At 35.5% G+C, this 230,686-nt stretch carries 249 protein-coding genes, 2 tRNA genes, 3 pseudogenes and 3 other annotated features (2 of these 257 only partly in view); of the genes and pseudogenes, 43 read left to right on the top strand and 211 right to left on the bottom strand.

Annotated features, from left to right (window positions below; genetic code table 11):
- A protein-coding gene (locus EKM60_RS01775; protein WP_125711835.1) for a cation:proton antiporter crosses the window boundary here: on the top strand, positions 1-1,044 show its 3' portion. The gene continues 138 nt to the left of window position 1, outside the view; 1,044 of the gene's 1,182 nt are visible here — the last part of the coding sequence; its start codon lies off the left edge, out of view; its stop codon occupies positions 1,042-1,044.
- A 38-nt stretch (positions 1,045-1,082) separates the two neighbouring features.
- Here EKM60_RS01775 and EKM60_RS01770 read toward each other — a convergent pair whose 3' ends face one another.
- The 3 genes from EKM60_RS01770 to EKM60_RS01760 form a co-directional block, all read right to left on the bottom strand.
- A complete protein-coding gene (locus EKM60_RS01770) occupies positions 1,083-1,469 on the bottom strand; it encodes a type II toxin-antitoxin system HicA family toxin (RefSeq protein ID WP_125711833.1) in 387 nt (128 codons plus the stop codon).
- 114 nt (positions 1,470-1,583) lie between these two features.
- The gene (locus tag EKM60_RS01765; RefSeq protein WP_125711831.1) at positions 1,584-2,687 is read right to left on the bottom strand and encodes a lactate oxidase; all 1,104 of its coding nucleotides are present in this window, start codon (positions 2,685-2,687) and stop codon (positions 1,584-1,586) included.
- Positions 2,688-2,775: 88 nt separating this feature from the next.
- Positions 2,776-3,522, bottom strand: a complete 747-nt coding sequence (locus EKM60_RS01760) for a TraX family protein (RefSeq protein WP_125711829.1) — start codon at positions 3,520-3,522, stop codon at positions 2,776-2,778.
- A 108-nt stretch (positions 3,523-3,630) separates the two neighbouring features.
- Here EKM60_RS01760 and EKM60_RS01755 point away from each other — a divergent pair, with 108 nt between their 5' ends.
- Positions 3,631-4,011, top strand: coding sequence for a hypothetical protein (locus tag EKM60_RS01755; protein ID WP_125711827.1), 381 nt, complete (start codon positions 3,631-3,633; stop codon positions 4,009-4,011).
- Positions 4,012-4,077: 66 nt separating this feature from the next.
- Here EKM60_RS01755 and EKM60_RS01750 read toward each other — a convergent pair whose 3' ends face one another.
- Entirely contained in the window at positions 4,078-4,512 is a 435-nt protein-coding gene (locus tag EKM60_RS01750; protein WP_164508289.1) for a MarR family winged helix-turn-helix transcriptional regulator, read from the bottom strand.
- Positions 4,513-4,620: 108 nt separating this feature from the next.
- Here EKM60_RS01750 and EKM60_RS01745 point away from each other — a divergent pair, with 108 nt between their 5' ends.
- The gene (locus EKM60_RS01745; RefSeq protein ID WP_125711823.1) at positions 4,621-5,079 is read left to right on the top strand and encodes a hypothetical protein; all 459 of its coding nucleotides are present in this window, start codon (positions 4,621-4,623) and stop codon (positions 5,077-5,079) included.
- A 111-nt stretch (positions 5,080-5,190) separates the two neighbouring features.
- Here EKM60_RS01745 and EKM60_RS01740 read toward each other — a convergent pair whose 3' ends face one another.
- From EKM60_RS01740 to EKM60_RS01720, 5 genes are all read right to left on the bottom strand, one after another.
- The gene (locus EKM60_RS01740) at positions 5,191-5,520 is read right to left on the bottom strand and encodes a hypothetical protein (protein WP_125711821.1); all 330 of its coding nucleotides are present in this window, start codon (positions 5,518-5,520) and stop codon (positions 5,191-5,193) included.
- A 61-nt stretch (positions 5,521-5,581) separates the two neighbouring features.
- Positions 5,582-7,831, bottom strand: coding sequence for an ATP-binding cassette domain-containing protein (locus EKM60_RS01735; protein ID WP_125711819.1), 2,250 nt, complete (start codon positions 7,829-7,831; stop codon positions 5,582-5,584).
- A gap of 262 nt (positions 7,832-8,093) precedes the next feature.
- Positions 8,094-9,002: an alpha/beta hydrolase gene (locus EKM60_RS01730; protein WP_225426979.1), complete on the bottom strand. Its 909-nt coding sequence runs from the start codon at positions 9,000-9,002 to the stop codon at positions 8,094-8,096.
- A 106-nt stretch (positions 9,003-9,108) separates the two neighbouring features.
- Entirely contained in the window at positions 9,109-9,852 is a 744-nt protein-coding gene (gene pnuC / locus EKM60_RS01725; RefSeq protein WP_125711817.1) for a nicotinamide riboside transporter PnuC, read from the bottom strand.
- 368 nt (positions 9,853-10,220) lie between these two features.
- Positions 10,221-10,784, bottom strand: coding sequence for a peroxiredoxin (locus EKM60_RS01720; protein WP_125711815.1), 564 nt, complete (start codon positions 10,782-10,784; stop codon positions 10,221-10,223).
- A gap of 110 nt (positions 10,785-10,894) precedes the next feature.
- On the opposite strand from EKM60_RS01720, the gene EKM60_RS01715 reads away from it, so the two are divergent.
- Positions 10,895-11,551 (top strand): HD domain-containing protein, encoded by a 657-nt coding sequence (locus tag EKM60_RS01715; protein ID WP_125711813.1) that lies wholly within the window; start codon positions 10,895-10,897, stop codon positions 11,549-11,551.
- Positions 11,552-11,571: 20 nt separating this feature from the next.
- Positions 11,572-12,096 carry a phosphatidylglycerophosphatase A family protein gene (locus EKM60_RS01710; protein ID WP_225426978.1) on the top strand — a complete coding sequence of 175 codons (525 nt, stop codon included), beginning with the start codon at positions 11,572-11,574 and terminating at the stop codon, positions 12,094-12,096.
- Positions 12,097-12,138: 42 nt separating this feature from the next.
- Here EKM60_RS01710 and EKM60_RS01705 read toward each other — a convergent pair whose 3' ends face one another.
- Complete coding sequence (locus EKM60_RS01705) at positions 12,139-12,567, bottom strand: universal stress protein (RefSeq protein WP_125711809.1); 429 nt, start codon at positions 12,565-12,567, stop codon at positions 12,139-12,141.
- Between the two features lie 145 nt (positions 12,568-12,712).
- On the opposite strand from EKM60_RS01705, the gene EKM60_RS01700 reads away from it, so the two are divergent.
- On the top strand, positions 12,713-13,282 hold the full coding sequence (locus tag EKM60_RS01700; RefSeq protein WP_125711807.1) for a TMEM175 family protein: 570 nt from the start codon (positions 12,713-12,715) through the stop codon (positions 13,280-13,282).
- Here EKM60_RS01700 and EKM60_RS01695 read toward each other — a convergent pair.
- Together EKM60_RS01695 and EKM60_RS01690 are read right to left on the bottom strand one after the other, a co-directional pair.
- Entirely contained in the window at positions 13,238-13,783 is a 546-nt protein-coding gene (locus EKM60_RS01695; RefSeq protein ID WP_125711805.1) for an acyl-CoA thioesterase, read from the bottom strand. The two genes, EKM60_RS01700 and EKM60_RS01695, sit on opposite strands and share 45 nt — an antisense overlap.
- Positions 13,784-13,869: 86 nt before the next feature.
- A complete protein-coding gene (locus EKM60_RS01690) occupies positions 13,870-14,424 on the bottom strand; it encodes a M15 family metallopeptidase (protein WP_125711803.1) in 555 nt (184 codons plus the stop codon).
- A gap of 135 nt (positions 14,425-14,559) precedes the next feature.
- On the opposite strand from EKM60_RS01690, the gene EKM60_RS01685 reads away from it, so the two are divergent.
- Positions 14,560-15,024, top strand: coding sequence for a hypothetical protein (locus tag EKM60_RS01685; RefSeq protein ID WP_125711801.1), 465 nt, complete (start codon positions 14,560-14,562; stop codon positions 15,022-15,024).
- Between the two features lie 36 nt (positions 15,025-15,060).
- On the opposite strand, the gene EKM60_RS01680 is transcribed toward EKM60_RS01685, so the two are convergent.
- Complete coding sequence (locus EKM60_RS01680; protein WP_125711799.1) at positions 15,061-15,612, bottom strand: TetR/AcrR family transcriptional regulator; 552 nt, start codon at positions 15,610-15,612, stop codon at positions 15,061-15,063.
- Positions 15,613-15,686: 74 nt separating this feature from the next.
- Here EKM60_RS01680 and EKM60_RS01675 point away from each other — a divergent pair, with 74 nt between their 5' ends.
- Positions 15,687-16,430, top strand: coding sequence for a sulfite exporter TauE/SafE family protein (locus tag EKM60_RS01675; RefSeq protein WP_125711797.1), 744 nt, complete (start codon positions 15,687-15,689; stop codon positions 16,428-16,430).
- 39 nt (positions 16,431-16,469) lie between these two features.
- Here EKM60_RS01675 and EKM60_RS01670 read toward each other — a convergent pair whose 3' ends face one another.
- From EKM60_RS01670 to EKM60_RS01430, 52 genes are all read right to left on the bottom strand, one after another.
- Positions 16,470-17,327, bottom strand: a complete 858-nt coding sequence (locus EKM60_RS01670; protein ID WP_125711795.1) for an SDR family oxidoreductase — start codon at positions 17,325-17,327, stop codon at positions 16,470-16,472.
- A 438-nt stretch (positions 17,328-17,765) separates the two neighbouring features.
- Positions 17,766-18,548 (bottom strand): type I methionyl aminopeptidase, encoded by a 783-nt coding sequence (gene map, locus EKM60_RS01665; protein WP_125711793.1) that lies wholly within the window; start codon positions 18,546-18,548, stop codon positions 17,766-17,768.
- Positions 18,549-18,560: 12 nt separating this feature from the next.
- A complete protein-coding gene (locus EKM60_RS01660) occupies positions 18,561-19,103 on the bottom strand; it encodes a GNAT family N-acetyltransferase (RefSeq protein WP_125711791.1) in 543 nt (180 codons plus the stop codon).
- Positions 19,104-19,811: 708 nt separating this feature from the next.
- On the bottom strand, positions 19,812-19,997 hold the full coding sequence (locus EKM60_RS01655) for a CsbD family protein (protein ID WP_125711789.1): 186 nt from the start codon (positions 19,995-19,997) through the stop codon (positions 19,812-19,814).
- 26 nt (positions 19,998-20,023) lie between these two features.
- Entirely contained in the window at positions 20,024-20,161 is a 138-nt protein-coding gene (locus EKM60_RS01650) for a hypothetical protein (RefSeq protein WP_010019306.1), read from the bottom strand.
- A gap of 13 nt (positions 20,162-20,174) precedes the next feature.
- Positions 20,175-20,420, bottom strand: coding sequence for a GlsB/YeaQ/YmgE family stress response membrane protein (locus EKM60_RS01645; RefSeq protein WP_029606488.1), 246 nt, complete (start codon positions 20,418-20,420; stop codon positions 20,175-20,177).
- Positions 20,421-20,530: 110 nt separating this feature from the next.
- A complete protein-coding gene (locus EKM60_RS11260) occupies positions 20,531-20,659 on the bottom strand; it encodes a hypothetical protein (protein ID WP_257787685.1) in 129 nt (42 codons plus the stop codon).
- Between the two features lies 1 nt (position 20,660).
- The gene (locus EKM60_RS01640) at positions 20,661-21,362 is read right to left on the bottom strand and encodes a Fic family protein (RefSeq protein WP_125711787.1); all 702 of its coding nucleotides are present in this window, start codon (positions 21,360-21,362) and stop codon (positions 20,661-20,663) included.
- Positions 21,363-21,525: 163 nt separating this feature from the next.
- A complete protein-coding gene (locus EKM60_RS01635) occupies positions 21,526-22,548 on the bottom strand; it encodes a GH25 family lysozyme (protein WP_164508288.1) in 1,023 nt (340 codons plus the stop codon).
- 1 nt (position 22,549) lies between these two features.
- Positions 22,550-22,921: a hypothetical protein gene (locus tag EKM60_RS01630; RefSeq protein ID WP_125711783.1), complete on the bottom strand. Its 372-nt coding sequence runs from the start codon at positions 22,919-22,921 to the stop codon at positions 22,550-22,552.
- The gene (locus tag EKM60_RS01625; RefSeq protein ID WP_125711781.1) at positions 22,921-23,232 is read right to left on the bottom strand and encodes a hypothetical protein; all 312 of its coding nucleotides are present in this window, start codon (positions 23,230-23,232) and stop codon (positions 22,921-22,923) included. Before EKM60_RS01625 ends, EKM60_RS01630 begins: the two co-directional genes overlap by 1 nt.
- Positions 23,226-23,648 carry a hypothetical protein gene (locus EKM60_RS01620; protein ID WP_125711779.1) on the bottom strand — a complete coding sequence of 141 codons (423 nt, stop codon included), beginning with the start codon at positions 23,646-23,648 and terminating at the stop codon, positions 23,226-23,228. Before EKM60_RS01620 ends, EKM60_RS01625 begins: the two co-directional genes overlap by 7 nt.
- A gap of 40 nt (positions 23,649-23,688) precedes the next feature.
- Complete coding sequence (locus tag EKM60_RS01615) at positions 23,689-23,826, bottom strand: XkdX family protein (RefSeq protein ID WP_125711777.1); 138 nt, start codon at positions 23,824-23,826, stop codon at positions 23,689-23,691.
- A gap of 1 nt (position 23,827) precedes the next feature.
- Positions 23,828-24,304: a hypothetical protein gene (locus EKM60_RS01610; protein WP_125711775.1), complete on the bottom strand. Its 477-nt coding sequence runs from the start codon at positions 24,302-24,304 to the stop codon at positions 23,828-23,830.
- Complete coding sequence (locus EKM60_RS01605) at positions 24,304-26,214, bottom strand: hypothetical protein (RefSeq protein ID WP_125711773.1); 1,911 nt, start codon at positions 26,212-26,214, stop codon at positions 24,304-24,306. The genes EKM60_RS01610 and EKM60_RS01605 overlap by 1 nt, the downstream gene beginning before the upstream one ends.
- Positions 26,215-27,288 carry a hypothetical protein gene (locus EKM60_RS01600; RefSeq protein ID WP_125711772.1) on the bottom strand — a complete coding sequence of 358 codons (1,074 nt, stop codon included), beginning with the start codon at positions 27,286-27,288 and terminating at the stop codon, positions 26,215-26,217.
- Complete coding sequence (locus EKM60_RS01595; protein ID WP_125711771.1) at positions 27,288-27,947, bottom strand: hypothetical protein; 660 nt, start codon at positions 27,945-27,947, stop codon at positions 27,288-27,290. The genes EKM60_RS01600 and EKM60_RS01595 overlap by 1 nt, the downstream gene beginning before the upstream one ends.
- Before the next feature lie 4 nt (positions 27,948-27,951).
- Complete coding sequence (locus EKM60_RS01590; protein ID WP_125711770.1) at positions 27,952-28,287, bottom strand: hypothetical protein; 336 nt, start codon at positions 28,285-28,287, stop codon at positions 27,952-27,954.
- Complete coding sequence (locus EKM60_RS01585; RefSeq protein ID WP_125711769.1) at positions 28,280-30,043, bottom strand: prophage endopeptidase tail family protein; 1,764 nt, start codon at positions 30,041-30,043, stop codon at positions 28,280-28,282. The genes EKM60_RS01590 and EKM60_RS01585 overlap by 8 nt, the downstream gene beginning before the upstream one ends.
- Complete coding sequence (locus tag EKM60_RS01580) at positions 30,043-30,903, bottom strand: phage tail family protein (RefSeq protein WP_125711768.1); 861 nt, start codon at positions 30,901-30,903, stop codon at positions 30,043-30,045. The genes EKM60_RS01585 and EKM60_RS01580 overlap by 1 nt, the downstream gene beginning before the upstream one ends.
- A gap of 10 nt (positions 30,904-30,913) precedes the next feature.
- The gene (locus EKM60_RS01575; RefSeq protein WP_225426977.1) at positions 30,914-35,167 is read right to left on the bottom strand and encodes a phage tail tape measure protein; all 4,254 of its coding nucleotides are present in this window, start codon (positions 35,165-35,167) and stop codon (positions 30,914-30,916) included.
- A 14-nt stretch (positions 35,168-35,181) separates the two neighbouring features.
- Positions 35,182-35,319 carry a hypothetical protein gene (locus tag EKM60_RS11080; protein ID WP_164508286.1) on the bottom strand — a complete coding sequence of 46 codons (138 nt, stop codon included), beginning with the start codon at positions 35,317-35,319 and terminating at the stop codon, positions 35,182-35,184.
- A gap of 59 nt (positions 35,320-35,378) precedes the next feature.
- The gene (locus EKM60_RS01570) at positions 35,379-35,771 is read right to left on the bottom strand and encodes a hypothetical protein (RefSeq protein ID WP_125711767.1); all 393 of its coding nucleotides are present in this window, start codon (positions 35,769-35,771) and stop codon (positions 35,379-35,381) included.
- A gap of 1 nt (position 35,772) precedes the next feature.
- Positions 35,773-36,444, bottom strand: a complete 672-nt coding sequence (locus EKM60_RS01565; protein ID WP_225426976.1) for a major tail protein — start codon at positions 36,442-36,444, stop codon at positions 35,773-35,775.
- Positions 36,445-36,831: a hypothetical protein gene (locus EKM60_RS01560; protein WP_125711766.1), complete on the bottom strand. Its 387-nt coding sequence runs from the start codon at positions 36,829-36,831 to the stop codon at positions 36,445-36,447.
- The gene (locus EKM60_RS01555; protein ID WP_125711765.1) at positions 36,828-37,250 is read right to left on the bottom strand and encodes an HK97-gp10 family putative phage morphogenesis protein; all 423 of its coding nucleotides are present in this window, start codon (positions 37,248-37,250) and stop codon (positions 36,828-36,830) included. Before EKM60_RS01555 ends, EKM60_RS01560 begins: the two co-directional genes overlap by 4 nt.
- The gene (locus tag EKM60_RS01550; RefSeq protein ID WP_125711764.1) at positions 37,247-37,609 is read right to left on the bottom strand and encodes a phage head closure protein; all 363 of its coding nucleotides are present in this window, start codon (positions 37,607-37,609) and stop codon (positions 37,247-37,249) included. The genes EKM60_RS01555 and EKM60_RS01550 overlap by 4 nt, the downstream gene beginning before the upstream one ends.
- A complete protein-coding gene (locus tag EKM60_RS01545) occupies positions 37,587-37,913 on the bottom strand; it encodes a head-tail connector protein (protein WP_125711763.1) in 327 nt (108 codons plus the stop codon). The genes EKM60_RS01550 and EKM60_RS01545 overlap by 23 nt, the downstream gene beginning before the upstream one ends.
- 182 nt (positions 37,914-38,095) lie before the next feature.
- On the bottom strand, positions 38,096-39,238 hold the full coding sequence (locus tag EKM60_RS01540; protein WP_125711762.1) for a phage major capsid protein: 1,143 nt from the start codon (positions 39,236-39,238) through the stop codon (positions 38,096-38,098).
- Positions 39,238-39,975, bottom strand: coding sequence for a head maturation protease, ClpP-related (locus EKM60_RS01535; RefSeq protein ID WP_225426975.1), 738 nt, complete (start codon positions 39,973-39,975; stop codon positions 39,238-39,240). Before EKM60_RS01535 ends, EKM60_RS01540 begins: the two co-directional genes overlap by 1 nt.
- Entirely contained in the window at positions 39,926-41,182 is a 1,257-nt protein-coding gene (locus tag EKM60_RS01530) for a phage portal protein (protein WP_125711761.1), read from the bottom strand. The genes EKM60_RS01535 and EKM60_RS01530 overlap by 50 nt, the downstream gene beginning before the upstream one ends.
- A gap of 26 nt (positions 41,183-41,208) precedes the next feature.
- A complete protein-coding gene (locus tag EKM60_RS01525; protein WP_225426974.1) occupies positions 41,209-42,978 on the bottom strand; it encodes a terminase large subunit in 1,770 nt (589 codons plus the stop codon).
- Entirely contained in the window at positions 42,962-43,417 is a 456-nt protein-coding gene (locus tag EKM60_RS01520; RefSeq protein WP_125711759.1) for a phage terminase small subunit P27 family, read from the bottom strand. The genes EKM60_RS01525 and EKM60_RS01520 overlap by 17 nt, the downstream gene beginning before the upstream one ends.
- Before the next feature lie 169 nt (positions 43,418-43,586).
- Complete coding sequence (locus EKM60_RS01515) at positions 43,587-43,976, bottom strand: HNH endonuclease (protein ID WP_225426973.1); 390 nt, start codon at positions 43,974-43,976, stop codon at positions 43,587-43,589.
- Positions 43,915-44,154, bottom strand: coding sequence for a hypothetical protein (locus tag EKM60_RS01510; RefSeq protein WP_125711758.1), 240 nt, complete (start codon positions 44,152-44,154; stop codon positions 43,915-43,917). The genes EKM60_RS01515 and EKM60_RS01510 overlap by 62 nt, the downstream gene beginning before the upstream one ends.
- Complete coding sequence (locus tag EKM60_RS01505) at positions 44,154-44,435, bottom strand: hypothetical protein (RefSeq protein ID WP_125711757.1); 282 nt, start codon at positions 44,433-44,435, stop codon at positions 44,154-44,156. The genes EKM60_RS01510 and EKM60_RS01505 overlap by 1 nt, the downstream gene beginning before the upstream one ends.
- A 239-nt stretch (positions 44,436-44,674) precedes the next feature.
- Positions 44,675-45,178: a hypothetical protein gene (locus tag EKM60_RS01500; RefSeq protein ID WP_125711756.1), complete on the bottom strand. Its 504-nt coding sequence runs from the start codon at positions 45,176-45,178 to the stop codon at positions 44,675-44,677.
- A 99-nt stretch (positions 45,179-45,277) separates the two neighbouring features.
- Positions 45,278-46,531 (bottom strand): site-specific integrase, encoded by a 1,254-nt coding sequence (locus EKM60_RS01495; protein ID WP_125711755.1) that lies wholly within the window; start codon positions 46,529-46,531, stop codon positions 45,278-45,280.
- Positions 46,532-46,536: 5 nt separating this feature from the next.
- The gene (locus EKM60_RS01490) at positions 46,537-46,758 is read right to left on the bottom strand and encodes a hypothetical protein (protein ID WP_125711754.1); all 222 of its coding nucleotides are present in this window, start codon (positions 46,756-46,758) and stop codon (positions 46,537-46,539) included.
- A gap of 11 nt (positions 46,759-46,769) precedes the next feature.
- Complete coding sequence (locus EKM60_RS01485; protein ID WP_125711753.1) at positions 46,770-46,970, bottom strand: hypothetical protein; 201 nt, start codon at positions 46,968-46,970, stop codon at positions 46,770-46,772.
- The gene (locus tag EKM60_RS01480; RefSeq protein ID WP_125711752.1) at positions 46,960-47,268 is read right to left on the bottom strand and encodes a hypothetical protein; all 309 of its coding nucleotides are present in this window, start codon (positions 47,266-47,268) and stop codon (positions 46,960-46,962) included. Before EKM60_RS01480 ends, EKM60_RS01485 begins: the two co-directional genes overlap by 11 nt.
- 16 nt (positions 47,269-47,284) lie before the next feature.
- On the bottom strand, positions 47,285-47,749 hold the full coding sequence (gene ssb, locus EKM60_RS01475; RefSeq protein ID WP_125711751.1) for a single-stranded DNA-binding protein: 465 nt from the start codon (positions 47,747-47,749) through the stop codon (positions 47,285-47,287).
- The gene (locus EKM60_RS01470) at positions 47,750-48,793 is read right to left on the bottom strand and encodes a phage antirepressor KilAC domain-containing protein (RefSeq protein ID WP_125711750.1); all 1,044 of its coding nucleotides are present in this window, start codon (positions 48,791-48,793) and stop codon (positions 47,750-47,752) included.
- Positions 48,756-49,082 (bottom strand): hypothetical protein, encoded by a 327-nt coding sequence (locus EKM60_RS01465; RefSeq protein ID WP_125711749.1) that lies wholly within the window; start codon positions 49,080-49,082, stop codon positions 48,756-48,758. The genes EKM60_RS01470 and EKM60_RS01465 overlap by 38 nt, the downstream gene beginning before the upstream one ends.
- Before the next feature lie 11 nt (positions 49,083-49,093).
- Positions 49,094-49,855, bottom strand: a complete 762-nt coding sequence (locus EKM60_RS01460) for an ATP-binding protein (protein ID WP_125711748.1) — start codon at positions 49,853-49,855, stop codon at positions 49,094-49,096.
- 9 nt (positions 49,856-49,864) lie between these two features.
- Positions 49,865-50,647, bottom strand: coding sequence for a helix-turn-helix domain-containing protein (locus tag EKM60_RS11145; RefSeq protein WP_191988832.1), 783 nt, complete (start codon positions 50,645-50,647; stop codon positions 49,865-49,867).
- Between the two features lie 11 nt (positions 50,648-50,658).
- A complete protein-coding gene (locus tag EKM60_RS01450) occupies positions 50,659-51,201 on the bottom strand; it encodes a recombinase RecT (protein ID WP_191988830.1) in 543 nt (180 codons plus the stop codon).
- A 2-nt stretch (positions 51,202-51,203) separates the two neighbouring features.
- Complete coding sequence (locus EKM60_RS11255) at positions 51,204-51,338, bottom strand: hypothetical protein (protein ID WP_263853078.1); 135 nt, start codon at positions 51,336-51,338, stop codon at positions 51,204-51,206.
- A 167-nt stretch (positions 51,339-51,505) separates the two neighbouring features.
- Positions 51,506-51,802 carry a hypothetical protein gene (locus tag EKM60_RS01445; protein WP_125711746.1) on the bottom strand — a complete coding sequence of 99 codons (297 nt, stop codon included), beginning with the start codon at positions 51,800-51,802 and terminating at the stop codon, positions 51,506-51,508.
- Positions 51,803-52,132, bottom strand: a complete 330-nt coding sequence (locus EKM60_RS01440) for a DUF771 domain-containing protein (RefSeq protein WP_125711745.1) — start codon at positions 52,130-52,132, stop codon at positions 51,803-51,805.
- Between the two features lie 5 nt (positions 52,133-52,137).
- Positions 52,138-52,620, bottom strand: coding sequence for a hypothetical protein (locus EKM60_RS01435; protein WP_125711744.1), 483 nt, complete (start codon positions 52,618-52,620; stop codon positions 52,138-52,140).
- Between the two features lie 85 nt (positions 52,621-52,705).
- Positions 52,706-52,936 carry a helix-turn-helix transcriptional regulator gene (locus EKM60_RS01430; RefSeq protein WP_125711874.1) on the bottom strand — a complete coding sequence of 77 codons (231 nt, stop codon included), beginning with the start codon at positions 52,934-52,936 and terminating at the stop codon, positions 52,706-52,708.
- 170 nt (positions 52,937-53,106) lie between these two features.
- Between EKM60_RS01430 and EKM60_RS01425 the strand changes: the two genes are divergently transcribed.
- The 5 genes from EKM60_RS01425 (at position 53,107) to EKM60_RS01405 (ending at position 56,991) form a co-directional block, all read left to right on the top strand.
- Positions 53,107-53,502, top strand: a complete 396-nt coding sequence (locus EKM60_RS01425) for a helix-turn-helix domain-containing protein (protein ID WP_125711743.1) — start codon at positions 53,107-53,109, stop codon at positions 53,500-53,502.
- Positions 53,477-53,899 (top strand): ImmA/IrrE family metallo-endopeptidase, encoded by a 423-nt coding sequence (locus tag EKM60_RS01420; RefSeq protein ID WP_125711742.1) that lies wholly within the window; start codon positions 53,477-53,479, stop codon positions 53,897-53,899. Before EKM60_RS01425 ends, EKM60_RS01420 begins: the two co-directional genes overlap by 26 nt.
- 102 nt (positions 53,900-54,001) lie before the next feature.
- Positions 54,002-54,832: a PH domain-containing protein gene (locus EKM60_RS01415; RefSeq protein ID WP_164508285.1), complete on the top strand. Its 831-nt coding sequence runs from the start codon at positions 54,002-54,004 to the stop codon at positions 54,830-54,832.
- 27 nt (positions 54,833-54,859) lie between these two features.
- Entirely contained in the window at positions 54,860-55,450 is a 591-nt protein-coding gene (locus tag EKM60_RS01410) for a hypothetical protein (RefSeq protein WP_125711740.1), read from the top strand.
- A 392-nt stretch (positions 55,451-55,842) separates the two neighbouring features.
- On the top strand, positions 55,843-56,991 hold the full coding sequence (locus EKM60_RS01405; protein ID WP_125711739.1) for a tyrosine-type recombinase/integrase: 1,149 nt from the start codon (positions 55,843-55,845) through the stop codon (positions 56,989-56,991).
- Between the two features lie 204 nt (positions 56,992-57,195).
- On the opposite strand, the gene EKM60_RS01400 is transcribed toward EKM60_RS01405, so the two are convergent.
- The 4 genes from EKM60_RS01400 to EKM60_RS01385 all read right to left on the bottom strand — a co-directional run bounded on the left by EKM60_RS01400 (position 57,196) and on the right by EKM60_RS01385 (position 60,882).
- Positions 57,196-57,283 (bottom strand) — tRNA-Ser (locus EKM60_RS01400).
- 27 nt (positions 57,284-57,310) lie between these two features.
- Entirely contained in the window at positions 57,311-57,829 is a 519-nt protein-coding gene (locus EKM60_RS01395) for an adenine phosphoribosyltransferase (protein WP_125677327.1), read from the bottom strand.
- A 20-nt stretch (positions 57,830-57,849) separates the two neighbouring features.
- Positions 57,850-60,159 (bottom strand): single-stranded-DNA-specific exonuclease RecJ, encoded by a 2,310-nt coding sequence (gene recJ, locus EKM60_RS01390; RefSeq protein ID WP_125711738.1) that lies wholly within the window; start codon positions 60,157-60,159, stop codon positions 57,850-57,852.
- 60 nt (positions 60,160-60,219) lie between these two features.
- Positions 60,220-60,882, bottom strand: coding sequence for a class A sortase (locus tag EKM60_RS01385; protein ID WP_125711871.1), 663 nt, complete (start codon positions 60,880-60,882; stop codon positions 60,220-60,222).
- A 175-nt stretch (positions 60,883-61,057) separates the two neighbouring features.
- Between EKM60_RS01385 and galE the strand changes: the two genes are divergently transcribed.
- Together galE and EKM60_RS01375 are read left to right on the top strand one after the other, a co-directional pair.
- Positions 61,058-62,050, top strand: coding sequence for a UDP-glucose 4-epimerase GalE (gene galE, locus EKM60_RS01380; protein WP_125711737.1), 993 nt, complete (start codon positions 61,058-61,060; stop codon positions 62,048-62,050).
- A 98-nt stretch (positions 62,051-62,148) separates the two neighbouring features.
- Positions 62,149-63,285, top strand: coding sequence for an AI-2E family transporter (locus EKM60_RS01375; RefSeq protein WP_125711736.1), 1,137 nt, complete (start codon positions 62,149-62,151; stop codon positions 63,283-63,285).
- 168 nt (positions 63,286-63,453) lie between these two features.
- Here EKM60_RS01375 and EKM60_RS01370 read toward each other — a convergent pair whose 3' ends face one another.
- The 12 genes from EKM60_RS01370 to EKM60_RS01315 form a co-directional block, all read right to left on the bottom strand.
- On the bottom strand, positions 63,454-64,314 hold the full coding sequence (locus EKM60_RS01370) for an aldo/keto reductase (RefSeq protein WP_125711735.1): 861 nt from the start codon (positions 64,312-64,314) through the stop codon (positions 63,454-63,456).
- 238 nt (positions 64,315-64,552) lie between these two features.
- The gene (locus EKM60_RS01365) at positions 64,553-64,888 is read right to left on the bottom strand and encodes a metal-sulfur cluster assembly factor (RefSeq protein ID WP_125678086.1); all 336 of its coding nucleotides are present in this window, start codon (positions 64,886-64,888) and stop codon (positions 64,553-64,555) included.
- A 12-nt stretch (positions 64,889-64,900) separates the two neighbouring features.
- Positions 64,901-66,088 (bottom strand): nitrate/nitrite transporter, encoded by a 1,188-nt coding sequence (locus EKM60_RS01360; RefSeq protein ID WP_225426972.1) that lies wholly within the window; start codon positions 66,086-66,088, stop codon positions 64,901-64,903.
- Between the two features lie 13 nt (positions 66,089-66,101).
- Positions 66,102-66,341 (bottom strand): MoaD/ThiS family protein, encoded by a 240-nt coding sequence (locus EKM60_RS01355; RefSeq protein ID WP_125711734.1) that lies wholly within the window; start codon positions 66,339-66,341, stop codon positions 66,102-66,104.
- Positions 66,338-66,748 (bottom strand): molybdenum cofactor biosynthesis protein MoaE, encoded by a 411-nt coding sequence (locus tag EKM60_RS01350; protein WP_125711733.1) that lies wholly within the window; start codon positions 66,746-66,748, stop codon positions 66,338-66,340. Before EKM60_RS01350 ends, EKM60_RS01355 begins: the two co-directional genes overlap by 4 nt.
- Positions 66,745-67,776, bottom strand: coding sequence for an ABC transporter substrate-binding protein (locus EKM60_RS01345; protein ID WP_125711732.1), 1,032 nt, complete (start codon positions 67,774-67,776; stop codon positions 66,745-66,747). Before EKM60_RS01345 ends, EKM60_RS01350 begins: the two co-directional genes overlap by 4 nt.
- A gap of 3 nt (positions 67,777-67,779) precedes the next feature.
- Positions 67,780-68,532, bottom strand: a complete 753-nt coding sequence (locus EKM60_RS01340; protein WP_164508284.1) for an ABC transporter ATP-binding protein — start codon at positions 68,530-68,532, stop codon at positions 67,780-67,782.
- Between the two features lie 16 nt (positions 68,533-68,548).
- A complete protein-coding gene (locus EKM60_RS01335) occupies positions 68,549-69,502 on the bottom strand; it encodes a FecCD family ABC transporter permease (RefSeq protein ID WP_125711730.1) in 954 nt (317 codons plus the stop codon).
- A gap of 38 nt (positions 69,503-69,540) precedes the next feature.
- Complete coding sequence (gene narI / locus EKM60_RS01330) at positions 69,541-70,245, bottom strand: respiratory nitrate reductase subunit gamma (protein ID WP_125711729.1); 705 nt, start codon at positions 70,243-70,245, stop codon at positions 69,541-69,543.
- On the bottom strand, positions 70,238-70,828 hold the full coding sequence (gene narJ, locus EKM60_RS01325; protein WP_125711728.1) for a nitrate reductase molybdenum cofactor assembly chaperone: 591 nt from the start codon (positions 70,826-70,828) through the stop codon (positions 70,238-70,240). Before narJ ends, narI begins: the two co-directional genes overlap by 8 nt.
- On the bottom strand, positions 70,821-72,380 hold the full coding sequence (narH, locus tag EKM60_RS01320; RefSeq protein WP_125711727.1) for a nitrate reductase subunit beta: 1,560 nt from the start codon (positions 72,378-72,380) through the stop codon (positions 70,821-70,823). The genes narJ and narH overlap by 8 nt, the downstream gene beginning before the upstream one ends.
- Positions 72,370-76,038 (bottom strand): nitrate reductase subunit alpha, encoded by a 3,669-nt coding sequence (locus tag EKM60_RS01315; RefSeq protein ID WP_125711726.1) that lies wholly within the window; start codon positions 76,036-76,038, stop codon positions 72,370-72,372. Before EKM60_RS01315 ends, narH begins: the two co-directional genes overlap by 11 nt.
- A gap of 113 nt (positions 76,039-76,151) precedes the next feature.
- On the opposite strand from EKM60_RS01315, the gene EKM60_RS01310 reads away from it, so the two are divergent.
- From EKM60_RS01310 to EKM60_RS01285, 6 genes are read left to right on the top strand one after another with little or no spacing between them, the layout of a single operon-like run.
- Positions 76,152-76,865: a HesA/MoeB/ThiF family protein gene (locus EKM60_RS01310; protein ID WP_125711725.1), complete on the top strand. Its 714-nt coding sequence runs from the start codon at positions 76,152-76,154 to the stop codon at positions 76,863-76,865.
- A complete protein-coding gene (locus tag EKM60_RS01305) occupies positions 76,866-77,333 on the top strand; it encodes a MogA/MoaB family molybdenum cofactor biosynthesis protein (protein WP_125711724.1) in 468 nt (155 codons plus the stop codon).
- Positions 77,333-78,562, top strand: coding sequence for a molybdopterin molybdotransferase MoeA (locus EKM60_RS01300; RefSeq protein WP_125711723.1), 1,230 nt, complete (start codon positions 77,333-77,335; stop codon positions 78,560-78,562). Before EKM60_RS01305 ends, EKM60_RS01300 begins: the two co-directional genes overlap by 1 nt.
- Positions 78,541-79,023, top strand: a complete 483-nt coding sequence (locus EKM60_RS01295) for a molybdopterin-guanine dinucleotide biosynthesis protein MobB (protein ID WP_125711722.1) — start codon at positions 78,541-78,543, stop codon at positions 79,021-79,023. The genes EKM60_RS01300 and EKM60_RS01295 overlap by 22 nt, the downstream gene beginning before the upstream one ends.
- Positions 79,013-79,558 (top strand): NTP transferase domain-containing protein, encoded by a 546-nt coding sequence (locus tag EKM60_RS01290; protein ID WP_125711721.1) that lies wholly within the window; start codon positions 79,013-79,015, stop codon positions 79,556-79,558. Before EKM60_RS01295 ends, EKM60_RS01290 begins: the two co-directional genes overlap by 11 nt.
- Complete coding sequence (locus EKM60_RS01285) at positions 79,555-79,812, top strand: hypothetical protein (protein WP_125711720.1); 258 nt, start codon at positions 79,555-79,557, stop codon at positions 79,810-79,812. Before EKM60_RS01290 ends, EKM60_RS01285 begins: the two co-directional genes overlap by 4 nt.
- 376 nt (positions 79,813-80,188) lie before the next feature.
- On the opposite strand, the gene proS is transcribed toward EKM60_RS01285, so the two are convergent.
- Together proS and EKM60_RS01275 are read right to left on the bottom strand one after the other, a co-directional pair.
- Positions 80,189-81,628, bottom strand: a complete 1,440-nt coding sequence (gene proS / locus EKM60_RS01280; RefSeq protein WP_125711719.1) for a proline--tRNA ligase — start codon at positions 81,626-81,628, stop codon at positions 80,189-80,191.
- Between the two features lie 46 nt (positions 81,629-81,674).
- Positions 81,675-81,880: a binding site (T-box leader), on the bottom strand.
- A gap of 50 nt (positions 81,881-81,930) precedes the next feature.
- A complete protein-coding gene (locus tag EKM60_RS01275) occupies positions 81,931-82,800 on the bottom strand; it encodes a SufD family Fe-S cluster assembly protein (protein WP_164508283.1) in 870 nt (289 codons plus the stop codon).
- Between the two features lie 198 nt (positions 82,801-82,998).
- On the opposite strand from EKM60_RS01275, the gene moaC reads away from it, so the two are divergent.
- The 5 genes from moaC (at position 82,999) to EKM60_RS01250 (ending at position 86,210) form a co-directional block, all read left to right on the top strand.
- Entirely contained in the window at positions 82,999-83,478 is a 480-nt protein-coding gene (gene moaC, locus EKM60_RS01270; protein ID WP_125711717.1) for a cyclic pyranopterin monophosphate synthase MoaC, read from the top strand.
- Positions 83,478-83,954 carry a hypothetical protein gene (locus EKM60_RS01265; protein WP_125711716.1) on the top strand — a complete coding sequence of 159 codons (477 nt, stop codon included), beginning with the start codon at positions 83,478-83,480 and terminating at the stop codon, positions 83,952-83,954. The genes moaC and EKM60_RS01265 overlap by 1 nt, the downstream gene beginning before the upstream one ends.
- Before the next feature lie 109 nt (positions 83,955-84,063).
- Complete coding sequence (locus tag EKM60_RS01260) at positions 84,064-84,495, top strand: GAF domain-containing protein (RefSeq protein ID WP_125711715.1); 432 nt, start codon at positions 84,064-84,066, stop codon at positions 84,493-84,495.
- A gap of 27 nt (positions 84,496-84,522) precedes the next feature.
- Entirely contained in the window at positions 84,523-85,545 is a 1,023-nt protein-coding gene (locus EKM60_RS01255) for a sensor histidine kinase (RefSeq protein ID WP_125711714.1), read from the top strand.
- Between the two features lie 11 nt (positions 85,546-85,556).
- A complete protein-coding gene (locus EKM60_RS01250; RefSeq protein ID WP_125711713.1) occupies positions 85,557-86,210 on the top strand; it encodes a response regulator in 654 nt (217 codons plus the stop codon).
- 50 nt (positions 86,211-86,260) lie between these two features.
- Here the strand turns inward: EKM60_RS01250 and EKM60_RS01245 are convergent, their stop codons facing one another.
- The 4 genes from EKM60_RS01245 to EKM60_RS01230 form a co-directional block, all read right to left on the bottom strand.
- Positions 86,261-87,148 carry a helix-turn-helix domain-containing protein gene (locus EKM60_RS01245; protein WP_125711867.1) on the bottom strand — a complete coding sequence of 296 codons (888 nt, stop codon included), beginning with the start codon at positions 87,146-87,148 and terminating at the stop codon, positions 86,261-86,263.
- A 163-nt stretch (positions 87,149-87,311) separates the two neighbouring features.
- Positions 87,312-88,310 (bottom strand): GTP 3',8-cyclase MoaA, encoded by a 999-nt coding sequence (gene moaA / locus EKM60_RS01240; RefSeq protein ID WP_125711712.1) that lies wholly within the window; start codon positions 88,308-88,310, stop codon positions 87,312-87,314.
- Between the two features lie 100 nt (positions 88,311-88,410).
- Complete coding sequence (locus EKM60_RS01235; protein WP_125711711.1) at positions 88,411-89,292, bottom strand: DMT family transporter; 882 nt, start codon at positions 89,290-89,292, stop codon at positions 88,411-88,413.
- Positions 89,292-89,495, bottom strand: coding sequence for a heavy-metal-associated domain-containing protein (locus EKM60_RS01230; protein WP_125711710.1), 204 nt, complete (start codon positions 89,493-89,495; stop codon positions 89,292-89,294). Before EKM60_RS01230 ends, EKM60_RS01235 begins: the two co-directional genes overlap by 1 nt.
- Positions 89,496-89,633: 138 nt before the next feature.
- On the opposite strand from EKM60_RS01230, the gene EKM60_RS01225 reads away from it, so the two are divergent.
- The 3 genes from EKM60_RS01225 to EKM60_RS01215 are packed head-to-tail and all read left to right on the top strand — an operon-like array spanning position 89,634 to position 91,853.
- Positions 89,634-89,915 carry a hypothetical protein gene (locus EKM60_RS01225; RefSeq protein ID WP_125711709.1) on the top strand — a complete coding sequence of 94 codons (282 nt, stop codon included), beginning with the start codon at positions 89,634-89,636 and terminating at the stop codon, positions 89,913-89,915.
- Positions 89,916-90,911, top strand: a complete 996-nt coding sequence (locus tag EKM60_RS01220; RefSeq protein ID WP_125711708.1) for a hypothetical protein — start codon at positions 89,916-89,918, stop codon at positions 90,909-90,911.
- A gap of 15 nt (positions 90,912-90,926) precedes the next feature.
- On the top strand, positions 90,927-91,853 hold the full coding sequence (locus EKM60_RS01215) for a polyprenyl synthetase family protein (protein WP_125711707.1): 927 nt from the start codon (positions 90,927-90,929) through the stop codon (positions 91,851-91,853).
- A gap of 119 nt (positions 91,854-91,972) precedes the next feature.
- On the opposite strand, the gene EKM60_RS01210 is transcribed toward EKM60_RS01215, so the two are convergent.
- The 31 genes and pseudogenes from EKM60_RS01210 to EKM60_RS01065 all read right to left on the bottom strand — a co-directional run bounded on the left by EKM60_RS01210 (position 91,973) and on the right by EKM60_RS01065 (position 126,797).
- Complete coding sequence (locus tag EKM60_RS01210; protein ID WP_125711706.1) at positions 91,973-92,539, bottom strand: sugar O-acetyltransferase; 567 nt, start codon at positions 92,537-92,539, stop codon at positions 91,973-91,975.
- Between the two features lie 43 nt (positions 92,540-92,582).
- Positions 92,583-93,923, bottom strand: a complete 1,341-nt coding sequence (locus EKM60_RS01205) for a dihydrolipoyl dehydrogenase family protein (protein WP_125711705.1) — start codon at positions 93,921-93,923, stop codon at positions 92,583-92,585.
- 78 nt (positions 93,924-94,001) lie between these two features.
- The gene (gene lepA, locus EKM60_RS01200) at positions 94,002-95,843 is read right to left on the bottom strand and encodes a translation elongation factor 4 (RefSeq protein ID WP_125711704.1); all 1,842 of its coding nucleotides are present in this window, start codon (positions 95,841-95,843) and stop codon (positions 94,002-94,004) included.
- Positions 95,844-96,067: 224 nt separating this feature from the next.
- On the bottom strand, positions 96,068-97,195 hold the full coding sequence (dnaJ, locus tag EKM60_RS01195) for a molecular chaperone DnaJ (protein WP_125711703.1): 1,128 nt from the start codon (positions 97,193-97,195) through the stop codon (positions 96,068-96,070).
- Between the two features lie 126 nt (positions 97,196-97,321).
- Positions 97,322-99,181 carry a molecular chaperone DnaK gene (dnaK, locus tag EKM60_RS01190; protein ID WP_125711702.1) on the bottom strand — a complete coding sequence of 620 codons (1,860 nt, stop codon included), beginning with the start codon at positions 99,179-99,181 and terminating at the stop codon, positions 97,322-97,324.
- Positions 99,182-99,210: 29 nt separating this feature from the next.
- On the bottom strand, positions 99,211-99,780 hold the full coding sequence (gene grpE / locus EKM60_RS01185; protein WP_125711701.1) for a nucleotide exchange factor GrpE: 570 nt from the start codon (positions 99,778-99,780) through the stop codon (positions 99,211-99,213).
- Positions 99,781-99,796: 16 nt separating this feature from the next.
- The gene (hrcA, locus tag EKM60_RS01180) at positions 99,797-100,843 is read right to left on the bottom strand and encodes a heat-inducible transcriptional repressor HrcA (protein ID WP_125711700.1); all 1,047 of its coding nucleotides are present in this window, start codon (positions 100,841-100,843) and stop codon (positions 99,797-99,799) included.
- A gap of 143 nt (positions 100,844-100,986) precedes the next feature.
- Positions 100,987-101,943, bottom strand: coding sequence for a riboflavin biosynthesis protein RibF (gene ribF, locus EKM60_RS01175; protein WP_125711699.1), 957 nt, complete (start codon positions 101,941-101,943; stop codon positions 100,987-100,989).
- Between the two features lie 12 nt (positions 101,944-101,955).
- The gene (gene truB, locus EKM60_RS01170; protein ID WP_125711698.1) at positions 101,956-102,864 is read right to left on the bottom strand and encodes a tRNA pseudouridine(55) synthase TruB; all 909 of its coding nucleotides are present in this window, start codon (positions 102,862-102,864) and stop codon (positions 101,956-101,958) included.
- A gap of 110 nt (positions 102,865-102,974) precedes the next feature.
- The gene (locus tag EKM60_RS01165; RefSeq protein ID WP_125711697.1) at positions 102,975-105,092 is read right to left on the bottom strand and encodes an LTA synthase family protein; all 2,118 of its coding nucleotides are present in this window, start codon (positions 105,090-105,092) and stop codon (positions 102,975-102,977) included.
- Positions 105,093-105,241: 149 nt separating this feature from the next.
- Positions 105,242-106,225: a DUF5692 family protein gene (locus tag EKM60_RS01160; RefSeq protein WP_225426971.1), complete on the bottom strand. Its 984-nt coding sequence runs from the start codon at positions 106,223-106,225 to the stop codon at positions 105,242-105,244.
- 85 nt (positions 106,226-106,310) lie between these two features.
- On the bottom strand, positions 106,311-106,865 hold the full coding sequence (locus tag EKM60_RS01155) for a TetR-like C-terminal domain-containing protein (RefSeq protein WP_125711696.1): 555 nt from the start codon (positions 106,863-106,865) through the stop codon (positions 106,311-106,313).
- Positions 106,866-106,967: 102 nt separating this feature from the next.
- A complete protein-coding gene (locus tag EKM60_RS01150) occupies positions 106,968-107,786 on the bottom strand; it encodes a DNA/RNA non-specific endonuclease (RefSeq protein WP_125711695.1) in 819 nt (272 codons plus the stop codon).
- Between the two features lie 174 nt (positions 107,787-107,960).
- Entirely contained in the window at positions 107,961-108,320 is a 360-nt protein-coding gene (gene rbfA / locus EKM60_RS01145; RefSeq protein ID WP_057763742.1) for a 30S ribosome-binding factor RbfA, read from the bottom strand.
- Positions 108,321-108,331: 11 nt separating this feature from the next.
- A pseudogene (infB, locus tag EKM60_RS11345) lies at positions 108,332-110,131 on the bottom strand (translation initiation factor IF-2); the annotation flags it as partial.
- Positions 110,132-111,108: 977 nt separating this feature from the next.
- A pseudogene (locus EKM60_RS11340) lies at positions 111,109-111,229 on the bottom strand (translation initiation factor IF-2 N-terminal domain-containing protein); the annotation flags it as partial.
- A gap of 13 nt (positions 111,230-111,242) precedes the next feature.
- Positions 111,243-111,542 carry a L7Ae/L30e/S12e/Gadd45 family ribosomal protein gene (locus tag EKM60_RS01135; protein ID WP_125711693.1) on the bottom strand — a complete coding sequence of 100 codons (300 nt, stop codon included), beginning with the start codon at positions 111,540-111,542 and terminating at the stop codon, positions 111,243-111,245.
- Positions 111,539-111,847, bottom strand: coding sequence for an RNase P modulator RnpM (gene rnpM / locus EKM60_RS01130; protein WP_191988829.1), 309 nt, complete (start codon positions 111,845-111,847; stop codon positions 111,539-111,541). Before rnpM ends, EKM60_RS01135 begins: the two co-directional genes overlap by 4 nt.
- 67 nt (positions 111,848-111,914) lie before the next feature.
- Positions 111,915-112,967: pseudogene (gene nusA / locus EKM60_RS01125) on the bottom strand (transcription termination factor NusA); the annotation flags it as partial.
- A gap of 45 nt (positions 112,968-113,012) precedes the next feature.
- Complete coding sequence (gene rimP / locus EKM60_RS01120) at positions 113,013-113,480, bottom strand: ribosome maturation factor RimP (RefSeq protein ID WP_125711692.1); 468 nt, start codon at positions 113,478-113,480, stop codon at positions 113,013-113,015.
- Between the two features lie 120 nt (positions 113,481-113,600).
- On the bottom strand, positions 113,601-117,899 hold the full coding sequence (locus EKM60_RS01115) for a PolC-type DNA polymerase III (RefSeq protein WP_125711691.1): 4,299 nt from the start codon (positions 117,897-117,899) through the stop codon (positions 113,601-113,603).
- Positions 117,900-117,939: 40 nt separating this feature from the next.
- Positions 117,940-119,646, bottom strand: coding sequence for a proline--tRNA ligase (locus EKM60_RS01110; RefSeq protein ID WP_125711690.1), 1,707 nt, complete (start codon positions 119,644-119,646; stop codon positions 117,940-117,942).
- A gap of 16 nt (positions 119,647-119,662) precedes the next feature.
- The gene (gene rseP, locus EKM60_RS01105; protein ID WP_125711689.1) at positions 119,663-120,928 is read right to left on the bottom strand and encodes an RIP metalloprotease RseP; all 1,266 of its coding nucleotides are present in this window, start codon (positions 120,926-120,928) and stop codon (positions 119,663-119,665) included.
- 18 nt (positions 120,929-120,946) lie between these two features.
- Positions 120,947-121,741: a phosphatidate cytidylyltransferase gene (locus tag EKM60_RS01100; RefSeq protein WP_125711688.1), complete on the bottom strand. Its 795-nt coding sequence runs from the start codon at positions 121,739-121,741 to the stop codon at positions 120,947-120,949.
- Positions 121,742-121,754: 13 nt separating this feature from the next.
- Positions 121,755-122,498, bottom strand: a complete 744-nt coding sequence (locus EKM60_RS01095) for an isoprenyl transferase (protein ID WP_125711687.1) — start codon at positions 122,496-122,498, stop codon at positions 121,755-121,757.
- A gap of 17 nt (positions 122,499-122,515) precedes the next feature.
- A complete protein-coding gene (gene frr / locus EKM60_RS01090; RefSeq protein WP_125711686.1) occupies positions 122,516-123,076 on the bottom strand; it encodes a ribosome recycling factor in 561 nt (186 codons plus the stop codon).
- The gene (gene pyrH, locus EKM60_RS01085) at positions 123,069-123,800 is read right to left on the bottom strand and encodes a UMP kinase (protein ID WP_125711685.1); all 732 of its coding nucleotides are present in this window, start codon (positions 123,798-123,800) and stop codon (positions 123,069-123,071) included. The genes frr and pyrH overlap by 8 nt, the downstream gene beginning before the upstream one ends.
- Positions 123,801-123,953: 153 nt before the next feature.
- The gene (gene tsf, locus EKM60_RS01080) at positions 123,954-124,832 is read right to left on the bottom strand and encodes a translation elongation factor Ts (RefSeq protein ID WP_125711684.1); all 879 of its coding nucleotides are present in this window, start codon (positions 124,830-124,832) and stop codon (positions 123,954-123,956) included.
- Between the two features lie 66 nt (positions 124,833-124,898).
- Positions 124,899-125,681 (bottom strand): 30S ribosomal protein S2, encoded by a 783-nt coding sequence (rpsB, locus tag EKM60_RS01075; protein WP_125711683.1) that lies wholly within the window; start codon positions 125,679-125,681, stop codon positions 124,899-124,901.
- Positions 125,682-125,803: 122 nt separating this feature from the next.
- Entirely contained in the window at positions 125,804-126,085 is a 282-nt protein-coding gene (locus EKM60_RS01070) for a GIY-YIG nuclease family protein (RefSeq protein WP_225426970.1), read from the bottom strand.
- Entirely contained in the window at positions 126,075-126,797 is a 723-nt protein-coding gene (locus EKM60_RS01065) for a tRNA1(Val) (adenine(37)-N6)-methyltransferase (protein ID WP_125711681.1), read from the bottom strand. Before EKM60_RS01065 ends, EKM60_RS01070 begins: the two co-directional genes overlap by 11 nt.
- A gap of 62 nt (positions 126,798-126,859) precedes the next feature.
- Between EKM60_RS01065 and EKM60_RS01060 the strand changes: the two genes are divergently transcribed.
- The gene (locus EKM60_RS01060; protein ID WP_125711680.1) at positions 126,860-127,486 is read left to right on the top strand and encodes a lysophospholipid acyltransferase family protein; all 627 of its coding nucleotides are present in this window, start codon (positions 126,860-126,862) and stop codon (positions 127,484-127,486) included.
- 27 nt (positions 127,487-127,513) lie between these two features.
- Here the strand turns inward: EKM60_RS01060 and EKM60_RS01055 are convergent, their stop codons facing one another.
- Complete coding sequence (locus tag EKM60_RS01055) at positions 127,514-127,735, bottom strand: YneF family protein (protein WP_057763709.1); 222 nt, start codon at positions 127,733-127,735, stop codon at positions 127,514-127,516.
- Positions 127,736-127,796: 61 nt separating this feature from the next.
- A complete protein-coding gene (locus tag EKM60_RS01050) occupies positions 127,797-128,039 on the bottom strand; it encodes a DUF896 domain-containing protein (protein ID WP_125711679.1) in 243 nt (80 codons plus the stop codon).
- A gap of 91 nt (positions 128,040-128,130) precedes the next feature.
- Here EKM60_RS01050 and lexA point away from each other — a divergent pair, with 91 nt between their 5' ends.
- Complete coding sequence (gene lexA / locus EKM60_RS01045) at positions 128,131-128,754, top strand: transcriptional repressor LexA (protein ID WP_125711678.1); 624 nt, start codon at positions 128,131-128,133, stop codon at positions 128,752-128,754.
- 58 nt (positions 128,755-128,812) lie between these two features.
- On the opposite strand, the gene EKM60_RS01040 is transcribed toward lexA, so the two are convergent.
- Positions 128,813-129,361, bottom strand: coding sequence for a prolyl-tRNA synthetase associated domain-containing protein (locus tag EKM60_RS01040; protein WP_225426969.1), 549 nt, complete (start codon positions 129,359-129,361; stop codon positions 128,813-128,815).
- A 110-nt stretch (positions 129,362-129,471) separates the two neighbouring features.
- On the opposite strand from EKM60_RS01040, the gene EKM60_RS01035 reads away from it, so the two are divergent.
- Positions 129,472-130,344 carry a LysR family transcriptional regulator gene (locus tag EKM60_RS01035; protein WP_125711676.1) on the top strand — a complete coding sequence of 291 codons (873 nt, stop codon included), beginning with the start codon at positions 129,472-129,474 and terminating at the stop codon, positions 130,342-130,344.
- Between the two features lie 31 nt (positions 130,345-130,375).
- Here the strand turns inward: EKM60_RS01035 and purD are convergent, their stop codons facing one another.
- From purD to EKM60_RS00910, 25 genes are all read right to left on the bottom strand, one after another.
- Positions 130,376-131,629, bottom strand: coding sequence for a phosphoribosylamine--glycine ligase (purD, locus tag EKM60_RS01030; protein WP_125711675.1), 1,254 nt, complete (start codon positions 131,627-131,629; stop codon positions 130,376-130,378).
- Positions 131,630-131,644: 15 nt separating this feature from the next.
- Positions 131,645-133,198 carry a bifunctional phosphoribosylaminoimidazolecarboxamide formyltransferase/IMP cyclohydrolase gene (gene purH, locus EKM60_RS01025; protein ID WP_125711674.1) on the bottom strand — a complete coding sequence of 518 codons (1,554 nt, stop codon included), beginning with the start codon at positions 133,196-133,198 and terminating at the stop codon, positions 131,645-131,647.
- A gap of 11 nt (positions 133,199-133,209) precedes the next feature.
- Positions 133,210-133,776 carry a phosphoribosylglycinamide formyltransferase gene (gene purN, locus EKM60_RS01020; RefSeq protein ID WP_125711673.1) on the bottom strand — a complete coding sequence of 189 codons (567 nt, stop codon included), beginning with the start codon at positions 133,774-133,776 and terminating at the stop codon, positions 133,210-133,212.
- Entirely contained in the window at positions 133,776-134,795 is a 1,020-nt protein-coding gene (gene purM, locus EKM60_RS01015) for a phosphoribosylformylglycinamidine cyclo-ligase (RefSeq protein WP_125711672.1), read from the bottom strand. Before purM ends, purN begins: the two co-directional genes overlap by 1 nt.
- A gap of 4 nt (positions 134,796-134,799) precedes the next feature.
- Positions 134,800-136,230: an amidophosphoribosyltransferase gene (gene purF, locus EKM60_RS01010; RefSeq protein ID WP_125711671.1), complete on the bottom strand. Its 1,431-nt coding sequence runs from the start codon at positions 136,228-136,230 to the stop codon at positions 134,800-134,802.
- Complete coding sequence (gene purL / locus EKM60_RS01005; protein WP_125711670.1) at positions 136,209-138,422, bottom strand: phosphoribosylformylglycinamidine synthase subunit PurL; 2,214 nt, start codon at positions 138,420-138,422, stop codon at positions 136,209-136,211. The genes purF and purL overlap by 22 nt, the downstream gene beginning before the upstream one ends.
- A complete protein-coding gene (purQ, locus tag EKM60_RS01000) occupies positions 138,423-139,100 on the bottom strand; it encodes a phosphoribosylformylglycinamidine synthase subunit PurQ (RefSeq protein WP_125711669.1) in 678 nt (225 codons plus the stop codon). It abuts the gene before it with no gap.
- A complete protein-coding gene (gene purS / locus EKM60_RS00995; protein ID WP_125711668.1) occupies positions 139,097-139,348 on the bottom strand; it encodes a phosphoribosylformylglycinamidine synthase subunit PurS in 252 nt (83 codons plus the stop codon). The genes purQ and purS overlap by 4 nt, the downstream gene beginning before the upstream one ends.
- A 2-nt stretch (positions 139,349-139,350) precedes the next feature.
- Entirely contained in the window at positions 139,351-140,058 is a 708-nt protein-coding gene (purC, locus tag EKM60_RS00990; protein ID WP_125711861.1) for a phosphoribosylaminoimidazolesuccinocarboxamide synthase, read from the bottom strand.
- Positions 140,059-140,067: 9 nt separating this feature from the next.
- Positions 140,068-141,195: a 5-(carboxyamino)imidazole ribonucleotide synthase gene (gene purK / locus EKM60_RS00985; RefSeq protein ID WP_125711667.1), complete on the bottom strand. Its 1,128-nt coding sequence runs from the start codon at positions 141,193-141,195 to the stop codon at positions 140,068-140,070.
- A complete protein-coding gene (purE, locus tag EKM60_RS00980) occupies positions 141,188-141,673 on the bottom strand; it encodes a 5-(carboxyamino)imidazole ribonucleotide mutase (protein WP_125711666.1) in 486 nt (161 codons plus the stop codon). The genes purK and purE overlap by 8 nt, the downstream gene beginning before the upstream one ends.
- 248 nt (positions 141,674-141,921) lie before the next feature.
- A complete protein-coding gene (rplS, locus tag EKM60_RS00975; RefSeq protein ID WP_125711665.1) occupies positions 141,922-142,275 on the bottom strand; it encodes a 50S ribosomal protein L19 in 354 nt (117 codons plus the stop codon).
- A gap of 115 nt (positions 142,276-142,390) precedes the next feature.
- Positions 142,391-143,119 carry a tRNA (guanosine(37)-N1)-methyltransferase TrmD gene (gene trmD, locus EKM60_RS00970; protein ID WP_125711664.1) on the bottom strand — a complete coding sequence of 243 codons (729 nt, stop codon included), beginning with the start codon at positions 143,117-143,119 and terminating at the stop codon, positions 142,391-142,393.
- On the bottom strand, positions 143,119-143,634 hold the full coding sequence (gene rimM / locus EKM60_RS00965; RefSeq protein WP_125711663.1) for a ribosome maturation factor RimM: 516 nt from the start codon (positions 143,632-143,634) through the stop codon (positions 143,119-143,121). The genes trmD and rimM overlap by 1 nt, the downstream gene beginning before the upstream one ends.
- Before the next feature lie 70 nt (positions 143,635-143,704).
- Positions 143,705-143,977, bottom strand: a complete 273-nt coding sequence (gene rpsP, locus EKM60_RS00960; protein WP_125711662.1) for a 30S ribosomal protein S16 — start codon at positions 143,975-143,977, stop codon at positions 143,705-143,707.
- A gap of 88 nt (positions 143,978-144,065) precedes the next feature.
- On the bottom strand, positions 144,066-145,502 hold the full coding sequence (ffh, locus tag EKM60_RS00955; RefSeq protein WP_125711661.1) for a signal recognition particle protein: 1,437 nt from the start codon (positions 145,500-145,502) through the stop codon (positions 144,066-144,068).
- 9 nt (positions 145,503-145,511) lie between these two features.
- Positions 145,512-145,853 (bottom strand): YlxM family DNA-binding protein, encoded by a 342-nt coding sequence (gene ylxM, locus EKM60_RS00950; protein ID WP_125675764.1) that lies wholly within the window; start codon positions 145,851-145,853, stop codon positions 145,512-145,514.
- Position 145,854: 1 nt separating this feature from the next.
- Complete coding sequence (gene ftsY / locus EKM60_RS00945) at positions 145,855-147,213, bottom strand: signal recognition particle-docking protein FtsY (protein ID WP_125711660.1); 1,359 nt, start codon at positions 147,211-147,213, stop codon at positions 145,855-145,857.
- A 12-nt stretch (positions 147,214-147,225) separates the two neighbouring features.
- Positions 147,226-150,771 carry a chromosome segregation protein SMC gene (gene smc / locus EKM60_RS00940; RefSeq protein ID WP_125711659.1) on the bottom strand — a complete coding sequence of 1,182 codons (3,546 nt, stop codon included), beginning with the start codon at positions 150,769-150,771 and terminating at the stop codon, positions 147,226-147,228.
- A gap of 13 nt (positions 150,772-150,784) precedes the next feature.
- Positions 150,785-151,474, bottom strand: a complete 690-nt coding sequence (gene rnc, locus EKM60_RS00935; RefSeq protein ID WP_125711658.1) for a ribonuclease III — start codon at positions 151,472-151,474, stop codon at positions 150,785-150,787.
- A gap of 85 nt (positions 151,475-151,559) precedes the next feature.
- Positions 151,560-151,802, bottom strand: coding sequence for an acyl carrier protein (acpP, locus tag EKM60_RS00930; protein ID WP_125711657.1), 243 nt, complete (start codon positions 151,800-151,802; stop codon positions 151,560-151,562).
- 37 nt (positions 151,803-151,839) lie between these two features.
- On the bottom strand, positions 151,840-152,844 hold the full coding sequence (gene plsX, locus EKM60_RS00925; protein WP_191988828.1) for a phosphate acyltransferase PlsX: 1,005 nt from the start codon (positions 152,842-152,844) through the stop codon (positions 151,840-151,842).
- A gap of 12 nt (positions 152,845-152,856) precedes the next feature.
- Complete coding sequence (gene recG, locus EKM60_RS00920) at positions 152,857-154,893, bottom strand: ATP-dependent DNA helicase RecG (RefSeq protein ID WP_125711655.1); 2,037 nt, start codon at positions 154,891-154,893, stop codon at positions 152,857-152,859.
- Between the two features lie 54 nt (positions 154,894-154,947).
- Positions 154,948-156,624, bottom strand: a complete 1,677-nt coding sequence (locus EKM60_RS00915; protein WP_125711654.1) for a DAK2 domain-containing protein — start codon at positions 156,622-156,624, stop codon at positions 154,948-154,950.
- Positions 156,625-156,651: 27 nt separating this feature from the next.
- A complete protein-coding gene (locus EKM60_RS00910) occupies positions 156,652-157,020 on the bottom strand; it encodes an Asp23/Gls24 family envelope stress response protein (protein ID WP_125675748.1) in 369 nt (122 codons plus the stop codon).
- A gap of 184 nt (positions 157,021-157,204) precedes the next feature.
- On the opposite strand from EKM60_RS00910, the gene rpmB reads away from it, so the two are divergent.
- Positions 157,205-157,390 carry a 50S ribosomal protein L28 gene (gene rpmB, locus EKM60_RS00905; RefSeq protein ID WP_010019437.1) on the top strand — a complete coding sequence of 62 codons (186 nt, stop codon included), beginning with the start codon at positions 157,205-157,207 and terminating at the stop codon, positions 157,388-157,390.
- Between the two features lie 39 nt (positions 157,391-157,429).
- On the opposite strand, the gene EKM60_RS00900 is transcribed toward rpmB, so the two are convergent.
- The 10 genes from EKM60_RS00900 to gmk form a co-directional block, all read right to left on the bottom strand.
- On the bottom strand, positions 157,430-158,101 hold the full coding sequence (locus tag EKM60_RS00900; protein ID WP_125711653.1) for a thiamine diphosphokinase: 672 nt from the start codon (positions 158,099-158,101) through the stop codon (positions 157,430-157,432).
- On the bottom strand, positions 158,101-158,763 hold the full coding sequence (gene rpe / locus EKM60_RS00895; RefSeq protein WP_125711652.1) for a ribulose-phosphate 3-epimerase: 663 nt from the start codon (positions 158,761-158,763) through the stop codon (positions 158,101-158,103). The genes EKM60_RS00900 and rpe overlap by 1 nt, the downstream gene beginning before the upstream one ends.
- A 12-nt stretch (positions 158,764-158,775) precedes the next feature.
- The gene (gene rsgA / locus EKM60_RS00890; protein WP_125711651.1) at positions 158,776-159,666 is read right to left on the bottom strand and encodes a ribosome small subunit-dependent GTPase A; all 891 of its coding nucleotides are present in this window, start codon (positions 159,664-159,666) and stop codon (positions 158,776-158,778) included.
- Positions 159,667-159,669: 3 nt separating this feature from the next.
- Positions 159,670-161,619 carry a Stk1 family PASTA domain-containing Ser/Thr kinase gene (pknB, locus tag EKM60_RS00885; protein WP_125711650.1) on the bottom strand — a complete coding sequence of 650 codons (1,950 nt, stop codon included), beginning with the start codon at positions 161,617-161,619 and terminating at the stop codon, positions 159,670-159,672.
- Positions 161,620-162,363 carry a Stp1/IreP family PP2C-type Ser/Thr phosphatase gene (locus EKM60_RS00880; protein WP_125711649.1) on the bottom strand — a complete coding sequence of 248 codons (744 nt, stop codon included), beginning with the start codon at positions 162,361-162,363 and terminating at the stop codon, positions 161,620-161,622.
- A 16-nt stretch (positions 162,364-162,379) separates the two neighbouring features.
- Positions 162,380-163,690: a 16S rRNA (cytosine(967)-C(5))-methyltransferase RsmB gene (rsmB, locus tag EKM60_RS00875; protein ID WP_125711648.1), complete on the bottom strand. Its 1,311-nt coding sequence runs from the start codon at positions 163,688-163,690 to the stop codon at positions 162,380-162,382.
- On the bottom strand, positions 163,680-164,636 hold the full coding sequence (gene fmt, locus EKM60_RS00870) for a methionyl-tRNA formyltransferase (protein WP_125711647.1): 957 nt from the start codon (positions 164,634-164,636) through the stop codon (positions 163,680-163,682). Before fmt ends, rsmB begins: the two co-directional genes overlap by 11 nt.
- A 13-nt stretch (positions 164,637-164,649) precedes the next feature.
- On the bottom strand, positions 164,650-167,055 hold the full coding sequence (priA, locus tag EKM60_RS00865) for a primosomal protein N' (RefSeq protein WP_125711646.1): 2,406 nt from the start codon (positions 167,053-167,055) through the stop codon (positions 164,650-164,652).
- Positions 167,056-167,131: 76 nt separating this feature from the next.
- Positions 167,132-167,386 carry a DNA-directed RNA polymerase subunit omega gene (gene rpoZ / locus EKM60_RS00860; protein ID WP_057763643.1) on the bottom strand — a complete coding sequence of 85 codons (255 nt, stop codon included), beginning with the start codon at positions 167,384-167,386 and terminating at the stop codon, positions 167,132-167,134.
- A gap of 4 nt (positions 167,387-167,390) precedes the next feature.
- Complete coding sequence (gmk, locus tag EKM60_RS00855; RefSeq protein WP_125711645.1) at positions 167,391-168,002, bottom strand: guanylate kinase; 612 nt, start codon at positions 168,000-168,002, stop codon at positions 167,391-167,393.
- 146 nt (positions 168,003-168,148) lie between these two features.
- Here gmk and EKM60_RS00850 point away from each other — a divergent pair, with 146 nt between their 5' ends.
- Positions 168,149-168,472 (top strand): hypothetical protein, encoded by a 324-nt coding sequence (locus EKM60_RS00850; protein ID WP_125675728.1) that lies wholly within the window; start codon positions 168,149-168,151, stop codon positions 168,470-168,472.
- Here EKM60_RS00850 and recN read toward each other — a convergent pair.
- The 14 genes from recN to EKM60_RS00780 all read right to left on the bottom strand — a co-directional run bounded on the left by recN (position 168,464) and on the right by EKM60_RS00780 (position 180,484).
- Complete coding sequence (gene recN / locus EKM60_RS00845) at positions 168,464-170,161, bottom strand: DNA repair protein RecN (RefSeq protein WP_125711644.1); 1,698 nt, start codon at positions 170,159-170,161, stop codon at positions 168,464-168,466. The two genes, EKM60_RS00850 and recN, sit on opposite strands and share 9 nt — an antisense overlap.
- Before the next feature lie 8 nt (positions 170,162-170,169).
- A complete protein-coding gene (locus EKM60_RS00840; RefSeq protein ID WP_125711643.1) occupies positions 170,170-170,994 on the bottom strand; it encodes a TlyA family RNA methyltransferase in 825 nt (274 codons plus the stop codon).
- 14 nt (positions 170,995-171,008) lie between these two features.
- Positions 171,009-171,848, bottom strand: coding sequence for a polyprenyl synthetase family protein (locus EKM60_RS00835; RefSeq protein WP_125711642.1), 840 nt, complete (start codon positions 171,846-171,848; stop codon positions 171,009-171,011).
- A 2-nt stretch (positions 171,849-171,850) separates the two neighbouring features.
- Positions 171,851-172,090, bottom strand: a complete 240-nt coding sequence (locus EKM60_RS00830) for an exodeoxyribonuclease VII small subunit (RefSeq protein ID WP_125711641.1) — start codon at positions 172,088-172,090, stop codon at positions 171,851-171,853.
- Positions 172,083-173,429, bottom strand: a complete 1,347-nt coding sequence (xseA, locus tag EKM60_RS00825) for an exodeoxyribonuclease VII large subunit (protein ID WP_125711640.1) — start codon at positions 173,427-173,429, stop codon at positions 172,083-172,085. The genes EKM60_RS00830 and xseA overlap by 8 nt, the downstream gene beginning before the upstream one ends.
- Positions 173,422-174,282: a bifunctional 5,10-methylenetetrahydrofolate dehydrogenase/5,10-methenyltetrahydrofolate cyclohydrolase gene (locus tag EKM60_RS00820; RefSeq protein ID WP_125711639.1), complete on the bottom strand. Its 861-nt coding sequence runs from the start codon at positions 174,280-174,282 to the stop codon at positions 173,422-173,424. The genes xseA and EKM60_RS00820 overlap by 8 nt, the downstream gene beginning before the upstream one ends.
- Before the next feature lie 26 nt (positions 174,283-174,308).
- Positions 174,309-174,710 (bottom strand): transcription antitermination factor NusB, encoded by a 402-nt coding sequence (gene nusB, locus EKM60_RS00815; protein ID WP_125711638.1) that lies wholly within the window; start codon positions 174,708-174,710, stop codon positions 174,309-174,311.
- 11 nt (positions 174,711-174,721) lie between these two features.
- Positions 174,722-175,141, bottom strand: coding sequence for an Asp23/Gls24 family envelope stress response protein (locus EKM60_RS00810; RefSeq protein WP_125711637.1), 420 nt, complete (start codon positions 175,139-175,141; stop codon positions 174,722-174,724).
- A gap of 23 nt (positions 175,142-175,164) precedes the next feature.
- Positions 175,165-175,728 (bottom strand): elongation factor P, encoded by a 564-nt coding sequence (gene efp / locus EKM60_RS00805; protein ID WP_125711636.1) that lies wholly within the window; start codon positions 175,726-175,728, stop codon positions 175,165-175,167.
- 167 nt (positions 175,729-175,895) lie between these two features.
- Positions 175,896-176,168, bottom strand: a complete 273-nt coding sequence (gene rpmA, locus EKM60_RS00800) for a 50S ribosomal protein L27 (protein WP_125711635.1) — start codon at positions 176,166-176,168, stop codon at positions 175,896-175,898.
- 12 nt (positions 176,169-176,180) lie between these two features.
- Positions 176,181-176,525 (bottom strand): ribosomal-processing cysteine protease Prp, encoded by a 345-nt coding sequence (locus tag EKM60_RS00795; RefSeq protein ID WP_125675706.1) that lies wholly within the window; start codon positions 176,523-176,525, stop codon positions 176,181-176,183.
- A 2-nt stretch (positions 176,526-176,527) separates the two neighbouring features.
- Entirely contained in the window at positions 176,528-176,839 is a 312-nt protein-coding gene (gene rplU, locus EKM60_RS00790) for a 50S ribosomal protein L21 (protein ID WP_057763614.1), read from the bottom strand.
- A 10-nt stretch (positions 176,840-176,849) separates the two neighbouring features.
- Positions 176,850-176,917 (bottom strand) — a sequence feature (ribosomal protein L21 leader region).
- Between the two features lie 44 nt (positions 176,918-176,961).
- Positions 176,962-178,617, bottom strand: a complete 1,656-nt coding sequence (locus tag EKM60_RS00785; protein ID WP_125711634.1) for a DUF6541 family protein — start codon at positions 178,615-178,617, stop codon at positions 176,962-176,964.
- Between the two features lie 496 nt (positions 178,618-179,113).
- Positions 179,114-180,484, bottom strand: a complete 1,371-nt coding sequence (locus tag EKM60_RS00780) for a carboxylesterase family protein (RefSeq protein WP_125711633.1) — start codon at positions 180,482-180,484, stop codon at positions 179,114-179,116.
- Positions 180,485-180,694: 210 nt separating this feature from the next.
- Here EKM60_RS00780 and EKM60_RS00775 point away from each other — a divergent pair, with 210 nt between their 5' ends.
- Together EKM60_RS00775 and EKM60_RS00770 are read left to right on the top strand one after the other, a co-directional pair.
- On the top strand, positions 180,695-180,880 hold the full coding sequence (locus EKM60_RS00775) for a hypothetical protein (RefSeq protein ID WP_125711632.1): 186 nt from the start codon (positions 180,695-180,697) through the stop codon (positions 180,878-180,880).
- 147 nt (positions 180,881-181,027) lie between these two features.
- Positions 181,028-181,312 (top strand): hypothetical protein, encoded by a 285-nt coding sequence (locus EKM60_RS00770; RefSeq protein WP_125711631.1) that lies wholly within the window; start codon positions 181,028-181,030, stop codon positions 181,310-181,312.
- 81 nt (positions 181,313-181,393) lie between these two features.
- On the opposite strand, the gene EKM60_RS00765 is transcribed toward EKM60_RS00770, so the two are convergent.
- The 3 genes from EKM60_RS00765 to miaA form a co-directional block, all read right to left on the bottom strand.
- Positions 181,394-181,467: transfer RNA gene (locus EKM60_RS00765), tRNA-Arg, on the bottom strand.
- 351 nt (positions 181,468-181,818) lie between these two features.
- Positions 181,819-183,075, bottom strand: coding sequence for a methionine gamma-lyase family protein (locus EKM60_RS00760; RefSeq protein WP_125711630.1), 1,257 nt, complete (start codon positions 183,073-183,075; stop codon positions 181,819-181,821).
- Positions 183,059-183,994 (bottom strand): tRNA (adenosine(37)-N6)-dimethylallyltransferase MiaA, encoded by a 936-nt coding sequence (gene miaA, locus EKM60_RS00755; RefSeq protein ID WP_125711629.1) that lies wholly within the window; start codon positions 183,992-183,994, stop codon positions 183,059-183,061. Before miaA ends, EKM60_RS00760 begins: the two co-directional genes overlap by 17 nt.
- Positions 183,995-184,076: 82 nt before the next feature.
- Here miaA and EKM60_RS00750 point away from each other — a divergent pair, with 82 nt between their 5' ends.
- Positions 184,077-184,271, top strand: coding sequence for a DUF3042 family protein (locus EKM60_RS00750; RefSeq protein WP_125711628.1), 195 nt, complete (start codon positions 184,077-184,079; stop codon positions 184,269-184,271).
- A gap of 52 nt (positions 184,272-184,323) precedes the next feature.
- Here EKM60_RS00750 and EKM60_RS00745 read toward each other — a convergent pair whose 3' ends face one another.
- The 13 genes from EKM60_RS00745 to EKM60_RS00685 all read right to left on the bottom strand — a co-directional run bounded on the left by EKM60_RS00745 (position 184,324) and on the right by EKM60_RS00685 (position 196,222).
- Positions 184,324-184,728 (bottom strand): rhodanese-like domain-containing protein, encoded by a 405-nt coding sequence (locus EKM60_RS00745; protein WP_125711859.1) that lies wholly within the window; start codon positions 184,726-184,728, stop codon positions 184,324-184,326.
- Positions 184,729-184,746: 18 nt separating this feature from the next.
- A complete protein-coding gene (locus tag EKM60_RS00740; protein ID WP_125711627.1) occupies positions 184,747-185,709 on the bottom strand; it encodes an ROK family glucokinase in 963 nt (320 codons plus the stop codon).
- 2 nt (positions 185,710-185,711) lie between these two features.
- Positions 185,712-185,945 carry a YqgQ family protein gene (locus EKM60_RS00735; RefSeq protein WP_125711626.1) on the bottom strand — a complete coding sequence of 78 codons (234 nt, stop codon included), beginning with the start codon at positions 185,943-185,945 and terminating at the stop codon, positions 185,712-185,714.
- On the bottom strand, positions 185,938-186,603 hold the full coding sequence (locus EKM60_RS00730; protein WP_125711625.1) for a rhomboid family intramembrane serine protease: 666 nt from the start codon (positions 186,601-186,603) through the stop codon (positions 185,938-185,940). Before EKM60_RS00730 ends, EKM60_RS00735 begins: the two co-directional genes overlap by 8 nt.
- Positions 186,596-187,159 carry a 5-formyltetrahydrofolate cyclo-ligase gene (locus EKM60_RS00725; protein ID WP_125711624.1) on the bottom strand — a complete coding sequence of 188 codons (564 nt, stop codon included), beginning with the start codon at positions 187,157-187,159 and terminating at the stop codon, positions 186,596-186,598. Before EKM60_RS00725 ends, EKM60_RS00730 begins: the two co-directional genes overlap by 8 nt.
- A gap of 49 nt (positions 187,160-187,208) precedes the next feature.
- Positions 187,209-187,358 (bottom strand): 50S ribosomal protein L33, encoded by a 150-nt coding sequence (rpmG, locus tag EKM60_RS00720; protein WP_083480699.1) that lies wholly within the window; start codon positions 187,356-187,358, stop codon positions 187,209-187,211.
- An 86-nt stretch (positions 187,359-187,444) separates the two neighbouring features.
- On the bottom strand, positions 187,445-189,556 hold the full coding sequence (locus EKM60_RS00715) for a peptidoglycan D,D-transpeptidase FtsI family protein (RefSeq protein WP_125711623.1): 2,112 nt from the start codon (positions 189,554-189,556) through the stop codon (positions 187,445-187,447).
- A gap of 28 nt (positions 189,557-189,584) precedes the next feature.
- The gene (locus tag EKM60_RS00710) at positions 189,585-189,881 is read right to left on the bottom strand and encodes a HesB/YadR/YfhF family protein (RefSeq protein WP_125711622.1); all 297 of its coding nucleotides are present in this window, start codon (positions 189,879-189,881) and stop codon (positions 189,585-189,587) included.
- A 50-nt stretch (positions 189,882-189,931) separates the two neighbouring features.
- Positions 189,932-190,408, bottom strand: a complete 477-nt coding sequence (gene greA, locus EKM60_RS00705; RefSeq protein ID WP_125711621.1) for a transcription elongation factor GreA — start codon at positions 190,406-190,408, stop codon at positions 189,932-189,934.
- A 110-nt stretch (positions 190,409-190,518) separates the two neighbouring features.
- Positions 190,519-191,667: an endolytic transglycosylase MltG gene (gene mltG, locus EKM60_RS00700; RefSeq protein WP_125711620.1), complete on the bottom strand. Its 1,149-nt coding sequence runs from the start codon at positions 191,665-191,667 to the stop codon at positions 190,519-190,521.
- 52 nt (positions 191,668-191,719) lie between these two features.
- Entirely contained in the window at positions 191,720-194,128 is a 2,409-nt protein-coding gene (gene pheT, locus EKM60_RS00695; protein ID WP_125711619.1) for a phenylalanine--tRNA ligase subunit beta, read from the bottom strand.
- 4 nt (positions 194,129-194,132) lie between these two features.
- A complete protein-coding gene (gene pheS / locus EKM60_RS00690; RefSeq protein WP_125711618.1) occupies positions 194,133-195,179 on the bottom strand; it encodes a phenylalanine--tRNA ligase subunit alpha in 1,047 nt (348 codons plus the stop codon).
- A 53-nt stretch (positions 195,180-195,232) separates the two neighbouring features.
- Positions 195,233-195,415: a binding site (T-box leader), on the bottom strand.
- A 48-nt stretch (positions 195,416-195,463) separates the two neighbouring features.
- Positions 195,464-196,222: a TrmH family RNA methyltransferase gene (locus tag EKM60_RS00685; RefSeq protein ID WP_125711617.1), complete on the bottom strand. Its 759-nt coding sequence runs from the start codon at positions 196,220-196,222 to the stop codon at positions 195,464-195,466.
- A gap of 65 nt (positions 196,223-196,287) precedes the next feature.
- Here EKM60_RS00685 and EKM60_RS00680 point away from each other — a divergent pair, with 65 nt between their 5' ends.
- A complete protein-coding gene (locus tag EKM60_RS00680) occupies positions 196,288-196,563 on the top strand; it encodes an acylphosphatase (RefSeq protein WP_125711616.1) in 276 nt (91 codons plus the stop codon).
- A gap of 56 nt (positions 196,564-196,619) precedes the next feature.
- Positions 196,620-197,609 carry a membrane protein insertase YidC gene (yidC, locus tag EKM60_RS00675; protein ID WP_125711615.1) on the top strand — a complete coding sequence of 330 codons (990 nt, stop codon included), beginning with the start codon at positions 196,620-196,622 and terminating at the stop codon, positions 197,607-197,609.
- A 494-nt stretch (positions 197,610-198,103) separates the two neighbouring features.
- Here yidC and EKM60_RS00670 read toward each other — a convergent pair whose 3' ends face one another.
- Entirely contained in the window at positions 198,104-199,024 is a 921-nt protein-coding gene (locus tag EKM60_RS00670) for a LysR family transcriptional regulator (protein ID WP_125711614.1), read from the bottom strand.
- Positions 199,025-199,154: 130 nt separating this feature from the next.
- Between EKM60_RS00670 and metE the strand changes: the two genes are divergently transcribed.
- Positions 199,155-201,401 carry a 5-methyltetrahydropteroyltriglutamate--homocysteine S-methyltransferase gene (gene metE / locus EKM60_RS00665; RefSeq protein WP_125711613.1) on the top strand — a complete coding sequence of 749 codons (2,247 nt, stop codon included), beginning with the start codon at positions 199,155-199,157 and terminating at the stop codon, positions 201,399-201,401.
- A 1-nt stretch (position 201,402) separates the two neighbouring features.
- Complete coding sequence (gene metF, locus EKM60_RS00660; RefSeq protein WP_125711612.1) at positions 201,403-202,266, top strand: methylenetetrahydrofolate reductase [NAD(P)H]; 864 nt, start codon at positions 201,403-201,405, stop codon at positions 202,264-202,266.
- A 41-nt stretch (positions 202,267-202,307) separates the two neighbouring features.
- Here the strand turns inward: metF and EKM60_RS00655 are convergent, their stop codons facing one another.
- The 24 genes from EKM60_RS00655 to EKM60_RS00540 all read right to left on the bottom strand — a co-directional run bounded on the left by EKM60_RS00655 (position 202,308) and on the right by EKM60_RS00540 (position 225,486).
- Positions 202,308-203,408 carry a sensor histidine kinase gene (locus EKM60_RS00655; RefSeq protein ID WP_125711611.1) on the bottom strand — a complete coding sequence of 367 codons (1,101 nt, stop codon included), beginning with the start codon at positions 203,406-203,408 and terminating at the stop codon, positions 202,308-202,310.
- Positions 203,405-204,091, bottom strand: coding sequence for a response regulator transcription factor (locus EKM60_RS00650; protein ID WP_125711610.1), 687 nt, complete (start codon positions 204,089-204,091; stop codon positions 203,405-203,407). Before EKM60_RS00650 ends, EKM60_RS00655 begins: the two co-directional genes overlap by 4 nt.
- A gap of 203 nt (positions 204,092-204,294) precedes the next feature.
- On the bottom strand, positions 204,295-205,716 hold the full coding sequence (gene gndA / locus EKM60_RS00645) for an NADP-dependent phosphogluconate dehydrogenase (protein WP_125711609.1): 1,422 nt from the start codon (positions 205,714-205,716) through the stop codon (positions 204,295-204,297).
- Between the two features lie 72 nt (positions 205,717-205,788).
- The gene (locus EKM60_RS00640; protein ID WP_125711608.1) at positions 205,789-206,346 is read right to left on the bottom strand and encodes a YceD family protein; all 558 of its coding nucleotides are present in this window, start codon (positions 206,344-206,346) and stop codon (positions 205,789-205,791) included.
- Positions 206,346-207,437, bottom strand: a complete 1,092-nt coding sequence (locus EKM60_RS00635) for a nucleotidyltransferase family protein (protein WP_125711607.1) — start codon at positions 207,435-207,437, stop codon at positions 206,346-206,348. The genes EKM60_RS00640 and EKM60_RS00635 overlap by 1 nt, the downstream gene beginning before the upstream one ends.
- An 8-nt stretch (positions 207,438-207,445) precedes the next feature.
- Positions 207,446-208,174, bottom strand: a complete 729-nt coding sequence (locus tag EKM60_RS00630; RefSeq protein WP_125711606.1) for a class I SAM-dependent DNA methyltransferase — start codon at positions 208,172-208,174, stop codon at positions 207,446-207,448.
- Positions 208,174-208,530 (bottom strand): ribosome silencing factor, encoded by a 357-nt coding sequence (gene rsfS, locus EKM60_RS00625; RefSeq protein ID WP_125675648.1) that lies wholly within the window; start codon positions 208,528-208,530, stop codon positions 208,174-208,176. Before rsfS ends, EKM60_RS00630 begins: the two co-directional genes overlap by 1 nt.
- Positions 208,531-209,133 carry a bis(5'-nucleosyl)-tetraphosphatase (symmetrical) YqeK gene (yqeK, locus tag EKM60_RS00620; RefSeq protein ID WP_125711605.1) on the bottom strand — a complete coding sequence of 201 codons (603 nt, stop codon included), beginning with the start codon at positions 209,131-209,133 and terminating at the stop codon, positions 208,531-208,533.
- Positions 209,126-209,761 carry a nicotinate-nucleotide adenylyltransferase gene (locus EKM60_RS00615; protein ID WP_125711604.1) on the bottom strand — a complete coding sequence of 212 codons (636 nt, stop codon included), beginning with the start codon at positions 209,759-209,761 and terminating at the stop codon, positions 209,126-209,128. Before EKM60_RS00615 ends, yqeK begins: the two co-directional genes overlap by 8 nt.
- 13 nt (positions 209,762-209,774) lie before the next feature.
- Positions 209,775-210,092 carry a YhbY family RNA-binding protein gene (locus EKM60_RS00610; RefSeq protein ID WP_125711603.1) on the bottom strand — a complete coding sequence of 106 codons (318 nt, stop codon included), beginning with the start codon at positions 210,090-210,092 and terminating at the stop codon, positions 209,775-209,777.
- 29 nt (positions 210,093-210,121) lie between these two features.
- Positions 210,122-211,237, bottom strand: a complete 1,116-nt coding sequence (gene yqeH, locus EKM60_RS00605; RefSeq protein WP_125711602.1) for a ribosome biogenesis GTPase YqeH — start codon at positions 211,235-211,237, stop codon at positions 210,122-210,124.
- Positions 211,224-211,751, bottom strand: a complete 528-nt coding sequence (locus EKM60_RS00600; RefSeq protein WP_125711601.1) for a YqeG family HAD IIIA-type phosphatase — start codon at positions 211,749-211,751, stop codon at positions 211,224-211,226. The genes yqeH and EKM60_RS00600 overlap by 14 nt, the downstream gene beginning before the upstream one ends.
- 62 nt (positions 211,752-211,813) lie before the next feature.
- Positions 211,814-212,170: a 50S ribosomal protein L20 gene (gene rplT / locus EKM60_RS00595; RefSeq protein ID WP_125711600.1), complete on the bottom strand. Its 357-nt coding sequence runs from the start codon at positions 212,168-212,170 to the stop codon at positions 211,814-211,816.
- Between the two features lie 32 nt (positions 212,171-212,202).
- Complete coding sequence (gene rpmI / locus EKM60_RS00590; protein ID WP_025024860.1) at positions 212,203-212,400, bottom strand: 50S ribosomal protein L35; 198 nt, start codon at positions 212,398-212,400, stop codon at positions 212,203-212,205.
- Between the two features lie 14 nt (positions 212,401-212,414).
- Entirely contained in the window at positions 212,415-212,945 is a 531-nt protein-coding gene (gene infC, locus EKM60_RS00585) for a translation initiation factor IF-3 (RefSeq protein ID WP_057763533.1), read from the bottom strand.
- Between the two features lie 189 nt (positions 212,946-213,134).
- Positions 213,135-215,081 carry a threonine--tRNA ligase gene (thrS, locus tag EKM60_RS00580; RefSeq protein ID WP_125711599.1) on the bottom strand — a complete coding sequence of 649 codons (1,947 nt, stop codon included), beginning with the start codon at positions 215,079-215,081 and terminating at the stop codon, positions 213,135-213,137.
- 308 nt (positions 215,082-215,389) lie between these two features.
- On the bottom strand, positions 215,390-216,298 hold the full coding sequence (gene dnaI / locus EKM60_RS00575; RefSeq protein ID WP_125711598.1) for a primosomal protein DnaI: 909 nt from the start codon (positions 216,296-216,298) through the stop codon (positions 215,390-215,392).
- A 2-nt stretch (positions 216,299-216,300) separates the two neighbouring features.
- Positions 216,301-217,665, bottom strand: coding sequence for a DnaD domain protein (locus tag EKM60_RS00570; protein WP_164508282.1), 1,365 nt, complete (start codon positions 217,663-217,665; stop codon positions 216,301-216,303).
- A gap of 11 nt (positions 217,666-217,676) precedes the next feature.
- A complete protein-coding gene (nrdR, locus tag EKM60_RS00565; RefSeq protein WP_125711596.1) occupies positions 217,677-218,150 on the bottom strand; it encodes a transcriptional regulator NrdR in 474 nt (157 codons plus the stop codon).
- 21 nt (positions 218,151-218,171) lie between these two features.
- Positions 218,172-218,780: a dephospho-CoA kinase gene (coaE, locus tag EKM60_RS00560; RefSeq protein ID WP_225426968.1), complete on the bottom strand. Its 609-nt coding sequence runs from the start codon at positions 218,778-218,780 to the stop codon at positions 218,172-218,174.
- Positions 218,762-219,589 (bottom strand): DNA-formamidopyrimidine glycosylase, encoded by an 828-nt coding sequence (gene mutM / locus EKM60_RS00555; RefSeq protein WP_125711595.1) that lies wholly within the window; start codon positions 219,587-219,589, stop codon positions 218,762-218,764. The genes coaE and mutM overlap by 19 nt, the downstream gene beginning before the upstream one ends.
- Positions 219,590-219,618: 29 nt before the next feature.
- A complete protein-coding gene (gene polA / locus EKM60_RS00550; protein WP_125711594.1) occupies positions 219,619-222,276 on the bottom strand; it encodes a DNA polymerase I in 2,658 nt (885 codons plus the stop codon).
- 254 nt (positions 222,277-222,530) lie between these two features.
- Positions 222,531-223,721 carry a multidrug effflux MFS transporter gene (locus EKM60_RS00545; RefSeq protein ID WP_125711593.1) on the bottom strand — a complete coding sequence of 397 codons (1,191 nt, stop codon included), beginning with the start codon at positions 223,719-223,721 and terminating at the stop codon, positions 222,531-222,533.
- A gap of 565 nt (positions 223,722-224,286) precedes the next feature.
- Positions 224,287-225,486 carry a metal-dependent hydrolase family protein gene (locus EKM60_RS00540; protein ID WP_125711592.1) on the bottom strand — a complete coding sequence of 400 codons (1,200 nt, stop codon included), beginning with the start codon at positions 225,484-225,486 and terminating at the stop codon, positions 224,287-224,289.
- A 230-nt stretch (positions 225,487-225,716) separates the two neighbouring features.
- Between EKM60_RS00540 and EKM60_RS00535 the strand changes: the two genes are divergently transcribed.
- Both EKM60_RS00535 and EKM60_RS00530 read left to right on the top strand, forming a co-directional pair.
- Positions 225,717-226,904, top strand: coding sequence for a hypothetical protein (locus tag EKM60_RS00535; RefSeq protein WP_125711591.1), 1,188 nt, complete (start codon positions 225,717-225,719; stop codon positions 226,902-226,904).
- A 355-nt stretch (positions 226,905-227,259) separates the two neighbouring features.
- Positions 227,260-230,686, top strand: partial view of an SLAP domain-containing protein gene (locus EKM60_RS00530; protein ID WP_125711590.1) — the 5' portion only. It continues 269 nt past the right edge of the window; 3,427 of the gene's 3,696 nt are visible here — the first part of the coding sequence; it begins with the start codon at positions 227,260-227,262; its stop codon lies off the right edge, out of view.

Below are 230,686 nucleotides of genomic sequence, written 5' to 3'. Positions count from 1 at the left end.
GATTTAATTCAGCCTAATGAAACTTTAACTTACTTGGCTAATCTTGGAGTTATCATGCTGATCTTTTTAGGTGGTATGGAGATAGACTTCTCACTCTTTGAAAAAAAGCCTAACGAAGACGGTAAGAAATCCCCACTAGGTTTAGCTTTTGGAAGTTTTATGTCAGTACTGGCCATGTCAATTGTCCTAAGTTTGATACTTTACTACACGGGACTGTTCAACAACATTATCCTATCAACCATTCTGGTCAGCACAATTGCTTTAGGAGTAATCATCTCATTGCTGACAGAAGTTGGATTGTTAAAAATTGAATACGGTCAAACTTTACTGTTGATATCTGCCATGGGTGAATTCATTCCGTTAGTAGCGCTAACAATTTATTCTGCAATTCAACAAAAAAATTACTTCTCTGCTTTACTTCTACCATCAATTTTTATCGTGGCAATTATCCTATTGAGACGTTTTCAAAGGGTTTATACGTTCTTTGATAAAATTGACAAAGCTACTACTCAACTAGACATTCGTTTAGCATTCTTTCTAATATTTACTTTAGTAACCGTGGCTGAACAAATTGGTGCCGAGAGCATCTTAGGTGCATTCTTAGCCGGAGTCGTTATGAAATTATTGAATCCTAAACCAGATACACAAGAAAAATTAAGTTCAATGGCGTACGGATTTTTCGTACCAATATTCTTTATCGTAACTGGCGTAAACTTGAATCTGAGAACCATGCTTAAAGATCAGCAAGCGCTGATTTTGATACCAATTTTCTTTATTGCCTTCATTTTGGCAAAATCAATTATCTTCCTAGTTCTACGACACAGGTTTGGCAATAAGTTCTCATTTGCAGCAGCAATATTAATGTCGACCACTATCACATTGGTACTACCGATCCTGCAAGTTGGTCAAAATTTAAAAATCATCACTGAAGCACAAAACGGAGCTATTACTTTGGCAGCTATTATCACATGTATCGTCTGCCCTATGATTTTCAATAAAATATTGAGTTCTGTTAAAAGTGAAAAATATCAACCAGCTGAATAATACAAAAATGCAGTGTCAAATTAATGACACTGTGTTTTTTATGCCTGAAGTTTTTCCTTTAATCCTTCGACTAAGATTTCTGAGAAGTTAATATGTCTCTTCTCAGCCTCCCTTGCAAGATCGCTTGGAATTCGTGTATTTTTTGAAATCATTGGGATTTTCACAGATTTAGATACTTCATCTAAATCTACACTAACCAGACTTACTACACATTCAGGATTTGAATTTGAAATATCCTTCAAGCTTGAAGAACCTGGTAAGTTTGGCTCATCATAGAGAATTAATCCCAATGCCTCCGAAGCATTTATAATTGATTCCGCTAAACCATTACTCTCATCAAATCGATGATGATCACCATTCATCCTTACTTCATAAAATCCATGATCTTTAAGAAGTTTAACAACATCTTTAGCCAAGTATTCCATAATTATCTCTTTACATAAATCAAACTATGCACTCTATATGCGCATAAGCCAATTCTTTGGAAAACTAAAAGAGGAACTCAGATTTTTCTGAATTCCTCTTTTAGTTTATATCTCTTATTTATGTAATAATTTAGCGTGCTTTACATCATCAATTGTTTTTGTGCCTGCCAATTGCATGATTGTCTTAAGTTCGTCGTTTAAGTGTTCAACAACTGAATAGACACCATCAGCTCCACCCAATGCTAATCCATAAATCATTGGTCTAGCAAGCGCAACGATATCAGCACCACTAGCTAAAGCCTTGAATACGTGTGATCCACGACGTACACCACTATCAAAAATGATTGGGACCTTGTGGTTAACAGCTTTAGCAACATCTGCCAAAACGTCAAATGATGCAGGTCCACCATTTAATTGACGACCACCATGATTTGATACATAAATTCCATCAGCTCCACCACCGATAGCAAGTAAAGCATCTTCAGGACTTTGAATACCTTTAACGATAACAGGTAGACCAGAAATATCCTTAATACGTTGAATATCATCAGGGCTGATCTTTTGAGCAGCGGCAGCATAAATTTCGCCAATACCTTTACCCTTACCATCGCCTTCACTAAATTTAGTCAAGTTAGCCATTGGAATTGGAAATTGGAAGTCATTAATAACATCAGATTCACGATAACCATCTACTGTGGCATCTGCTGTTAAAATAATAGCTTTGGCCCCAGCTTTCTTAGCTTCATTTAATAGTTCCTTATTGAAATCCCAGTCTTTACTCATATACAATTGGAAAAATTGTGGTGAACCATTACCTGCAGCAGCGGTATCAGCAATTGCAGTTGATGAATAAGTACTTTGACCCATCAAAGCTCCAGCTTTTGCCATACCTTTAGCGGTATCTTTTTCACCTTGTGAATGAGCCAAGCCCTGTGCTGCAGCTGGTGACATCATAATTGGTGTTTCTACATTAATTCCAAAAATACTTGTTTTTGTTTGTGGATCATCAATATCACTTAAAACTCTAGGTACAATTTGCACATGATTAAAAGCTTCAGTGTTTTCTTTTAAAGTCCAGTTGTCTTCTGAACCACCACTAATATACCCAAAACCACCGGCTGGAATAATTTCTTCAGCACGTTTTTCTAAACTAGTTAAATTCAAAACGTCAATTTTTCCCTCTCGATCGCTTTGAATGTATCCATTAATTTCTGTCATATGATTGCCTCCCATTTAAGTACCAGATCAATTTAGCACTACTTGTATGGGCTTACAACTAATTATTCTCGTAACACATATAAATTTTTTAATTGACCATATAATTGGCTAAAAGATGGATTATCCACAAATGTGCTGGATAAAAAATATAGAACAAATACTTTAGTTTACGTCCCATTTTACCCTGTTGCCCGCTATAAAAATGCAACATTGGTATGATCAAAATGAAGAACATGCTGCTGGCATTCATAGCAATTCCATCATAAATAGACAACCAATCACTAAGATTTATTAAAGGTATACTCATTGATAATTCTAGGATGGCAAAAAAAACTGCTAAAACTAAATAAGATAAATCACGTCTTTTAACATTCTCATAAGTTAAATTAGTAATAAACATGAATGGTAAAAGTAAGTAACTACCTTCCAAGAATGGAATACAACCAATCAACAACAAGGCAAAGGAAATAAATTTATTGCGACGATTATCAGAATTCCATAAAGTGACAATGAATGCCCCTAGCGCTAATGTGATAAAAATATTGTCACCCAAAATTGACATTTGATATTCCGATTTTAAGAACTGATTCATCACAAGATTTCCAATAACCATGAAAACTCCCCAGCCAGTTAGTCTGAGTAAATATTTTCGTTTACTATGGGTGTAGTAAAGTCCTTCTATTACCAAATATCCAAATCCAACTGCCACCACTCTAGTTATAAGGTGGAAAGTATCGGCCAAGTATGGTGAAATAAAATAAGGTATATGATCTAAAACCATTAATAGCATCAAAATGATTTTAAAAACTTCTCGATCGTATTTAAATTTCTGCATGTATCTCTCCTCTAAGTCGTTATAAACATTATTATGGATAACGTAAAAAGAGTAAATAGACCTTGCAGAGGTGTTCGAGCAGCTTACAAAAATGTAAGGAGAATTTATATGATAGCTTTTAATCAATTTGCCATCGCAATTTCACTGATAATTATTGCAGTAACTTTGATCATTGGCATTATTTTAATTGCGGCTAATACCGCCAAAATAAATAAGAATCTCACCAAAAACAATCAGTTACTAGAAACTGTTAATCGCCCCTTTCTAACGATTTCACTGCACAAAGATAAACTGGCTGTTAAAAATACTGGTAAAACTCAAGCTACGATTGACCTATTGTCCATTGATGATGTTGAAATTGCTGACTTTTCTGGTTTAGTAATAAACCCTAAACAAGAAGTTATTGTTAAAATTGAAGAATCTGGAAATTTAACAGTTGAGTATCATGGCGAAACAAAATCGTATCGTGATAAAATTTCAGCTATTTAAAAAGGTTTAATTTTCTATTGTATTTTGAGAATATACAGGGAAAATTAAACCTTTTTAAATACTATTTTATTCAGATTGTTCAAATTTCTTAGTCTGCTCACTCCAAGATTCCAAACTGTTAAAAATTGTCTTTAAATCTTCGTCATTCGTGTCAACTAGCATTTGATCCCATAATTCCATTTTAATTTTACGGATTGCCGTACAAGCATTCAAACCTTGCGGAGTAATATGTAGCCAAGTTGTGCGATGGTCAGTATCGTCAGGTGTTTTAATAATATATCCTGCATTCTCAAGTCGCGTCATCTCACGGCTCACTAATCCTTTGTTTATAGCCAGTTCAGCCGTAATTTGTTTAGCAGTAATTTGATCATGATCACTGATTAAAAGGAGAAAATTAGCATTACTGGCATTTAGTTCAGGAAGGGTCAGTTCATGATTCATAGCTATCTGGAAGCGACGATGTATTGCCCCAATAAATTTTCCGAGTTTTATAATATCCATGGCAGCGACCTCCTTTGTTTCAAAGTATAGCATATTATATAGTTGACAAATAAACTAAATCCGGTCATTCTATATTAGTTGCTTTGTCAACTATAAGGAGACCTAATTATGAATTTTAAACAACGTTTGCTTTTTATATTATTTATGTCTATTGGTATGGGAACAAGCATGAGCTGGCTGGGAATGGCCAATAAACAAGGTATTAACAGCTCAATGTGGCAAGTATTTTTTATTTCAATACTACCAACGATTGCCTTCGCCTTCGTATTCAATTTATTAGTTGTCAATAATTTAAGTAATTGGATAATTAAATGGAGAACTAAAAAGATGAACAATGAAGTTGCTATTCGTTTAAAAAATGACAATATTCGTGGGTGGATAATATTACTTACAATGAGTTTTACCATGAGTACCAGAGCGCTTCTGATCAACGGAATGCTATTTCACATGACCCCAGTACAATTTATTTTCGGATTCTTTGGAACATTAACGACTGCTTATTTTATTCGTGATGTCTTCATCATGCCAATAGTAAGACGCCTTGTATTTCGAGTTAAGCCGGCTTAATTGAATATAAATATTATTCCGCTTAAATAAATAACAGTCACAGGAAACTTATATTCCCGTGACTGTTATTTATTTTGAAATATTTTATTTTTGTCATTCTAGCAAAATACTCTATTCAGGAGAAATCAACATAATCAAACGATTTACCAGTGTAATAATACGTTGAGTGTCAGCCTCAATATCTTTTGAAGCTCGATTATTTACCATTGTCTGGTTAACTTGCAATAAACCAACCGAATCAGTCTCATCGTTAAATTCAGCAATTGGTAAATCAACTTCATGGTCATACATCGGTACCTTGCCATGTGAAACTTTTACAATTTTTGTTCCTTCAGGCATGCTCAAAATGTAACTCTTAATCCGCTTAAAACTAAAACTATCTCGATAAAAATCATAGATAACACCGAGTTCATCCATAATAAATTTGATTTCGGTATTCATCAGCCTTTACCACCTCTTAAAAATATCTCTCCAATTAAGTATCACGCAACTAACCCGACTTTTACAAGCAGAAATTTCTTAAATGCTGTGCTGTAAACGATGTTTCAACTTTCATTAGATCGACTGGATATCCTTGAAAAAGTACCTGTCCACCATAACGACCACCGCGAGGTCCTAAATCAATGATCCATTGTGCTTGCGATATAATCGACAAATTATGTTCTAAAACAATTAATGTCTTTCCCATGTCTAATAATTTTTCAAATAACTTCAGTAGTTGGTTGACGTCAGATTCATGTAAACCTGTACTTGGTTCATCTAAAATCAACAAATCACTCTGCTTCGACTGACCAAGACTCTTGGCAATCTTCAGACGCTGTAACTCACCACCTGATAAAGTATCTAAAGTCTGCCCTAAATTTAAATAACTCAGATTAGCATCTAATAAATTATTCAAGACTTGATCAACCTTTTTGGTGAACAATCCAACTGCATCTTGTGCGGTCAATTGTAATACGTCAAAAATATTCAAACCGTGATATGTCACGTCTAAAGCTTCATTATTATATCTTTTCCCGTGGCACTTCTCACAAACTTGCTTAACATCCCCCATGTAGGCTAAATCATACTTTATATAGCCTTTTCCATGACATTCAGAACAGGTACCTTGACCATTGAAACTAAATAATGATGCCGATTTGTGAGATATTTTGGCAAATTGTTTACGAATTTCGTCAAAAGCTCCCAAATATGTCAAAACATTCGAACGATTGCTTCCTTTAATAGCACTCTGATCAAAAGTTACTGCCTGCGAATACTTTTGCGTGAACAACTCTCGAATCAAAGTACTTTTACCCGATCCAGCCACACCAGTGACCACCGTTAAAGCATTTTGGGGTATATTGATTGTCGCATCTGTAACATTATATTTGTGAACATGCTCCAAATGATAAAATTTTTCAAATGGTATTTTACTTTCATTTAAGTAATGATGTGCTTGTAAAGCTTGGCCAGTAATCGTTTGAGAGTTTAATAAATCTTGATAAGTTCCCTCAAAAGTGATTTGACCACCTTTTTTACCCGCTTTGGGACCCATTTCAATCACATTGTCAGAAATTTTTATCACATCTGGATCATGATCAATTAGTAATACTGTATTGCCCTGATCACGTAACTTGGTAAAAATCTTGTTAATACCAATTAAATCCTGCGGATGCAAGCCAACACTTGGTTCATCAAAGATATAACAAACATCACTCAAGGCACTATTCAAATATTTTGTCATCTTAATTCGTTGTGATTCCCCACCAGAGAGTGAAGTCGTTGAGCGACTTAAGGTTAAATAATCTAAACCAACTACCTTTAAACTGTTCAATCGTTTCAAAATGTTTTGCAAAACTAGCTCAATCTCTGGATTACCTTTAACTTGCTTTAAAAAATCTATCAAATCATCAATTGCCATTTCACTACAGTCAGCAATTGATTTACCATTAATTTTGGCAGATCGAATTAAATCGTTAACCCTTGTTCCATGACAATCTGGACAAACTTGCTCATTAAATACATCGTTCAAAGCTTGCTGATAATGAAGACCACCTTTTTCCATTATGGTAGTCTTAATCCGTTTAACAACGCCAACATATTGAGAAGTTTTGGGCCACTTAGAAGTTGGATTATCTGGTTTACTTCCTTGGTCGAATAACAAACGTTGCAACTCAACATCTGAATAATCTCTAATTTTCTTATTGTTGTCAAAATTACCAGTCTCTGTATAACGTAACCAACGAAATCCACCTGGTTGAAAAGTTGGAAATTGAATGGCACCTTCATTGAGTGATTTATCAAAATCAAGCAATTTGTGAATATCGACCTGTTTGGTTACACCCAATCCTTGGCATGTTTGACACATACCAGTCGGATTATTGAACGAGTAAACCATCGAATATCCCACAAAGGGCTTAGCGATACGAGAAAACAATAATCTTAGACCCGTATAAATTTCGGTAATAGTCCCAACCGTTGAGCGAGCATTCCCACCAATCTTTTTTTGATCAATAACAATTGAAACTGGTAAATTTTTAATTGACTCAACCTTCGGAGCTTCAAAGTTGGGTAGCATTTGTTGGATAAATGCCGAGTACGTTTCATTTAGCAAACGCTGAGATTCTGCAGCAATCGTATCAAACACTAACGAAGATTTACCCGATCCTGATAATCCAGTAAAAACAGTAATTTGATGTTTAGGTACCTTGACTGAAACGTTCTGTAAATTATTATTTTGGGCACCAATAACTTCAATATAATCTTTCAATTTTCATCCCTCCAACTCATCTGGACAATTAGCATACTTCAATAAAAAATCTATTTCAAATATAAATTAAAAAGTAAAGTGTGATAAAACATAATCAGCTTTCGAGTATTAAAACAAATGGCTCCAGTAATCCGATTTTGGATTAACTGGAGCCATTCGTTTTAAGCATAAAAATCTATGTTTTGTTACACGTTTAAGATGAAAATAGTTATATTCACGGCCTCCTTTATTTACTATAAAGGAACCAAAGGCAACAAGAATACTATTTAAAATACCTCAACGCAAAGTCATCAACTTTACGCACATAATTTTTCTTATCAGTATTATACGCTCTACCATGCTCAGCGCCTTTTACGATCCAAATCTTCTTAGGATCATTAGCATTCTTATAATTAATATAAGCATTTGATGTTGGCACATAAGTATCTTTTGATCCATGAATTATAAAGATCGGTACATGACTATTCTTCAAAGTTTTCTTGGTATCTGCTTGATAAAAATTATATCCAGCAAATATCTTTGAATAAATTGCTGCGGTCTGAACTAATGGAAAACTAGGTAAATTAAACATCTCTTTTAATTGATAATTCAATTCTCCAGAAATGGTTGAATAACCACAGTCGGCAATTGCAAAGTCAACATTTTTGGGATGTTCCCCTAGAGTATACATGACTGTTGCGGCACCCATACTTATCCCATACAATCCAATTTTTGAGTTAGGATTTTTTTGATTCAACCGATTGATCCAGCCCATCATATCTTTCCGATCTAACCATCCATAACCTGCGTACTCACCTTGACTCATACCAAACGAACGATTATCTGGAGCTAAAACATTATATCCTGCCTGATGAAATATTTTAACAAACGAACCCATATATCTGCTGGCACTACCATACCCATGAACTACCACAACTGTTTTATTAGTCTTATTTTCAGCCGGCAGATAACGAGCTTTTAACTCTAGTCCATCTTTAGACTTCTCCGTCCATATAGATTGTTTCTGTGATGCAAACCATTTATTATTGCCTTTTAATTCAATATTAGCATCCTTACTACTGTAGTTACCCTTCTTGAAAGCAAAGTTAAACAAATAAGCTCCCCCAGCCAAATCAGCAACTAGCAGTAGTCCTATAAGGACAACCAAAAATATTTTTAATCCCTTTTTCATATCAATAGTCCTTTTTTCAATTTTAATTGATTCTAAACCAAAAAGATCTATTAGTGAACAAAAAAATTCCATCTTTGCGTTAACAAAAATGGAATTTTTTTAAATATTAATCTGCTTGTTCTTCAAGTTTTTCTTCACTAACTTCAGCTGGCTTATGGAACCAGTGTGTATGTGAATCAAAGAAAGCAATCATATCATTCATAAAGTACATGATATATGTTAGGAACAGTACAGGGCTGGCGTCGCCTTGCATGGCTGTAACACCCCACAAAACGATTGACATAACACCTTGTGCTGTCCAGAAATAATATTGTTCACGGAAGCGCAATGTACATAATAATGCACCTGTAAATCCGATTGCACTAGCAACTGAATCAATAATTGGTCTTGGACTGATGAAAATATTTGTATCCATCAAATAAAGTAATCCCCATGATGCAAAGAAGAATAATGCCGTTAAAAGCCACTTAGGAGCTGTTAAACCATGAATATGTTTTTCAGCATCTTTAGCCCACTGTGGACTGATCAAAACAGGAATATCCAAAAGTACAATATAACTGGCTTGTAGCACAACATCAGCAAAGTTTTTAGCATCAATAGCTACAACGATATAAATGAGGGCTGAAACTAGTCCTAAAACACCATTTAATGGTTTAGCGTTGGTGATCGCTACAGTACATGTAAAGCCAAGAACTCCGGCGAACCATGTTAATATCGCAATAGATGTAATATGGCTGGAAAGTGTTGAAGCAGTGATAGCTCCCAATCCAAACATCAAAAGCATATAACTCTTAAAGCTCCAATGTTTCATTTGTTCGACATACCACTTGGGACTGAAAATACTCGTCATAAATAAATCTTCTCCTCATTTTGAGAATGCCACAAAACATCCTCCCTCGAATTGGTGATAGGACCTAATTAATTAAGATAGCAAATCTAAAATAACTCGGTTCTTACAATCAAACGTCTGTTCACCTAATCAGACAACGATTAAAATAATACCACTAGTACCCGTACCTAAATCAAGTCTTTTAGCATAATTAATTTTATGATTATTTTAATGATTTTGAATATGCCTAGAGGGACAAGGAGTTATATAAAATTTATCGCTGTATAAATCTTTTAGATAAATAAATACCAGATAAAGTATGCTAGAATTTTAAAGGCACTATATCTAGCCACAAAAAAAGTCGGAACAAGTCCGACTTTTCAATTAATTTAAATTTTACCAACTAAGTCAGCACCCGGTTTGATAGTCTTTTCACCGGGATGCCAGTTAGCAGGACATACATTATCACCGTTTTCGGCAACAAATTGTGCTGCTTGAAGAGTTCTAAGGATCTCTTGTGCATTACGACCAATACCCATGGCATTAATAGTATATGACTTAATGACACCTTCTGGATTAATTATGAAGACGCCACGATAAGCGCGACCACTTTCCTCTTCTATCAAATCAAAGAAATCAGCCAACTCATGTTTTTGATCTGATAGCATTGGATATTCAATCTTACTGATCGTATCAGTATTCTGAGCCCATGACATATGTGAAAATTCACTGTCGACAGATACTGAATAAATCTCAGCATTATTCTTCTTAAATTCTGAGTATGAACTCTCTAAATCTTCAAGTTCGGTTGGACAAACAAAAGAAAAATCAGCTGGATAGAAGAATAGGATCGACCATTTACCTAAAAGGTCATTCTTCTTATAATTTACTAGCTCACCCTTGTGATAAGCTTTAACATCAAAATCAGGTAGTTCTTTATTAATGTAATTCATTACTAGTCCTCCCAAATTCAATTAAATGATTACATGTATACTTTATCACTATTAATACTAAATATATTTCAAGTTTGATAAGATATTTATATCAAAAAAGGAGAAAACTTATGGAACTTAGTCAACAGATCAAAAAAATTCGTGATTTTGCATATGGAAAAATGCACAACGACGCCACGGGGCACAACTTTGATCATATTGTGAGAGTTATAAAATCAGTCGATACCATTCTCTTAACAGAACACGCCGATCATCTAATTACTTACGGCGCCGCCTATCTGCATGATGTTGCCGATGATAAATTGGTTGACGACCCGGCCGAATTGGAAAAAGAAATAGCTGATTTTTTGAAGAGTATTGAATTAACCGCTCAACAAATCGAAGAGATTCTTTACATAACTCATAACCTTTCCTTCAGCAAGACTCTAAGTCCCAATCCTCCTAAATTATCGTTAGCTGGACAAATTGTCCAAGATGCCGACCGTTTAGATGCTATCGGAGCAATCGGAATAATTCGTGCAATTTACTATGGTGGCGTTAATGCTCAAGTTATTTTTGATCCCAAAATGAAACCTAGAACTAATATGGATAAAAAAGAATATCGTAATTTAAAAGATGAAACTATCATTAACCATTTTTACGAGAAATTAATCAAATTAAGAGCTATGATGAATACGGAAACTGCTAAAAAAATAGCTGACGGACGTCATGAATTCATGTTGCAATTTTTAGATGAATTCAAGGGCGAATGGAATGGCGAAAAATAGACCCGAGGGAGTGTTTAATTTTGACATCATTCAAACAACAGGATACGGAGTATTACAATCATATCGTTAGAAATCTCAAGGAACGTGGGGTTCACTTAAATGACATCGCTGAAATAGTTATCTTCTTGGAAAAAGACTATATCAACGGATTAGATGAAGAATTATCGATCCATGCCATCAATAAAGTGCTACATAAACGTGAAGCACAAAATGCCATTATGACCGGTATTGAGCTAGATGTCTTGGCCGAAAAAGGACTATTATCATCCCCCATGCAACGAATCATGGAAACTGATGAGTCTACTTATGGAATTGACGAAAATATGGCTATCACCTTAGCTAGTTTGTATGGGTCTGTCTCTGTTACTAATTACGGTTATGTCGATAAATTAAAACATGGCGTACTAGCTAAACTAAACGACAAATCAACTGGCAAGATCAATGTCTTCTTGGATGATCTAGTTGGTGCGATTGCCGCCGCTGCCTGTGGTTGGTTAGCACACAATGAAGAAGCCGTTCAAGAATGGCTAAAAAATGAAAAATAAATAGTATTAAAAAAGACAACTTTCTTATGAGAGTTGTCTTTTTTATGGCACAAGCATGACTGGTAAATCAACGTTTTCAGAAACATACCTGGCGACTGACCCCATAAGTATTTTGGTGATCATTCCTTTACCAGTCCTACCCATAACGATTAAGTCGGCATCAACACTTTCGGGAATCACCTTAGCTATTAATGACTTTGGGTCTCCTTCTTTAAAAATAAGCCGATATGGTATCTTAGAATTAATTAGTTGTTGTTCTGCCGTTTTCAAAATTTTATCAGTTTGATTTTTTATATCTTGAATTAAATCAGGCATATAATCTACCCCGACATTTACAGGTACGCTATCGACACCAGCAATCGAAGCAACGACAACTTCTGATTCACTCTTCTTAGCCATTTCGATACTAATTTCTAAAGCACGAAATGATACTGGGCTTCCATCTATAGCCACTAGAATTGTTTTGAACATTGTTCTTACCTCCTATAGTCATCCTCTTATTATTAGGATATTTGATTCAGAATTTTCTCACAAGAAATTACTCAACCACATCTAGTCAAGTTAGATGCATATAACCATTCTCGGTAGTAAAATTCTAATCACGAGGTAAAAGACAATGTTTAAAAACTCAAAAAGTCGCTTTGATGGTATTTCTGATGGAATATTCGCGGTTGTTCTCACAATTATGGTTTTAAATATTAAGGTCCCTCAATCAGTCTCTGATAGTTCAATCCATCAACTGATTAGAGAAATCCTGATTTATTTAACTAGTGTCGGTGTCGTTTCACAATACTGGTTCTTTCATCAAGAAATGTTTAATGCAATCAAAAATATCAAAAGTCACTTGATGATCCTTAACATGTGTTTTCTTACTACTGTTTCACTGATCCCATTTGCTACAGCTTGGCTCAATGATAATTTATTCTCAAGAATAACTGTTATCACATTTGCATTAGTCTTAACAGTTGCCAATTTCTTTCAGTATTTAATGTTTAGACTGATTCTGAATAATTGCTCAAAGACAAACAAGCACGACTTAGAAGAAAAAAGATCAGCATTGATTATGCTGATCAGTAGTTTTATTTATTTGATTGTTGGCGGAATATTCCCACCGATTCTATTAGTATTAGTCGTTTTAAGCCTATTTATCCGTTCCAGTGTAGCCTACATTATTAGACACTTCTGACGACCAGGGAAAATCTAAGCTTATATTCTGATTGAATTTTTCCTGAGTCAATAACTTCTCCATCCGTTCAGACTGACGTTTTTCATAACCTTGGCAAACGTATTCAGCTTCTGGATTATCAGGATGGATCATTGGCAATTTGATATCTTTATCAATAACTACAAAGGTCGAAAAACATGTTAATCCCAAAAATCTTTCACCTGTTTTTAGATGTTCACCAATAATTTTAGTAAAAACTTCAATCGAACGACTACCTACTCCTGAAACATAAGATTCAGTACACATTGAATCCTGCAACTTAAATGGCAAAATAAAGTTGACCTGATCGATTGAAGCGGTGACCGTTTCGATCCTAGCAACACGCGATGCTGGAATCGAAGAATTATCATCGATCGTAGCCAGAATTTTCCCACCAAAAACCGTATTATGTTCGTTTAAATCTGATGAAAATACTCGATGATTACTAATAGATAATGTTCTTGAACAGTCAATTGAATTCATATATAATTTCCTTCACTTTTAATCATTTTATTGTCCACCCTCGATTGTACTATGAATCAAAGACTTTTGATATTGTGAAAGATAATTTAATATTCATTTGGATTGGCACTAGCAGGTTTATAGGAATCCATTTCATTGTCACGATAATCCCACCACTCATTTTCGTATCCAACAAATCCTGCTTTTCTCATGGCTTTATCAAGAATTTGATAATTTTTTTCGTGAATTGCGGAACGTTTAGCATTTCTAAAAGCAGACGCTGTAAAATTATCAAACTCCGTCTGCATAGGTAATTCATTGCCCTCTAAATCACAAACAGTTAGATCAAAGGTTACACCTTTTTGATGTGAAAAGTTAGGATTTGGTCTGGCAACAAATGACGGGTCTGGATAAACTTCAAACAATCTCTCTTGTGCAGATACAGGCCGATAAGCATCCCATACTTTAAGCCGATATCCCTGTTCTCTTAAATCAGCACTAGCTTTAGCCAATTTTTCGGCGGTTCCTGTCCGAGCAATTGCCGTCGAAAAATCATAAACGATTTGTCCTGTAAAATTATTTGTGGTCGCATATCTTAAGTCAACAATAATACTAGGATCTAGCGATTGAATATTGGTAAAGCCTGATTTTGATTGTGACATTAGGTACCCTCCATAAATACGTATTAGTCTTCAGTATACTAAGCTATATTTTAGTTAGCACTTTTGTTGCTCATGGTATTGCATCAGCGTTGTAAGCGCTATAATTAAATAAATAGATTATCAGGGGGGATTTATATGAAAGTTGCAAAATTAGTAGTCGGAATTATTCTTATTGTTTTATCACCATTTATCGTTTTTCAAAGTATCGCTGCACTGTTCGTCTCAGCCGTTTCCAAAAGTAGCCAAGCAAGTGGTCCAGCTGGGGTCTTAATGGCCTTTTCCTTTCTAGTTTCTGGCATAGTTTACATTGCCACACACAATAGTGACAAACTAGGCGGCGATATCGCTAATGCCATCATTCTAGTCCTATTCGGAGCCATCGCTATGTTAAGTGCCGGTGGTGTTTTCGGTGATTTGATAATTTGGATCTGGATCGGATTCATTGTCGGATTAGGATTTTTGATTTGGCATTATATAATACATCGTTCTGCAACAAAAAATTCAGTTCAACAACAAAATTACAATCAGAATAACTATTATCAGCAAAACCAATCGGCACCAACTAGGATGCAGACTAGATCAGCTAGACATCACAGATAGAAAAAGCTTCTGAGAAAATATTTCTCGGAAGCTTTTTTACGACAATATTTTATATAAATTTTCTTCAAAACTAACCGTATTTTTTATCAATGGGTTATGGAATAAGCCTACGCTCTCACTTACAACTTCACCAATAACTAAACCACGAATCCCCCTAGTGATGGTCATCTGTTTAGCCTCATCTTGAACAAAAACATCCATGAATTTTTCCATCATTGAGTTGATCTCCAAAACATATTTGAAATCCTTCTTGTTTGTTAAATCAGAAGACTTAATCGCCACCAAAGATAAGGAAAGATTCTCAAGACCAAACTCACGCATGACTTTGGCGATCTTAACCACCCCCTCTTTACCGCTGTATCCCAAACATTCATTTTTTATAGTTTCAGTTAATGTCTTGAGATAATCTTGCGCAATGGCAGAATTCAATTCATCTCTATTTTTGAAATAGAAATAAAGTGCTTGTGTTTTGCAATCTAATTCTTTGGCTATATTTGAAAAGGTGGCCGAATCAGCATTACCATTTAAAACTAAGTCTTTTGCAGTTTGAACAATCTTTTCAGCAGATAAATCACGTTTTTGTGTCATTTACTACGCTCCTCGCTTTACATTTTACACCTTGTAAATTATAATTACTAGTTGTAAACAAGGAGATGTCGAACATGACTTATATATCTTTAATCGTCATCGGTTTTTTGATCGGTGTATTAGTTCTTTCAACTGGCGGTGGCGGTGCTGCTATGTACCTAGGTGTATTGACCACTTTCTTCCACTTAAGTACACCAGTCGCCGTTGCCACTTCAATTTTTACCGCGTTTCCATCATTAGTAGTTGGTGCGATCGGACACTACCGCAATCACAATATTCGCTTCAAAGTTGGTAATAGAATGTTGATTGCTGCCGTTCCAGCAACCATAATTGGTTCCCTCTTATCTCCTTATATTCCTAAAGACATCTATACTTGGATCGTAGCAGTTATTTTTGTTTTACTTGGGATACAGATTTTTATTCAAATATTTTCACCAAGTAAGAGTAAAAAGCACTCTAAATATGACAACTTAAAGGCAACCATGTTCGGAATTATCAGTGGTCTAATGGTCGGAGTTGCTGGATTAAGTGGTGGCGGTCCTATTTTAGCAGGATTATTACTGTTGAATCTTGACATGGTCAGAGCCGTTGCTACCTCGGCCTATATCCTAGTTGGAACTAGTGGTGTTGGTCTGATCTTTCATTTAAATAATAATATAAATTGGTCAATTGGATTTAGTTTGATGGCTGGAGCGATTCTTGGAGCCTTAGTAGCACCAAGATTATTAGCCAAAGTTGATCCTATTAAATTCACTACCTACGTCAAACCAGCACTAGCTGTTTTGATTATCTTTATGGGTATTAAAATGGTCATCTAAGCAAAAAGACACAGGACAAAAAATATGTCCTGTGTCTTTTTATTTAAGTTCCTTTTTTAGAAATTCTTTTAAATCAGTTGCTGGATGTCCCATGATTTCTTGATAGTCATCTGTAATGATGTTCAACAATCCCATGGCACCGGCTTTATACATTGACCCTAGCATATGACCCTCGCCACCTTGATTATACATATCAGAAAATTCCTGCAACGTTACTGGTTGATAACCAATTTCATGACCTGATACATCTGTTAAAACTTGTGCTAGTTCAGGCATCGTATAGTTCTTCGATTGCGTTAACGTATATACTTTGCCGTCTTGACGTAAATCATCTGAAGTAGCGACCTTCGCAAAAGCCTCAGCACTATCTTCCAAACTAATAAAACTCAACGCCTCTTTACCAACCGGATAGATAACATTCTTACGCTCGATCAACTCCGGTAAGTATGGAATCAATGGATCCGCATAAAGCGCATTTTTAATAATCGTAAAGTTCAAATCTGATTCTGCTAAACGACGTGGTAAATATCCATAAAATGCTGATAGATCAAAAGGATTGTTCTCTTGATCAGCAATGAATCCCATAGCTAAGATATGTCCTACATGAGCTTTTTCGGCTGCTTTGATAACATTTTCTAGTTCTGTTACACGACTGAAGCTATCGTGACTTTTGCTGGGAACGTATACGAATACATCTTTATTGATTAACGCCTCGATCATCATATTTTCGTTCAAATAATCTATTGGTAAAACTTCTAACCCTTGATCGGACAAATTTTTAGCCTTGCTTACGGTATGAACACCAACACTTATATCTGAGTTAGGCACAAATTTTTGAATTTCTTTTAAAATTTGTGACCCTAAATGACCTGTCGCACCAGTAATAATATATTTCATATTTATCCACTCCCTTAATTCGATAACAACATGTTACTTTATTTATTACAGCTTTTCAAGTGTTTTATTTTGATTGGCCCGCATCCGGTGTTGAGTAATTTCACCTGCTAAGTTGAAGGTATCGTTATTCAAAAAAAGAAAAAAACCAATAATATCAAGTTATCTCTTGACTAATAGCAGAAAAAAACCATATCCTTGATATTTCTGGATATGGCTATAAATAATATTACACTTACAAAAATTAAAGTTGTTCTAAAAGAGCCGGAGGACACGAGAAAAGTTTGCCAGCAGTGACAATGGCGTTAGACCAGCGATTTTCTGGTCTTACACCATGAACGATTTCGAGATTTGCACCGCAAAGCTCAAAATCGAGATCCCAGACCAAGGCTAGGATCGGTTCCACAGCAGGCAAACTTTTCTTGTGTCCGTAGGCGGAAACTATAGTAAATACTTAGCGTCATGCTCTTTATCAAATGATGTCAAAATCTTAGGACCTTCATCTGTAATAACAATTGTATGTTCATACTGACAACTTAAACTGCCATCAACTGTATAAATAGTCCAACCGTCATCTCCGGGTTCACTACATCTCCAGTCACCCACGTTAATCATAGGTTCGATTGTGATAGTCATTCCCGCCTTTAAACGTGTTCCGTGACCAGCTTTACCATAATGTGGTACATCTGGTAGTTCATGCATTGTGGGTCCAATTCCATGTCCAATATAATCACGGACAACTCCATAACCTAGACCCTCTGCATATGTCTGAATGGCATGTCCGATATCGCCAATACGATTACCAACAACGGCTTGATCAATTCCTAAATAAAGTGATTTGAGCGTCACGTCCATCAATTTTTTAACTTCTGGTGATGCATTTCCTATAACAATTGCATGACAAGCATCACTCATATAACCGTCATATTCAATAACCGTATCCAATTTTATCAAGTCACCATCTTTAACGATAATATCCTTACTTGGACAACCGTGGCAGATCATATCATTGACACTGATACAAGTTGAATACTTGTATCCTTCAAAATTCAACTCACCAGGGATGGCATTATGGCCAACGATATACTCGTATGAATATTTATCGATCTCCCACGTACTCATACCAGGTTTGATAAATGTTTCTAATTTGTGGAATAAACCAGTCAAAATCTCCCCTGCTTTTTCCATGCCTTCAATTTCTCTTGTTGATTTAAGTGTTATCATCTCTAAAATCCCCTACAATTTTTTATTAAATAGAAAACAAGTCATTTTTTCATTAGACTTTCTTCCCGGTTCCAACATTCTTCTAGCGTCAAACTGTTCAAAGTTCCGATGTTGATAGAATTGATAAGAACAATTGCTGTCAGTAAATAAGTATACTTGTTTTTCTGGAAATTGTTGTTCCAAGGACTTCAAAAGTTTACTCCCAATTCCTTGATCTTTTCTAGCGGGATCAACCGCGAAGAGTGTAATTTCACCATCAAGACTAATTTTTGATTGCAGATCTTCTAACATTGCCTGATTGACCTGCTCATACGTATAAGAGTTTCGATCAAATACCATCCCTATTATCTGTTGGAATGAATCAACATAAATTTTATCCAGAATACTTTGACCAAGAAGAACTTCATTTTTGAATCTCGTCATTATGGCGCCACACAGCTGATCATCTTCGTATGCCGCAAGCGCAACGGTTGAATTGATCCATGCATCACGGACAAAATATTCAGCGTATAATTTTTCAGCTGTTTTTGAATCCGTGTAGCGGTTAAAGTTCATCCCTATTGCTGAAAAATTGGCTAATTTGGATAGATCTTGCTTTTTAAGTCGTTGAATTTTGATGGTTTGATTTCCTCCTATTTGGGTAAATAAAAAGTGATAAAACTCAATTAATAGTTTTATCACTTTTATAATTTTTAAGGAGAGTACAGGATTTTAAAAAGCCTATATATCAATCCCCATTTGAAATATGCGCAAAATATGCGCAAAGTCTTACTTTTTATTATGTTTTTCTACCCATTATATGGTGAAAACATTTAGAATTGATAGTCTTTCAACAGCTCAAATTATATCACAGCTATATCTTTAAAATTAAGTTTTTTAAATAAATAAAAAAAGCCCACCACCTAAATTAATAGATGTGAGTTGTTATAATTTTGCAAATAAAAAAAGCCCTACTTGACAAAGGCAAATGACAAGCTAGGCTTCTACTAGAACGGCAAGACTACTGAGCGTTGTAGTCAAGAGATACGAAACATTCAAAGCTTAATACAATTTTTTGTTACACATTGATTCGAGTTGTTCACATTTGGCATAGCTATCATTGCCGAGTTATTAATCGCAATTTTTATTCATTAGTCAGCAGTGCGGCAGATGTGGGATTGAGCCCCCGCATCTGCTTTTTTTGTGTTTACACAATAACACATACTTTAATTTATATCCAATAAAAAAACCAAACCTAATTTAATAGGTATGGTTAATTCAATATTACTTTTCAGACTTCTTGTTAATTTTTTCAGCAACCTTATCAACAATATTGTCGGCTTTTTCTTTGGCTTGTCCAACCTTTTCTTGAATCTTACCTTTTAGCTCTTTCTTATCATCGTCAGTTGCTTTTCCAACTGTCTCATTAGTTTTTCCTTTAATCATATCTTTTTTGCTATCAGTACTCATATTAACATCTCCTTTTGAATATATTCTTAATGAACCTTTTTTTGCAATTCATCGCCAGCTTTATCAATACCTTTAGCAGCAACAATAGTTCCTCCTATAAGTACACCTCCAACGATCAATGTACTAACAGCCATAAAAGCAAAAACATTCTTTAATATACCCATGATGTGATCCTCCTCAAGCTTTTTTTCTTACTACGAAGGATACAATCAATACAAGAATGATTGCTCCAATCAACGATGGAACGATTGCCATTCCTGCAAGTTGCGGACCCCATGATCCTAATATTCCTTCACCAATGAAGGATCCCACAATACCAGCTATTATGTTAGCAATCCACCCCATAGATTCTCCTCTATTGGTAACTGCACCAGCGATTGCACCAATAACTGCACCTACTATTAGAACCCATAACCAATGCATAAAATCACTCCTTTTTATATTTATAATTAGATGCTAATATATTGAGACTATTTTTGCAAATTATACACAAAAAAAGCTCACACCTAAATTAATAGATGATGGGTACTTTACTATTCTGTTGACAATTTTCTCAAAGCCTCAATTATACTAGGCTGACTCAAAATATTGTTCAAAGCCTCTTCTTTAGTCTTTTTTATAGTTTCATCTGTATAAATATTTGTTTCTTTTAAGTTTTTCATTTTATTTACCTCTCATAATGAAGTTTTCAGTAGATCTGTCAATATCATACTTTACATTATTCCAAATAAAAGCATAAACATCATACTCTGACATTTTTTTATTAGCAATATTCATGGAGACTTTTTTATATAAATCTGATTCTATATCAACATCTCTACTATCAAATATATAAAAGTTTAAATACAAGAAAACCATCGCTGCAAGAAGACCTGTACGTTTATTTCCATTAGAAAATGCTTGATAATACGCTGTTCTATACCAATATTTAGAGGCCTTGCTTATAATTGTTGGACAAATATCTTTCCCAAAGGAAATAGAATTTTTAACATTGTCCACCGTATATTGTAGTGTTCCAATATCAGTTACGCCATATTTGCCATAAACTCCACTTTCTTTAAAAATTTTTTGGGAATCCGAATTGAATTTAATAAAATCGTTAATATTTAAATATATCGTACTTACGCCTACTACCAAATATTGTTTAAACTTCATGCCATCTAGTTCTGCAATTATTTTACCATGACTCACATCAACTTGCTTTGAAAAGACACTTAAAGATGCTCCTTTTGGTATACGAAATTTTTCCATTAATTGCCTGTGCATTATTCGTAACAAGTTTTTAAATTCTTCGTCACTTCTATAAGTCCAATATATTACACCTTGATAGGTACTTTTTCTATACTTTATTTTATATTCCTTCATAAAGTAAATATATCACAAAAAAGCCCACCATCTATTAATTTAGATGATGGGCTCTTCTAACACTATCAAAGCTAATTCAAAATCGAGGTAATTTATAGCGTTGTCCACGTCAATGAGCAACCTTAAGATAACGCATATTATTTAATTTGTCTAGTCTTTACTATTAAAATCTTGAGCCAGAAGTGTACTCAAACGGAATAAATTGATCAGTAGCAATTTTTGCCATTGGAATTCCATTAATGATTCGAACTCCATCGGTTTTAAATGCTTTCCCAGTGCTGACAGACGCATTCTGCGCCCTGTTTCCTTTTGAATCAAAGACAGGTGCAGGTGAATCGTCCGTATATTTAACGATAATAAAATCCTTAAAAGTCGTTTTTGAAATGGGAACAAAGATATCGGTAGCGATTTGGTAATGTGGTTCATTATTGATCATAACAATATCTGAACTCTTCCAAGTTGAACTTGCCTCATACGTTTCAGGTCGCTCAATACCTAATCTATCCACTGGTTGTGTTTGCTCCGTCAGCTTGATAACATTTTCTACTTTAGGCTTTTCGGGTTCAACCTTAGGTTGTGTGGTTGCTTCAGTTTTGACTGGTTGCTTATCAAAGATACCCCAGTCGTAGCTCATGTCTTGAGAACCACCGCCCCAGCTTGATGTGTACTGCCAAGCGACAATGTTACCTCTAGTACCACAATCAGATGATCCATAATTAGCTACCCAAGTCGGATATTTATTAGCATTTAAGATACCTTCGTTGAACCAGCTTGCCATGCTGTATTGGAATACGTTTGTATAGCTTTGTGTTTTAAGATAATTAATGAAAGCATCAACATAGCTTGCTACTGCCGACGTATTAAGTGATGGATCTTCGACATCAACACATAGTGGCGTATCTTTTTCAAAGCCAAGATTAACAACTGATTGTTCAAAAAATTTTGCTTCATTAATAGCATCTGCAACACTTGATGCTTTGAAATAATGATAGAAGCCTACATTCATACCTGCTGCTAAAGCATTTTTAGCTTGAGTTCTGGCTTTTGGATTCAAATAGTTAGATCCGTCTGCACTACCTTGCGTAGTTTTAATGAAAACACTACCTACTCCATGACTTACAAAGTTTTGAAAAAATTGTAAATCTGAACGTTGATAACTAGAAATATCTGCAAAATAATCAGTCATGTTAGTTCCTCCTCGTATTGACGCTAGTATCATATTTTGGAGCTGTGACCTCGTTCAATTGTGGAGCTTCGTCAACCTTTGTGGAGCTACTCTCCAACTCGTAGCCACCTAATGCACCCTTAATACCAGTGAATAGACCAGCAGTCCAGCCACCAACAAGGAAACCAGCTATACCAGCTTTGATAAAGTTAGTATCTCCAAATGCCTTGGCAACTATTAGACCAACTAAAACACCTACAACCATTGATATGAATGGCATGTAGGTGTTTTTAATTCTAGTAGTCTTTGCGTATCCCGTTGCAATATAGCAACATACTGCAATCAACAATAATTGACTAGCATCAATCAAATTTAAATTTTGGATTATATCCATTAAATGACCTCCTTATCTATTTTTCTTTTTAATTCACCAATCTGTGTAGTTAATTGGTCGGTTACTTTCTTTTGTGTATTCAAATCGTCCTTGACCTTTTTTAACTCTGATTCAAGTTGCGAATTCTTACTTTTTAACTCGGAACGTTCATCAACCAAGGCATTAATCTTGTCTACGTTTTCAATGTAATGATCTGCATACACACTTTCGTTACTACCATCATTTCTTAATTTTTGAAGCAATAATCCAAAAACGCCAGTTACAAACGCACCACCTAACGCCGACACGATAAATTTAAAATTATCTACCAATCTGGATTGCTCCAAAATGCTTCTAAAAGAATCTTAATAATGATAATGAATGAAATCATGGTAGTGAAATTAGGACTAAAATGAACGATTCCAATAACTTGCATCATAGCTATGTCATGGAATAGAAACATTAAAAAATAGAACGTCCAAATGAAAAGTGGTAGAAATGTAACTAACTTTTGATTAAGTCCTCGTAAATAATGGAAGGAAGAAATAATTACATACAACCCCACAGTTACAACCGGAATCGAAAACATTGGTTCATCAATATGCATTACAAAATCCGGTGGACGATCAATAAAGTTATTAGATAGGATCATAGTTATTCCTAGTGCTAACGTTTCAAGTCCATTAATAAACCAAGCTCGATTGAGCCTGAAATAGAGCCAGCAAGTGGACCTCTTTGGATTATCCACTTAGATCACCCTCTTTATATTAAAATAGCTAGTCTTTCGACTAGCCTGCGTCCTCTGTATATTCATCACCGGTGATATTTTTGAAATCATCTTTTGAAATAATTGAAGGTACATATCCGATAATATCTTCCTTCTTTAGTGTTCCCCATCCGAATTCCATTTTTAATAAGCTAATCATATTATTTTCCTCCGTTATCTGTTGTAGTTGATGTATCTGTATCAGCACTTGTCGTATCTGGTTCTTGTGCCGCCTTAATTCCAATGACTTCTTTAGTCAATTGTGTAACAGCTGATTGAAGTTCATCACTAGTATTCTTTTGATCAGCGTTATCAGCCATCAAGCTCAAATTCTGCTTGGTACTTGTTGTTAAAGCTGTCTTCAAATCTTCGATAATTTTAGTTAGTTGCAAATTTTGAAGAGTTAACTTAGTTAATACATCGTTGTGTTCTTCGCCTGGTGTCATATTAGTTGATTTGTGAACCAGTACATTATCAGATGGGCGAATTGTCCACAGAAATTTTTCGTCAATAGAAAAGGCTGGTTCATCTTCTACGACGATCCAACCTTTTGATTTGTTTTGATACAACGATGATGGATATTCAGCAACATCAGTAATATTGCCATCACTATCTTGTTTAAAAGCTAATTTAACCATTATTCACCCTCCTTATATGCTGATACCGAAGCTATTTGAATACTGAACGTACCTTCAACTTCGCTATTCATTAGATCAATCATATTAAATGTAGAACTCAAGTCAACAGATCCACCCTGCGTAGAAATTTTAACATCACAGCTTTGAATTTTGTGTGGGAATGAACCTGAAGTTACATCTGGTTTACTCCAAACTCCATTTTTATATTGTGGAACTAACTTAGCGCCAATCATATGACCAAGAGCATCACTAAATCCGCCACTTATATCTATGTTGGTAACACCGCTAAAAATTTCTTTTTTGGGAATTTTAATACTTCCTAAAAATCCAAAGTCACTTAAGTGAAACTTATATATTGAAGAGTTATAAGTCCATACAACCTCATCTACGAATTTAATCACTAATCCATCTTGAATATTATCAAAGTTCTTAGTTACGTCTCTTAACTGCGCAGTTGTTGATGCTCCTTCAAATAAAATATTTTGAGTAGAAATTTGATCTACCGCACTTTGTGATGTGTAGGAGTTAATGTAATTAAGAACAATATCGTACGTTGATAAAATATTTCCAGAACTGTCTTTAACTACTCCTTGTACCGGTTTAAAATCCATAGTTCCATCATCTTTATACTGAAAGTTTGCTTTCGGAACGCTAACAACATCCGTGTCAGAAATTAAATGTTCGTTAACAATAGCAACTGTATAACCAGAATATTTTGAACTTGGCTTCAAATTGCTAACTTCAATATAATTATATTGATAATTGTTGTATGAAACTAAATTACCATCGGGATCAAAAACTGCGATCATACTTCCGTCAGTATAATTACCAGTAAGCGTTACATCCAAAGAAAATCCCGTAGAGTAAGACTTTACTGCTGAAAAGGTTGCTTTAGAAATATCGTAAATAGAATCGGAATCAGAATAGTTATTTGCTGTACTAAATGAAGCAACGTCAACGTCATTAGATACTTTATTACCACTAATATCTTCAAAATGAACTTTAAACTCCCCAGTAACGTATGATTTTAGTGGTTTCAACCCTTGTACAATAACCTTGGATGCAACTCCCTTTGCAATATTTTTACCATCTTTAGTTACTACTAAAGAGACACCCGTACATTGTCTAGCCAGACTAATCATAAAACCATCATCAACAACCTTTGATGGCACAATTGTACCGCTGCTAGATAGCTCAGTAGATGGAAATTCAAAATCATTAATAGTTCCCGGATATTTGTCTAATGTCGTAAAATCAGCCAGGCTCTTTTTTCCACTGACGTAGATAATTTTATTGTTTTTAACGGATAAGGGAATTGAAAGACTATTTTTTGTAGCTAAATTTTCTTTCTTAATTGATATAGGAAGTGGAATATTAGTTAAATATTTCCAGTTATCACCATTGTTAGTAACAATAGAAATAGTTCTTGATGTCATAGCCTTACCGGCAAAATATGGTGTTTCAACCATACTAATATCTGCTTGTAGACCATCACCAGTAACCGCCAGATCAGTACCTAAATCTTGATTAAAATTGACAACCGTATTCGAATTTAAGGCTGAGGGTCCTTGCCAAAGCTTATATCTTTTAGTAACTTCACCCTTATATAGATCACCTGGATAAGTATCAAAACCGATGCTTTCATGACCGGGATTGGTTGTAGTTCCACCTGTGTCACCACCATCATCTCCACCAGTTCCAGTGTTTCCGCCTGTGTTTCCACCTGTTGAACTACCGGAACCATTTCCTAACCATGACGAATATAATCTTATTCTGTTTGTTGTAGGATTACCTATTGACTTATGTATTACATTCCCGTCGTCGTCAGCAATTTCAACAGCAAGTGGCATTTTCTTCAATAAATTTCTTGCTTGTTCGTCTTTAACAATAGCTGTATTAGTATCTGACATTTACATATCTCCTTCTAACATTTTATTCATCTGATCCATTTTTGAATCAGTAGCTGGATCACTTTTACCAATTGATAAACCGCCGGTATCAAGAATATCTTGCATAACAGTTTTAGCGTTATCTTGCGTTACAACACCGGCAGACTTAATATCTTCGGCATTAGCAGCGATATCGGCCTTATTTTGAGTTATGTCATCATCGTTCTTTCTTTGGCGATCTTCGAGATCATTTAAGGACTTATCGACCTCATCTTTATGAGCGGTGCTGTCAGATACCAATTTATCAATTTTGGCTTGGCTATTTTTGGTATCGGTGTCTAACTGTTCTTGATTGGCTTTGATAGCAGCGTCCGTTTTATCATTCATATCCTTAATAGCCTTATCGGCGGTATCGTTCAAACTAGCAATATTGTTCTGCATAATACCAACGTATAAGGATTGGTAGAACGCTAATTGCTTTTGGCCAGATTTAATTGATTCATCAAAATTAACTAATAATCTATTTAATTCCGAAACATAATTAGCGTGTTTCTCTGGAATGGCTACATCATTATTAATAATTTCTAAATCGAAATCCAAAGTTTGAATTACTTTAGTGCGTTCTGGATTCTCAATAAGGAAGTGTGCCGATTGATAGTGTCCAGCATTTTGAGTGATAGCTGCTTCCGGTTGCCAGCTTAATACGCCTAAGGACGCTTGAGTTCCGTCAAATCCTTCATCTGAACGGACATAAGATCCTGTTGCGTCTGTACCCTCAAAACTAATTAATTTATTAATTAAGGTACTATCGTCCATATCAAAACTGGATAGATCATATAGAGATATGCCACCCCAGTTCTTATTTGATTTTAAGAAATTAATCTCAAATGTATTACCGCTCGAAGTACCTTGAATTAACCAAGCATGTTGAAACTCTCGACTATTTAATAAAATGTTCTCAATTCCGTTTGGGCCTAAATGTTCATGCTCGTCTTGAGTATATTGTGCTGGTAAATGGAACCCTTCTGCTAGATCAACACAGAAAAATAATGGTTCAACCGCCGGAATATTCATCTTCATTTCTACATTTTCCATTAAATATCACCACCCTTATTTAATTCTGAATTCATTTCAGCTAACTTACGGTCAACTTCTAGATCGTCGTCAGAATACTGTTGACCGTTTCCGGTATAACTTGGAGGAAATACGCCAATACCAGGTGAACTATTCACTTGACGTGAAGCAATATTATTGATTGCTTCATTAAAAGTAGAAAGCTTATTATCAATTTCAGATTTATCATAATATTTATCATTCAAAAATTGAGCAACAGTAACATTAATTATCTTAATGATCATTGATTTTAATTCATCAGTAGAGCCAGAAAACTTGCTGAAGAAATCCTTTTGAGAAATCATCCAGTTAACAATGTTATTCACTGTAGTTTGAATATCTTTCATGTTAGATCTGTAATCATCTCTAGCGTCCTTATCAATATTTCCATCCCAAGAGTTTAAATCTAATGTGGCTAAATAATCTGGTAGTTTTGGAAAACTTGGCCAAACTAATTCATCATTTAAACTATTGAACTCATATACGTCCGAACTATATGTTCCATCTGATTGTTCCTTAGCAATTGCAACACGCTGTCCATCTTCAAAAGTTAGTACTACTTTCTTACCGTCATTTGAATTTAAAGATAGCTGAGGAAATTCCTTGTTCAAAACATCTGCTGGCAAATCGTTTAAATACAATATCTCACGTCCTTTCTTTAATATTTGAGAATACCCCATTAATAACTTCTAAATATTTATTAGTGGTCATTATTTCGATAATGCCATTCTTCTTATCAATAAATACTGCATTTAAATATCCAGATGAAATATTTTCAGGGATATTCAATGTATTTTCATCAAAATAAAAATGACCCGAAGTATTAACTGACTTCAAGTCATCTATACGTTTAACCATATTTATTTTTTTATCCACTAATTTATTAACAAAATCCATTAATCCAATTACTGCTAAATAATGGGTTTGTGGATAATAAATTTTTTTGTCAATTGGATCAGCAACACTTCTAATATCAGTCATCCACTTCACCAACTTTTCTAGTGATTGTTCCTGATCCCCAAGAATTTCCGGCCAAAGTATCAACTGCAGACATTGCAGAACTTGCAACACCTCTTACACTTCTGATTGAATTTTGAATAGACAATTCGTAATCTATTAAGGTTTGAGGCGTTGAGTCCAAACTAATTTCAGGCTGATTATTATAACTTAATGGATTGTCCTTAACTGCCGTAACTGTAGCCCATGTGGTGAAATTTTCGGGCTTAACTTCAATATAAGCCATATCACCTAATAACAATTTTTCATCACCATTATAAGTAATTGAAATATTTACCTCAGGTTCAGATTTCATTGAACTAAGTGCATATTCTTTCATTGAATTAACGTCGTTAAATCTCTCATCGGATATTGGTGCACCAGGCCTCGATCCCCATTCATCAATTGATTTCTGATCTTTAACTATAAAAGGATCAAAATAATATTCAGTTTCGTCATCACTTGTATCATCAACATCATCTGTATCTGGTTTATCTAATTCTTTTGGCTGTATATCCCCATCACCAGAAAAATCAAAATCCTCTTCGGCAACCCACTCATTAGTTGAAACCCGGTACCAAGTTTTACCTAATGCACCTTCCGTTACTTCACCATTAATTCTCCAAGGCGTTCCATTTGCTAGAATTCTAGTTTTTGTCTGTGGACTCCACGGCGAATCATATACATTTGCTTCAGTTGGTGCTTGGTGTTCCGTTGTTGAACCATCATCCGTTACTGTACCTGTATTATCTGTTGCTGAAGTATTATCTGCAGCTTTGATGGTGCCACGTCCTAAAACGTCTGTAATGATATGATTCTCAGGCTTAATATCTCCTGTCTTATCAAAAGTAATATCTTTATCACTAACCCAACCATTGCTAGATACTCGGTAATAAACATTACTATCAATTGTTCTTTTACTATCAACTAACCAATGTGAACCATTTGGTAGATGTTGAACAATAGTAGCTTCATCTCCCGGCGTACTATATACTGCAACGCCATCTGGATCCATAGTATTAACAGTACCAACAGCGGTTCCTGTTTCAGAATCAACTGGATCACTTGTTGAACTAGAATCTTTATCCTTGGTTTTTCCGTAACACATTACAATATTTTGCAACTCTGTTGTATCTATTGAGACCTTAAATTCTGGAGTGTCATGAATATATCTGAAAGCTTTATTAGTTTTATGTTTCCAATTATCCATAGCAACTAATTTGATATGCTTGTTATCTGGAACAACGACTAAATTGAATTTTTCAATACAATCGTTAATGCAGTCTAAACCAGATTTCTCACCATAATCAGTAACTTGTACTTTGGGAATGTCACCAACTATTTCCCAGGTAAAACCATTATTTCCTAAACTATTTTTATCAAAGACAAAACTCATAAGATCAGCGGCAGTTACAGTTTTATCTCCCTTAATTTTGTCATATTGATATACATATTGAGAATCAAACCAAATGTGAGTAGCTGATATTGAACGTTTGATATCCCTATTTGAATCTTCTTTATCAGCCTGCTTTATATGATATTTCTGATCATCAAAAATCAAATAGTTCTCATTTTGAAGTAATTGATAACCTAAAGAATTGTCATTATTAGCGGTAAATTCAATTTGGTGTGTTTGATTCATTTCTATGCTTCTACTAAATGATCCAAAATCAATACAGGTTAGTGTTTCATCATACTGGCCTTTACTATCCTGTACTCTAACTCTTGGTAATTTAATCATTAATAATAAATAAAAGGAAAATCAAATGAAACAGTTCCGGTATAGCCAGTCATGCTGAAACTATTATTTCCTTTGATCAAATCAACTGATCCATGATCAGTATCAATCTCACAAGCAACTCCATTTAAAAATGGATGGACTCCTTGTAACACAAGTTCATCATCTTCCTTCAAATTCCCTTGATAATGGAAGGTATCTCCAGTCTCATTATTAATAATTAGCGGGCTACCAGAACCGCCTTTAAATATAATGTTTAATTCATGATCTTGTTCATAAGGCTGTATATCAAAATCTGATGGATTATAAATATAAAAATCCCCAGGAGGACTTTCATAAGTTAAATCGGTACTTGGCAAATTTAAATTAGTGTTTATCAAATCTTTAGAATTCTCTATGTCTATTGGAAATTGACTAGATCTTACTACCGAATACATATAAGCAGATGGAATATCAAATTCTACTGAAAACGTTGAATCTAATACACCTATTCTGCTGAATTCAAAAGGTTTCGGAATACCATAAAAGCACCTAGCAATATCATCACTTTGACGTACACGCATAATATTTCTACTAAAAAGCTTGTTATAAATAGTATGTGCTACGTTTTCAAATTCACTAACGTCATTAATTTCTAAATAAAAATTTGCCGTTGCCGTTCTCGATCCAAATAAAATTGGACCACGTTGAATCTGACCGTCAATTCCTGCTCTATCGATTAAATTGGTCTGAGATTGGGGTGCAGATATTTTTAAATCTAAAAAATGCAACCCACGATAATCTTGGATTGCAAATTCATTTTTATTGCTAGATTTTATTAATAGTGTATTTACTCTAAATCTATTTTGTAAATTACGAGACATTTTTTACCCCCTATCTTTGAAATTGAGTTAGCTTTCTTTTTTTCAATCCAAGTTTATCAAGCACATTAGACAGTTCACTCAAAGAAGCATCACTGTCATTATTATCTAATAACAATCCCAAAATCTTTGTTAATAAATTATTCTGAACTTGAGTTAATACCATTTGTTGTTTTTGATTATCTTCAATATTTGAAGTATCGACATTTGTTACAGCTTGAGAAGTATTATTTCCAAATGTTGCTTGAGCTTCAGAGAGAATCTGCATTGCCCTAGTTCTATTAGTCAATGGTAATACTACTTCTGGGCCAGCTTCACCAACAATGGCATTAGTAGCTTGTGTAATTAAACCACCCATTGCCATCAATCTTGGACCAGATGGTCCAGAGGCTTGACCACGCCATTCACCGTATTTACCATTGTAACCCATACCCATATCACTTCTCCAGGTGGCATCATTAAATAGTGCTATCAATTGATCCATGGGGTTCCAAATATTGGTATGTCCTGGCATCGCATAGTGTCTAAATGTTTGATCAATATATTGAAGAATACCTTTGGATGGATGTCCTGCTTTAGCATTACTATCAGTTAAGTTAATAGCATACGGATTACCACCAGACTCATTCCCAATAATTCTTTCAATCATATCAACATTAAAATCTGTAATACTTTGATGCATATAAGCTGCAGCGGCTCTGATCATTGGCCCATATGCTTTAGCTGGCATAGAACCACCGCCACCCATTGATTCAATCATATTATCAAACACACTTTGCAAATGATCCTTGACCCAATCACCGGCCTTGCCAGTAGTTTTATCTAAGGCTCCCTTAGCAAAGTCAGCATATGCTTGAATCTTAGGCATTACCTTTTTAGCTGCTGATTCCATTAATGACTTAGTATTCTCAATTGGATGTTCTAGGAACTTAGACATAACTTCTATCTTATCCCCAGCCCATGAACCAATATTTTCAAGTGAACCTTTGGTCCAATCGATCATTGAGCTAACTCCATCCTCAATAGAACCAACAATTCCGCCACTAGCATAATGACTAATACCAACAGAGTCCATAATATCCTTGGTATCATCACCATTATAAATTCTAGTTCCGGAAGGTAACATTCCAGTCCAATTACGATCCTGGCTCATCATTAATTCACCATCAGGAAGTTGAACTAATTCCTTCCAGTTAGGACCTTTACCATCATTAATAACTGATAAATGTTGTTCGACAACACCACCTTGTTCAAAATGAACTTTACCAAGATGTGGCACATCGGTCTTTTTACCAGTGAAAAACTTCCATACAGAATTAATGGCATCAACACCTGAATTAATTACACCAATTACACCGTTAATACCGTCAGCAGCAGCATCTTTAATGCCTTTCCAAATGGAACTGAAGAAACTAGATATCCCACTCCACATTGCGTGCCATGTACTAGATATTCCATTTAATGCATTAGAAATAACATTCGAGATAGAGTTCATAACTCCACCAATGAAATTAGACATAGCATTCCAAATTGAAGTAAAGAAGTTTGAAATAGCCTGCCATATGGAGTGCCAGAAACTAGATATTCCACTTACAACATTTGTTATGACGCTTGAAATTGCATTAATTATTGGAGTAAAGAAATTAAGCATTCCTGTCCAAATTGATCTAAAGAAATTACTAATACCTGACCAAATAGTTCTCCAAGTATTAGATATTCCGGTCATTGCCGCTTTAAACCAATTGGACATTGTCTGCCAGAATGCTCTCCATACAACTCCGACTACGTTAAATATGGGTTTTAGCCAATTGACAAGTGCCTTCCAACTATTTCTAATCCAAGTAATCAATGAAGTAATAATCAGCTTCAATGGTGCCACTAGTGGTTTAGTAATAAGTATTGCTATTCCAACTGGTAAAGCTAAAGCATAAACGGCTAATTTTCCAAATCCTTTTAAAACATTTACTAAGGCATTCAGCATGTTCTTACCTACCTTAGCAAAATCACTAACCCACTTTGAAGTTACAGTTTTAACACTATTCCACATATTTTTGAACATAGTTGGAAGTTGTGCAAACCATTGTTTCATTCCATCAAATGCTGCTTTAACTTTTCCTGGCAAATCAGCAAGCCACTTAACTAAATTATTAAAGGTCTGTTTAATTAATAGTCCTAATTTATTAACTGCATCATGAAATGGTTTGATTTTGTTATAAGCTAAAACAAAACCGGCTACCAATGCTGATATAGCAATCACTGCTATTCCAATTGGACCGGTTAGTATTGTTGCAATGGCACCTCCACCACTCAAAAGTCCACTTATTGCTCTCACAGCTCTAATCAGGCCACTTATTCCCATCATTATTTGACCAATTATCATTAATATTGGACCAATTGCGCCTACAACTAATCCAGCTGTGATAATAAAACTCTTTGTACCTGAACTTAATTTAGAAAATGATGCCACTAAATCAGTCAATTTTTTAATTAAAGGTGTAATACTTGGAAGCAACTTAGATCCAATCTCAATAGACAAAACATTTAATGATTCCTTAAACTTACTGACATTAGCCTTTGAAGTATTGTTCATGGTATCAGCAATCTTTTTAGTTGAACCATTAGCCTTCTCAGTTTTTTCAGTTAGTTCAGATAATTTGTCTCCACCTTGTGAAACCAAAGCGTTCATCCCCGCTTGGGCTTCGGTACCAAAAGCCATAGCAATAGCAGAGGCTTTTTGCTCTTTAGTCCAACCTTGAGTGTTGTTTTTTATCTTATCCAAGATTTGAGGCAATGTTAAAGCATGATTTTTGAAATCCTCGGCATTAATACCGAGTTCCTTCATACCTTCAGCATTTTGTTTTGATGGTTTCATCAGTCTTGTTAGAGCTGATCTAAGTGCAGTACCAGCAACTGAACCCGAAATACCTTGATTAGACATTTCACCAATTGCTGCTGCAGTTTGTTCAAGTGAGATACCTGCAGCATGTGCCGTAGGCCCAACATAGGTCATTGCATCACCCATATCAGTAAATCCTGCAGCAGTAGCATTGGCCGTATAAGTTAAACTGTCAGTGACTCGTTGAGTATTCTTCAACATCCCAGAAGTGCTGTTAGATTTCAATCCAAATTGTTCCAGTGTTGAAGTTGAAACTTTCATTACTGAATTAAAATCATCCCCAGATGCCTTAGTGGCATTTAAGATTGATGGCATGGCACCTAAAGTTTGTTTTGCAGAATAACCGCGTTTTACAAGTTCATCCATACCAGAATTAATAGAAGTTGTAGAAATTCCGTATTGAGTTGCCCATTTTTTTGAGTCATCAGACATCTGAACAAGCTCTTTATCAACTTGTTTAACACCTTCTCCGTTGGCCTCTAATAATGGCTTGATATTAGTTATCTGTGATGAAAAATCAGTAGCACTCTTAACGGCATACCCCATTCCTGCAACTATTGGAACGGTGAAATGTGTGGTCATTGTTGAACCTACATTTTTTAAACCTTGACCAACAGTATTCAACTTAGTCGATACTTTATTAAGGCTATCTATGCTTTGAGCTTGACTTGTTGATAGATTCTTTACTTTTTTACCTAATTCATCATATTGATACTGTGCCTTATCTTGGGCCGCAGATAATTCGACGATTTTTGTTTTTTGTTCTTGAGTCTCTTTGGCATCCAGACCCTTTGATTCTATAAGATCTTGTAATTTTGCTTTTTCACGAGTAAGAATTTGACTATAATTGTCAACTTCTTTACCAAGTGATCGATACTTAACTAAATTAGATTCCGTTTGACGACCTTGAACCGTTAAACTATCTACTTGAGCCTTAGATTCACGTTGAACTCTATTTAATGCTTCACGGTAACTATCAGTTCCACGTTCTGCATCTCTCATTGCTATCTTGGCATTTTCAAGTTTCTTTTGGTATTGAGCTTGTTGAGTCTCTGCCTTATTTAATTGAGTAGCTATTTTATTAGCAGAATCAGAGTACTCACCATTAATTTTAACGGCAGTATCATATCTCTCTTTTAATGCTTGTATTTGTTTCTCATTAACACTCATCAGCTTTGATAGTTCTTCAACTTTTGTACTTGCTTTTTCATAAGAAGTGCCGGTCGTATCAAGAACTGATAAGTTAGCTTTCATTTCCGACTTAGCCAAACGAAATTGATTTTGAATTGATTTCAAAGAATTTTCAAACTTTGTTGACTGAAGATCCAATTCAATAATCATTGAACCAAGTGGGCGTCCACTACTTGCCACTAACTGACACCTCCTTAAAAGTTGTTATAGAAGTCTTGAGCTGACATCATTTGAGTATCTTCTGTTGTTCCACTATCATCCGCTGTTAATTGTCTATGTAAAAAGCTGAGAAAACTGTCAGCATCTGCATCATCAATCTCTTTAAATGGCACACCATTTTTAAACTGTTGCTTTGTTATGTCATCAAGAATCTTAAGAGCTTCTGCTGCAGTTATTTTTTTGCTGGATGATTATTTTCAGCTTCGACACCACCCATAGCATCAGCAAGAATATCTTTAAGCGCTGAGATACCATTCGCTGGTAAACCTTCATCAATTGCTTGAACTGTTACTTTTGGGTTTTTGAACAATTTGGCAACTAATTCTTCAAGCAAATCAAGATATGTATCATCCTTACCTGATAATGTGATATATTTTTTTTCTTCATTAGGCGTCAATATTTTTCCATTATTCATTTTCATATTTAGAATTTTTAATTCAGCAGCATCTTTTTGCTGGATTTTATTAAATTTAAGAATAGATTTTAATTCACCAAATGAAATATTATGTTGCTCATAATGTTTAGTTTCTTTTGTTTTTTTATCAAATAAATTAATTGAAATCATATTATGCAGTAGCTCCTTCATTTGTAGTTGATCCATCAGTCTTATGACCCTCATCTGCAATTACTTGAGTTGAAGAATCTAAATCACCAGTAAATCCAGGGAACATTACCTTAGCAAATTGAGCTAAAGTAGTACCGTTCGAGTTTGAAGCCTTAGTTTTAACTAGTTTTCCTAAACGTCTAGTAATTGCTGACCCTGTAATAGATGGTTTCTCAGGTGTCATACCTTTATCTTCACCAGTCTTTAGATCATTACCATCAGTTGTTGCAAATTTAGCTTTAGCAATACCAATCCACATTGGTTTTTGATTAAGGTCTTGTGCTTCAGCAATGATAGCAACATAAGGTTGTTTAACATCTGAAGTTGTCATATAAATTCCGTTTTCATCAACGTCATCCCCAAGAACTTCAGTAGATACGTCTGAAGGAAGCTCCATCATTGATAATTCAACCTTTCCTGTTCCGGTTCCGGCATCAGAAACGAAATAAGCAATATTTGATGCATACTCAACATTTAATTGACCTGAAAATCCTGAAGTTTTGAGTTCGATAGTACCACCAGAACTTTCATCAATCGTTACTACCTTAATGACATTTTCGTTGTCATCCATAATTCCGATAAATATACGTCTGAATCCCATGGATCCAATAGCTTTTAAATCTTTCACAGCCATTTAAATAATCTCCTTTAAATCTTGATTTTTTCTGACCCTCAAAATAAGACGTTGAATGTCATAGTCTTCATCAGAATCTTGAGAATCTAAAAAGCACTCAAACAAATGAGTGCTTAAATTTTTTTCTATTAAATTATGAAATTTATCTATTTCTTTGTTAGTCTTTGCCCAAACATTTATTTGACAACCAACTAATTCAAAACGTTTAGTATTGCTAACATACTGAAACTGGCTTGTCTGTAAACCATCAATTCTAATTATTGGGAATGATTTATTTTGTAGTAATTCCTCAGGAATTTTCTTTAATACAAATAAATTTGAGTCATCAAATCCTATCTTCATATCTTTAATAAGATTTCCAACCTGTATAGCAGCATTTCGAATCATAATCCCAACTCATTTCTGGCTGTTTCTTCAATTACTTGTTTATATTCTGATTCAGAATCTTTCAAGGTTGATTCAATAAATGGATTGGCAGCTTGATGAATTGTTCCTAATTCAACAAAATGAACTCTCCAAAATGTATCTTTTCCGAATCCGACTTTAACGGCTCCCTGAGAATCGACTCCAGAATAAACAATGTCATCTTTCATATGCTTAAATACAGTCTTATGACCACTGACTTTATCCATCTCACGTTGACCTTTCCAAGAACGATCTGATGAATTTTCGTAGGGAGTATTATTCTCTAAATTATTTACAACAATATCCCTACCAGCTCGTAAAGATTTATTGCGTATTGTATTTCCCTTATTTCCTAATGATGAAAGTTTTGAAGTTACATCATCACTAATATTAAAACTCATACTTGACCAGTCCTTTCACAAATAATTACATCCCATTCCCCATACTGTGTATCGTAATCTACAGTCTTTATTCTATATTCTTTATTTTGAGGTTTAATTAGATGAATTAGGGTCATGTCAGACGTAATGAGAGGCTCCGTTCGTCTTCTATGACGGATAATGAACTGTACTTGATCTCTGAGAACTTCAAGATTTCCAGCAATTTCATCAGCTTTTTGGGTTCGTTCCATAGCAAATAATTTTGTATAAATTATCTTATTTTCTCCAGGTATTGGATCCCCATACTCATCAGTTGATGACTTCCCTTTTGAAACGATCTGAATTCTTTCATTTAGATCACCCGTTTGAGCTATTGCCATTGTCTTGAGCCTCCTTCCAAAACTGGTATTCTGGTTTCAATTGCAAAATAAAAGTCTGCACTCCGTAATAAGTTTCTTTTTCCTTATTTGAAGTTGTTGCAGACTTATTTTTATAGTAATAATCAGTTAGCATTTGAACTGCTAAATCAAATCTCTTATTATCCTTATAAAACTCATCATCCTCTGAACCACCAATTGCTGAAACCATAAAATCAATTGCTACATTACGATAAAATTCAATTTCAGAATTATCTGTATTGTCAAGCCTTAGATTATTTATTAATTCGTCCACATTATCAGACATTCAATCACCTTCCTATTAATCGGTTGGTACTAAACCTAATAAATCATCTTTGGTTGTCTTACCAGTAGTATCAATACTATGTGACTTTAACCAAGATGTAATTTCAGCCACCGTTTGAGATGATGTTGGTTTTATATCTCCATTGGGATCAAATGTATCATCCCCATCTGTTGATGGGGTATTTATTTTCCCGCTGTCACATTAGCCAAACGGAATGCTGATGACAATAGAATTTGATGATCAAACCATGCTGTAAGTTGGAAATAGTTAATACCTTTTTCGTAATCCTTCCATTGTTCATATAATGTTTGAGAAATTTCGTAATTCAATTGGGCATATGAGAAATTACCAACTACTGGTTTAGTTGCAAGTTCACTAAATCTAACCGGATATCCAAGAATCTCTTCAGGTTTCTTTCCAAATAGATCACTGCTACTATTTGATAATTCTTTAATCATTCCCAAGTAGTTAGGACGTGTCATATATATCTTTACTCCATTTTGGAATCCATCAGCAATATCAGCAACAGCACTAGTAATTGCATCAAATAAATCCTTACCATCAACTGATTTAATGTTATTTTCGGTTGAGTAGAAGCTCATATGTTCTTCACCAGGATTTGGTGTTTTAGAAAAGGCAACGCGCTTCTCTTTAACTGCTAGTCCAGATTGCAATGCAGCATTAGTATATGAAACTAATCCTGTATCAGTTCCTAAAAGAATTGCTTCTGTAATTGCAGCCTTAATTTTTGTCTTATTTCTTCCAAATGTAACTGAATCACCTTTTAATGCTAATTCCTTAGCAACTTCTTGATCCTTTACGAATCCATCATCATCAATTTTGAATCGTACACGAGGCAGAATTAAATTTGTGATTGCTGAAACAGTTTCATCTTGTCTTAATGGATTATCATCTAATGGTTCTGTAATAATTTGATTAGAGACTGTAACAGGTAAAAATGATTGTCCTCCTGTTTGTTCAGAATTATCATCCCCAAGAACTTGGAAGATTTCTTCTGATGGGGCTTCATTGTGCATAACGGAACGGATTAATTGTGCATAAGCATGAGTCTTCTTTTTCTTTGGATCTGAAGCTTCTTTGAAATCTTTGCTTTTACTTAATTCAATTTTTTCTTTTTTATCAATTTGATTCTTTAACAAGTTATAACGTTTTTCTAGGCCATCTGCCTTTTCACTAAGTTCATCTAAACTTGTATCTGGAAAAGATGGATTTCCTGCCTTCGTTGAAATTTCATCATTAACTTGTTGTAATTCTTTTCCTACTTGTGAAAGATTATCTTTCATTTGATATAAAGTAACTGGCATTAAACTAGTCCTCCTAATGTTTCTTTTATTTTTTTATTTTGAAATTTGGCTTTTTCAATCATTTTTAATCGTTCATCGGAAATAGTATCTTTTTTTTCTTGAGAAATTTGAGATGGCAAATGTTGAAACATGCTCTTGAATTTGTCAGGGACAATACAAGCTACCGCTTGATTTGCTTCAAGAACTTCATCTGCTAATCCATAATCAACTGCTTCATCAGCGGACAACCATGTTTCATCATCCATCAACGTACGTAATTCATCTTCACTAATTTTTCCATCTGACTTTGAAAGATAAGTTTTAACTGATTGCTCACCAACTCGATCAAGATCATCTGCTTGTTTTCTAAGTTCTTTAGCATTTCCCATGCACATTGTCCAAGGATTATGAATCATTAACATTGAATTTTGAGGCATAAAAATAGTGTCACCACTCATAGCAATGACACTTGCAATTGATGCAGCTAACCCATCAACGTACACGTTAACGTTAGCTTTATTCTGTTTTAATTGATTATAAATTGAAATTCCCTCAAATACAGAGCCACCTGGTGAATTGATGTGAAGATTAATAGTCTTAACATCACCAAGCTCCTTTAGATCATCTCTAAATGATGCTCCTGTGGTATCAGAATCATCCCATTTATAACTGACAATCTCACCATCAATATTTATATCAGCACTGTCATTACTTGTCTGGTTCATTTCCCAAAACTTCTTTGGTGTCTTCTGTGGCATTCTTTGTCACCCCCTTTCGTTGAGTCGGATCCATATCAATTGGATAAAGATCACCTGAAACAAATAATTTATCAGCAAACTTATCTTGAGATTCTGGTAAATCTTCCAAATCTAAGATGTCGTTTGTTGTATAAATACCATTACGACGCATAATTTGATAAAAGTTAGCTCTTGATTGCATATCACCACGCAATAATGAATTCATGTTGAATTTAAAATAACTTCCATTAAGTAAATCTTTGTTTATTAAAAGTTTCTTCTCAAATTCTTGCTCATACTGTCTAACAATTGGGGTCAATGTCATTTGAACAAATTGCGTCATTAATTGTTCGTTTGAACTAAATGTTCCACCAGTACTTGCATTTAAAAACTGAAGTGGAACATTAAAAGCGTTGGCAATACGTTTATCCGTAATATCATCTTCATTTTTAAGATCAGCAGATACAAAATTACGATCAATAGATGTTATATCAACACCTGGTTCCCGAAACAGAACGCCTGAATTTGATTCATAATATTTTTTGAACATATCAATAATTTTTTCTTGTTTTTCACTTGAAACATTCGAGTCATATTTCAATATAAAACTGTCTTTTCGACTCATTTCCCCAAGTGAAAACTCTTTAACAGCATTGTCAAAATCTAATGCTCCTTTTAATACATCTAATGGTGAAATACCAGAATATCTTGAGGCTCCAGTTATATGTTTAACATGGATAATATCTTGATTAAAAACATAAGTATCAATATTAAATAATGCAGATGTCACATGATACCAAAGTGAATTATCATCCCTATTAATTACTGGTTCTACATCTTGTGGATTAATAGGTATTAAACTTTGTGGAAGATTATAAATGTCTCTTTCAATAACTGCATAGCCATTGCCATAAGTATTTCTATCGGTTTCAAGCCTATTAATAAAGTCGTATGCAGTCATGTTTTCATTTGGCCTATGTTTAATAAGATTACTTACGTCATCATTAACATCTTGTCTGTTTTTTAATTCTTTAACGGGTAAAGATGCCAATGTATTTGACAATCTAGTAATAACGCTAAAAATAGTTTCGTTATTTTCTAAAACATGTTGTTTTGAACCGTTGAAACTTTTACCAAACCAATCTGAAAAGTTAAATGACTTTCCAGACCATGATTTTTTACTCGAACTAAAACCAAATAGTTGCTTGAACCTACTCATTAGGCCCATTCAATCACCTCCTTTACTAATTGAAATTAATCAAATGACAAGAATTTAATATCACTACCTTGTTTGCTTATCAATTTGTCAACAACATCAACATGAGCATCAAGTAAAGCCGCAAAACCATCAATTTTACGTGACATGGTTTGCTTCTGTGGCATCCAGTTATCATTACGATCCTTAATAAGCTTGATATTATTCAAATACCATCTAAATAAACGTGACTGGTTATATATTACTTTTCCACTTAATAACAACTCTTTAATATTTTGCATCGGTCCACCAAGTGTCATAAATCCTTGTCTAACTTCTTCTGTAGTAAATCCATAATCTGTAAGGGCCTTATTAAGAAATAATGCCTTAGCCCGATCATACATAATTTTTGTTATCTGATATTTCTTACTCATTTCAATAAACCAATTTAAAACATATTCATACTTCACATAATCACCGGGTATGATTTCTATATCACCGGCCTTTTCCCATATCTTAATACGTTCTGGATTCTTATCTCTTAAATATCTGGACTTAGGAATAAAACTCTTTTCAAGAACAAAAATACTTCCATCATCCAGAGGAAATTCTAAACAGGCAGCAGTAAAATCCTCTGTTTCAGAGAGATCATATCCACCTGTACATTCTCTTCCTTCTAACAATTTAAGATTAAGAATTTTATTGTTTTTCATAATTGTATCTGTTGTTACAAAACTAAGTTCATCCGTTTCACTAAAGATATTAAATTGTTTAGTAACCCAATCGGCTAATTCAGATGGATTCTTACGATCCTTTTTATAGTCAGTAACCATATCAACCATTTCCATTAGACAGATATTAGGGTTGGCCTTAACCCACATCTCTGGATCATTAGATTCTTTAGCATCATCTAGTTTTGCTAAATAATAGAACGTTCTCTCATCAATGTGATCATCATAATTCTTTAAACAATCCTGACCATTATCGACAAAATCCATCAAAGGACCATCTAAAACAGTCCCCGCTGTTGAAATGTACATAATTAATGGCTGTTTACGTGTACCACGTGATCGTTTCATAACGTTTATTAGTGTGTAATCTTTATATTCATGAATTTCATCAAAAACAGCAAAATGTAAATTCTCACCATCTTTATTATTTTTTTCGGCTGACATTGGGACAATCGTACATTTATGTTTTGGAAAACGAATTTCATTACGATTAGCAACAAACCTTTTGGTTAAAAAAGGTGATGCCTCAATCATTGCTTTAGACTCATCAAACAATTTATGTGCCTGGCTTTGGGCATTTGCAAGAAAGTAAACATTAGCACCACGTTCACCATCAAATCCGGCCATATAATCTGCCAATCCTGATTCAAGAGTAGTTTTACCATTTTTACGACCGACAAATACAATGCCTTCACGAAATCTACGATAACCTGTATCTCTATGAACCCAACCGAACAAAGAGCCAACCACAAAATGTTGCCATGGTTGAAGTACCAATTGTTTGAAATCACCCTTAGACGGTTTACATTTTGATTCAATAAATCTTATTGGTCTCCAGGCTTTTTCTTCATCAAATACCCATGGGAAATCATCTGTCCCTTGTCTCTCTAAATCCTTTAAATGTCGTTCACAGGCAGCAATGATTTCTTTACTTGCGGGAATATCACCTTCAACAACCATATTTGCATAATAATTAGTTAACAATATGGGACTAGGATCCTTTAAATAAGCCCAACCTTTTCTTTGTTCACGATATTCTTCCCACCAATTGGTTAGCTGTGTATATGAGTAATCTAGAATATTATTCAAAGTCTTCATCTTCATCCTCACCACTATCCATATTGATTGCTAAAGAAGCACGCGATCCCGGTGTTAATCCAAGTTCATTTGCTAGTTTATCTAATAACTGAGCAGCATTTCTTTTTTCACGAATGAACGGATTGACTCGTCCTTTCATCATTACGCCTTTTTGCTTAATTTTTCGTGAATATGAACGATAATCAGCCAATGTATCACAATATAAAGCCAATGTATTTACATCCCCATTTGTTAGTAATTTAGTGGGTTCCATCATTGAAACTATTCTATTGAATTCTTTTGCACCTGTTGCAGTTAACCAAGTCGGTGGATTTAAATCATCATTTGGTAATGATAGTTTTTCTTCATTATTCTTTCTCTTATACAGTTCTTTTTTTGATTTATTATTGGGGTTGCCCTCATAAATATGAATCAATGCACTTTTTGCATTCTGTGGCATAATATTCTCCTTTCCCACTCACACAAAAAGCCGTTAATTACTATCATTAATAGCATTCAACGGCCTTGCACGTGTGTTATTTTTTTGTTGAAAAACGAATTTATCGTAAAAAAGGGACTACACCGTTGTTTCAAAATGAATCAAAAAAATTTTCAACCCAGGGGGGCTATCAAAATATTTTTTCATCATCTTTGTTTGAAGAAAATTTAAAAATGTCATTTCTCTTTTTTATTTGTTTTTCTCTTTTATAGTATTTCTTATTACTTGATGCTTTTTCAGGATGTTCTTGATTATGATGCTCCAAACATATTACTTCTAAATTATTCTGATCGAGTCTTTTTGACCAGTCATCTCTTAAAGGAATGATATGGTGGACTGTATTAGCTACTGTTGTCTTGCCTTCACGTAAACAATCTTGACACAAGTAATGTTGACGCACGAGTGTCTCCTGTCTTGCATCGTGCCATGCCTTAGTGTGGTAGAACCTTACATACTTATCAGTCTGTCCAAACAATGTTAGCATCCCAATTGATTCGAGAACCATCTGCTGGACTGACATGCTTATATTCTCTTACTCTCAATGCATTCTCTAATGCTGACTTACTAACCGTGATGGTAGATCTAATGAACTTACCATCACTTGCCTCATCCCTGTCGGTTGTGAAAGGTATGCCATCAAGTCCTTGCATTGCCATATCATATTCATCTTCAGACATAATAACTACTCTATCTGCCATTAGTCATCACCCCATTCATCGGGATGTTCTAAGTCATAGATAACACCAGTGTGTACCTTGACTGCATCACCATACTGATCACTAATCCTATTGAAGTTATCTCTGTTCTCCTTTAAACCAATACCTTCCATATACTTAATAATCAAACGATACATAACATTAGTTATCCCCATCTCTAATTCATTTAGACTAACGTCATTACCAACTGTTACATTGAATGTTCGTTGTTCTTTAGCACCACTCTCAGTAATATGAAGTATTACTTTATTATTTTGTTTCATCATTAAACCTCCAAAATAAAAAGACCACATATAATATGTGATCTAATTGCTACAACTTTGAAAGTTGAATTCAAAATTGTATAAAGATTCTATTATAAATGCAAAAAAGATGAGCCTTAATCACTCATCTCAAAATCCTAAAGAGGAAGATTTATCTATAGAAGTTTCTCTTTTGAAAATTTCTACACTATCATAGTAATACTTTGAACATGGAATGTTATGGCAGGTTTTTGGCAGATTTATGGCCGAATAGAAATATCATTTAAAGAATCTGCTCCGAAAATCATTACAGCAATATCATTAATAGCCGATTTCTCATACTTATGAACCGTACTTGGATCTAAATTATGCTTATTAGCTAACTGTATATAAGTCATTCTGTTATCTGACAAATATAAATTATAGATAATATCGTATTTCCTACGTTGCTTATCATCCCCTTGAGAGCAAATGTCCTTATATCGTTTTAGAATTATATTAACAAACTCCATAAGCTCCTTAGATCTAGCCCTATAACCGAGTAATGAATATAAACTTAACTGATTTTTTGATAATGGTGTTTCACTTTCGATTTTTGGCAGATCAACATCTAAATGATTTTCAAGTAATGGGTATTTAGAAAGTAATTCCTTAACATTTCGTAATTTCTTTTGTGAGGTTAATTTTTTTATTTTTTTATCCCCACTAATTAATCCATTTACAATTTTGGCTATTGTTTCATCAGTTAAGTTAATTGGTTCCAAAATAGTTCCTTCTCTCTAAAATATTATTTATTCAATTGACCTATCATTTTTTATCATCCAATGACTCTGCCTTGACACTCGATCTATATTCTTTAAATATCATCCCAATAACCCTTTAATCCTATCTTCAGCCATACGTTCCTTCTCTTCTAAAATATGACCATAAACTCTAAACAACATTTCTGTACTACTGTGTCCCAATTGCTTCGCCACTATTTGTGCTGGTACGTCCTGATATAAAAGATAAGACGCATAACTATGTCTCAACTTGTGCATTGTTAATAATGGTAAACCTAATTTTTTCTCTACTTTATTTAGGAACTCATTTATAACCGAATCATGAATTCTAGTATTTTCGTTTAACAATGGTCTATTTGAATCATTAGGAATATCATTTTTATTTTTAAATTTGTTATATCTTATTAATAAATTGTATAAGGTATCATCAATCATTAAATTTCTAATTGAACCAAGGTTTTTTGTATTTCTAAACCCACCAGTTCTATGATAATTCCATGTTTTATTGATATTAATTCCTGCGTTCGTTACATCTGAAAATTTAAAACCTAATATTTCTCCAAATCTTGCTCCAGTATGAATTCCTACCGATATGATCATTAATTTTGTCTGGTCACTCATTGATAATTTCTTTACTGATCCGTCTTTTCCACCGTAAATTGGCTTTCCATCTAATAATTCGTCAAGTTTAAAATCAACATAAGATTTAAATTTATTAAATTGCGTTGCATTAAATGACTTGATTTTATTCTTCTTAGCAGCCTTTTGTTCAGGAGTCCACGTTTCCTCGACAGAATTAATTATTAATCCAGTTTTGGCATACCCCTGAATATAACCGTCATCAGTTGCATATTGCAGACTAGCACATACATGAATTTTAAAGTCCTTGACCGTAGTATATTGATGATTTTCTCCATAACCGTCTAATAGATATTGCATATTAGATCTATTATTTTCTAAATCAGTCAACAACCTAGTCGGAGCAATTTCTTTAATATTTTTTCCAGACATATAATACTTATCAAGTTGAAAAATTTCATCTGGCTGGCAACTGCCTATAATACAGAAATTGCTTAACATATTTTTATTGAGGTAACTACCATCATTATTTCTGATCAGTTGCACATAATATTTTTGCTCTGCAAACTTAGCCTTATCAGTATAGAAGTCTAAAATATCCTTAATAATTGAAATTCGCTCGTCTGTCTCAGCCTTATCATATTTTTCCCAAATTTGACCACATTCCGTGTCTGGCACAACACCAGTTATGATATGTAAAAAGTCATTAATACCTATTTCTTTAACGTTCTTTAGTTCCTTTTGTTCATCCTCCAAATAATTTAATTGCTTTCTGTACGTCTCGTTCCGGCTCCGTGCTTATTCCTTCTAGCATTCAACCGCTGCCACTCAGCGTCTTCTCTATATAATTTTTTACCGATCCTATTATTTTGACGCTGAAGATTGCTGATATAGTTAAGCTCTTTATTCATAGCCTTCGCTATTTCAGTCAATTTGTAATTATTTTCTCGCATTTGATAAACCGCTAAATTATCATCATTCATGGTTGAACCTCCTAGAATGGTGTAATAATTTTCCAAATGATGTCATTCTTTTCACCAGAAGTTAGATGTCGTTTCGCTTCTTTAAAATCAGGCTTCCACTCATATATTTTTGCTTGATTAGAATTTATATATGAGATAGTTGCTTCAATATCCCTGTTGTGTTCTTCAAAAATTGATTCAATGAAATTTGAATATATTTCTTTATAATTCATTTTTTACCTCCCTACCCATTTTCCACTTAACATCACTAAAAATTCCTAATTTAATGTCACGTGCTAATGCTGTTGGGCTAATTTCAAATATCTTGTAGATGTCTTTCTTTTGCATTTGTTCATCTAGTGCTTTTTGGATTTCTTGAATATTTCTGTCCGATAATTTTCTTCTCTTCTCGTCTGGATGTGTTATATACCACTCATGTAATTTTTTCAATCTTAAATCATCTTCAGTCCAATCATTAGAGTTCATTCCATAATCGTTTTCGATTGATTGAACGGTCGAAATTATATCCATATTTTTACCTCCTTTATCAAAATGGCAATGAATCATCTGATATATCCATTGGTTCACTATTGCCAGCAAATGGATCGCTCATATTAGTGTTTGAATTGTTAGATTGATTATGGCTAGGTGCTTGATTTGTATTATCATGAGTGTTATCGCTTGAATTATCATTTCTACTTTCAAGCAACGAGAAATTATCCACGACAACTTCCGTTACATAAACCCTGTTACCCTGCTTATTCTCATAGTTACGTGTTTGAAGTCGTCCATCAATTCCAACAAGGGAACCCTTGCTTGTAAATTTAGCAAAGTTTTCTGCTGCGTTTCTCCAAATAACACAATTAACAAAGTCGGCTTCACGTTCACCTTGAGAATTAGTAAATTGTCTGTTTACAGCCAATGTAAAACTAGCAACTGCTGTACCACCTTGCGTATGTCTAATTTCTGGATCACGTGTTAGGCGTCCCACTAAAACAGTTCTATTAATCATTTATGCTTCCAACCTTTCATTTTCTGATAGGAATTTATTAACAAAATAATTTTGACCTTTGCCAGTAACTTTTGGTGTCTTAGTAACAACTGTCACTCCATCTCCATTAACATGAGAAGATTCTTTAATTTGAAACAATCCTAAATTCATTGATTTTTGAGTAGGAGAATTGTAGTCAGCACCCTTACGTTTGATTAAATAGCCATTATCTCTCATCCATTGGAACAGCCTTCTTGCACCAATATTGATACCATTGCCTTTTAGAATCTTTGCTAAGTCGCCTATAAGAATAGTTGTATGCGAAGTTGATACTGAATCCGCAAATATTGCCTTAGGTTTCATCTCCGTAATTTGAGCATCTTTCCATTTCAATTGTTCACCCGCTTGTAGTAGCAAGTCAGCAAGTGAATTCTTATTGTGAGTTATGTCGTATGCTTTCTGATCAGTCATGTAAGCCCCATACTTACGTATTGACGGTAGAACTTCTGATGTAACCCAATCTTGAAACTTTTCAGCTGTTGCGTTATTAGCTTTGATTGCTAATTTATAAAACTGTGGTTCGGTAATGAAATCACCCTTTAAAACATGAGCGCCACTTTTGGCGCTACCAAGATAAGTATTTAAGCGTGACCAGCGAACCTTAATATTTCCCTTAGATGTATCAACAATTCCCAATCCAATAGCTGCTTTTTCAGCATCGAATTCAATGTCACCGTTTTCTTTTGTTCTAACTGGTAATTTGATATCACCATGATTAGCACGTCTCTTATACTCCGCTTTGGATAATCCTTTTTGGATTCTTCTGTAAAAGCGTATGTGTGCAATGAGAGGAGCGCCTTTTTTAAAAAGCTGTTTGTTATGGTACTTATCCCAGTACAGCACTTTGATTCCATTTTTGTAAATCCGATATTTTTTGTCTGTATATCCCCACTTCTTGCCACCTTGTGAGCTAAAACGAGGACGTGAGGCTGGTACTGGTTCACCATCGATTATTAATTTCAGTTGATTAGTCAAGTTGCACGTCCAAAATGTGTGGGTTAGCATCAACAAGCTTTTTATCGATACGTCTTTGAATATGATTGATCAAGGAAGCAGCTAAAATGATGTCGTTGTTTAGTTGCATGTCACCTTGAAACAGCTCACACTCATCGTCTAAGGCTGTTAGATTCTCAAGGGTGCCATATAACTGCCCGTAAGCGGATTCAACTACATCACTGGCAACAATCAGTGTTTGGTTCAAGTTATCGACGCTATTACGTGAATAGCTTCGACTTGTGGGAAGCAAAAGCATTTTTAGCTCTGGAGTTAATTCAATATTTTTTTGTTTTAGCATTTTAATTTCTCCTAATTATTTCTCATATCGTTACCGCTAAACTTGATTGTGTTAGCGGCTTTTTTTGTCATTAAGCGACTAATAATTTTTGGATCGTATAATTGCTGTAGCTCACGTCCTGTATTGTTCGTAGTTATAATATTTGTTTTATTTTTTCGATAATCAGCAAACCTAAAAAGTATTCGCTGAGCATAGTTAGTTGCTTCGTTCGTTTCGGATCTTAGCGATGATTCACTGCCCAGATCGTCAATGACAAGCACGTCACAGTTCTTAACACACTCTTCAACCTTGTAGTTGTCTTGTTGTAAGAACTGATCTTTAAACGCCATTTGTGAGTTATTAACGAACATCGCAAAACTCAAGAAGTAGCATGATAATGTGGTATCTTGGCTATTCAAACCGTTCAAAATACTAACAGCCAACATAGATTTACCAAGTCCTGGCTCACCAGTAAAAAGAAAGTTACCTGTTTCACCGACATAGATCCTATTAGCAATATTCTTAGCCTGTTTAAGCTCGCTTGCTTGATTAGGTGTATCAGTCCTAAAATCTGCAAAATTGTATTGTAGGTCGCTGAAATCACTCACTAAAGAGCTTCTAAATATTCCCTCACGCTTAACTTGAATATTTTTTTTAGTGAATTCGATAGATCGTTGCTGTTCTCGTTTATCACGCTCAGAAATAACTTTTTTGAAGTCAATTCCTGAATAGTCAACACCGTGTTTTAAGGCTATTTCACGGGAAACTTTATCCAATCCAAACATTGATTCCATAGCTACCCCCTAGTACGGCAAGTCATAGAGTGGTTTTCTACCACCCTTGTTGCCATTAAAATTATTTGGTGCGTCTGCTTTATCTATCAACTTGCCAAACTGCTTTCTAAGTTTTGAAGCAGATAAGATATTGTTCTGCCAGAAACTGTCTTGTTGACACCATTCAATAATTCGTTTGATATCGTCGTAAGAACGTGCATCACGTTCGTGTATTAGTCTGATGTCATTAGCCCATTTCTGTGTATCAGGTGGGTTCTTGGAATCAGTCGGATAGATGCTAGAGTTACGTTCACGTATCTTAGTTAGCAAGCAATTTGCTAGTTTCAAATTAATGTCGTCAGGCTCGTAAACACGCTTTGCGGGTTTCGAGTCGTGACTATCTTTATTAGTTTTGTTTATGTTTCTGTCTTGTTTAATTAATGTGCTACTGTTATGTGTACTGTTATGTGTACTGTTATGTGTACTGTTATGTGTACTCCTATGTTCACTATTATGTGTACTATCTTCGTTATAAAGTACACATATCTTATAAGACGTGGCTTTGCGATTGCCATTACTCTCAAAATCGACTAGTCCAAGTTGTTTAAGAACATTCCTGTTCTTATTGATACCTGACCGGCTCAATCCCGAAAGTGTTTCAAGCGTTTGATTAGCAGCAGTAAACCATTCTATCCATGAACATTTATTGTTTATCTGCAAAAGCGCGTAATATAAAGCAATTTGTCCACTGGATAACTCGGTTTCAAACATTTGATAATCTCTAAACGCCTGTAACTGTTTTAGGTAATTCATAAAGTCACCTCCTAGTCTATTAAGTCATCCATGCTGACAATCTTTCCTAGTTTTGCGGTTGACTTACAATAATCACATTTACCACATCTTGTTGGCTCAACACGTCCAGCCTTAACATCCTCAATGTGATCTTGATACATGTCTATCTGTGTTTCAGCTTCTTCCATGCGATAATCTGGAATAAAGATAACCATCTTATCAGGAACCTTCTCCTTAGAAACCGAAATGGCATTTAATCGCTTGTATTGTCCAGAACGTTGAGCCAATTGGATATAACCTTTGTAACCCATTTGAGGTTGAGCTTTACCACTATATGGAACCAAATACATATATCCAAAGCTTTGATTAATCGGTAAATCTAAAGATGCTGCTACTAGTGCCGATGAAATAACACTTGTCTGATCAACGTTCTTTAAATCTTGATTACTATTAACAATATTCACGATTGAGGAAATGAATTGTGGTGCTCTCTTACCTAAAACATCATTGAATTTGCTCTTAATCGTATCTGATCTAACTAACTCTTTAACTGGTATTCTTGCTAAGTCCTTCATAATTAAAATCCCTCCGCTCTGTCTGCTTTAATATCGTCTTCCTTGGCTTTCTCTTCGTAATAAGAATCAGCCTTAATAACGCTGTCTTCATCAGATAGCCAACTATCAAAATTACCCATTTTAACAAAATCATCCATTTCAAAAACCTCTTAACGTGTTAAAATAAATGTATAAATATTTTGTAATACCTTGGACTCTCTATTTAGTGGATAGAGAGTCTTTTTTTATGACTTCAGGCGTGTATTGGGTATAGGTACCAATGCTACCTAAGTCATTTTTACTAAGTAGATTGTTCAATAAGCGCTTAACAAACTCGTTCAATACTTTCACTCCCTTTGTAAATAAATGTGTACTCGTAGCTAAGAACATTTCTATATACGTCTTTTTTCATTCGAACTTTAACAATTACATGATTTGCTTCACCTAGCGGTCTAAGGACCTCATCACTAAGTGGTTCCTCATAAATCTTTCTCATTTTAAATGTTCCTCGGCTGACCAATTCAGCGAATTGTCTAGAAATATCTTCTAATTTTTGTTGATCATTACCAGCTTTTTCAGCCTTAACGAGCATTGAATCAATGTAATCTGCTGTTATTTGCATCTATACTTCCTCCGATTTCATAAACTCTTTTTTGTGTGTTAAAACAAATTCTTTAAATTCGGGTGCTGAAAACTTCCAAGGGCTACCAGAACCAGTAGAATATCTAACACACCCGCCCTTATCCATATCTAGGATGTCACGGTATCTGTCTAGTTTCTTTACTAAAGTTGGGGCTGAACAACCAGCAATTTTACATGCCCAAGGAAGAAATTCGATACCCTCTTCAGCAGGCTTGCTGATCAAATCCTTCAGTTTATCTTTTCGTACCCAAGTCAGTACGTATCCATCTTTTTCCGGAATACCAAATGGTAAAGTCTCTGGTTCTTGCATTTATTTCACCCTCTTTCGCCTAATGCAACTTGTTTAAGTGATATATGGTATCTATGTGACATTGCTGCTGCACATGCCTGCATAATTGAACTTGTTCTTATCATCTTAAATATTCCAAACTTTATTACATTCTCATCAGGATTGCTTTTGCTTATTTCCTTAAGTGCATTTTCGATTGCACTATCACTATTCAAATCTTCAATCTGCGTACCTATCAGCAATGATGATGTTTCTTGGTTATACTCACTAGAAATATTTAACAAAACCGGCGGTAGATTGAATAAGTAGCAATTAACCGCCAATGAAAATCTTGTATCATCAATGGCATTAGATAGATTAACTAAATATTCATCTTTGATTGGAGTTCCTTTAAACCATTTACCAACAGTTGTTTTTGACGTTCCTGCTATTGCAGCCAAATCGGTATCATTGAAGTTTTGACGATTTTGCATGTTTAAAACTTCCTTAACAATGTTTATGTCGCCCATCAGTTATCACCTCCTTGATAACTCCGGTTTACAAAACTGACTTCATTTGTAAATCGACTTTTTTGTACTCTTAATGTATTGATACTTAATGTTTCATTTTGTTTTTGATACTTTTTGTATCATTAGAAAGTAAAAAAATATCCGGAAAAATCTCATCCATTGTTTGCCCCAAGGTCAAACTAATTTTTCTTGCGGTTTTATTACTTGGATTACGCTGACCGTTCTCAATCTTTCTAATGGTAATTGTTGCTATGCCAACTTTTTTAGCCAAATCATTTTGAGTCAAATCTTTGTCTACTCTATAGTGTTTTAACATTCTTTCCAAAATAACCTTCTCCTTTCTTTTTGATACTTTTTGTATCACAAGGAATATAATACACGATACTTTTTGTATCGTCAATAGTATTTTGAAACTTTTTGTATCATACGATACTTTTTGTATCCGTTATTGTTATTATTAATTCATAAAAGTCATTGAGGTGAAATATGAAATCAATTAGACTAAAAAATTTACGTGATACTTCTGGTATGACTCAACAGCAGGTTGCAGATAAATTAGGTATAACAAGGGCGAACTATTCTCACATTGAAAATGGTAGAAATGAGCCTGACGATGATACAACTGTAAAAATTGCTCAACTATTTAATGTTTCTACAGATTTTTTGCTTGGAAATGATGTTGATCCAACTTGGGCAACAAAAAAAGACACCGTAGATTTAAAATCCTTCTTGGACAGAAATCTAGTAGGTGCCTTCTATGATGGTGACGAATTAACTAAAGAGCAAAAAGATAAATTAGAAATTGCTTTAACTCAAATCTTTTGGGATCAACGCAAGAAAGAAAGAAGCGATACCGATGACAGCAACAAAGGAACTAAATAAATTAGTCTTCAATATCGGTAAACGCTATAACACTTTTGATCCATTTACTTGGGCCGATGAATTGAACGTTCAAATATATTGGAAGGAAGTGGCAGATAAACCACTTGCAGAAACCTTATATTACGGCGATACACCAATTATTATGATGTCCAATACGATTAGATACAGTACTCAGAAATACTTCGTATTGGCTCACGAGCTGTGTCATGTAATCGAACAAGATGGTTTATCAGCATATTATTCTTCAAATGTGAGATTTAAAAATAAATCAGAGAATTCAGCTGATGAATTTGCAATGTCTGTTGTTACCAATCTATACATCGAGGAACATGGTCGACTACCTGATACATATTCTGATTTGAGATGGAATTACGGTCTTCCGGACATGAGATACTAAAATGGAAAAGATACTATCAAATATGCCAATGTTTTGGATTAGATGACTGGTGGGCTCGATTTATTTAAGAAAACTATATTATTTTTAACAAGAGGAACTATTATGGCAAAAAAGCAATGTGCAATTTGTGGAAAACAATTTAAATTCATGGATAACAAATACAATTTACAAAATAACGAAAAAATGTGCGGTGATTGCGCAAAGAAAATTGGATTTAAGCATATGAGTATTAAAGAACTATCAGCTGCACAATTAATGACATCGAATCAAGTAAAAGAATTCATATATAATAAGCAGATTATTGATCCTAAAATATTTATCAAAGATAACAAATCCAACATTGATGGTATTGAGAAAAAAGAAAATCTCATGGGAATAAATAAGGATTCTTCAAATGAAAGATTAGACGATATTCTTAGACAAATGTCTGAAGCCGGCGTGAGCGATACATTTGGGACTAAAAAGGAAATTCGTGCTTTGCCTAATATTCTATCTAACGATGAGATAGTTAAATTTGCAACAAGCGGACTTGTAGATGGAAACACCGTCCTTTGCATATGCACGGACAAACGTGTCTTATTCATTGATAAGGGACTAATTTACGGAATTACTTCAACTGAAATTCCGTTAGATATGATTAACGGAGTTTCATACAAAAAAGGATTACTTTTAGGTTCTATCTCTATAACAAACGGTGCAAAAACATCAATCATTGAGAATATTACTAAAGCTGATACCATAAAAATGGCTGACACGATAAAATTAACGAGTGAACAATTTAAACAATCACTTAGAGAAAATACATCAAATGTTGCCCCTATCCAACCTGACTCATCATTAGATGATCTGCCTAAACTAAAAAAGCTTCTTGATGATGGAATCCTAACCCAAGACGAATTTGATGCCAAAAAGAAACAAATTTTAGGACTTTAACAATATCAAGATATGGAGGATATCAAGATGAAACGTATTATCACATCTGCTCTATTAATTGCTACTACCCTTTCGCTAGCAGCATGTTCAAATAACAAGTCAGCCAGTTCTTCTGCTGAAAAAAAGGATAAGACTACCCTAGTTTCTAAGAAGAAAACTGACAAAAAGAAAAAGGCTTCTTCAACTAAGAAGAAGTCCCCTAAGAAATCTGATCAAAAAAAGGATAGTAACAATAATCAGCAAGCAACTGATCAGAATGACGCTCAACAAAATAACACCAATCAACAAGCTCAAAATCAGACTTCTAATCAATCTCAACAGACATCAAATACAAATGCTAACAATCAGCAAAACCAACAGCAAGCTACTCAGAATACCCCAAACACACAACAAGCAAGTAGTGGTATTTCCTATGATGAGAATACTTTATCCGGATTTGTTAATAAGTATGGTGTCTCACCTGCTCTATACAAAGAGCAACAAGGCATGTCACCATTACAAGCCTTGCAAAGTACACCAGATGATATGAAAACCTTTGGTGAGAAACAAACACAACAAGGTATGGAAAATGGTACCTTAAACCCTGATGGTAGTGCTTCTAACCAATATGGATATTAAAAATACTATTTGAAATTTGGATATATAAAAAGCCATGCTCTCGCATGACTACAATTAAGAGAAATAAATACGCAACTAAAAACGAACTTAATAATACTAAGGACCTTTTGGTTGAAAAATTGAGCATCGCGCTGATGTTACAGATGCAAAAATTGATAACTTAGATCATAAAATCAATGTGGTTATTACTATAATTGCATCCTGCGTGGCAGCAATCTTGGTAAAAGTTTTATTCTTTTAAGCCTTAATTGGCTTTTTATTTTTAACGTCAGAAGAACATATGTGCCCCATAAATTGACATTTTCTTCATATTCGTCAATAGAACTATAAAAAATACTCAAAACAAGACAAATCTTATAAAACAAGTTTACGAAAGAAAGGAAATTGTAATTATGGCAACAATTCATAAACGCAATGGAAAATGGGAATATCGTGTTTCCTATAAAGATCTTACTACTGGCAAATATAGAAATAAAACTAAAGGCGGTTTTACTCGTAAAACAGAATGTGAAGAAGCGGCAAGAAAAATTGAATTACAAAAATCAAATCATGCTAACTTAGCAAAGCAAGATATGCTCTTCTCTGACTACTTTAAAGAATGGGTTGAATTATATCGCATTAAAGGTAAATCACATTCTACAGTTAATAGATACTATTTTGCGATAGATGTAATCAAAAAATACTTTCCAAACATGAGGCTGGTTGATGTTACTAAAGCAGACTATCAGCATTTTTTAAATGAGTTTGGTAAAACTCGTACAAAAGTAACAGTTAGCAAATACAATAGTTTCTTTAGATCAATGTGTGAAGATGCAATAGCTGAACAATTAATCTATACAGACTTCACTAGAAATACAACCATCGTTGCCGGTAAGGAATCAAAAAGCCCCGATGAAAAATTTCTTGAACCTGATGATTACATAAAACTGATTGAAGTTGCTAAAATGCATACTTCTATTAATGATATATCATCAGCTGAAGTATATTTAGTAACACAAACAGGAATGAGATATGAGGAATGCGCGGGGCTTACTTGGAATGATATCAATTTTAATAAAAAAGTAATTCGTGTCAATAAAGCCATCGAAAATGATACTCGTAATCAAAAAACTACCAAGACACCTGCCGGTGTTAGATATGTCGATGTTAGTAGTGACTGCATTAATGTACTTAAAAAGCTCAAAATTGGTCAGGAAGAATACTTTAATAGAATTAATTACACTGATCCTTATAATTATGTTTTTAGAAGCAGACGTAAAGAAACTCCTACTTCTCAATCAGTCAATCAGCAATTAAAGAAATTGCTAAATGAAATAGGGTCAAGCAAAATAATTAATTTTCACGGGATTAGACATACTCATATATCCTACCTACTTGATCAAGGCTTTAATCTTAAATATGTATCAAGACGTGTTGGTCATAAAACAACCGCTACTACATTAAAATATTACACTCATATGTTCGATTCAACATCGCTTGAGCAAAGCAGTGATCTTAGAAAATTATTTAACGGCATTGAAGAAACTAATAATAATGATTAGTATTAATGCAATATTTTGCGCAAGGCGTTTTTTATGATTTCTTGCTGCGCAAAATGGGACAATGAATCTTCCGCTGCGCAAAATTCTGCGCAAATAACATTTAAATTCTCTTACATTTTTTATAAAGCAAAAAAAGAGGAACACCGTTAATTCGGTGTTCCTCTAACTGTTTTTGAGAACTTTTGTTCTCTTTTATTCTAAAAAAGGAGAGTACAGGATTTGAACCTGCGCGCCCGAACTAACGGGTTCGCCGGATTTCGAGTCCGGTGCATTACCACTCTGCCAACTCTCCATAATAAGGGCATTTTGCCCACTATTATTAATATTGCATCAAAGTGAACATGTCGTACCCTTTGATTTTATCACGACCATGCAGGTCCTTCAATTCAATTAAGAAAGCTGTTCCAACAACTTCACCGCCGAGTTTTTCAACTAGGTCGATGGTAGCAGCTAATGTGCCACCTGTTGCCATTAAATCATCTACTACTAGCACTTTCTGTCCAGGTTTGATCGAGTCTGTTTGCATATACAAAGAACCTTGACCATACTCGAGATCATATGTAACTGAAACTGTCTCACGAGGTAGCTTACCCTTTTTACGAGCTGGTGCAAAACCAGTTCCTAATTTGTAAGCGACTGGGCAACCAACGATAAATCCACGAGCTTCGGGTCCAGCAATCATTTCTGCCCCACGACTCTTAGCATATTCAACTATTTTATCAGTGGCAGCAGCATAAGCCTTGCCGTCTAACATCAATGGTGAAATGTCACGAAATAGTACACCTGGTTCTGGGAAATCCGGAACATTAGCAACGTATTTCTTAAAATCAATATCCATCTTAAATTTCTCCATTCAATCTAGCTATGGCAATCATACTCACTCATCCATGATAAAAGACTGCCGAAGTCAGACTCAATTAATATTTTTTCAACATCATTACGTTTCAATCTCTTTAAATAAGTCGGAGATTCAATTAATTCACGTTGTTTTGAAGCATTTGCTTTTTCAACAAAACCATTTACTATTTTAACAAAATCCAGCTCAAAAAACACTTTTAAATAGAAATCTACGTCATTTTTTTGGATTCTTAAATAATCCGCTACGGTTTGCATATCATTTTCAGCAATATTTTGATGTGTATAAAGATATTTCAGCAGCACTTTCATTTTACTCATATCCGGTGTCAGATAACGACTATTGAGGTCAGTATGGAAATATAATGCTGTATGCAAAGTCTTATTTTGCTTGATAAATTCTTTAAATAAATCAATGTTATGTGGACGATCATAAATCAAAATATTTTCACCATTACAGGATTGATCGTACATAACCAATTTAGCACTGGAGTCATGACGTTTAACTGCTTCCAAATATGTTTCATTGAAGAAAATAACACTGTCAAACTTATCAAGAATTGAAGGTGCAATTCGTTTATTTCGATAATCTAAATAAATCGACTGCAATTTGGCCATTTTTTTAGCTTCTTCTGAAACTTCAAAATCATCCAGCATTAATTGCAAGTTCTTACGTCCAGCCCACTCATTGATTCCTAGTTCTCCATAAACATCGCAGACATTATTCGAGATTTCTTTAGCCTTTTGATACATCCCAAAACCAATTGCATCTACTTGATTATTATTAGATGCCACTTTGGTTTTCAGATGTGTTCCATCTTTACCGATCGATTGCATCTGCGTTAAATTGACATTCTTCAATTTTATAACTGGCTTAGGATTTCCTACTCCAAATGGTGCCAGATTACTGATTGATTTGATCAAATTAAAGTTCAAATCTGAAACATTTAAATCGAGATCAAAGACCTCTTTTACAGAACCTTGATAATCAAAATCCTGCTTGGCAGGTTCTTGTTGTAATTTCTCAGTTAATTCTGAAAGTTTATCTTCAGCAACTGAAAAGCCACAGGCCTGTGCATGTCCACCAAAAGCTACGAATAAATCTCGATAACTGTCGAGTGCTTCAAACAAGTTGAATCCTTCCGGACTACGGCCTGAGCCTTTATAGATTCCAGAATCAGCATCCATCTGCAATACTAAAGCTGGCTTGTGAGTTTGTTCAACTACACGACTGGCAACAATACCAAGAATTCCTTGATGCCAATCAGTTCCACTTAAAACCAAGACACCATTATCCTTTTGAGCTTCAACTTGTGCTTGAGCAGCTTCATAAACATCCGCAACGATTCCTTGACGTTCTTTGTTGATATCTTCAGTTTCATCAACGATTTCCTTGGCAAAACCCACATCACCTGTCGTCAACAATTCCACAGCGGAAGAAGCATTGGCCAAACGACCCAGGGCATTGATCCTTGGAGCAATTTTAAAGCCAATATCTTCTTCACTCATATTATTTGGCTTTAACTTACACTTCTTGATCAGTTCACTTAGACCAACGTGATTATTTTCGGCCATTCGTTTGAGACCTTCAGTTACAATGACTCTATTTTCACCCAATAAAGGAACTGAATCAGCGACTGTACCAATAGCGGCCAGATCAATAAACTCTAATGCGTCATCACCTAACAATGCGTCAGCGATCTTAAAAGCCACACCAGCACCAGACAGATAAGGACAAACGTACTCAGATCCAGGAATTGTCGGATGTACGATTGCATCCGCCTCTGGCAATTCTTGTGGCAAATCATGGTGATCGGTCACAACAACTTTGATACCTTGATCTTTAAGATATTTGATTTCGTCTTTACCACTGACACCGTTATCAACCGTTATCAGCAGATCGATATTTTGCTCAACCAAAAACTTATAGACACTCAGATTAGGTCCATATCCATCTTTAAAGCGATCCGGAATATAGAAAATCGGATCGATTCCCAATTTTTTTAGCGTTAACTTCATGATAGAAGTACTTGTCACACCATCGGCGTCATAATCGCCATAAATAGCTATTTTGCTATTCGACTCGACTGCTTGATCGATTATTTCTAGAGCTTTATCCATATCATGCAGACCGAATGGATCTTGCAATCCCCCAATATCAGCATGTAAAAAATCCTCAAGTTTTGTATCATCAGTCAAATCTCGTTCTAATAATAATTCTGATAATACTTTGTCAAAATTATGTTTTTTGGAAAAATCGTCAATCTCACTTGGCGACAATTCTTTTCTTTTTATCCAATTTTTAGAAACCAATACATCACCTACTATTATTTCATTATATATTAAGACAACAAAAAAATAAGCCTATTCGGCTTATTTAGAAAATACTGCTAAGGTCGTTTTATTTGCTGGAAGTGTTCTAACTAGTGAGCCTTGGATCGCCCAACGGTTAGTTCCACCATCGGCACAAGTTATCAAAGTTAATAGAATCTTATTTTCTTCATCGTCTAACAGATAAACTGCGGTCGGAGCCACAATTTTCTTGTAGAAGACTTTATAGACATAAACTTTCTTCATATTAGTTATGTAGGCCAAATCGCCAAGTTGAACGTTCTCAAGTGGTGAGAATAGTGCTCCATTTTGAGTCATGTAGTGACCGGCTAAAGCGTAGTTACGTTTTCCCATCTTCTCGTCTTTCTTCATCGTTCCACCACCGGTTGAAAGTGAATCATCACTTAAGCCTTTTACAATAGGTAGATAAAGATTTACAGAAGGTACAGCCATCTTGCCGATCGGAGCCGCAGTGTTTTTCACTGAGGCTTTGGCAACTTGAGAGGCGCTTATCGGTTTAACTTTTTTGAAGTCATATTGCCCTTTTTTCTTTTCATTGTTTTTAACTTTTTTAGCGGTTAAAGAACTCATATGCTGTTCAGACATATAGTTAACAGCGTATTCTTTAATTGGCTCGTTGAAGATCAATGCTAAAGCTATCAATAGTAATAAGATCGTCCCAAATATTGAGAAGAATTTTTTCATGAGCTTCCAGTCCATTCGAGTAATTAGTTATATTAATCATAATAAGGCATATTCAACTAAAAGTTAAATTATAAATCCAAATTTTAAGGTTAGTCCAAGGTAGTTCTGATAAATTACGATTATAAGCTATAATGGAACTATAAAACAGAGTTTAAATAATTTTGGAGGTGCTTTTATGAGCATTCTTGTCTTAGGTGGAGCCGGATATATCGGTTCACACACTGTTGACCATCTTTGCGACATGGGTTATGACGTCGTAGTGGCTGACAATTTGGAAACGGGTCACAAACAGGCGGTCAATCAGAATGCCACTTTTTATCAAGGTGATATTCGTGATAGAGAGTTCCTGATCAAAATTTTCCAAGAGGAAAATATTACTGATGTGATCCACTTTGCTGCCTTTTCAATTGTACCAGAGTCAATGAAAGATCCACTAAAATATTTTGATAATAATACATACGGAATGATTTCTTTATTGGAAGTTATGCGTGATTTTGATGTTAAACATATTATTTTTTCATCAACGGCTGCTACATATGGTGAGCCTAAACAAATCCCAATTAAAGAATCAGATCCAACTATCCCAACTAATCCTTATGGCGAAAGTAAATTAGCCATGGAAAAAATTATCCATTGGTCAGAAGTAGCTTATGGAATTAAATATGTTGCCTTGAGATACTTCAACGTTGCTGGTGCTAAACCAGATGGCTCAATTGGTGAAGATCACGATCCAGAAACTCATTTGATCCCAGTTGTCCTAGAAGTGGCTGCTGGCCAAAGAGATGAATTAACGATTTTTGGTGACGACTATGATACAAAAGATGGTACCAATGTTCGTGACTATGTACACGTTGAAGACCTTGCTGAAGCTCACCGACTAGCTATGGAATATCTACGTTCTGGTAATGACAGTGATATCTTTAACTTAGGCTCTTCTACTGGATTCTCGAATAAAGAGATCCTAAAAGCTGCTCGCAAAGTGACTGGTAAAGAAATTCCTGCCAAAATTGGACCTAGACGTGCTGGTGATCCTAGTACTTTGATTGCTGACTCTACCAAAGCTCGCAAAATCTTAAAGTGGAATCCAAAATATGATGATGTACATAAAGTTATCGAAGATGCTTGGAATTTTAAAAAACAACATTTGAATGGTTACGGCGAAAATTAATCTATTAACGACACCTTTGGGCGTCGTTTTTTATTTATTCACTAAAAACTAATGGTAAACTATTTAAAGCTTAGTATTTAAATTTGAGGGAGAATTATATGAGATTATCCAAACAGGAATTTATACGTTATGGTGTTTTGATAGCCATATTTTTAGTTCTTTTAGTTTATCCTGCACAAATATTCAATATCTTCAATGTCCTATACAGCGCAGCTTTCCCACTTATAATTGGTGCGGCCTTAGCCTATTGTATTAACTTGTTATCTTCAAGTTTGGAAAAGTGGTTCTGGCCTAAGGCAAAAAACAAATGGGCGGTTGGATTTAGAAGACCTGCCGCACTGCTTGTTGCACTCTGCTTAATAGTTTCTATTATCGCTTGGGTCATGCGCCTAGTTCTTCCACAATTTATCACCGCTATCAGTGGTTTCTTTTCAAGTTTACCTGACGTGATCAACCAGTTTAACAAATGGCTCAATAATTCAAATCAGGCCAGTGCGATTACTTCACAATTACAGACAACTAAAATTGATTGGAATACCATTCAAGCTAAATTGATGAAGTTTATCTCCACCGGATTAACTGGTGTATTCTCGTCTACGATTTCTATCTTTGGCAGCCTTTCTAAAGGGTTATTTAACTTTATTCTTGCCTTTACTTTTGCGATTTATATTGTTAGTGGTAAAGAGAGAATTGCTTCCAACCTTAATCGAGTAATGAATGCTTTTGTTTCTCCAAAAATCATTAAAAAGACCCATTATTTTTTAAAAATAACGGATAAAGCCTTCTCTAGTTTTATTACGGGTCAGGTGATTGAAGCCTTTATACTGGGAACTCTCTGTGCATTAGGTATGTGGATCTTTAAATTTCCAAATGCCCTATCGATTGGCGCACTCGTCGGTATAACAGCTTTAGTACCAATGATCGGTGCTTGGATCGGTGGCGGTGTTGGATTTGTTCTAATTGCCGTTACCTCACCTCTTCAAGGAGTGTTATTCGTTGTCTATATCATTGTGTTACAACAGCTTGAAAGTAACCTGATCTATCCTCGCGTTGTTGGTGGTTCGATCGGATTACCAGGAATACTAGTCTTAGTTGCCATTACAGTTGGTGGTGGATTAGCCGGAATTGTCGGCATGCTAATTGGTGTTCCGATCATGGCTACAATCTATCAATTAATTAAAAACGCTACTTTGAAAAAAGAACTACCAGACAAAAAAATACCGACCCAAAAATAACTGGATCGGTATTATATGAATATCGTTTCTATCGTTTGGTAACACGTGGTTTCTAAAGGAAGAAAGCTATCTCTTCCTCACCATTAGTTTACGACCACGAGATACTCGTGACAAATAAAATGACTGACAAATTAATTTATAAAAAGTATACCTTCGGGTATGCTTTTTTTAGAAATTAGCTGTATCAGGATCAGTTGCTTCACCAGCCAATCCGTGAAGACCATCAATTGTCTTCATATCTGAATCAGAAATTTCAAAATCAAAAATGTCTGTATTTTCCTTAATTCTATCGGCATGAACAGACTTTGGAAGTGGTAAGAATCCATGTTGTAATGACCAACGTAAAACCAATTGGGCAACTGTTTTACCGTATCCTGCAGCCATGCCCTTCAATTCGGGAACACCAAAGATCTTACCTGTACCAAGTGGACTGTAAGCTTCACTCAAAATATCATGCGCATCATTATAAGCTACAACTTCTGGTTGCAACTCACTAGGATTTAAGAAGATCTGATTGACCATTGGAGTAACATTGGCCGTCTTCAAAAGTTCATCCATATGGTGTTGACGGAAGTTTGAAATACCAATAGCACGTGTCTTACCAGCTTTTAACAATTCTTCCATTGCACGCCATGTTTCAGCGTTAACTTCTTGCCAATTATCACGGAACTTCTCTGGATTTGGCCAATGGATCAAATATAGATCAACGTAATCAACACCTAATTCAGACAATGACTTATCCATAGCCTTCTTAGTTGCTTCATAGCCGTGATCTGCGTTCCATAATTTTGTTGTTAAGAAAAGATCATCTCTTTTAATGCTTGAAGCCTTGATACCCTCACCAACACTGTCTTCATTACCATAGGCAGCTGCAGTATCAATATGGCGATAACCGGCCTCAATAGCTGATTTAACACTCTCTTTGGCAACTTCACCATCAGGAGTTTGCCATGTACCAAATCCCACGATAGGAATTTTTACACCATTACTTAAAGTGTATGTATCTGTTAAACTACTAATTTTTGTCATTTGCGAATCCTTCCAATTTCCCACTAGTTAATATATTACATCATTTTATTTTTAAACTCTTTTAAAAAGACTCGAGAAAAAGAGACTGTGATATAAATATTTTTATCTTAAACGTGTAACAAAACATAGATTTTTTTGCTTAAGACAAATAGCTTCAGTAATCCAAAATCGGATTACTGAAGCTATTTGTCTTAATACTCGAAAGCCGACCATGTTTTGTCGCACTTTCTTAATTATTTTATCCGTGGATTCCTAAAGCAATTTGTGCGAAACGACTCATCTTACTCATATCCCATGTTGGATACCAAACAAGATTGATCTCACAAGTTTCTAGTCCGTCGACAGACTTAACAGCGTTATTAATATCATCATTGATCATGTCACTTAAAGGACAACCCATAGTTGTCAAAGTCATCGTTATTGTACAGTGATCACCTTGAATATCGATTCCATAAATCAAACCAAGATTGACAATATCGATTCCCAATTCTGGATCAATAACACCTTCCAATGCTTCAGTTACTTGTTCTACTTCTGCTTGAACCTTTGGATCTTGTGCTTTTTCTTCACTCATAATTGGACTCCTTTAGCTAACGATTCTTCTACTACCAGAGATATAAATCTTCTGTAGTAATACTAAACATATTATACCAAAAATAGCTATAAGATATATTCCAATTTTATAACTTCCTGTCATTTGTTTAATTAATCCTAGAATAATTGGTGGGAAATATCCACCAAGTCCACCCATGGCACCAACAAAGCCAGTAACAGCACCAGTATTACCAGATGAAACGAAAGGTACCATCTTAAAAATAATACCGTTACCTAGTCCAACAAGAATTGCCACTGCAATAATCAAAGTTGTAAAGATTCCTTTAGTTTCTAGGAATATTCCTAAAACAATTGCCGCAACAATAATCAGAATAAAGTCATAACGAAGTAATGTCATTGGTCTAATTTTATCTGATAAGTAGCCACCAATAGGACGAACTAATGTACCGACAACAGCGAACATTGCTGCCCACAAACCGGCATCAACTAAACTATCATTAAACAAATTAACCATGAAAGTTGAAAGAAGATTAGTCATTGACATAAACATCCCAAACGTTAAGAAATAGAACAGTGCCAACAACCAAGTATCACGCTCTTTTGCGACAGATAAGGATGCGCCAAGACTAGCATTCTTATTTGTTTCCGATTCAGGACTGAATAATAAAAGAATAACGAATAATATCAACAATCCGATCAGAACGTAAAACACTCCATTTAAATTGATCGTTTTGACCCATCTTGGGAAAAAGAAGGCTGAAAAAGCTGTACCAATATTACCAACACCAGCAATTCCTAAAACCAAGCCTTGCTTCTCTGGTGGGAAAAATCTTGTAACATACGAAACACCGATGGCAAATGATGTACCACTCATCCCCAACAATAAGGCTGAGAAAACTAACATCCCATATGAATGAACTCGTGGAATCATCAAAACTGGAATAATCAAGAATAACATTAAAATTATATAAGTCTTTTTACCACCAAATCGATCACTCATGATCCCCATTGGAATTCTCATGATAGAACCTAGCAAAATTGGTGTAGCCAACAGTAAAGATCTCTGTAATTCTGAAACTTCTACACCTGCATTTTTTAGAATAATATCGATCATGGGTGCCAAACTAAGCCATACCATAAAGCACACCATCATCGCTAACGTTCCCATTGCCAAAGCAAAATAAGATCTGGATTTACTTCCCATAATAAATATCTCCATTCGTTATTAAATTCTAACCCCCACTAACGGGTGGAATGATTGCTATTTCAGTTACATCAGCCAATTTGAATTCTTCATCATCAGCATATTCCTCATTAACGGCTACCAACGATTGATCCAAAATATCAGAAAAATCAGGATATGACTTTTTAATACTATCTTTAACATCTTTAGCATAGAAATTATCATTTAATTTCAAATCAACTGTGGCACCAATCTCTTCTGCTAAAATCGAAAATAGTTTTACCTTCATTCGCCTAAACCTCCCCAACGTATTTTGTCCCGATCGTACTCCTTTTTCCAAATCGGTACGGTCTTTTTTAATTGATCAATTAAAAACTGACAATTTTCGAAAGCTTCTGCTCGATGAGGTGCAGCTACTCCAATAAATACTGCCACATCAGCCAAATTTAATTCACCAACACGATGAACCATGACAACATCCATTCCCTTAGCTAAAACTTGATCGGCTAACTTTTGCATTTCTTTTTCAGCCATTTGCTTATAAGTGGTATATTCAATCTTTTCAGTTTCGATCTCGTCAGTAAATTTACGAATATTGCCGATAAAAATATCTACTCCGCCAAATTCAGGATGAATCAGACTCTTAGTAAGTTCATCCGTATTAATTGGCTGATCAGTTATTTTGATTAAACTCATTTAATGACCTCCCCGGATAAAATCTTATCCAGTTGTTTGTCAGTAAACTTATGATCAAAGTATTTCACATAAAAATTACTGAATTTATTCTTCAAATCAACATCTTTCATCTGTTGAGGATGGAAAATTTTTGCGGCCCACCAGATTTGCAGATCTTCTTCAGCACTATACCTATCTAAAGCAAAGATACCTGTTGGATTCCCATAAACTTTCTTATTCTTAACTGCCTTCAACGATGAAAAACGAGAATCCTTCTTCAAAAGTTTCAAAGCTTTTTTACTCGTAGCCCCGCCAACAATAATAATATCGGGATTTGCCTTAATGATCTCTTCAGCTGAAATCTCGATCATATTACCTTTAGTTCTGATAGCATTTTTTCCACCAGCTGTATTGATCCATTGATCCACGATCGTTTTTCTGCCATCGACCTTAGTCAGATCCGTCTTATTAGCGATATGCAAAACACTAGGTTTGTTCTTTGCCTTTGAAACTCTCTTCTTAACCTCTTTTATATCACTGTCCAACTGTTTATTATAAGTTTTAGCTTTTTTATTAGCCTTGCCACCTATTATAGCACCAGTTAGTGTAACCGTTTTCTCAAGACCAGCAAAATCATGAAACATTGAATTAACGGCCGGAATATCGGCTTTTTTGATTGTTTCTATTTGTGAAGTATCAGAACTGATAACTACATCAGGTTTTTGTTTGATCAATTCCTCTAATTGAAAACTGTCACCATTAAATGGGACCGCTTGTTTTTTAACACTAGGATATAGATCCGTTAACAAGGCATTATCGTGTATCAACTGTGTTGTCGCAACCAATTGGTGTTCTCCACCAAGCATTAGAAAGATAGGATTATTAGCATGCCATAAATTTGCAACACGTTTAACTTTTTTAGGTATTTTCACCTTCTTACCAGTATTATCGACCACGATTCTTGTCGATGCCGCCTGGACTTTCGACCCTCCTATAAGAATAAAAAATATTCCTAAGGTCAAAATAATTATAGTTTTTATTTTCCTCATAAACTACTCCATCTCTATTCCAAACACATTCCGTTGTAATTGCTTATTGAAGGTTGAAATAATCGGTGTTTGATACAGTCTTGATAAATACTCATCATTCAATATCTGGTCGATTGATCCTTGATGATAAGTTTTATCACTCATCAATAATCCCACAAAGTCTCCAACCATTGTGGCTTGATTGGGGTCATGTGTGCTCATAATAATTGAGATACCTTGATCGGATAGTTTTTTAACTAATTTCAATACTTTGACCTGATTTTTATAATCCAAGGCTGAAGTTGGTTCATCCATAATTAAAATTTCCGGTTCTTGAACTAGGGCTCGACCAATATTAGCTAGTTGTTTTTGACCGCCGCTCATATTTTGTAAACTAACAAACTTCAATTTTTCTAATCCGATTTTGGTGATAATCTCATTTACTAACTTTTCATCTTCCTTATTTGGTTGACTAAATATCGAATGAAAGGCGCTTCGGCCTAATAACAAATAGTCAAATAAACTCAGATTAGTATTGATATTCACACCTTGACTAACCAAAGCCAATTTATGCGAAAGTTCTTTACTGCCAATATTTCTCAGCTCACTATTATCTATTTTGATACTACCTTGATAGTTAGAAAAGACCCCGCTCAAACAGTTGATAAGCGTACTTTTACCTATACCATTAGGTCCTAAAATGACCAGTACCTGACCAGATTCTATCTGCAAGTTGACGTGATCAATAGTATTTTTATCCTTATACGCAAATGACAAATTGTTTGTTATTAAACTAAACACCGAGATTCCTTCCTTTTATCAAAATAAATATAAATATTGGTACACCGATAAATCCTGTGACGATACTCAAAGGAATATCATTTACAGAGATACTTCTAGCTATAGTATCGGCAATTACCAAGAGTACTGCACCAACAATAGCAGACATCGGCAAAGCATAGCGATTGTCATCCCCGACTATTTGTCGACTGATATGTGGAACAACTAGACCGATCCAACCAATAACACCACATAGACAAACTGCGGCAGCGGTCAATAATGTAGCAAAGGCAATCATAACATTACGATTTAATCTAGGATTAATACCAATCGTTTTAACGGTTGCTAGGTCCAAACTCAAAGTATTTAAACGCCAGCGTGTTACCAATAGAAAGATGATCCCGACAACAATTACTGGACCAACTGAATATAGTGCTTGTTTATCTACTTTCATAAAACTACCCATTTCCCAATAGACGATACTTTGCAATTGGTCTTCTGGATCAGCCACATATTTCACCGACCCCAAAACAGATTGCATCAAACCGGACATAATAATCCCGGATAATATTAAACCAATACTAGACTTACTGTGCAAAAAGCTATCAATGATAAGGGTCAAGACAACTGTTACAACACCCATAATAAATGCTGCCAATTCAATAATATAAATTGGTGCATTATTTAGGATCGCAATAGCCGCTCCCACACTAGCACCCGTAGATACTCCCAAAATATTGGGTGATGCTAGTCCATTATTAAAGACAGACTGAAAAGTGGCGCCGGCCATAGACAGACCAGCGCCAACTAAAATTACAGCAATGATACGAATAAATCTAAGATTTAAAATCAATTTAGTTGCGCTATCAGCGTTACCCAAAAAGAACTTAGAAACTTCGGTCATTGATAAGTTGTATCGTCCAATCATCATCGAACAGAATATTAGAATTATGAGTAAGATAAACATTAATGTAATTAAGATTTTATTTTGATGTTTTCTGATTACTATTTTGATCTCCCTCTTAAGCCCTTTTTTCTGTAAACAATTGGGCGTCTAAAGATATACTGCCATGGCAATGTCAGGGCATGAACTAATCTCGTATATGGGAAAAAGGCAAAAATTAATAATCCACATATAACATGTATTCTAAAGACAATTGGAACTTGTAACATTAAATGATAATTTGGGCGGAAATAAAATAACTGACGTGCCCAAACTGAAAGATTTAAACGATAGTTAAATTCTGGATGAAAGACTGTTCCTTCAATCAAAGAAGCACTCAATCCCAAAACAATAACGATCAAGAATGAAACATTTACGACTAAGTCACTGAATGAACTAGTCATAAAGACACGTTTATTTGTAAAACGGCGATATGACAATATTATCATTCCGGCTAAGGCCATGAATCCAGCCATACCACCCATAAACAAAGCACCCATGTGGTAGACCTCATTCGGTATCCCCAAAAAGTCTGTGAATGATTTCGGAATGAAAATTCCGACAACATGTCCAAAAAATACGAAGATAATACCGATGTGGAATAAAATACTCCCGATCATTAATTGTTTCTTTTCCAATAATTCACTGGATTTGGCAGTTATATTTCCACCATAGAATGCCAGACGAATAATTGTACCAAAGAAGAATGATCCTAAAGCAACATAAGGGAATATGACCCACAAGATATAACCCCAAACATTATCCATTACTCTTTTCCCCCTCTTGAATAGAATCTTCTTCAAGACAAGATTTGAACTCAGCTCTAACGATCTTAATAACTTCAAAGTACATATCCTCAGACTGCACTTTAGAATTCTCCAACAAATTAAAGGTTCCATCCTCGATCACGGAGAACAATAACTTTAAATCTTGTTGGCGATCGTCGTTTTTCCAATCACTGAAAGCTAAGAACTCTAACATCAGTGGCAAATAATCAGACATTTCTGTCCCATTGATCCGCACTCCAAACATTTCATAGAGCATCTTTAGCTTGGCCAAAAGTTGGCCTCTTTGTCTTGAATCCGTCATCTTATAATAACTCATATATAAAGTATAACGGTTGTTCAACTCAAAAAGTGAAACATAATGTGTTTTTAAATCTTCTAGAGAATATCTTTGGATTTCATAAATTATATTTAGCAATTTATCTTTTGAAGGTGTTTCCGCGTATTCAGCTTTAAAGTCATTTACAAAGTCATCAGTCAGAAGAGACTCATTAGGATAATCCAACAATCTAGAAAGATAAACAAACCCTTGCTTTAAGGAATTTAACTTTTCAATATTAATCACGCCAAATTCCTCCGTAGAAGCTTTCTGCGTAGATATCTTTAGTGGATTCTCCAGCTTTGGCTTTACGAAGCATACTGCCATGAACTGGGGCTAGTGCACAACCATTACATTGTTCGAAACCAAGTCCACCTTGATCTTCAGCAACAGGAGCAACTTTTTCTTTCTTACTTTGTGGAATTACAAATCTGTCTTCATATTTAGCAATGGCTAGCAAACGATAAAGTGATGTTGCTGAATCTTCTGTTAAACCAACACGATCAAGTTTTTCAGCATCAAAGTCTTTACCACTTGTTCTGGCTCTCATATATAATCTCATCATCGCTAACTTATAAAGTGCATTCTTGATAACTTCAGTGTTCCCACCTGACAAGAGATTTGCCAAATATTCAACTGGGATACGCATCTCATTAATTGCAGGGAAAATCATTTCTGGGTATTTAATTGAATTCTTACCTTCAAAATAATTCATGATCGGTGACAATGGTGGCACATACCAAACCATTGGCATTGTGCGATATTCTGGATGCAATGGGAAAGCAATTTTTTGTTCAACTGCCATCTTGTAAATAGGAGATTTTTGAGCACATCTAATTGTTTCCATATCAACGCCATCAGCTAAAGCTTGTTCAACGACTTCAGGATCATTAGGATCAAGGAACAATCCCAATTGTGCTTCATAAAGTTTTGTATCATCGGGTTCTTCACATGCTTCTGCAACTCTGTCAGCATCATAAAGAATTACACCGATATATCTGATCCTACCAACACAAGTTTCTGAACAAACGGTTGGTAAACCTTCTTCGATTCTTGGATAACAGAAAGTACATTTTTCTGCTTTATTAGTATTCCAGTTGAAGTAAACCTTCTTATAAGGACAACCAGTCATACAAAATCTCCAGCCACGACAACGTTCTTGATCGACCAAAACAATTCCGTCTTCATCACGTTTATACATAGCACCACTCGGACAAGAAGCAACACAAGCAGCGTTCAGACAATGTTCACATAATCTTGGAAGATACATCATGAAAGTTCTTTCAAAGTTACCTTTGATGTCAGATTCAATGTTTTGCATATTAGGATCTTCACCAAAACTACGGTCTGAACCGGCTAAGTCATCGTCCCAGTTAGGACCATTTGTTAGATCCATGTATTCACCAGTAATTTGTGATTTAGCACGTGCTACTGGTTGATGTTTTGATTCCTTGCCAAAAAGTGTTTGGTAGTCGTAAGTCCATGGTTCGTAATAATCATCAAGATTAGGCATATCAGGATTATAGAAAATTTTAGCTAGGGCAACTTTATTAAGTTTGTTACCTGCACGTAATTCCAACTTACCCTTACGATTTAATTTCCAGCCACCTTTATAGTGACTTTCATCTTCCCATTTTTTAGGATAACCAACACCAGGTCTTGTTTCGACGTTGTTAAACCACATGTACTCAGCACCTGGTCGGTTAGTCCATGTTTGTTTACATGTTACTGAACAAGTATGACAGCCGATACACTTATCCAAATTCAATACCATGGAAATTTGTGCTTTAACTTTCATGCCACTTGACCTCCTTTAATTTTCTAACATTTACATATAAGTCTCTTTGATTACCAATTGGTCCGTAATAGTTAAAGCCATAACTTAATTGTGCGTATCCACCAACCATTTGAGTTGGCTTAACGTGAATCTGCGTTGGAGCATTATGACTACCACCACGATTACCAGTAATTGTTGATAATGGTTCTTCTATTTCCATATCTTGAGCATGATACATATACATAGTTCCATCAGGCATACGTTGCGAAACTACAGCTCTGGCAGTAACGACACCGTTCTTGTTATATAACTCTACCCAATCGTTATCTTTGATATCGATTTTTTTAGCATCATCCAAACTCAACCAAACTGTTGGACCACCTCTAAATAGAGTCAGCATATAAAGATTATCTTGGTAAGTTGTATGAATATTCCACTTACCATGCGGTGTTAAGTAACGCAATGTTAATTCTTTATCAGCTGGTTCTACCTGAGTATCAGCAGGTCCTAAGACATGTGGTGGCAAGGTTGGTTTATATGTGGCCAATTCTTCACCATATTCTTGGAAGATCTCGTGATCAAGATAGAATTGTTGACGCCCTGTCAATGTTCTAAATGGAACATTTCTTTCGATATTAACGGAGAATGGTGAATATCTGTCACCATCATGCTTAGCACTTGAAAAGATCGGTGTTGGAATAGCTTCTTTTGGTTGAGCAGTGATATTAGCAAATGTCATCTGTTTCTCAGTTAAACCTGCTGAGATATCGGCCAATTTCTTACCAGTTACCTCTTCAGCATCTTCCCAAGCCTTCTTGGCAACATGTCCATTAGAAGCACTTGATAAATGAAGAATTGATTCAGCGACATTTTTATCTTCATCCAATTTTGGATATCCTTTATCAACACCTTCAGAATATGTTCCGATGATATCTTTTAATTCATTGTATTCAGTAGAAACATCATAACTATAACCATTACCGCCTACTTTACCGCCGGCATTAGGTCCTAAAGCAATATATTTGTCATAAACGGCTGTATAGTCACGTTTAACTAATGAAAGACTTGGCATAGTCTTACCAGGTATTGGTTCGATCTCGCCACGTTTCCAATCTTTGATCTTACCGTAAGGCTGTGAAATTTCACCCATTGAATCATGACCAAGTGGTTGGGTCTTCAAATCATATTGTGGTTCACTGTAATATTTCTTAGCCATTTCAGAGAAACTCTTTGAAATATGCTTGAAGGCTTGCCAATCACTCTGTGATTCCCAAAGTGGATCAACAGCTTTATTAAATGGATGGATAAATGGATGCATATCAGTACTTGATAAGTCTTCTTTTTCATACCAAGTTGCGGCTGGTAAAACAATATCTGAATATAGCGGTGTTGTTACCATTCTGAAATCAAAGGCGACTGCTAAGTCCAATTTACCGGTAACACTCTTTTCATCCCATTCCATATCAACTGGCTTGAAGTTTTCACTCTGCTTAGCCAATAGACCATTTTCTGATCCTAGAATATGTTTCATGAAATATTCTTGACCTTTACCAGATGATGAGAATAAGTTAGAACGCCAAACGAATAGAGCCTTTGGTTGATTAATATCCTTATCTGGTGCTTCAGCAGCAAAATGTAAACTACCATCTTTTAGCTCTTGAACAACCTTCTTAGAGATTTCTTTAATATCAGTTGTCTTGTAATCTTTAACAAAATTCAAGTTATTACGATCAAATTGTGGATATGATGGCATCCATCCCAATCTGATAGCCATTTGATTATAATCAGCTGGATGTTTGTAACCATCCTTAATAGTTTTAACCGGTGACTTCATACCTTCATTATCAAGCTCATCGTACTTCCATTGATCACTTGCAAAGTAGAAGAATGATGTTCCCTGTTGTTGACGAGCACAACCAGGTTGCCAGTCATTAGCAAAAGCAATATTAGCCCAACCTTCTGCGGGACGTAACTTTTCTTGTCCAACATAGTGAGCCCAGCCGCCCCCTTGAACACCAATACAACCAGTCAACATCAACATATTAATGATGGCACGATATGTCATATCACTATTGAACCAGTGATTAATGCCGGCACCAACGATAATCATCGACTTACCTTTAGTATCAGCGGCATTCTGAGCAAATTCACGTGCTATTTGAACGACTAGATCAGCACGGACACCAGTAACTTTCTCTTGCCAAGCTGGTGTAAACAAACTGTCTGCATCGTCGTAACCTTTAGCAGCAAAAACATCAATTTTCTTACGTTTGATACCGTATTGAGCCATGATCAGATCAAATACAGTCGTAATGAGTTTCTTTGAACCATCTTTTAAAGTTATCTCACGGCAAGGAATCGTTCTGCTATAAATTGAATTACCTTCGTTATCAAAGTTTGGTAGATCAATAACTTTGTATTCTTCGCCTAAGAATGAAAGTTTAGGACTGATCTCGCGACCAAATTCAGAAGTTAAGTCAAGGTTCCACTTCTCACTCTTATCCCATCTTTGTCCGATAGTACCGTTTGGAACGACTAACTTATCTGTTGGCTCATCAACAAGCATTGGTTTCCATTCAGGATTTGCTTCATTAGTTTCTTTAAGATCAGATATTCTCAGGAAACGACCTGAAACAACATGTTCTTCATTGTTCTCACTTTGATCCAACATAATGACAAATGGTAGATCAGTAAACTTCTTAACATAGTCCGTAAAGTATGGAACTTGTTGGTTGTTATAATATTCATTCAAAATAACATGTGTGAATCCTTGTGCCAAAGCAGCATCAGATCCAGGATTTGGAGCTAACCAATTGTCAGCAAATTTAACATTTTCAGCATAATCAGGACTGATAGAGACAACTTTCGTCCCCTTATATCTAGCCTCAACCATAAAGTGAGCATCAGGCGTTCTAGTTAATGGAACATTTGAACCCCACATCATCAAATATTGGCTGTTATACCAATCACTAGATTCAGGAACATCAGTCTGTTCACCCCAAACTTGAGGTGATGCTGGTGGTAGATCGGCATACCAATCGTAGAAACTTAACATTTCCCCACCAATTAGCGACATAAATCTAGCACCAGATGCATAGCTCAACATTGACATGGCGGGAATTGGAGAGAATCCCGCAATACGATCTGGACCATATTTTTTAATTGTATATAAAAGCATGGCAGAAATAAGCTCTGTGGCATCATCCCATTTAACACGGATCAAACCACCATGTCCACGAACACTCTTATATGATTTAGTTTTTTCAGGATCAGTGACGATTGATTCCCAAGCATCAATGGGATTATCAAATTGATCCTTGGCATCTTGCCACATTTTCCATAGACGTTCACGAATATATGGATACTTTATTCTCAAAGGACTGTATTCATACCAAGAGAAACTAGCACCACGAGGACAGCCACGTGGTTCAAATTCTGGCATATTTGGTCCACAAGATGGATAATCCGTTGACTGATGTTCCCACGTAACAATCCCTTGTTTAACGTAGACATTCCAACTGCACGATCCTGTACAGTTAACACCATGAGTCGTTCGAACCACCTTATCATGTGCCCAGCGTTCTTTGTATAATTTTTCCCAACGACGTGAATCCTCTTCAAGTTGAGTGAAATTACCATTGAACTTTTCTACTTTTTTAAAAAATCTCGATTTTAGCATATGTAAATTCCCACCTAGTTCTACATACTTTGTTCTAACTATAAATCTAGCACTTATCCTAATTGATTTTGATTAGGATTTTCCCTAACATTTTGTACAGGCAGGTGATCAATATGACAAATAGATACGACCGACAACTAAAAATAAAGCAAATTGGTACAGTCGGACAAGAAAAGTTTGAAAGCTCACATGTATTGGTAATTGGAGTCGGTGGGCTTGGAAGTTTTGTTTCATCAGAATTGGTAAAGGCTGGTATCGGTGAAATAACACTCTTAGATTTTGATGATGTGGAGCTCACTAACCTTCATCGCCAAAACCTTTATGTCGAAAGTGATGTTGGAACTAACAAATTAACAGCCATCAATAATCATCTTCAACAAGCAAATAGTAATGTTAAAATTAATACTGTGAATAAAAAATATTCCGCTGATATATTATCAACGAAATATGATCTGGTAATTGATTGTACTGACAATTTCCCAGTTAAATATCAAATCAACGAAGATTGCCAAAAAATGGGAATCAAACATATCTTTGGCACATGTGCTGCCAATCAAGGTCAAGTAATGTTTATTGATCAAGATTCAGCCTGCTTAGAATGTCTCTATCCCAAGGAAGATATTGCTAGGCTTGGTCTAAGCAAGAATATTGGAACAAACCCAATGATCGTTGCGATAACTGGTAGCTTACAAGCTTCAATGGCCTTTAAATACTTAACTGATCCGCAAAAGATTTCAGCTGGAACCCTTATAGTAGTAGATAATTGGAATTTTGATTTTCGAAAGATTCATGTCAAAAAGAGAAAAAATTGTTCTGGAGGTAAATAGATGAGTGATTTTGGAATTATTACAGTCAGTGATACTCGTACTGAGGAGACTGATAAATCAGGGCTTTATATTCAAAAAGCCATGACAGAGGCTGGCAATACTTTTATAAAAAAATATATTGTTAAAGACAATGCCGAGCAAATAACGGCAGCTTATAACAAGCTACTAGTAACTTCCTGCAAATTGATTTTGGTAAATGGCGGCACCGGGATTGCCCGTCGTGACGTTACAATTGACACTTTGGAGCCTAAATTTATCAAAGTCATTCCAGGATTTGGTGAGTATTTCCGTCAAATAAGTGTTGCTGATATTGGATTAAAGGCCCTAGTTTCAGGGGCTGCTGCTGGGATCACTGACAGCGACCAAATTTGCTATTTACTACCGGGATCAACTAATGCCTGTAAAACAGCTTTAGAAAGAATTATTTTGCCAGACTTAAATCATTTAATTAAGGAGATCACTAAATAATGTATAAACCAGTAGATCAACGAAACGCTATCACGATCGATGAAGCTCGAAAAGTTATCATCGATAATATCAATAGTGTTGAACTTAAAACAGAAAAAATTCCTGCCCAAAAAGCAAATCATCGAATAATTGCTGAAGATGTCACCGCACCTCACGACTTCCCTACTTTTAGACGTTCGGGTTATGACGGTTTTGCCATGTTGCAATCTGATCTCAAAAACTTGCCAGCTAATTTAAAAGTTGTTGGTGATATCCCAGCTGGAGCTGATTTTGACCGTCCACTTGTTTCTGGAGAAGCCGTTAGAATTATGACCGGCGGTTATGTTCCTGATGGTGCAGACATCGTAGTCATGCTAGAAACAACTAAAATGATCGATAATAATACTGTTCAGATAACTGAAATTCAGAAAAAGGACAATATCACTCAAATCGGCGATTACTTTAAAAAAGGTGATATTTTACTAGCTAAAGATACTGAAATAAACCCAGGTGGTATCAGCTTACTTAGTGCCTTCGATGTTCAAGAAATATCTGTTTACAAGAAACCAACGATTGGTATTATCACTACCGGTTCTGAACTTTTGAATCCTGGCGAAAAAATCGTTAACGGAAAAATTTTTAACAGCAACGGACCGATGATCAGAGAACTATGTCGTGAAAATGGTGCTGAAATCGTCAGCTATACGCAGATCAAAGATGATCCTGAAGCCTTGAAGAAAGCTATTAATGATATCTTAGATAAATGTGACGTTATTATTACCGACGGAGGTGTTTCCGTGGGTGATTTTGATATTATTGCTGATTTAGCCAAATCATCCGAAAAACTACTCTTCAATAAACTAGAAATGCGCCCTGGTAGTGTAACTACGGCATTCATTTATGATAAAACGCTTTTCTTTGGACTTTCTGGAAATCCTGGAGCCTGTTTTACTGGTTTCTACCTATATGTAGAGTACGCCTTGCGTTTGATGCAACATCAAGCAAGTCGTTGTCTAGAATGTAGCGGTATCCTTAATGCCGAATATACAAAAACTAATATGTACGATCGTATCCTGCGTGGACAATATACATTTAAAGATGGTCATATCGAAATCGGTCGTGTCGGCGGGGATGCCTCTGGTAACCTCAATAACTTGCAACGTGCTACTTGTATGTTTGAAATTCCTCGTGGCAAAAATATTACACCTGAAGGCAGTGTCTTAAGAACATGGCTCTTACCTTTCAAATAGTTGGTCACAAAAAGAGTGGTAAGACAACGCTGATCAAAGACTTTCTAACGATGACCGATTACAAATTCAGCGTAGTCAAACATACTCACCTACCAATCGATATTCCAAATACGACCGACACTGGAAAATTCTTTGAACATTCTGATGACGTACTGCTCTTAAACAATGAACAAACGATTCATTATGAAAGAAATCCGCCTACAACTGAATTAGATAAAATAAAACTCATACAACAGAGTACTTCGGCCAGTTTTATCATTATTGAAGGTATTAAAGAATTAGATTTTCCTAAGTTAGTCTTATTGAAACCAGACGAAGCAAAAACTGAATTTGCAAATATAACTAATATAAAAGAATTCATTTCAATTCAGGGAAATAAGCAATCCATTGATATTGAGGACAAAGACACTCGCAAACAATTTATAAATAACTTTTTAAAGGATATTAAAAATGATCGATAGTTTGATATTGGCAGGCGGTAAATCTACCCGTTTCAAAAGTGATAAAGCCTTAGCTCATTTTAATGATGTAGTAATTCCAAATGTAAAATATACCGCTTCTTTAACCGATTCTTATGTCGACAAATGTTTTGTTTCTACCAATGTGAACAATTATCATACTATTCAAAATCTATTCAGTAATAACGTAGAGGTGATAAAAGATATTGAACCAATGGTCGACTGTGGTCCAATGTCTGCCCTCTGGTCATACTTCCAGCAAACAAACAAACAAGAAGCGGAATTATTAGTTATTGCTACAGACTACATTATTGATTCAGACGCAATAAGTTTTCTTAAGCAAGACATCGGTTATATCGAAATTAAGCGACTTCCCTACTACACTTGCTGTCATTTAAAGATTAATATTGAATTATTGAAGCAACATATTGACCAAAAAAATTATCGTTGGCGTAGTTTGTTAAAAGAGACAAATTGCCAACCGAGAAATTTTTCGGGCCACTTAAAAAACATTAATTATCCGGAGGATCTACAATGAAGTCAAAAGAAGATATGAGCAACGGGGATTTTCAAAAATTATTAGCCATTAGCTTAAATGACTTGAGTATTCAACGCACATTACTAGAAAATGAAATTCAACATCAACGTGAAGATCTAAGAACACTTGAACAAGATCAAGCTATCGAAAAACTAGAACGTAATATCATGCTGATCAAAAAGGACTATGAACATTTCCAAGAATTCTCTGCTCCAACCTTCGATAAGTCAGAAGCAACATATGACGTAGACTAAAATTATTAAGATAAGTCATATTTTCCTTGTCCAAAATGTAATTTAATAAACATCAAATAAGAGCTGTATCACACTTAATATTAAATGTGATACAACTCTTATTTTCATATAGATAACTATTTAGTCGAAAGGACCGAGAATATTTACCAGCTATGAGAATGGCGTTAGAGCTTTAGCTCTTACACCATCGGGCGAGTTTGGAGACTTGTAGAACTTCACAAGGCTTCAAATCAAGGAACGAGACTTCGGCTCGATCCGTCCCGCATAGCAGGTAAATATTCTCAGTTCTGGAGACGGAATGACTAAAATAACCCACACAATCTAAAATCAATTGTATGGGTTACTTAATTTCATATTCAGAAATGAATACTATCTATTAATATGCACGGGCGATCCAAACGGTATATTTAGCAGGTTTGCCACTTACAATATCAACTTTCTTTTCCATTGGTGGGTTGAAAGGAATATTTCTAGTTGTGAAACCAGTTGCTTCCTTGATCTTAGCCTCTGTTTCAGCTGTTCCATCCCATCCGATCAAGACAAATCCAGGAGTTTCATTAGCTTCTTTCTTTGTCTCAATATGTTTCTTCAAATCATCGAGTGTATCAATATCGTAATATTCGTTAGCTTTATTACGTGCACGAGCTGATTCAAGTAGACGCTTTTGCATTGTCTTCAATTCGTCAGAAATCTTATCACCGATACCATCTAGTGAAACGGATTCTTTATCATCCAAATCACGCATCTTGATAACTGCAGAATTATTCTTCAAATCACGTGGTCCAAATTCAACGTGCATTGGAACACCTTTTTGTTCCCAATTATTGAACTTGTAACCAGGTGAAGTATCAGTATCATCAATTTGTACTCTGATATCTTTAGCTTTAAGATTTTCTTCCAAAGCTGTAAGTTTTTGCATGATATCAGGATTCTTTTGCCATGGACCAACAGGAATCAAAACAACTTGTGTTGGGGCAATTGCTGGAGGTAATACTAAACCAGCTTCGTCACCGTGTTCCATGATCATAGCACCGATCAAACGTGTTGAAATTCCCCATGATGTCGTAAAGACATGTTTCATTTGATTATCTTTATCAAGGTATTTGATATCAAATGATTCAGCAAAGTTATTACCAAGATAATGTGAAGTACCAGCTTGAACGGCCTTACCATCACGCATCATTGATTCAGCTGAATATGTATCAACCGCACCAGCAAAACGTTCTGAAGGTGTCTTTTGACCCTTATATACAGGAATATCCAAGAAGTTTTCGATCAAGTCAGTATAAGCATCTAAAACGCTCAAAGTTCTCTTTCTTGCATCTTCTTCTGTAGCATGTGCTGTATGTCCTTCTTGCCATAGGAATTCAGAAGTTCTCATAAATGGTAGAGTCTTCTTTTCCCAGCGGAACACGTTAGCCCATTGGTTAATTTCGTATGGAAGATCACGATATGATTGGATCCAATCGCTAAAAGCATTACCGATCATAGTTTCTGATGTTGGACGTAAAGCGTAAGGTTCTTCAAGTTTTTCATTACCAACTTCTGTAACCCAAGGCAACTCTGGTGCAAAACCTTCGATATGTTCCTCTTCTTTTTCAAAGAAGTGCTTAGGAATAAGCATTGGGAAGTAAGCATTTCTGATTTTTTGTGTCTTCAAGTAAGCATTAAATCTATTTTGAATTCTTTCCCAAAGTTCATACCCGTCCGGCTTGAAGATAATACATCCTCTAACTGGTGAATAAGACATTAAATCAGCATTTTGAATCGTTTGAATATACCATTTGGAAAAATCTGTTTTTTGTAAATCTGACATTTTACATCCTCCTAAATTTATAGAAAATAAAAAAGCTGCTCCATCCTAAAAGGACGAAACAGCTTCCGTGGTACCACCTTAATTAATCTTCATTATAAAGATTCACTCAAATCATTAACGCCGATATGCGTATCGTCATTACAACGATAAAGTCAATTGGTAGGTTCGTAAACGACTTCGATACCTGATTCCAGCAAGACAGGCTCTCTTTGATCGGTTCTATTTACTAATGATCCAAATGTTAATTCCTGACACAACGATATTATTTATATTTAATTTTGTCAAGTGAAAAAATTATTTATCTAAACAAATGTCTCAGTATAATTGACATTTTTTCCATGTTTATTGACACCCAAATCCAGTTTCGTATCAACATTTTCAGAACTTATATCAACATTAGCAGTGGAATTTGAGCCAAATAAGTTATTGAAAACTTTACCAGTGGTCTTCCCTTCATTTTGAAGTGAAATTGACCAATTAATTTTAGCATCACGATTCAAAAATCCTTGTCGTTCAAAGTGGACTTGCGTATTATTAGAAAATTTATCCAAAGATTCATAATTAACCACACTGTTGGCTCTAGCAACTATTTCGACAAAAGGTTGAGCAAGATTATTCACCTCACCGACGGTCTTTGAACTCTGTTTAAAAGTTACCTGACTACCCTCTTCGGCCACAATCAAGACATGACTAACAAACGGAACATTCACCGTACTATCTTGAATCATTTGAAGATCTATTGGTAAGTCGATCTGAATGTTTTTGGGAATATAAAGAAAGACTCCAGAGTTTATCATTGCCAAATGATATTTAGTAAAATCTGATTCGTTAGCATCAATAACTTTGTCCATAAAATATCTCTGGATCAAGCGAGGGTGTTCACGAAAGGCACTAAAAATATCGGTTAGAACTACACCCTGATCATCTAGTGCATCTGGCAACTCATTTTTAATAATTCGTTGACCAAGTTGAACAATCTTAATTCCTGGACTATCCGTCACTTCAGACAAATCTTTATTCGAACGTTTGAAATTAGGAGCATCAAGTAAAAACTCATTCGGTAGATTCATTTCGATTGTTTGCGCTGCATCTAATCTACGATCCACAAACCAATGCGGTTCTCCATGATCATTAGCCGCTGATGCAATATCTTCTAGAATTTCTTTTTCCATAACGTCCTCCATTTAAATTAATTATTCGTCATATACTATTAAATCGCTTTTGTTCCAAACTTGTACAGTTAAATTAAACGTTAAAACAATAAATATTCTTATAAAGATAGGCCATTTCCCTAATATCAGATAAATAGGCCATTTGCTATACTTTAATCAATGAAATAAATTCAAATTTTACAAAAGGAGGTCGTCAAAATGGATAAGCTAACACATTTCAACGACCAAAATAGAGCAAAAATGGTTGATGTCACTGATAAAGATGTAACCTCAAGAATTGCTCAAGCCACTGGTAAAATAACAATGCATCCAGAAACCCTTGATAGGATCCATGAAGGAAAAATTAAAAAGGGTGACGTTTTAGCGGTTGCACAAATAGCTGGAATTATGGCAGCCAAGCAAACCAGTCAAATGATACCAATGTGTCATTTGATACCACTGACGGGTGTTGATATAAAGTTTGAAGATGACAATGATAAAACCATCACGATCACTACCATTGTCAAAACAAAACATGTCACAGGTGTAGAAATAGAGGCTTTATTAGCAGCTCAAACTGCATTATTAACTATTTATGATATGTGCAAAGCAATTGATCGAGGCATGATAATTACAGATGTACACTTAGTAGAAAAAGATGGTGGTAAAAGCGGCCACTTCGTATACCAGGATCAATAATGATCGGCATAGTACTCAATACCAATAACGCCTCGATCACTGATCTTCAAACTACTGCCAATAAACTTCTATTAATTTCAAATCAAGTGATCATCACCTCAGATGATCAAAATATCCAAAACCATTTTAGTCTGCATCCAAGTATCAAAATCATTTCACAACAAAGACCATTTAAACATAATGATTGTTTAAGTGAAATTTATGCAGCTAGCTTATACTGCTCTGGACAGTCTGATTTTGTGACCCTTTCAACCAAATTTAAGCAATTGAAACCGGCTATTCTATCCACTTTAGCAAACAATTCCAATTGTTACGCTGCAACAATAAAACAAAGTTATTATTCTATCAGTCATTTTAATATTGATAATTATGACCTTTCTCAATACCTTAGTCTGGACAACTTCAGTCTGAGACAATTTATTACACAAGAAATACAATGTTTACCACTTACATTTAGCACTGGGGATATGTTTTAATATACAGATATTTGAATTAAATATTCCATTAGTGAATAAATAATATCAATTATTGGCTTTATCAGCTTTTAAACAAAATAAATAATGTTATTATTAGGAGGAACAAGACGTGAATCCAGAACAATTGGATAATCCAAGTGACTATCAATTAATCGTCAATCAAATTTACCAAAATGAAAAATTTGATTTTGTTGGGATCGCTTTACAATCTGCACAATCACCCCACCCGATCAAATGGAGTTTCGTTGCTGGTAATACTAACGAAAAATTTCGAAAAATCGTCTTGAGAAGTGGTATTGGGATTGCCGGACTTGTTGTTAGAACTGGTAAACCATTTTGGGATAATGATTTAAATCATTACGAATATTCCGATGAAATGTATACACCCATTGCTAAATCTGAGCTACTGCAATCAGCTGTTGCAGTACCGATAATTTCTCCATTAACCAAACTAGTACGTGGGGTATTACTAGCCGGATATCGTTCAAATAATAATCAACTCTCAGAGCAAACTGCCCTGACCCTTTCTCAATACCTGTAATTCAGTTATTTGAGGAGGGGTATTTTTTTGCTTGAAACAACACAATGGATCAATGAATATTTTAATGATTCTTCTGATGCAATTATGATTTTCAAAGATGAAGAATTGATTTTGAGTAACCAAATAGCTAAAGATCTACAGCATGAACTTAATTTAAATCCACAATACTTAGTTGAGGTCGCCGATTCATCTGTTAAACAAAAGTTTTCTCCAACCGACAACTGCTTTAGCTGTATTATTCAAAATAAAATGAAAGAAATTTCTATTCCAATAACTTTAGCTAAAAAAATGCCACATCCCTTAAATTACTTCATGATTTATAACATCATTGATCAAGACGAAAAGGTCTTTTCTCTAACGCTTAAAAATCGCGGCACGATCGATCGAATGGATCAATTAGCACAACAAAAGAAACTGACCCAATATGTAAATCGCGCTTACGAAAAAGAACGTAAACGTATTTCTGAAGATTTGCATGACAGTATTGCTCAAGGCGTTTATTCCGCAATCATGGGCGTCAGAAGATTAGAAAACAATCAATTTTCTGCTGAAGAACTAAACGAACTGACTACAGTTATTGAGTCACAACTAAATGATACCTTAACTGAAGTTAAAGAGATGGCACTCGATATAAGACCATCCGTCTTAGATAATTTTGGTTTATTTGCAGCCCTAAAAGTCCTCGCTAAAAGACTCCAAGAAAATTCCGGCGTAACGATCAATGTAGCGGGAAATGCTAATACAGAAAAATTATCAAACGATATTCAGAGTGTGCTTTATCGTATTGCCCAAGAGTCGATCAACAACGCACTAAAACATGCAAATGCCGATGAAATAACAGCTTTATTAGTAGCTCATGACCACTATATAACTCTGGAGATCATTGACGATGGTGATGGATTCGACGTACCGAAGCATCAGCGTTTCAATGGAAGATCCATGGGCCTAATGAATATGAATGAAAGAGTCAAAATGTTCAATGGTGCTTTTAAGATCAATTCAAAATCCGGTGAAGGAACTACTATTACCGTCAAGTTTCCAATTGCCTAGAGGGGGAAAATATGTATAACGTTTTAATTGCTGACGATCATGCAATCGTCAGATCTGGTTTATCATTTTTAGTTAATCAGCAAACTAATTTTAAAGTTGTTGATGAAGAGGCAAACGGGACCGACACTTATTTAAGAGTTGAGCAAGGTGGGATCGATATATTGATCATGGATCTTAGCATGCCACCTGGTGAAAGTGGCCTGATCACTACCAAAAGAATACATGAACATTATCCTGATGTTAGAATATTAATACTTTCCATGCACGAAGAACAAGAATATATCAATAAAGCCATTCACAACGGTGCCATGTCATATGTACTCAAAAGTTCTTCTGATGACGAATTGCTTAAAGCATTAAAGTCATTATCAAACGGTGAGAATTATATCGATCAAAATATAATGATCACAAAATCAGATATTCAGCAAATTAATTCTGACGGTGTCGATGTTGATCTGGAAGGATATAACGGCCTATCAAAACGTGAAAAAGAAATTTTCCCACTGATTGCTTTAGGCTACTCAAATAAAGAAATAGCTAGTCAAATGTTTATTTCCACTAAAACAGTTGAAGCGCATAAAGCTAGTATTATTCGTAAATTAGAACTAGATTCAAGAACAGAATTGGTTCGTTACGCTGTCCACCATCATTTAATTGAATTCTAAAAAAAGCAGTTTGGAGTTGTGACATATGTTTTGTCACACTCTCAAACTGCTTATTTTGTCTTTTCATATTGTTTTTTTAAAGCTGCTAATCTAACTTCAACCACTTGATTATTATTGATTCGACCAAATGCCAAAGTTTCACTCATTAGTTGCTCGATTAAATCCCTCGGCTTACTTTGATTAATCGCATTCTGAGTTTCCAATAATTTTAATCTTGGTAAATAATAAGTTACATGATATTCGGAACAAAGTTGAATTCCTAATTTAACTAGACTATCACTGGACCTGAAATCTTCTTTTTGAGCATGATATTCGGCTGTAAAGAAGATCAGAGTTAATATTCTCAAATAATAGTTATCTTTATCATCTTCATCAGGATTGGCATTTTGCCGATATTCATCAATAAATTGACAAATCTTGTCAAAATAGAAATCCGCCTTACTAAATTGCTTTTTACGTGAGTACATAATCCCGGAACCTACATACGCTAATTGCGTGAAGATAGTTTTATGTTCATCGTCAAGTTCATCAAGAATTTGTGAAAAATCAAATAGTACATCTACCGGTTGTTGATTAGTCAAGGCATTCAATAGTCCGCGTAAATAGTAAAATTGTGTTTTCAATGGTGCAAACTCAATTTTTTCTGGATCGATCTCCCCTAATAACTCAATAACTTCTTGGTAATCTTCCATCATTAATTTCTTCTCAGCATTGTCCAACAATTCATGCAATCTGGAAGTATTGGAAGTAGAGCTTTGATATAAATCATCGACTATCAAACCCAAACGTACGCACAACTTATTCAAGATCGATAATGAAGGAACTCGTCCATTATTCTCAAATTTACTGAGCGTTGCTTGAGTACATATTCCGTCACAAAGTTTTACCTGTGATAATTTTAGTTGCTTACGACGTTTTACGAATACATCAATATTTATTTCTTTCAATGTTATTTCCCCGAAATCTGCCTAGTTGTGTAGACGATTTGTCGATCTGAAAAAACTTACTATTATATTTATAATATTATAAATCAAACCAATTTTACAGGGTAAAACCTAGTTTATAGGTATTTTCTCAATGATTTGTACTATCAAGATACCTTTAACCACCAATTTGACTCATATGTCTCCACGTTGGAGCTTTATCAATTATTTTATCTGCCTCATCCATTGCCATTTCATGATTTAAAGGCTTGTTATTCAAGGATTTTTGAATCAAGCGGCGAAACTCCTTTTTGTCAGGGATCGCTTCACGAATACTTATTTCCTCATTCCAGTATAGACAAGCTTTAACATAGCCATCAGCAGTAATCCTCATTCGATTACAATTCTCGCAGAATTTGGCACTGATCGGATGAATCAGACCAAAACTACCTTCAAATCCAGAAATTTGATAGTTATCTGAAGGGCCATTTCCATTTAATTCTATTGGTTCATATTTAAATTTGTTTTCCGCACATATTTTGAAAACATTTTCCAGACCAACATATTCTTTACGCCACATTTTCAAAGGATTACCGATCGGCATAAATTCAATAAATCTGACATTAACATTATGATTTTTAGTATAGTTCAAGAAATCCAAAACCTCATCGTCATTTTGTCCCTTGATCAAAACTACATTTAATTTTATTTTTTTAAAATTTAATTTGCTGGCGACTTCTATTCCTTCTAAAACTTGGTCAATATCTCCACCACGAGTGATCTCATTAAATCGATCCGCTTTAAAGGTATCTAAGCTAATATTCAGACGATCTAGTCCAGCCTCTTTTAACGCCTTGGCCTTCTTTGCCAAAAATAATCCATTGGTAGTTATCGAAACATCTTCAATCCCATCCACTGCTTTGATCCGACGGACTATATCAACAACATCTGTTCTTAGTAATGGTTCACCACCAGTTATTCTAACTTTTGAAACACCCATCTCTGAAAAATTTTCAATTAATTGCACTATCTCATCTTGAGATAAAACTTTATCAGTGGGGAAAAATGGTAATCCCTCTTTTGGCATACAGTAAACACAACGCAAATTACAACGGTCAGTAATTGAAAGACGAACATAATCATGCAAACGGTCATAGCTATCATATAATTTTTCCATAATAATCCCCCACTATCTTTATATTCATTATTCCAAAGCAGACTGCTGAATTGAATTAGTTAATTCCCTAAAAAAAAAGCATATCGAAAATTCGATATGCTTAGGCTTTATCAGCTTTAGTAAATGTCACGATTGCGGTTGAAGTAATTAATAATAAAGCTCCTATGATAATATTCGTTGTAATCTGGATCGGGAAAAAGAAATATGAATAAATAATAACTATGATCGGTCCCAACGCACGAACAATGTTAGCTTTCCCAGCTGTTATATATTTTAAACTAGTATAGAACAACAATAATGATAAGAATCCATTAAAGAATGCTCCAAAGAAGTTGAAAGTAACCGCTCTAGCTTGAATACCGGCAAACGTTCCAGGAACGAATAGAGCATAAACAAGTAACATAGCAGCAGATACCAAATGATTATAGAATAAAACATTTCCCGGATTGTTATCCTTAACCAAATACTTAGCAATAATATTGTTAACGGCATACATCAATGGGTAAATAAAAGCACATAAGATTCCCCAGATACTATCAATCTGAACCCGACCTTGAGAAACAAAGATCGAACCGCCGATACATAAAATAATGGCTAAATAATCTAATTTGGTCAATTTCTCTTTCAAGAAAATATACGATAACACAAATACATAAACCAAATAAATTCGTGCAATCAAGGTTACTGTTACAGGACTCAATAATGACAAAGCCACATACTGCAAGATAACCCCAACTGCATTGGATAATCCCAAAAAGATCACCCATTTATTTTTAATGATCGAAAAATCATGATACATTACATAAACTAAAATCAAATTCAGAATTGCGGCGAAAACACTCGTTAGCAAAGCTCCCAATATTGGGTTCAGGCTAACCAGTGAAAACTTATTCAGTACTGGACTAATACTACTAAACAATAGTGAAATTAAATTAAGCTCAACTCCTAGAAGTTGAGCCTTTTTAGTTGATCCGGATCTCATTAAGCAATTTCCTCAACGGTAAATGGTTTACTGCTCAAAGCAGCTTGAATTTTCTCTAAATCCATATTACCTGTTAAAGTTAGAGTCATTTTGTCCATATCTTTCTCTTGTTTCTCAACTCCAGGTACATCCTTGATCAATTCGGCAATGTGTACCGGACACTTCTCACAATGTAATCCACTAATTAAAATTTTCTTTGACATAATATTCCCTCCATATATCAATTTTATTACTTTTTTATCATAACAGATGGATAATTTATTTTAACTTAGGAATTTTACTAATTTTTTATTTTTCTAGTTTTCGGTAAACTATAATTAAATAGGAATGGAGAATCAATTATGACAATTAATGTGACTATGGAAGAATCTATCTATCAATTATTAAAAGATGTTGATCGCAATTATTTTACTTCTAATCGACAACTGAATAAAACATCGATGTTATATAAAACTGTTAAAGAAGTTCAAAATAGTGGTTGGTTTGAAAATCTCAAGATCGAAGCTATCGAGAATTACTCTTTAGCAACCGTTACTTTAAAGGCTGCTAGCTTAACTAATGAAGGTCAAAAGAAATTACAGGAACTAAAAGTTAAATATGATACTAACGAGGAAGATAAGTAAATGGATATTAATGATTTAAAAAAACAAATAAATGATCGTTTTGAAAATTCACCGATCCAATCTTCAGCCTTTTACGCTGATCCTGAAGATCAATTAGATAACCAAAAGAAATTACGTGTAACTTTGAAGTCATTCATTGAAACACAAAAAATCACCACACCCTTTGCCCTACAAATTATGGCAACACATTCAGATATTACGATCATGCCTTTAGGACTACTTGATCTTAACGAATTAAAAGAATGGGAAGATAAACAGCGTAAAGAAAGCGGTGTAACTTACGGCACTACCGATAAAAAGGAAGGTACCCCTCTTGTTATCCAATTTGAATCTCATGTAAAAGATACAAAATCCGATCGACAAATTTTGAATACTTATACTGACGACCTATTCAATCATTTTCACGACACATTTAACAATGAAATCTGGCCAGTAGTCATAAAATATCTAAATGAAAATCAGACTATTCTATACAATTTGGAAAAAAGACTGGTCGAAGAAAGTAACGAAATAAAAGACAATACTCTCAAGCAATTAAAGAAAATGTCTAAAGATGAAATCAAAGAGAAGATAGGTATGGATCTGGAAGAGGCACAGTGGGATCACTACTCTAACTATATTGCTGATATGAGTCAGGTAAACTCAATCATTGTTTCTTCAAGTACTTTCACTAAAGAACAAATTTTGAAAGACAAAGTCTTTACTCAGATGATGAATATTGCACAATTAAGAAATACTTTCTTCTGGATATTGGATAATACTTTTAACGAAATTATTTTCTTCTACATTCAAGCATACGGTGCCGTTGATCCAAAACTCAAAAAACATTTACACTCTATACGTAAAAATTTGGCAACCAACATGCGCAATGCTGCTTGGAAGAGGTGTAATGACATCATTGAAGATCAAAAGAAATTTGATTCTCAAAAATTCTTTACTGATGTCTTCTTACCTATTGCTGAAAATCTCGAAGTCGAAATTGATAAATTCAAATAAAGGAAGTACTAACTAATGGAATCACCCTTCCAACAATTTCCTAGATTAAATACCAAATTGATCAATCTAGAAGATTACATGTTGAGATTGATTGAATTGAATAAAAACGACATCATCAATGAAGCCAAAGGATATTTACACTCTGGCAGATTTTTACACGCAGCTTTCTTTTATTTATTTGCCGGATTTGGTGATACAGATAAATTACGTGAAAACTCACTACAATATGCTGCTGCAGCTTCGCAAATGTTTTATATCCGGAATGAATTAATGCGCAAACACCAGGCAGGTCCTGATGCTATCAATTTAAATTTCATGGTGGAATATTTCTCTGACTTGATCGACGTTGAATTTAGAAAATGCTCCGCTGACGATGACGATCTTCAAGGAAAAATTGATGCTGTTCAAGAAATTACAACTAATCAATTATTGGCTGACGAGCAGATGATCAAACCGGTTGAAGATATTGCTGAATATATCAAACGAGTCGAGGCACGTTCAGCAGTCATGTTTGAATTTGCCTGTCGTTTTGGTACTCAAGCCGCCCATGCTTCCGACGTTCTAGTCGATTCTGCTGGCGAAATCGGTCGTACCATTGGTATTGCTTATCAAATTAAAAGCGAGATCTTTGATTTAATTGGCATAAATACCTCAGAAAATGAATTTGGACCACTCTATATGCTGCAAAATGGTGAATTTACTTTACCAGTCATATTTGCAATTGGTAAGAATGGCAATGATTTTATGAACAAAATTGCCGAGGCTGGTAAAACTGGTGACAGAGCTTTGGCTGAAACGGCTGAACAGGTTATCGACGGCGGAGTTGATGCTGCTCAAGTTATGGTAAAAGAATATAAAGACCAGGCTATCTTTGACATCAACATGTTGCCTGAAATACCTGAAAAAGAAGATTTAAAAAAACTTGTAAATATGTTGCTATAAAAAACATCTCTAGGACTGATCTAACAACAAAAATAGGAGTTGTATCTAGCTTGGATAACCAAGTTTGATATAACTCCTATTTTTTCATTTAAAAAACAGCCGAATAACTTTTCATTAAACTATTTTTTAGGCATATTTTTTCGCAAAACTTTAGCTGGACTTCCAGCAATTATGACATTATCACCAAAAGATTTGGTAACGGTGGAATTAGCACCAACAATTACGTTATTACCCAAAGTAACGCCTGGCAAAATAACCGCATTGGCTCCGATCCAAGCATTATCACCAATGGTAACTGGTTTACCCAGACCAATAAAATTAGCTCTATCCGTTGGATCATAGGGATGATATGCCGCATAAATCTGAGCATGCGGTGCCATCAGACAGTGATCCCCGATAGTGACTGGTGCAATATCTAAAATTACATTGTCATAGTTGCACAAAAAATTATCACCTACATGAATGTTATAGCCAAAATCACAACGAAAATTAGGTTGGATATATGGATCTTTCCCTACTGAACCAAATAATTGGCGAATAACCTTATCTTTTTGTTCAACTGCTGCATCATCCAACTCATTCAATATCTTACATAATCGTCTTGATCTGGTTTCATCGGCAGCTAATTCTGGATCCATAATTTGATATGGTTCACCAGCTAGAAATTTTTCTTTTTCAGTCTTCATTAATAATTTGCCCCCCATTTATAAGGATCATTATACTACGCAATTAGAGCAAATATTCTAGATCACTAGCTGGTGTGGGATAACTAAAAATTGTATTTGCAATCTTATCATGTTTCATTTTTTTATTGATAGCAATTGTTAGATAATTGATAACTTCGTCAGCTTCATTACTTAAAATAGTTGCTCCAACTATTTGATCATCGTTATCAAATACAACTTTGGCCTTAGCAACATGTTCACTCGTACGATAATATGTAAACCACTTTGTTAGATCCTGATCGACTACTCGATAGTTATCAGGATCTTTTTTGGCTTCAACAGTACTGATGCCAACTTTAGCAAGTTCTGGTCCGCCATAAACTAGTGTTGGAATAGCTGGATAGACAATTCCATGACTTTGACTACCGTTGATAACGCTCGCCACATAGCTAGCCTCAAAGCCGGCCACGGGTGTTAATTTAGGTGCTACTTTGTCCAAGACATCCCCAATTGCATAAATTTTAGGATTAGTCGTCTGTAAATGATCATTAGTTTGAATACCCTTGTTATCAAATTTTACATTGGCCCTATCCAAAGCTAACTCTTCAACATTAGGAATTCTCCCAGTAGCGCCAACGATTAAATCACTATCTAAACTAAAATCATCGGCCTTCAAAGTATATCCCTTAGTATTATTCTCAATACTCTTGGTATCAACATTAAAATGGAAATTAATGCCACGATATTGTAATTGTTTAACTAGTTCATCAACATAAGAAGCATCAAACTCTTTTAGAGGACGATCATTATGGTGGACAATATGTACTTCAGCCCCAGTTGCACTGGCAATTGTTGCTAACTCAAAGGCAATATAACCAGCACCAATAAATATGATCTTTTTAGGCATTGATTTCAAATTCATAAAGTCAGTACTTGTTAATAGATTTTCCTTACCAGTAATATTTAAGCGACTAGGCCTTTGTCCTGTAGCAATCACAAAATTATCCGCCTGATATACTTCACCATTTACTTCAACTTGATCAGTAGAAATAAATTTAGGTTCGCCATCAATAGCCGTTATGCCAGCACTGACGATTCCATTGCGGCTACCTGCAGGAATTTTACTTGTATAAGTCTCTTTAAAGGTTTCAAGTTCAGTCCAATTTACCCAAGGAATATCCGAGAATCCTTTACCTTGTAATTGTTCAATTCGATCTCGTGCTTGAACGCCACTCAGTAACATCTTTTTAGGATCACAACCTCGATTAGGACAAGTTCCGCCCCACTGGTAGTTCTCGATCACGGCAACATTTTTACTTGCGGCTTTTAAAGCATATGCTTCTGCCAATCCAGCTGGACCACCGCCAATTACAATTGCATCATACTTATTATCTGACTTCACCATCAAAATACCTCCCAAATAAAAAAACACTTATAACATTTTCATTATAAGTGTTCTGATTAAATTTAATTATATATTTGCTTATTCGTCGCCTTTACCTTTATTCAAGTTAAGAACAGTCATGAAGGCTTCCTGAGGAATTGCTACTTTCCCAACTTCCTTCATACGTTTCTTACCGGCTTTTTGCTTGTTCAACAACTTATCACGACGAGTTCTGTCACCACCATAAAGTTTAGCAGTAACATCTTTACGATAGGCTTTAACGGTTGCACGAGCAACGACTTTATTACCGATCGCAGCCTGAACAGGAATCTCAAACATTTGACGCGGAATAACTTCCTTCAAGCGAGAAACAATGTCACGCCCACGTTGATAGGCAAAGTCACGATGGACGATGAAACTAAGGGCATCAACGATCTCACCATTCAATAGAATATCCATTTTGACCAAATCGCTAGCTTCATAAGCATCAACATCATAATCCAATGAGGCATAACCTTTAGTATTAGATTTTAGGTCATCAAAGAAATCAAAGATGATTTCTAGTAATGGCAACTTGTAAATGACATTGACACGATATTTGTCCAAATAATCCATTGTAACGAACTGTCCACGCTTCCGTTGGCACAATTCCATAACTGGACCAACATAGTCTTCTGGGACCATTATTTCAGCTCTAACGTATGGTTCACGCACTTCTTGGATCTCTGAAGCATCAGGCAACTCCGCTGGATTATCAACAATGATCTCCTCACCGCTAGTCGTCGTAACATGATAATCAACAGATGGCGAGGTGATTATCAAATCGAGATCAAACTCTCTTTCCAAACGTTCTTGGACAACATCCATATGCAATAGACCTAAGAATCCTACACGGAAACCAAATCCTAATGCTTGAGATGTCTCTGGTTCGTATTCCAAGGCAGCATCATTGAGTTTCAACTTCTCTAAAGCTTCATGCAGATCCTCATACCTGGCATTATCAACTGGGTACATACCAGCATATACCATTGGTGTACTCTTACGATAACCAGTCAATGGTTCCTCAGTTGGATTGTTAGCCAAAGTAACTGTATCACCAACTTGTGTTTCAACAACTGACTTGATACTAGCTGTAATATAACCAACATCTCCAGCCATCAAATAGTCACGAGAAACAGCCTTTGGTGACATAACACCAACGTCGGTAACTTCAAAAGTCTTTTTATTACTCATCAATTCGATCGTATCACCGACTTTTACCAAGCCTTCACGAACTCGAACATTCAAAACAACACCACGATAACTGTCATAGACAGAATCAAAGATCAAGGCCTTTAGAGGCTTATCAATGTCTCCTTCTGGTGCAGGAAAATCAGACACGATTCTTTCCAACAATTCATCAATACCTAAACCAGTTTTAGCACTAGTCATAACAGCATGTTCGGCATCAATTCCGATCATTTCTTCAATTTCTTCTTGTACCTTTTCAGGCTGAGCAGAAGGAAGATCAACTTTATTAATAACTGGCAATATTTCCAAGTCATTATCAATAGCCAAATATGAATTAGCCAAAGTTTGTGCTTCGACGCCTTGAGCCGCATCAACAACCAACAAAGCACCTTCACAAGCAGCCAAAGAACGTGAGACCTCATATGAAAAGTCCACGTGTCCTGGTGTATCGATCAAATGGAAAATATAATCTTTACCATCCTTGGCCTCATACTCCAACTCAACCGCATTTAACTTAATTGTAATTCCACGTTCGCGCTCAAGGTCCATATCATCTAGAATTTGAGCCTTCATTTCACGTTTTGAAACTGTTTTTGTCTTTTCTAGAATACGATCGGCAATTGTTGATTTACCATGATCGATATGCGCTACGATAGAAAAATTACGAATTCTTTTTTGTCGTTCTTTTAATTTATCAAGATCTAGATCCATAAATTATTCCCTTCTATCACTTATCTCATTCTTTCTATTTTACACTATTTATTACAATACCACCACGAAACAAATCATTCTTATCATTCGCAAAATATCAAAAACAGAACATAGCTTTTTCCGCTTAAAACAAACAAGACTAGCAATCCAAAATCGGATTACTAGTCTTGTTGGCCTTAATGCTCGAAAGCTGATAATGCTTCGTCACACTATCTTTTTAAATTTTATCCTTTAAAAGTATCCTTCAATTTATCAAAGAAGTTACTATCTTTTTCTTTGACTTTGTCTCCGCCAGCTTCAGCAAATTTCTTTAAAGCTTCTTTTTGTTCGCCGGAGAGCTTGCGAGGTGTAACGATATTAACAGTAACTTTTTCGTCACCGACTTTGTCACTATTTAATACGGGTGCACCTTTGCCACGCAATCTAAATGAAGTACCCGTTTGAGTACCACCTGGAACAGTTAACTTAACTGGACCATGAACGGTATTAACTTCGATCTCATCACCTAATGTAGCTTGAGGGAAACTAATATTTACCGATGTGTAAATAGTTCCACCGTCACGAGTAAATTCACGACTGGCTTTAACTCTAAAGACAATATAAAGATCACCGTAAGGTCCACCATTTTCACCGGCTTCACCTTGACCGTCAAGTCTCATTTGTTGTCCATCTTCAACACCAGCTGGAACTGTAACTTTAAGAGTATGTTTGTTATTTACTTTACCCTTACCATGACATGTTGGGCACTTTTCTTTGATTTCTTTACCAGTACCATTGCAGACATCACAAACAACTCTAGTACGCATACGGCCTAGTGGAGTTGCACGTTCTACTTCAACATGTCCTGAACCGTGACATTTATGACAAGTTTCAGGAGTAGTACCAGGTTTAGCACCGTTACCGCCACAAGTCTTACACTCTTCTTCACGATTATAGTTAATGTTTGTCGATTTACCGAAAACTCCTTCTTCAAAAGAAAGATCCATTCGATATTGCAAATCTGAACCTTGTCTTGGGGCGTTAGGACTCTGTCTAGCAGTACCGCCACCAAAGAATTGACTGAAAATGTCATCGAAACCGCCGAACTGTTCACCAGCTCCGCCTCCGAAACCGCCAAATCCTTGTCCACCATTCATACCTGCTGATCCATATTGATCAAATTGGGCACGCTTTTGAGGGTCCTTAAGAGTTTCATATGCTTCATTTATTTCTTTAAATTTCTCTTCAGCATCAGGTGCTTTGTTAATATCAGGATGATATTTTTTTGAAAGTTTACGAAATGCCTTTTTTATCTCATCTTCAGAAGCGCTTTTATCAACGCCTAAAACATCATATGGATCTCTATTTGCCATTAAAAATCACCTTTGTGACGGGACAAACTGTCCCATTTTATCTTTTTCAAGCTCAAAAGAGCAGTACATTTTTATACTATACCATTAACAGTCTAGTAATTAAATCACTGCTCTTTATCACAAAACTTATTTTTTATCTTTGTCTGGATCTACTTCTTCAAAGTCTCCATCAACAGTCTTACCGTCGTCACCCTTGCCATCAGCACTCTTTGTACCTTCAGCAGCGTCACCACCAGCAGCCTTTTGTTGATCTTGAGCTTGTTGATAAAGTTTTACAGATAAATCTTGAACAATCTTATTTAAGTCGTCACGTTTCTTCTTCATGTCTTCAAGATCACCAGAGTCTTGAGCTTTCTTCAAAGCATCACGAGCATCTTGTGCCTTCTTGATTTCATCGTCAGAAACTTTACCCTTAATATCTTTAAGAGTCTTGTCAGTAGCAAACAATGTTTGTTCAACATCATTCTTAACGTCTACTTCTTCCTTACGCTTGTTATCTTCGTCTTCGTGTTCCTTAGCTTCTTTCATCATCTTATCAATTTCTTCATCACTCAAACCTGACGAACTCTTGATAGTGATCTTTTGTTCCTTGTTAGTACCAAGGTCTTTAGCAGAAACATTAACGATACCGTTCTTATCAATATCGAATTTAACTTCGATCTGAGGTACACCACGTGGTGCAGCAGGAATATCTGTTAATTGGAAACGACCTAAAGTCTTGTTATCAGCAGCCATTGGACGTTCACCTTGCATAACGTGAATATCAACAGCACTTTGATTATCTGCAGCAGTTGAGAATGTTTGTGATTTGCTTGTTGGGATAGTTGTATTTCTGTCGATCAACTTAGTAAATACTCCACCCATTGTTTCAATACCTAATGAAAGTGGTGTGACATCAAGTAGAACAACATCTTTAACATCACCAGAGATAACACCACCTTGAATAGCAGCACCTAAAGCAACAGCTTCATCAGGGTTGATTGAGTGGTCTGGTTCTTTACTTGTCCAGCTCTTAACAGCTTCTTGAACAGCAGGAATACGTGTTGAACCACCATTTAATATAACTTTGTCAAGGTCTGAAGCTGAAAGGTTAGCATCTTCTAAGGCCTTGTCAACTGGGATTCTTGTTCTTTCAACTAATTCTGATGTCAATTCATCAAACTTAGCACGTGTCAATGTTTCTTCCAAGTGAAGAGGACCATTAGCGCCAGATGAAATAAATGGCAAACTAATTGATGTTTGGCTTACACCAGATAGATCCTTCTTAGCTTTTTCAGCAGCATCCTTTAATCTTTGAAGAGCCATCTTGTCTTGTGACAAGTCAACGCCATTCTTATTCTTGAATTGTTCAACTAACCAATCGATGATCTTTTGGTCAAAGTCATCACCACCAAGATGTGTATCACCATTTGTTGAAAGTACTTCAAACACTCCGTCACCTAATTCAAGGATAGAAACATCAAATGTACCACCACCAAGGTCATAAACAAGGATCTTTTCGTCACCTTTGTCATTATCAAGACCATAAGCAAGTGCTGAAGCTGTTGGTTCGTTAACGATACGTTGAACGTTCAAACCAGCGATCTTACCGGCATCTTTAGTAGCTTGTCTTTGTGAATCATTGAAGTATGCAGGGACTGTGATAACAGCATCTGTAACATCTTCACCAAGATATTCTTCAGAGAACTTCTTGATATGTTGTAAGATCATAGCTGAAATTTCTTGTGGTGTGTATGACTTACCGGCAACAGTTACTTTGTAACCTGGTTCACCGATGTGTCTCTTGATTGATGAAACTGTATCTGGGTTAGTGATTGCTTGTCTCTTAGCAACTTCACCAACTTGGATCTCACCATCTTTAAATGCAACAACAGAAGGAGTAGTTCTAGCACCTTCCTTGTTAGCAATAATCTTAGGTGATCCACCTTCAAGTACCGCAACAGCTGAGTTTGTAGTACCTAAATCAATACCAATAACTTTTGACATAAACTAAAACCTCTTTTTAAAATTTTATATTACAGAGCAACAATGACCATTGCAGGACGCAATACACGGTCTTCTAATTTATAACCCTTTTGTAAAACTTGGACGATAGTATCTTTAGGATGATCATCATCGGCAGGAACAGTTTGGACTGCTTGACTGTCAGTTGGATCAAACTTGTCACCAACACCTTCGATAACAGTTACTTTGTTATCCTTCAAGGCTTTCACCATGTGTTGTTGAACCATTTCGATACCCTTCTTCAATTGCTTGCCGGCGTCATCGTCGACTTCAACTGTTAAGGCACGTTCCAAATTATCAATTACTGGAAGAATTTCGGTAGCCAATTTTTGACCATCATATTTTAAAATCCCAGCAACTTCTTTTTTATGACGATTATTCATATTTTGAATTTCAGCTTGGCTTCTAAGAAATTTATCTTCCAGTTCTGAATTCTTAGCCTTTAGATCCTTCAAAGCTGCATCCTTTGGATCAACTGTCTCTTTAGGACTTTCTTTTGAAGAATCAACTTTTGTTTCCGCTTTTTCTTCAGGCTTCTTAGAATCGTCTACTTTTTTCTCTGTATCTTCTTTATCTGCCATTACTTCCTCCTAAGTATCAAGAATCATCATACCGTGAATAGTAGTCAATCAATCTCTTAGCCAATTCTTGTCTGAACTCTCCTAATAATCCGATCAATTGTGAATAATGCATTGTTGTTGGTCCCAATAAAGCAATAACACCTTTACCATGATGACCAACATCGTAATTAGCAGTAATAATACTGTAATTTTTAAACGCATCTGAACCTAATTCACTACCTAAACGAACACGAATGCCGTCATCAGCAATATCAGGATCAAGCAATTTCTTCAAATCATTACTTTCATTAATAATTGAGAAAAGTGATTGTACTTCCGATAAATCTTCATTATTAGCATAATTCAATAAATTAAGTTGTCCATCGACAAAATACTTTTCTGAACCTGCCTTTTTAAATAGCTGATCGATCATGTCGATCAAACCATCGTTTGAATACATATACTCAGATAGAATAGCCGGAATATCATTATGCAACATCTTAATGACCTTCGGTAAAGGCTGACCGACTAATTTATCATTAACAACTCTAACGATTTTTTCTATAAGTTCTGTATCAAACTCTTCATTTATTGTATAAATGTTACTTTCAACATTATTATCACTGGTAACGATAATTGCCATTATTTGACGATCATTTAATGGCACGATCCTAAAACCAGTTAATAAAACTGCATTGCTTTCAGGACCTAATGTGATTGCTGTATAACTCGTTAAATGAGAAAGGATCTTTGCTGACTGTTCGATGATGTCATCGATTTGATGATATGTCTGACCAAAATCCTCATCGATCCTCTGAGCAATATTTTGAGGTACTGACATAGGTCGAACCAAATGATCAAGATAATAACGATATCCCATTGCAGATGGAATACGACCGGAAGAAAGATGGGTTTTCTCGAGATAACCTATTTCTTCCAACGTTGCCATTTCATTTCTGATCGTCGCCGAACTGACATGAAACGTCAACGCATTCATCAATGTCTTTGAACCAACCGGTTGGCCGGTATCTGTAAAAATGCGCACGACCTCTTTCAAGATAGCATCTTGACGTTCCGATAACATTATACCGTCCTCCTTTTAGCACTAATCAACTATGAGTGCTAACAATGTAAAATATAACAATCTCTACTAGTAGTGTCAAGTGCTGAGCACTAGAAAACCGAAAGAATTTACTGAAAATGAAAACATAAAAAGAGAGCTAGAACTTAGACCGTTCTATCTCCTTTATTTTGATCCTTAAAGTACTTCAAAGAATTCTCTTTATCTAAATGCAACTGCTCAATTAAGCCATCTGCACCGTCAAATTTCACTTCACCGCGTAAATAGTGAAGCCACTCTACTCTGACTGGTTGATCGTAAATATCTTCATCAAAATCAAATAGATTAGCTTCGATCGTTACACCAGTATCCTCTTTAAACGTTACATTATAACCAACTGATGTCATGGCCTTGTACCATTGACCATTAACCTCTATACGCGTCACATAAACACCGATAGACGGCTTTACTTGATTTGTAGACGTCTTTATATTAGCCGTTGGATAACCTAGCGTACGGCCTCGTTGTAGACCGTGAATAACAACACCTTGATTTTGGTAGTTATATCCCAGAACTTTGTTGGCTAGATCGACCTTTCCAGATGTGATCAATTCTTTGATCGAGCTAGAACCGATTTTTTGACCGTCATACATTTGTTCAGGTATCGTTACGACTTCAAATCTACCTTTGGCATACTTGGGTAAATTCTCCATATTAGCGATATCACGTTTTCCATACGTATAGTCAAATCCCGCAACAACATATTGTGCACGCATCTGAACCATATATTGGTCGACAAATTCATCCGGTGTTAGGCGTGAAAATTTCAAACTAAATTCCATAACGTACAAATAATCTACATCCAGCTTTTCAACTAATTCAGCTTTTCTAGCTACTGTTGATAAATATTGATAATTTTTTTCATGTTGATAGACTTCTCTAGGTGATCGGTCAAATGTCAGTAAAACAGACTTTAAACCTTTTTCTTTTGCTAGCTTTACACCACGATTAATAACTTTTTGATGTCCCTCATGCACACCATCAAAGTACCCCATTATCAAAACTGTATCCTCAGAAGGGATCTGGTCTGATTTCAAGGGATGTTTTACATTTAAAATCTTCATAATTAATCTTTTCTACTCATTGTTTAGTAACATCGTTTCAGGCTTCCACATTGAATCTTTTGGATCATACTTATATATTGCCTTAGTAATGTTATTCTTGGTAACTCTGAGATTCTTTTTAGTATCGTATTGTGAAAACTCCAAGAAGCCTCCGTGAACGACATTTACTTCCCATTCCTCATCTGTCAGTTCATGTGCTGGAAGATCCTCCAAGACATCATCAATACTCTTTAGGAAACCATACTCTTCTGATTCTATCATTGACTTGATATCTGACAACTTATAAGTGTCTTTCAAATCAAAACCTGCACTTTGAGTTCTGGTGAGTTCTGACATGAATGATGGAACACCTAATAATGAACCGAATTCAACCGCTAAGGTTCTAACATAAGTACCCTTAGAACATCTGACATGAAATCTAACAGTTTGTTTGCCAGTTGCTTTTTCAAAGACTGGTTCACCCATCATATAAAAGTCATATAGATGAATCTGTCTTTCAGGACGCTCGACTTTCAATCCTGCACGAGCATATTCATAAAGTTTTTTACCATTGACCTTAACAGCTGAATACATCGGTGGTATCTGGGTTAAGTCACCAATCATACTGGTAAACGTTTCTTGAAGTTTCTCATTAGTGAATGCTTGCTCCAATTTAATATCTTCAACAGCATCCCCTTCACGATCTTCAGTTGTGGTTGAAGTACCTAAGGTTATTTCGCCTTCATATTCCTTAGGTGAACCAGTTAAGCGATTAACTAACTTGGTAGATTGACCTACACAAATTGGCAAGACCCCATCCACTAAAGGATCTAAAGTTCCTGTATGACCTACTTTTTTTGTATGTAAAATTTTTCTTAATTTATAAACACAATCGGAACTAGTCAGCCCGATTTCTTTATGCAAAGGAATTACACCATTCATGTATTTAATCTCCGTAACTATTAATAAACAACTTTATTAATTATAACAAAAAAACTTCCATTGAATTGGAAGTTTTGCAGACTATCGATACAAGTCAGTGATGAAAGAGGTCACTTGAATGGTACAAGTAATTCTTGCTTGAATTCCGGAGCATCACTGTCATAGAAGTTAGTAGTGGAATCGTTATCATTCTTAGAATATAAACTGGTTGAACCAGTCCCTTTTTCATCCCTTATTTGGAGCATTCTGTCCATTTGATTTAGATAATTATATTTATCATCATTGGGATCTACTGGTACAAATCCACTAGGCGTATAGAATCTCAAGAGATTTTGATTATTGATCTTATCTGATATTTTTAGACGCTGATCAACTTGTTTGCCCCAATTTTCTATTTTTTTAGATAATATCTTATTCTCCGTTAAATCTAATTTTTCACCACTGGAGTTAAGATAAACATCATACGATCCCTTACCTTTCTTTAAAACTGTATATTCCGGAGTCACATAACTGCCATTTCTAAAAGACACGATTTGATTGTGATCCTTAGATAATAAATCTTCGCCTAATTGCAAATAATCTTTAGAATTGACTCCAGTAAGATGGAGAAGCGTTGGTAACACATCTATCTCACCACCATAAGTGTCCTTAACTCCACCTTTTAAACCTTTCATATGTATCATAAATGGTACTCTTTGAAGTTGAGTATTATTAAAATCAGTCCACTGATCTTCAGAATAGCCCAATAGTGGTGCTAAATCAGGATTCTTATCGTTTGAGATCCCATAATGATCTCCATACAAAACAATCATAGATTTGTCGTACAACCCACTTTTCTTCAGATAATTAAAGAACTCTTTTAATGAACTGTCTAAGTAGTGCGCCGTCAAAAAATAGTTATTCACAACACTATTCTTCGTTTGAGTAGTGACAAAGCCATCATTATCCTCTGCTGGAAGATCGAATGGATAGTGATTAGTTAGCGTAATATACTTCACATAAAATGGTTGTTGCAATTGTTCCAAATACTTAGTACTTTCAGCAAACATCAACTTATCCTTTAAACCGAATCCAACGCTGCTGCCATCAGAAGTATTGAACGACTTTTGATCAAAGAAATAGTTATATCCAAAATTAGGATAGACTTTATCCCTCGAATAAAAACTAGCAACATTTCCATGGAAAACTGCACTAGTGTATCCTTCTGACTGATTCAAAATTGCGGGTGCAGCCTGAAAAGTATTACTAGGCCCTAACTGAGGTAAAAATGAACCCTCTGGCAAACCAAATAATCCAGTTTCCAGCATTGTTTCAGCATCACTTGTTTTTCCCTGTCCCACCTGATGAAAAAAATTACTGTATGACAAAGTATTATTGTCGCTATATAGTGAATTCAAAAAAGGCGTTACTTCTTGACCATTTACCTTAAAGTTAATGAGAAATTGCTGAAAACTTTCCAGATGAATAATTATCAAATTCTTCTTTCGAGCTACGCCAAAGTATTTCTGATTCGGTTTTGCATAGTTTTCTTGCTGATATTTCAAAGGTCCATCAATACTAGTATTTTCAGTATTATTACGCACTCGATCTGAATTAACCGTTTTAATTGAGTCGTATACAAAGAATGTATTAAGTCCCAAGTATTTTACAATATAGGTCTGATCAAACATACGAGTTAACAATTGTGGTCGATTCATTTCCGCCAAAGCTAGATTAAATGAAAATATCATCACGCCAAAGATAGTCCAAGCTGTGGCATTCAGCTTACGTGTCAGTTGTAATTTTTTCTTTCGGATCATGATAAATAAAATAATGAAGACAAATAATACATCGATCAAATAAACAAAATCATAGTATTTAATTGAATTCATTACGCTAGGACCAAGGCTTTTAACAGCTTTGGCAGAACTAAGAATCGTATTTAACGAAATAAAATTTGTAAACTCTCGATAATAGAGAACATTACTATATAAAAAAATAGATTCGATCAAGTAAATTAAGGTCATGGCAAAATATGCGATTTTTGACCTACGGAAGTAAAGTCCAAAGCTTAATAAGATGATACTTGTACCTAAAGGACTTATTAAAAGAATTATATTCTGCAGTAAGCCCTGTACTCCCAAAGAGAAGTCAAAGTAATATGCAAACACACTCTTTTCCCAAAGGATAAACACTAAGATAATCATAAATTTGAAAATGTTATTTAGGTTACTTAGTATATCCCTCATTAAATGATCCTCCAGTAAGAACATTGCAATTATATATTGTTCCATTAAATATAACAGATATAAGCATTATCAACAGTTGATTAATTTATATTGACAAAACGACAAAAAAATCATATCAATTATTTTAATAATCAATATGATTCTTTAGCTTAAATCAGAGCTGAATCTTTTCTACTTGAATCTTTAGTATTCAAATCATTAGGGAGTTTATCAATATCTAAATTATCCGCTACTACTTGATCATGTGCTCTTGTTCCAGCATAAACTGAATCTTTCAAAGGATTTCTACGTAATTTAACAACTCGATAAATATGTAATCCTAAAACAGCTATATTGATAATTAATGCTAATGCACTGATCGTCATAAGTGCCGTACTGCTATGAGAACTCTGAACTGCAAATTGAGAATCGGTTACAAATGCTGGAAAACTCATTGTAAACATCATCCAAAATGCTAAAGTCTGAGCACGTGCCTGCAGCCAGGAACCTTTCTTGATAAAGAATGCGGCAATGGTACAAGAAAGAAGTAATGCAGCTCCTGCGTAGAATGAATGGTCACCAACACAATTGTAAACATATGCAAAGTTCCACACATCATAAGCAATAATCCATGGCCAAATTTGATCAGGCCAAATCATATCCTTTTGCTTATCACGACTTACAATAATCCCCATCCAACCGGTTATCGTAATGATATTAATAATACCGGCGATACCATTCATGATATTCCAAGCGCCACCATTCATAAATACGCCATCAACCATTCCATGTAATCCGTAAACTTGAAAATCTCTGAATACTGCTTCCATGATGTTCACTGACAAAATAATCGGTGGGAACATTAGCATCCACTTATTATTTTGCAGCTTGGGAATAAATCTCAAAGCCATGAATCCTAAACATCCTGCTAACGCCGAATAAACTTTTACCCAATGAAACCATGTACCTGTACTACTACCAGCTCCAGCAGTCCTAGGCCAAACAAAAATCGTTAGAATAATCGGTACAGCAACAAAAAGTGCCAATCCAATCCATTTATTAGCTCGTGCGGCTTCGTTCAATAGCATTAATGCTGCAATAACAGCAATCCACATTACCCAATCTATTGCGGTAATATTTTGAAATAAGAACATTATAATCGCCTCCAGTCACCTTAGTTATCTAATTCACAATTAAATTGTAACCGGTTTCCAGAGTTCTTAATATGGTCAAAGACTATCACTTGTCCAAACTTTGATAGTTTCTTTTAACAACAGCTTCAATTGTTCCGCCAAGCATACGCTCCATTCGCTCGACAAATTCACATTCTGATTCTTTCATATCAGTTACCAACCATTGAATAACTTGACTTGTTAAAGCACGTCCATAGAAGTTACTTATCTCATCACGTAAATTAGTATCGCAGTCAGGTTCCAGATCCATAACAACACCAGATACCATATCAAAAGCCAAGCGATAAAGAAAATGTTCCAAGAACGATCGATTAGTTGATCTAAATGTATTCAAACAAAATTTACGATTCTCATAAATATAACCCAATAAGGTTTTAAAACCGTCGATCCAGTTCGATTGTCTTTGATAAACGGCTAATTGAACGACAATTTCACGGGCATAGATCCACTCCAAGATTGATTTGATATCATCAAAATGGTAATAAAAAGTATTTCGAGCAACGTTAGCTTCACCTGTTAAAATATTGATTGTAATTTTATCAACTGGAGTTTTATTCATTAAATTTTTTAAAGTTTGCGCAAGTATATCTTTAGTATTCATATTTGTCTTACCTCACTTTATAAAATAGTAACATTAAAAAGCAAAAAAACTGATGCCATCTCGACATCAGTTTTTTTACTTATCTAATTTCTCTATATCAAACTAATACTTTTTACGATAATCGTTATGCCTTTGATAATGGTTATAACTTGATTTCTGGTCTGAAACTTCCGGGACCCTCCAATTTCTGTCAATTTTGGATCTTCCAGTAACATAGTCAAATTTCACTTTATCTTGCACATTCCACAAGTAACGATTGAACTTCAAACTGCCATCTGTCGACAAGGCTTGAACCCAGACACCTCTAGCCATTAATTCACGCCCATGAAAAATTGGCGTTACTCGATAAACCACTTTTTTATTTTGAGCCAAAGTATTGCGAACCTTTTGTTCGATTTGAGTCATCGTCTTCTGATTTGAAAATTCTGTTTGTGTAAATAAATTATAAGGATTATCGATGCTACCAAGTTCACCTTGTTGTGCCTGACCCGATTTATTTAGATTAAACGTCATTGTATAAGCAATCAAATGTCCACGATTTTGTGGAATTATTCGAGTTCCATCAATATATTTAGCTTGATTATGCCAACCAGTCGGACGCCACATTTGTTCAGTTCTTGTATTCGAACGTCCTAAATTATTTCTGGTCAAGTAAGCAGTGGCTGTCTTTGTGCGATTGAGACTATCTAAGCCTCCATAATCAACATGTGATTGATCAAAATTGGCTTTCTTGATCTCTGTTGGCTTATCATTATTCAAAATCTTGACTGATTTCTCACCCGATCTATAAGTCCAATTACTAATTCTTTTTGCAGTCAAAGTTTGATTTGTATTTGTTGATGTAGCCTTAATAGTGGTTGTTTGGCTATTCAAGCATCCTACTAATAAAAACAGGATCAACCATAAAAATTTTTTATGCACTTTCTTCTCCCTTAAAAACTTTTTGGAAACTAAAGTGAATTTTACCTGACTATCTTCTAAATAGAAATCAGCCTTTTTAAATAAAGAACAATTTTTATTTTGATAACTATAATTGCCTACTCGAAGATAAAAAAATACCTGCAGAAATTTTCATTTCGGCAGGTATTCTTTATTTTAACGATTTGCTTCGTCTTGATGTAATTTAGCAATTAAACGGTCAATTTTTTCACCGTAGCGAATAGACTGATCCTGTTTAAATTCTAATTCTGGAACTTTATATAGTGTTAGACGTGAACCTAGTTCTTTTCTGATCAGACCTTTGGCCTTATCTAAACCGGCTTGAGTCTTTTCGACATCGCTAGCTTTCTCAGAAAGGATACTGTAGTAAATTGTGGCTTGTTGCAAGTCACCTGTCATCTCAACACCGGTTACAGTTACACCTTGAACTCGTGGATCACGAATACGTTTAAGTAAAATATCATTTACTTCTTTTTGTATTTCTTGTTCCACACGACCAATTCGATGTTTTACCATATTATCATCTCCTATTTGACTGGAACTTCTTCCATCACATAGGCTTCAATTTCATCACCAATTTTAATGTCATTGTAGTTTTCGATTGTAACACCACATTCGAATCCTGCTTTAACTTCTTTGGCATCGTCCTTGAAACGTTTAAGTGAAGCAAGTTTTCCTTCGTAGACAACGATACCGTCTCTGATCAAGCGAACGCCTGAATCACGAGTGATGCTACCAGTATTCACAATACATCCAGCAATTGTACCGATCTTAGAAACATTGTATGTTTCACGAACAGATAAGTTACCAGTGATTTTTTCTTTATAAACTGGTTCAAGCATACCCTTCATAGCGGCTTCGATTTCATCGATTGCTTGATAGATAACTCTATGTAAACGAATATCAACATTTTCATCCTTAGCTTGAATACGAGCTTGAGCAGTTGGACGAACATTAAATCCAATAATGATAGCATTACTTGCAGAAGCAAGGTTAACATCACTTTCAGTAATAGCACCAACGGCTTGATGAATAATATTAACACGAACGCCTTCAACTTCGATCTTCTTCAAACTTCCGGCAATGGCTTCAACAGAACCTTGAACATCGGCTTTAATAATAACGTCGACCTTCTTAAGTTCTCCTTCTTTCATTGTTTCAAACAAGTTATCAAGAGTTACGGGGTTAGTATTTTGACGTTCCTTTTGAATAGCACGACTTGCACGTTCCTCACCAGCTGCACGAGCAGTCTTTTCATCTGTGAAGACAACGAACTTGTCAGCTGATTCTGGTACATCATTCAAACCAGTGATTTCAACTGGTTCTGATGGTGTAGCTTTCTTAACTTCTTTACCATTGTAGTTTGTCATAGTTCTGACACGACCAAAGGTATTACCGACAACGACTGGATCTCCAACATGAAGTGTACCTTGTTGTACCAATAGTGATGCAACTGGTCCACGACCCTTATCAAGTTTAGCTTCGATAACAGTACCGACAGCCTTTTGATCAGGGTTAGCCTTCAATTCAAGCACATCAGCTTGTAGTAGAACCATTTCTAGCAATTTATCAATGTTGGTACCCTCTTTGGCAGAGATCTCAACAAAGATCGTATCACCACCGTAATCTTCAGGAATAAGTTCATATTCCATCAATTGTTCGATTACGTGTTGTGGGTTTGCTCCTGGCTTATCGATCTTATTAACGGCAACGATAATAGGATCATTTGCGGCCTTAGCATGGTTAATAGCTTCAATTGTCTGAGGCATAACACCATCATCAGCTGCAACAACTAAGATAACGATATCAGTAATATCAGCACCACGAGCACGCATATTTGTAAAGGCGGCATGTCCTGGTGTATCCAAGAAGGTAATTAAACGTTCTTGTAATCTTACTTGATAAGCACCGATATGTTGAGTAATACCACCAGCTTCACTAGCTGTAACGTGAGTATGTCTCAAGTGATCCAATAGAGTTGTCTTACCATGGTCAACGTGTCCCATGATTGTAACAACTGGAGGTCTTGGAACTAAGTGCTTAGTACTCTTAGTTTCTTCTTCAAAGTATTGGTCAATATCAGCGATATCTTCTTCAACTTTTTCTTCTGCCTTGATATCATAATCAGTTGCTAATAATTCGATAGTATCTTTATCCAATGATTGGTTTTGGTTGATCATAATTCCAAGCATAAATAGTTTCTTAACGATCTCAGCTGGTTCACGATGCAACAACTTACCAATATCTTGAGCATTCATACCAACTGAATAAACAAGTGTTTCTGGTAATGGACGTTCTTTTCTTTGTGGCATAACCTTCTTAGGTTCATTGCTACGTTGACGTTGTTGTCTCTTTCTTTCCTTCTTCTTCTTACGAGATCCGAAAGGATTAGCCAAGTTTTGCTTATGACCAAAGTCACGATTATTTGTTGCCTTTGGCTTCTTGTATTCTGGCTTTGGAACTTCAACTTTATTTGTTGTCTTTGGAGCGGATTGTGATTTATTAGCTTCAACAGGTTTTCTAACATTATTGTTATTATTGCTGTGGTTATTATTTGGACGATTATTCGTATTATTATTGTTATTAAAACGTCTGTTGTTGTTATTGTTAGGACGGCTATTGTTATTACTATTGTTGTGATTATTACGGTTAGCGCTGTTATGGTTATTGTTGTTTCTAGGACGACTTGGTGTTGTTGCACGACTAGCATCTTGAATATTTGTCTTATATTGTTCTAGATACTTGTTACCAGCACTTTGTCTTGGTCTTGGAGCTTGTTGTGTTTGTGTAGTTCTAACATTTCTGTTATTACGATTGTCACGTGATTGGTTATTGCGACGATCATTATTTGGTCGATTATTATTTGGACGACCATTGTTATTGTTAGAACGGTTGTTATTATTATTGCTGTTATTATATGGACGATTATTTGTACCACTATTATTAGTATTGGTACGATGATCGTTTCTATTGTTATTGCTGTTAGTATTTGTATGTTGTCTACTATTACTTGAATTTACCGAACCATGGTTATTATTATTTTCACGATGGTTGTTATTGTTACGATTATTGTTGTGATCGAAATGTCCCCTATTATTCTTAGTGGCATCTCTTCTTACAGCTGTAATCTTAATCTTAGTCTTGTGTTGACCATTGCCATTATTACTGTTATTTGAAGAAGTCGTGCTTTCTTTCTTAGCAGTATTAGCAGTATTTGTATGAGTATTATTAGTATTACTACTTGTACTCTTTACACTGTGGTTAGCAGGTTTCTTAAGACTGTTAACAATTTTTGATTCACTATTTTCATCAACAGATGACATATGATTCTTTACATCCATTCCTAATTTTTCGGCGGCGTCGATTACAACTTGGTTATCAACGTTATTTTCTTTTGCAATAGTATAGATTCGTTTTTTGGCCATCCTATCACTCTCCTTAGTTTTCCATAAGTTCACTCAACCTTTTAGCCATTTTTAAGTCCGTTATTCCAATAACTTTTCTATTTTTTCCAATAGAATTTTTAATTTCATAACTTGTAAACTCTGTTATTAATGGTACTTGATAATAATCTGTCTTATTAGTTAGATCTTTCTTAGTTCTATCACTGCAGTCACTAGCCATCACTACTAGTTTAACACTCTTATTGCGAATTCCTTGAAGTGTTAAATCTGTACCACTGACCATATTACCAGATCTTAGAACTATTCCTAAAAAGCCTAGAAATTTATCTCTCAATGTTTCTTACCTAAATCCCCAAATAAATCCATTCTGGCTTTTTGATGATCTACAAAATCGAATAGTTCATCATAGAATTCACTTGGTACGGCATGTGAAAATACTTTTTCCAAAATCTTTTGTGATTTGGCTTTTTTCACAGCTTCAGGATTCAAACCTACATAAGCACCTCTACCGGCTTTCTTTCCTGTTGGATCAATGGAAATATTTCCGTCCTTGTCCTTAACAATTCGAACCATTTCTCTTTTTGGATACATCTTGCTTGTTAAAATATCTTTACGCATGGGTATTTTACGAGTTGCCAAATCAATCACCCCCTAATTATTCAGAATCAGAATCGTTTTTATCAATATCGTCAATATCTACGTCTTGGTCGTTATCATCAACGAATTCAACTTGTGATTCTGGTTTGATATCAATCTTATAACCAGTTAATTTAGCGGCCAAACGAGCGTTTTGACCTTTTTTACCAATTGCTAATGACAAATGGTAGTCAGGAACAATAACCATACATTGTTTCTTATTATCACCGTCAAATTGAACTGCAATAACTTCAGCAGGATTCAAAGCATTAGCAATGAAATCAATTGGATCGTCAACATATGGAACAACATCAATGTTTTCACCATTCAATTCATCAACGACTGCTTGAACACGGGCACCCTTAGGACCGACACAAGTACCAACTGGATCAACATCAGCATTATCTGATTTAACCGCGATCTTAGTTCTGTCCCCAGCCTCACGAGCAATCGAAACGATCTCAACTGTTCCATCATATATTTCTGGAACCTCTTGTTCAAATAATCTCTTAACCAAACCTGGATCAGTTCTTGAAACGAACACTTGTGGACCCTTTGTAGCATTTTCTACCTTAGTAACATACACTCTGATACGATCGCGAGGATTATATATTTCGCCAGGCATTTGATCAGCCTTCGACATAACAGCTTCGATCTTACCAAAATTGATATAAACAAAACGGTTATCGCTTCGTTCAACTATTCCTTGAATGATTTCATGTTCATATTGGCTGTATTCATTATAAATTACATCTCGTTCAGCTTCTCTAACACGTTGCATAATTACTTGCTTAGCTGTTTGAGCGGCGATTCGTCCGAAGTCCTTTGGAGTGACTTCTTCCTTTATATGATCACCGATCTCGTATCCCTTACTCTTTTTTTGAGCTTCAGGAAGACTGATTTCTAGTCTGTCATCAACTGATTCTTCAACCACTTCTTTGACAGCATATACGTGAATGTTACCTTTTTTAGCATCAAACTCAACATCAACATTTTGAGCTTGATTATAGTTACGCTTGTACGCTGCAACTAAGGCTGCTTCTAAAGATTCGATCACGTATTCTTTTTTAATACCTTTTTCGGATTCCAACGCATCAAGTGCATCGATCATTTCTTTACTCATGCTATTCTCCTTAACGAGTTTTTAAATCTCTAAAAACTCTCAATCTTAGAACTCAATTGCAAGTCGAATTTTAGCAATTTTATCTCGACTTATCTCAACTTGCTTGTGAATATTTTTGATTTTATAGTCTAAAGCTATTTGTTCTGCGGTTACCTTTGTCAAAGTTCCTTCAAAAGCCTTATTTCCATCTATTTTTTGATATAAAGAGACGTTGACATAATCACCTTCATAATTGGAAAGACTTTCATCATTTTTTAAAGGACGTTCTGCACCTGGTGAAGAAACCTCCAAGTAATAAGCGGGATCAATTGGATCTAACTCATCCAACTTCTCTCCAAACTCCTCACTAATTACGGCACAATCATCGATACTGATTCCACCCTTTTTATCTGCATAAACTCTTAAATACCAGTCGCCATGTTCGTGCACAAACTCCAAATCAACTAAAAAGAAATCATGTTGATCCAGGATAGGTTGTAAAATGGCTTTTAATTCATCAACTTTTGTATTCAAAAACACTCCTCCAAAGTAATCGGCAATAAAAAGAGTGAGCATTGCTGCTCACTCAAATCAATAATTAACTAGTAGTAATTTAACACATTTGTGAAACGAAAGCAACCTGAAGCCCTGATACTAGAAGAGGGAGAGTTGATTTTCGTCTGGCATTCCATCTAAAACATGATTATCTGTCATATATTCAATGATGGTTTTAGAAACTTTACCACGAGTACCAAGGTCCTCTTTAGATAAGAATGGTTGTTCCTCACGAGCAGCCACGATTTGTTTAGCAACGTTATCACCCAAGCCAGGAATTGCATTGAATGGTGCTAACAATGTTGTATCATCGATAATCTTAAACTCAAAGGCATCAGATTTTTCCAAATCTACCATTTTAATATTAAAACCACGTTCAACACATTCATTAGCTAATTCCAAAACAGTTAACAAATTCTTTTCTTTAGTAGATGCGTCCATTCCTTTGTCGTTGATAGCTTTCATCGCGTCTTTGATAGCTTGCTTACCTGTTGTCATAGCGACAAGATCAAAATCATCAGCACGAACTGAGAAATAAGCACTGTAATAATAGAGCGGATAGTGAACTTTAAAGTATGCAATACGTAAAGCCATCAAAATATAAGCTGTCGCATGAGCCTTAGGAAACATATACTTGATCTTCAAACAAGACTCAATATACCAATCTGGCACATCGGCATCTTTCATTTGTTGCTTCCATTCATCAGGAATACCACGTCCTTTACGAACATGCTCCATAATTTGGAAAGCAATTTGTGAATCCATACCCCAGTGAATCAAATCCATCATGATATTATCACGACAACCGATAACTTCCTTTAGTGTAACAATTCCCTTATCAATCAGTTCTTCAGCATTACCTAACCAAACATCAGTCCCATGTGACAAACCTGAAATCTGTAATAACTCGGCAAATGTCGTTGGATGAGTTTTTTCCAACATTCCGCGAACAAAACGAGTACCAAACTCTGGAACGCCTAATGTACCTGTTTTAGAAAAGATCTGTTCAGGTGTGACACCTAATGACTCTGTTCCTGAGAAAAGTGCCATAACTTCTGGATCATCAACTGGAATAGTCAACGGATCAATGCCAGACAAATCTTGCAACGTACGGATCATAGTAGGATCATCATGACCCAAAATATCCAGCTTTAGGATATTATCATGAATTGAGTGGAAATCAAAATGAGTTGTCTTCCATGCAGCATTCTGATCGTCAGCTGGATATTGAATCGGCGTAAAGTCAAAGATATCCATATAGTCTGGCACAACAATGATACCAGCCGGATGTTGTCCAGTAGTTCTCTTGACACCCGTTGATCCCATAGCGAGACGCTCTTCTTCGGCATTTCTGAATTGTTGTTCAGTCAATTCCTCATAATTTTTTACATAACCAAAAGCTGTTCTATCAGCAATTGTACCGATGGTTCCGGCCCTAAACACGTGATCTTCACCAAATAATACCTTCGTATAATTATGTGCAACTGGTTGGTAGTCACCAGAGAAGTTCAAATCAATATCAGGAACCTTATCACCTTTAAAACCTAAGAAAGTTTCAAAAGGAATATCTTGTCCATCTTTTTTCAATTCGGTACCACACTTGGGGCACTTCTTATCTGGTAAATCAAAACCTGAACCAACTTCACCTTTTGTAAAGAATTCAGAATACTTACATTTAGGACAACGATAATGCGGTGCTAACGGATTAACTTCAGTAATACCCGTCATCGTGGCAACGAAACTTGAACCAACGGAACCACGGGAACCAACTAAATATCCGTCTTTATTTGATTTATAAACTAAACGTTGAGAAATTAAATAAATAACCGAGAATCCATTACCAATAATACTTTTAAGTTCTTTATCCATACGTTCTTGAACAATTTCTGGTAAATCATCACCGTATAGTTCATGAGCTTTATTCATAGTTAAACTACGAATTTCTTCTTCGGCACCCTCCATTTTTGGAGTATACAACTTATCTTTAACCGGAGAAATTTCATCGATCATATCCATTATTTTTGCTGGATTATCGACGATCAATTCTTGTTCAGTCGCTTCATCTAAGAAATCAAATTCATCAAACATTTCATTAGTAGTTCTAAATTGAACATCAGGTAATACCTGACGTGCTAGGGGATTACTCTTAACTGCCTTAATAACAATGTCTCGATAAACTTTGTCATGGGGATCAAGATAGTGAACATCCCCAGTAGCAACAACCGATTTGTTGATTTCTTTACCGAGTTTGATGATATTTTTAAGAATTTCTTCCAAACCTGATTCATCCTTAATCAATTTGATGTCTAGCAAATGCTGGTAAACAGGTTTTGGCATAACTTCAAGGTAATCATAGTACTGCGCAACTTCACGAGTATCTTCGTAACCTTTTTGCATCATAGTATTGAAGACTTCACCGTCTTTACATGCTGAACCGACTAAAATACCCTTTCGATACTTATTTAAAAGTCGCCTTGGAACTCGAGCTGTTCGATAATAATACTTGGTCATTGAATATGAAACAATTTTGAACATATTCTTCAAGCCCTCTTGGGTTTGAGCCAATAAGATCGCATGACTAGGACGCGCCTGCTTATAGGCTTCATCCCCGCCAACATGGTCATTTAGTTGAGATATATTAGTTGTATTGAAGTTTGCTTCCATTTCTTCAAACAATTTATACATCAAATATCCAGTGGTTTCGGCATCCGCATTAGCACGGTGATGGTGTTCCAATACAATATTGTAACGTTTAGCCAATGAATCCAATTTATGATTACGATATTCAGAATGAAGTGTACGTGACATTTCCAAAGTATCAATTACTGGAACAGAGACTCTAGCATGATCCATCCGCGTTAAAGCTGAATTTAAGAAGCCAATATCAAATGTAACATTATGTCCAACAAGTACATCATCACCAACAAAGTCAATAAATTTTTGAATAATTACTTGCTCGTCAGGAGCATCTCTGACCATATCATTAGTAATACTCGTCAAATTAGTTGTGAACTCAGATAATTCATGATGAGGATTAATAAATTCATCAAATGAAGCGACAACTTCTCCGTCTTTCATTTTAGTTGCAGCAAGTTCAATAATGCTGTCATAAACAGCCGAAAGACCTGTTGTCTCAACATCAAAAATTACATATTCAGCATCTTTAAGATTTTCATCTCGTAAATTATAAGCAATTGGATTTCCTTCATCTACCAAATCAATTTCGACACCGTAGGCAATTTTGACACCAAACTTTTGACCAGCACTGTAAGCTTCCGGAAAAGCTTGTAAAGCACGATGATCAGTGATGGCGATTGCCTTTTGACCCCATTGACTCGCACGTTTTACCAAATCAGTAGCACTAGGGATAGCATCCATCTGACTCATATTAGTATGTGCATGTAATTCAATTCGTTTATTATCATCGTCAGCAGTATCTTGGCGTTCTGGATGCTTAATAATATTTATATCATTTGCCATAATTACTAATTCACGCGAGAAATTGTCTTCTTGAATACTTCCTCGAACTCGAATCCAAGCACCCTCACTAAGTTCCTCAAAAAAGGCCTCATCATCTTCACCGTTTGAAAATTTCTTGATACTAAATGAAGAAGTATAGTCAGTAACTTTAATGATCAACAATGAACGACCGGATTTTAGTTTTCTAACATCTTTATTGAAAATATTTCCTTCAACGACCTTATTGCGATCTTCTTCAATAATATCGACCATTTGGGTTATTTCTTGATCATCTGGAATCTTCCGACCAACTTTAGAAATATTACTTGGAGCTTTTTTAGCTTTACTTTGACTAATTTCTTGAACCTTAGTTTGGAATTGCTTAGTTTTTTCTTCATTAGCAGATTGTAAGGCCTTTAAACTCTCCTTAGACTTTTCTTCATCAACATTGATATGAAGTTTAAAATCAGGGAATCCTAGGCTACGATACTCATCTTGAATTTGTTTTGTCAGATCACCATTCATAAAATCGGCTATGAATCCATTAGATACTGTCAAAAAAAGTTGACCATTCTCCATTTTTGGAGGAGTTTGTCTCATTAATTGAGAAACCACAGGTGAATTCAATTGTGCCGTCTGTAAAACAAAATCCCAATAGTCACGGATTTTTTTCTCATCTAGATGAGCCTTAGTCGTCGAAATTTCCCAGTCAACTGTGGCAATTCCATCAAAGGAATCTTTTAGTGATTCGGTGAAGACCTTAAACTCATTGAATGGCAATACATCCTCAAACTCAAAGAAGAACACCCACTTTTTTGAAACTTTATGGACATCTAACTTATTTAAAATAGCAGTATTAAATAGTGCATCTTCTTCTAACAAGTTATCTAGTTTGATTTGTTTAATTAAAATTTTAAAAAGTTGATTTTTATCTGACATATTTTACCCTTCAAAAAATAAAAAAAGGCCTAAGCCTCATTTACTGATTCTTAAGCAATATTTTTACTGAATTTACTAATTCATCTTTATTAACTTCAATTGTCTCATCAGTACTTCTGATCTTCAACTCGACAATTGAATCCGCTGCTTTTTTACCAATAGTAACTCTGATCGGTATTCCGATTAAATCTGAATCTGCAAATTTTACACCAGGACGTTCATTTCGATCATCTAATAAAACATCGAAATTTTCAGCCTTTAACAATTGGACGATCTCATCACTTAATCGTCTTTGAACATCGTCAGAATACTTGATCGGTATCACATGTACTTGATAAGGTGCCAGACTAGCTGGCCAAACGATACCACTTTTATCATTATGCTGCTCAATAACTGCAGACAACACTCGAGAAATACTAATGCCATAAGACCCCATGATAATGGGTTGTGACTTGCCATCTTCATCTAGAAAGTCAGCCCCAAAATCCTCAGAGAATTTGGTCCCTAGCTTAAAGATACTAGCAATTTTGATACCATTAGTGAACTCAATCTTTCCATGTCCATCTGGAGAACCTTCGCCCTCTTTTACAACACGTAAATCATGAAAAATTGGTTCTTCATCGGTGATATCTTCAAAATTAGCATTCATAAGATGCTTATTTCTAATATTAGGACCAACGGCAAAATTGGTTAAGCCTTCTAAAGAACTATCATACAATATTTCAACATTTTGATTTAACCCCTTAGGGCCAATAAAACCTGGAGTACTACCAAATTTTTTGACGACCTCCTGAGGAGTGGCTGTTTCTAAGAAATTGGCTCCCAGATAATTTTTAACCTTGAAACTGTTAACTTCAAAATCTCCTCTGATCATAACCAATATAGGCTTATCATCAGCCATATACGCAACAGCCTTCATAATTTTGGCCTCATCTATTTTCAAAAAAGAGGCTAGTGCGGCTATCGTATGTACATCCGGTGTTTCAACTAAAGTAGCTTTTTGATCGTCCTCAACTGGATTATCCTCCAGCCTACTTGCAGCCATCTCGATATTAGCAGAATAGTCACTTTCATCTGAATAGACAATCGTATCTGAACCGATATCAGCCAAAGCCGAAAATTCTTTAGTTTCAGTTCCGCCCATCAAATCAGCATTACCTTGAATAACTCGAAAGTTCAGACCTAATTGTTCAAAAATATTACGGTAGGCTTGTTCCATCTGAGTGTACATGGTATCCAATTGTTCAACATTAGCACTGAATGAGTACGCATCTGCCATTAAAAATTCGCGACTTTGTAACAATCCAAATTTAGTTGAATCACCATCACGATACTTATTCTGCATTTGATACAGAACCATTGGCAATTTTTTGTAACTATTTAAATGTTCTTTAATAATCGTTGTAATTGTTTCTTCATGAGTAGGGCCTAGTATGAATTCTCGCTTGTGACGATCTTCCAATTTAAACAGACCTTCACCATAAGTCTTAATACGTCCACTCTCTTCCCACAATTCAGCAGGTAAAAGAATTGGCATACGTAATTCTGCAGCATCTATGTTATCCATTTCTCGACGAATAATTGTTTCAATCTTATGGATAACCGACCAAGCAAGCGGTAGAAAAGCATATATCCCAGTAGATACTGGTCTGATATATCCTGCCCGCAACATCAACTTATGACTGATTGCTTCAGCATCGTTAGGTGTTTGTTTCAATGTTGGAATATAAAGTCTGGATTGTTTCATACCTGATTCTCCCCACCTATTTTATAAAGAAACGTTGAATATCATTCCAAGTCACGGCAACCATTAGTAATACCAGGATGCCGACCCCGACCAAGGTAATAATATTTTCATACTCTTCAGGGATTGGTTTACGTCTAATTATTTCAATTATATTTAATAGGATCTTCCCACCATCTAAGGCTGGAATTGGTATTAAATTAACAATCCCTAAGTTAAGCGAAAGCATCGACATGAATAGAATAATATTGATTATCCCCTGTGATGCAACCTGTGAAGTCATTGAATAAATCCCGACTGGACCAGACAACTGGTTGATATTAAATCCACCCGATGCCATCTTGCCAAGCACTTGGAAGATAGATACGGTTGTTTGCCAACTAGATGTGAATCCATACTTGATTTTTGCACCTAAACTGTAATCTTTCTTGGCCATGATCCCCAACTGTCCATACTTCTGACCAGAAATTTTAACCGTCTTAGGTGTGACTGACACGTGTTTGATTTTACCTTTTGACTCAACCTTTAAATCGACTTTTTTACCTGGATTGTCTCGAATTGTCTCGGTTAACGTAGTCCAATTCGAAGTGGTCTTATTCCCTACTGCGAGAATCTTGTCATTACTTTTTAATCCAGCAGTCTTAGCAACACTATTACTTTTAATATGTCCTAATTGATTAGTACCCATAGGAATACCATTCATCATAAACGCAGCAATAATTGCACAGACGATCGCCAAAATAAAGTTATTGAATGGTCCAGCAAAATTAGTGATCATTCTTTTCCAAACAGAAACTGATTGTAACTGAACATCTCTCGGAGCAATTTGTACTTCAGTACCATCTTCTTCAACTATTGTCGCATCATGATCAACATCGTAATGTTTCATTTCTGACTCATCACCGTTCTCATAACCTTCAATAGTCAAATCATCGACCAAATCAGCCTTTGATATTTGAACAGGTACCGCTTGTGCATCATAAACTTTGCTTGATGTGATGATTTTTGTAACTTTATCACCATTGATCAATAAAGAAGCCATCGTTCCTGGTTTGATCTCAGAATCGTCCTCTTGTGCTCCGGCCATTCTGACATATCCACCTAACGGTAAGAGCCGCAATGTGTATGTTGTATTATTCTTTCGATAAGCATAAAGCTTTGGGCCCATACCAACTGAAAACTCACGTACCAAAATACCTGATTTTTTAGCAGCATAGTAATGTCCAAACTCATGGACAACAACTAATATCCCAAAGACAATAATAAATGTAATTATTGCGGTCATTTTAACCTCCACAAACCTCTAAACTAAACCAAAAACATGTAGTAATGGCAAGACGATCAACATACTGTCAAATCTATCTAAGATTCCACCATGTCCAGGTAAAATATTTCCTGAATCTTTAACCTTGTAATATCTCTTATAGGCAGACTCGATCAAATCTCCCATTTGTCCAAAAGCTGACAACACTAAAGCAATCAATAACATTGTTACCAATGAATACTTTTGAGGTACAAAATACATATAAATACCTGACAATACCAAGGCAGATATAACTCCTGCAATTGTACCCTCCCAAGTTTTATTAGGACTGATTGCAGGCCATAACTTATGTTTACCAATCTTACGGCCAAATGTATATGCGAAAATATCTGTTGACCAAACAACGATTAATGCAAACATCAATAATCCTAAACCGCCGCTAGAATTTCTAACAGAAGCTAGATAATGAAATCCTGTACCAATATAAATCATGGAAATAACCGACACAGCTGCATCTTCAAAATTGAATTTGTTTTTAGTTAAAACTGTAACTATTAGTAAAAGTACGGCAAAAACATAAAAAGTATCCAATCTTGAGAAGCTTTTTGGTGACCATCCACGATAAAAACTAATTGGAACTGCCAAAGCTAGTGTTCCCAAAATCGTTAAAATAAAATCAATTGACACGATAATTCTTTTTCTCATGATATAAATTTCAAATACACCGACCGCTGCAAGTACAACGGAAGCAATTTCTAACCAAATCCCACCAAAATATAGAATTGGAATAAAGATTGCTAACGCTATTACTGCAGTAATTACACGTTGTTTCATAATATTCCCCCAGTTAAACAGATCCGAATCTTCTGTCTCTATCATTAAAGATCTTAATATCCTCAACTAAATTATCAGCTGTAAAATCTGGCCAATATGTTTCATCGAAAACCATCTCACTATATGCCATTTGCCATAACATAAAGTTAGAGATTCGTTCCTCACCACTAGTTCTGATCAACAGATCAGGATCAGCTAAATCACCTAAAGGACCAGTCAATAATTGTTCAGAAAATGACTCATCATCGATATTCTCTGGATCAATTTCGTCATTTTTTGCTTTAATTGCTAGTATTTTGGCTGCATGAACTATTTCAGCTCGTCCACCATAGTTAAAGGCAAAATTTAAAATCATGCCAGTATTTTGCTTGGTATCTTCTATTGCATCAAAAACAGCCTTCCTAGTTTTGGCAGGAAGTTTATCAGTAAATCCGGTTACCATTACCCTAATGTTTTCTTTGATCAAATCGGGCATAAAAGTACCAAAAAAGTCTACTGGAAGACGCATTAAAAAATTAACTTCTTTGCTGGGACGAGTCCAATTTTCAGTAGAAAAAGCATAGAGGCTCAAAACATTGACCCCAAGATTATTTGCGGCGATCGCAATACGTTTGACATTATTCATGCCCTCTTTATGACCAGCAATTCTTGGCTGACCTAGACGTTTTGCCCAGCGTCCATTACCGTCCATAATAATTGCTATGTGTTTTGGAACCCTCAAATCAGAATTTTGTTTACTATTATTTAGATCTGCCATAAATAAGAAACTGAAGGTTACCCTTCAGTAATTTCCTTTTCTTTAGCCTCAGCAAGTGCGTTAATATCAGAAACTGCCTTGTCAGTAACCTTTTGAATTGTATCTTCTAGATCATGTAGGCCGTCTTCTGTAATATCACCATTTTTTTGTTGTTTTTTAATGTCATCCATAGCATCTCTTCTAACATTTCTAACAGCAACACGTGTTTCTTCGGCTTCCTTACCAACTTGTTTGGCAATCTCTTGTCTGCGTTCACCAGTTAGTTGAGGGATTACCAATCTAATAACACTTCCGTCATTAGCAGGATTTAAACCTAAATCTGAAGCATTAATGGCATGTTCAATGTCATCTAATGCTGTTTTATCATAAGGAGTTACTAATAGAACACGTGCTTCAGGAATATTAATAGATGCCACTTGGTTAAGTGGAACTTCTGTACCGTAATAAAAAACTTTGATGTTATTCAAAATTGACGCATTAGCTTTACCAGCACGGATGTTAGCAAGTGCTCTACTTAAAACGTCGATAGATTTTGTCATATTTTCTTTTGCTTTTGAAACAGCTATATTATCAGTCATCTTTACCACCCTTTATAATAGTTCCTATATTTTCTCCTTGAACAACACGTTTGATGTTCTCGGGTTTGTTCAAATTAAACACGATCAATGGAATGTTATTGTCCATTGACAATGATGATGCAGTAGAATCCATTACACCTAAGTTCTTATTAATAATATCAAGTTGTGTTAATTCATCATATTTCTTAGCATTTGGATCTTTCTTAGGATCAGCTGAATAAACACCGTCAACATTATTCTTGGCCATCAAGATAACGTCAGCTTCAATTTCAGCAGCTCTTAATACAGATGTAGTATCAGTTGAAAAGTATGGATTACCAGTACCACCAGCAAAAATGACAACACGGCCCTTTTCGAGATGTCTAACAGCTCTTCTTCTGATATAAGGTTCAGCAACTTGACGCATTTCAATAGATGTCTGAACGCGCGTAGGGACGTCTAATTGTTCCAATCCATCTTGTAATGCTAAACCATTCATAACAGTGGCCATCATACCCATATAATCAGCTTGGGCACGATCCATTCCCATTTCAGCACCAGTCTCTCCACGCCAAATGTTACCACCACCACAGACGATAGCAATTTCAACTCCTAGTTCATGGATACTCTTGATCTGTTCCGCAATCTTTTTAATAACAGGTGGGTTAATTCCAAACCCTTTTTCTCCAGCTAAAGCCTCACCAGAAACTTTTAAAATTATTCTTTTATACTTGATATCAGGCATAGTACTCTCCTTTAAATTTGCTATTAAACATTTTAACATAATAGATTAAGCTAAATTATATTAATCAGCTATTTTTCACTAAAAAAGGCTGATTATACAAGAAAAGACCGTTTAATTCATATGAATTAAGCGATCCCCTATCAAAAAAATTAATTACTTGATTTGATTCATAACTTCATCAACAAAGTTATCTTGAGCTTTTTCAATACCTTCGCCGACTTCAAAACGAACGTAAGATACTAATGAACTCTTCTTTGATTCAACATATTGTTGAACAGTCATATCTGAATCCTTAACAAACTCTTGATCAGCCAAACTAATTTCTGATAGATATTTGTTTAGACGGCCTTCAACGATTCTTGGAACGATCTTTTCAGGCTTACCTTCAGCTTTTGTTTCTTCAGTGAAAATCTTCTTTTCATGTTCCAAAACATCAGCAGGTACAGCATCACGGTTAAGATATGTAGGATTAATAGCAGCAACGTGCATTGCAACATCTTTAGCGGCTTCTTCATCAGAACCGTTTAGAAGTGTAAGTGCAGCGATCAAGCCACCATTATGTAAGTATGAGCCGAATACTTGTGAATCATTCTTTTCAACGATGTGGAAACGTCTCAAAGTGATTTTTTCACCAATAACGGCTGTTAAACCTGTAATAGCGTCATTAATTGTTTCGCTATCACCTGTCTTAAGTGCTAAAGCTTCGTCCATTGATTTTGGTTCGCCTTCAACAAGAGCTTTACCGATCTTAGCAACAAGATCTTTAAACTTATCATTTGAAGAAACAAAATCAGTTTCTGAGTTAACTTCGTAAATAGCAGCTTTGTTACCAGAAATAACAATTTCAGCTAATCCTTCAGCAGCGATACGACCGTTCTTCTTAGCAGCCTTAGCAATACCTTTTTCACGTAATTCGTCAATAGCCTTTTGCATGTCACCATCAGCGGCAACCAAAGCCTTTTTAGCGTCCATCATACCAACACTTGTTTTATCACGTAATTCCTTAACTTGAGCAGCAGTTATTTTAGCCATCAATTATCCTCCAGTCGTAAAATAAAGCCATCTTATTCAGATGACTCTATTCACAGTTATTAATTTTTATTTTGCGTTACCATTATCTGATGATTCAGCAACATTTTCAATAGATTTGTCATCTTGTGCTTGATCTTTATTAAAATCATCACTTGAGATATCGTCTTCACCTTGACGGCCTTCAACGATAGCGTCAGCCATCTTAGAAACGATCAAACGAACGGCACGAATAGCGTCATCATTTGAAGGGATAATAACATCAATATCGTCAGGGTCTGTATTTGTATCAACCATAGCAACGATAGGAATGTTAAGTTTCTTAGCTTCGTTAACAGCAATGTTTTCTTTATGTGGATCAACAATAAACATAACATCAGGAATTCTTGGCATATCTTCGATACCACCAAGGAACTTCTCTAACTTAGCTTGTTGTTTTGTTAGTAGGGCAACTTCTTTCTTAGGTAGGCGTTCGAATGTACCATCTTCAGCCATTGCCTTAAGATCCTTTAATCTCTTAATACGTTTTTGAATTGTGTTCCAGTTAGTCAAAGTACCACCTAACCAACGGTGGTTAACGTAAAATTGACCAGCACGTGTAGCTTCTTCTTCAATAGCATCTTGTGCTTGTTTCTTAGTACCAACGAATAAGAAGATACCATCATCACCGGCAACAGCCTTCATATAATTGTAGGCATCGTCGATCATGCGAACTGTTTTTTGTAAATCAATGATGTAAATACCATTTCTTTGTGTAAAGATAAATGGCTTCATCTTAGGGTTCCAACGTCTTGTTTGGTGTCCAAAATGTACACCGGCTTCAAGTAGTTGTTTCATAGAAATAACTGACATAAAAAATTCCTCCTGGTTTTTACCTCCACTTAAGTCGTGTTCTATTGATACGCATAGCGCACCGTCAACAGAATCGTTAAGTGTGTGTATTCAATACAAGCAAATATTATATAGAAAAAAGACTATTTAATCAAGTAGTTACGCCAATTTATTCCAGCATTCAATAATAATTTTTCTTTCTTAACACGAGTAAATTTTTTTAATTCTATTTCTCGCTTTAAGGCTGACGATTTGTCGGGTAATGTTTCAGTATAAAGTAACTGGACTGGGCGTCTGGTTTTAGTATACTTGGCCCCTTTACCTGAATTATGTGTTTTAACACGTTTTTCAACATTGTTACTAGTTCCAATATAAAAAGTTTGATCCGCACACAAAAGCATATAAACATAATAGCTATCCTTCAATGATCGACTTTGCCTCCTTAGTAAACTCTCCATCTTGATAAATGACAAGATCAGGTTCAACTTTTAGCGAGGCTGACTTAACCGTTTTAATAGCGTCTATTAGAACCAGGTTGGCATCTTTATTTTTGGTGGATCTAACAAAACGAACTCTCTTAGGTTGCAATCTATTGTCCAGCATATTTTTAAACAACTCACTTAACCTTTCTGGTCGATAAACCATGAATAAATGAGAATTTTCTTTCAGCAACACTTTAGATGCATATAAGACCTTCGACAAATCAGTTTTGATTTCATGTCTGGCAATTGCTAGAACCGGATTGTCCTTCATTTTTGAATTATCCTCAACCGCGAAATAAGGTGGATTGCAAACAATTGAATCAATAGTATCATGTGAAATATAATTTTGAACATTCTTCAGATCATCATTGATCAGTTTCACTTGAGCATTCAAATTATTTTCATTAATACTTATTTGAGCTAAATCTGACAATTCTTTTTGCAATTCAACCAGATATATTGTTGCTTTAGTTTTATGTGTCAAAGTTATCCCGATGGCACCATTACCTGAACATAGATCGACAACAGCACCTTTTTTTGCAGGTTTGGCAAAGTTATAGAGTAAAATGGTATCGAGATTAAAGGAGTAGAGTTGCTTATCTTGAAAGATACGCACACCACTGTTTGAAATGATATCTTGAGACAAATTAGACATTATGTACCTACTTTATGGTATTTTATTTAAGTAAAATTAATTTTAGGGAGAATGATAACTTTATGTTTTATAAATTTATCCGAGCTTTTGTTAAGGGATTAGTTTTCATTTTAAATGGTAGATTTAATGTTGTTGGAAAAGAGAACCTGCCTGATGGCCCTTATATCATTGTGGCACCTCATAGAACTTGGTGGGAACCCGTTTTCTTTGCCCTTGTTATTGCACCAAGAGAGGCCACTTTTATGGCCAAAATAGAACTATTCAAAAATCCAATTATCCGCTTTATTTTAAATCATGCACATGCCTTTCCAGTTGATCGTAAACATCCCGGACCTTCAGTTATCAAGACTCCAGTCAAAGCACTGAAGAAAAAAGGTCAAGTTTTGATCATGTTCCCATCTGGAACACGTTACTCTGAAGATTTAAAAGGTGGCGCATCATTAATTGCCAAGCTTTCAAAAGCTCCATTAGTACCCTTCGTTTATCAAGGACCTTTAAAATTCTCCGGACTGCTAAAACATCAACAAATAACCATTGGTGTCGGACCAGAGATCGATTTTGATTTTAAGGCAAAACTAGACGATGAGCAAACTAAAAAAGTAAATGAAGATATGGAACAAAGCTGGAAAGATATTGATAAGGAAATCGATCCCAGCTTCAAATATGTTCCCGTCAAAAAGAACAAATAAAAAAACTAGACATTGTGTCTAGTTTTTTTATTTCTTTTTCTTTTGTTGGGCTTTCATTGAGCTCATCACTTGGTTCAACTTCTTTTGTGAAGGCTTCTGTCCCATTTGTGCCATCATTTGTTTGATCATATCTGGACTGATTGGTGGATTTTCTTCAAAGTACTTCTTCATGTACCATCTAGCAATAAAGAAACCTGCAGCCAATCCCGCTAATAAAGCAATGATTGCGACAAGAATAATTGTCAACATTTATCGTTCACCCTTTCTATACATTTAATAATACTACAAAAAAACTCACTAAATTAAAAGACTAATCGTCACGTAATCCCTTTTTACGTTGAATTTCTTTAACTTTATTAGGAGTTACTTCTTTTCCTTCTTTATCATACACTTTCATCATTTCTATTTGTGAACGAAAACTTGCACGGAAATTCTCCAAATACTTTTCACGCAAAGCAGCTTGCTGTTTCTCTTCTTCATGTGTGATCGTGCCATCTTTAGCTTTATGAGCTAGCTCATTTATCTTAGCAATTAGTTCTTCTTGCTCTTTCATTAATAAACACCCCTGTATAGCGAACACTTGTTTGAATTTGTATCATAATTTTGATACAATCTAAATAAGATACTAACAATGAGGTGTTTTAATGTCAAAAGTCGAGATTTCTAAACAATCCCAAATTTTACAATGTATCCATGATTATTTAGATGATCACGGATATCCTCCAACAGTCAGAGAGATCTGTGAAGCAGTTGATTTATCTTCAACATCAACTGTACATGGTCATTTATCTAGATTGGAGAAAAAAGGTTTCATCCAACGAGACCCTACAAAGCCAAGAGCCATCGAACTGACTACTGCTGGTCTAAATTCAATCGGCATCAAGTCAACACAAATTCCTATTCTTGGTGCTGTTGCCGCTGGACAACCTATCACAGCCGAAAGAAACCCAGATGGTTACTTCCCCGTACCACCTGACTTGAACCGCGATTCAGGTGAATTGTTCATGTTGGAAATTCACGGAGAAAGTATGATCAATATCGGTATTTTTGATGGAGATTACGTAATTGTCCACTCACAAAATACTGCAAACAACGGTGAGATCGTTATTGCGATGACCGAAGATATCGAGGCAACTTGCAAACGATTCTATCAAGAAGAAGACCATTATAGACTTCAACCAGAAAATGACACTATGGACCCCATTATTCTAAACAACGTTGAAATATTAGGAAAAGTAGTTGGATTATATCGTTCCGAAATATTCTAAATAAAAACCTTATGATGACTGATAAATAAATTCAGTCATTCATAAGGTTTTTTTAATTCTAAACTTCAATAATTGCTGGTGTATGGTGAGTTATTGGCAAAAGTCTTTTGATTATATCATCCGTACTAACTTTCATATAACCAGTTGTCGTACCATCTGAACATCCATACCATTCTTCATTGACAACATCTTTATCTATAACAATTTTTACATCATTATTCTCATCAATCAAGGCACTATATATAGTTGCCGCACCAATTTTTGTGCCTATCATTTGATCCATGAGTTCTTTAGGAGCAAAAGATACTCTTGAAACATCCAGTGCATGACTGAAATCCTTTGACTTAAACTTTTTATCACCGGTAGTGATAAACAAGTAAAATGACGTCTTCTTTTGATTACATAAGAATAGTGTCTTTACCATCTTCATATCTAACTTTTCATCGATCAAAGTACAGTCATCCATAGTAATGGCCTCGTCAGTGTGGACTCTTTTATACGGAAGTTTTAATTCATCTAAAGTGTCATAAACCTTTTCTTGTAATGGAGTTGTACATTCCTCTGGACGTGTTTCTTTAATATCACTAATATAAAACAACTTGTTCATCTCATTTCTTTAATTCATTTCACAATTAGGTTAACATGAGATGATTAATTACAAAAGCGAATGTTTATCATGCTTAACATTACAATTTCAAATATATAGGAGTTTACTAAATGGACACCAACTTACAAAAATACATTGCCTTTGTCGAAACAATTGAACTAGGAAGTTTCACTAAAGCTGCCAAAAAATTAAATTACTCTCAATCTGGGATCAGCAGAATGATTGCTGATCTTGAGAAAGAATGGAATATTTCACTACTCGATCGCAATAAATCCGGCTTGTCACTAACATCTGATGGCAAATTTTTGTATTCATATATTAAGAATCTCAATAATGATTATCAAAAGCTGATGTCTGCTGTTGACGAATTAAATGGACTACAATCTGGCACCATAAGGATCGGCACTTTTTCAAGTGTTGCCACACATTGGTTACCAAAAATAATAGCCGCTTTCAAAAAAGACTATCCTAAAATAGAATTTGAATTGCTCCTCGGTGATTACCACGAAATTGAAGAATGGATTACAAACGGCAGAGTGGATCTAGGCTTTATTAGAACTCCGAATTCTAAAAATTTTGATACTATCCCGTTGGAACAAGATCCATTAATGGTAATCCTACCAGAAGATAGTCCTTTTAAAGATTACACTGAATTTCCAACTGATAAGTTGAATGATATGAAATTTATTCTATTAGACAAAAATAGAAATTCTCTTTTAATAGATTATTTTGAAGAAAACAATATTCATCCCGATATACAATTCACTACTTGGGATGATTATGCAATTATGTCTATGGTAGAAAATGGATTAGGCATAAGTATTTTACCTAAATTGATCCTCCAAAAGTGCTCCTACAAAATCTTAGCTAAACCATTATCCAAGCCACTCAACCGACAAATATCTGTGGCAATGAAAAATCGTCAAACTATGTCTTTAGCGAGTCAAAAATTATTAGACTATTTAACTTATCGAGCAAAATAGGCACAACCTCAATATGAGGTCGTGCCTATTTTTATACCGAATTTTTACCAATATCACGACGATAGAAAATATTGGTTGCATCTACACTATCTAAGAACGAATAAACATTATCTTGTGCCTCAGTTAAATCATCTGCATGTGCATGAACACAGAATAATCTACCACCATCGGTTAAAAGATTCTCATTTTTTTCAGCTACTCCCGCAAAATTTATTTCATCTGAGTAGTTCAAAAATTTCTTTTTAGAATCAATAATATTACCAACTTGTGGATTATCTGGATATCCTTGGCTGGTCACAAAAACTCCTAAATCAGTGCCCTCATTTTTCCATTCAATATCTAATGACTCATTATTTAAAAGTCCAAATATTACCTCTGATAAATCGGATTTGATTCTTGGTAACACTACTTCAGTCTCAGGATCACCAAATCTTACGTTAAATTCTATAACTTTTAATCCTAAATCTGTCAAAATCAATCCCGCATATAAAACTCCTGTATAATCAACACCTTGCCGATACATTTCATTGACAAATGGTTCTAGGACATTCTCATATGCATTGGTAATTATACTTTTATCTATATTTGTAACGGGGCAGACGGCACCCATTCCACCTGTGTTACTACCCTTATCTCCGTCTGATTCACGTTTATAATCTTGTGCTATTGGCATCGGATAGAATTTATTTCCATGAACGAATGCCATTAACGAAAATTCTTCACCGTCTAAGAACTCTTCAATAATTATTTTTTCTGTTTGATATTTATGTTCAACCAATAATTCATTTATAACTGATTTTCCATTTGCTAAATCGTTTATAACATATACACCTTTACCGCTTGCTAGACCATCAGCCTTTATCACGATTGGTAATACTGAACTTTCTAATTTCTCATTAGCAATTTTTATGTCAGTAAACTCTTCATAAAAAGCTGTCGATATATGGGCCGCCTTCATCAAATTTTTAGAAAATAACTTTGAACTTTCGATTTGGGCTGATTTTTTATTTGGACCAAAGACCTTTAATCCATTTTCTTCAAAATAATCTACTATTCCATCAGTCAAAGGACGTTCCGGTCCAACGATTGTGTAGTCAATTCCCATATCAATTACAAAATCAGCAAGCTTAACAAAATTGTTCTCTGCTATATTAACCGTTTTAATATTAAATAAGCTCATACCAACATTACCCGGGGCACAGAAAACATCATTACCTGATTTCTTCATGAGTGACTTACAAATTGCATCTTCTCTGGCACCAGAACCAACTACTAATATTCTCATATCTATACTCCTGATCTAATGTTTAAAATGTCTGCGACCGGTGCAAACCATAGCAATACCATACTCGTCAGCCATATCAATTGAATCTTGATCATGAATTGATCCACCTGGTTGAACGATTGCTGTAACGCCATGTTCAGCGGCGTATTTTACACAATCATCCATTGGGAAGAAGGCATCAGAAGCCAAGATAAATGGAACTTTTTGATTATCTTTAAACGTATCTTCAGCTTGGGTAATTGCGATTTTCACAGAACCGATTCTATTCATTTGACCTGCACCAACACCCAGCGTCATATCAGTAGTTGTCACAACAATTGCATTACTTTTGACATGTTTAACAACCTTTTGTCCAAATAATAACGCTTTGCGTTCTTCTTCAGTTGGCTGTTTCTTAGTCACTACTTCAAAATCATCAAAAGAATCAATTGTAGTATCACGCTCTTGCATGAGGATTCCACCCAGTACAGAAGTATAATCAAATTTATCGGCTAGATCCACCTTACTAAAGTCTAAAGTCAATAACCTAATATTCTTCTTCGATTCAAGTACTTCCAATGCTTCCTTAGAAAAACTTGGCGCAATAACGATCTCTAAGAAGATCTTATGCATTTCATTGGCAATTCTCTCATCAACTTCACGATTAACTACCACGATCCCACCAAAAATCGACATAGTATCAGCCTCATACGCCTTTTGCCAAGCTGAATAGATATCCACTTCATCTGTTCCAATTCCACAAGGATTCATGTGTTTTAGTGCAACCACACATGGCGTATCGAAATCGGAAACAATTCTAATTGCTGCATCTGCATCTCGAATATTATTAAATGACAATTCTTTACCATGTAATTGTTGTGCGGAGGCAATCGAGTATTCTGTTGGCATAGAATTTTTGTAAAAAGCTGCTGATTGGTGTGAATTTTCACCATATCGTAATGATTGCTTGAACTCCAAGGGAATCGTCTTTGATTCTGGAAATTCTTCTGTCGAAATATCAGTCAAATAATTTGAAATAATACCATCATATTCAGCAGTATGTCTGAACGCCTTGGCAGCAAGTAATCGTCTAAATTCAATTTGATCACCAGAATTTTCTTTTATCTCATTCAAAACCGTTGAATAATCATTTTTGTCAGTTACGACATAAACACTTTCAAAATTCTTTGATGCGGAACGTAGCATAGAAGGACCACCGATATCGATTTGTTCGATTGCATCTGCCAATTTAATATCTTTTTTGGAAATTGTTTCTTTAAACGGATATAAATTCACACATACGAGATCAATGGTTTCAATGTCCATTTTTTTCAAAGTTTCCATATGTTTTGGATCCGAACGTTTTGCTAATAACCCGGCATGAACTTTAGGGTGTAAAGTCTTAACCCGACCATCAAGTATCTCGGGGAATCCAGTCACTTCATCAATTTCAGTCACTGTAATTCCATTTTCTTGTAATTTCTTATATGTTCCACCAGTCGAAATAATTGAATAACCTACTGATATTAATCCTTGAGCAAATTCTACAATTCCAGTTTTATCTGAGACACTGATAAGAGCATTTTTCATCATTTTTCCACCTAATATTTTTTTAATAAGTTCAAAACTACTTCTGGATATATCTCATGTTCTTTGTCATGTACACGTTGTTCGAGTGTGTCAACGGTGTCCGAATCCAATATGGGTACTGTCTCTTGTCGAATTATCGAACCTGTATCTACACCCTCATCAATATAATGAATTGTTACGCCGGTTGAATTTTCTCCAGAATTAAAAGCTCTCGCAATAGCATCTAAACCTGAAAATTTTGGCAAATATGACGGATGTATATTAATTATTCTTCCAGGATAAACATTTAATAGGGTTTTAGTAACTACCCTCATATAGCCTGCCAACAAAATATATTCAATATGCATTGGCTCTAAATAATTGACAATGGCTTGTTCGTAATCAGAACGGGTCTCATAGTCACTTAATTTATTTATAAAAATAGGAATATTTCTTAGCTTAGCTTTTTCTATTACTGCAGCTTTCGGCTTGTCACAAACTAGCAATACTATCTCTAAGCCATTTTCTTTTAACATCTTATCATCAGCCAAAGCTTCAAAGTTAGTTCCATTACCTGATGCAAATATTGCAACTTTCACTACAACTCACCCACTAACTTTACAGCCGTATCCAAATTCGATGCTACTTCTCCAATAGTAAATCCAAGATTTTCTTTCTGATTTAAACTATCAAGTACAGATTGTTCATTTTGGGGATCAACTGCCAGTACCATCCCCACGCCCATATTAAAAATATGAAACATATCGTCATTAGATAATTTCCCATACTTTTTAACCACTTTGAAGATATCTGGGACTTCCCATAAAGAGGAATCAATTTTTGCCTGCAATTCATCAGGCAACATTCGAGGAATATTTTCGTAAAATCCTCCACCAGTAATGTGTGCAATTCCGTTAAGAACATCCCGATCTAATAACGGCGCAATCTGTTCCGTATAGATTCGTGTTGGCGTCATCAAAATATCCCCTAAAGCTTGATCAGGAAATTCTTTAAGTCTTGATTCATATTTAAAGTTGTTATCTTTAAAGAAAATCTTTCTGATAAGAGAAAAACCATTAGAATGTAACCCACTTGAAGCTACACCTATTAATTTGTCGCCAACATGTACTTTTTTAGGATTCATAAGTTGTGATTTTTCTGCTATACCTACTGCAAATCCGGCCAAGTCATAAGTGTTCTCAGCGTACATATCGGGCATTTCAGCGGTTTCACCACCAATAAGTTCTAAATCTCCAATAACACAGCCCTTTAAAATTCCATCTAAAACCTGTTTAACAATGTCTTCTACTTTAGATGTAGCAATGTAGTCTAAAAAGTATTGCGGTTTAGCACCTTGGGCCAAAATATCATTAACACACATAGCGACACAATCAATCCCCACCGTGTTATGTTTTTTACCTTGTATTCCTAATAATAACTTGGTACCCACGCCGTCATTACTAGAAACCAAGACAGGATGATCATATCCTTCTGGTATTTCAAAAACTCCACCAAAATGGCCAATATTACTGGCACTTCTAGCTAATCTATTTTTTACGAAATCAGAAATTTCATATCCAGAATTTACGTTTACACCGGCTTTTTCATAAGGATCCATCGATTTATTCCTTCCCGACCTTCAAAACTTCAGATACTTTTTCTTCATAGTCATATAAAGGTGTTGGATAATCACCATTAAAATATGACAAATCTAAGCCCTGATACGGTGCATCAAAATTTAATCCTATTGCTGAAATCAACCCTTCTTCGCTCAAAAATTCTAGTGAATCGGCCCCAAATTGTTGACGCATTTCCTCTTTAGTTTTTTGAGCCGCTATTAATTCCTTTGGATCTTGAATATCAATACCATAGAAACTTGGGTATTTGAATGGCGGCGAGGCAACTCTCAAATGAACTTCAATCGCCCCAGCATCTTTTAATAGTTGAACAATATAGGCACAAGTTGTTCCTCTAACAATTGAGTCATCAACTAGTACGACCTTCTTACCTTTAATAACACTCTTAACAGCTGCCAATTTTTGGCGAACACTTTTTTCTCTTAAAGCTTGATTTGGCTGGATAAATTCTCGTCCCATATACTGGTTCTTTATTAATCCCATTTCATAAGGTAATCCACTAGCTTCAGCATAGCCGTTAGCTGCTGGAAGAGAGGAATTAGGGATACCCACTACGATATCTGCGGTCACTGGTTTTTCTTTAGCTAAGTTCATTCCCATTTTTTTACGAGAAATATGAACATTAACACCCAATATATTAGAATCTGGTCTGGCAAAATATATATATTCCATTGAACATATGGCCATCTTAGTGTCATTAGTCCACTTATCTATTTTCATCCCATTGCCATTAATAATAATCAACTCACCAGGTTGTACATCCCTTACAAACTCAGCCGATACTGCATCCAATGCACATGTTTCACTGGCCACTACGTATCCACCTTCTGGTAATTTTCCAATCGACAATGGTCTAAGACCATGAGAATCTAAAGCCACTATTAAAGAATCTTTGGTCAGTTGAATGTATGCAAATCCGCCTTGAATTTGTTTTAATGCGTCCTTAATTTTATCTTCAAATAATATCTCACTAGAATGACGGATCAAATGCATTAATATTTCTGAATCAGAACTAGAAATGAAGATATCGCCTACCTGCTCCAACTTTTTTTTCAAAGTAACCGCATTAGTTAAATTACCATTGTGAGCTAAAGCAAATTGTTCATTCGTAAAATCGAAGAATAAAGGTTGTACGTTCTCAATTTTATTTTCACCAGCTGTCGAATATCTGACATGACCAATAGCCGAATTACCGCTTAATCTCTCAAGATACTCTGGCTTATCAAAAACTTGCGATAACAGTCCCAAATTACGGTATCCATCTAATTTTCCATTATTATTACAAACAATTCCGGCACTTTCTTGGCCACGATGTTGCAAACTATGTAATCCAAGATAAGTTAAGTATTGAGCATTTTCTACACCCCATACTCCAAAGACACCGCATTCTTCATTTAATTCTTTTTCATTAAACAAGATATGGCCCCTTTCCAAATAGAAATTGCTTCATCTAATTCAATCGTTGCTTCTGTATCAATTGTTTTGATATTCATTCTATTATCATCGGTTACAAAACCTATTTTTGCTCCATTGTTACCGATTAAATCTTCAAACTCTTTTTGATTATCCTTAGAAACAGATACAACGAATCTGGCTGGTGTTTCAGAAAATAAATACTCCGTAGGCATATTAACTTCGCACTGAAATCCTAATTTATTTTCAAATGCCGCCTCGGATAATGCGACTGATAATCCACCTTCTGATAAATCATGACAACTGTTTATTAACTTATTAGTGATAATCTTCAGAATCAGATTGAACCTACTTTCTACTTGATCCATATTGATTTTATTTAATGAACCTTTCACATCATGCATTTGTAATTGCTGAATTTCAGAGCCATTAAATTCATTTCTCGTTTCACCTATTAAATAAATCAAATCACCTGAATCCTTAAAACCTTGAGTAACCACGTTATCAATATCTTCAATCAATCCGGTCATTCCGATCATAGGACTCGGATAAATTGCTATTTCATTAAATTCGTTATATAACGAAACATTTCCAGATACGACTGGGATATTTAATCTTCTACTAGCCATAGCCATCCCGCTGACACTCTTTTCAAACTCCCAAAATATCTCTGGCTTCTCAGGATTCCCGTAATTTAAACAATCTGTTATGCCAATAGGAATAGCTCCAGATGCAACAAGATTGCTAGCTGCCTCGACCACAGCCATTTGACCTCCAATAAATGGATCTACATATACCATTCTGGAATTACCATCGTTAGTCATAGCAATTGCCTTTTTCGTATCCCTAACACGTACAACAGACGCATCACTACCTGGTTTAACTACAGTATTAGCTTTAATTTGAGAATCGTAAGTTTTATAAAAATACTCTTTGGACGATATGGTCGGTTGTCCCAAAATTTTTAACCATGTATCTTCAAGCGATTCGATCTCTGGTTTAAACTGCTCTTTACTATCCGTAATTCTATCCGGTTTAATCCCCACGTGTTTATATTCAGGTGCATCATCCACTAATCCAGAAATTGGAATATCACAAACTACTTTTCCCTGTTGATAAATTTTATATTTACCATCCATAGTTACCTTACCGATAACGACAGCGTCAAGCATTTTATCCGTAAAAAAGTCAATAATCTCTTGGCGGTATTTCGGTTTTATACATAAAACCATTCTCTCTTGAGATTCTGAAAGCATAATTTCATACGGAGTCATTTCCGTTTCTCTTTGTGGGACATTATCTAACTCTAGGATCAGACCGCTACCCGCTTTTGAGGCCATTTCAGCTGTAGAAGAAACTAGTCCAGCCGCTCCCATATCTTGAATCCCCATGATCCAATCAGAATGCTCATGCACTAGTTCTATACATGCATCCATCAACAATTTTTCCATAAAAGGATCGCCAACTTGAACTGCTGACCTTTGTGTATTGTTACTGTCAGTGAATTCATCCGATGCAAAAGTTGCGCCGTGGATCCCATCGCGACCAGTCTTGGCACCTACATAAACTATCAAATTATCTTTACCAGTAGCTTTACCGTATTTAACATCATCATGATCAATCAAACCTACACACATAGCATTTACAATTGGGTTCTTCTTATACCTGGCTTGAAAGGCAATTTCACCCCCAACAGTTGGAATACCAATACAATTTCCATAGCCACCAATTCCTGAGACTATTTCTTCGGCTAAATATTTAGTGTGAGCATCATCCAAATCACCGAATTTCAAACTATTTAATAATGCTATCGGTGTGGCACCCATGGAAAAAATATCTCTAATTATTCCACCAACACCAGTAGCCGCCCCTTGATATGGCTCGACTGCCGAAGGATGATTATGACTTTCTGCCTTAAATACAATGGCTTGATTATCGCCGATATCAATTATTCCAGCGTCTTCACCTGGGCCGGCAAGCACTCTTTCACTCTTATTGGAGAATTTACGCAAAACGTTCTTTGAATTCTTATAAGAACAATGCTCACTCCACATTACAGAAAATAATCCAGTTTCCGTATAGTTTGGTAATCTATCTAAAATATCGTTAGCTATAGTTTGAAATTCCTGGTCACTTAACCCCCAAGATCTATAGAGTTTGGTTTCTTGAATCATTTCGGCAGTCGGTTCAGTCATTTATAGATTCACCCTATTCATATGTGATTTTAAAATTGATTGAAACATTTTCAAGCCATCATCTGAACCAATTATTTCTTCTAAGGCTCTTTCTGGATGTGGCATCATTCCTAAAACATTGCCTTCTTTATTTATTATTCCAGCAATATTATCGACACTTCCATTAATATCTGAAGCATATCTAAAGACGATCTGATTGTTATCATTTATTTGTTTCAAGGTGGCAATATCACAATAGTAGTTACCTTCACCATGAGCTACGGGAATATTAATTATTTCATCGTAATCATATTCACTAGTAAAAATTGTTTGACTATTTTCAACTCTCAAATCAACTGTTTCACAAATGAATTTATTTTGGCGATTCCTCATTAGAGCCCCAGGTAACAATCCAATTTCAGTTAAGATTTGAAATCCATTACAGATTCCCAATATTGGTTTTCCTAAAATAGCCATCTTTTTTATTGTTTTTATGATGGGAGCATGAGCCGCTATGGCACCACTTCTCAGGTAATCGCCATATGAAAAGCCACCAGGAATCAATACGGCATCAAATCCATCCAACGATGTCTCTCTATAATCGATCATTTCAACTTCTGCATGAATACTATCTTTTACCGCAAAATACAGATCCTTGTCGCAATTAGATCCCGGGAATACAATCACAGCAAATTTCATTCCGCATCCTCCAATATTTCGTAGCGATAAGTTTCCATATTAGGATTTGCCAACAAGCTATCACAGATCAAGTTAATTTCTGAATCAATATCAGAAATATTATTATCAACATTCAGTTCAAAATACTTACCCATCCGTACGTCATTTATCGAAGTATGTCCCATTCCGTGGATTGCTTTTTTAATTGCTTCACCTTGTGGATCGAGAATTGATTCTTTATATGTCACATAAACTTTAACTAAACTCATACTTATCTGACTCCTTCTAATCGGTCTAAAACTTTTTTGTATGTAGTAACCAAATCAGCTTCATTCTTCCTAAAAACATCTTTATCAAAAGATTGATGACTAGTTTGATCCCACAATCGACAATTATCAGGCGAAAATTCATCAATTAGAATAATCCCCGTTTCAAAATGTCCAAATTCCAATTTAAAATCCACAAGATCTAGTTTGTCTTGATTAAATAATTCAACAAGAAGCTTATTTATTGCTAAAGTTTGTTTTTTAATTTCTTGTAATTCAGATTCATTGGCAATCCCAATTGATTCAATTTGTGATTCATTTATAGCTGGGTCATTTAATTCATCACTTTTAAAATAATATTCAATAACCGGCGGATCGAGCTTTTTACCTTCATCTAACGCAAATTTTCTAGCGAAACTACCAGCAATCGTATTTCTTAAAACAACTTCAATTGGTATTAATTTTGTTCTCTTAACCAGCTGTTCATTATCTGACAAGTCATTTATTAAGTGGGTTTCAATTCCATTTCTCATTAGGTAATGAAATATTAGGGAAGAAATTTTACAATTCAAATTACCTTTTCCAGTAATATGTTCCTTTCTGATACCATTTAATGCTGTAGCTTGATCTTTATAAAAAAGTATCAATTCATTATCATTATCAGTTTCAAAAACATCTTTTGCTTTTCCAGAATATATTAGCCGTTTATTCATCACAAACACTTAATCCTTCCAAATTGGGTTTTGTTTTAGCGCACTTATCGTATGTTCCACATCATTACTTAAAATAGTGATATGTCCCATTTTTCGATTAACCTTGCAGATATCTTTACCGTAGTCATGGAAATTCCATTCTGTATGCCTAAGCAAGTCAGCCTTCGCTGCTTCTATATGTTGACCTAATAAATTGATCATAACTGTTGAACTGAATAACTTAACTTCTGGCATTGGCCAACCGCAAATTCCCCGAATATGAGCATCAAATTGAGAAATATTACATGATTCAATCGTCAAATGACCTGAATTATGCGGTCTAGGTGCAATTTCATTTACATAAACTTTCTGACTTTTGGAAATAAAGAATTCTATACACATTGTTCCGACCAAATTCAATTGACGAGCAATTTGTTGTGCTATTTGATATGTTTCTTCTACGATTTCATTGTTGATTCTTGCTGGACAGTTACTAATATGCAAAATATTATTGTGATGTTCGTTTTCGATCAATGGAAAAATTGAATGCTGTTGATTTAAATTAGATGAAATAACTACAGAAACTTCTTTTAATAACTCAATCTTTGATTCTAAAATACAAGTTCCAAATTCAATTAATTTTTTAACCGCACTTTCATCAAAAGTTTCATTTTCAATCAAAATTTGACCTTTACCGTCATAACCACCTTCAACTGTTTTCAAAATTGCTGGATAATTCAAATCTCTCAATCCATTCTGAAAATCGTCAAACGTTTTAACAATTGTATGCGGAACAACTGGAAACTTATTATCAGAAAGAAAATTCTTTTCTCTAATACGATTTTGAGTAACTATCAAAGCTTTTGTTCCTTGAGGCACATCAGTATAATTTGTTATTTCTTCAATTGTTTCAGCATCGACGTTTTCAAATTCATAGGTTAAAACATCACATTTTTTAGCTAATTTAATCAGAGAATTCAAATCATCATATTCAGCAACTATTTGTTCATCTGAAACTTGTGCCGCTGAACAATTTTTGGTCGGATCTAAGATTATAACCTTATACCCTTTTTCTTTAGCTATAGAAGCCATCATCTGACCTAATTGTCCTCCACCAATAATGCCAATGGTTTCACCTGGTAAATGATATTTATTCAAGATCATTCCCACTTTCTATTGACTTATCATGCATTGCTTCTTGATAGTCAGATAACGATTTCAAATATTCTAAGTTAGTTAACGCACAGATACGTGTAGCCATGAGAGCGGCGTTAATCGCTCCTGCTTTACCAATTGCCATTGTGGCTACAGGAATACCACCTGGCATTTGAACAATCGACAACAGCGAATCCATCCCATTTAAAGCCTTTGACTGCACTGGGACCCCAATGACGGGTAACGTGGTTGCTGCTGCTATCATTCCAGGCAAATGTGCTGCTCCACCTGCTCCGGCGATTATAACTTTAATTCCATTACCGGAGGCATTCCTAGCGAAATTCAACATCTCTTCAGGCATTCGATGTGCTGATATCACATGAACTTCATATTCAACACTTAGCTTTTTCAATGTATCGATCGAATTCTGCATCGTTGGTAAATCTGAAACTGAACCCATAATTACTGCTACATCTTTCATAAGCCACTTTCTCCTTAAAGTATGTCATCAGTTTATCAATCCTATACGTGTTTTTCAATCAATTTACGTACATAAATTCATAAAATTAATCTTATTGTTCGTATAATTGACATTCAAAAACTTATTATAGCCGATTATTCAAATAATTATACGTGTTTAAATAATTAAGGATAATAAAAAAACAGATACCTTATTGAAGATATCTGTTTGGATACAAAAAAAGACACCGAAGTGTCTTTACAATTTGCTTATTTTTCAAGACGACGTTCTTTAATACGTGCTGCCTTACCTTTACGATCACGTAGATAGTAAAGCTTGCTACGACGTACAAGACCATGTCTAATAACTTCGATTTTTTCAACACGTGGTGTGTTTAGTGGGAATGTTCTTTCAACACCAACACCGCTACTCATCTTACGAACAGTATAAGTAGCACTAACGCCAGTTCCACGTCTCTTAATTACAACGCCTTCAAACAACTGGATACGTTCACGTGAACCTTCAACAACCTTGGCATGGACGCGAACAGTGTCACCAGGGCGGAAGTCAGGAATATCAGAACGTAGTTGTTCTTTAGTAATATCTTGAATTAATGGTTTCATAAATAATTTCTCCTAATTCGACACTCTTATGTATCTTAATTAATACACAGCGGAATATCGTTAATATGTGTTCAAACACTCTTACAATATTACATTATTGAATCTTATTTGTAAACTAATTTTCGGAACGAATTTCACGAAGTAATTTTTTCTCTTCATCATTCAACTCTACTGTATCTAATAGATCAGGTCGGCGTTCTAGAGTTTTTCTCAATGATTCTTTCAGACGCCAGATACGAATTTTTTCATGATCTCCACTAGTTAGGACCTCTGGTACTTTCTTGCCGCGAAAATCTGCTGGCCTAGAATACTGTGGATATTCCAACAATCCATGAGAGAAGGACTCGTCTTCGGCAGAAACTGAATTACCTAAAACCCCGGGTACAAATCTTAAAGTGGCATCAATCATATTCATAGTTGGCAATTCCCCACCAGTTAAAATATAATCACCGATTGAAACTTCATCAGTAACCAAATCTTTGATTCGTTCGTCAAAACCTTCATAGTGACCGCAAATAAATACTAACTGATCTTCCTTTGCAAAATCTCTAGCAGTCTTAGTATTAAAAGTTTTACCAGCTGGGTCGAGTAATATAACTCGTTTCTTACCCGGCTTCTTTTGTTCAACATAGTCCATGGCATCATAGATAGGTTGTGCCTGCAATAACATACCTGCCCCACCGCCGTAAGGAGAATCGTCAACATGATTTTGTTTGTTTGTAGTAAAATCTCTAAAATCAACTACATCCAAATTAACTAGCCCTTTTTCTTGTGCTTTACCAATTAAAGACTCATTTAAAGCCTGAAACATCTTAGGAAAAATGCTTAATACTGTTATATCCATTAGTCTATCAATCCATCCGGGATCTCGACATTAATAACTTCATTCTCGAGATCTACTTTTTTTACTACATCATCAATATATGGAATTAATACTTCATCGTATTTAGGACTCTTTACGACCCAAACATCATTTGGACCCAATTCCATAATTTCTTTAATTGTTCCTATTTCACCGATTTGTTCATCAACAACCTTCAACCCGATAATTTGACTGTAGAAAAATTCTCCATCTTTAAGCTTTGGTTTTACTTCATCGTTAGAAAATAATTCTGATTTAACATATTGTTCAACGTCATTTATATTATCGTATCCCTTAAACTTGATCAAAATGAAATTCTTATGTTTACGAGATGACTCAACGATAAATTCTTTTGAATCACTTGATTTCTTTAAAAAGAGTTTAGCGCCCTTTTTGAAACGTTCTTCAGGAAAGTCTGTAATTGGAATAATACGCAGTTCGCCTTTGATTCCATGAGTGTTAACAATTGTTCCGACTCGATATAAATTATCAGCCATTTATTCCTCCACATAAATAAATAGGACCACGACAAAACAAAGTTTTATCTGATCCCATTTTACTTATTCATTATTTTGAATATTTGTTTTCATGATATTTTTGCATAATACCATGTGTCTTAAGCAAGTTACGAACTGTATCTGAAGGTTGTGCACCTTTTTGTAACCAGTCCATAATTTTGTCATCGTCCAACTTGATTTCTTCTGGTTGAGCGATTGGGTTGTAATAACCAACTTGTTCGATGAAGCGACCATCACGTGGTGCACGTGAATCAGCAACAACAATTCTGTAGAAAGGTCTTAACTTACTACCCATACGTTTCATTCTAATCTTAACTGACATATTTTGTTTCCTCCTAAATACTTAACTTTGTTAGTATACACAAAAAAAATAATGGTGTAAAGTTTTTTTCTTTACACCATCGTTTTTTTTATGACTTAAAGCGTTTAATCTTCTTTAAACGCTTCTTCTTACGTTTCTTTTGTTTTTTAACCATTGAATGCATGGCCATCTTGCCCAACTTACCAGACATTCCGCCACCCATCATTTGTTCCATGCCAGACATGTTACCTTTACTCATCTGTTTCATCATGTCACGTGATTGTTTAAATTGCTTGATCATACGGTTAACTTCTTGAACATTACGTCCAGAACCGCTTGCGATACGGCGACGTCTTGAAGGATTTAACAGATCAGGATTCTCACGTTCTTTAGGAGTCATTGAATAAACAATAGCCTTCAAATGATCGATATCCTTTTCGCCAATATTAACATTAGCCATAGCAGGATTGTTGGCCATTCCAGGAATCATCTTCATCAATTCATCCATTGGACCCATCTTCTGGATCTGATCCATTTGATCAATAAAGTCGTTAAAGTCAAAACTATTCTCACGAATTTTTTCAGCCATATCTTTGGCTTGTTTTTCATCGTAATCAGTTTGAGCTTTTTCGATCAAAGTAAGCATGTCACCCATACCAAGAATACGGTTGGCCATACGATCAGGATGGAAGACATCTAGTTGATCTAACTTTTCACCTTGTCCAATAAACTTGATTGGTTTACCAGTAACGGCACGAATTGAAAGTGCGGCACCACCACGAGTGTCACCATCAAGCTTAGTTAATACAACACCGGTAATATCTAATTGCTCATCAAAACCGTGTGCAACTTTAGCAGCAACTTGACCAGTCATAGAATCAGCAACAAAGAGGATCTCATTTGGATGTGCTAACTCTTTGATCCTAGTCAATTCGTCCATCAATTTGTCATCAATTTCCAAACGACCGGCAGTATCAATAATTACATAATCATTTTTATTTTCAGCGGCTTGAGCTAATCCATTCTTGACAATATCAACTGGATCTTTATCAGTACCTTCTTCATAAACTGGTGCTCCAACTTGTTCAGCTACGGTCTTTAACTGTTCAATGGCAGCTGGACGATAAACGTCACCTGCAATAAAAATTGGACGAGCCTTTTCATTATTAATCAAATATTTAGCTAGCTTACCAGCTGTGGTAGTTTTACCAGCACCTTGAAGACCAACCATCATAATAATTGTTGGTATATGTGGAGATTTGTTCAAAGGAACAGCCTCTTCACCCATCAACTTGGTTAACTCATCATCAACAATCTTGATAACTTGTTGTGATGGACTCAAACTGTCCATTACTTCAGCGCCTAAAGCACGCTCTCTAACTTGCTTAACGAAATCTTTAACGACATCAAAGTTAACATCAGCTTCAAGTAAAGCCATTCTAACTTCACGCATTACTTTACGAACATCATCTTCAGAAAGTTTTCCTTTACCTCTCAACGTGGAAAAAACTTTTTGAAGTCGTTCACTTAATCCTTCAAAAGCCATCTCTTACTCCTACATCTCATTTATTTTTGAAATACGATTTACCAGTTCACTAAGCTCTTTATCTTCTGGATATCTGTCTAAAACAACTCGGTCAAGTTTCTTTGAAATATCATCGATTTCTTGAGTCTTCTTAATGAGACCAAGTTCTTTCTCAAATGATTCTAACAGACTAACGGACCGATGCAAATTGTCCAATACCGCTTGCCTAGAAACTTCTAACTGTTCAGAAATTTCACTAAGCGAAAAATCTTCAACATAATATAAATTCAAATACTGGCTCTGTTTCTTTGTCAGTAAAGAATGATAAAAGTTATACAACAAATTTACCTTGGTTGTTTCATCAATTTCCATACTATTCACCAGAACCGACAATTAATTCTTTAAATAACCCATAAATAAATTTCTCAGGATCAAAATCACGCAGATCATCCATTTGTTCTCCAAGACCAACTAATTTAACCGGTATATGAAGTTCATTTCTGATTGCCAAGACAATACCACCTTGAGAACTACCGTCGATTTTAGTTAAAACGATTCCTGAAACGTCAGTTGTTTCATTAAATTGTTTAGCCTGACTCAAAGCATTTTGTCCAGTTGATCCATCAAGTACTAAGAGCACTTCTTGAGGTGCTTCCGGCAACTCACGGGTGATAACACGCTTGATTTTTTCCAACTCACGCATTAATCCCTCTTTATTTTGTAAACGACCAGCAGTATCAACTAAAAGAATATCAAAGTCTTCCTCAACAGCACGATGAACAGCATCGAAAACAACTGAAGCGGGATCAGTTTGGGCCTTACTTGCTTGAACGGGTACCCCAACACGCTTACCCCAGACTTGAAGTTGCTCAATAGCACCTGCTCTAAATGTATCACCAGCAGCTAGAAGAACCTTCTTACCTTCTTGTTGGTAACGATGAGCTAGTTTACCAATTGTCGTTGTCTTACCAGCTCCATTAACACCTACAAATAAGAATACTGTTGGCGTCTTATCATTACTGAATTTAAGACTATTGTCTTCTTCCTTACCTTCTTCATCATACATATCTACTAACTTTTTAACGATAACATCAGATACATCAGAACGTTTTTTAACATTTTCTAATTTAACTTCTTCACGCAATTCATCCGAAAGACGCATAGCAGTTTCATACCCAACATCAGATTCAATCAATAATTCTTCCAAATCATCAAAGAATTCTTCATCAACACTTCTAAAGTTAGCCAAGAAACGATTAAAACGAGCACTAAATGAATTACGGCTCTTCTTTAACCCTTCGTCATATTCCTTAACATCATCTTTTTCTTCTGGTTCAGACTCTGCTTCTGGAGTTTCTTCAACCTCAGCATTTTCAGAATCTTCAGTCTCTTCTGACTCGGTAGTCTCTTCTTCAGGTTCAGAATTTTCAGAAGTCTCATCCACTTCTTCTTTAATTTTCTGTTTAGGCTCTACTGGTTCAGGTTTTGATTCTACTTCTGATTCTTCAAGTTCGTCATTTTGTTCTGGTTCAAATTCTGCATCACTTTTTTCTTCAGGTTCAGTTTTGCTTTCATCTGATTTAGAAGCAATATCCTCTGATTCAGTAGTTTTATCAGCAGAATTTACTTCAGGCTCTTCAGTATTTTTGGCGGTTTCATCAACTTTTTCAGTTTCTTTTGGTTCAGATTCTTTGCCAGTAAAGGCTTTTTTAATTCGATCAAAAAGTCCCATATATTAATCTCCTTATTTTTCTACTTCAACAGATAACATTTTAGAAACACCGGATTCCTCCATTGTAACGCCATAAAGACGGTTAACATTCATCATTGTACCCTTACGATGGGTAATTACGATAAATTCTGTATTATCGTCATATTTATTTAAATAATTAGCAAAGCGATAAACATTGGCATCATCAAGTGACGCTTCAACTTCATCCAAAATACAAAATGGAACTGGATGTACTTTAATAATAGCGAACAACAACGTAATGGCTGTTAAAGCCTTTTCACCACCGGATAGTAGACTCAATCTTTGAAATTTCTTCCCGGGCGGCTGTGCAATGATTTCAATGCCTGTTTCTAACAAGTTACTGGGATCGGTTAAAACTAATTTGGCACGTCCACCTGCAAACATCTCTGGGAAAATTGTCTCAAAGGCTGCGGCTACGCTATCAAAAGTTCTCTTAAAGCGTGTCATAACTTCATTATTCATCTCTGACATTGTATCCATCAACTGTTTTCTGGCAGTTAAAAGATCATCTTGTTGTTGTGTCAAAAATTCATAGCGATCTTTAACCTTATCATATTCAGCAATCGCAGAAATATTTACCGGACCTAACTCGTCGATCCCCATCTTTAGCAAATTGGCGTTTTTCTTCAATTCATCTGGATCAGCATCTTGTTTCTTCAAATTGACCATAGCAGCTTCATATGTTAACTGATAATCCTTAGCCAATATATCTAAGCGACTGTCAATCTGGTTAGTTAATTTAGTTACTTGAATAGCTAAATTCTCTTGTTGGTCAGAAGCAGACTTTTGCAGATCAAAGTTTCTTTGAGCTAGTTCGTTTAATTTTTTAGCATTGATTTCTTCTTGATCACGTTGATCTTGCAAAGAACTCAAAGTTTTCTTCAATTGAGTGATTTCAGTATTCAAGTTTTCAATTCTAGATTTGATTTCAGAATTACTTAAATCTAACGTACTCTTTTCATTATTCAATTGATCTAAGCGAATCTTTAATTCTTTGATCTGTTCATCATTAGATTCCATTTCAGAAATCAAGCGTTTATGCTGATTATTCTCATTCTCAAAATTACTCTTAACAACAGCCAAATCAGTCTGATACTTCTGAATTTTTTCATTAGTAGATGACAGTTTAGAATCAAAATCATTCAGAGTCTTTTGCTTATCATCAATAGCGGACTGTAATTTGATTAATTCTTTCTTTAAATCCTCAGCAATTTTCAATTGATTATCTAAATTGTCAGCTAATTCTTTTTTCTCAGCTTTTGTCTTAGACTGATTATACTCATAAGCTGACCGTTGACTTTCAAAATGTTTTAATTCATTTTGTTGGGTGGATAAATCACTGTTCAGACTGCTCTTCTTTTGATTAAAAGACTCTAAATCTTTGTCAACACTGGACTTTTCTTGACGTAAGCTAATTAGCTTCTCACGCAGATCTGAAACTGACTTTTGTTTTTGATCAAGGATCAGTTCTTTTTTGGACAATTGAGCCACTAATTCCTTCAAATCTTCTTTTCTACTTAAAAGACTTGAATTTACTCGACGTTTTTGTCCACCTGTCAAAGAACCTCCAGCATTGACAACATTACCATCGAGCGTAACGACACGATATTTACGATGAACGGCTGCAGAAACTTTTGTAGCAGCATCAATATCAGTCGCAATCAATAGATTACCCAAGATATTTTGAACAATATTATTAACACTTTGATCAAATTCAACCAAATTACTTGCCACATCAATGAATCCAACAACACTATGAGCTGCATTCAAATCAGTTGAATAAACACTCCTAGGTTGAATAATATTTTGAGGCAAGAAAGTCGCACGACCAGCATTTTTTTGTCTTAAGAATGCGATGGCACGTTTGGCGGCAGGTTCATCTTTAGTTACGATCGACTGCAATTGATTGCTGACAACTGTTTCAATTGCCAATTGATATTTTTTAGGAACTATGATCAATTCAGCAACAGCGCCAACTATTCCATCGAGTGACTGTTGATTATTCAAAATGTTTTTTGTACCTTCATAAAATCCAGCATGTTCTTGCTCCATATTTTCCAATACAGTTTTACGTGCCTTGATTTCTTGAAGATTCTCTAATTCATGCAAATAATCCTGATTCTCATTTTGACCTTGTTCAGTCACTTGATCGATAGAAGCGGAAATAGTCTGACCTTTTTTGATCAAGTCTTGATTATCACTGACCAACTTGTCAATTTCTTGATTAGTTGTAGAAATCGACTGATTTAGTTTGTCAATTTCAGCTGCAACTTTGTCAGTATTCGTACTTTGCTCTTGCTCTAACTCAGAAATTCTTGCTAATTGTCGTTGACTGAATTTTTGTTCATTATTATTTGATACTTGCTCTTGTAAGCTATTAACGTACTGATCTCTAATTTGATCAATTTCTTTTTGGAGATCTTCAGGCGTTTGTGTTTTTAAATGTTCAATTTCTTTCAATTCTTTTTGATATGACTTAATTTTTTGCTGATAGTCATCCAAAGATTTTTGACAAGTTGCTAATTGTATCTGACTAGTTTTCTTAGCATTCAACAGTTTTTCTAAACGGTCATTTAATGAATCTTGCGTACTAGTATTGTATCCATTTCTCTCATCAGCAACAGCTATTTGACCATTTAAAATTTCCAAGGCTCGAGTTTTTTCTACTAAGCCATTCTGATGATCATCAATTTTTTTAGTAAATTCACTGATTCTTGTTCGGTTGGCATTAAGATCGGCCGTAGATTGTTTAACTTTTTTCTCAATTTCTTGCAGACTTAGCTTAACTTCGCGCAACTCATTATTAACTTTGCGCTTTTGAATAGAAGTATCTTTTATTTCAATCGTCAAAATCTGTTGATAAATCGCATCATATTGACTTTTTTGTGTTTGATAGTCTCTAGCGATACTAGCCTGTTCTTTTAATGGTTCAACTTGTTTGGCCAATTCGGAAACAATATCAGAAACACGATGTAAATTATCAGTCGTTTCTGACAACTTACTTTCAGCCTGAATTTTTTTTTGCTTAAATAAAGCAATCCCAGCGGACTCTTCAATAATTGAACGTCTTTGCACTGGCTTGCTATTGAATATTTCCTCAACTCGACCTTGTGAAATGATTGAAAAAGATTGTTTACCCATACCTGAATCCATAAATAGTTCAGTAATATCCTTGAGACGACAATCTTTATTATTAATTGAAAATTCCGTATCACCATTACGATATAGTTTACGTTTGATCAAAATATTTTCTTGATCAGATTTCAATTCTTTATGTGAATTATCAAACTCTAAAATAACTTCAGCGTGATTCATTTGTGAACGTGTATCACTACCGGCAAAAATAATATCGGCCATTTTATCACCACGTAAGCTTTTGGCTGATTGCTCGCCCATGACCCAACGAATCGCTTCAGTAATATTCGACTTTCCACTTCCGTTCGGTCCAACGATACCTGTAATTCCACTTGTAAAGTCAATCTTTGTTTTATCAGCAAAAGATTTGAATCCGTTGATTGTTAATGATTTTAATGGCATAAAATACAAACTCCTATAATTCTTCTAACGCTTTCTTAGCGGCCATTTGTTCTGCATGTTTCTTGCTGTAACCAAAGCCTTTTGATAAGAATTTCCCGTTTACTAGTAACTCTACTTCAAATTTTTTGTCGTGATCAGGTCCTTCTTCATCTATGACTTCATAGTCAATTTCCACTTCGCCAGATTGTTGAAGTTTCTCTTGAATATGTGTCTTAAAGTCAGTATCTTCTGAAAATTCTCCTGAATCAATATGAGGATAAACAACTTTTTTCAAGAATTCATCCACTTTTTTATTTCCTTGATCTAAGTAAAGTGCTCCATTAAAGGCTTCAAAGATATCCTCCAATAGGGTATGTCTTTGTCTGGCACCTTGCTTCTCTTCACCCTTACCGATCAATAAATATTTATCTATTTGTATTTGTTTGGCAAATCTAGCGAAACTATCAGTTCTAACAATGTCTGATCTCAAACGTGTTAATTTTCCTTCTGGTAGTTCTGGAAATTTTTCGAAGAGATATTTAGAAATATTTATTTCCAAAACGGCATCCCCCAAAAATTCCAAACGTTCATAATCACCAATACCTAATTCTTTATGCTCATTATCAAAGGAAGAATGTGTCATTGCACGTTCGACCAATTTTTTATTATTGAAATTTATTCCATAGTTTTCACTTAGGTAACTCAAAAATTTCGGATCTAACATGATATGCCCCTTTCCGATAATATTAATTATACTAAATTTTTACCCTTAAATAATTATTCAGGCAAAAAAATAAGACCTAACGGCCTTAATTTTGATGTTCTTTAATATAATTAACAGCTTGTCCCACTGTTGTGATCTTTTCAGCATCTTCATCAGGGATCTCTTGATCGAATTCTTCTTCAAGTTCCAAAACAAATTCAACTAAGTCAATTGAATCTGCATCAAGATCATCCGTAAATGATGTTTCGTTTTTAACTGCTTCAGCGTCAACTTCAAATTTATCGACGATCATAGTTTTGATTTTTTCAAAAATTTCTTGTTCTGACATTTAAATAACTCTCCTGTTTTTCCCAAGTTTGTTTAAATTATTTCTTTTGTTCCATTTTTTCAAAATACTTGTTGGCCTTGTTTATTGTATCGTTAAGCAACATACCATAAATCTGTTTTACTGTATAGAAAACAGTCTTTGCATCAGCGGCTCCATGCGCTTTAACAACAGGTGACTTCAATCCTAAAAGAACCGCACCGCCAGCTTGAGAAGTATCAAACATATCTTTTAACGACTTCAACGATGGAGCAACAATAGCAGCCCCCATTTTAGTAAAGAAACCGCTATTTAGCAAGGCATTCTTTAATTGACTCAATAAAATGGTTGCAGTTCCTTCAGTTGCCTTTAGTGCAGCATTTCCGGTAAAACCATCAGTAACAATGACATCAGCTACTCCAGCCAAAATATTATTTGATTCAACGTTACCCACAAAGTTGATACCTTCAGTACTTTCAAGTAATTCATAAGCTTCTTTATGAAGAGTATCACCTTTATCTTCTTCAGTACCGTTATTCAATAAAGCCACTCTTGGTTCTTCAATTTGTTTAATATCATGTGCATAAATTGAACCCATGATTGCCCATTGCTGTAAATATGCAGCTTTGGCCTCAGCATTAGCACCAACATCCAAAACATTTACACCCAATGGAGAATTTGTAACAGGTAAAGTAGGCATTAAAGCTGGACGTGCAACTTGCTTGATTCGACCAACAATAAAAATTCCAGCAGCTAATAAAGCCCCTGTATTACCTAATGACAACATAGCATCGGCTTCTTTATTTTTGACCGACTTAGCAGCTAATACCATTGACGAGTTCTTCTTAGAACGAATTGCCTTAACAGGTTCATCCGTTCCTAAAATTTCTTCATCAGTATTAACAATTGTTATCCGTTTATCACTTTTTAAGTATTCTCTAATCTTTGTTTCATCACCGTAAAGAACGAACTCCAAATCCTCCCATTCGTCACGTGACTGTTCAATACCTTCAACTATGACCTGCGGTGCATTATCTCCACCCATAGCATCTACAGCAATCTTCATTATATTTCCTCACTAATCAAAATTATTTAACTGTTCAAATTCATCATTCAAGAAAGATTTTAACACTTTATTTTCTGGTTTTTCCATAGCCTCGTCCTTAAACATCGCCTCAGCCTCAATTTGAGCTGTTTCCAATATGTTGATATCAGCAACAGGATCACCAACTTTAAAGTCTGGCAAACCAGATTGACGACTACCCAAAACATCCCCGGCTCCACGCATTTTTAGATCCTCTTCAGCTAAAACAAAACCATCGTTTGTTGATGTTAAAATCTTCATTCTTTCTAAAGCTGTTTCGTTTTTGGGATCAGCAATCAGAATACAATATGACTGTTTCTCACCACGACCAACGCGACCTCGCAATTGATGTAACTGTGATAAACCAAAACGATTTGCATCATAGATCACCATCACCGATGCATTAGGTACATCCACTCCAACTTCAATAACAGTCGTCGAAACCAAGACATCTATCTTTTGATGACTGAATTGATTCATTACGTCTTCTTTTTGATCATTTGGCATCTGACCATGAAGCAAACCGATCTTATATTTTGGTGCAAATAACTCATTAAACTTATCATAAATCAATTCAGCATTCTTTAAATCTATCTTTTCAGACTCAGAAATAAGTGGTGTAACAACATAAATCTGTGCTTTATCAGCTAATTCTTTAGTTACAAAACGATACATCTGTTCAATTTTTTGACTTCTGATCCAGTAAGTTTCGATTTTTTTACGACCGGCTGGCAACTCGTCAATTCTTGAAACGTCCATATCTCCATATGTCGTTATCGCTAATGTTCTCGGAATCGGGGTCGCCGTCATAGCTAATACATCAGGATTATTACCCTTTTCACGCAAATCTTTACGCTGATTAACACCAAAACGATGTTGCTCGTCGATTACTATCAAACCTAAATCTTTAAATTCAACACTATCTTGAATCAATGCATGTGTTCCAACAATAACATTAGTTTTACCAGCCCTAACATTGTCAGCTATTGCATCGTGCTCCTTTTTAGTCTGTGAACCAGTCAAAATACTCGTTCTTATTTTCAAAGGTGCTAACAATTTCCCAATTTTCTCAAAGTGTTGTTGTGCCAAAATTTCTGTTGGCGCCATAATGGCCGCCTGATATCCTGCCGTCACTGAAGCTAACATAGCAATCACTGCTACGATCGTCTTACCTGAACCAACATCACCTTGAAGCAATCGATTCATATGATGAGTGGAATTCATATCCTCTAGGATCTCTTGAGTGACTCGTGCTTGAGCTGTTGTTAAATCAAAGGGCAAGTTATCAATAAAATCTTCAATATATTTTTTGTCGTAATTCTCTAACAGACCAATCTGATTGACCTGATCTTGAGACTTCATATTCTGAATACCACATTCAAATAAGAAAAATTCCCTAAATTTAGCGGTTCTTCTAGCTAGTTCATTCTGTTCATCATTCTTAGGAAAATGCATCCCTTGAACCATATCTTTATCATTCATCAAATGATATTTTTCTAAAATACGTTCGGGAATGATCGTTTTAATTTGATCAGAATACTCTTCATAGGCTGCCTTGATCAAATTTATTAAAGTTTTTTGATGAATATTTTTATTCACGGAATAAACTGAATCAATCGAATCTTCAGCATGTCCATCACCAATAACTTTCATACCAGTGATAGCACGACGATTTTGATTCCATTTACCATAGACCGCGACTTCATTTCCAGTTACGAATTTATCCTTTAACCATGGTTGATTGAAAAAAGTAACCATGACTGATTCATTTTCAACAATAATTCTGACATTCAAACGATTTTTTTTATATCCAAATCTAGCTACAACTGGATCACTAGCGACTATCCCTTTTAAGAGAATCTTCTCTTGATCGATCGCATCATCCAGTGATTTTACTTCCATATCCTCATACCGGAAGGGAAAATAGAATAATAAGTCATAAATATTCTCAATACCTAAGGACTTGATAGCTTCAAATCGCTTGGCTCCCACTCCTGGTAAAGCTGATACTGGAACTGTTCTTAAATCCATTTTCCCTCCTAAATAAAACAAGTTTGGAACGCAAGGTCCCAAACTCATTGTTTGTTATTCTACAGCAATTAAATAAGGATAAACTGGTTGATCACCTTGATGAATTTCAGTTTCTAAGTCTGCATACTTTTCATCTAAATAATCTGAAACCTTTTGAGCATCGGCTTTATTACCATCTTGACCAACCAAAATTGTAATAACTTCACTATCTTCATCGATCATCTTATCAAGTGTTTCTTCAGTTACAGAAATAATATCTTCAGAATCAACTAAGATCTTGCCATCGACAATACCCATATAGTGACCCTTTGTGATCTTCAATCCGTCAATTTCTGTGTCACGAATAGCTTCAGTGATTTGACCACTCTTAACGGTATCTAATGAATCTTCCATGTTGTCTTTATTTTCGTCTAATTCAGCCTCAGGGTTAAATGACAGCATTGCCGTCATACCTTGTGAGATCGTCTTAGAAGCAACAATAGCAACCGGAATATTGACCAATTCTGCTGCTTGCTTAGCGGCCATAACGATATTACCGTTATTTGGTAAAATAATTGCTCGTTTAGCATTTGAAGCATTGATCGCATCCACAATATCATTTGTAGATGGATTCATTGTCTGTCCACCACTGATAACATGTGTAACACCCAAACTTTCAAATAACGTTGAAAGACCGTCACCTGAAGATACGGCAATAACCGCATAGTCGATTGGTTGGCTGCTTACTGGTGTTGCGATCTCATCTTCGTCAACAATAGTTTCATGTTGAATACGCATATTGTCGATCTTGATTTTTGTTAAAGCACCGTACTTTCTACCAGCTTCCCAAACTTTATATGGATAGTTAGTATGAACGTGAACCTTAACAACTTCATCATCGGAAACAACTAATAATGAATCACCAATTTCACTTAAATATTGACGGAATTCTTCATAATCGAATTTTTCATCAGTTGTTGGATTTTCACCCAGTTCAACCATCATCTCTGTACAATATCCGTTTTCGATCGAGTCAGTATTGAATTGACTTTGAACAGATTCTTGATGATGAGTTGCATTGATCATTTCATCCATCTCAGCTTCATCTGGCGTATATGCTTCATTATCTGAAGCCTCACCTGAGAGACCTTCCAAAAATCCTTCATAAATAAACACTAGACCTTGACCACCAGAATCGACAACGCCGACTTCTTTTAGGACTGGCAATAGTGATGGTGTCTTTTCCAAACCGACTTTGGAACCTTTAACAACCGCTGTCATAACTTGAACTATATCAGTTGTCTCTTTAGCCTTCTTAATACCGGCTTCAGCACCATATTTAGCAACAGTTAGTATAGTTCCTTCAACTGGCTTCATAACAGCCTTATAAGCTGTTTTTACGCCATCTTCAAAGGCTGATGCTAAATCATTAGCATCCAAAGACTCTTTTTTCTCAATACTCTTTGAGAAACCTCTGAACAACTGAGACGTGATAACACCTGAGTTACCTCTGGCACCCATCAATAATCCCTTAGCTAGCGCTTTACCTAAAGTACCAACATGATTACTTTCTGATTCATTGACAGCTTTAAATCCGCTTTGGATCGTAAGACTCATATTTGTACCAGTATCCCCATCTGGGACAGGAAAAACATTTAGTGAATTAACAAATTTAGCATTTTTTTCTAGACGATGTGAGGCAACTCGCACCATATCAGAAAATTCATTTTTGGTAATAAGTTCTTTGCTCAAAAAAATTCCCTCCAACCAGCTTAATACCTATTTAATGTCATCCAAGACTTTGATTCCTTGGACATAAACATTCACAGTGCCGGCCGGTGTTCCGAGCATTGTTTCTAGGTTATATTTAACTTTCGCTTTTAAATTTTTAGCAACTTCGGATATTTTGATTCCATATCCTACTATGATATATACATCGACAGCAAGTTTTCCGTCTTTTTGGTCAATAACAACACCACGAGAAAAATCCTCACGGTTTAAAATTGTATTAACTCCATCACGCAATTGGTTCTTGCTTGCCATACCTACGATACCGTATATGTCTGAAGCAGCACCGCCAACAATTGTTGAAACACTGTTAGTGGACACGACGATTTCGCCATGCTTTGTTTTAATTGTAACTGCCATTCTGGATCCTCCTATCTTTGGACCTTATCTATCCTATCATAACCATAAAAATTTTATCATAGCAAGATTTTGAATTAAAGATTTATGGTCAATATTATTACTCTATTGCTTTAGTTGCAATGTTATGGTAAATTAGTCAGGTGATATTTTAAAAGAAAACATGTAGCCAAAGGAGGTCGGTCCCATGGCAAAAGATATTATTACAGGCCGTAAGACAGTGTTTGGTAACAAACGTTCTCACGCTCTTAATCAATCAAAACGTTCTTGGAAGCCAAACTTGCAAAAAGTTCGTATCATGGTTGATGGTAAGCCTAAACGTGTTTGGGTTTCAGCTAGAGCTTTGAAATCGGGAAAAGTTACCCGCGTATAATTTTAAAATAACTAAAAAAAGGACTAACGATTAATTTCGTTAGCCCTTTTTGTTTTGCTTAGCATCGGAACTTTGGATAACAGCAATAACGCCGCTTCCAAAATTAAAGTCGATTGAATCACCAATGAACTCATTACTGGCCCAACTGACCGGGTGATCAGCACTGAAGTCTTTTAATTTATATTTTGCATTTACTAAATTTAAACGTGTGACTGGTCCTAAATTAATAAAACCAATATATTTCATCCCATGTTCATGATAAACCGTATAGCTACCAGGTTTAAAAAATCTAATAGTATTATTAGCTGATTTGAAATAAAGTTTGTCATAAAAATCAAAGAATCGTCTATCGAATGGTAAGAATAAATTGACCAAGAAATGATCGATTCGCCCACCAGTACCACCATAAATGATGTACTCTTGAGCATTAAACTTTTCTCTTGCAGCCAATAAACATAATTCAGAATCAGTATCATTTTTTTCTGGAGGAAATTTATAAAAGTTTGAAATATTATCTTTTAAGAGTTTTTGTTCTTTTTTATTGATAGAATCAAAATCTCCCATAGCAATTTCAGGAATTACACCGTTTTGAACTAAATATAAACTTCCACGATCTGCCCCGACCCATGGTCCGGGAATTGCTTTGATACTGTTCATTTCCTCAGGATATTCACTTTTGGGACCACCTAATAAAACATTAACTCGTTTCATTAGTCTTCCACGAGGTCCTTTAATTTATTGATCCTACCCTCAAAATCATCACTACCGAAGAGATATGAACCAGCAACGAAAATATCAGCTCCAGCATCAGCACATTTAGTAATTGTTTTATCATTAATTCCGCCATCAACTTCAATTTGAAAATCGTCAGCGGCAGATGTTTGGCGTAATTGATCCAAACGTTGGATCTTCTTTGTCATACCTGACAAAAATTCTTGACCGCCAAATCCAGGATTAACAGTCATAACTAAAATTTGATTAATAATTGGAAATAATTCTTTAACATTTTCCAAAGCTGTCCCCGGATTAACTACGATTCCAGCTTTAGCGCCTAATTGCTTGATCATTTGAATTGAACGATAAGTGTGATTGGTACTCTCGGCATGAACTAAAACAGTATCAGCACCAGCTTTTACGATTGGTTCAATATATTCCTCCGGATTGTCGATCATCAAATGTACATCTAAAGGTTTATCAGTGATTCTTCTCATTCCTTTGACGACACTAGGACTAAAAGACATATTTGGTACGAAGTGTCCATCCATAATATCAATATGGAACAAATCTGCACCAGCTGCCTCAGCCATTTTAACGTCCCTCTCCAAATTCATAATATCAGCGGAGAGAATCGATGGAGCTATCTTGTTTGTCATTAAAAACACTCCTTAATATTTTTTCTTGTAAGAATTTATTTCATTTAAAAAGTATAAATAATCGTCATAACGACTTTTCATGATCGTACCATTTTCAACCATTTCTTTGACTTTACAGTTAGGTTCATTAACATGGTGACAACCTCTGAATTGACATTCGCCACTGTATTGAACAAATTCTGGAAAAAGCGTTGGCAGTTCTTCTTGATCTATCTCGATCAGTTCCAATGAGGAGAATCCTGGTGTATCAGCAACTAGTCCACCTTCTATATTAAATAGAGAAACTTGTCTAGTCGTATGTTTACCACGATTCAAAGTCTGAGAAATTGCCGCTGTGGCCAATCCTAATTCTGGATCAATATGATTAAGCAAGGTAGATTTACCAGCACCTGATTGGCCAGTAAAAACAGTTATCTTGTCAGCAAAATGCTTTATCAAATCTTGAACTTGATCATCGCTGTAGCTGTCTCGGCCATCAAATACAACATAGCCAGCTTTACGATATCCATCCAAGACGACTTTAAGATCTGCATACTTATCATCATCTAATAAATCAGTTTTTGTTAAATAAATTAACGGTTCAATGTCATTATGTTCGATATTCACCAAAATTTTATCTAATAGGTTGCTAGAAAAATTAGGTTCTACAGACGAAGTTACAACAATAGCTTGATCAATATTAGCTATTGGCGGACGAACAAGACTATTTTCTCGATCTTCTATTTTTAGAATATAGCCAAGATCTCCACTTGCTTCATAGGTGACCATATCACCTACGATCGGTTTGATCTTACGCTTTCTAAAATTACCTCGCGCTCTAGTTCTAACCAACTCATGGCTTTCATGATCTAAAACATCATAAAATCCACTGATTGATTTGATAATTCTTCCTTCTCTTTCCATCTACTACCCGCTTACTGAGCCGGTCGCAATCGTTTGATTGTCACGGACGATATTATAAGTCCCCGTTTGACCACTCTTTAAATTGAAATTCAATGTTGTTGATGTTGTTTGTGTTATTGTCATCGTTTTATAAGGATTACTAATACTATGTGTAGCATCCCCAAGATAAATTGTAACGGTATTACTGCTACCATTGCTGTCATCAAATGGTATTTGAACATCTTTTGTTACATTTTTAGTGTTCGAATCACTGTCACTGTCTGAATTGTCTTTATCAGTGTCCGAATTGTTGCTATTACTTTCATCTTTACCTTTAGACATTACGACTGACAATGTAGATCCTTGAGTTATATTACTTCCTGCCGTTGGTGTTTGAGAAATCAACACTCCAGATGCAACGGTATCAGAATACTGATATGTAACATCTAATACAGCATCTATTTCATCGGCATAATCTTGAATACTCTTAAGATTGTAGCCTGACAGATCACGTACTTTATAAGATTTTTTCTTTACTGTTGGTGTTTTAGCAATCGTTAAAACCAATTTTTTCTTCTTAGCAACGACTTTACTACCAGCTTTAATACTTTGCTTCATAACCACTCCTGCGGAGTAATCATTAGTAGACTTGTACTTCAAATGGATACTGAATCCACGTTTCTTCAGACCGTTAGATACCTCAACATACTGTTTTCCAGTAACTTTTGGCATCTTATAATATGTGGCTCCTAAACTGACAACTAAATTAACTTTGGCATTATTTTTCAGTTTAAGCCCTTTCGCCGGTATTGACTTAATAACATGTCCCGCAATTATATCATCATCATTTTCCTTTGAAATGGAACCCACTTGCAAGTTAGAACCCTTGAGCATGACTGTGGCCTGTTTGATAGTTAAGTTATGCAGATCTGGTACCGAAGTTTCCGCACTTCCACGGACAATGGCAAAAATTAAAAACAGCAACAATAGAATCGGGATAATAGACATCCACATTATTTTTTTTCGTTTGCTACTTTTCTTTTTGGCAGGCTTATCTTGATCAACATCTCTTAATGGTTCCATAACTTTAGTTTCTTCCAAATTATTATGAACCACCGGAATAAACTTAGGTTCATTGGCACGTTCTGGAAGTAAACAAGTACTAATATCTTCACACATTTCTCTTACTGATTGGTAACGTTCTTCTGGATCTTTAGCTGTTGCCTTTAAAACTACGTTCTCCAAGGGTTGTGGAATATTGTGATCAATTGCATGCAGATCCGGAATATCCTCCTTAGAATGCTTTAGAGCAACAGATACAGCTGTATCTCCTGTAAATGGCACGTGCTTAGCTAATAATTCAAATAAAATGATTCCCAAAGCATAGATATCAGACAATACTGTGGCCGATTTACCACGTATTTGTTCTGGAGACATATAGTGGACCGAACCTAACAATGAATTAGTTCTTGTTATCGACTGGTCACTCAATGCCAAAGCTATCCCAAAATCTGATACTTTAACTTGTATCGGATCTTTAGCTTCATCTACTAAAATATTCTCTGGTTTCAAATCACGATGAATTATTCCGTGATCATGAGCAGTTGTTACGGCTGAACAAATTTGTTCCATAATATCAACAACTTCATGATAAGGAATCGGAAAGTGTGTTTTGATATATCTCTTTAAATTAGGACCGTCAACATATTCAATTACAATGAATTGAATCCCATTATCATTGCCAACATCCAAAACGTTAACAATATTAGGGCTTGAAAGACCACTGGTAGCTTTAGCTTCACGGCCAAATCTTCTCTGAACAGATTCGTCATCTTGAAGATCATATCTCAAAGCCTTAACAGCAACTTTTCTGTTGAGTCTTATATCATTTGCTAAATAAACATTAGCCATACCGCCTTCGCCAAGCGTACCTAAGATCTCATAACGGCCACCAACAAGGTAACCTTTATCCATTTACTTATTACCTCCATTTCCCGAGGCAAAAAGTAAAGCGGTGATATTATCTCTCCCACCAGCTTGATTAGCTTTATCGATCAGAATATGGCACTTAGCGTCTAAACTAATTTTCTCACTCAATACTTTCTTCATTTCCTTTTCAGGAACCATATTAGTAAGTCCGTCAGTACATAAAAGAATAATTGCATCATCGATAAGATCAAAATTTTTGATTCGTGGTTGAACAGTCTGAGAAACACCCAATGTTTGAGTAATAATATTCTTTTGTGGATGGTTCTCAGCCTCTTCAGGACTAATTTGTCCAGTCTCTAATAGTTCATGAACTAAAGAATGGTCAACACTAAGCTGTTCCAATTCCTTGTCGTGATAGATATAGCAACGTGAATCGCCAACATTTACTACCATCATTTTCTTATCGACAAAAAATACGCCAACCATAGTTGTTCCCATACCATTCAAATCATCAAATTGATTTGAAACGGAGACTATTCGATCATTCTCTTTACTGATTTCTTTGATGATCCATTCACGCAAATCATCTAAGTCATTAATATTCGACTGTTCAAAGTTGTGTCCCAAGTGAGAAACTGCCATATCTGAAGCAACATCCCCACCACGATGTCCTCCCATACCGTCAGCAACGATACCGAAAATAACATCTTTTTTATTCTTAAATACATTTACATAATCTTGATTATTTTTTCTTAATTTACCGACGTCGGTTAATAACGCGTAATCCATATCCAACTTTACCTCATTAATTTTTTCGCCTAAATGCTGCTATAAAGAATCCATCAGTGAAATAGTCACTAGGGAATAATTTTATAGTATCTTCATTAGACAGGTCATTTTTTATTGAAACCAATTCATAGTTTTTGTGATTATTCAAAAATTTCGTAACAATTGCTTCATTTTCTTCATCATCAAAAGTACATGTACTGAAAACTAATCTACCATCTACTTTTAATAAATCACTGATACTATTCAGGATATCGAGTTGAATCTTTTGCAAATTTAGCAGATCTTCGAATTCTCTAAAATAACGCAACTCAGGTTTTCTTCTGATCAATCCAAGTCCGGAACAAGGAGCATCTACCAAAATCTTATCAAAGCTCTGGGCAGGAAAATTATCTTTAGCTTTTCTAGCGTCCATAGCTTTCGTCTGTATTATATCCTTATAACCCAGTCTCTGACCATTTTCTCGAATTAATTTTGTTTTACGCTCATGGATGTCTAAAGCAGTAACACGACCATCTTTTAAATAACTGGCAATATGTGTTGTTTTACCACCCGGTGCAGCACACGTATCCAAAACTTGATCATCAGGTTTCAAGTCCAAGGCTGGAGCAACTAACATTGAGCTTTCATCTTGAATCGTAAATAATCCTTCTTGGAACTCTGGTGTGTCAAATAAATTACCACTATTAAGTGTTAATCCAACCGGTGAAATGCGACTATTTTCAACTTCAAAATCTAATTCTTCTAAACGATTCTTCAAATCTTCAACACTAATTTTATTAGTATTTACCCGGATAGAAACATGTGAGGGTTGATTGATCGATTCCAAAATTTCAATTATTTTATTAATGCCTTGTTGTTCGATCAAGAGTTTTACTAACCATAACGGTGTGCTGTAACGAATACTTAAATCCTCTTCACCATGACCCGTTGGTAGATCCTTAAAGCCATGACGCTGATAATTTCTCAAAACACCTGTTACCAACTTAGCTAAGCCAATACTTCCATTTTGTTTAGCGATCTCTGTTGATTCATTTAAAACAGCATGGTCTGGAATTTTATCCAAATAATGCATCTGATATATAGCACTCATCAAAAGATTCATGATCCAAGGTTTAACTGTTTTATCTTTAAGATATGGCTTCAATTGATATTGGAGCACATACATATTCTGTAAAACCCCATAAACAATATTTGTCATCAGTCTTGAATCGACATTTGACATATCCGAGCGTTGTAACAAGTTACTGATCTCGATATTTGAATATGCTTTGTTTTGTAAAATTCTAGTTAATGCTTCCACTGCTACTGCACGAGGATTATTTTTCATTTGTATTGACCACTACTTGTCCTTTTTCTAAATTACTGCCTAAACCATTCATATAGTTGGCAATATCCATAACTTTCTTACCTGCTGGTTGAATTTTTTTGATTGAGAGACCCTGCTTGTCACCAGCAACTACAACTAACTTTTTCTTACCAGTTTCAAAAACAGTTCCAGCTGCTTGATCTGTTTCGATGGAAACTACTTCACTCTTATAAAATTTGGTTCTTTGACCATTGAACATTTCCCAAGCACCAGGTTCTGGGCTCAAAGCTCTAATATGATTAAAGATCTGTTCTGCAGATTGTGTAAAATCTAGTTTCTCTTGTTCTTTAGATATATTAGGTGAAAAGACAACTTTATCTTCATCTTGTTTAATAGGTTTGATTGTATTATCTAGGATATGTGGAATAGTTTCGATCAATAAGTCTCGACCAACGATTGCCATTTTGTCAAAGATAGAACCATTGTCATCTTCTGGTGTGATTGCCACTTTAGCTTGACTGATAATATCACCAGCATCCATAGCTTTAACCATGTACATGATGGTGATACCAGTTTCTTTATCACCATTCATGATCGACCATTGAATAGGTGCTCCGCCACGATACTTAGGTAAAAGTGAACCATGAACGTTTATTGCAGCTACTTTAGCTGAATTTAGAAATGATGTTGGCAAGAATTGTCCGAAGGCAGCTGTAATGATCAAATCTGCATTCAAGGACTTCAATTCTTCAACTTCTGGACTCCCTGAAAGTTTAGCTGGTTGATATAAATGAATGTTTTCTTCTTCAGCAATCAATTTAACTGGACTCTTTTGTAGTTTTTGTTTACGCCCAACTGGCTTGTCCGGCTGAGTCACAATTGCTTTGATCTCATAATCTGTTTTTAAAAGGCCCTTTAAAACGGTGGCTGAAAATTCTGGTGTACCTAAAAATATTACACTTGTCATTTAGTTATGCTCCTTAATCAATATGTTGCGGCTCATTGTCAATAGCGACGGTGAAGCCCTTTTTTGTATCTGCTTGTGTATCATTTAATATCTCAAGCAATTTTTGATGTAATTTTGGTTCACGTTTATATTTTACAATAATTTGATAATAATACTTATTTTGTTTTCGAGAAACCATTGTCGGACTTGGTCCTAACAGAATTGCACTATCAGATAGAGCCGTTGCCAATTGGCGTTTAAGCCAATAAGCCTGCTTCAATGTCTGACCCTCATCTTTGTGGGAGACGCTGATCAAAGTCGTAAAATAATACGGCGTATAGTTTGCTTGATGGCGTAGATACATTTCTTGTTTATAAAAGGTTTCATAATCCTGTACGGCTGCATCTTTTATCGCATAATGATCAGGATTAAAAGTTTGAATTATTACATTACCTGATTTGTCAGCTCGACCGGCTCGACCACTGGCTTGAGTAAGTAACTGAAAGGTTCGCTCACTAGCTCGATAATCGGACAAACTTAGCGTGGTATCGGCATTAACAATCCCCACTAAAGTAACATTTGGGAAATCCAATCCTTTAGCAATCATTTGGGTACCAAGTAAAATATCGGCATTTTTATCACCAAACTGTTTCAATATTTTAGCATGTGCACCTTTTCTACGAGTCGTATCGACATCCATTCGTAAAATTCGTGCTTCCGGCAGTAATTCATTTAATTGACGTTCCAAATTTTGCGTTCCGGTTCCATAAAAACCAATTTTTTTGCTGTGACATTGAGGACAAGACTGTGGTACTTCCTCCTCATGACCACAATAATGGCACTTCATTTTCCCTAGATCCTTATGATACGTCAACGAAACATCACAATTAGGGCATTTCAAAACAAATCCGCACTCACGACACATCATAAAGGACGAATATCCTCTTCGATTCAAAAGGATGATCGCCTGCTCATGACGTTTTAAGATTCGCCAAAGTTTATCTTGCAATAAAGGTGATAAGTCACCCTTAACTGCAGAATTTTCAGAATCACGCATATCAACTATTTGAACATGAGGCAAAGGCTGTTGATTGATGCGTTTCTTCATTCTAATCAACTGATAAACACCTTTTTGAGCACGAGCGCGAGATTCCAAACTTGGTGTTGCACTTCCCAAAACAACCGGACAGTTATGTTTCTTGGCTCTCCACAGAGCCACATCTCGAGCATGATATCTAGGATTATCATCTTGCTTGTAACTAGCCTCATGTTCTTCATCAATAATAATCAAACCAATATTCTTTAATGGAGCAAAAACTGCACTGCGGGCTCCTACAACTACTTGAACACTGCCATTTTCGATTCGAGTCCACTCGTCATATCGTTCACCACTAGATAGACCGCTGTGTAGAACAGCAACTTTATTGCCAAATCGACCAGTTACTCGATTGACCATCTGCGGAGTAAGCGAAATTTCTGGAACTAGCATTAATGCAGTCTTATTTTCAGTTACAGCTCGATCAATAGTCTGTAAATAAACTTCAGTCTTACCACTACCAGTAACACCTTCGATCAAAAATGTCTTAGCATCTTTGGAGTCTATAGCTTGATCAATTTGTTCTACTGCCTGAGTCTGTTCTTCTGAAAGATCCATTTTAGTAGTTTTTTCGGGCGTGATGCCTACTGGCTTTCTTCTCTTTGTTACTTCGATAACTGACAAAATGTCATTTTTATCGGCTGTTTTAATAGCCGCACGATTTACCCCTTTTGAAACTAGATCACTTAATTCAATTGGCAAGTTATTTAAGTTATCTATTAAATAGTTTACTAACTTTAATTGAGCTTTAGCGTTTGATCTCAACTCACTGCGCTTTTCACGTAATTGAATCGGATTCAAGCTAGTGGTTATAGCTTGTCTTTTAATCTGACTGGCCTTGTTTTCTACAACATACTCAATTTCAACTTTATCTTGTCTTTTCAAATGTTTGATCATTCTAATAGTTTCATCACTCATTTGACTTGTTACTTCTATACTATCTTGTCCCTGAAATAATTCTTGATTTTCCGGATCAGCAGCATCTTTAGGAATAACTAGCTGATGATATTTAGCTCGCATCACATTGGGTAACATTGTTTGTAAACACGATATTTGAAATGAATATGTTCTATCCGCTAACCATGATGACAAATCCAACATTTCAGACGACAAAACAGGCCGAAGATCAATAACTCGATCGATCGGCTTTAGTTTTCCTTTAAAATCACTTGTATCTTTCAATTTCATTACAAAACCTTGTATCTTTCGCTTACCACGTCCAAAAGGTACTTCAACACGCATCCCCGGTTCAACAACTTCTGACAGGCTGCTTGGAACATCATATTCAAAAGGACGATTAGTTTGCATTGTTGGCACATCAACAATTACTTCTGCAACTGTCATAAATTAACTTCACCTACGCAATAAATAAAAAACCCTCACAATTATCATTCAGACAATCAGTGAAGGAATTTTAAAACTATTTTTCTTCTTTTTTCTCTTCCTCAACTCGTTCGGCTTCTTTTTCAAGAAGAATTGAATTAGGATCAATTTCAATTTTATCGTCGGCAATTTCTTCAAAAGCCTTTCCGATAGTTCTTGGTGATTCATACTTGTTAAGTAATTCAACATCACCATCTTCTAGTTGATGAGCACGTTTTGCTGCTAAAACGGCCAAAGAATATCTTGAATCAACTTGGTCTAATAGTTTATCGATCGATGGATAAATAATCATATTATCATTCTCCTATTATTTTTTTATATTTGTCAATTACACGTGTCACTCTTAAGTGTTCACTTCTAATTATACCTTCAATTTTTTTGACTGCATTAGGTATTTTATCATTAACTACGGCATAGTCATAGTTTGACATCATTTCAATTTCTTTTTTGGCTTGTTCCATACGTTTATCAATAGTCTTTACATCGTCAGTTCCACGATGTGTAATACGACGACGAAGACTTGGTAAATCAGGTGGTGTTAAGAAGATAAATACACCATCAGGCATCTTTTCACGCACTTGCATAGCACCGTTAACTTCTATTTCTAATAAAACGTCGATACCAGCATCAAGCTTTTGATTAACATATTTTAATGGTGTTCCATAATAATGGTCAACATATTTGGCATATTCTAACATTCCGCCATTTTCAATTTCTTCCTCGAACTCTTCATTGGTCCGGAAATAGTAATCGATACCGTCTTCTTCTCCAGGTCTCATATTTCTAGTTGTCATTGATACAGAATAATCAAATCTGATCGAAGATTTCTTTACCATTGCTTTTCTAACAGTCCCTTTTCCAACACCGGATGGGCCTGATAGAACGATTAACATTCCCCTTGTTGACATATCATTTATCCCTACTTATTCTTATTTTCTTTTGATCAAAAACTTGTTACACACAAATAAATATTAAGAAATACTAAAATAAAGTTGCTTATGCGAACAAAGGTTCGTATAATAAAGACACAAACAAGCGTTCGGGGGAATCGAATATGGAACTAAAACAAAATCAATCAAATACCTTCACTAAGAACATCATTAACAATACTGCTAAATTCATCGATAGGAACTTCGATTTCAATATGGATAGTAAAAGTGTTTCCCAAATCAAGCAAATGCCTATTAGACAACTGTTTATTTTTGCTAAACAAAGTTTTCAAAAACAATATTATATTAATGTAACTATGGTAAACGAAACATCTATGCAAGGCAAGTTGATTAAAAGAATTAATCCAAATAAATATATTCTGGAAGTTAATAAAAATCTATTTCAAATAGTTGATATCAATAATCTTAAATCAATAAAGTTAATCTAACCTTTTTTGTTCACCCTGTGCTAACTCCAACAATTCTTGAGCATGTTCTCTTGTAAGGTCAGTGATTTTGGTACCAGCCAACATTAATGAAACAGCTTCAATTCGATCTTGATCGTTAAGTAATGAGACTTTAGTTTGTGTCTTATTCTTAACGGTCTCTTTTTTTATCTCAAATTGTTGATCACTCATAGCCGCAACTTGAGGTAGATGAGTAATACATAATACTTGTACCGACTGGGCAACTCGATAGATCTTATCACCGATTGCTTGGGCGACCCTTCCACTAACACCGGTATCAATTTCATCAAAGATAATCGTATCAACATTCATTTTTTCAGCAATAATTGACTCAAATGCAAGGATAACACGAGATAATTCACCACCAGAAGCAACTCTGACTAACGGTTTGAAATCCTCACCGACATTAGTTTTAAGATTAAATCTTATTTGATCGATACCCTTATTAGTCAAAGATTCACTGTCCAAAGTTTTAAATTGAACATTGAATTTAGAATTTTTCATAAATAATTCTTCTAGCTGTTTATTGATTGATTTCTCTAATTCATTTGCCGTTGTGTGTCGCTTGTCAGATAATATCTTGCCTAATTCCAACAATGCATTCTTATCATCTTCAATAGCCGCAGTCAATTTGTCCTCAGTTGAATCATCAATATCAATTTTATCTAGTTCATCATGTGCATTTTGTCCATATTGAATAACTTCATCTAAAGTAGGACCATATTTCTTTTCCAAATTATCAATTACCGTTAAACGTTTTTGGATCTCATCTAATCGGTCTTCATCAAAATCAAGATTATCCAAGGCATCTGAAATAGTAGCGGCGTCATCTTGAATTTGATAATAAGCACCATTGATTGAGTCATATAATTCTTGATACGTTTTATCAAATTCTTTAATATCGTCGAGACTATCACGAACATTACCTAACGAATCAACTGAACCAATGTTATTTTCTGACAGAATACGATAGCTCTCTTGAAGGCTACTATTGATCTTCTCAAAATTGGCTAGATGATTCTTCTCCGTTTCCAAAACTTCATCTTCACCCTTTTTTAACTGAGCTGAATCAATTTCTTCAATTTGGAATTTTAACATATCGATCCTTTGAACGATATTCTGTGAATCCTTCTGAATCGCTCGTAAACGTGCCATTTTTTCTTGATATTGACTAAATAATTCCTGATATTTTACTAAATTATCTTTGAATTCGTCATCAGAGAATCTGTCTAATATATCAATGTGGTTATCTTCGTCCAATAGTTCCTGTTGCTGGTTTTGTCCGTGAATTTCAACTAAGAAACGGCCAATATCTTTTAATGTGTTTGTATTAACCAATTCGTTATTAATACGACAAACATTTCGACCTTTACGATTTATTTCTCGATTTACAATGATCGAATTATCCGAATGGTCAATTCCGTAGTGATCCAAAGTGGCAAAAATAGGACTATCTGAATGAACTTCAAATAATCCCTGCACTTTTAACTTATCTTGTCCTGTTCGAATAAAATCAATTGACGAACGACTTCCTACTAACAAACCTAGGGCATCTATAATAATCGACTTACCTGCACCAGTTTCACCAGTTAAAGCTGTCATACCCTTTTTAAAGTCAAGCCGTAATTCATTAATAATTGCAAAATTATTGATTATTAATTCCTTTAACATCAAATCACCTATTTATTAAGACTTGTGTACGCTGCATTCATAGTATCTTCAATCGATACACTATCTAAAATCTCGCCAGGTTGTTCTGTTTGAGGTTTTTGAATATTCATCAAGAATTCAATATTACCCTCTCCACCTTTAATAGGAGAAAAGTCTAATCCTTTAACGATAAATCCTGACTCTTTAGCGAAATTCAAAATCTTCTCTAAAACCATCTGATGAACTTTATGATCACGCACGATACCATGCTTACCAACATTCTCTGGACCAGCTTCAAATTGTGGTTTGATTAGACAAACAGCTTCAGAACCGGGCAATATGATATTAAACATTGGTGGTAAGATCAGCTCCAAAGAGATAAATGAAACATCAGTCATAGCAAATTCTGGCAATCCATCGTGAAAGTCATCAGGTTTGCTGTAACGAAAATTAACTCGTTCCATCACTACAACACGATCATCACTGCGCAATTTCCAAGCCAATTGATTATAACCAACGTCTAAGGCATACACCATCTTGGCACCATTCTGCAAAGCTACATCAGTAAATCCACCGGTTGACGAACCAATATCAAGACAGATTTTATCCTGTAGATCAATATTAAATGATTCCACAGCTTTTTCTAACTTATAACCACCACGACTAACATATTTACTATGCGCACCTGCGACAACATGAAGGATCGTGTCTGGATCGATTTTTTCACCCGGCTTGTCAAAACGTAAATTATCTTGGTTATAGACTTCCCCCGCCATAATTGAACGCTTAGCTTGTTCACGTGATTCAAATAAATTTTGCTCGACTAATAATACATCTACTCTTTTTTTTGCCAAAAATTTTCACCTGTCTATTTAAAATAGTCTAAGAAACTGACCATCAAATTCTTATCAAACTTTTCTTCCTTTAATACTGCATTCAAAGCATCTTTAACTAAATTACGTAATTTTTCTTCGGTAGCAGATTTTCCGATCAGATTAGGAAAAGTATTCTTGTTGACATCTTCCCCATCATCACTGTCATCTAAATCATCTTTTAATTGAAAGGCTAGTCCCACCTTTTGTCCATATTCTACTAAATGACTTGATAATTCATGATCCGCACAAAACGATCCAATAGTAATTGCAGCAACGATTAAATCTGCCGTTTTATGTTGATGCAATAATGTTAATTCATCTTCATTTAATTTCTGATGGCTAATATCTGTCATTTGACCGGCAACCATACCCATTGGACCAGCATTATGACTCAATATTCTAACAGCAGCCATACGTTTAGATGCATCTAAATTAGACTTAGCTATCCAATAAAATGCTTGCGTCAATAATCCATCGCCAGCCAATACCGCTGGACCAGTTCCAAATTTCTTATGACTAGTTAACTTACCACGACGATAATCATCATTATCCATTTCGGGTAAATCGTCATGGATCAATGAATACGTATGGATCAATTCGATAGCACCAGCAATATCATAATAGTCCTTTAAATCTTCCAGTTTCACACCACAAGAATATATTACGGCTAACATCAAAACTGGTCGAACTCTTTTTCCACCAGAATTTAAAGAATAAAGCATAGCATCCCTTAATTTGGGTTGCTTTATTTCCTTATTTAATTTAGCAGTTAAAAATTGGTCAAATTCAGGTAGGACTTTTTCATGAAAATCACGAAATTCTTTTATATCCATAACTATTCATTACCTTCATTATCTTTATCTTCTAATGTAGACTCTGAACCATCTTTTTGCATGATTTTTGTGACGGTTGTTTCAGCATCACCGAGAGTTTTTTCAAGCTTTTTACTTAATGAAATTCCCTTTTTGAAATTCTCCATAGCTTCTTCCAAAGGAACATTTCCATTTTCAAGATTAGTTACAATGTCTTCTAAATCTTTCAAATTATCTTCAAATGATTTCTTTTCTTCAGCCATTATTTTCCTCACTTATTTCCTTGGTTATTAATTTAACATTACCATCAGTAACTTTTAAATTGATTGTTTGATCAACTTGATAATCTTTTGCTTGTTTTAATATTTTACCATCATCATTAGTCGCAATAGCATAACCACGACTCAAGGTTTTTAATGGGCTCAATGAATCTAGTGCAGCAACTTCTTTACTGAAGGAGTTTCTATTGTTATTAATAATCTTATTAGTAGAATTTAGAATCCTTTGTTGATAATTATTTACCATTGTATCGTAATAATGCAATTGGCTCATCGGCGATTGATTATTTAAGCGACCACGTAAATCCCACAAAGATTGTCTTTGATTATAGATCTGCTCTGAAACCACTTTATTTAATCGAGATGTCAAATTATCAACTTTTTGCAAATAAACTTCATAAATACGCTCTGGATGCTGTAAGAATGTATTTTGAGCATAATTTCTAACTTGGTCGCGATAATTTTGAATCAATTTAACTTGAGCATTACCCAAACGAGCTTTCAAGTCTTGAATATGCATCAAGACATCACGTAAAACTGGTGTGGCCAATTCTGCCGCGGCTGTTGGTGTAGCTGCTCTTAAATCGGCAACCATATCTGCAATCGTAGTATCTGTTTCATGTCCAACTGATGAGATGATCGGTATCTGACTTTGAACAATCGCTTGAGCTACTACTTCCTCATTAAATGGCCAGAGATCCTCGATCGAACCACCACCACGACCAATAATGATCGTATCAAAGTTTCCGATTTCATTGATTCTCTTTAATTGTTCAACAATTGTAGCTGCAGCCAAATCACCTTGAACCTGAGCTGGAAATAATACCAACTGAACGATTGGATAGCGTCTTTTAACGGTTGTCATAATATCATGAATAACAGCTCCAGATTGACTAGTCACAACAGCTATTCGTTTAGGAAATTGTGATATTGGACGTTTAGGCAAATCAAAAACACCTTGTTGAGAAAGTTTTTTCTTTAATTGCTCTAGTGCCAAATACAAGGCTCCTAATCCATCAGGTTCCATTGACTCAACATACATCTGATAAGTTCCACTTGGCTCATAGAGTGAGATTCTGCCCTTTACAAGTACTTTCATACCTTCTTCAGGTTTAAATTTCACTTTACTGAAATTAGATTTGAACATTATTGCCGATATTTTAGCTTTATCATCTTTTAAAGAAAAATATTGGTGTGAGGGTCGTAATCGAAAATTAGAAATCTCCCCCATCAAATAAACGTGCCCCAAATAAGGGTCAACGTCAAATTTTCGTTTAAGATATTGCGTTAGTGCAGTGACCGTTAAATATTTGGAATTATCCATTAGCACGGCCTTCGGCAAGCTCAATAACTTGGTCCATTAATGCTGTAATCGTCATCGGACCAACACCACCAGGCACAGGAGAAATAAAGCTGACAGTATCTTTAACATCGTCAAAGTCTACATCTCCACATAACTTACCATTTTCATCATGATCCATACCAACATCAACCACAACAGCACCGTCTTTAACAAAATTCTTGTTAACAAACTTGGCCTGTCCAATGGCAACGACCAAAATATCAGCCCGTTTAGCAATATCAGCTAAATTTTTAGTATGAGAATGTGTCATAGTAACGGTTGCATTCTTAGCAAGCATCATAGCAGCAACTGGCTTACCAACGATATTACTGCGACCAATTATTACAACATTCTTACCGTCGATATCAACATTATAAAAGTCTAGCATCATCATGATACCTGAAGCTGTAGCAGGTAATGTGTGAGGTTCACCAGTCCAAAGATTACCAACATTCTCTGGTGCAAAACCATCAACGTCCTTTTTGGAATCGATTGCTTGAATAACTTTTTCTTCGTCAATATGATCTGGCAATGGTAATTGAACAATAAAACCATCAACAGTATCATCGTGATTCAACTGATCAATTTTTTCTAATAATTCATTTTCTGCAACTGAATCGTCAAAGTGGATCAATTGAAAGTTGATACCCAATTTCTCCGCACGACGCTTCTTATTTCTAACATAGATTGCACTGGCGCTATTGTCTCCAACTAAAATTACGGCTAAACCTGGAGTCACATTTTGATTTTTTAAATCAGCAACTCGTTTAGCCATTTTCTCATCTAATGCACCAGCTACTTTTTTACCATCTAAAATTTCCAATTTATTCACCATAAAAAGGCTGGTACAAAGTACCAGCCTTACCCTTCAACAAAGTTAGATAATATACCGTTAACAAATGATTTTGAATCTTTATCGCCAAATTCACCGGCTAATTCGATTGCTTCATCAATTGCTACTTTTTTGGGGACTTCTAAACTATTTTCCATTTCAAACAATCCCACACGCAAAATAACCCGATCAATTCGTGATAATCTTTGAATTGTCCACTTTTTCTTCAAGTGATCGGCAATTTCTTTATCTAATTCGGCTTGTTTTTCCAAAGTTCCAGATACTAAGAAAGTTAGATATTCAGGAGCTTCTTCCTCACCCAAATCAGCTATATCCATAACTGAATTAATTGCTGTTTGCGAATCGTCTTTTGTTGTTTCAATGGAAAAAAGCGATTGAACTGCAAGTTCTCTGATTTTATGTCTATTCATACTCACTCGTTTTATTCCTTTTTTTCCGTTGTTACACGTTCTATTTCGCCATCTTCTTTTTTAGCGATCAAACCTACAACATGTACATTGATCTCATTCAAAGTTAAATCGGTCATGAATTCAAGTTGTTCAATGGCTGATTTTTGAATTTCTAAGGATACTTTGGGAATAGATACGCCGTACTCTAGATAAACAAACACGTCAGCAGAAACTTGATTATCATTAAAGACAACATCTACACCTTTACCGTGATTGATTCTTCCAAATAAAGAATCTAAACGACTGGATAGACTTCCTCTCATTTCATAAACGCCTTCGACCTGACTAGTAGCGATTCCTAAAAGAATCTCAATAACTTGATGTGAGATTTCAACGTTTCCATTTATTTTTCCACTATCTTGTTTTAGAGAAACATATTTTTGTTCAGCCATAAACTTATCTCCATAATCAAAAATTAGTTAGCACGTGAAATGTATGTACCATCTTGCGTGTTAATTGTTAGCATATCACCTTGGTTAACAAAGAATGGAACTTGGACAACAAGACCAGTTTCCATAGTAGCTGGTTTTGAACCACCTGATTGTGTATCACCCTTAATGGATGCTTCAGTTTCTGTAACTTCAAGATCAACCGTATTAGGGATATCTACACCAAGAGTTTCACCACCGTACATCATGATGTTAACTTCCATGTTTTCCTTAAGATACTTAAGTTCGTTCGTGATTTGTTCTTGTGGAAGTGATAATTGTTCATAAGTAGTCATATCCATGAAGACGTGGTTTGTACCGTCAGCGTATAGATATTGCATCTTCTTATTTTCAATTTGAGCTTTTTCAACTTTAGCAGTTGATCTAAAAGTCATTTCTTGAACGGCACCTGTTCTCAAGTTCTTTAACTTAGAACGTACGAAAGCACTACCTTTACCTGGCTTAACATGTTGGAACTCAATAACACGCCATAAACCATCTTTTACTTCAATAGTTAGGCCATTTTTAAATTCATTTACTGAAATTGACATAATTTATCTCCTCGATTACTTTAAACGTTAAAAAACACTTTACATATTATCTTACCAATATTTCTATGAATATGGCAATAACCCACGCTTATTATATAAAAAAAAGAGGACTATGTCCTCTTTTTTCAACAATTTGAGTTGTTTAGAGGTGATCCCTCTAACTCTTATTAGTAAACTGAAACTTGTTTCTTGTCTCTACCAAGTCTTTCGAACTTAACAACGCCATCTGCAAGAGCAAATAATGTGTCATCGCCACCGCGACCAACATTAGCTCCAGGATGAATCTTTGTTCCACGTTGTCTATAAATAATTGCACCGGCAGTGATAGCTTGACCATCAGCACGTTTTGCGCCTAGTCTACGACCAGCTGAATCACGTCCATTAGCAGTTGATCCACCACCCTTGTGGTGAGAGAAAAATTGTAAATTCATTTTAAGCATGAAATTTACCTCCTAATTAAAGTCGATTTTATTTTTTTGAATCTGAACTTCTATGTTTTTAGGATAACTATCTTGAATATCTTTCAATGTCCAATATAAGTTTTCCAATAACAAAGCTGTATCATGTGATACTGCTTTGTCAAAGCGACAACCAAGGTGTCCACCGTTTTCCTCGTCGAGAACTACGAGTGGAGTATCCTCAGTAAGTTTTTCCAGATTATTGATTGTTCCAATTGAAACTGCCGAAACAGCTGCACAGACAAGGTCCTGACCGTATGGTCCAGAATCTGCATGTCCTAGAATCAAAAAAGATTCAAATTTTTGGTCTTCATTCTGGTAAAAACTTGCTCTAATCATAACTAAGCCTTGATACTGTCAATAAGTACTCTTGTATATGGTTGACGGTGGCCTGTCTTAGTATGTGAATGCTTCTTAGGTTTGTATTTGTAAGTAACAACTTTCTTGTCCTTACCTTGTTTTTCAACTTTACCTGTAACTGAAGCACCTGCTACAACAGGATCTCCAACTTTAATACTGTCTCCGTCAGAAACTAAAATTACATCATCAAATGTAACAGCGTCCCCTTCTTTAACATCAAGTTTTTCAATAAAGATTGAGTCATTTTCTTCAACCTTATATTGCTTACCACCAGTTTTAATAATTGCGTACATAGCGTGTACACTCCCTTCTAAGACTCGCCAATCAGGTGCCTATAGCTTAAACCTGATTTTGAGCGGTTGTAGATGCAATAGTGATTGCAACTAATAAAATATAGCAAATATTAAGATATTTTTCAACTATCTTTAAGAAGTTTTCTAAATGACCAATGTCCATTGTTAAATAATAACCAAATTAAAATAATAAAACCGACGACACTGACCGCCATAGATACTCTGGCAATTTTAGTATAATAATACTGAATTTGAATATTATTTTGACCTTGTGCTGTTTTGATTTCAACCGTACCACGCTCAGAAATCTTAGGACTTACGACTTCATTATTTATTGAAACCTTAATTCCTTTATAAAATAATACCGGAATATCCATTTTTACAGCATTCTTACTGTAGTACTTAATTGAATACGTGTTAGCCGTAGTTTCAAACGGGACTTTGACCTTTTTATCATTAATAACAAACTTGTGACTTTTGATCTCATCGCTGTAAGGAAGGCTTTGTACCGGATAATAGTCTTCTTGATGAAAACTCTTGATTTTTTGATCAGCATTTTTTGATGTGACTGTGGCAAATGGAGAAGGCTGACTGTTGACCTTCATACCGCTTAAATAAACCTGACTGCCGCAGGCTACTGTCATCAAAACTAAAACCGACAATTTAGTTAATGAAGATCTGTTTTTCATCAATTTGGCCAAAATATGACTTAGATAAATGGCAAAGAAGAAGGTGACCATATTTAAAAAGCGCCATGGAAATTGCATCAAATTAAAGAAAGTATTTTGAACTAGATGCCATGGAAATAGATTTGTCGATAATACCAAAGCAAGTAATCCTTCGATAGCAACAAGACGGTATGAAAATTTATCTTTCCAAATAAATATCACAATCAAAACAATTGTCAGTAAAGAAATAATCCCGATCGAATAACTTCTCACATCAGTATGCAATGCGTTGTTGAATAGGTCCATCGGCTTCTGTGCCATTTGTGCTAGATCCAAGAGTGCCGGTCTATTAGTGGCCAATGCCCTCTTTTGTTCTATCATTGGCAAAATAAAACCACTTGAAGCAACAATAACTAGAATAATTGATTGAACTCCAGCCCAAATCAATTGTCCCCAATACCTAAAACTGTGAGATACCTTTGAAAAAATAACCAAGATCACCAAAGGTATCAGCATAATGACCGTAATAAAAGCCGTAAGTGGATGAGTTAGGACAGTTAACGTTAATCCGGTGGCAAATAAAGGCCATTTATTAAAATTACCTGATAATATCTCCGCAAAAGCATAGAAAATTAACGGAATAAATATATATGAAATATATTCTGCCAATCCGACCCGATAAAACACACTGGCAACTCTAAAGAATGACAAAGTATATAGAATTGAAAATAAAAATGCTTGTAACGTATCTTTAGAGAATTTAGCCATAAAATAATACGAACTAATGAATGTTAAAAATGTTATCAAGGTTAGAAAAATCAAAAAACTTATTATTGGATCACTCACCATCTTGAATATTAAATATCCCGGTGAAAGGGTGAACCAAGGATAAAATACACTAGTAAAGTTACCGACATGATCCCAATAGTTGAAATTGACCGGCGACACCAAAATATTACCCAAACTATTGACCCGATTAAGATGAAATAGCATATCATAGCTATCCAATAAACGAATTGTCGCATGCGGGGAAAATAATACCGTATATAGAATACTGAGAACCAAAAAAATCGTTCCCAAAATGGTTCTCTTCAAAGCTTTGTTGGACATGCAAATACCCCTCTTAAAAACAATATATATTTTAGAGTACACTAAAAAAGATTGAAGCAAAATACATTGCAACAATCTTTTTTTAATATTCAGATAATTAAACTGCTAATGACGTCATAAACATAAGTGATAAAAATAACGCCATAAAGAATGAAAATGCCATTCTTCCCCGTCTAAGGTTAATTCCTTTGGCAACCCTAGTCAAAATAACTAAAATTCCTATCAAAACGATTCCTATAATTATTCCAGCTACATTACTTATAATATTCAACTGTGTTAAAAACGAAACAACTAAATCAAGCAATATAAAAGCTATCGTAATAAAATATGAATACTCCCTTTTCAAGCATCCCACCTCTAAAATCCTAAGCGTTTAAACGCTTAAACTTTAAGCACAACAACATCATTTTAGAATCATTCTTTTTAAAATGCAATACTATATTTTTATCGCTCTTAAGAATAATTGATACATCAGCATAAATTAAGAATTATTTTTTTATAATTTGTACGTCTGCCAGGGTAGATTTTTGATCCATTGATGACTGATCATCGAAACACTACTAATGTCATCCGGATCCAGTTTCATGACCAATTGATTATCATCAAATAATGGCCATTCGTACTTCAAATCATCATTATATGGTTTGCCATTAATAATGAAATCCATTATAAGCTGCAAATAAAATTTCTGGTTCTTTCTTTGATTGATCGGTAAGTCTGCATTTTTAGTAGCCAGATAAGTGACATTCCCGCCATGTCGACCATCAAGCACATTAGAATAGTTTCCGTAGACCTCACCGTTATCTTTTAATAACTGTGCCGTCCGATCGGCTGGAAAAGTATACATTGATTCTCCGATCAACTTTAACAAATGCTCTTTTTGATCACTGTTCGGCAATTGCTTCAAAATTATTTTTGAATTCTCACCAAAAAGATCAACAATGACATTTGATTTTAATTCTTCAAGTGAATAAGTCTTCAAATGGATCAATTCATTACTGCCTGCCTCAACCAGTGTCTTAAACTCTGTGCGTTTTTGACGACTGATCAAAACGTCTCGCCAGTTATCCGAGATCAAATCATTATCAATGATCGGACCAAACCAGTTAGTAGCCAAATGATCGCCGATACATTTATTCTGTGCAATCAACATACCGTCGTCAGTTAAGTTAAACAAATCTTTAGGGTCGAGTTTATTGGCAGAACAAAAACGATTTAAAACCCTTTTGGCAGTCCCTTCATCTCTGATTGTTTGCAACGAGCCGCTAAATAAGACGATTTTTTTTATTTGATCCATAACAGCTTCATTTGAGGCCATCAAAGCTGCGATCGACTTACCACCTGCGGAATGTCCAACCAGACTAATGTCATTAACATCCCCGCCAAATCTAGACGCATTATCGATCACCCATTTGATAGCTAAAATTTGATCAGAAAGACCGACATTAGTGTCTCCACCTTCGACATTTGCCCAACCAAACAAACCCAAACGATAATTTGGTACGATATGAACGACATTTTGATTATCAAGCCATGGCATGACTCTTTTTAGAGTCCCTCCACGCAAGAATCCTCCACCGTAAAACTCAATTACAATTGGGTATTTACCATTTGGATCTGGTGTTGAAATGTCAAGATTCAAACAATCCTCGCCAAATTTAATTTCGGCTAGACTATTATCAAGTGCCGCTTCCTGCATTGGCTGAGTACCAACTTTAGTCGCAAAAGTTAATTTACTTTTAGCCCGATATGGAACCGCACGTTTGAATCGTCTCGGATGTCCAAATTTAACACCAATAAATTTAACACCGTTTGTTGATTCTATCCCCTGAAATCTTCCGGTTGTAGTATCAATAACTTTTTCCATAAACTTTATCAACCCTCTTTTAAAACTTACTATATAAAGAATTATTTTAATAATTATTGTATAACAATCAAGATAATCTACAAGAAATATCTATTATGAGTATTTAAACGAACTGATTATTTTTTTACAGGTTCAATTTATGAATTTTCTTGATTTCATTTAAAGCTACTGTGTATAATCTTGTAAACAGGGGAATTAAAGGAGATTACTATGGTTTTATCTGATGCTCAACGAAAGGCAAACAAAAAATGGCATAAGAACAACAAAGAACGTGCAAACTATATTGCCATGCGATCATCGGCTAGAAGTTTTATCCGCAAGAAGTCAACTCTCGATGATCTTAAGGAATTAGAACAAATAATTAATAATCGAAAAAAAGAACTGGTTGATGAATAAGTTTAGTCGATATATCGAAAGTAAATCTTTCGGTTATCGACTTTTTTATTTATCATTTTTTAGAATCTTCTTATTTTTTCAAAAAGTTAGGGCTTACAATCATATAATAGTAAGATTTTGCTATACTTGGCATAGGGGGTAAAAAATATGAGTATAATCATTACATTTCTAAATGGAGAAAAGCTTAGAATCAAACCTGATACATATATTAGAACTAGTAAAGCCCTCTCATCTCGTTTCAGTGATGAGGGAGATACATATTATCTTGAACAAATCTTTGAAGGTAACTTCAAAGATGGGAAACAATATAATTCAATTGACGAAGTGGCTAAAATCGAAGGACTACTTGGAACTAGTGATTGGTTCAGTGTTGGTAAGGACAGCACCAAGTCAATCAAAACTTCATCGATCCTAAGTATTGAACGAGAATAGAATTTAATGTTAATAAAAAGTAAAAAAAAGCAAAAGAAAAAGCTGTAAGTATTGATAAACAATACTTACAGCTTTTAATTATGCTGCAGGTGAGATTCGAACTCACGACCTACGGTTTAGAAGACCGTTGCTCTATCCAACTGAGCCACTGCAACATCACTTGTATTATTATAGAGAATGTACCCCAATGATGTCAACGGAAAAAATAAAAAAAATCATTTTATTAGACTAAAAAAACTAGATCTAACGACCTAGCTTAATTTATTACTTATTTTCTTTTTCTAATTCAGCGGCAATTTCTCTATCATGCACTGTATCCTCGGAATCCTTAGGACTACTATTCTTTACTAATTGAATCAAATTTTCTATTTTCATAGGCCCACACTCCAGGTATCTTTACAGCTTTTTATGTCTTCAGTATCTGGACAACATTATCAATTGCCGATATTATAACAAATCTTATTTATTTTATTAACAAATCAGCTCACTTGTTTAAACATATTTCTTTACTTAAAAAATAACTCGTTACAAGCATTCGAAATAGCAATTTTCACATGTTCATATGTTAATCCACCTTGAATATAGATAATATATGGAGCACGCATTGGACCATCTGCAGAAAACTCTACACTAGCTCCTGACACAAATGTTCCCGCTGCCATGACTACTTCATCTTCGTAACCTGACATTTCACTTGGAATTGGTAAAACATTAGAATCGATCGGCGAAAATTTTTGAACGACTTTGGCAAATTGAACCATCTTATCGGGATCATTAAAGGTAATAGTTTGAATCAAATCGGTTCTATCAGCATTCCATTTTGGCGAAACATTCAAACCAAGATTTTCAAAAATGGCTGCCTCAAAGATTGCTCCCTTAATAGCATTACCCGTAACTCTTGGTGCTAAGAAAAATCCTTGGAACATTTCAGCCAGACGGTCGATCGTAGCACCTTCTGAATCACCAATACCAGGAGCAGTCAGACGGTAACTAGATAGTTCAACAAGTTCTTTTTTACCAACGATGTAACCACCAGTTCTAGCGATACCACCACCAGCGTTTTTGATCAATGAACCAGCCATTATGTCAGCTCCAACTTCAGTTGGTTCAATAGTTTCAGAGAATTCCCCATAGCAGTTATCAACAAAGATGATTGCTTCGGGTTCAACTTCACGTACATGTTTGATGATTTCAGCAATTTCAGCCACCGTCAAGCTCTTACGTGTTGAATAACCACGAGATCTTTGAATAGCTACCACTTTAGGATGTTGTTTCTTGATTTTCTTAGACATTGTCTCAAAGTCAACTTTGTCACCGATCATTTCAACATAATCAAAACCAATTTTATAATCGATCAATGAACCCTTCTTATTACCTGCTGTACCAACAACCTCTTGCATAGTATCGTATGGCTCACCGGTTACATACAATAGATTATCTCCGGGACGCAACATACCGAATAAAGCAGTAGCTAGAGTATGTGTTCCTGAAACAAATTGTGGACGCACTAGCGCAGCTTCCGTCTTAAAAACGTCTGAATAAATAGCTTCTAATTGATCACGACCACGATCATCGTCACCATAACCTGTCGTGCCAAGCAAACTGCTCTCATCAATTCCCTCATTGCGAAAGGCATTTAAAACTTTATCTTGATTATCTAAAACACGATCATCAATTTCTGCTAGTTGTCCAGCGATCTGTTGATCAGTTTTTTTTATGACCTCTTTTAGTCCTTCTGGAAAATTCTTATCCCAAGTTGTCATATTTTCCTCCTAAAAATTTCTCTATCTTTTGGCTGATTACCGATTGATAATCATTTACCTCACTGATATTATACCAATCCACATCCATTTGATTTCTAAAATATGTTAATTGTCGCTTTGCAAAGTGTCGAGAATTCTTTTTTATTTCATTTAAACAACTGTCCAAGTCTGAAACACCTGAAAAGTATGGAAATAGTTCCTTATAACCAATTCCATTCTTAGCCTGAGGAATAGACTCCCGATCATCAAAAACAGCCTTAGCTTCCTCAATAAGCCCCATATCAACCATTTTATCGACTCTCTGGTTAATGCGATCATAAAGTTTCTCTCGATCATCTGTTAAACCAATAATATAGAAGTCAGCCCACTTGTCCCCGTTATTCTGTTGAGTAATTGATTCACCAGTTGTTTGATATACTTCGATAGCTCTAATAACTCGTCTGGAATTACTTATGTCAATTGAATCGTAAGCTTTTGGATCAGTACTTTTTAATATTTCCTGTAATTTCTCTAGGTTACCACTTTTTTCTATTTGAAGCAGGCTGTCACGAAGATCGTCATCTCCTGAAGCAGATCCACCTAAGTTTAAATTTTTAACCAATGAATTCAAATAAAAGCCGGTTCCTCCAACAACAAATGGCGGTTTATTATTTATATTAAGTTCGTGAATGATCGAAACAGCCTTTTCTTGAAAATCTTTGACTGTATAACGCTGGTCAACGTCACAAATATCTACCAAATGATGTTTAACAAGCTTTAATTCTTCTTTTGAATCCTTAGCGGTTCCAATATCTAAATGACGATATATCTGCATCGAATCACCAGAAATTATCTCTCCAGAGAACTTTTGTGCCAAATTAATACCTAAAGCACTTTTACCCACTGCCGTTGGACCAACAATTGCGATAATTTTTTCCAAAAAACTCACCTCTAACGCTAATTTTATAGATATTTTCCCTAAAATACGCCATAATATAACCAAGGATAGGAGGTATGACATTATGGCAAAACAACAAAAACATTTTCGCTTCGCTAAAGGTTTCTTAATTGGTTCAGTAACTACTGCAACTGCAGTTTATGGTGCTCTTCACGCATTCAAGAAACACGTGATCGAACCTGAAGATCAAGAAAACGACCGCATCGAAGCTAACCGTCGTCGTGCAAACCGTAAAAGCCTACAAGCACACCAAGGCTAATAATTAAAAATCCATAGCAAAAAGTCGAGACAATGTCTCGACTTTTTTTATTTTATAATTTAGTAGTTTTTTTAGTCTTACCTTTCCATTCGGAAAAGCGTTCATCTAACCATTTAACATCTTCAAATCCCCATTTTTTGAGTTTTAAAGCTGCTCTGATACTTACAGAAGGACGTTCTTCATACAAATAAACCGGCAAGTCAGGTCTTAATTCACCTTCGTTATACTTCAATTGAGTATATGGTAAATTTCTAGCACCCAAGATATGTTTTGAATCAAAATTGTTTTTTTCACGCAAATCAATGATTTGTGCTTTTCTCATATTTTCTTCAAATTCATCTTGATCAATAGCACCCTTTAATCTTCTTGCTTGAATCTTATAATATGCCCATGAACCAACCATATATGCAAAAACTGCAATTACGATTATGTACAAAATTATATTTAAAACCTTCATATCCATCAAAAATACCCCCTATTTCATCTTGATCAATGAGGCAGCGCCAATAACTCCTGCACCGTTACCAAGACTAGCCAAACGTAATTCGGTTGAATCTTTGATAGTAGCGAACTCATTAACACGCATTGCCTTGTTAACTTTATCCAGTAAAAAGTCACCTGCAGCTGAAACACCACCACCAATAACGACATACTTAGGATTTAGTGAGTTGGCAACATTAGCCAAAGCAAAACCTAATGAATCACAAACATAATCTGCAACGATCAATGCAAGATCATCATTTTTCTTAGCTAAATCAAAAACATCTTTTGCTGAAATGTCTTGACCATCATCAAGCATAGCTTTAAGTTCTGAATCACCAGCGTATTCGCTAGCACGATCTCGAGCAACATGTACGATTCCAGTTGCAGATGCAATAGTTTCCAAACATCCGCGCTTACCACATGTACATAAGAAACCATGAGGATCAACAGTAATATGACCGATCTCACCCGCAGCTCCATTTGCACCATGCAATAAATTACCGCCAGCAATGATACCACCACCAACGCCAGTACCTAGAGTAACAAAGACAACATCATCCGCATTATTACCAGCACCCTTCCATCTTTCACCAAGGGCAGCAACGTTTGCGTCATTTTCAATTGTAACAGGAATTCCAGTACCTTCTTCAATATCACGAACAGGATATACTGAATCAGTCCAATTTAAGTTATAAGCTCCCTTAATTGTACCTTCTTTAAAATTAATAGTACCTGGTGAACCTAAGCCAATTCCATCAAATTGATCTGCTTTCATCTCATACATCTTTAGATGATGATTGATCGAGTCAATAATGTCAGGAATAATCATTTGTCCATCTGCTAAAACGTTAGTTTCCATACTCCACTTCTGTTGGATATCTCCATCAGCAGTAAGTATTGCAAATTTGATTGTTGTGCCACCTAGATCAACACCGATTAGTTTTTTCTCTGTCACTGTTATCTTTCCTTCTCTTCTTTATCTTTATTCTCTTCTTTTCTGTGTTCTGACTTTAACACCAGCTGAGCTCTAATAAAGGTATCCTTATCGATCATTTCATTATCAAATAAATTTCTGACTTCAATTGACATTAGTTCAATATCCCAGAGTCTTTTACCTAAATGAACATAAGTACCAAAACGCTTCAATAACTGTTGTACATCATAGAGATTTTTTAAACTTACATTATCCAATGTTCATACCTCTTGCATACATAAAGTAAGAAACAACAACAATAATTATCACTGAAATTATCCTAATTATCAACTTTGGACGGTCTCCTTTTGGCAAACCTAAAACAAAGCCTAGGAAAAAGCCACCTACAATACCGCCGATATGACCCCAAACGTCAAAGCTTGATCCTACTAAACTTATTATCAAGTTTAGAACAATCAATGTTAGAAATGATTTTCCTAACTCTTGAAATCCAGGATTATCGCGGTACATCAAGGCAAAGGCCAAGAATGCAGCGAAAGTTCCGAATAGTGAGGTACTTGCTCCAGCGGAAATCGTATAATATCCACCAAAAGCAAAGCTAGCCAAGTTGCCAACTATCCCACTTAGCATGTATAAAACAAAAAATCGCCAATGTCCCATCAACGGTTCTAATGATCTACCCATAATATATAGCGTAAATCCATTCATCAAAATATGAAAGATACCTATATGTAAAAATATCGGTGCAATCAGACGCCACCATTGGCCGTCTTGGATCATCGGTGTAAATTTTGCGCCAAAGTTAACTAAAGTACTTGTACTTTGAGAACCACCACTAATTGTTTCTAATACAAAGACGCCAACTGTTAAAGCCAAAAGAAACCATGTAACATAAGGCTCTCTTTCTCTATACATTATTCTCGCCTTTCACAGTGATGATTTCATCAACTGATTTATCTAGTACGTAAACTGGCCAGGGAGTTTGTAAATAGTATTGTTCAGACATTGCCAAAGAAATGGTTCTTGTAGGATGTGAAGCTAGATAACGATCATAATATCCTGCACCAAAGCCTAAACGATTATTATCTTGTTTGGAAAAAGCCAAACCTGGAACAATGATCAGTTCTGGAGGATTTACAGTATCCACTTCATAGTTAACTGGTTCTTTAACACCAAACGAACTATCTTCAAGTGGAGTTTCACTCGTGTACTTAACAAACGTCATTGTATAATCTGCAAAAGTCTTTGGTATATAGACATCTTTCCCCATATCCCAACAATACTTGATAATTGGAAAAGTAGGAATTTCATTATTCATACTCAAAGTAATGCCGATATTCTTTGAATTGATGAATTCCTCATTTTGGAATAATTGCATGTAAAGATCATTGATCTCTTGTTGTGCATTTCCAGATTTCATAAAATCATCAATTAAGTCTATTTGCCTTTTTCTAAAGCTTACTTTGTCCAAATTTTTGCCTCCCTAGTAAAAAAAAACAACAGGGCTATTCACCTGTTGTTTATTTTGTTTCACGGTGCAATGTAACAGTACGTTCGCGTGGACAGTACTTCTTAAGTTCAAGACGCTCTGGATTGTTACGTTTGCTCTTGTTTGTTAGATATGTACGTTCATGACATGAAGTACATTCCATTGTTATATTTACTCTCATTGGGAACATCCTTTCATTATACTTAACTAAAATTCAACTAATTAAATATACCATTTTTTCAGTTATATTAAAAGAACTAATTTAGATTAATCCTGTCCGGTCATCTTATAATAGTACTCATAAATTGCCTTAGCAACAACTTGAGAGTAACCACCCGTCTCAGAAGTTATGTTAGGAAAGACAACTGCCATAGCAATATTAGGGTCATCATATGGACCAAATGATACCAAACTATTATTAATAGTTTCAGGTGGATCAGGGTTATTAGGATCATTAGGATTAAAGTAGAACGTTTGAGCAGTACCAGTTTTAGCAGCAACTGCTGGTTTCAAATCTTTAAGTTTAGTAGCTGTCGTCCAACCATTAGTACCATGAACCGCAGCATACATACCTCTTTTAACGACATTAAGTTCAGCATTGGTAAAACCAACACGATTTAATACTTTAGGTTGAGTAACTGATTCAATAGTCCCTCTATCTCCATTATTGCTGGTATTTTGGGTTGATTGAACAATATAAGGACGCATTCTATATCCACCATTAGCAATAGTAGAAATATACTGAGCCATTTCCATCAAAGTATATGAATCATAGTTACCAAAGGATAAATCAAGCGCAGAACCAGTCTTCAAATGACCATCACTAGTGTGTGTTGAACCGACAAGTCCAGTTGTTTCACCAGAAATATCAACACCTGTCTTAACACCTAATCCAAATTGATTAAAGTACCCTCTCATCTTGGAGAAGATATCAGAATCCATATGAATATAGGTATTAGGAGTATATTTTGCGTTAGCTTCTTTCATTGCCAAAGCCATCATATACTCATTGGATGAAACTTGAAGCGCCATCTCAGCATTTAAACTGCTGAAAGTACCAATTGGATATACAGATTTTTTAATAGCTGTACCTGGTAAATAAATAGGAACATCAGCTTGAGTATTATTCGTTGGTGTAATTACACCATCCATCAAAGCACCTAGAACTGTGGCACCCTTAACGGCAGATCCCATAACAAAGGCTCTATTTATAACACCTAAGGAATCCTCAGTCGTTTTACCTGTCGTTGGATCATTCTTAATACCAGCTAAGGCCATAATAGCACCAGTCTTAGGATTAGTAACAACAACGTAGGCACCGTCAGAATATGGTGTAACACCATCAGCTTTAGCGGAACTATAAGCTGATTGTAGGATACTTTGTACTTTCTTCTGGAACTTAGAATCAATTGTTAGGTTTAAGTTACTACCCTTTTGTCCCTTATAGACTACCTTGCTCTTCTTAATCTGGTTATTACCGCCAATTTGAACTTCTTTTTGGCTCTTAGTACCAGAAAGTAGCGTTTCGTAACTCTTTTCCAAATAACTAGTACCAACACGATCATTTCGTGAATAACCATAGGCAAGCATTGTATTCAATTCATCATCCGGAATACCTTGTCTCTCAGTTGAAACACCACCAATAATACTTGCGATAGATTTTCCTTGAGGATATTCTCGATTCCAGTTTGTACCAATACTTACACCAGGAAGTTCAGTTAAATGTTCACTGACTTGGGCAATTTCTTTAGCCTTTAAATTCTTATCTTTCAAATAAACCGTTGAAAGTGAATAAGCAGAACTCATCTTTTTAAAGACCGATGCTTTTGAAAGATCAGCATCACTTAGATGAATCCCTTGATCTTTAATATATTTGATTTCATTGTTATAAGTCTTACTTGAAGAGAGTTGATCACCATTTGAGTCGACTCTATATGACTTAGGCATCTGTTTGGCCACCTTAGCAGATTTACCAGGTGCGGCCAAAATATAATCAGCTTTGTCACGAGTTGATAAATTATCTTTATCAAATGAGACGTACTTCGTCAAACGATTAACGATTTGATAAATATCACTCGACTTAACACTTGAGCTCTTTGTATAAGTTATTGAATTTTCGGTTGAATTACCAACTAGTAATCTTCCTTTTGAATCATAGATCATTCCACGAGGCACATTACCGCTCATTACTGTTTTGTCCGTTCGATCCACTTCAGCGGCAAACTTACCACCATAAACAATTTGTAAATATGCAAGTTGTCCTACTAATAAAGCAAACAAGGCAAAAACAATAAAAAAAAGCAGGTTCAGTCTAAATGGAATAGTAGACTTTGCTTGACTACCTGTTCTTTTCTTTATTATATCGAGTATTTTTCTCATAGGTTTCCCTTCAAAACACTAAAAAGCATTATTCATTAGATTTAAAAATATACTTGGGACCATCTAGGTCAGGATCATATTCTACTAATAAGTCATAGCGTGCAAAGAACCAAACATCACTGTCAGTAATAAAATACGTAACACCATTGATCTCTGTACTTGATTCAGGTTCTACTGGTTTTTCAGTTCTAAATGCGATCGAGAAACCTTCATGGACCATTGTTTTGCCATAAACTTTACCATAAAAATGAATTCCATCTCCAGGTTGAACACCAACTTCATCTTCAAACCATTTAGATGCTTCCTCAGTTAATTCAATTTTCATTTTTTTCACCCCACTATTTTATAAAATAAACATAGCAGAAAACGATTACATTATGCAACTCCGACGGCTTTTATAGTTAAGTCATAGCTACCTACTGGTGTTTCAACAGTAACAACATCACCAACATGTTTACCGATCAATGCTTTAGCAATAGGTGAATCATTTGAAATTTTACCATCATCTGGATCAGATTCAGCAGAACCAACAATGATGTATTCTTCAGGATCATCATCGTCTTCTTGAACTGTAACTTTTTTACCAACTGATACCTCATCATTAGCGACTTTATCAGTATCAATAACGTTAGCATATTGAAGCATTTCAATAATTTGTGAAATACGTGATTCTACAACACTTTGTTCATCTTTAGCTGATGTATATTCAGAATTTTCTGAAAGGTCACCAAAACCTCTGGCAATCTTAATTCTATTGATTACTTCTGGTCTTTTTACCTTTTTTAGATCTTCCAATTCTTCTTCAAGTTTTTGCTTACCTTCTGCAGTCATTGGATAACTTTTGTCTGCCATTATTAAACTTCCTCACTTTTAAAATATCTTTATTAATTTTTGTTGAAACTTCAAAATGTCATCTAACCAAGAGGGCCAGATGACACTTATCCATTATATCTAACTTCGGACTATTGTCCTAATGAAGAATTCTTAGTTTCGTGCTCTTCAAGAGTATGTGAGTAATAAACTTTACCCGTCTTCAAGTTGGCGACGAAGTATAGATAATCTTCATTTCTATCGGAAGGATTCAAGACGGCTTCGATAGATTGTAAACTTGGTGTATTAAATGGACCAGGTCCATATCCCTTATTCTTATATAAGTTATATGGAGATTTTACACTGGTATCCTTATTTGTCAAACTAGTTTTATGTGTGTTTAAAGCGTACATAACAGAGATATCTGATTGCAATGGCATATCTACATCGATACGGTTGAAGAATACACCAGCGATCTTCTTACGATCCTTGTTAGTAACACCTTCACGTTCAACCAATGAAGCAAGTGTTAACACTTGTTGAACTGTTAAGTTCTTCTCCTTGATTTGATCATAATAAGGTCTCATCTTCTCATCTTCATTAGCGACCATTTGGTTAACTAATTCCTTCATAGTCATCCCCTTATAAAGTCCATAAGTGGCTGGGAACAAGTAACCTTCAAGATGATATCTGACATTTTTCTTCTTCATTGACGAATCCAACAATTCAGGATACTTCTTTTGAAGTGTAGCCAAATACTCCTTGTTCTTCATTAACTTCAAGAAATCCTTCTTCTTAAAGTTAGTGCTCTTTTGAATTTGATCACCAATTTGATCGATCGTTACACCTTCACGGACTAGTACAGTATCAGAAGCTGCACCGGTAGGCACGGCACTTCCACCCTTTTGCAATTGTTTAACGACTTCGTTCATCGACATTGATTGCTTAAAATGATAGTATCCGGCCTGAAAATCAGTGTAATTTTGAGCCTTAATATAGAAATTAAAAACAGTACCACTTTTAATAACTTTATCTTGCTCTAATTCTTTAGCAATATCTTTGCTAGAAGAACCTACGGGAACTTTCACCACGATCTCATCGGTATTCTTTGAATTATATGGTTGTAATGAACTATTAACGTAATTAAATCCAATAATAGCCACAACGACCGCTAAAACAGCGATAACCCCAACGATCCAGTATGCAATATGGTTTGCAACAGTTCGTTCTTTAGCACGTGTTGAAATTTTATCCTCTGATTCTTTCTTTAATGCTTCTTTCTTGTCATCCTTTTGGCTCAAGACACAGCCTCCCGAGTTAATTTATTAAATTATACCATTAGTTTGGGCGCTATTATCTTATTTCCACATTAAATTTTTGAACAAGACTTTCTTTAATAACATCAAAAGCTTGTTCAACTGTTTCGTCAGTTAGTGTGTCATTAGGGTTTTGGAAGACCAAATGATAACCCAATGACTTATGTCCCGGTTTGACGTGTGAACCTTGGTAAAGGTCAAAGATATTAGCATCAATCAAGTATTTGCCACCATTAGTGAAAATATCATTGACGATTTGTCCGCTTTCAACATCCTTATCAACTAGAATAGCCAAGTCACGACTTACACTAGGGTATTTAGGTGCTGATTGCGATTGAACCTTGCGTTTATTAAGTTCAAACAATTCATCAATATTCAATTCAAAGACAAATGTATCGTCAACATTATGTTCGCTTTGGTAACTAGGATGTAGTTTACCAATATAACCGACCCTTTGTCCATCTGCTGTTATAAATGCTGATTGTCCTGGATGTAAGTTAGTAATTTCATCAGTTGCAACATATTCAAAATGACTCTTAGCATTTGTAAATGAAAGCAATTCTTCCACAATACCTTTAACGTCATAGAAATCTACTGCCTTTTTAGTAGTATTCCATGAATCATTAGCAATATTTCCACTGACTGCACCAGAGATATATTCAACTTCAGCTGGACGATCTTCACCTTGCTGACGATCAAAAATTCTTGCTTGTTCAAAAATGGCGACGTCATTATTGTTTCTAGCTTGATTGTAAGCAACATTATTGACCAATCCAGGAATCAAACTAGTTCTGAGATATTCATGATCTTCTGTCATTGGATGTAACAATTTAGTTAAATTGGTTTCTTTGATATTGAAATCTTTAACTTCATTCTTGCTTAAAAGTGCAAAGTTGATAACTTCGTCTAATCCTTGGCTTAACAACGAGTTACTTAATTTATTACTAAACTCACGTTTTGGAGAATAACCACCACTAGTTTCCATACCTGATGGTAATGTTCCCTTCAAGTTGTCATATCCATAAATTCTAATAACTTCTTCAATAAGATCTGCCTCAATTGCCATATCCCAACGTCTTGTAGGAATCGTAACTGTAACTGCATCACCATCAAGTTTAGCTTCAAAGCCAAGTTGATCAATGATTTTCATAATCTTATATGAAGATAGATCTAATCCCATCAAATGATTAATGTGCTTAATGCTACCAGTGATAACGGTTGGTTTAGCTTCTGTCCTACTCCCAACGATTTCTTGAGAGATAACACTTACTGAACCAGTTTGATCGACCAATTGAACAGCACGCTCCAAAGCTTCAGAAACGCTGCCATTATCAACGCCCTTTTCGTAACGGTTTGACGCATCCCCACGAAGATCATGACGTTGAGCAGACTTACGTACACTTGCTCCATCAAATACAGCACTTTCAAGTAATACATTCTTGGTATCTGCTGTAACACGGGCTTCAATTCCGCCAGCAACACCAGCTATACCTAAGATTTGTGCGCCAGATGCTACAACAAGGTCGTTGTGACTCAATGACTTTTCAGTATCATCCTCTAGTGTAAATTTCTCACCGCTCTTGGCATTTCTTACAACCAATTTGTTTTCTTGTAACTTATCAAGATCATAGGCTTGAATAGGTTGACCATATTCGATCATAACGTAATTAGTAGCATCAATGACATTATTTACCGGTTGAATATTTTGATTCCACAAACGACGTTGCATCCAGAGTGGACTTTCACCAACTGTAATATCCTTTAATTCACGTAATAAAAAGTCAGGAACTAATTTATCATCTTTTACTTCAGCAGTAATATCAGATAATTCTTTAACTTTTGAATCATCTAATTCTGCCTTCTTAATATCTGGTTTTTCATCATAAGTAGCACCAATTTCCCAAGCGGCACCATGCATACCTAAAGTATCAGCTCTATTAGGAGTAATATCTAAATCAACCATTTCATCAGTTAAGCCTAATAATTCTAGGGCATTTGAGCCAGTTTTTTCAGCTTCTGGAAAAACATAGATCCCATTTTGGAAGGCTTCTGGAACATATTTTTCAGGAACACCGATCTCATCTAATCCACAGATCATACCGTTAGATTCGATGCCACGGATCTTACCATGCTTGATACGTTTTCCTTCCGGCAAATGTGCACCATGTCTAGCAACAATGACATATTGTCCATCAGCAACATTAGGAGCACCACAAACAATTTGAATGTCTTCATCTTCGCCAACATCAACGGTACAAATATTTAAATGATCTGAATCTGGATGAGACTTGATACTAGTAATATGACCAACAACCAATTTATCTAATCCTTGACCCAAGGTTACGGGACTTGATTCAATACCTGTTAATGATACTTTATTTGCTATTTCTTCAACGGTATGAGTAACCGGGATGTACTCTTTTAACCAATTTAGTGAAATTTTCATATTACTAATTTACTCCTTTGAATTGTTCTAAGAATCTAACATCATTTAGATAGAAATCACGAATATCAGTGATCCCATATTTAAGCATAGCGAATCTCTCTGGGCCAAGGCCAAAGGCGATACCACTATATACAGTTGAGTCGATACCAGACATTTCCAAAACATTAGGATGAGTAAGTCCAGCACCTAAAACTTCGATCCAACCAGTATATTTACAAATACGACAACCTTCCCCATTACAGTTGAAACAAGAAATGTCAACTTCAACTGATGGTTCGGTAAATGGGAAGTAACTTGGACGGAAACGAATTTCTCTGTTTGGTCCAAAGACGTGACGACATAAGGCTTCTAGTGTTCCTTTTAAATCTGCCATGCTGACATTTTTATCAACAACTAGACCTTCAATTTGATGGAATTGATGTGAATGAGTAGCATCGTCATCATCACGACGATAAACAACACCTGGTGAAACAACCTTCAAAGGTCCCTTTGAAAAGTCATGAGATTCCATATCACGACCTTCTTGAGCAGATGTTTGTGTTCTCATCAATAATTCATCAGTCAAATAAAATGTATCTTGCATATCACGTGCAGGGTGATCCTTAGGGATATTTAATCTCTCAAAATTATAGTGGTCTTCTTCAACTTCATGACCAGCGTCAACACGATAGCCAAGACCAATAAAGAACTCTTCGATGTCTTCGATCGTCTGTTTCAAAATATGTCTTGTTCCGATTGTTCTTGATTGTGCAGGCAAAGTTACATCAATTTTTTCATCTTCAAGTTTCTTGGCAATCATTTGTTGATTCAATTCATCCATTTTTTCTTCAATGGCTAATTGAATATCTTTTTTAACATTATTAGCTAAAGTACCAATTTCTGGTCGTTCTTCAGCGGGAACATCTTTCATACCACGCAAGGCCTTTGTGATAGGACCCTTTTTACCCAAGAGATTAACTCTCAAATCGTTTAATTCTTGTAATCTTTCAGCACGTTTGGCTTCGTTAATACCATTTTTTCTTAAATCTTTTAACTTATCATTTAATGACATATTTTCCTCCTACACGAGTTACTATTTCTACACAAAAAAAGTCCTCATCCCAAATAAGGGACGAGGACTCGCGGTACCACCCTAGTTCATGTTAAAGACATGCACTCAAATGGCTATATAGTAACCAACTTTAAAACTCCGAAAGTGAATTCACTAATTCGTCTGTCAAATCTTCTCAGTTTCCGATTCTTCCTGTCACAAACTTGTTAGTTACTATTTTTCTTCAATGTTTTAATTATTAATATATCTACGATTATACAAAAAGTATTTATTTAATCAAGTTTCTAGATCTTTAAACCATACAATAAAATACCTGCTGCAACGGCAACGTTAAGCGATTCAGCCTTGCCTAAAATTGGAATATAGATATTTTTATCTGTTTCTTTTAAAATATCTGCAGTTAAACCATGTGCTTCATTACCCATGATCACAGCAAAATCAGATACTTTAGTTAATTCAGTATATGATTGTGCTTGGTCGTTTACTTCTGAACCGTAAACAGGCATGTTTGATTTTTTAGCCAATTCGATAGCTTTAGTTAGATCCATACGATAAATTGGCAAGTGGAATTGACTTCCTTGCATAGCACGTTGAACTTTTGGCTGATAAAAGTCCGCAGAATCAAGACTTGTGATCACTCCATCATATCCAGCGGCGTCAGCTGTTCTAATAATGGTTCCGACATTACCAGGATCTTGGACATCTGAAAGCATGACCCATTGTCCAGATAATTCAGTTAATTCGGCAGTTTTTTGAACTTCGATCACGGCAAAAATTCCTTGAGGTGTCTTAGTTTCAGATAAACTTTGTGCTATATCATCTGAAATTCCGATTGCATCATCATAGTATTTTTTAACTAAACGGTCGTCTTCATTGTTTTCAGTTACCAAGATCTTGATGATCTTTTGTCCATTAGCATCAGCTTCACGAACTAGATGAAAACCTTCAATTAAGTAAGTACCAGTTTTCTTGATATACTTAGTAGCAGAAAGTTTAGCAATCTGTTTTATCTCGTCATTTTTTTTAGATTCAATGTATTTCATAGGTTTCTTCCCTCTTGTTTTATAATTAGATGGTAACATACACAACAATCTGGAGTGAAAATAAAATGAAACATCTTTCAATTAAAGTAACTGGCTTCGTACAAGGGGTCGGTTTTAGATATTCAACCGTTCAAGTGGCCAATGATGTAGGCGTCAATGGCACTGTTAAAAACGAGCGCGACGGATCTGTTTCTATTGAAGCTGAGGCAGATGAGCGCCTGCTATATATTTTTCTAAGTAAAGTTCAACAATCTCCATCCCCATTTGGAAAAGTAAAACATTTGGATTATACTTTCTCAGATAATTTAAAATCATACAAGAATTTCAAGGTCATTGGTTGAAAGACCAAATGCTTTAAAGTATATTACTTTTATATGATTAAAAGGGTGGTTTATAATTGAATAAAAAATTTATCAAATACGTTTCAGTGCTATCAGTCGTTGTAGTGCTGGCATTGGTCGTCTCAGGTTGTGCTCAAACAGGCGCTCATATGCATGCACCAACTGGCGGACCCTACGGACTGATCTACAAGTATCTTGGGGTTCCTTTCCAAAACTTGATTTTAGCTACAGCTAAGATAGTTGGCGGTAAAAATGCCTACGCTTGGGGAATCGTTATCATTTCCTTCGTTGTTCGTTTACTACTATTGCCACTTTCTTTGAACCAACAATACAAATCAACAACACAACAAGAAAAAATGCGTGCTGTACAACCACAATTAGCCTTACTTCAAGAAAAACAAAAAGAAGTTAAAGATCCTGCTGTTTCTCAAAAATTAAGTGCTTTAATGATGGATATTTACAAGAAGAATAATTTAAGCATCACCGGTGGAATGGGATGCTTGCCATTGTTACTTCAAATGCCGATCTTGATTGCTATTTATCAGGCTGTGCAATATTCAAAACAAATTGGTTCAGCTGTCTTCTTGTCGATCCCACTTGGTAAACCAAGTTTTGTCATTGCAATGGTTGCTACTGTTTTCTACGTTATCCAAAGTTGGATGTCACTACAAATCGTTCCACAAGAACAAAGAAAACAAATGCAAATGATGTTGTTCATGAATCCAATGTTCACATTCTTCATCTCAATGTATGCTTCAGCCGCCTTGGCTCTTTATTTCTTAGTCGGTGGTGTTGTTATCTTGATTCAACAAGCATTAACAAACTATGTCATGGTTCCTAAAGTTAGACGTGAAACTGACGAATATCTTAAAGAACATCCAATCGAAGTTGTTGTTAATGAAGAAATACTTGAAAAGATCATTAACGGCTCATCAAATGGTTCAGCTAAAGCCGTTGAAGGTACTGAAAGTTCTGATACACCTAAGGATGAACATGCTAAATTACGTGAATTAAATAAGGGTAAACAAAATATTGATAAAAAATAGTTAGCTATTTTGGTATAAAAAGTGTATTCTTATTTGTGCAGGTAGCCTACCTGCAATGTGATTGCATTATACATTCCAAAGATTTCTATAATGTAGTCTCGGACCTATACCTAGGATTGGTATGGGTCTATTTTTTTGTATTTTTGTTAACAGCCGCAGAAGGATCAGAGTAATTCCACCTGTCGTGTAGAATTACTCTGATTCTTCTTGCTATTACTTAATAAAATTAATTAACACCCTTCAGATATGCTTATATTGCACATATCTGAAGGGTATTTTTAATTCTGTATTTATAATACTAATGCACTACAAAGATACGGAGCTTGTGAGAACAAAATTTGCCTGTGGTTAAAATTCCGTTAGACCGGCGATTTGTGCCGATCTTACGGAATGGACGCTTTCGAGATTTGCGCAAGCAAAGCTCAAAAGCGAGTTCCAAGGTCAAGGCTTGGAACGGTCCAACCACAGGCAAATTTTGTTCTCACAAGCGGAGACTATATAATATCAAAACCATAACCTTTAATATGCTGCTTCAACATCTCTAAATATGTTTCCGCAATCGGACTAAGTTTCAACTGTCTAGGTTTAAGCCATCCCAATGTCATTGAATCATCGACATCAAGTGGGATCGCTACGATTTTGTCATCATTCAAAGCACTACTAATTATCCCCGAGCTGATCGTATAGCCATTTAAACCAACCATCAGATTAAAAATAGTTGCACGATCACTGACTTTAATACTCTTTTTATGATCTAGCGTACTCAATATTTCCTCTGAAAAATAAAATGAATTACTCTCACCCTGTTCATAAGATAAATAAGGATAATCAACCAAATCATCTAAACTTACTTTATCTTTCTTTGTTAAAGGATTTTGACGCCCAACAAAGACATGTGGCCAGGCCTTAAATAGAGGTGTAAATACTAAATCCTTTTCCTTGAATAATTTTTGCATGACTCTTTCATTAAAATGATTTAAATACAAAATCCCGATTTCACTTTTAAAACTAGTCAAATCACTTAAAATATTTTCAGTTTCGGTTTCTCGCAAGGTAAATTGATACTCATCAGCATCAACTGTTTTGATCAACTGGACAAATGCATGGACCACAAATGCATAATGTTGCGCTGATACTGAAAAAGCCTGTTTTCTGACAACCTGTTTTTGATATCTGCCTTCTAGCAGTTGCACCTGATCCAAAACTTGTCGAGAATATATCATAAATTCACGTCCCTCATTTGTTAGAGAAACACCGAGCTTACTACGTTTTAAGATCGTAATACCCATTTCTTTTTCCAGTTCTTTGATGGCATTCGACAAACTAGGTTGAGTTAAATATAACTTTTTGGCTGCTTCATTGATCGATCCCATTTTGACGATTGTTTCTAAATATTCCAACTGTTGAATTCGCATCTTTACCCTCCTGTTTTTATAAGTATATGTCAGGTTATAGTTTTAAACTATAATAACTAATTGTTTTTCTCAGTTACCCAATCTAATCTAACGATGCTAATGTATATACCAATAACAAGGGGGCTTTCATATGACAACATCAATTATTGGTTTTCCACGCATCGGTGAAAAACGTGAATTAAAATTTAAAACAGAGAAATATTTCCGTAAGGAAATTTCGGAACAGGAACTACAAGACTTCGCTAAAGAACTGCGGTTAAAGCATTGGCAGTTGATCAAAGACGCTGGTATCGACGATATTCCCAGCAACGATTTTTCATTCTTTGACACAACTTTAGACACCGCCTTTCTCTTTAATATCGTTCCTGAAGCAAACCAGAATCTAAAATTATCACAACTAGACCGCTATTTTGCTTTAGCACGTGGCTACCAAGGTGAAAAAGGTGACATTAAAGCCCTCCCCATGAAGAAATGGTTCAATACTAATTACCATTATTTGGTTCCACAATTTTCTAAAGCAACTGACATTAAGTTAACCGACAGCAAAATTTTTGACGAATTTAAAGAGGCAAAAGAAGCTGGCATAAAAACACGTCCAGTCATCGTAGGACCATTTACATTACTTAGTTTAAGTGAATTTCACGATACCGATCGAGAAAATTTTGTTGATGATCTCATTTCCGCATACAAAGAAGTATTCCAAAAGCTGGCCGCTGAAGGTGCTGAATGGATTCAATTAGACGAACCAGAGTTAGTGAAAGACGTTGTTGGTGATGATAAAGAATTATTCAAACAAATTTATCAAAAATTACTCAACAATAAATTTGGCTTAAAAGTGTTGATCCAAACTTATTTCGGCGATGTACGCGATGTCTATAATGATTTGATCGAGTTACCTGTCGAAGGCATTGGTCTGGATTTTATCGAGGGACGCAAAACTAAAGAACTTGTTCAATCGGGATTTCCTGATGACAAAATACTTTTTGCTGGTATCGTTAATGGCAAAAACATCTGGCGCAATCACTATCAGCATTCTTTGGAACTGTTAAAGAGTCTTGATGTTAAAAACATTGTTCTATCAACATCCTGTTCTCTTTTGCACGTGCCTTTCACCATTGAAAACGAAGAGTTTCCTGAAGAAATAAAGAATCACTTTGCCTTTGCTAAAGAAAAATTAACGGAATTAGTTGAAATTCAAAATATTCTAAATGGTCAAGATACTGTAGCAGAATCACAGAATATTGCATTATTTGAGAAAACTCGTGTAACTCCAAACCAAAAAGTTGCCGAAATAATTAAAAATCTCAACGAAGATTCATTTACCAGAAAACCTTCATTAGAAAAACGTGCCCAGATTCAAAAAGAAGAATTCAATTTACCACTTCTACCAACAACAACCATTGGATCCTTCCCACAGACTAGAGAAGTCAAAAAAACTCGTTCTAAATTTAGACATCATGAAATTTCTCAAGCAGAATACGACAAATTTATTGCTGGACATATTGATGAATGGTTAAAATGGCAAGAAGATATTGGTCTGGATATTCTTGTTCATGGTGAATTTGAACGTAATGACATGGTTGAATATTTTGGTCAAAACCTCGATGGATACCTCTTTAGTAAAAATGGTTGGGTACAATCATATGGTACTCGTGGGGTTAAACCTCCAATCATCTGGGGTGATGTAGCCAGAACTAGACCTATCACAGTTAAATGGTCAAAATATGCTCAAAGTAAGACTAAAAAAATCGTTAAGGGTATGCTGACAGGTCCTGTTACTATTTTGAACTGGTCCTTCCCTCGTGAAGATATTTCTATCAAGGAATCTACTTTGCAGATTGCTTTAGCAATTCAAGAAGAAGTGCTTGATCTCGAAAAAAATGGTATCAAGATTATTCAAATTGATGAAGCTGCCCTTCGTGAGAAACTACCATTGAGAAAAACTGATTGGTATTCTGAATATCTGGATTGGGCCATCCCCGCTTTTAGATTGGTTCACAGCCAAGTCAAACCTGAAACTCAAATTCACACTCACATGTGCTACAGTGAATTTACTGATATCATCCCCGCTATTGAAAGTATGGATGCTGACGTTATCTCCTTTGAAGCATCACGTTCAAATCTAGAAATCCTTGATGAATTACAAAAACAGCATTTTAAACTACAAGTTGGTCCTGGCGTTTATGACATCCATTCACCTCGTATCCCTTCTGTCAACGAAATCACTGATACGATCCATGCCATTCTTTCAAAAGTACCTAAAGAAAAAGTTTGGATCAATCCTGATTGTGGTTTAAAGACACGTGGGATCACCGAAGCTAAAGCCAGCGTTGAAAATTTGACTACTGCTGCTAAGGAAGTAAGAAAGGAGCTTTAATATGGCTGAAACGACAATTGGCTCCACCTTATCATTTGAAGTCTTTCCTCCCAATTCTAAAGTGGGCGTTGATAAATTGACCAAAACCTTAGATGACTTAAAAGAACTTCATCCCAGTTTTATTAGTGTGACCTGCAGTAATCACAATGTAGATTACGAAAAAAATACTATCAAATTAGCCAAACATGTTCACAACGAATTAAATCTGCCCGCAATGGTCCATATGCCGGCTGCTTACGTAAATAAAGAACAAGTCAGTCGGATACTTAATGAATTGGAAGAACTCGATATCAACCAAGTATTGGCGTTGCGTGGCGATATCGTCGATGGACATGCGCCTGAAACTGATTTTAAATATGCCAGTGATCTAAGCAGGTTTATCAAGTCACAAAAACCAAATTTTGAAGTCAGTGGTGCCTGCTATCCGGAGGTACATCCAGAATCAGCAAATCGAGTCGATGATATCAAGCATCTGAAAGAAAAAGTTGACGCCGGTTGTGGTCAATTGATAACGCAGCTTTTCTATGACAATGAACAGTTTTTTAGATTTCAAGAAGAGTGCGCCATTGCCAATATCAATGTACCGATCCTGGCTGGCATTATGCCAATCATAAATCGTAAACAAGCACTGCACGTTTTGGAAAATTGTGCCGCACACTTACCTAAGAAATTCCTGTCAATTTTAGATAAATACAAAGACAACCCAATTGCACTACGCGATGCTGGCTTAGCTTATGCAGTAGATCAAATTGTCGATCTCGTAACTAACGACGTTTCTGGAATCCATATCTATACAATGAATGACTCCAAAACTGCTAAACATATCTACAAAAATACCGCTTCTTTTTTTAAATTTGAAGACTAAATAAATAGCCGATGAGAATTGAATTTCTCATCGGCTATTATTTAGTCTTTTTTCTTATTATCTTTTTTTGGTTTATCATCATCGTCATCATCCGGTTCAATCGTTACGATCGGTAATTCAATCTTAAAAACTGTTCCAGAACCGACGACACTTTCAACTTCCAAACTACCATGATAGATCTCGATCAATCTTTTGACTATGGAAAGCCCTAGACCGTTTCCACCACGTTTTCTAGAGCGAGCCTTGTCAACTCTATAGAATCTATTAAAAATGCGTTTAAGGTCATTTTTAGCGATTCCTAGACCATAATCTTGAACAACTACTTCCAGCAATGCGGAGTTAGTTGAGGCTGACAGACTAATCTCTTTACGATCGGCTGAATACTTAAAGGCATTATCCAATAGAATAACCAAAACTTGTTCCAGGTGATTGCGATATATCTGGACTAAACTGCCCTCTCTAATATCATCATCAAAATTGATCACAAAATCAGGGTGCAACATCTTAAAGTCATTATAAACTTGAATAAATAGTGGCTTAACTTCTGTTGTTTGCTTCAGATAATCACTGTCGATCTGTTCAACACGAGTTAAATCAAGCATTTCTTGAATCAATGACTGCATACGTTTCAATTCTTGTAATGAAGAATTGATCGAATCGTTTAAGACTTCAGGGTCATCTTTACCCCAACGTTGCAACATGTTCAAGTGACCTTCCAAAACAGCAACTGGAGTTCTCAACTCATGAGAAACATCCTCAACGAATTCTTTTTGCTGATTTGTATAAGCTTGCATACGATCCAACATCTTATTGATATTGACAGTTAAATCATAAATTTCGTCATCGCGTTTACGAAGCTTGATTCTGGAATCAGAGTCAGGCTTTTTATTTAAGTCATCGATTGTACGATTGATAACCTTCAAATTATTCAGAACTTGATTGACTGCTAAATAACTTATCAAGACGCCGATAAGGAATATCACTACCCCACCGACGATCAATTTAAGATTAAAGGCTTGAATCTCGTTGGCAGTAGCTATGCCATCAACTGTTTTTGAAGCGATAACTGCCACAATTACGTAGGCCGCCAAAATAACCAGAGATATCAACGAGGTCCATTTGAATTTGATTGAAATTCTCATCGTCTCATCACATATCCTTTACCACGAACTGTTGAGATATAACTAGGTGCACCACCACGGTCGATCTTGTTTCTAAGGTACTTGATGTAAACATCAACGACGTTTGTCTCTGTACTTGAACCTGAACCCCAGACACGTTCCAATAAGTCGTCACGGCTCAAAACTGTGCCTACATTTTCCATCAAAGCACTTAATAAATCATATTCACGTCTTGTAAGGTCGATCACTTCACCATTACGTTTCAATGTTTGAGTAGTCTTATCGATAACCAAGTTCTTGTACTTCAAAACTTGATCATTATTTCTTGTAACATCGATATCTAAATCGATTCTTCTAAGCAAAGCACGGATTCTTGCAAGAAGTTCCTCAATCGCAAATGGTTTAACGATATAATCATCAGCACCATGATCGAGTCCTGAGACACGGTCAATAATAGAATCACGTGCAGTCATCATAATAACTGGTGTGTTCTTTTCTTGTCTGACACGACGACATACTTCAATTCCGTTTAATTCTGGCAACATCAAATCAAGCAAAATCAAATCCCACTCTTCATTCAATGCGGCTTCTAGACCTGTACGGCCATCTCGTTCTACGGTTACATCATAATTTTCATGTTGTAACTCAAGTTGAACGAATTTGGCCATGTTTTCTTCATCTTCAATAACAAGTATCTTAGCCATCTTATTCTCCTATATATTAAATAATCTTTAATCATAACTTAATCAATTTTATTTGTATTGCCCGTCTATGGACATGCATTAATGATTTTAACATATAGCAAATATTAAAAGAAGGCAAGTTTTTATTTTTATTCTTTCACAAAAATTTAGAAAGTAAAAAAAAACCTCAGATAAACTTAATTATCCGAGGTTAAAATTAATTTCTATTGTTCCTTGTACCATGTGTAGTGGAAAATACCTGGTTTATCATTTCTCTCATAAGTATGAGCACCAAAGTAATCTCTCTGAGCTTGTACTAAGTTAGCTGGCAATACTTCTGAACGATATTGATCGTAGTAAGAAACGGCTGACATGAATCCTGAAACAGGAATTCCTGCTTGAACAGCATAGCTTACAACGTCACGAACAGCAGCTTGATACTTTTCAACGATATCTTTAAAGTAATCGTCTAACAACAAGTTATCAAGATCAGCATCTTTGTCATATGCATCAGTGATCTTTTGTAGGAATTGAGCACGGATGATACATCCAGCACGCCAAATTTGAGCAATTTCACCATATTGTAAATTCCAATCATAGTGATCTGAAGCAGCTTTCATTTGAGCAAATCCTTGAGCATAACTCATGATCTTACTGAAGTATAAAGCCTTGCGGATCTTTTCAACGAATTCATCAATATTTATTTCTGGTTTATTTGCTGGTGCAGCAAGAACCTTGCTTGCCTTAACACGTTCATCTTTATAAGCAGAAATGTAACGTGAATAAACAGCTGAAGTAATAAGTGATTGAGGTACACCAAGTTCAAGTGCACTTTGTGAACTCCACTTACCAGTACCTTTGTTACCAGCTTTATCCATGATCTTATTAACGATAAAGTCATCGCTGCCTTCGTCATCTTTTCTTGTTAGGATCTCAGCTGTGATTTCGATCAAGTAACTTGAAAGCTCACCCTTATTCCAGTCCTTGAAGACATCAGCAACTTTGTTCAAGTCGTTGTTGAATAAGTGTGTCAACAAGTTATAACTTTCAGAGATCAATTCCATATCACCATATTCAATACCATTATGTACCATCTTTACATAATGACCGGCACCATTTGGTCCAATATATGAAACACATGGAGCACCATCTTCATCTGCTTTAGAAGAGATTTGTTCCAAGATAGGGGCAACTAGATCATAAGCTTCTTTTTGACCACCTGGCATCAATGAAGGTCCTTCAAGAGCACCTAATTCACCACCGGAAACTCCCATTCCGATGAAGTTGATACCGGATTTATCTAATAATTCACTTCTCTTAATAGTATCTTCGAAGAATGTGTTACCACCATCGATCAAAACATCACCTTTATCAAGTAATGGGATCAATTCTTTGATAACAGCATCTGTACCTGCACCGGCCTTGACCATCATCAAGATACGACGTGGTTTCTCCAATGAAGCAACAAAATCCTCAATTGTATAGCTTGGTACCAATTTCTTATCAGGATGTTCTTTAACAACATTCTCGGTCTTTGAACCAGTTCTGTTGAAAATAGCAACCTCATATCCACGGCTTTCAATGTTAAGGGCTAAGTTCTTACCCATAACAGCCATTCCAATAACACCAATTTGTGGTTTTGACATACTAATACCTCCGACTTGTAATTACTTACATATTTAATAGTAACAAAAAAACAAAAAAGGAGTATAAAAAAACTACTCCTCTTCGTTATTATCTTTAAATAAATTTTTAAGTTTAGCAAATTCAGGATTAACTTGTTTATCCTCTTCCTTTTGCTTGTTGTATTCTTCTTCTGAAATAACAGTCCAATTATTACCTGATGGCATAATATTTTCACTGCGTTCCTTCTCAGTCAAAACTTGTGTCGGAATATTCAATAGAATATTATCCAAAACTGATTCGTACACATCAATTACCGGATCTTCTTCATCGATCGGAATAATGATCGTATCCTCTTCAAATTCTTCAGTATCAATATTATCGATGTTATAAGCTTCGTTAATACGAAATTTCAATGGTACTGAAACTTCCTCAAGACTTCTGGTTGATGGCAAAGTAACATTTGTTGCTACTTTGATATCTGAAATAACTAATCCGTTATCATTAAATAATTGACCATCAACATTTACTTTTCCAACGTTCAAAATATCTTTTGAACGACTCTTTAATTCTGTTTCCAGATCGATTTCCTCTTTAAAAGAAAATGGCTTATCTTTGTACTTTCGAATATCTGAAACATTCCAATTAAGCATTAATCTTTTCCCTCCATAAAAGGAATTTTTCCAAAATTTTGTTCTCTATTATCTATTAGCTTTCTAATACTATCAGCTTTTAAGTCCAAGCTCAAAGTATTACGCTCGTTTTTCCCTACTCTGACAATAAATTCAGAGTCCTTTTTCAACTCATTTAAGTAATTTTGACCAATTCGATCAAACCCAAGAACTCTTAAATAAGGATCATCATAGACCGCATTGATCTCTTCATCATGAATATTCATCAATGTGTACAGAGCTAGTCTTCGCAAACGTGCTCTAGTATATCGTTTGGACTTCACACCATCCAAGAATCCAGAAAAATCATCATTCGAGATTTCTTTCTTGAATTTATTTTCCAATCCTTCGACCATTTGATAGATACCATGCAGCTCACAAGAAGAGTCACTCAAGATCCGATACTTTAAATAGGGAAATAAATCATCCCACGAGATAATTTTATCATTTTTCAAAGCTGACAATGAACTCTTAGGTACCGAATCCTCGATTGTAATTCCATCATGAAAATCTTGTCTGATCTTAGTTGCACTGACAGATCCTTGACGAATAATCGTGTTTACTTTCATTGAATAAGCATTTTTTAAAATCTGCTGGACGTAATTTATTCCCAAAAGTTGATTGGGATGTTCCAACACATCGATCCCAGATTTTTTATAGAACTCAGTCAGGTTTGTTGCATAGTTATTTTGATAATCCTGCTTAAATTCTGTGTTGAGTTCTAACATTTCACTTGCTACTGATTCAAAATCTAGATCATTTTCAGTGCCAAATACCAGATTATTTACTTTCAACTTATCAAGCAGTAATATCGCACCTTTTGCAAACAAATCAGCTGGTTCAACCGCATAAGCAAATGGCAATTCGACAACTAGATCGACCCCATTTTCAATGGCGATTTGAGCTCTTTTCCATTTGTCGAGAACGGCAAAATCACCTCGTTGTACATAATTGCCAGACATGACGGCAATTAAAACATCGGGGTGAAATTTTTGTTTTATTTCATCTATAAATAACTTATGTCCATTATGAAATGGATTAAATTCAGCGACAAATCCGTAGATTTTTTGCATATTAACCTCTATTTCTGAGCAGAGAAAAACCAGCGATTTGAATCATCCAAAACCTCAGAATTGCCAAAATCAGCACTGACCGAGATATTTTTGAAACCTGTATCTTTTAAAATATCAACAAAAGTTTCAATTGGATAGGTTCTCTCACGATGGATCTCAGTGTTAACTGAGTATCCACCAATTTTTTCATTCCAATCAAAGAATGTCAATTCATGTTCGATACTATGAGGATATTCACCCTCAAAACTACTCCACATGAAGGCTGAATCTTCACTCTTATGATTGAACATATAACCTGGAAATACTTCATCCATTTGGTATAAGGAATGAGCATCAAATAAATAACGTCCACCTTCATTTAAATGTTCAAAAGCTTGGTTAAATGCAATTTCCAACTCTTCTTCACCATTCAAATAACAGATAGAATCATCAAAACATGTTATGACATCATATTTTTTGAAATCATATAGATCCATCATATTACTTTGAATAAAGGGAATTTCAACCTTATGATCGGCTGCTTTTTCCTCAGCAATTTTGAGCATTTCTTCGGACAGATCCGTTCCAGTTACCTGATAATTACCAGCCAACTCAATCGTAAGATCTCCTGTACCACAGGCTACATCTAATAAATTCTTAGCTTCATGAGCCTGTTTTTGAACATAGTCAGCCCACTTTGCATATAGTGAATCATCCATCAATTCACTGTAGACACGTGCAAATGAATTATAAATCATTATTCAGTTACCAAGTTTGAAATATCAACACTTGGAGCATCTGACCAAAGTTTTTCCAAATTGTAGAAGTCACGTTCTTCAGAAACAAAGACATGAATAACAATATCGTGTAAATCGATCAAGATCCACTTAGAATCACGTTTACCTTCAACATGACCTACTTCGACATCGTTCTTGCCCATTTCATCCAAAATAGCTTGAACAATAGCATCTACTTGACGTTGTGAACTTGCGTCCATAATGACAAAGTAATCAGCCATAATACTTACTTCACTAATATTTAACACACTAATATCATTAGCATGTTTACTATCTGCTGCCTTAACAGCAATTTCCATCATTTCTTTTGAATTCAATTAAAGTTCTCCTTTAGCTATCCAATAATTGTAACTATCAAAGGTTGTAGGATAGATTACGCGATTTTTCTTTACCAAGTATGCCACTGAATGTTTAAGTTCAAATGCAACAGCAGCATCTATGGATTTTTCAGCATATTTGCGAGCTTTATCAATACCCGGAAAATCTCTTTCCGGTTCAATAAAGTCAGCAACAAAGACACACTTATCGACTCCCGTCATGTTTGTCGATCCAACAGTATGACGACGAATTGCATTTAAAACATCCTCATCATAAATACCTAACTCATCTTTAACGATCTCTGCACCGACAATTCCATGCCAAATGGCATTTCCATAATTCAGTAGATCTTTATCCAGATGTTTAGTTTTAATAACTTCTATAAATTCTTCATCAGAGCGTTCTTTAGCATAGTCATGTAAAAGGCCAGCTAATCCAGCTCTATCAACATCGATCTTGTATTCCGCAGCTAAACCACGACTAGTTTTCTCTACTCGTAAACAATGGTTGAATCGAAAGTCACTCAATTGTGTCTTCATACGATTCAACAATTCGTCACGATCAAGATTGTGTTGAACATTTTCATAATTGAACTTAGTCAAGATATAACCTCCTATTCTTTATATACTCCTCGACTTTTTTGGGAACAATGTATTTAATCGACTGTCCCTTTTTAACATGTCGGCGAATCATACTGGAACTGATTTCTAATTCTGGAGTATTTACCCAAAGTATAGGATATTTAGACTTCTTCTCAAAGCCCTTTCGACAGACTCCAACAAAATGAACCATGTTAACTAGCTCATCAATATGGGCCCACTTCGACAAATTCTCAACCATATCTCCACCGATAATGAAATAATATTCAGTATCTGGATTATATTGCTTGAGTAATTTGATGGTTTCATATGTATAGCTGATTCCACCACGGTTTACATCGGTTAGATCTAAATCAAAGTGAATATTATCTTCAATTGCTAGTTTGATCATTTTGATTCGATCGTCACTATCAATCGGACTCTGTTTCTTAACACCACGATGTGGTGGGATCTTATCTGGTAAAAATAAGATCTTGTTTAAACAAAGTTGTTCTGAAACTTGATCAGCTATCACTAAATGCCCTAAGTGAATTGGGTTGAAAGTTCCACCCAAAATACCGACATGACGTTTTTTATGATTTGTTTGAAATTGTGGTTTTACTTTAGTTAATATTTGTTGTTGTGTGTTCATTTTTCATCACTTATTACTGAATATTTTCTAATTCGTTCGAATACTTACGATATTTGATTTTAGGTGCTTTCTTATAGAAAACCATCTTTGAACCGATTGTTTGAATATGGACGATTTTTTCGTCGAATTCTGCTAATGCTTCAATTAACTCACTTGGCTCAACTATAGTATTTTGAAGTAATGATACTTTGATCAATTCATTTTTGTTGATCAACAATTCAAGTTGATTCAAAAGATTTTCACTGATTCCTTCTCGTCCAACTTGAATCAATGGCTTCATAGTGGCGGCCTGACTTCTCAAATAGCGGTTCTTCTTACCTTTTATTATCATTAATTTTTTCCTTATCTCCAGTTTAACAATTAAATGATGGCATCGCGAATAGAAATGCTCACGCCATCCGGAACATATACTCTAACTTTGCTGCCGGCAGGAATTACGACCCAACCTAAACCATAGATAACGATATCTGATTTCTCATGTGCAACGAATTCCTCTTTTTTCAAAGTTGGAAATTCATCGACATCAGATGGTGGTGTCAACATTTCACCTAAATGCTTCTGGTAAAATTCTTCAGCATTGACTGTCTTAGTTCTATGCAAAAGTAAGTTTTGATTTACATAGAAAGTAACATTTGTTTTTTCATCAAGAAAATCAAATCTAGCCAATCCTGCAACAAAGATAGTTTGTCCATCTCTTAATTGGAAAGTTGATGGTCTAAGCGGCTTTTTAGGTGTAACAGCCTTCAGATCTTCATCATTCAAGAAATGAGCTAATTGATACTTGTGGATAATTCCCGGTGTATCGATCAAACTCTTGCCGTCATCCAATGGAATATCAATTCTATCCAAAGTAGTTCCGGGAAATCTTGAAGTTGTGATCAAATTTTTAACATCAGAGTTTTGGCTAATGATCTTATTGATAAGTGTTGATTTACCAGTATTTGTTGTTCCAACAACATATACGTCTTTACCATGACGGTATTTTTCGATCAATCTCATCAATTTATCAATATTGGTACCTTTTTCAGCTGATACCATGATTTGGTTAACTGACTTAATACCATTTTCTTTACTCTTTTGTTGTAACCAGTTTAAAAGACGGTTTTGGTTAACTGACTTTGGCAATAGGTCAACTTTGTTTCCTACTACTAAGATATCTTTATCTCCGACAAAACGTTGTAATCCTGGGATCACACTGCCTTCGTAGTCAAAAATATCAATTACGTTAACGATCAATCCATCTTTTTGGGCGATGGAATCTAATAGTTTCAAGAAATCATCGTCACTGATATCAACATCAGTTATCTCGTTGTAATTTCTTAATCTAAAGCATCTCTTGCAAAAGAGTTCCCGTGAATCATCTTCTTGATATTTTTTCAAGGTAGAATTTTGTACATAGCCAGGCTTTGTTTTATCTTCGGTTTGAAGTTCAGCTCCACAGCCAATACAATACATTTTTTCACTAGTCTCTGTCATTTAATGAATCCTTCCAATTTAAATTTGAATCATGACTCTGCATAAATTTTAAAAGAGGACGTTCAAAAAATCTATTCACACGAGTTTTTTTAGCATCGGTATCAACCAATGGTTTTACTAAGACTGTTTTTAGACCTGACATATTACCAGCTAAAACATCTGTCATCACTTGATCACCGACAAATAAAACACTTTGCGGATCGATCTGCATCTCATGTAAGTGTTTCATAATTACAAATGGCAATGGTTTAACGGCTCTGGCAACAATACTTACTGGTAGATCTAATACGGCCTTCTCTACACGTTCATAACTGTTATTTGAAACCACCATTACCTCGACATCTGCACGATTCATTTGATTAAGCCATTTTCGTAGTGACAAATTATATTCGTTACTATCCCATGGCAACAAAGTGTTATCAAGATCAGTCATTATTGTTGTAACGCCCATTTTTTTTAAGTCTTGAGCATCAATATCAGTAATTTTATTGAGCATAATATATGGTTTAAACATTTTCAATCCTCTATCCTTAGTAAAAAAACGTAATTTGGAATGTCCAAATTACGTTTTCATCATTAAGCTAAAGCTTTCTTAGCTGTATCTACTAAACTTGTAAATGCCTTTGGATCTTCAATAGCAATTTGTGCTAGCATCTTACGGTTGATGTCAACATTTGCTAACTTCAAACCATGCATCATCTTGCTGTAGCTGATATCATTCAATCTTGCAGCAGCATTGATTCTAGCGATCCATAACTTACGGAAATCACGTTTTCTTTGACGACGATCACGGAATGCATAACGGTATGAAACCATGATTTGTGTATGTGCTGCTTTAAAAGTGATATGTTTTGATCCACGATATCCCTTAGCTAATTTTAATACCTTTTTACGACGTTTGCGAGTTACTGTTCCACCTTTTACACGTGGCATAATGACTCCTCCTTTAAATTATCAAAAATTAATTAGTATGTAGCGAGCATTTGCTTGATACGCTTCATATCACTTGCATTTACCATGCCTGGCTTAGCCAATTGACGACGTTGCTTCTTTGTCTTACCGTGGAAACGGTGACTTGTATAAGCATGACTTCTCTTCCAGCCACCATTAGCAGTTTTCTTAAATCTTTTTGCTGATGCGCGGTGTGTTTTTTGTTTAGGCATTGAAAGTCCCTCCACTATTTTTTCTTATTATCTTTTGAACTAATTGGATCAAGCATTAAGAACATGTTACGACCGTCCATCTTAGGCCTTGTAGTTACATTTGCAATATCCTTGGTCTGTTCAGCGACACGGTCCAAAACTTCTTTACCTATCTCTTTATGAGTGATAGCTCTACCCTTAAAGCGAAGAGAAACCTTGACCTTATCACCTTTAGACAAGAACTTACGAGCATTATTAAGCTTTGTATTAAAGTCGTTATCTTCAATAGTAGGACTTAGTCGTACTTCTTTTAAACTAACGGTTTTTTGTTTTTTACGTGCTTCACGATTTTTCTTTTGAAGTTCAAATTTATATTTACCGTAGTCCATGATTCTAGCTACGGGTGGGTTTGCACCAGGGGACATAAGTACTAAGTCCATACTAGCCGCATCAGCTAAACGTTGTGCTTCTGCTCTTGGTTTAACCCCAACTTGATCTCCAGTTTCAGAAATTAATCTAACTTCTTTGGCACGAATTTGATCGTTTATTAATAGATCTCTTGCTATGAGTAGCCACCTCCATAATTATTTGGACCCACAAAAAAAGTGGGCGCATACAACGCCCACCATTATTTATACAATCGTATTATAACCTAGAGGCAAACGCATAGGTGAGAAGCGGGCGCTTCTGCTTAATCTCAACAGTTATTAATAATACTATCTTATTAATAAACTGTCAACCAATTGTGATGTTTTTTAGCCATTTCTACGACTAAAGTTATTAATATCAGCTTCAACACTACCTACAAACATGGCAACATTCTCTGAATTAGAATTGTCTTCACCATATTTTCTAACTGAAACAGTTGCGTCAGCCATTTCTTGATCACCAACAACAGCTGTATATGGAACCTTCATTGTTTGAGCGTCACGAATCTTGTAGTTCATCTTTTCGTCACGATCATCGATTTCAGCACGAATATTCTTAGCACGTAATTCTGAAAGAAGATTCTTAGCATATTCACCATGAAGTTTTTGGTTAACAGGAATGATCTTAACTTGCATAGGAGCTAACCATGTTGGGAAGGCACCCTTGTACATTTCGATCAAGTAAGCAATAAATCTTTCCATTGTAGAAACGATACCACGGTGAATCATAACTGGTCTGTGTTCTTCACCATCTGAACCAACGTATGTCAACTTGAATTGTTCTGGTTGCATAAAGTCAAGTTGAATTGTTGATAATGTTTCATCATTACCTAAGGCTGTCTTTGTTTGAACGTCAAGTTTTGGACCGTAGAAAGCAGCTTCACCTTCTGCTTCATAGTAATCCAAGCCAAGGTCATCCATAGCACCTTTAAGCATTGATTGTGATCTGTTCCACATTTCGTCATCATCAAAGTATTTTTCTGTGTTAGCAGGATCTCTGTAACTTAGACGGAATGAGTAATCTGTAATGTCAAAGTCTTTATAAACTTCTACCATTAATTGTAGTGTACGTTTGAATTCTTCTTGAATTTGATCAAGAGCAACGAATGTGTGACCATCGTTTAGAGTCATTTCACGAACACGTTGTAAACCACTTAAAGCACCTGATTTTTCATATCTGTGCATCATACCTAATTCAGCGATACGAACTGGTAATTCACGGTATGAACGGATGTGATGTTTGTAAATTTGGATATGTGAAGGACAATTCATAGGACGAAGTTCAAGCATTTCGCCATCACCCATGTCCATTGGTGGGAACATGTCTTCACGATAGTGTTGCCAGTGACCTGAAGTCTTATAAGCATTTAAGTTCATAAGGATAGGTGTATAAACGTGTTGGTAACCCCAAGCAACTTCCTTATCAATGATGTATCTTTCGATAACACGACGGATAGTAGCACCATTTGGCATCCAGTATGGAAGTCCTGCACCAACTTCTGGGTCAACGAAGAACAAGTCAAGGTCACGTCCTAATGTTCTGTGATCACGTTCTTTAATTTCTGCACGACGCTTCATATCTGCATCAAGGTCATCTTGCTTGAAGAATGCTGTACCATAAATTCTTTGAAGCATTGGATTACTTGACTTACCTTGCCAATATGCACCAGCAACTGATAGAAGCTTGAAGTGTTTCAAACCACTTAAACTAGGAAGAACAGCTGAATAGCCAAAGTCAACAAAGTTATCTAACTTGTAAACTGGAATTTGAACAGCTTCGATGGCACTGATCAATGATGACTTGTATGGGTCGTCTTTGAACATTTCTACAAGTTCTGACTTATCCATCATTGAACGTTCGATCTTGTCATTCTTCTTGATGATCTTTTCCATAGCTTTTTCAATATCTTCAAGCTCATCAACACTGATTTGACCATCTTTGTCATCAGTATCTACATAGAAACCATCATCGTTACTTTGTTTTTCACCAAAGTGTAAGTCTTTTTTGATTTCTTTAGCAGCAGCACCGAATACTAAGCTGGCTGTATTTCTCAAAGTGATCAATGAATCCTTATTATCATCTTGTGATAAAATTTCGATTTTACCATCTTGATTGATAGGACTATCGATATCAACTAGAATACCGCTAACTTTACCTGCAACGGCCTTTTTACCTAGAGATGTACTAATTGACTTAGCAACTTCTAAGACTGTAGTGCCTTGATCGAACTCCTTAACAGAATCGTCTGGGAATTGCAGTTTGATTTTTGACATATCTTGTTTCCTCCTAAGTTTTTGACAACAAATAAAAAAATGCGTCTCTGAAGTATGCATGCAAAAAATTTGCATATATACTTCAGGGACGCATTTCTACGCGGTTCCACCCACATTAAAACTGGACACAAAAGAACAGTTTTCTCTCTTTAGTTATAAAGTTACCGTCTACAAATATACAGTTTTAATATGAAAGTGGTAGCTCCAGTAATGGGTAAGCTTTCAGTAATCGTACCCTCCCTGAATTAGAACCGAAGTGTTGTCTTTCATGAACACATTGAAACATTTATTTTTAGTTATTGCAAGTCTTAATGCTGAAATCTTTTGTTAGGTCCAGTGACAATAACTTCACGAGAAAGATATTTCACACGTTCCATAATTCGCTTAGCCTTTACTGGCTCTTGCTCTCCTCGTTGGTTAACTGACAGATGTTCTTCGAGTTCGTTCATTGAAAAATTTGATGAAAAAAATGTTGGCAAGTTTTCTTGCATACGATATTGCAAAATAACACCCAGAACTTCATCACGAATCCAGCTCGACATTGAGTCAGCTCCAATGTCATCCAACATCAAAATTTCTGAATCTTTAACCTTATTAACACGATTCAAAACGTCATTTTGTCCGATAGAATTTTTCATTTCGACCGCAAAAGTTGGAAAATGCATAATCGTTGTTCTGACATCAGACTTAAATAGTTCGTTGGCAATGGCACCTAAAAGATATGTCTTACCCACACCGAAGTCCCCAGCCAAATATAAACCGGGAACATAGCCCTTATGACCAGTGTAGTTCTCAATAAAGTCTAGGGCACTTGCCAGCGCTTCTTGGCGTCCATCACCATCGTAATCATCTAATGTGGCTTTACGAATATCACTTGGCATATCCATTAAAACAAAGCGAGACTCGTATTCTGATTTCTTGGCTTCACTACGCTTCTTAGCATTAGGAACATAGGCAACTTCAATATTATGATTAGTGATCACCAATTTTGGATAATATCCCTTGGAAAGTTCACTCTGGTTAGTCTTATGATTATAAAACTCATAAATACTGGCCGCACTAACAGAGATCGTATCTTCATTGATCGATTCTTGATTTTCTTTTAAAAATCTCTGTACGTCAACATCATTCAAAGCTTGATTCAACAACTTACGATAGTCGTCGGTCAAATTCTTTGAACTTAAATAGGCTGACATTGTTTTCCCTAAATTTTCCATAGTTAATTATCCTTATTCCGCATTTTTCTGATTCTTGCCTGCAATTCTTGACGCTTGATTTGAGCATTCTTGTCATTTGTTGGAGTATTTGACTGAACTTTACTCCAATCAGTCGCCTTCTCAACCTTTTTATTTCGATTGTTATAACGACGTGGATTACGTGGCCTATTTTGGAAATCATGCAATCTTTGCAGAGCTTGTTCTGGAGTTTTAACTTCATTTTGTTGCCAATCATTAGCGACAGTTTCCATTAAAGCAACAGACAATGTAGGTGAATTTTGGAGGATATAATCTACCAAAATATTCAACACAGCTGGGGAAAGATACGTCTTCATAGCCATATCTCGCAAAGCCTTAGACTCAGCTGCACCAGTAAAACCACCGCTCTTTTGCTTTTCAGCTGCCAAGAAATCTGCTGGCACCATCGACTTAGCCTGTTGTAACAGCAAATTGTCTGCTCGACTCAAATTATTAGTGACTGGAGCATCAACTGGTTTCTCTTCAACATTTTTGACTGAGATATTAGCGTTCTTCTCAAACCGATCCTGAACTGATCTACGCAGACGTTCTGGATCAATTTTATTATCGACAATATTGGCAGTTTTTCCGATCAAGTCGATCAGAGTGATCTCATCAATACCATAAAATAGATGCAAATTAATGATCAATTCCTGATTCTTCAGAAGATCATTTTTGTCAATTTTAAATAACTGACCGATTCGGTCCTCGATCAACTCCCAATCCAATTGATTCATAGTTGCAGGATCAACCTTGGGTTTACTATTGTCCGACTCACTTGTGAACTCACTTTGAGCATTTTTAACATCAGTTGGCGTATTGATCAAATCATCATTATTTAGTTGAAATACTTCCAAAAAATCTTTAGTTATTTCGGTAGACTGCTCCAAAATTTCTTCCGATCGAGAATACTTTTTGATCAACTCGTTGTAATTAACTTGTCCAATTTTTTCATATAGAAAAATGCTCATCAGGTCATCCTTAAAAAATTCCTTAGGAGTTAATGGCTCAAACAACTGATAAATACAGTAATCACCTAAATCATCGTTTTTAGTAAATGTCCGGATCAGGCCTAATGCCTCAGCTCTAACTCTGGCAGCGTTGAATTTATTCAAATCAATATTTAAAAGACTCAACAGATCACTGTGATTCTTGCGATCAGTAACCACTTCCTTATTGGGGACTTTTTCCCACAGCAATAAATAAACACTGTAAGCAGTCGTACCCAAAAGAGGCAAATAAAGATCCGTCAAAATATGACGGTCATAGTCATTGATCTGTCCATGTGGTAGACACCAATAACCAGTTAAAGGATTGATTTCTATATCAGAATTATTTTCTCTATCCAAACTATCCATCCTTAATCACGTTTATTTTGGCCGTCGTTAGCCATCATTTCTTGTACTTCTTTCATGAAGTTATTCATATCTTTAAATTCTCGATAAACACTGGCAAAGCGAATATAAGTAACGTCATCAACATCGGCCAATATCTTCATGACATGCTCACCTATTACTTGCGAACGTACTTCATTTTCACCTGTTGCTCTAATTTGGTTTTCAACTTTATCAACGATCTCATTCATTTGGTCCATTGTAACTGGTCGTTTCTCAGCAGCACGAACTAACCCGCGAAGCAATTTTTCTCGACTGAATTCCTCACGATTACCATTCTTTTTAATTACTAATAAAGGAGCTTTTTCGATTCTTTCAAAAGTAGTAAAACGAGTACCGCAATACTCGCATTCACGTCTTCTGCGAATCGCACGTCCTTCATCACTTGGTCGACTGTCGACAACCTTTGATGAATCATGATGACAATGTGGACAGATCATAAGACAGACCTCTTTTCTTAATTATAGATTTTTTAATAACGTTTTTATTTCACTCTTCAATTCAGCTAAATCACCTGAATTATCGATCACAAAATCTGCTAATTTCTTTTTTTCTTCCATTGGCATTTGTGAATCAATCTGATTTTTAGCTGTTTGTTCATCTATATTATTCCGTTTCATCAAACGAGACAATTGAATTTCCGGCTGAACAAAAATACTGATAACAGCGTCAAAATAGGGCTGATAGTTAGTTTCAAACAATAGTGGAATCTCAAAAATATAAATCAAACCATCATTTAATGCATGCACCTCTTCAACGATTTGCAAAATTCGTTTTCTGATCAAAGGTGCTGTTATATCGGTTAATTTTTTCAATTCCTTTTTGTCACTAAAAACTATTTGGCTCAAGTTTTTACGATTCAAAGTACCATCGGACATTAAAATATCATCCCCAAAACTAGCCACGATCTGGTCTAATCCTGGAGTTCCAATTTTAACTACTTCACGGGCAATTTCGTCAGCATTATAGATTCGACAACCATTCTCAGCAAAAACATCCAAAACAGTTGTTTTCCCAGAGGCGATTCCACCTGTTAAGCCATAGATCTTGCTCATTTGATCACCTGACATTTAGGACAGAAGTGTGTTCCACGTCCACCAACCTTGATTTTTTCAATTTCAGTACCGCAACGATCGCACGGCGTACCTTCTTTGCCATAAGCATGCAAAAAGTCTTGCATATGTCCTGCATGACCAGTGGAGTCCAAGTATGAACGTACAGTTGATCCACCAGCTTCAATACCCATTTTCATTTCCATATTAGAATATTTAATGACATTGTTGATCTCTTCATCATTCAAATGATTAGCCGGTGTTTCCGGATGTATTTTAGCATTCCAAAGAACTTCATCAACGTAGATATTACCAAGACCACTCATCACCGACTGATCCAATAATACCGTCTTGATATCTTTTCGATGGCGCATGATCCGAGGTTTTACATTTTCAAAAGTAAATTCATCAGATAACGGTTCTGGACCGAGCTTTTGAATCGACTTATTAACAGCTAAATCACGAGTACGCCAAAGTTGCATGCGACCAAATTTACGAACGTCATTATAAATAAGTTTTTCCCCATCATCTAAACTAAAAATTGCATGTGAGTGCTTGTCGATCATAGCAGGATCACTGGATACACGATACTTACCTTCCATTCGGAGATGACTAATAATTGTATAACCATTATCCAAATGAATCAATAAAAATTTTGCTCGACGACCTATGTCAGTAATTGTTGCACCGGTAACCATATCAATAAATTGCTCGACATCCCCAGTGATCAAATTTTGATAACGTATCTCGACATTGGTAATCTTACGACCTTGAACTTGTTTAATTAGTCCACGTCTGACTGTCTCTACTTCTGGCATTTCAGGCATTAACTTCACCTACTTTGAATTTTATATAATTATTTTGCTTCATACCAAGTCTTACCATGGGCTGATTCGACCTTCAAAGGTACATCCAGTTTAACAGCTGAATCCATAACACTTGGAACTAATTTTTCAAGAATTGGTATTTCAGATTTTGGTGCTTCAAAAATCATTTCATCATGTACTTGTAGCAATAAGTTAGCTTGCAGTTGTTCTTTATCAAGCATCTTTTGCATATTGATCATAGCAACTTTAATAATATCAGCCGCACTACCTTGGATCGGAGTATTCATAGCAGTTCTTTGTGCAAAGTTTCTAACATTGAAATTCTTTGAATGAATATCTGGTAAATAACGACGACGATGCATGATTGTTTCAACATAACCGTTCTCACGGGCATATTTAACAATATCGTCCATATATTTCTTAACGCCAGGATACTGTTCAAAATATGAATCAATAAAAGCAGCTGCTTGTTTTCTAGTTATACCAATATTCTGGGAGAGACCATAATCACTGATACCATAGACGATACCAAAGTTTGTAGCCTTAGCTTGTCGACGCATATCTGGTGTAACTTCGTCAGTGCTGTCGAGGCCAAATATTCTCATGGCAGTGTGAGCATGGATATCATAATCTTCCTTAAATGCCTCCTGCATATGTTCGTCCCCAGAAATATGGGCCAACACACGCAACTCAACTTGTGAATAATCGGCAGAGAACATTTCCCAATCTGGATGTTGAGGGACAAAAGCACGTCTGATCTGGCGACCTTCATCAATTCTAATCGGAATGTTTTGCAAGTTAGGCTCAATTGAAGATAATCTACCCGTTTGAGTTAATGTCTGCAAATAAATTGTATGAATTTTATTATCTGGTTGAATGAATTTCTGTAATCCTACTACATAAGTAGATTGAATTTTGGATATTTGACGATAATCCAAAACCATCTGAACGACTGGAGACTTATCTTTTAATTTTTCAAGTACATCGACTGATGTAGAATAACCCGTCTTGGTCTTCTTGATAACTGGCAACTTCAAATCTTCAAACAACACTACACCCAGTTGTTTAGGTGAATTGATATTAAATTCTTGTCCAGCTTCTTTATAAATCTTTTGCTCAATTTCAGTTAATCTTGTCGCAAAAGTATTTTCCATTTCTTTTAATCTCGATGCGTCTACTTTAACACCCTTGATTTCCATTTCAGCTAAAACGTTTGACAATGGTAATTCAATTTCATCATATAGACTATCTTGATCATTATCTTTTAATTCTGATAACATTTTATCTCTTAATGTCGCGATAATTTGAGCTTTTTGGGCAATAAAGTTCATCAAAACTTGATCGTCTTCTGGCACGGCTTTTTTAACACCTTTACCATAAAACTCTTCTTCCATTGGAAGATTGTAACCATAGTTTTGTGCAACGATACCGAGATCTGACTTATTATCATTCGTATCTAATAGGTAAGAAACCAATAACAAATCAAAACTTACACCTTTCAAATCACAGCCATAACGGTGTAATAAGGCAATTGTCTTCTTATTATCGAAGGTATATTTCTCTTTTGTTTCATCTTCGATCCACTGCTTCAAATCTTCATTTTCTAAGATAGAAACGTCAGATGTAGCATAGTAATTATCATCACTTTTGACCGCTAAACCAATGATCGGATCAACATGATAATTGCCGCCAAAACTCTCGACGATCAATGTTTGTGGTGCAGTACTGTTCAAAATATTCTTAGCAGCATCGGCATTCAATTCTGAATACTTGATTTCAGCCATAGCTTCTTTAGTTTCTTCTGGTTCAACATTCATCTTCTCTAAAAATGAATTGAAACCAAGTCTTTGATAAAACTTGATTAATTGTTCTTGATTGTCGCCTTGATATTCCAGTTTTCCTAACTCAAGTTCAACCGGAGCTTCGCAATTGATCGTAGCAAGTTTCTTACTCAAAAAAGCTTGATCCTTATCGTTGATCAAATGTTCCTTTAGCTTACTCTTTTTCATCTCATCGACATGTTCATAGAGATTTTCCATACTGTCATATTCAGTTAATAGCTTAATAGCAGTCTTTTCGCCGACTTTTTCAACTCCAGGGTAATGGTCAGAATTATCACCCATCAATCCCTTCATATCAATGATCTGTGACGGAGTTATTCCGAGTTTTTCTTTGACATGCTCTGGTGTATAGGCTTCTGTTTCTGTAACACCCTTGACGTTAACTTTGACAGTAACTTTATCAGTTGTTAATTGAGTTAAATCACGATCACCTGTAATGACAGTGACATCCATGTTATCCTCTTCGGCCTTTTTTGACATTGTTCCGATAATGTCATCAGCTTCATAATTCTTCAAGTCGTAAGTCTTGATCCCTCTGAGATTCAATAACTCCTGAATTATTGGCAATTGTTCCATTAATTCTGGTGGAGTTTTGGCACGTGTACCTTTATAGTCGGAAAACATCTCCGTTCTAAAAGTTGTTTTTCCAGCATCAAAAGCAACTAAAGCATGTGTTGGTTTCTCGTCTTTTAAAATAATTTCCAACATATTGTTAAAGGCGTACACAGCATTTGTATGAATACCGTCACCTGAAACAAATTTATCTAAAACATTATGCATGGCAAAAAATGCTCTAAAAGAAACACTGTTCCCATCAATTAAAAGTAATTTTTTCTTTTCCGTCATATTTTCTCCCATTGAAAACGAAATTAATCATATCTATTTTAACAAAGTATTGGTCTTATTGAAAAACAAAGAACTGGCCGACTACGGTCGAGAGGTGGATGGTCTGCTGTCGGGCCGTCCTCCGTCTCAATATAATCTAATATAAATACACAAAAAGCATAATCCCACAAAAATGAGATCATGCTTTGACTATAAATATCATAACTAAACGATCTAGCTAGAAAGTTCAAGTAACGGACCCACAACAGGCGAAGTTACTTGATCTTTTCGGCGAAAACAGCCTTAACACTCAAATTAATGCAACTAACTACCATAACCAAACAAATAATAAACATAAACTCTGGCAAAGCATTTATCGTACCGTCATGCATAAGACTAACTAGATACGTTAATAGACTGACTATCAAATAATAACTCAAACTAAAAATTCCACTCGCACTGCCGATAACATCCTCATAACCTTTTAACGCCAAATTTAAAGCAATTGGCAATGTAGTGTTCAATCCTAGAAATACTAAAAAAATTCCGACGATCATAATAAACGACTGATCAAATTTTAGCGGCAAAATCAATAATCCACTAGAAATAACACTGACTAACAATCCTGATATTAAGATCAATTCGGATTTAAAATAATTAACTAAATAATTGACCAATATCGCCCCTAGTAAACTTGCTAAAGCTAATACTATTCCCAAACTGCCGTACTGAACTGAGCTAAATCCGAAATGATTCATAAAAATAAACGGTGCTTCAGAATAGTATCCGAATAATATTCCATTGATTCCACCGATCAAAATTCCATATGACCAGACTCTGGAATCAGTTACTAAACGTTTTGAAACTTGTATCAATGAGCTTGATTCAATTTCAGTTGTATTTTGTGTTTCTGGCAATCTATAAAAACTGTACAGCAAAACTAAAGCTGACATTACTATCAAGGTACTAAAAACATTTCGATAGCCTAAGTATTCTTGAACGATACCGCCGATCAAAGGTCCTAAAGCTGGTGACAATGACATTGCCGCACCAACTTTCGAAAATACTTTTGCGCCTTCAATTCCTTCAAAACTCTCACGCATGATTGTCTGTGTAACAACTGATCCCACGCTAGCACCAAATGCCTGAATGAACCGTGATCCTAATAACATTTGAAAATTTGGGCTGATAAACAAGCCAATGTTTCCCAATAAGTAAACGATTATCCCCCACAACATGGCCTTTCTACGACCAACCTTGTCGGACAATCTTCCCCAGAAAAATACTCCAATTGCAAAAGCAAAAAAATAACTGCTCATTGTCAATTGTGTTTTAGATGCGTCAACCAACATATGTGTACTGATTTGTGGCAACACAGGGGTAAAAATGGATTCACTTATTTGTGGGAATCCTACTAAAACAATAATTAATAATAATGATGGTACTCTTTTTTGGACGTTCTTCATTTTTCTCTCCTAAATAGTTACTTTGCAGAAAAACGTCCTGAATCGTTTGCTGGGACACAAACCATGATTCTATTAATGTCCACAGTATTCACCTAATTTCTATAATATGATGATTTGTATGTTACGTGAATTGTTGTTTCATTGCAAACTACTACGGTCGAGAGGTGGATGGTCTGCTGTCGGGACGTCCTCAGCCTTGGTCTGAGGACTCGATTTTGAGCTTTGCTTATCGCAAATCTCGAAATCGCCCATGTTGTACGAACGGAAGACCACCGTTCTACAACATTTTGACTGCTGACCACTCACCTCTCGTCCTCCGTCTCAATATAATCTAATATAAATACAAAAAGCATAATCCCACAAAAACGAGATCATGCTTTAACTATAAATATCATAACTGAACAACCAAGCCAGAAAGATCAAGTAACGGAGCCAGTTGTGAACAGGACGACTTTTGAAATTTGCGGTCTGTGCAAAGTTCAAAAGCGAGACTTCGGACCTTGGCCGAAGTCGGTCCCACAACAGGCGGAGTTACTTGATCTTTCTGGCAAACAACAACAACTACCTATTTAACAAGTTCACCCTTCTTATAGATAGTTTTGTCAGTCTGAGCAACCGCTTCTACACTCTCTAATGGATTATTATCCAATACTAAGAAGTCAGCAAACTTACCAGTTTCAAGACTTCCGTATTCATCAGTGATCCTCAATAGTTCAGCAGCGTACTTAGTTGTACCAAGCAGTGCTTGATAAGGAGTTGCGCCAACACTTGTTAATAAAGCTAATTCATCAGTTGTACCTGTTTCAAAGCTGTTAAATGGTGTTCCGGCATCTGTTCCGACAACAACTTTAACACCTTTTTTAAGTGCCATACCAATGTTCTTGAAGAAATCGTATTTAACAATATCATTCTTCTTAATCATGTAATCAGGGATCTTACCAACACCATACTTATCAATTCCGGCACAGGCATTTAGTGTTGGTACTAAATAAATATTGTGTTCCTTCATAAAATCAGCTTGCTTTTCGTCAACATAGATACCATGTTCGATCGAATCAACACCGGCATCAAGTGACAATTGAATACCACGATTACCCTGGGCGTGAGATGCAACAGTCATGTGTTTTGTGTGCGCTTCTTGAACAGCAACTGCCATTTCTCCTTCAGTCAATTCAGTATCGTCAACTTGATCGGTTGAAGACATAACACCACCAGTTGCCATAACTTTAATATTTTTGGCACCAAGTTTGAAGTTTTGACGAACGGCTTTTCTCATGGCATCTGGTGAGTCTATCAAATGACCCATAGTAGTTTCACCGTCTAGTCCTTCTTTAAAATCACCATGTCCACCTGTCATAGTCATTGGACGACCAGAGGGTAAAATTTCTGTTCCTTTTAAACTGCCTTCGGCTTGTAAATTAGCTAACTTGATATCAGTATTGAAAGCACAGCCACAATCTCTGATATAAGTAACACCAGCATGTAATAAGGTATCCAAATGTTTTAAAGCTAAGAATGTGACTTCAGTTTCTGATAAGTATTCGAGCTTATCACTGTCATCAGGAACCATCATCAAATGAGTATGTGCGTTGATTAGTCCTGGCATAACATATTTACCGTGAAGATCGACAACCTCATCACTAGAATCTGGCTTACCTGTACCTACTGCAGTGATCTTCCCCTTTTCATCTACAGTTAAGTAACTATTTTCAACTATCTTATTATCGTTTCCGTTAAATAAATTTAAATTAGTGAATGTTGTCATTAAACTCTCTCCCTATCAATATTTAAAATGTAGTTAAAATTCTAAGAGTCTTTCTAATTAAAGTCAACGCTAAATTAAAATATCTATATTACATGATATTTACATTAGTAAAAGTAATCGATTACATGTTAAAAACCCTTAATTAAATACAATTCTCCATTGACATAAAGATTAGAAAAGTCTAACTTTAAACCTAATCTTTATTTAATATTCAAGGGGGATCTATTTTTATGGAATACTTAATTGCATTCACTATTGTAATGGTATTCATGCTGATAGGTGACTGGGTTTCCGCAGCTACCAAAGCATTTATACCATCTATTTTTATCACGGCGGTTCTTTTCGCTATCGGATTTTGGACGATCATCCCTAAGGATATTGTTGCCAAAGCATCATTTAACACTGCCTTCACTGGCATGGGCGTTTCACTATTATTGGTACATCTTGGTACCTTGATGAGTTTAAAGGAACTTGTTAATCAATGGAAAGCTGTTTGTATCGCACTATTAGGAGTATTGGGGACTCTAGTCCTTACATTAACAGTCGGTACATTGATCTTCGATTGGCACACAGTTGTCGCTGCCATTCCTCCACTAACTGGTGGTATGGTCGCAACACTTTTGATGACTGACGGATTAAAAGCCGCCGGTGCTACAACACTTGTGGCTTTACCAGTTTCAATGTTTATTTTGCATTCTTTCATTGGTTACCCAATGACTGCCATCCTCTTGAGAAAAGAAGGACGCAGATTAAAGGAAGAATTGAAGAGCGGCAAAGGACATATCGATCCCAACGCTCCTAAAATAACTGGTATGGCAGATTCATTAGACACACAAAAACATATCTTACACTTGCCAGAACAATTTCAGTCACCAGTTTTCATTATCGTGCGTGTAGCCCTGATTGCCTTATTAGGTAACTGGTTAGCCGGATTAATGCACGGCGTCATTAACGCCAACGTTATCTGTTTGATCTTAGGTGTTATTGCACATCAAGTTGGATTGCTTGAAGATAACGCTTTAACACGTGCTGGAGTCTTCAACTGGTTGATCTACGGTTTAATGGCTTATGTCTTTTCACAATTAAGCCTGACAACACCTGATATTATCGGTGGAATCCTTGTACAAATCCTAGTTTTGATTGCTTTAGGAATCTTAGGAATGTTCATCGCTTCTTACGTTTTAGCAAAACCATTCGGTATGAGCAAACAGATGGCCTTTGCCTTTTCATTGACTGCCCTATTCGGCTTTCCAGCTGACTTTATTCTAACAACTGAAGTATGCCGTACGATTGCTGATAACGAGGAGGAAGAAGAATATCTCACTCAAAACATGTTGCCAAAAATGCTAGTCGGTGGATTTGCGACGGTTTCAATGGCTTCCGTTATTATTGCTTCTGTTTTCTTGAAATTGATTTAAAAAATTAGGAGTATCCTAAACCTATTTTCAGGTTTAAGACACTCCTTTTTAATTTGGATTCATTTAATAAAAATATTGTTATTAAATATCAAACCAGCGACAATTTTAAAAGTTTCTTCCTATTATTTAGAGCCGTCTTAGCTGCGGCTAAATCCTGATTCCACTATCATATATAATAGTTCTCATTTTATAAAAAAAATTAAATATAAAACATGCTATTTTCATAAAAATACTCATTTTAGGAAAACATCTCTTACAATAACTGAATTATATAGCAATAAATGAATATTATAATTTAGGTATGTCATAAAGACTATTCATAAATTGTCATTATCAAGGATAGAGGGAAATAAATATGAGATTTCAACAATTAAAACGTGACTCAAATTCAGTCATGAAGAAAAAATTAGTTAAATCAAAGAAAAATTGGGTCGTTGTCAGCAGCCTTTCATTAGCAGGAGGTCTATTTTTGTTGGGTACACCAACATATGTAGCCAAAGCCGCAACTACTGATACAATCCAAACAGCATTATCACAAGCCGCCGCCGAATCGCCAACACCGACGGACGGATTAACTGACGCTGCAGGTTCAGGATCTGCCGCAGGTGCTACAGATGGTTCAGGGACATCATCAACTGGTGATACTGGTGATGGAACCAAAGATGGTAGTACAGGTGCTGGTGCAACTGGAACACAAGCACAACAACCAGCCGCTAATGGTGGATCAGAGTCAGGTTCAACTGGAACTGGTTCAGGTTCTACAACTGGAGACAATACTCCCGCACCAAGTAATGGTGCTGGTTCAACAGATCCACAACCAGCATCTGACGGTACAGGCGATGGTTCAACTGGTGAAACAGCACAATCAGAACAACCTACTGCACAAGCATTTTCTGTTGAAGGCGCTCCCGTTGCTACGGCAACTAAAACAATGAGCGGTACTGGCTGGACTACGGATGGAACTACTTTAACTATCAATGGTCAACTAGATGAAACCACAAAAGACTATCCTGACTGGGGTGGAAATGCTAGCACAATTACTGCAGTTGTTGTTAAAAATGCAATAACTGCGCCTAAAGATTCATCACATATGTTTGCTAGCATGCCTTTATTAAATAGTGTCGATATAAGTAAAATGGACACTAGTAATGTTGATAGTACTGAAGGAATGTTCGCAAATGATACTAGCTTACTAAATTTGGATCTTTCACAGAACCTTTTCACTATGGTTACAAACCTTAGTCATATGTTTGAGAATGATCATAAACTTACAAAAATTTCATTTCCATTGGGTGCATTTACGAAAATAATCGATGGAAGTTATGCATTTGCAAATTGTGAGAATTTATCAGAAATAGCTGGACCAGACGTAGGAGGAAAACCGACCTCGGCCACTAACAATTGGATTGCAAATAATGCTACAGATCTCAGAGCTATGTTTAAAAATGACGCTTCATTAAATACAATAAATTTATACGGTTGGAAATGGACAAACAACAGACCTTCTTCTGAATGGCCCAAAACAGGAGATTCTTCATTAGGTGAAGGTATGTTTGATGGAACTAATCTCGATTCCATTTCTTTAAGTTCAAGTCTATATTTCAACCCTAAAACGATGTTAACTTCAAGTAATGGACCAATTTGGCAAAGTGATAATTCTAATACTACTAAATCATTTTATGGTGTTCCCCAAACTAATCCTGCATCTGGAGTTTCTAATGGTCTTGGAGCTTTATTTAATGGAATAGCATGGGATTCAAATAATAACGTACTTACATTCGATTCAAAAGGGAGTGCCCTAGCAGCCGGTTCAGACGTAACTAACCACGTTACTATCAAAACTAACCACGGTGATATTGTACAAGATATTAAAGGTACTGTTGGCGATCCAGGTACTATTGATATACCTGGTACATATAAATTTGCAAATGGCAATACTTACACAAGAACATCAACTGCTACCTCTGCTAGTTTTACATTTGGGCAAACAATGGCAACAGCCACAGCATCAGATGGTGCAGATGTAACATATGAAGCACTTCCTGCAACTAGTGGTAAAGTAACAGCTACAACAAGTGACGGTTCTTCAATCACATTTACCGTTCCTGCTGACGGATATCATGTTGGTGATACTGGAAATATTGATATAACAACTGATCCAATTAAGAGTGAAATTGCTAGTCAATTACCCGCCGGATACCATATTGCTGATGGAACAACAGTTGGCGTAACATTTACAAATAATCCGGATACACCAGTTACTGTTGATGCTGGTACTACAGTTGCTTTAGTTGGTAATGACGCAACCGATAAATCCTATGATGTTACTTTAGCCAATGGTGATACTGTTTCAACTCCTTTGCCTGCTGGTGCTAAAGTTGGTGACCATCTATCCTTTGCCCCAAAGACCGAAACTGGCTATAAACCTAATATAGATAATATTACTGGTACTATTGATACTTCTGGTAAGTTCGTTCCTGATAAGGATCTTGTTTATACTGGTAATGACGCAACCGATAAATCCTATGATGTTACTTTAGCCAATGGTGATACTGTTTCAACTCCTTTACCTGCTGGTGCCAAAGTTGGTGACCATCTATCCTTTGCCCCAAAGACTGAAACTGGTTATACAACTAATTTAGATACTGTTTATGGTACTATCGATCCTTCTGGTAAGTTCGTTCCTGATAAGGATCTTGTTTATACTGGTAATGACGCAACCGATAAATCTTATGATGTTACTTTAGCCAATGGTGATACTGTTTCAACTCCTTTACCTGCTGGTGCCAAAGTTGGTGATCATATATCCTTTGCTCCAAAGACTGAAACTGGTTATACAACTAATTTAGATACTGTTTATGGTACTATCGATCCTTCTGGTAAGTTCGTTCCTGATAAGGATCTTGTTTATACCGGTGACACGATCGGCCCTACAGACATTACAATCCCATCTACAGTCGGACAACAATCAATCGATCAACCTATCCACATCACTGGTGGTAAAGTTGGTGACACTCAAGAAGTAAATCTTCCTAACGAAGATGGTTATACTACACCAAAAATCACCGTTACATATGGTCCTAACAACACATTTACATTCTCAAATACCAATACTAAAGAACCTATAAGTAATGCTAAATACATAGGTACTCCAAACAAAGCAACTACTATCACATTTACAAAGCCGGATGGTAGTACACAAGTTATCAATGTCCCTGCAGGTAACTATGGTGACAAAGAGCAAACTTATACAGCTGATCCTGTAAATGGATACACTTCACCTTCAGTTATCGTTACTTACACAATTGGTGGTGTTCCAACTATCACTTACGCAAACGATCCTAACAAGACTGTTACTGACACTGACAAGTTAACATACACACCAATCCCAACAAGTTCAGGCAATACTGATACACCTGAAAATGGCGATATTGAATATAAGAATCAAACTATTTCAACATATGCTGACAAGCCTGCTGTCGCACTTTATCAACTAGGTGCTGATGGTAAGATGACGAAGTCAACGACTCGTTCATTAGCTACTGCAACTGATTGGCAAAGTGACGCTGTCATCACAATTGACGGTGTTGGCTACTATCGTGTTTCAACTAACGAATGGGCTTTGATGAGTCAAGCTTATCCATATACTGCACCAAATGTATATGTCAGAGCTTACAGTGATTCTGCTAAAGAACTATATAAGGCTGAAAGTGATTTGATCAAAACTAGATCACTTGCTCCGAATAGTAGCTGGATCGCAGATCACCAAACATATGTAATCA

Origin of the sequence: Companilactobacillus kedongensis (genome assembly GCF_003946625.1) — a bacterium.
Lineage (GTDB): Bacteria > Bacillota > Bacilli > Lactobacillales > Lactobacillaceae > Companilactobacillus > Companilactobacillus kedongensis.
Note: the sequence above shows the minus strand (reverse complement) of the source record. Positions and strands in the feature narration are given on the sequence as shown.

Excerpts from the sequence above, each read along its gene's own strand:
- EKM60_RS01440 (WP_125711745.1), bottom strand. The coding sequence starts at position 52,132 with ATGCAAGAACCAGAGACTTTACCATTTGGTATTCCGGAAAAAGATGGA.
- rpmB (WP_010019437.1), top strand. The coding sequence starts at position 157,205 with ATGGCAAAAGATATTATTACAGGCCGTAAGACAGTGTTTGGTAACAAA.
- EKM60_RS01395 (WP_125677327.1), bottom strand. The coding sequence starts at position 57,829 with ATGGATATTGATTTTAAGAAATACGTTGCTAATGTTCCGGATTTCCCA.
- rimM (WP_125711663.1), bottom strand. The coding sequence starts at position 143,634 with ATGGCTGATAATTTATATCGAGTCGGAACAATTGTTAACACTCATGGA.
- rpoZ (WP_057763643.1), bottom strand. The coding sequence starts at position 167,386 with ATGATTATTTATCCATCGATCGATAAACTATTAGACCAAGTTGATTCA.
- yqeH (WP_125711602.1), bottom strand. The coding sequence starts at position 211,237 with ATGACAGAGACTAGTGAAAAAATGTATTGTATTGGCTGTGGAGCTGAA.
- EKM60_RS01705 (WP_125711809.1), bottom strand. The coding sequence starts at position 12,567 with ATGTTCAAAACAATTCTAGTGGCTATAGATGGAAGCCCAGTATCATTT.
- EKM60_RS01410 (WP_125711740.1), top strand. The coding sequence starts at position 54,860 with ATGAAACGTATTATCACATCTGCTCTATTAATTGCTACTACCCTTTCG.
- EKM60_RS00730 (WP_125711625.1), bottom strand. The coding sequence starts at position 186,603 with ATGTATAGAGAAAGAGAGCCTTATGTTACATGGTTTCTTTTGGCTTTA.
- EKM60_RS01210 (WP_125711706.1), bottom strand. The coding sequence starts at position 92,539 with ATGAAGACTGAAAAAGAAAAATTTCTAGCTGGTGAACCATATCAAATT.
- EKM60_RS01095 (WP_125711687.1), bottom strand. The coding sequence starts at position 122,498 with ATGGCAGATCTAAATAATAGTAAACAAAATTCTGATTTGAGGGTTCCA.
- gmk (WP_125711645.1), bottom strand. The coding sequence starts at position 168,002 with ATGTCAACAAGGGGAATGTTAATCGTTCTATCAGGCCCATCCGGTGTT.
- dnaK (WP_125711702.1), bottom strand. The coding sequence starts at position 99,181 with ATGTCAAAAGTTATTGGTATTGATTTAGGTACTACAAACTCAGCTGTT.
- EKM60_RS01305 (WP_125711724.1), top strand. The coding sequence starts at position 76,866 with ATGAGTGATTTTGGAATTATTACAGTCAGTGATACTCGTACTGAGGAG.
- EKM60_RS00775 (WP_125711632.1), top strand. The coding sequence starts at position 180,695 with ATGGTTTTATCTGATGCTCAACGAAAGGCAAACAAAAAATGGCATAAG.
- EKM60_RS01405 (WP_125711739.1), top strand. The coding sequence starts at position 55,843 with ATGGCAACAATTCATAAACGCAATGGAAAATGGGAATATCGTGTTTCC.
- purS (WP_125711668.1), bottom strand. The coding sequence starts at position 139,348 with ATGAGTTTAGTTAAAGTTTATGTGACATATAAAGAATCAATTCTCGAT.
- EKM60_RS00780 (WP_125711633.1), bottom strand. The coding sequence starts at position 180,484 with ATGGAAAAAGTTATTGATACTACAACCGGAAGATTTCAGGGGATAGAA.
- EKM60_RS00785 (WP_125711634.1), bottom strand. The coding sequence starts at position 178,617 with ATGTCCAACAAAGCTTTGAAGAGAACCATTTTGGGAACGATTTTTTTG.
- EKM60_RS01265 (WP_125711716.1), top strand. The coding sequence starts at position 83,478 with ATGATCGGCATAGTACTCAATACCAATAACGCCTCGATCACTGATCTT.
- EKM60_RS01520 (WP_125711759.1), bottom strand. The coding sequence starts at position 43,417 with ATGCCACAGAATGCAAAAAGTGCATTGATTCATATTTATGAGGGCAAC.
- purM (WP_125711672.1), bottom strand. The coding sequence starts at position 134,795 with ATGGATCCTTATGAAAAAGCCGGTGTAAACGTAAATTCTGGATATGAA.
- EKM60_RS01700 (WP_125711807.1), top strand. The coding sequence starts at position 12,713 with ATGTTTAAAAACTCAAAAAGTCGCTTTGATGGTATTTCTGATGGAATA.
- EKM60_RS01580 (WP_125711768.1), bottom strand. The coding sequence starts at position 30,903 with ATGTCTCGTAATTTACAAAATAGATTTAGAGTAAATACACTATTAATA.
- nusB (WP_125711638.1), bottom strand. The coding sequence starts at position 174,710 with ATGAATAGACATAAAATCAGAGAACTTGCAGTTCAATCGCTTTTTTCC.
- tsf (WP_125711684.1), bottom strand. The coding sequence starts at position 124,832 with ATGGCTAAAATAACTGCTGCTCAAGTTAAGGAATTACGTGATAAAACA.
- metF (WP_125711612.1), top strand. The coding sequence starts at position 201,403 with ATGGCTGAAACGACAATTGGCTCCACCTTATCATTTGAAGTCTTTCCT.
- rseP (WP_125711689.1), bottom strand. The coding sequence starts at position 120,928 with ATGACCGCAATAATTACATTTATTATTGTCTTTGGGATATTAGTTGTT.
- EKM60_RS00600 (WP_125711601.1), bottom strand. The coding sequence starts at position 211,751 with ATGTTTAAACCATATATTATGCTCAATAAAATTACTGATATTGATGCT.
- EKM60_RS01230 (WP_125711710.1), bottom strand. The coding sequence starts at position 89,495 with ATGTCAAAGAAAATTTTAATTAGTGGATTACATTGTGAGAAGTGTCCG.
- rpe (WP_125711652.1), bottom strand. The coding sequence starts at position 158,763 with ATGACAAACAAGATAGCTCCATCGATTCTCTCCGCTGATATTATGAAT.
- EKM60_RS01250 (WP_125711713.1), top strand. The coding sequence starts at position 85,557 with ATGTATAACGTTTTAATTGCTGACGATCATGCAATCGTCAGATCTGGT.
- EKM60_RS01590 (WP_125711770.1), bottom strand. The coding sequence starts at position 28,287 with ATGACTGATATTAGAAGTGTTGCTGATCCAATTGACAAAAAAATTTAT.
- pyrH (WP_125711685.1), bottom strand. The coding sequence starts at position 123,800 with ATGCCTGATATCAAGTATAAAAGAATAATTTTAAAAGTTTCTGGTGAG.
- EKM60_RS01645 (WP_029606488.1), bottom strand. The coding sequence starts at position 20,420 with ATGCATTGGTTATGGGTTCTAATAGTAGGTGCAGTTATTGGTGCAATC.
- ftsY (WP_125711660.1), bottom strand. The coding sequence starts at position 147,213 with ATGGGACTTTTTGATCGAATTAAAAAAGCCTTTACTGGCAAAGAATCT.
- EKM60_RS01545 (WP_125711763.1), bottom strand. The coding sequence starts at position 37,913 with ATGTCTGATAATGTGGACGAATTAATAAATAATCTAAGGCTTGACAAT.
- nrdR (WP_125711596.1), bottom strand. The coding sequence starts at position 218,150 with ATGATCTGTCCACATTGTCATCATGATTCATCAAAGGTTGTCGACAGT.
- EKM60_RS01765 (WP_125711831.1), bottom strand. The coding sequence starts at position 2,687 with ATGACAGAAATTAATGGATACATTCAAAGCGATCGAGAGGGAAAAATT.
- EKM60_RS00650 (WP_125711610.1), bottom strand. The coding sequence starts at position 204,091 with ATGGCTAAGATACTTGTTATTGAAGATGAAGAAAACATGGCCAAATTC.
- plsX (WP_191988828.1), bottom strand. The coding sequence starts at position 152,844 with ATGAAGATTGCTGTAGATGCTATGGGTGGAGATAATGCACCGCAGGTC.
- EKM60_RS01610 (WP_125711775.1), bottom strand. The coding sequence starts at position 24,304 with ATGGTTAAATTAGCTTTTAAACAAGATAGTGATGGCAATATTACTGAT.
- EKM60_RS00680 (WP_125711616.1), top strand. The coding sequence starts at position 196,288 with ATGAAACATCTTTCAATTAAAGTAACTGGCTTCGTACAAGGGGTCGGT.
- proS (WP_125711719.1), bottom strand. The coding sequence starts at position 81,628 with ATGTCAGATTTACAAAAAACAGATTTTTCCAAATGGTATATTCAAACG.
- EKM60_RS01515 (WP_225426973.1), bottom strand. The coding sequence starts at position 43,976 with ATGTCAGTCCAGCAGATGGTTCTCGAATCAATTGGGATGCTAACATTG.
- EKM60_RS01585 (WP_125711769.1), bottom strand. The coding sequence starts at position 30,043 with ATGATTAAATTACCAAGAGTTAGAGTACAGGATAGTAAAGGCCAGTAT.
- EKM60_RS00850 (WP_125675728.1), top strand. The coding sequence starts at position 168,149 with ATGGAACTAAAACAAAATCAATCAAATACCTTCACTAAGAACATCATT.
- EKM60_RS01160 (WP_225426971.1), bottom strand. The coding sequence starts at position 106,225 with ATGTTCTTATTTCAAAATATTACCGCAATAGATTGGGTAATGTGGATT.
- EKM60_RS00910 (WP_125675748.1), bottom strand. The coding sequence starts at position 157,020 with ATGGCAGTTACAATTAAAACAAAGCATGGCGAAATCGTCGTGTCCACT.
- EKM60_RS01505 (WP_125711757.1), bottom strand. The coding sequence starts at position 44,435 with ATGAAACAAAATAATAAAGTAATACTTCATATTACTGAGAGTGGTGCT.
- rpmA (WP_125711635.1), bottom strand. The coding sequence starts at position 176,168 with ATGCTTAAAATGAATTTACAATTTTTCTCTCACCACAAGGGTGGTGGA.
- priA (WP_125711646.1), bottom strand. The coding sequence starts at position 167,055 with ATGACAGTTGCAGAAGTAATTGTTGATGTGCCAACAATGCAAACTAAT.
- hrcA (WP_125711700.1), bottom strand. The coding sequence starts at position 100,843 with ATGTTATCGGAACGTCAAGATGCTATCTTGAAAGAGGTCGTGCGCATT.
- polA (WP_125711594.1), bottom strand. The coding sequence starts at position 222,276 with ATGACGGAAAAGAAAAAATTACTTTTAATTGATGGGAACAGTGTTTCT.
- EKM60_RS01365 (WP_125678086.1), bottom strand. The coding sequence starts at position 64,888 with ATGAGTGAAGAAAAAGCACAAGATCCAAAGGTTCAAGCAGAAGTAGAA.
- pnuC (WP_125711817.1), bottom strand. The coding sequence starts at position 9,852 with ATGACGAGTATTTTCAGTCCCAAGTGGTATGTCGAACAAATGAAACAT.
- EKM60_RS01740 (WP_125711821.1), bottom strand. The coding sequence starts at position 5,520 with ATGAATACCGAAATCAAATTTATTATGGATGAACTCGGTGTTATCTAT.
- rpsP (WP_125711662.1), bottom strand. The coding sequence starts at position 143,977 with ATGTCAGTTAAGATTAGAATGAAACGTATGGGTAGTAAGTTAAGACCT.
- EKM60_RS00880 (WP_125711649.1), bottom strand. The coding sequence starts at position 162,363 with ATGGATTACGCGTTATTAACCGACGTCGGTAAATTAAGAAAAAATAAT.
- EKM60_RS01605 (WP_125711773.1), bottom strand. The coding sequence starts at position 26,214 with ATGTCAGATACTAATACAGCTATTGTTAAAGACGAACAAGCAAGAAAT.
- EKM60_RS01425 (WP_125711743.1), top strand. The coding sequence starts at position 53,107 with ATGAAATCAATTAGACTAAAAAATTTACGTGATACTTCTGGTATGACT.
- EKM60_RS01205 (WP_125711705.1), bottom strand. The coding sequence starts at position 93,923 with ATGGTGAAGTCAGATAATAAGTATGATGCAATTGTAATTGGCGGTGGT.
- map (WP_125711793.1), bottom strand. The coding sequence starts at position 18,548 with ATGATAACACTTAAATCAACAAGAGAAATTGAAGGCATGGAAAAAGCA.
- mutM (WP_125711595.1), bottom strand. The coding sequence starts at position 219,589 with ATGCCTGAAATGCCAGAAGTAGAGACAGTCAGACGTGGACTAATTAAA.
- EKM60_RS01560 (WP_125711766.1), bottom strand. The coding sequence starts at position 36,831 with ATGATTCGAAATGCTGCTATACAGGTTGGAAATCTTATTAAAGATATG.
- EKM60_RS00760 (WP_125711630.1), bottom strand. The coding sequence starts at position 183,075 with ATGACAACTTGGGATAAGAATTTTCCAGAAGGACTAAAAGAGGTCATA.
- EKM60_RS00750 (WP_125711628.1), top strand. The coding sequence starts at position 184,077 with ATGGCAAAACAACAAAAACATTTTCGCTTCGCTAAAGGTTTCTTAATT.
- coaE (WP_225426968.1), bottom strand. The coding sequence starts at position 218,780 with ATGTCAGGTGATCAAATGAGCAAGATCTATGGCTTAACAGGTGGAATC.
- EKM60_RS00835 (WP_125711642.1), bottom strand. The coding sequence starts at position 171,848 with ATGGATATAAAAGAATTTCGTGATTTTCATGAAAAAGTCCTACCTGAA.
- EKM60_RS01035 (WP_125711676.1), top strand. The coding sequence starts at position 129,472 with ATGGACACCAACTTACAAAAATACATTGCCTTTGTCGAAACAATTGAA.
- EKM60_RS00630 (WP_125711606.1), bottom strand. The coding sequence starts at position 208,174 with ATGATTTATAATTCATTTGCACGTGTCTACAGTGAATTGATGGATGAT.
- rsgA (WP_125711651.1), bottom strand. The coding sequence starts at position 159,666 with ATGGAAAGAGAAGGAAGAATTATCAAATCAATCAGTGGATTTTATGAT.
- moaA (WP_125711712.1), bottom strand. The coding sequence starts at position 88,310 with ATGGAAAAATTATATGATAGCTATGACCGTTTGCATGATTATGTTCGT.
- rpmG (WP_083480699.1), bottom strand. The coding sequence starts at position 187,358 with ATGAGAGTAAATATAACAATGGAATGTACTTCATGTCATGAACGTACA.
- EKM60_RS01750 (WP_164508289.1), bottom strand. The coding sequence starts at position 4,512 with ATGGATATTATAAAACTCGGAAAATTTATTGGGGCAATACATCGTCGC.
- EKM60_RS01555 (WP_125711765.1), bottom strand. The coding sequence starts at position 37,250 with ATGAGTTTTAATATTAGTGATGATGTAACTTCAAAACTTTCATCATTA.
- EKM60_RS01350 (WP_125711733.1), bottom strand. The coding sequence starts at position 66,748 with ATGAGTTTAATCAAAATAACTGATCAGCCAATTAATACGGATGAACTT.
- ffh (WP_125711661.1), bottom strand. The coding sequence starts at position 145,502 with ATGGCTTTTGAAGGATTAAGTGAACGACTTCAAAAAGTTTTTTCCACG.
- EKM60_RS01285 (WP_125711720.1), top strand. The coding sequence starts at position 79,555 with ATGAAGTCAAAAGAAGATATGAGCAACGGGGATTTTCAAAAATTATTA.
- EKM60_RS01615 (WP_125711777.1), bottom strand. The coding sequence starts at position 23,826 with ATGATTAGCTTATTAAAAATGGAATTCGGATGGGGAACACTAAAGAAG.
- EKM60_RS01485 (WP_125711753.1), bottom strand. The coding sequence starts at position 46,970 with ATGAATTATAAAGAAATATATTCAAATTTCATTGAATCAATTTTTGAA.
- recG (WP_125711655.1), bottom strand. The coding sequence starts at position 154,893 with ATGGATTTAAGAACAGTTCCAGTATCAGCTTTACCAGGAGTGGGAGCC.
- EKM60_RS01720 (WP_125711815.1), bottom strand. The coding sequence starts at position 10,784 with ATGAATTACATTAATAAAGAACTACCTGATTTTGATGTTAAAGCTTAT.
- EKM60_RS00540 (WP_125711592.1), bottom strand. The coding sequence starts at position 225,486 with ATGACAACATTCACTAATTTAAATTTATTTAACGGAAACGATAATAAG.
- EKM60_RS00830 (WP_125711641.1), bottom strand. The coding sequence starts at position 172,090 with ATGGCTGAAGAAAAGAAATCATTTGAAGATAATTTGAAAGATTTAGAA.
- rpmI (WP_025024860.1), bottom strand. The coding sequence starts at position 212,400 with ATGCCTAAACAAAAAACACACCGCGCATCAGCAAAAAGATTTAAGAAA.
- moaC (WP_125711717.1), top strand. The coding sequence starts at position 82,999 with ATGGATAAGCTAACACATTTCAACGACCAAAATAGAGCAAAAATGGTT.
- EKM60_RS01040 (WP_225426969.1), bottom strand. The coding sequence starts at position 129,361 with ATGAACAAGTTGTTTTATATTAGTGATATTAAAGAAACACGTCCAGAG.
- rplU (WP_057763614.1), bottom strand. The coding sequence starts at position 176,839 with ATGTACGCAATTATTAAAACTGGTGGTAAGCAATATAAGGTTGAAGAA.
- EKM60_RS01215 (WP_125711707.1), top strand. The coding sequence starts at position 90,927 with ATGGAATCACCCTTCCAACAATTTCCTAGATTAAATACCAAATTGATC.
- pheS (WP_125711618.1), bottom strand. The coding sequence starts at position 195,179 with ATGTCATTAAATGATAAGTTAAAAGATTTAAGAAAAAATGGTATTAAC.
- EKM60_RS00535 (WP_125711591.1), top strand. The coding sequence starts at position 225,717 with ATGGAATACTTAATTGCATTCACTATTGTAATGGTATTCATGCTGATA.
- EKM60_RS01660 (WP_125711791.1), bottom strand. The coding sequence starts at position 19,103 with ATGAACTTTAACCGCTACACGGATTCAAAAACAGCTGAAAAATTATAC.
- truB (WP_125711698.1), bottom strand. The coding sequence starts at position 102,864 with ATGAATGGTGTAATTCCTTTGCATAAAGAAATCGGGCTGACTAGTTCC.
- smc (WP_125711659.1), bottom strand. The coding sequence starts at position 150,771 with ATGCCATTAAAATCATTAACAATCAACGGATTCAAATCTTTTGCTGAT.
- EKM60_RS01600 (WP_125711772.1), bottom strand. The coding sequence starts at position 27,288 with ATGGAAAATGTAGAAATGAAGATGAATATTCCGGCGGTTGAACCATTA.
- EKM60_RS01470 (WP_125711750.1), bottom strand. The coding sequence starts at position 48,793 with ATGCTAACCCACACATTTTGGACGTGCAACTTGACTAATCAACTGAAA.
- EKM60_RS00795 (WP_125675706.1), bottom strand. The coding sequence starts at position 176,525 with ATGATTAGAGCAAGTTTTTACCAGAATGAAGACCAAAAATTTGAATCT.
- EKM60_RS01430 (WP_125711874.1), bottom strand. The coding sequence starts at position 52,936 with ATGTTAAAACACTATAGAGTAGACAAAGATTTGACTCAAAATGATTTG.
- rplS (WP_125711665.1), bottom strand. The coding sequence starts at position 142,275 with ATGAAACCATTAATTCAAGATATTACTAAAGAACAACTACGTTCTGAT.
- EKM60_RS01655 (WP_125711789.1), bottom strand. The coding sequence starts at position 19,997 with ATGAGTACTGATAGCAAAAAAGATATGATTAAAGGAAAAACTAATGAG.
- frr (WP_125711686.1), bottom strand. The coding sequence starts at position 123,076 with ATGACTGATAATATAGCTGTTTCAAAAGCAAAAGAAAATATGACAAAA.
- greA (WP_125711621.1), bottom strand. The coding sequence starts at position 190,408 with ATGGCAGACAAAAGTTATCCAATGACTGCAGAAGGTAAGCAAAAACTT.
- rbfA (WP_057763742.1), bottom strand. The coding sequence starts at position 108,320 with ATGGTAAAACATCGAATTGGTCGTGTGGAACAAGAAATACAAAAAGAA.
- EKM60_RS01375 (WP_125711736.1), top strand. The coding sequence starts at position 62,149 with ATGAGATTATCCAAACAGGAATTTATACGTTATGGTGTTTTGATAGCC.
- ylxM (WP_125675764.1), bottom strand. The coding sequence starts at position 145,853 with ATGGAAATTGATGAAACAACCAAGGTAAATTTGTTGTATAACTTTTAT.
- EKM60_RS01300 (WP_125711723.1), top strand. The coding sequence starts at position 77,333 with ATGTATAAACCAGTAGATCAACGAAACGCTATCACGATCGATGAAGCT.
- EKM60_RS01115 (WP_125711691.1), bottom strand. The coding sequence starts at position 117,899 with ATGTCAGATAAAAATCAACTTTTTAAAATTTTAATTAAACAAATCAAA.
- EKM60_RS01650 (WP_010019306.1), bottom strand. The coding sequence starts at position 20,161 with ATGGGTATATTAAAGAATGTTTTTGCTTTTATGGCTGTTAGTACATTG.
- EKM60_RS01730 (WP_225426979.1), bottom strand. The coding sequence starts at position 9,002 with ATGAAAAAGGGATTAAAAATATTTTTGGTTGTCCTTATAGGACTACTG.
- EKM60_RS01450 (WP_191988830.1), bottom strand. The coding sequence starts at position 51,201 with ATGAAGGACTTAGCAAGAATACCAGTTAAAGAGTTAGTTAGATCAGAT.
- EKM60_RS01225 (WP_125711709.1), top strand. The coding sequence starts at position 89,634 with ATGACAATTAATGTGACTATGGAAGAATCTATCTATCAATTATTAAAA.
- EKM60_RS01360 (WP_225426972.1), bottom strand. The coding sequence starts at position 66,088 with ATGGAGATATTTATTATGGGAAGTAAATCCAGATCTTATTTTGCTTTG.
- purE (WP_125711666.1), bottom strand. The coding sequence starts at position 141,673 with ATGAAAGATGTAGCAGTAATTATGGGTTCAGTTTCAGATTTACCAACG.
- EKM60_RS01345 (WP_125711732.1), bottom strand. The coding sequence starts at position 67,776 with ATGAGGAAAATAAAAACTATAATTATTTTGACCTTAGGAATATTTTTT.
- EKM60_RS01295 (WP_125711722.1), top strand. The coding sequence starts at position 78,541 with ATGGCTCTTACCTTTCAAATAGTTGGTCACAAAAAGAGTGGTAAGACA.
- narH (WP_125711727.1), bottom strand. The coding sequence starts at position 72,380 with ATGAAAGTTAAAGCACAAATTTCCATGGTATTGAATTTGGATAAGTGT.
- grpE (WP_125711701.1), bottom strand. The coding sequence starts at position 99,780 with ATGGCAGATAAAGAAGATACAGAGAAAAAAGTAGACGATTCTAAGAAG.
- EKM60_RS01525 (WP_225426974.1), bottom strand. The coding sequence starts at position 42,978 with ATGAAGACTTTGAATAATATTCTAGATTACTCATATACACAGCTAACC.
- EKM60_RS01490 (WP_125711754.1), bottom strand. The coding sequence starts at position 46,758 with ATGAATGATGATAATTTAGCGGTTTATCAAATGCGAGAAAATAATTAC.
- EKM60_RS01110 (WP_125711690.1), bottom strand. The coding sequence starts at position 119,646 with ATGAAACAATCCAGACTTTATATTCCAACATTGAAACAAACACCTAAC.
- EKM60_RS01315 (WP_125711726.1), bottom strand. The coding sequence starts at position 76,038 with ATGCTAAAATCGAGATTTTTTAAAAAAGTAGAAAAGTTCAATGGTAAT.
- ssb (WP_125711751.1), bottom strand. The coding sequence starts at position 47,749 with ATGATTAATAGAACTGTTTTAGTGGGACGCCTAACACGTGATCCAGAA.
- EKM60_RS00545 (WP_125711593.1), bottom strand. The coding sequence starts at position 223,721 with ATGAAGAACGTCCAAAAAAGAGTACCATCATTATTATTAATTATTGTT.
- EKM60_RS01685 (WP_125711801.1), top strand. The coding sequence starts at position 14,560 with ATGAAAGTTGCAAAATTAGTAGTCGGAATTATTCTTATTGTTTTATCA.
- rsmB (WP_125711648.1), bottom strand. The coding sequence starts at position 163,690 with ATGAAAAATAATCCTCGTGCAGTAGCAGTGGAAGCATTAACTAGAATT.
- EKM60_RS01310 (WP_125711725.1), top strand. The coding sequence starts at position 76,152 with ATGACAAATAGATACGACCGACAACTAAAAATAAAGCAAATTGGTACA.
- EKM60_RS01690 (WP_125711803.1), bottom strand. The coding sequence starts at position 14,424 with ATGTCACAATCAAAATCAGGCTTTACCAATATTCAATCGCTAGATCCT.
- rpsB (WP_125711683.1), bottom strand. The coding sequence starts at position 125,681 with ATGTCAGTTATTTCTATGAAACAACTACTTGAAGCCGGTGTACATTTT.
- EKM60_RS01290 (WP_125711721.1), top strand. The coding sequence starts at position 79,013 with ATGATCGATAGTTTGATATTGGCAGGCGGTAAATCTACCCGTTTCAAA.
- pheT (WP_125711619.1), bottom strand. The coding sequence starts at position 194,128 with ATGAAAATTTCACTAAATTGGTTAAAAGAGTACATCCCGGTTACTCAT.
- EKM60_RS01435 (WP_125711744.1), bottom strand. The coding sequence starts at position 52,620 with ATGGGCGACATAAACATTGTTAAGGAAGTTTTAAACATGCAAAATCGT.
- fmt (WP_125711647.1), bottom strand. The coding sequence starts at position 164,636 with ATGACAAGTGTAATATTTTTAGGTACACCAGAATTTTCAGCCACCGTT.
- thrS (WP_125711599.1), bottom strand. The coding sequence starts at position 215,081 with ATGTCAAAAATCAAACTGCAATTCCCAGACGATTCTGTTAAGGAGTTC.
- EKM60_RS00715 (WP_125711623.1), bottom strand. The coding sequence starts at position 189,556 with ATGAGAAAAATACTCGATATAATAAAGAAAAGAACAGGTAGTCAAGCA.
- EKM60_RS01065 (WP_125711681.1), bottom strand. The coding sequence starts at position 126,797 with ATGTCTAATTTGTCTCAAGATATCATTTCAAACAGTGGTGTGCGTATC.
- EKM60_RS01155 (WP_125711696.1), bottom strand. The coding sequence starts at position 106,865 with ATGAATACTAAAGATATACTTGCGCAAACTTTAAAAAATTTAATGAAT.
- efp (WP_125711636.1), bottom strand. The coding sequence starts at position 175,728 with ATGTCAATTTCAGTAAATGAATTTAAAAATGGCCTAACTATTGAAGTA.
- EKM60_RS01550 (WP_125711764.1), bottom strand. The coding sequence starts at position 37,609 with ATGGCAATAGCTCAAACGGGTGATCTAAATGAAAGAATTCAGATCGTT.
- purL (WP_125711670.1), bottom strand. The coding sequence starts at position 138,422 with ATGACTGAACCGACTGCCGAAATGATTCAAGAAACCAAACTCTATAGA.
- EKM60_RS01480 (WP_125711752.1), bottom strand. The coding sequence starts at position 47,268 with ATGGATATAATTTCGACCGTTCAATCAATCGAAAACGATTATGGAATG.
- EKM60_RS01755 (WP_125711827.1), top strand. The coding sequence starts at position 3,631 with ATGATAGCTTTTAATCAATTTGCCATCGCAATTTCACTGATAATTATT.
- EKM60_RS01050 (WP_125711679.1), bottom strand. The coding sequence starts at position 128,039 with ATGAAAGAGCAAGAAGAACTAATTGCTAAGATAAATGAGCTAGCTCAT.
- EKM60_RS01680 (WP_125711799.1), bottom strand. The coding sequence starts at position 15,612 with ATGACACAAAAACGTGATTTATCTGCTGAAAAGATTGTTCAAACTGCA.
- EKM60_RS01165 (WP_125711697.1), bottom strand. The coding sequence starts at position 105,092 with ATGAGGGATATACTAAGTAACCTAAATAACATTTTCAAATTTATGATT.
- EKM60_RS01220 (WP_125711708.1), top strand. The coding sequence starts at position 89,916 with ATGGATATTAATGATTTAAAAAAACAAATAAATGATCGTTTTGAAAAT.
- purC (WP_125711861.1), bottom strand. The coding sequence starts at position 140,058 with ATGAATAAACGGCTAATATATTCTGGAAAAGCAAAAGATGTTTTTGAA.
- EKM60_RS00640 (WP_125711608.1), bottom strand. The coding sequence starts at position 206,346 with ATGCTTAATTGGAATGTTTCAGATATTCGAAAGTACAAAGATAAGCCA.
- EKM60_RS01420 (WP_125711742.1), top strand. The coding sequence starts at position 53,477 with ATGACAGCAACAAAGGAACTAAATAAATTAGTCTTCAATATCGGTAAA.
- EKM60_RS00670 (WP_125711614.1), bottom strand. The coding sequence starts at position 199,024 with ATGCGAATTCAACAGTTGGAATATTTAGAAACAATCGTCAAAATGGGA.
- gndA (WP_125711609.1), bottom strand. The coding sequence starts at position 205,716 with ATGTCAAAACCACAAATTGGTGTTATTGGAATGGCTGTTATGGGTAAG.
- EKM60_RS01235 (WP_125711711.1), bottom strand. The coding sequence starts at position 89,292 with ATGAGATCCGGATCAACTAAAAAGGCTCAACTTCTAGGAGTTGAGCTT.
- recN (WP_125711644.1), bottom strand. The coding sequence starts at position 170,161 with ATGTTAAAGGAATTAATAATCAATAATTTTGCAATTATTAATGAATTA.
- EKM60_RS01635 (WP_164508288.1), bottom strand. The coding sequence starts at position 22,548 with ATGACTGATTATTTTGCAGATATTTCTAGTTATCAACGTTCAGATTTA.
- EKM60_RS01465 (WP_125711749.1), bottom strand. The coding sequence starts at position 49,082 with ATGCTAAAACAAAAAAATATTGAATTAACTCCAGAGCTAAAAATGCTT.
- acpP (WP_125711657.1), bottom strand. The coding sequence starts at position 151,802 with ATGTCAGAACAAGAAATTTTTGAAAAAATCAAAACTATGATCGTCGAT.
- EKM60_RS01675 (WP_125711797.1), top strand. The coding sequence starts at position 15,687 with ATGACTTATATATCTTTAATCGTCATCGGTTTTTTGATCGGTGTATTA.
- metE (WP_125711613.1), top strand. The coding sequence starts at position 199,155 with ATGACAACATCAATTATTGGTTTTCCACGCATCGGTGAAAAACGTGAA.
- EKM60_RS00810 (WP_125711637.1), bottom strand. The coding sequence starts at position 175,141 with ATGGCTGAACAAAAATATGTTTCTCTAAAACAAGATAGTGGAAAAATA.
- EKM60_RS01770 (WP_125711833.1), bottom strand. The coding sequence starts at position 1,469 with ATGGAATACTTGGCTAAAGATGTTGTTAAACTTCTTAAAGATCATGGA.
- EKM60_RS01565 (WP_225426976.1), bottom strand. The coding sequence starts at position 36,444 with ATGGCTGTGAAAGATTTAAAAGCTATTGGATCCATGGGATTCAGACGT.
- EKM60_RS01540 (WP_125711762.1), bottom strand. The coding sequence starts at position 39,238 with ATGCCAGTTACTTTATATCAAATGAAAGATAATCTTTCACAAGTAGGA.
- ribF (WP_125711699.1), bottom strand. The coding sequence starts at position 101,943 with ATGAAGATTTTAAATGTAAAACATCCCTTGAAATCAGACCAGATCCCT.
- purQ (WP_125711669.1), bottom strand. The coding sequence starts at position 139,100 with ATGAAATTTGCTGTGATTGTATTCCCGGGATCTAATTGCGACAAGGAT.
- trmD (WP_125711664.1), bottom strand. The coding sequence starts at position 143,119 with ATGGATATAACAGTATTAAGCATTTTTCCTAAGATGTTTCAGGCTTTA.
- EKM60_RS01100 (WP_125711688.1), bottom strand. The coding sequence starts at position 121,741 with ATGAAACAACGTGTAATTACTGCAGTAATAGCGTTAGCAATCTTTATT.
- EKM60_RS00635 (WP_125711607.1), bottom strand. The coding sequence starts at position 207,437 with ATGCAAAAAATCTACGGATTTGTCGCTGAATTTAATCCATTTCATAAT.
- EKM60_RS00710 (WP_125711622.1), bottom strand. The coding sequence starts at position 189,881 with ATGAAAATTGAATTAACTGAGGAAGCATCTAAATGGTTTGAAGATGAA.
- lexA (WP_125711678.1), top strand. The coding sequence starts at position 128,131 with ATGTCAAAAGTCGAGATTTCTAAACAATCCCAAATTTTACAATGTATC.
- rnc (WP_125711658.1), bottom strand. The coding sequence starts at position 151,474 with ATGTTAGATCCGAAATTTTTGAGTTACCTAAGTGAAAACTATGGAATA.
- EKM60_RS01670 (WP_125711795.1), bottom strand. The coding sequence starts at position 17,327 with ATGAAATATATTATTACTGGTGCGACAGGTCATTTAGGGTCACAAATT.
- dnaJ (WP_125711703.1), bottom strand. The coding sequence starts at position 97,195 with ATGGCAAATAGAGATCCATATGATGTTTTAGGCGTTGATAAAAGCGCT.
- EKM60_RS01530 (WP_125711761.1), bottom strand. The coding sequence starts at position 41,182 with ATGGGCCTAATGAGTAGGTTCAAGCAACTATTTGGTTTTAGTTCGAGT.
- EKM60_RS01335 (WP_125711730.1), bottom strand. The coding sequence starts at position 69,502 with ATGTTTATCTTACTCATAATTCTAATATTCTGTTCGATGATGATTGGA.
- EKM60_RS11260 (WP_257787685.1), bottom strand. The coding sequence starts at position 20,659 with ATGAAAAACTTAAAAGAAACAAATATTTATACAGATGAAACTATAAAA.
- EKM60_RS01760 (WP_125711829.1), bottom strand. The coding sequence starts at position 3,522 with ATGCAGAAATTTAAATACGATCGAGAAGTTTTTAAAATCATTTTGATG.
- EKM60_RS01355 (WP_125711734.1), bottom strand. The coding sequence starts at position 66,341 with ATGAAGGTAAAACTATTTTCGATTTTAGCAGAAGAGATTGGTGCCACA.
- pknB (WP_125711650.1), bottom strand. The coding sequence starts at position 161,619 with ATGGATAAAGGTTACCTTGTTGGTGGCCGTTATGAGATCTTAGGTACG.
- EKM60_RS01275 (WP_164508283.1), bottom strand. The coding sequence starts at position 82,800 with ATGGAAAAAGAAATTCTAGAAGATATTGCATCAGCGGCTAATGATCAT.
- EKM60_RS01630 (WP_125711783.1), bottom strand. The coding sequence starts at position 22,921 with ATGGATATAATCCAAAATTTAAATTTGATTGATGCTAGTCAATTATTG.
- EKM60_RS00615 (WP_125711604.1), bottom strand. The coding sequence starts at position 209,761 with ATGAACACACAACAACAAATATTAACTAAAGTAAAACCACAATTTCAA.
- EKM60_RS00770 (WP_125711631.1), top strand. The coding sequence starts at position 181,028 with ATGAGTATAATCATTACATTTCTAAATGGAGAAAAGCTTAGAATCAAA.
- EKM60_RS00655 (WP_125711611.1), bottom strand. The coding sequence starts at position 203,408 with ATGAGAATTTCAATCAAATTCAAATGGACCTCGTTGATATCTCTGGTT.
- galE (WP_125711737.1), top strand. The coding sequence starts at position 61,058 with ATGAGCATTCTTGTCTTAGGTGGAGCCGGATATATCGGTTCACACACT.
- EKM60_RS00685 (WP_125711617.1), bottom strand. The coding sequence starts at position 196,222 with ATGAAATACATTGAATCTAAAAAAAATGACGAGATAAAACAGATTGCT.
- EKM60_RS00900 (WP_125711653.1), bottom strand. The coding sequence starts at position 158,101 with ATGAAACGAGTTAATGTTTTATTAGGTGGTCCCAAAAGTGAATATCCT.
- EKM60_RS01715 (WP_125711813.1), top strand. The coding sequence starts at position 10,895 with ATGGAACTTAGTCAACAGATCAAAAAAATTCGTGATTTTGCATATGGA.
- EKM60_RS01415 (WP_164508285.1), top strand. The coding sequence starts at position 54,002 with ATGGCAAAAAAGCAATGTGCAATTTGTGGAAAACAATTTAAATTCATG.
- EKM60_RS00610 (WP_125711603.1), bottom strand. The coding sequence starts at position 210,092 with ATGATAATAAAAGGTAAGAAGAACCGCTATTTGAGAAGTCAGGCCGCC.
- EKM60_RS01055 (WP_057763709.1), bottom strand. The coding sequence starts at position 127,735 with ATGTTGACAATTATTCTTGTCGCAATCATTGCTTTATTAGCGGGATTG.
- EKM60_RS01060 (WP_125711680.1), top strand. The coding sequence starts at position 126,860 with ATGTTTTATAAATTTATCCGAGCTTTTGTTAAGGGATTAGTTTTCATT.
- xseA (WP_125711640.1), bottom strand. The coding sequence starts at position 173,429 with ATGGATAATTCCAAATATTTAACGGTCACTGCACTAACGCAATATCTT.
- purD (WP_125711675.1), bottom strand. The coding sequence starts at position 131,629 with ATGAGAATATTAGTAGTTGGTTCTGGTGCCAGAGAAGATGCAATTTGT.
- rplT (WP_125711600.1), bottom strand. The coding sequence starts at position 212,170 with ATGCCACGTGTAAAAGGTGGAACAGTAACTCGCAAACGTCGTAAAAAG.
- EKM60_RS01745 (WP_125711823.1), top strand. The coding sequence starts at position 4,621 with ATGAATTTTAAACAACGTTTGCTTTTTATATTATTTATGTCTATTGGT.
- EKM60_RS00745 (WP_125711859.1), bottom strand. The coding sequence starts at position 184,728 with ATGAAGGTTTTAAATATAATTTTGTACATAATCGTAATTGCAGTTTTT.
- narI (WP_125711729.1), bottom strand. The coding sequence starts at position 70,245 with ATGGATAATGTTTGGGGTTATATCTTGTGGGTCATATTCCCTTATGTT.
- EKM60_RS00820 (WP_125711639.1), bottom strand. The coding sequence starts at position 174,282 with ATGGTGAATAAATTGGAAATTTTAGATGGTAAAAAAGTAGCTGGTGCA.
- purH (WP_125711674.1), bottom strand. The coding sequence starts at position 133,198 with ATGAAAAATGCTCTTATCAGTGTCTCAGATAAAACTGGAATTGTAGAA.
- dnaI (WP_125711598.1), bottom strand. The coding sequence starts at position 216,298 with ATGGAAAATTTAGGGAAAACAATGTCAGCCTATTTAAGTTCAAAGAAT.
- EKM60_RS01535 (WP_225426975.1), bottom strand. The coding sequence starts at position 39,975 with ATGCCACAGAAGACACCAAAGAAGTTTTGGGAAATGAACCAGACAAGT.
- EKM60_RS11145 (WP_191988832.1), bottom strand. The coding sequence starts at position 50,647 with ATGAATTACCTAAAACAGTTACAGGCGTTTAGAGATTATCAAATGTTT.
- lepA (WP_125711704.1), bottom strand. The coding sequence starts at position 95,843 with ATGGATCTAGATCTTGATAAATTAAAAGAACGACAAAAAAGAATTCGT.
- EKM60_RS01460 (WP_125711748.1), bottom strand. The coding sequence starts at position 49,855 with ATGGAATCAATGTTTGGATTGGATAAAGTTTCCCGTGAAATAGCCTTA.
- EKM60_RS11255 (WP_263853078.1), bottom strand. The coding sequence starts at position 51,338 with ATGGATGATTTTGTTAAAATGGGTAATTTTGATAGTTGGCTATCTGAT.
- EKM60_RS01445 (WP_125711746.1), bottom strand. The coding sequence starts at position 51,802 with ATGCAAATAACAGCAGATTACATTGATTCAATGCTCGTTAAGGCTGAA.
- EKM60_RS01385 (WP_125711871.1), bottom strand. The coding sequence starts at position 60,882 with ATGAAAAAATTCTTCTCAATATTTGGGACGATCTTATTACTATTGATA.
- EKM60_RS01510 (WP_125711758.1), bottom strand. The coding sequence starts at position 44,154 with ATGGCAGATAGAGTAGTTATTATGTCTGAAGATGAATATGATATGGCA.
- EKM60_RS01570 (WP_125711767.1), bottom strand. The coding sequence starts at position 35,771 with ATGATTTCAATTAATTTATTTGATAAAAAAACAAAAGAAACTAAACAT.
- EKM60_RS01370 (WP_125711735.1), bottom strand. The coding sequence starts at position 64,314 with ATGACAAAAATTAGTAGTTTAACAGATACATACACTTTAAGTAATGGT.
- EKM60_RS01695 (WP_125711805.1), bottom strand. The coding sequence starts at position 13,783 with ATGAATTCAATTGACTGTTCAAGAACATTATCTATTAGTAATCATCGA.
- EKM60_RS01640 (WP_125711787.1), bottom strand. The coding sequence starts at position 21,362 with ATGAAGGAATATAAAATAAAGTATAGAAAAAGTACCTATCAAGGTGTA.